The sequence below is a fragment of the Billgrantia sp. C5P2 genome (genome assembly GCF_051062895.2).
Window position 1 is genome coordinate 3239106 of record NZ_CM128542.1, and the last position, 228747, is coordinate 3467852.

Genomic DNA, 228747 nt, shown 5'->3' on the forward strand with positions numbered 1-228747 from the left:
CAGGCGCTGCTCGGTGAACCACGACAGATAGTTGTCGATATTGGCGTAATACTTGAGCAGTCCGTCGTCGCTCGGCTGGTTGCGACGCAGACGACGCAGGATCCCCTGGGCCAGCTCGCACAGCTCCTCGAGACGCTCCTGCAAGCCGGCCGCCACGATGCGCTCACGCGGCTCGCTGCCAGCATCTGCCTCGTTCGGCTCGCCGCCTTGTGTCTCGGCCCGCTCGGACGTCTCGGCGTGGCTCTCGGCCTGCTGCACGCGCCTCGCGGTATCCAGCAGCGTCTGGGTTGCCCGTTCGAGCGCCACCACGTACTGGTAGGCATAAAGGCTCAGGCTCAGGCGGTACTGCTCGGTGCTGAGCCGGCCACGGCTGGCCAGGCGACTTAGCACCAGCGGCAAATGGTGCTTGTCGCTGTAATAGGTCCGCTTGACGTGGATCGCACTGTAGTAGAAGGCGTCCTCGGAGATGACGTGCTCGTTGAGCCCAAGCTCCCCCGGCACGAACAGGAAGAGGTCCAGCCGATGCGACGTCTCTTCCTGCAACACACGGGAAATCTTGAGATGGAAGCTATCCTTGCGTTCGACGGTGATCACGTCGGCGCAGCTCCTTGTACCTGAGGCCATTGTCAGGCCGAATGTTTTTCATAGTACGAGGAATGCCGGCCCACTTGCCATCAAGAAGAGTCCGGCGAGGCGCGCTGCGGGTTGGTCGCCCCTGCGGGGTCGGCGATGCCGGCTTCACCCGGTGCTCGCCCCTTGGCATCGCGTGGGGGCGCCGTATCGCCGCCTTCTGGTTCCTCGTTCGCCATGGCATCGCCAGGCTGGCCCTCCATGCTCACGCTCAAGCGCGGCATGCCGAGGTCCAGGCCCTGCTGTTCCATGCGCTGCTTGAGCAGCAAGTTGAAGGCACGCGCCACGTCCCACTGCATGACCGGCGCAGTGCGAAAACGCATGCGCAGCACGGCGGCACCTTCGTCGAAACGGTCGACGCCCTGCATCTCCAGCGGCGACCAGATGTAATGACGCATCATGGGATCCTGGCGCAGCTCTTGCGCGGTTTCCTGCATCAACGTGATGGCATCGTCGATCTTCATGGTATGCGGAATGCGGATACGCATCAGCGCAATTCCGAAGTGCCGCGACATGTTGTGAATCGACTGGATGGCGCTGAAGGTGATGATGTGCAGGATGCCGTCCAGGTCGCGCAGGCGCACCGTGCGCAGGGTCAGCCCCTCGACCGTGCCCATGTGGCCGTTGATCTGGACGAAGTCGTCCACCGCCAGCGAGTCCTCGACAATGATGAAGATACCGGTGATCAGGTCCTGCACCAGGGTCTGGGCGCCGAAGCCCACGGCCAGACCGATGACGCCGGCACCGGCCAACAGCGGCGTGACGTTGACCCCCAGGTTGGCCAACCCGACGATAGCGGCAATGAGCACGATGGTGGCGAATATCACGTTGCGAATCATCGGCGTGATGGTCTGGGCTCGCGCCTGGTTGACCCGCCGGCCCCGCGAACGGGCGGAAGAGATCAGTGCACGTTGAATGGCGGTATCGGCGAAGATCCACGCCAGCCAGGCCAGCAGCACCGTGAAGCCCAGCGCCAGCAGCGCTTGACCGATACGCGCGCTGGCCACTCCCTCGCGCCCCAGGCCGAACAGCGAGCCGCCCCACACCTGCAGAGACAGTTCGGCGAAGACGATCCAGGCCACCATGTGCGAGAGCGCGTAGCCGAAACGCTCGAGGCGGCGACGGTACTCGCTGATGCGGCGGCGCTTGCTGCGGCGCTCTTTGTGGCGCTGGATCAGGCCGGTGACCACCAGCGTCAGCACCAGCAGGGCCGCCGAAATGATCGAGCGCGCGAGCGCGGTCCCCACGTCGCCCACGGACACGAAGATCGCCAGCAACGAAACCACGACGATCAATAGCGCCGGCACATGCCAGAGCTCGCCGACGATGCGCGCCAGTTCGATACCGGTACCGCCTTCGCGGCGCACGCGCCAGGCACGGTTACTGATCAGGTGCTTGATCGGACGCTTGAACTTGAAGATGAAACGGATGCTGAGTAGTGCCGCCGCCACGTTGGCCAGCACCGAGCCCAGCGCCGCCAGCTCTTCGCCCACGATCAAGGAGAGCCGCGCGGCATTGAGCGCATCGCCGAGCGCAATCAGCGCACCGATGGCAAACAACAGGCGCAACCCTCGCCGCTGCAGGAACAGTACCGCGGGGAAGCGATGCCCGCGGGTGAACACCGACACCACGCATTCCACGACCACCGACAGGGTGCGCCCGCACAGCGCCAGGTAGGCAACGATCAGGGCCAGCGTGCGTCCGGGGCTCGTCGGCAGCGCCTGGACCAGCCCCATGATCAAGACGAAAGCGAGCGCCCAGGGCAGCATCCGCCGCAGGAAGTGCAGCGCCAACAGCCAGCCTCGTGGTTCGCGCGGCAGGTCGAGAGGCAATTGCTGGCGCATGAACAGCAGCCTGCCCAAGGCAATCAGGAGGACCAGCACACCGGCCCAGATACCCAGCAGTACGGCGCTCTGGACGGCGAAGCGCACAAGCTCGCCGGTACCGGTTCCCATCACCAGGTCGCGGAGCCCCGCCCAGCCCCGCTCCAACTGGCGCTGCCAGTCGTCGATCGGCGATTCACCGGCCTCGGCCTGGTCGCCCAGTTCACTGAACGTCTCGGCCAGGGCGCCGAGCAACCCCTGGCGCTGGATGGAGTCATCGGCGGCTACGCTCTCACCATGCGCCTGGCGAATCTCGCGCAGCTCACCGAGCAGGGCATCGCGGCGCTCGTCGTCCTCCAGGGTGGTGATCACTTCGTCGAGGGAGTGCTGAAACGTTTCGGCGTCGTGGGCCTCCTCCTGAGACGGCTCTTCCTGGCCCAGCCCACCGAGCGACAGTTGGGCGTGCGACAGGCCAGCCCACGTCAACGACACCAGCATGAGCAGCAACAGCCCGGTGCGAATCGTCACTCGCCAGAGCCCGGCGTCATCGCGTTGTGAAAAAGCTCCTGGCATCGATAGGCACTCCCTTGTTCCGTTTGCCATGCGCCTGGGACATCGCCGACCAGTGGTCTCTCCCTGCCGACTTGTCGCCGCACTGTGCTAGGCTGGCGTTCAGACTCTCGAGTCGCACAGGATGCCTTCATGCTGCCGCAATCACCACCCGAGCCTCTGAATGTCCAGGGTAGGACCCGACGGGTTGGCGTCGAGATCGAATTCGCCGGACTTCCTCCCCAACAAACCGGCGAGCTGGTACGCGACCTGTTCGGTGGCGAACTGAAGCTGATCAGCCCCCACCGGCTGCGAGTCGAGGCCACGCGTTGGGGTGATTTCGTCATCGAACTCGATACCCAGTATGCCCACCCCGACACCAGGCTACTGGAAGCGTTGCCGCGACACGACACCGAATGGGAACGCCAGCGCCACCAGATGCGTTTGGATTTCCACAACAAGACCCGTGAGCTCATTGGCGACGTGGTCACGGGCCTGGTACCGACCGAGATCGTCTGCCCGCCAGTGCCGTGGAACGAGCTGAACGAACTCGACTTGCTGTTCGGTGCCCTTCATGCGCATGGCGCCAAGGGCACTGATGCCAGCCTGCTGTATGGCTTCGGCCTGCATCTCAATCCCGAAGTCGCCAGCCTGGAGCCCGAATTCATTCTTCGGCACTTCCGAGCCTTCCTGCTCATGGCGGCCTGGCTGCGCAAGGAAATCGACATCGACATTACGCGTGAGGTGTTGCCGCACGCCAACCCCTTCCCCAAGCACTATGCCCTCAAGGTGCTCGACCCGGATTATGCCCCGGACCTGCATACGCTGATCGCCGACTACATCAGCTTCAACCCCACGCGCAACCGGGAACTTGACCTCTACCCGCTGTTTGCCCACCTGTACCCCGATTACCCGGACGAGCTGTTTCGCCACAACCTGGTCAAGCCACGTCCCACGTTCCACTACCGCTTGCCCAACGCCCAGCTGTCACAACGCGGCTGGGGCGCGGTGGTGGAGTGGAACCGCTGGGTGGCGGTGGAACGCCTCGCCGCCGACCGCAAGGAACTCAACGGACGAGCCAGCCGCTACGTCAGTCTTCACACGCAGCCGTTCGTGACTCGCATGGTCGGTAGGCTGCGAAACTGGATCAAGGAGGTCCGTTCTCCCTCATGACGCGCCCGCTCATCGGCATCACCACGTCGGATTACAAGAGCCGTATCGCTTGGTGGTTCGATTGGTTCGCCGTGTGGCGACACGGTGGCCGACCGCTTCGCCTCTCCCCTTCCCGTCCTCTGCCCCAAGCGCTCGACGGGCTGATCATCGGCGGTGGCGACGACATCCAGGCCCACCTCTACGGTGGCGAGGTACAGTTCGACGTGCGTCTGGACCCCCAGCGCGACGAGCTCGAACTCGAGCTGATGGAACGCTTCATCCCCCAGGGCAAGCCCGTACTGGGGATCTGTCGCGGTGCCCAGATGCTCAACGTTTACTTGGGCGGCACGCTGGACCCCGACATCTACACCACTCACGAAGGCCTCAAGCGGAGGCGTACCGTGCTGCCGCGCAAGACGGTCGATATCGTGGCCGATACCCAGTTGCACCACATCCTCAAGGTGAGCTGGTGTCGCATCAACAGCCTGCATCATCAGGCCGTACAAAAGGTTGGGCGTGGCATCGCAATCGTCGCCCGCGATCGCGACGGCCTGGTCCAGGGTATCGAGTCGCGCGAACATGAATTTCTGATCGGCGTGCAGTGGCACCCCGAGTGGCTGGTCTTCAACCGCCCCCAGCAAAGGCTGATCCGAGCGTTGGTCGAGGCGACGCGGCGCTGCATGCCGACAAACTAGCGCGGCCACCCGAAGGTGGCCGCCAGTTGAATCGCACAGACTCGTTCAGCTCTCCAGCGAGGCATCCAGCGTAATCTCGGCCTTGAACAGCTTGGAGACCGGGCAGCCCTCCTTGGCCTTGCCGGCAGCCTCCTGGAAGGCGGCATCGTCGGCGCCGGGGCTGCGTACCCGGGTGGTGAGATGAATCTTGGTGATGCTGAAGCCACCGGCATCCTGCTCGAGGGTTACGGCCGCCTCGGTCGAAATCCGCTCGGGGGTCAGCCCGGCCTCGCCCATGATCATCGACAGCGCCATGGAGTAGCAGCTGGCGTGCGCCGCACCGATCAGCTCCTCGGGGTTGGAGCCTGACTCGCCTTCGAAGCGCTTGGCAAAGCTGTAGGGCAGATCCTTCAGAGCGCCACTCTCGGTCGAGACCTGACCCTTGCCCTCTTTCAGGCTACCCTGCCAGACAGCGCTACCGGTTTTCTTGATGCTCATGTGGGTCGACTCCTTGAGATATGAGAACTGGCCAAAGAATTGGGAGCAACGCCAATGGACGCTGCCACTCCTCACCATAGCGCATCGACTTGTCTTCGCCATCCCTTTGGACAATATTAATGAAAATGTTTTCCACAAAAGGCCTTCTTTTATGGTCGACGTCTCGTCTCTTCAGGTAGTACTGCCCGCCACCGCTCACGAGTCCTCGCAAGCGCTGCCGGCCATCGGCCAGGGTACATGGTACATGGGCGAGGGGCTCGCACCCCGCCGCGACGAGGTACGTGCCCTGCAGCACGGCTTGGAGTTGGGTCTGACGCTGATCGATACCGCCGAGATGTATGCCGATGGCGGCGCCGAGGAAGTGGTTGGCGAGGCACTGGCCGGCCGTCGCGACCAGGCCTTCCTGGTGTCCAAGGTCTACCCTTGGAACGCGGGGCGCGAGAGCGCCATTGCCGCCTGCGAGCGCAGCCTCGAGCGCCTCGGTACTGACCACCTCGATCTCTACCTGCTTCATTGGCCGGGCAACGTTCCGCTGGAGGAAACCCTGGAGGCCTTCGAGCGGCTGCGGGAACAGGGCAAGATTCGCCGCTACGGCGTTTCCAATTTCGATATCGATGAGCTCGAGGCACTGGCGGCACTGCCCGGCGGCGACGCCTGTGCCGTGAACCAGGTGCTCTACCACCTCGGCTCACGGGGCATCGAGCACTCCCTGCGCCCGCTGATGCAGCGCCTCGGCATGCCGCTTATGGCCTACTGTCCGCTGGCCCAGGCCGGCAAGCTGCGCCAGGACCTGTTCGGCCATCCCGTGGTGTGTGAACTGGCCAATGGACTCGGTATCACGCCCGCCCAGTTGATGCTGGCCTGGGCGATTCGACCATACAATGGCCACCGCGATGCCATCGCCATTCCCAAGGCGGTACGACTGGAGCACGTCGAGCAGAATGCCGGCGCACTCGAGGTCGAGCTCGACGACGACGTCCTGGCCCGGCTCGATGAGGCGCTTCCCGCACCGAGCAAGAAGGTACCGCTCGACATCGTCTAGTGCTTGTCGACGGAAGCGCGCAGGCTCGCCAGGTCATCGGCCAGTTGCTCTGTGCCGAGCTGGCGCATCGCCTCGATGTTGCGCTCGGGAATCGCTTCCGGATCGGGATAGTGCGCCAGTGCCCGCTCCAGCCCCGCCTCGCGCAGCAAGTGAAGCATCGGCCAGGGCGAGCGGTTGGTGAAGTTGGCGGGGTCGTCGGCTGCGGCGCCTTCGAAGCAATAGTCGGGATGGAAGCTGGCCAGTTGGTAGATCCCCTCGTAACCCTGCTCGACCAGCAGCGCCTCGGCTACGTCGAGGAAATCGAGGTAGTCGTCGAAATTCTCGAGGCCCGGGCACAACACCATCAGAGTCGTCTCGATATCGGGCGAGGCATCGAGCCGGCGGCATTCCTCGATCAGCGCCTCGAGGGCCGACTCCCACTTCTCCGCCCCTACCTCGACGAAGCGGATGGTGTCATTCAGCATTTCGCGACGAGCGAAGGGGCAGACATTGTGGGCAACGACGAAGTCCTCGACCCAGGCACGGGTGGCAGCGCAGGCGGGCGTCAGTATCTCGGTCATGATGGGCCTCGTCGGCAAAAAGGCCAGGCAGTATACCCGAGCCATGAACGTATAGCGGGGTTCAATCCGAGGGACGCGGCATGGGCCCACGGCGCGAGGCAAGCCTATCGGCCAGCCGAGTCGGTTCCGGCAGCTTGGTGCGGCCAAGACACTTCGCCACCCAGTCGAGCGACGTCTCGAGGCTGATGCGATGGCCCAGCGAGACGAACACCGGCTTGACGCCGACCCGGGTACGCAACACCGCACCGATCGTCTCGCCGCGATGGCGCAGCGGTGTCCACTCGCCGCGCGCCTCCGGCACCTCGTCGTACACCCCGCACAAGCGCGACTTGGCCACCCCGATGGTCGGCAGGTCGAGCCACAGCCCCAGATGCGAGGCTACCCCCAGCCGGCGCGGATGAGCGATGCCCTGGCCGTCGACCATCACCAGCTCGGGGCGCGTCGTGAGCTGGCCGAAGGCCGCCAACGCCGCGGGTATCTCACGGAAGGAGAGCAGCCCGGGAATATAGGGCATGCGGGTCGGTTCGCGGTGCACCACCTGTTCCACTATCTCCAGCCCGACGAACGGATCGCCGGGCCAGGCCAGCACCACCGCCGCCGCCCGGGTGATCTCGCCGCCCTGCTCGAAGCCGATGTCCACGCCGGCGATATGGCGCACCGGCGCCAGCCGATCCTCGCGTTCGATGTGCCCGGCCATGCGTTTTTGCAGCGCAATGGCCTCCTCGGGGCTCAAATTCCAGTCGTGCAGGTTGGGGTCGGGCATTCCTGGCCTCCTGTTTCGTCCTTGGGTCTCGCGTAGACTATCGCCTCAGGATAGATGGACACCACCGCCGCAAGGGACACGATGAAGCTCATCCACACCGCCGACTGGCACCTGGGCCAGACCTTCCACGGCCAGGAGCGCCATGCCGAGCATTGCGCCTTCCTCGACTGGCTGCTCGACATCCTCGTCGCCCGAGAGGCCGATGCGTTGCTTGTCGCCGGTGACGTCTTCGACGTGGTCAATCCCTCACTGCGCGCCCAGGAACTGCTTTACGACTTCATCGTCAGCGCCCACGAGCGATTGCCGATGCTGGATATCGTGCTGATTGCCGGCAACCACGATAGCGGCAACCGCATCGAGCTACCTGCCCCGCTGATGCGCCGCCTGCGCACCCGCGCCCTGGGCCGGGTGAGCTGGCTCGACGACGGCAGCCTGGATGCCGAGCGTCTGCTGGTGCCCTTGACCGACGCTTCCGGCAAGACCCGCGCCTGGTGCCTGGCGCTGCCCTTCCTGCGCCCCGCCGAAGTGACCGGCCACGACCCGGCCCGCGCCAATGACGACGAAGGCGAACCAGGCAACAGCGCTCCCCGCAATGACTATGTGGCCGCCATCTCCCGCGTTCACGAGCAGTTGATCGAGGCCGCGCGCAAACATCGCCAGCCCGGCCAGGCGCTGGTGGCCATGAGCCACGCCCATCTGCACGGTGCTGCCGTTTCCGAGGCCAGCGAGCGACCCATCGTGATCGGCGGCGAGGAGTCGATCTCCGCCGGCCTCTTTCCTCCCGACATCGCCTACGTCGCGCTGGGCCACCTGCACCGCGCCCAACAGGTCGGCGAGGCACGCATTCGCTATAGCGGCAGCCCGCTGCCGCTGGATTTCAGCGAAGTGGCCTACCCCCACCAGGTCGTGGAAGCGGTGCTGGAAGGAGAAACTCTCTCCGCCGTGGAGGCGATTCCCGTGCCGCGCCCGGTGGCCATGCATCGCATCGGCCCTGGTGAGCTCGATACGGTGCTGGCCGAACTCGAGGCGCTGGCCCACGACCTTGCCCTTCCGCGCGAGCGCTGGCCCTGGCTGGAAGTTCGTGTCGAACTTACCGCCCCGGTGCCCGACCTGCGCACCCGGGTGGAGGCCGCGCTGGAGGGCAAGGCGCTGCGCCTGCTGCGCCTGGAGCGTCGCCTGCCCCAACTCGAGGGTGAGAACCCGGCGGAGCGGGTCGACCTGGAACAGCTGGGGCCACGCAAGCTGTTCGAGCGCACCTGGCAAGCGCGCTGGGGCGAAGCCCCCGACGCCGACGTGCTGGCCGACTTCGACCGGCTGCTGCAGGACGTGCTCGATGCCCAGGGGGAGGAGACGGCATGAAGATCCTTGCCCTGCGCCTGGCCAACCTGGCCTCCCTGCCTGGCCCGCTGGAACTCGACTTCAGCGCGCCGCCGCTCGGCGATGCTGGCCTGTTCGCCATCACCGGCCCCACCGGGGCCGGCAAGAGCACCTTGCTCGACGCCCTGTGCCTGGCGCTCTACGGCAACACGCCACGGCTGCGCCAGGCCCCCGGCCGCGATGCCCCACTGCCCGACGTGGAGGGCGAGACGGTGAGCACCGCCGACCCGCGCACCCTGCTGCGCCGCGGCACGGCAAGCGGTCATGCCGAGGTCGACTTCCTTGGCCGCGACGGGCGCCGCTACCGCGCGCGCTGGGCCGTACGCCGCGCCCGCGAGAAGGCCAGTGGACGCCTGCAGGCCGTGGAGCAGTCGCTCACCGACCTGGACGACGAGCGCCTGCTCACCGCCCAGAAGCGCGAGTTCGACCGCCTGCTGCCGGAGCGCCTGGGCCTCACCTTCGACCAGTTCACCCGCGCCGTGCTGCTGGCCCAGAGCGAGTTCGCCGCCTTCCTCAAGGCCGACGACAACGAACGCAGTGACCTGCTGGAGCGCTTGACCGGCACCGCCGAGTACTCGCAGATCTCCATGGCCGCCTATCGCCGTGCCAGCGAGACAAAGAAACGCGTCGATGCGCTCCAGGCCCGGCTCGCCGATGACCTCCCGGCCGAGCCCGAGGCCCGCGCCGAGCTGGAGCAAGCCGCCAGCCACGCCGAGCAGGCGCTGGCCGGCCTGCACCAGCAAAGCCAAAGCCTGGAGGCACGCCAGCAGTGGCACGCCACCGACGAGCGGCTGCTCCAGGCCTACCTCGGGGGCAGGCAGCAGCAGCAAGATGCCGAAGCACACTGGCACACATTGGCCAGTGCACGAGCCGACCGTGAGTGCCGCCGCCTGCTCGCTCCCCAGCGCCACCGGCTGTTGCGCCAGGCCGCGCTGCCCAAAGAGATCGCCGCGCTGGAGGAGGCCCACCGCCAGACCCTCAAGGCGCTCGAGCAGGCCAAGGCCGCCCAACAGGCCGCCGAGCAGGCCCGGGACCAGGCCGCGCAGCAGTTGGACGCCACCACCCAGGCCCGCGGGCAGGCCGAACCCGCCCTGCGCCAGGCCCGGGACCATGCCCAGGTGCTTGCCACCCTGGAAAAGCAGCTGGCCGAACTCGAGGCGCAGCACCGCGACTGCACCCAGCAGGCCGAGCGACTGGCCCAGCAGCGCAAGGAAGCCGAAGCCAGGCAGCTCGAACACAAACGGAAGCGCGACGAGTGGCAAGCCACCCTGCGCCAACTGATGGGCAGCCACGAACGGCTCGACGCTGCGCGCCAGGCGGCCCAGCAGACCCATGGCCTGGCCGCACGCCGTAGCCTGGCCCTGGGTGAGCTGGAAAGCCGGTGGCAGGAGGCTTGCCGCGCCGAGCAGGCCAAGCAGCAATTGGCCAAGCAACTGGGTGACGATGAGGCGCGCCAGACGCAGTTGATTGCCCAAGGCAAGGCTGCCCGGGAACGGCTCGACGAGCAGGAACGCCACTACCGCAGCCTGCACGACTTCATCGAATGCAGCCGCGCCGCCCGCAGCGAGAGTGTGGTGCAGCTGCGTGAAGCGCTGAAACAAGGCGAGCCCTGCCCGGTCTGCGGCGGGCTCGAGCACCCCTTCCGCCACCAGCCGCCCGTCACGCCCGAAGCGGCACAGCTGGCCGCCCAACAGGCGCAGGAACAGCAGCAGTTGGCCGAGGCCAGGCAGGCGTGGGAGCAGGCCCAACGGAAGCGCGACGAATTCGAGGGCGAGTACCGTGCCGTCATGGCGGCGATGGCACGCTGCCGCCAGGAGCTGCACCAGGCCGATAGTCGCCTGGCCCTGGCGCAGCAAGCCCTGGCCGAACATCCGCTGCACGCCGAACTCAATGTCATCGATACCGCCGAGCGCGACGCCTGGCTGGCGTACCAGCGCCGGGAGAGCGACGTCGAACGCGAGCAGGGCGAACGCACGCTCCAGGCACTGACCCGCGCCGAGGCCGAGTTGGCCCCGCTGGAGGAAGCCTTGCGCCAGGGTGAACTCGGGCTCGCCCAGCTCGAGGCCAGGCGGACCGCGCTCGAAGAGGAGTTCAACAAGCAGGCCGAACGGCTGCCTCCCTTGCGCCAGCAGCGCAGCGACCTGACCGCTGCCCTCCAGGCACTGCTCGGCGAACATGCCTCCGTCGACGCCTGGCAGCAGGCATTGGAAGCACACCAGGAGTCAGCCCGCCAGCAGCGCGACCGGGCCATCGAGCGCTGCCACGCTGCCGAGCGGGAACAGGCGCGGCTCACCCAACAGGCAAGTCACGAGGCCGAGCGCATCGAGCAGCTCATCCAGGAAGGCGCCGCACTGGAGCGGGAACTGGCCGACTGGCGCCAGGCCCATCCGCAATTGGATGACGCCACGCTGGCCCGACTGCTGGCGCAGCCCGAAGCGGAAGCCGAGCGTGAGGAACGCGAACTGGCCGATGCCGACGAGGCCCGCCAACGCACCGAGGCGAGCCTCGTCGAACGGCGCCAAACCTTGCTCGCGCACCGCCGCGGGCAGGCGCTGGCCAATGATGACAGCGACGATGCGTTACTGGGCGAAGAGGTCGAAGCGGAGATCGTCAGTCGTCGTGAGGCCCTCGTCGCCGAACGGCAGGCTCTGGAGCCACAGCTGGAGACAGCCCAGCAGACACGCGACGAGGCCGTTCACGCCCTGCGCGACGACGACCGCCGCCGCACGCGCCAGCAGGAGGGGCAAGCCGAACTGGAGGCGGCCCGCACCGAGCATGTGCGCTGGGCGCGCATCAGCGAGTTGATCGGCTCCGCCGACGGCAAGGTCTTTAGACGCATCGCCCAAGCCTACAACTTGGAGCAACTGCTGGAACACGCCAACGCCCACCTCACCGGCCTCAGCCGTCGCTACCGGCTGGCCCGCGGCGGCAGCGAACTCGGCCTGCTGGTGGTGGACCACGACATGGGCGACGAGCGCCGCTCGGTGCACTCGCTCTCCGGCGGCGAGACCTTCCTCGTCTCACTGGCGCTGGCTCTCGGGCTCGCCTCCATGGCCTCGGGCGAACTCACCATCGAGTCGCTGTTCATCGACGAAGGCTTCGGCAGCCTCGACCCGCAGTCGCTGGCACTGGCCATGGAAGCACTCGACGGCCTGCAGGCGCTGGGCCGTCGCGTCGGTGTGATCTCCCACGTGCAGGAAATGCACGAGCGCATCCCGGTGCAGATCCAGGTAGAGCCGCTGGGCAACGGCACGAGTCGGGCAAGGTTGGTCAGCCTTTGACGTCTCGTCGCCCTTCACGGCCCATTGCGCCGGCCCATCCCGTGCGCCATCTTCTACAGGGTTCTACAGGAAGCATTCCAAACGTGAGGGTCCCCCATGAAGTACCTCTGTCTCGCCTATGAGGAAGAGCGAATATTCAGCGAAATGACGGAAGCCCAGTGGCATGAGCTACTACAGGAAACCCTGGACTATGTGGCCGACCTGCAGAGACGAGGCAAGCTGGTCCAGACCAACGCCTTGCAGAGCGCCACCAAGGCTCGCACTCTGAGAATTCGTGATGACGAACTCATCATGACCGATGGGCCCTTTGCCGAGACCAAGGAGCAGCTAGGCGGCTTCTTCCTGATCGAGGTCGCGTCAGAAGAGGAAGCCCTGGAGATTGCTGCCGGCTGGCCGTCAGCGCGACTTGGCACCATCGAGGTGAGGCCCGTCGAGGAGGAATTGAGACCCGAAAGCCGCTACTGAGCGGGAGGTTGGTGAGTGTCTAGCCGCTCGAAGAGACGTCGATAGGCGGTCTGCCTCGGCTATGCTGCATGATTCAAGGAGCCTTTGAAGGGAGGCATCATGCAGGCTTTTGCGTTGCACGGCATGCGTTACCTAGGCCTGACACTGCTGTTGGGGCTGGCGGGTCAGGCATTCGCAGCCGAAGTGAACTGGCCGCGCATGACCGAGTCGGCAGACGGAGTTCCGATTGCCTATGAGGTGCAGGGCAGCGGCGAGCCCACGCTGGTGTTCATCCACGGCTGGAGCGGCGACGGGCGCTACTGGCGCGGACAGGTGCCGCACTTCTCGCAGCAGCATCGGGTGGTAACGATCGATCTCGCCGGTCACGGACATTCCGGCCTGGAGCGCGAAGACTTCACCATGCCGGCCTTCGGCGAGGACGTGAAGGCGGTGCTGGAGGACCTGGACGTGGAACAGGCCATCCTCATCGGGCACTCCATGGGTGGGTCGGTCGCCGTGGAAGCGGCACGCCTGATGCCGGAGCGCGTCATCGGCATCGTGGGCGTCGATACCTTCCACCATGTCGCACCGCAAATGACCCAGTCCGATCTCGAGCAAATGCTGGCACCAATGCAGGAAAATTTTACCGATGCCGCGCACCATTTCACGGCTACGATGTTCGTCGAAGAGACCGATGCGACGCTACGCGATTGGGTCATACGGGACATGGCAGCCGCTGTACCGGAAGTTGCCCTCAGTGCATTCCAGGACATGGGAACACGCCACATCGATGGGGAAGCGGCGCAGCACTTCCAAGAACTGACCGTGCCGGTAGTCGCCATCAATGCCGACCTGTGGCCGACCGACATCGAAGCCAACCGGCAGTTACTGCCCGAATTCGACGCCGTGATCATGGAAGGCACCGACCATTTCCTGCACATGGCCCGACCCGCAGAGTTCAACCAAGAGCTGGAGCGGATGATCGGCACGGCACCATGACAGCCGAGGGTGGCAGCAGCTCTCTCGCTGGCGAGATGTGGACTGGCATTGACCCATACGCGCAAGCCGGAAAGAGCCACGCGTAACCACACCTTATTTACTTTACGGCCGAAACTAAAATAAGCAGCCGGCTTATTTTAGGAACCGAAGATAGTCAGCCAGCAACTGCGATACGAAAAAAGCGCCCCGTTGCCGGGGCGCTTCTGTCACGTCTTGCTTCTCGACTGGATCACGCCAGGTCGAAGCGATCCGCGTTCATCACCTTGTTCCAGGCGGCGACGAAGTCCTGAACGAACTTATCCTTGGCGTCGTCCTGGGCGTAGATCTCGGCGATGGCGCGCAACTGCGAGTTGGAGCCGAACACCAGGTCGACCCGGGTGCCGGTCCACTTCAGCTCGCCAGTCTTGCGGTTGCGGCCCTCGAACACGTCGGCGTCCGAGGTGGCCGGCTGCCACTGGGTGCCCATGTCGACCAGATTGACGAAGAAGTCATTGGTCAGGGTGCCGGGGCGATGGGTGAACACGCCGTGGCGTGAGTTGCCGTAGTTGGCCTCGAGCACGCGCAGCCCGCCCACCAGCACGGTCATCTCCGGCGCGCTGAGTCCCAGCAGCTGCGCCTTGTCGATCAGCATTTCCTCGTCGGAGACGGTGAAGCGGGCGCGGCGGTAGTTGCGGAAGCCATCAGCCTCGGGGCGCAGCCACTCGAAGGAGTCAGCATCGGTCTGAGCTTCGCTGGCATCGGTACGCCCCGGTGTGAATGGCACCTCGATGGCGTGGCCGGCATCCCGGGCGGCCTTCTCGATGGCGGCGCCGCCGCCCAGCACGATCAGGTCGGCCAGCGAGACCCGCTTGCCGGACTGCATCGCATTGAAGTCGCCCTGAATGCTCTCCAGCGTCTTGAGCACCTTGGCCAGTTGCTCGGGCTGGTTGGCTTCCCAGCCCTTCTGCGGTGCCAGGCGAATGCGGGCGCCGTTGGCCCCGCCGCGCATGTCGGAACCGCGGTAGGTGGAAGCCGACGACCAGGCGGTGTAGACCAGCTCGGCCACGCTCAGCCCGGAACCGAGAATCTTGCTCTTGAGGCTGGCGATGTCCCGGGCATCGATCAGCTCATGGTCCACCGCCGGTACCGGGTCCTGCCAGATCAGCTCTTCGGCCGGCACTTCCGGGCCGAGGTAGCGCACCTTCGGGCCCATGTCGCGGTGGGTCAGCTTGAACCAGGCACGGGCGAAGGCATCGGCGAACTCGTCCGGGTTGTTGTGGAAGTGCTCGGAGATCTTGCGGTACTCGGGATCCTCGCGCATGGCCATGTCGGCAGTGGACATCATGATGCCGACGCGCTTGTTCGGGTCCTCGGCATCCGGCGCCATGTGCTTCTCGGCGAGATTCTTCGGCACCCACTGCTTGGCTCCCGCCGGACTGGTGGTGAGCTCCCACTCATTGCCGAACAGCACGTCGAAGTAGCTCATGTCCCACTGGGTCGGCGTCGGGGTCCAGGCGCCCTCGAGGCCACTGGTGATGGTGTCGCGGCCCTTGCCGCTCTTGTGGCGGCTCTTCCAGCCGAAGCCCATCTCCTCCATGGGCGCAGCCTCCGGCTCGGGGCCAACGTTGACCGGGTCGCCGGCGCCGTGTGCCTTGCCGAAGGTGTGGCCGCCGGCGGTCAGGGCCACCGTCTCGTAGTCGTTCATTGCCATGCGGGCGAAGGTGTCGCGGATGTCCCGGGCCGAGGCCAGCGGATCGGGATTGCCGTCGGGGCCTTCCGGGTTCACGTAAATGAGCCCCATCTGTACGGCGGCCAGCGGGTTCTCCAGCTCGCGTTCACCGGAATAGCGGCTCTTGGCATGGCCGCTGTCGGCCAGCCACTCATCTTCGGCACCCCAGTAGATGTCCTCTTCCGGCTGGTACACGTCCTCACGCCCGCCAGCGAAACCAAAGGTCTTGAAGCCCATGGACTCCAGCGCGACGTTGCCCGCCAGGATGTAGAGGTCGGCCCAGGAGAGCTTGTTGCCATACTTCTGTTTGATCGGCCACAGCAGGCGGCGTGCCTTGTCGAGGTTGCCGTTGTCGGGCCAGCTGTTGAGCGGCGCGAAGCGCTGGGTGCCGGTACCGGCACCGCCGCGGCCGTCGCCCACACGATAGCTGCCGGCGCTGTGCCAGGCCATGCGGATGAACAGCGGGCCATAATGACCGTAGTCGGCCGGCCACCACTCCTGGGAGTCGGTCATCAATGCTTCGAGGTCCTGCTTCACAGCCGCCAGGTCGAGCGACTTGAACGCCTCGGCGTAGTTGAAATCCTCCCCCAGCGGGTTGGACTTCGGAGAGTGCTGGTGAAGGATGCTGAGGTTCAGCTGGTTGGGCCACCAGTCATGATTGGAGTTGCCGGTATCGCCCTGCTTGGTGCGAGAACCGTGCATGACGGGGCATTTGCCTGCGGTACTGTCGACTTTCTGATCCATGACGCTCTCCATCGGATGACGCGTTGTGCTGTATCAAGTGCAAGATCGTTGAGCTGATGGAGTCTTCCCGTACTGCGGCCCGGCTCGTAACAGTTCCTGCGCTGCCGCCTCCTTGTTGCCGTAAGGCTTCCCTCGCGAGACGCATGTTTCCTTGCCAGCCATCAACGTGAAAATAGGTATACCAGCAGAGGTAAATTAGAAGAGACTTGTTTTTCCGCACCGAGGTGATAGCTAATTTCAATGATCTATCCGATTCTCATTAAATTTAGCTTTGCCATGCAGCCGCCTTCCCCCGTCGCGCCCCGCAGCCAACCAGTCGTGTTAGGCTTTCTGCAATGTCCTGAAAGGAGTGACTCATGACCGCCGCCGAGATGCTCGAGCGCCTGGTGGGCTTTGCCACCGTTTCGCGCGATTCCAACCTGGACCTGATCGCCTTCGTCGAGGGCTACCTCGACGAACACGGAGTGAAGCACTGGCGGGTGGAGAGCGATGACGGCAGCAAGGCCAATCTGCTGGCCCGCATCGGGCCGGAGGTGGAAGGCGGCGTGGTGCTCTCGGGTCACACCGACGTGGTGCCGGTCGATGGCCAGCCGTGGTCGACCGATCCCTTCACGCTGGTCGACAAGGGCGACGGCCGGCTCTACGGCCGCGGCACCTGCGACATGAAGGGCTTCATCGCCTGCGCCTTGGCCGAACTGCCCGAATGGCTGGCGGCTGGCCTGGACAAGCCGATCTACCTGGCCCTCTCCTACGACGAGGAAGTCGGCTGCATCGGTGCGCCACGCATGATCGAGCGGCTGATGGCCGATCACCCCCGCCCCGCGGCGGTGATCGTCGGCGAGCCGACGATGATGCAGCCGGTGGTGGCCCATAAGGGCGCCACCAACCTGCACACCAAGGTAACCGGCCGCGCCTCGCATTCGAGTCAGGTCGACCAGGGCGTCTCGGCGATCCACGTGGCGGCACGGCTGGTCATGAAGATCGAGGACGTGATGGCCGAGCTGCGCGCCGAAGGGCGTGTCGACGAGGCCTTCAACGTCGCCCACTCCAGCCTGCATGTGGGCAAGATCGCCGGCGGCACCGCGATCAACATCATGGCCCGCGAGTGCACCTTCGAATGGGAGATTCGCCACCTCCCCGGCGACCGCGTCGAGGAACTGCTCGGCAGGGTGAACGACTACGCCACCGAGCTCGAGGCCGAGATGCAGCGCCGCGCGCCAGAGACGAGCATCGTCACCGAGGCGCTCAACGTCACCGTGCCGGCACTCGCCGACGACAACAATGCCGAGGTGCTCGGCCTGTGCCGCGAGCTGCTCGGCGAGCAGCCCAGCGGTGCGGTGGCCTACGCCACCGAGGCCGGCCAGTTCCAGCGCGTGGGGCTACCCACCGTGATCTGCGGCCCCGGCAGCATTCGCCAGGCGCATCAGCCCGACGAGTACATCGAGATCGAACAGCTCGCGGAAGGCACTCGCTTCATGCAGGCGTTGGGGCGGCGACTGGCGAGTCATTAACCTCCAAAGCTGGGCTCGGCGAGCCCCGTCACGCCTGTTCGCATCTGCAGCAGGCTGCCGGCCAGGGGCCAGCGCGCCTTGCCCTCGGCGTCGAGGTGCTGGGTAGCGGTAGTGATGTAGAGCGTGCGCAGGTCGGCCCCGCCGAAGGCCACCATGGTCGGGTGCGGGCACGGCACCTCATGCTCCGCCATCAGCTCGCCCTCGGGCGAGAAGCGCACCACACGGCCGCCGTCGTAGAGCGCGCTCCAATAGCAGCCTTCGCTGTCCACCGCCGCGCCGTCGGGCACGCCGGGCAGCCCCAGCGTCTCCAGGTCGACCCAGGTCTCCCCCTCCCCCAGCGTGCCGCTGTCAACGTCGAAGGGGTAGCGCAGGATGCGCCGACTCGGTGAGTCGGTGTGGTAGAGCCAGCGCCGGTCGGGGCTGAAGGCGAGGCCGTTGGAGATGCGGATGTCCGTTAATCGCGGCGTAAACTCGCCCCGGTCGAGGCAGTAGAGCGCCGCCGTGGGGCTCGCCTCGTCGCTGCCAATGGTACCCACCCACAGCCGGCCGGCGGCGTCGCAGCGGCCGTCGTTGAAGCGATTGCCCTGCCCCGCCTGCCGCTCTTTCTTCCACTCAGGATTGGCCGCCAGCCGCTCGGGCTCGCCGCTCTCGGACAGGCGCAGGATGCCCGACGCGGCGGCGGCCACCAGCTCGGAATCGGCGAGCGCCACGCAGCCCACCTTCTCGTCCAGCTCGATGCGTGTCGGGGCTCCGCCCTCCTGCGGGCGCCAGGCGTAGACATGGCCGTTGTTGATGTCGGCCCAGTAGAGGGTCTGCCGCTCCACCGACCACACCGGGCTCTCGCCCAGGCTCATGTCGAGCTCGACCGCCACTTCGATGCCACTCTCTTGCATGCTTGCTCCTTTCATCTTCCGGCGTTCCTTGGCCTCAATGATTGTCGCGCGGTGGGCTCTGGCGTGCCACGTCGCGGTACTTGGCAGCGCCTGCCAGCGTCATGCCACGGTCGAGCGGCTCCACCAGGGTCCGCTGGATCTCCTGCCACGGCGTCTGGTGGCCAGGATAGCGATAGCCGCCCTGGCTCTGCAGACGCTCACGGCGCGCCTGTATCTCGGCGTCGTCCACCAGCAGGCGCACCTCGCCGCGATTCAGGTCGACGCGCAGGCGGTCTCCGTCCTCGAGCAGCGCCAACCCACCGCCGGTGGCCGCCTCGGGCGAGGCATTGAGGATCGACGGTGAACCGGAGGTGCCCGACTGGCGGCCGTCGCCCAGGCACGGCAGCGACTCGATGCCGCGCTTGATCAGCGCCTCGGGTGGCTGCATGTTGACCACCTCGGCACCACCGGGGTGGCCCACCGGGCCGGCGCCGCGCATCACCAGGATGGTGTGTTCGTCGATCTCGAGCGCCGGGTCGTCGATGCGCGCGTGGTAGTCTTCCGAGCCGTCGAACACCACCACCTTGCCCTCGAAGGCGTTGGGATCGTCCGGATTGGAGAGGAAGCGCGCGCGGAAGTCGGCGGAGATCACGCTGGTCTTCATCAGCGCCGAGTCGAATAGGTTGCCCTTGAGATTGAGGAAGCCGGCCTGCTCGACCAGCGGGTTGTCGTAGCGGCGTATGACCTCGGGGTCCTGGGTCTCGCAGCCCGCCACGTTGTCGGCCAGCGTGCGGCCGTTGACGGTGAGCGCCTCGCCGTGGAGCTTGCCGGCACCGAGCAGCTCGCAGACTACCGCCGGCACGCCGCCGGCGCGGTAAAACTCCTCGGAGAGGTAGGCCCCGGCGGGCATGACGTTGGCCAGCAGCGGGATGGCGTGCCCCAACGCCTGCCAGTCGTCGTTGGTCAGCTCGATGCCCGAGTGGCGGGCAATGGCATTGATGTGGATCGGCGCGTTGGAAGAACCGCCCAGCGCCGAGCACACCACGATGGCGTTCTCGAATGCCTCGCGGGTGAGGATGTCGCTGGGCCGCAGGTCCTCCCACACCATGTCGACGATTCGCGCGCCGGTGTCGTAGGCCACGATCGAACGCTCCTTGTAAGGCGCCGGGATCATCGCCGAGCCGGGCAGGCTCATACCCAGCGCCTCGGCCATGGAGTTCATGGTCGAGGCGGTGCCCATGGTGTTGCAGTGGCCAACCGAAGGCGCCGAATCGGTAGCACGGGCGAGGAACTCGGCGTAGTCGATGTCGCCCGCCGTCAGGCGCTTGCGCAGCTCCCAGATGATGGTGCCGGAGCCGACCCGGTCCGGCCCGCGCCAGCCATTGAGCATCGGTCCGCCGGAAAGCACGATGGCGGGAATATTGACCGTGGCGGCGGCCATCAGGCTCGCCGGGGTGGTCTTGTCGCAGCCGGTGGTGAGCACCACGCCGTCGAGCGGGTAGCCATGCAGCACCTCGACCAGCCCCAGGTAGGCCAGGTTGCGGTCGAGCGCGGCGGTGGGCCGCCGCGCGTTCTCGTGGATCGGATGCAGCGGGAACTCGAACGGCACCCCGCCGGCGGCACGAATGCCGTCCTTGACCCGTTTGACCAGCTCGATGTGATGACGATTGCATGGCGTCAGGTCGGATCCCGATTGGCAGATGCCGATGATCGGCTTGCCGCTGGAGAGTTCCTCCAGGGTGATGCCATAGTTCATGTAGCGCTCGATGCACAGCGCCGTGGTGCCCGGCGATTCGGGGTTGTCGAACCACCAGCGCGAGCGCAACTGGTCGGGCGTGATCTTGCGGTCGGTCATGTCGCGATCCTCATGCGAGTCGGCGGTCTTGTCTTGGCCGGATTGTCCTTGGTCGTGGGGCATAGTGATACACGACATCGGCCGGTGACGTCATTCATAGGCCATCTCCTCGAGCTCCTTGCCACTCGTCTCCTTGACCAGGCGCAGCACGAAGAAGACCGACACCACCGCGCACAGGGCGTAAAAGCCATAGGCACCCGCCAGACCGATCGAAGCCAGCATGATGGGGAAGGTCATGGTGATGCCGAAGTTCGCCAGCCACTGGAACAGCCCCGCGATGGCCAGGCCCGAGCCGCGCATCTGGTTGGGGAACATCTCGCCGAGCATGACCCACATCACCGGGCCCCAGGAGACGTTGAAGAAGAATACGTAGGCGTTGGCCGACAGTAGCGCAAACACACCCATGTCGTCGCCGAGACGCAGGCTGCCGTCGACCAGGCTCGCCGTGGAGAAGGCATAGGCCATGCTGGCAAGGGTCAACGCCATGCCCACCGAGCCCGCCCACAGCAGCGGCTTGCGACCGATCTTGTCGATCAGGGCAATGGCAACCAGGCAGGCACCGATGCTCACCGCCCCCGAGATGACGTTGATCAGCAGAGCGTCACCTTCGGAGAAGCCTACCGACTGCCACAGCACCGCACCGTAGTAGAACACCACGTTGATACCCACCAACTGCTGGAACACGGCCAGGCCGATGCCCACCCAGACGATGCCGTGCACCTTGCCGGTAGCGCGATCGATCACGTCGCGCAGGCGCGGCTTATGATCCCGCGACAGGGTCGCGTCGATCTCTGCCAGCTTGGCGCTCACTTCGCCCTCGGGCATCACCAGGCCCAGCACCCGTCGCGCCTCACCCTGCTTGCCGCTGCTGATCAGGTAACGCGGACTCTCAGGAATGAACAGCAGCGCCACCAGGAACACCGCCGCCGGCAACAGCTCGATCCAGAACATCCAGCGCCAGGTGGCAAATCCCAGCCACAGCTCGACCATCGCCGAGCCGGACAAGTGCGCCAGCACATAGTTGCTGAGAAAGGCCACGAACAGCCCCGAGATGATCGCCACCTGCTGAATGGTGGCGAGCCGGCCCCGATAGGCGGCAGGTGCCACTTCACTGATATAGGCCGGCGTCATTACGCTGGCCGCGCCCACCGCCATGCCGCCCAGCACACGATAGATGACGAATTCCAGGGAGCTTCCGGCAACGCCCGAACCCCAGGCGCTGACCAGGAAGAACACCGCCGCCACGATCAGCAGCGTGCGGCGTCCGAAGCGGTCCGCCAGGCGTCCGGCGAAGAAGGCGCCGACGGCGCAGCCGAGTAGCATCGAAGCGACGTTGAAACCGGTCCCCACGCTGTCGGAGCCGAATGCGGCCTGAAGGCCGTCGACGGTGCCGTTGATCACGCCGCTGTCGAAGCCGAACAGGAAGCCGCCGATGGCGGCGATGCAGCAGATCATGAAGATATAGGCCGAACGACTCATTACCTTGCGTTGCATGACGAGTACTCCGAAAAAAGGGCGCCCGAGCGGGCGCCAAGGCGAGGAAGCCCCGCGATGAAGGGTTGCCCGAACGCTCCTACCACCACACGTCCATCTGCACGCCGAAGGTGAGGCCGTCGTTGTCGTCGATTTCAATGGCATCGCCTGCCGCACCCGCGTCGATGGCGCGGCTGGTGCGATCCGCCTGGAAGGCGTCCCCGTTCCAGTCCGCATAGGTGGCGAAGACGCGAATCACCGGACGCGCGAAGCCACCCACTCCCGCCGCCCATTGCTGGGCCAGGGTCAGCTTGGTCAGGCGGCGGCTGTCGTCGCCATTCTCGGGATCGATATAGTCGTGGCCGAGCTCGAGGGCCGTGCTCAGGTTGTTCGTCCAGTAATAGGTCGGACGTACGCCCGCTGAGATCCAGGTGGCTCCGGAGTCGTCATCGAAGCTCTTCTCTTCATAGATGGCCGCATATAGCAGGTCGAGCTTGTCGGGGGCGAGCCACACATTGCCGTGGTTGATGACGCGCCACATCTCACCGCCGGGCACGTCCGGGGAGACTCCGGCATTCATGCGCCCCTGACCGCTGCCGGCATTGATGATGCCGTCGGTGGCGTACTGCAGTGCCAGCTTGTTGGAGCCGCCGAACCAGTTGTTCTGCTCGTGTTGGACGGTGAACATATGGCCCCTTTCGGCCTCGCTATCGCCGTAGTAGGCCTCTTGAGCATCGCTCAGTTGAGCGCGGCCGTAGTTGTAGCCCAGCACCAGCGTGCCATCGCGGTTGACGGGAATGTCGGACCAGCGAATGTCCAGGGTGTCGTTGGAGATACGGTTGCCGGCATCGGGGTACTCGGTCTCGTCGGTGCCCGTGGCGCGCATCCACGCCAGGTGCAGCTTGCCGGTGCCAACGTCGATGTTCTCGATACCGCCGCCAGGGCCGGTGGAGTCCCAGTAGAAGAAGTCGTTGATGTGTACGTCGTGGCGGCGATAGAAGCGCTTGCCCGCCCACAGGGTGGCGCCAGGCAAGGCGTCGACCACATTGTTGCCCTGCACGTACAACTGACGCAGGGACACCTCAGTATCCTCGGAATCGTTCACCTGATTCGAGAAATAACCCACCATGCTGTTGAAGTAGAACGATTTTTCGCCCTGTTCAAAGAGGGTCGCGCCCAGACCCAGCTCGGCATAGGTCTCGCATTCGTTGCCCAGGCGGTACTTGGCCCCGGCGCCATTGGCCCGAAAGCAGGCCTGATCGCCGCCGCCTGCGGTGTTGCCGATGCCGGACCGCGCATAGCCGGTAAAGTCGATGCCGGAGATAAAGTCTTCCTGCGCTTGGGCAGTACCGAAGGCGAGACAGCCGAGTCCGATCAGCCCCAGTCGGGCCAAGGCATGTGCTGTGTGATGCGGCGTTTTCATTGTTTTACGCATTGTTTGCTCCTGTGAATGATGGCGCTGCTTGTTGTTGGTAATAACTCTGAACTAAGTGATTGTAGTGTGACGGGTGGATGGCTCCTTGGTATCAACGGGGTGGATTTAGCTGGCGAGACAGCGGAAACGGCAGCACATCGAGAAGCACTCCCCTGTATCCAGCTCGACCAGGCCTTGGCGTTGCGGATCACCACGGTGGGCATCGACATCGTGGGACACCGGTTCGAAGCAGAAGAAATCCGCCTGCTCGCCCGGCGAGAACACCAGGTAGCGCGAGGTATCGGCACGCACCTCCAGCGTCAGGCCACGCTCGGGCCAGCTCAGCACGGCCCTGCCGTTCCAACCGGTAAAGAGATTGTCGATCTTGCCTGTGGGAAGTGCCGCGCCACGGGAAAAGTCCCAGGGCTCGCCGGGTGAAAGTCGGCGCCACTCGGTCGGCAGTTGGGCGGCATCGACCTCCCACACGCCCTCGGCAGCGGCTTCGATTTTTACCTCGGCGCTGCGCGGAAACCAGGGGTGCAGGCCCAGGCCGTAGGGGGCAGAGCTCTCCCCCAGATGGGTCACGGCGAGGGTGACCTCGAGCGCAGCTTCCTCCAGGTGGTAAGTCAGCTCCGCCCGATAGACGAAAGGCGGTTGTTCGCGGGAGCGCAGGCCGAGCCGCAGCCACGTATCGCCTTGCTCCTCCACCTGCCAGGCCTGTTGCCAGCCGTCGCCGTGGATCGGCAGAGGCTCGCCGGGCAGATTGGCTGCCATTAAATAATGACGGCCGCGCCAGGCGAAGCCGCCCTCGCCGATGCGGTTGGACCACGGCACCAGCGGGTACATGGCCAGCCGGTTGGGGTCACTTTCGTCCTCGCTGCCCGGGCGCATCAGCGGCTCGGGGCCGCACTCGGTCAGCCTGTCGAAGCGCACCACCGAGCCCCCGACTTGCGGGTTGACCACCAGGCGCAGCTCGCCGTTGTCGAGAGTGATCGTCATGACGTTCGCTCGCTCACGGCTCAGGCCAAGCTGACCTGGGACCGGGCCAGGGCATCGTCCGGCAGGCGCTGGCCGTCGACATCGAAGCCATGCAGCAGCTCATGGCGCGGCGTCAGGTTGAGCACGTCGCCGCTGCGCACCTCGGCATCGCCGGGCAGGCGCACGATCAGCGGACCGGTGGCGTCGCTGTCGACATAGGCGAAGGCGTCGGCGCCGAGCATCTCGACGACCCGCACGCGGGCCTGCCACTCCCCCGCCTCGCTGCTCACCTCGAGGTGCTCCGGGCGAATGCCGAGCGTGGCGGCGCCGTAGGCCTTGGCCACATCGCCTTCGATCAGGTTCATCTTGGGTGAGCCGATGAAGCCGGCTACGAACAGCGTCTCAGGGCGCTGGTAGAGCGCCATCGGCGTGCCCACCTGCTCGATGCGACCGGCGTTCATCACCACGATGCAGTCGGCCAGGGTCATCGCCTCGACCTGATCGTGAGTGACGTAGACCATGGTGGCGTCGAGCCGCTGGTGCAGCTCGGCCAGTTCCACGCGCATGCGGTTACGCAGCGCGGCGTCGAGGTTGGAGAGCGGTTCGTCGAACAGGAACACGCCGGGGTTGCGCACGATGGCGCGACCAATGGCCACGCGCTGGCGTTGGCCGCCCGAGAGTTCGGCCGGCTTGCGCTCGAGCAGCTCTTCCAGGTTGAGCAGGCGAGCTGCCTCGGCCACCTTGGCCTTGCGCTCATCGGCGGGCACCTTGGCCAGGCGCATGCCGAAGTCGATGTTGTGCGCCACCGTCATGTGCGGATAGAGCGCGTAGGACTGGAACACCATGGCGATGTTGCGCTCGCTGGGCTCGGCGGTGGTGACGTCACGCCCGCCAATGGAGATGGCACCGCGGGTCACCGTCTCGAGCCCGGCGATCATGCGCAGCAGGGTCGACTTGCCGCAGCCGGAGGGGCCCACCAGCACGGTGAAGGAGCCGTCCTCGATGCGCAGATTGAGGTTGGGGATCACCGTGGTCTTGCCACGGAAGGTCTTCTCGATGTCGACCAGGGTTACGTCAGCCATAGCATGTCTCGTCTTGGCGCCAGTTGTGTTTGTCGTAGGCGAAAATCGGGTTCAGCGGGCATTGCGGCGGTAGCAAAACTCGGCAAAGTCCGCCGGCGTGGCTCGCCCGCTGATGTCGTGGGCCGCCATGCCCAGGAAGTTGCCGGTGAAGTAGCCGTGGGCGCGGCCGCTGCCTTCGTCCGAGAGCAGCCCGGCGTCCAGCACCGGGCCGATCGGCTGCCACCCGGCACTGCCCTGGGCGAAGCGGAACTGCAGCTCGCGCTCATGGATATCGAGACCCAGGCGCACCGGCAGGCCGGACTCGATCGCCACGCCGCCCTCGGCAATGTCGAGCCGCCCGCTCGGCCACTCGTCGTGACAGCTCATCACGCTGAGCACCTTGTCTCCGCTGTCATTCAGGCTCACCGCCAGGTAGTGGAACTTGAAGCGGTTGTAGTAGGCGATCAGCCCGGCGAACTGCTGAATATCGTCTGGTTCGAACTCGAGCTCGGTCTCGGCGCTGCAGTAGTGGGTGTCCTGACGCCTTGCCACCAGCGCCTGCTCGAACCACGAGCCCACCGACTCGCGGCCGAACAGGCGCAGGTAACCAGGCCGCGCATCGATCGAGAACAGCCGATCGGGCTCGGGTGTGCGCAGCCACTGGAACGCCGCCGGCAGCGCGCCGGGCGCGAAGGTGTAGCGCTCCTCCTCGGCCGGGGCCTGCTGCGCCACGCCGCTCTTGTCACCAGAGATGGCCACCTCCAGCGCAGGGGTGTTGCCACCATGAGCCAGGCGCAGCCAGCCATCCTCACCCCACTCCACCTTCTGAATCGCCGTCTCGCGACCCAGCGGTGAGCGCCGCGTGCCAGGCAGCGGGCGGCTGCACAGGTGCACCATCCAGGTTTCGCCATCGGGCGTTTCCACCAGGTCGGCATGACCGGCGCGCTGCAGCGGGTTGTCCGGGTCTTGGCGTGTGGTCAGCACCGGGTTGTCCGGGTGCACCTCATAGGGGCCGGCGATCTCGCGCGATCGCGCCATGGTCACGGCATGGTCGTAGCCGGTGCCGCCCTCGGCCACCAGCAGGTGGTACCGGCCGTCGCGGCGGTAGAGGTGCGGCCCTTCGGTGAGCTTCATTCCGGTGCCGGCAAAGATGTTGCGGATCGGGCCGACCAGTTGCCTACGCTCGACGTCGTACTCCTGCAGCAGGATGCCGCCGAAGCGGTCGCCCCCTTCGCGCTGGCGATAGTCCCACTTGAGGTTGACCAGCCACTTGCGGCCGTCCTCGTCGTGGAACAGCGAGGGGTCGAAGCCGCTGGAATTGAGGTACGCCGGATCGCTCCAGGGTCCTTCGATGCTGGGCGCAGTGACCAGGTAGTTGTGGCCGTCCTTGAAGTTGCCCTCGTAGCGCTTCATGTCGGTGTAGATCAGCCAGAACAGGCCATCGGCGTAGGTCAGGCACGGCGCCCAGATACCGCAGGAATCGGGATTGCCGCGCATGTCGAGCTGGGCGGCCCGGGCCAGCGGACGGTGCACGAGTTGCCAGTTGGCAAGGTCCCGCGAATGGTGGATCTGCACGCCCGGATACCACTCGAAGGTGGAGGTGGCGATGTAGTAGTCCTCGCCGACCCGGCAGATCGAAGGGTCGGGGTTGAAGCCGGCGAGTATCGGGTTGCGAAGGGTATCGGTCATCGGAGTCATCCCTTGACGGAGCCGCCGGTCAGCCCGGCCACGATGTATTTCTGCGCGGCGAGGAAGAAGATCACCGCCGGCGTAATGGTCAGCGTCACGAACGCCAGGATCATGTTCCACTGGGTCAGGTACTCGCCCTGGAACTGCATCATGCCGAGCGGCCAGGTGTAGATGGAGCGGTCGTTGAGCACCACCAGCGGCAGCAGGAAGTTGTTCCAGCTCTGCACGAAGACGAACACGCCCACCGTGGCCAGGATCGGCGTCGACAGCGGCAGGGTGAACGACCAGAAGAAGCGCAGGTAGCTGCAGCCATCGACGTAGGCAGCCTCGAACAGCTCCTTGGGCAACTGGTCGAAGAACGCCTTGAACAGCAGGATCGCCAATGACAGGCCGAAGGCGGTCTGCGGCAGGATCACTGCCCAGTAGGTATCCAGCAGCCCCAGGTCGCGTACCTTGATGAACAGCGGCAGGATCGCCGCGGCGAAGGGGAACATCAGCCCCAGCAGCAGGTAGGAGAGGATCATCTTCGAGCCGAAGAAGCGGATCTGCGAGAACACGTAGGCCGCCGCCGCGCCCACCACCAGGGTCAGCAGTACCGTCATCGACGAGATGAGGAACGAGTTGCCCATGTAGCGCCAGAAGTTGCCGTCGAGGAAAATCGCAACATAGTTCTCCGCGTTCCAGGTGTCCGGCAGGCCCAGCGGATTGGTGCGCAGTTCGGCGTTGCTCTTGAAGCCGCCGAAGAAGGAGGCCAGCAGCGGGCCGATGACCAGGCTGGCCACCAGGATCAGCACGATGACGCGAAGCGTGTTGCGGGTAGTAGTGGCGCCGCTCATGCCCGTTCCTCCTTCGTCGTGGCGCGCTGGTAGAACAGCGCGATGCCGATGGCGAGCACGAACAGCACCACGGCGGCGGCGCTACCGAAGCCGATGTTCAGCCGCGAAAGACCGAAGGTGTAGAGGTAGGTGACGATGGTGTGCGTCGAGTTTGACGGCCCGCCGTTGGTCATCGGAATGATGATGTCGAAGATCTGCAGCGAGCCAATGATGGCGAAGAAGCCGCTCACCACGATGGCGTGCTTGATCAGCGGGATCTGCACGAACAGCGCCACTTGGCGCGGCTTGGCGCCCTCCAGCTTGGCCGCCTCGATCAGATCCTTGGGTACGCTCTGCAGCGCGGCGATGTAGATCATCATGTGGAAGCCGAAGTACTTCCACACGATCACCGTCATGATCGCCGGGAAGGCCCACTGACGGTCGGCCAGCACATAGACCGACTCCTGCCCGAGGGCCTGGAACATGAAGGCAGTGATGCCGTAGTCGCCATCGAAGACGAAGCTCCAGATCAGCCCGGCGGCCACCTCGGCGAGAATGTAGGGCAGGAAGAACACCAAGCGGAACAGTGTATTGGTTGGCGTCTTGCGATACACCAGCAGCGCCAGGCCCAGCGCCAGCGGCATCTGGATGATCAGCGAGACGAGAATCAGCTTGGCGGTGTTCCACAGTGCGGTATGGAACACCGAGTGGTCGAGCAGACGCTCATAGTTCTGGGTGCCGACGAAATCGCTCGGCGTACCGTAGCCGTTCCACGAGAAGGCGCTGTAGTAGGCCGCGTCGGCCAGCGGCAGGATGACGAACAGCGAGAACAGGATCAGCGCCGGTGGCAACAGGATCAGCACGGCGGTGAACTTGCCGCTGGCCAGCCCCTGCCGCAAGCGATCGACGTTGCTTCTCCTGTGCACGGCGGGTCGGGTCATGGTGGTCATGGCAGATACCGTTCCAGAGGATATGGCCCGGCGCGATGTGAGTGCAGCGCCGGGCGTACGCATATGTTTCAGCGAACCGGTTCAGCGGAACATCCAGGCTTCTTCAATCTGGGCAGCCGCTTCCTCGGGCGTGATTTCCCGCTGGGCCAGGTCGCCGCTGATATCGTTGACCGTGGCGCCGACCGAGGTACCAAGTGCCTGGTCGAGGAACACCTGGTGGAAATTCGACTCGCTGAGGATCTCGGCGACCTTGCGCGCATAAGGCGTATCGAGTTCCTCTTCGGAGCCGTGGGCCACTGGCACGAAGATGCCTAGCCGTGCGGCCTCGCGCTGGTTCTCCTCGTTGAGCAGGAAGCGCAGGAAATCCACCGCTTCGTCGGAGGCGTCGCGGGTCACGGCGAAGCCGTTCATGCCGCCGAAGCTGTCGTCGTTACCGGCCCCGCCTTCCACGCGGGGGAAGCGAATGAACTCGAGGTCTTCGTCGGGCACGCCCTCGCCCGTCATCGAGCGCTCCTGGGAAGGGATGTAGTCCCAGTCGCCCATCAGATGCAGGGCCGCTTCACCGTCACCGAACATGGCGCTGGCGCGCTCGTAGGAGGTCGCCATGAAGCCCGACTGGAAGGGATTGAGCTCGACGAAAGACTGCAGCAGCTCGCCGGCACGCACGAAGGGCTCGCCCTCGAAGCCGCCGTTGTCGCCCTGTTTGGCTGCCTCGATGCCCTCGCCGCCGGCCAGACGCGTGGCCAGGTAGCCCCAGTAGAAATGCATCGGCCAGCCATCCTGACCGCCTACCACGGCGGGCGTGATGCCGCTTTCGCGCAGGGTAGTCACTGCCTGCCGCAGGTCCTCCCAGGTCTCGATGGCTTCGATATCGACGCCGGCCTGCTCGGTCAGTGCGGTATTGGCCCAGAAACCCACCACGGTGGCGTAGAGCGGCGCGCCGTAGACGCGATCGTCGAGCGTGAAGGCGCGCACGGCCGACTCGGGGTAGAGGTCCTGCCAGCCGTCCTGCATCTCCTCGGTGAGGTCGCGCACGAAGCCGGCCTCGACCTGGTCGCGCAACCCCTCGCCACCCCAGCTGTAGAAAATGTCGGGGCGCTGATTGGACTGCAGCAGCGTCGGCAGGCGTGTCTTGTAGGCCTCGTTGGCGATGTACTCGAAGACCACGTCGACGCCAGGGTTCTGCGCCTCGTACTCGGCAACGACATCGGCGTAGTACTGCTTCTCGACGTCGCTGATTTCGACCCTGAGCACCCTTACGGTGGTATCGGCCGCCGCGACGAACGCCGCCAGGCCGGAGGTCAGGGCAACCGTCGCCGTCAACCAGCGCCTGGCGCGAGGTGGCCTGGGCAGTCGCTGTTGGAAAGTGTGCATGGCGTGCTCCTTGTTGTGTTGTAAGCGCATGAATGCACCTCTGTTCAGTGAATGTTCGCGGCTCAGCCCCAGCCGCCGTCGACGACGAGTTCCTGCCCGGTGATGGCCGCGCTCTCGGCGCTGGCCAGAAACAGCACCGCCGGGGCGATGTGATGCGGCTCGAGCCGCAATTTCAGGCACTGATGGGCCTGGATCGACGCCTCCTCCTTGGGGCCTATCCACTTCTGCAGCTGACGCTCGGTCAGAACCGAGCCGGGCACCAGGGTATTGACGCGAATGTTGTAGCCTCCGAGGTCACGTGCCAGGCTGCGTGTCAGCCCGTGCACGGCGGCCTTGGCCGTGACGTAGGTCGACAGCTCGGGAATGGCCATCTGCACGCTGATCGAACCGAAATTGACGATGCTGCCGCCGCCGGCCTCGATCATCTGGTGCGCCGCCGCCTGGGCGGCGAAGAACATCGGCCGCAGGTTGAGCGACATGCGCTCGTCCCAGTAGGCGACGTCGACTTCCTGCCAGGTGTGGCGATCGTCGTTGGCGGCGTTGTTGACCAGGGTATGGATGGGGCCCAGCTCGCTGCCCACCTCGGCAATCGCTGCCTGCAGGGCCTCGACGTCGCGAATGTCGCAGCGGCGATAGCGCGGCGCCCGCCCTGTCTCTGCCTGCAGCAATTCAACGAGCGCTTGGCTCGCGGCATCGTCGATGTCGACGAAAGCGACTCGGGCTCCCTGCAGGTGAAAAGCCCGGGTCAGCGCGGCTCCGATGCCGCTGCCGCCACCGGTGATGAAGACCACTCGCTCGTCGAGGCTGGGGTAACGCGCCGCGTCGTTGTTCATGCTCTCTCCACTTAGTTTTTTCTATTTACTAACCAGAGAGTGAACATCTAACCAAAAATCAACAATGAGACGTTAGTCGATATCCTTATTTGCCCTTCTAAATCATTTCTATCCGCCACTTATCACTAAAATTCACGGCCCTCTTCCGGCGTGGCCGGCGCAAAGCAATTCGTTTAGGCTTGGAACCAACTAGCGGCACTCATGCCAGGAATGCCGAGGCGATGCCCTCGCGCGCCCCTTCGTCGAATGGCATCATCGAAACGCGACACCAAGGCGTCCGGCTTCATCCGTTTTCCTCCGCTGCACCCCTGGCGCGCGGACTGCAAGGCCTCATTCATCTATGTCAACCAGTTACCAGCAGCAGCACAAGGCGGGCGACCTCCACTTCCTCAAGCGGCTCAATCGCAGTGCCATCCTCGAACTGGTGCGCCGCACCCCGGGGCTGACCCGCGCCGACATCGCCACCCAAGCCCAGTTGACCAAGGCCACCGTCGGCGCCGGCGTGCAGTCGCTGCTGCACCAGGGCTGGCTGCGCGAGGGCGAGCTGCAGAAGAGCAGCGGCGGCCGCCCGGGGCGCGCCCTGCACCTCAACGACGAGCGCCACGTGCTGTTCGGTGCCGAGGTGGGGGTGCACGGCCTGCGCCTGGTGGCCTGCACCCTCTCGGGCCAGATACTTGAATCGCACCACGAGCACCTCGTACCGACCACGCCGGAGGTCACCGCCGAACTGCTCGCCGAGCTGTTGCAAGGGCTGATGCGCACTCACCTGGACGGCAACCGCCGCTGCCTGGGGCTGGGGGTCGCCCTCCCCGGCCCCATCGCGCCCGGCAAGCCCGTACTGCGCCTGGCGCCCAACCTGGGTTGGCGCGACATCCGCTTCCTCGACCTGCTGCGCCCTCACCTCTCGCGGCTGGAAGGCACCTGGCTGATGGACAACGAAGCCAAGGCGGCCGCCTTCGGCGAACTCTACTTCCGCACCGGTAACATCCCCGAATCGCTGATGTACGTCAGCGCCGGTACCGGGATAGGCAGCGGCATGGTCGAAGGCAGCCACCTGCCCCTGGTCGCCCGCGGCATCCACGGGCTGGCCGGAGAGATCGGCCACACCGTGCTGCAGCCCGGCGGGCTCTACTGCCACTGCGGCAATCGCGGCTGTGCCGAGACCCTGGTCAGCGGCTGGTCGATCCGCGCCGCCCTGGGCATCGCCGAGGAGGAAGACCTCATCGAGGCCCTGCTGCCCCGCCTGAACGAGCCCGACGTCCAGGTCACGCTGCGCCGGGCCGGCGAGGCGCTGGGCATCCTGTTGCTCAACCTGCACCATACCCAGAATCCCTCCGAGATCGTGCTCGGCGGCTCGCTGACCCAGCTCGGCGCCCCGCTGCTGGATCCTGCCCTCGACTACTTCAAGGCCAACCAGAGCCGCCTGCTCGGCACGACTCAGCAGGTTCCGCTACGAGTGATCCAGGATTCCACCTTCGTCGCCGCCCGCGGCGCGGCGGCCCAGGTTCTGGCCAGCATCATTCACGGCCCCTGTGACCTGATCTGACCGGCCCGCTTTATCGACTAAGGTCGATGACGGCACATAAGTTAAGAGATTGAACTTAGTAGTCACCTCACGCAGGATGTCCTACGGGCGTCCTGGAAGTGCGCCCGTCGGTCCGAGTCCATTTCGACAACAACCGCAGGAGCCCCATATGTCCCTGGAAGGCAAGATGCTGATCGGCCGCGAGGCCGTCAGCGGCAGTTCCAAGCCCATCCACGCCGTCAATCCCGCCACCGGCGAGACGTTGGAACCCACCTACGCGGGCGGCGGCAAGGCCGAGGTCGAACGCGCCTGTGAGCTGGCCGAGGCGGCCTTCGCCAGCTACCGCGAGACTTCGCTGGAGCAGCGCGCGGCGTTCCTCGAGGCCGTGGCCGCCGAGATCGAGGCCATCGGCGACGCACTGATCGAGCGCGCCATGGCCGAGACCGGCCTGCCGCGGGCGCGCCTGGAAGGCGAGCGCGGCCGCACCTGCGGCCAGCTGCGCCTGTTCGCTTCCGTGGTGCGCGCCGGCGAGTGGCTCGACCTGCGCCTCGACCCGGCCCTGCCGGAGCGTCAACCCATGCCCCGTGCCGACCTGCGCCAGCGCCACATTCCGCTCGGCCCCGTCGCGGTATTCGGCGCCTCGAACTTCCCGCTGGCCTTCAGCGTGGCCGGCGGCGACACCGCCTCGGCACTGGCCGCCGGCTGCCCGGTGATCGTCAAGGGCCACTCGGCCCACCCCGGCACCTCGGAGCTGGTCGGCCGCGCGGTACAGCAGGCCGTGGAGAAGAGCGGCCTGCCCGAAGGGGTGTTCTCGCTGCTGTTCGGCTCGGGCAGCGAGATCGGCCAGGCCCTGGTCAGTGACCCGCGCATCCAGGCGGTGGGCTTCACCGGCTCCCGCGGCGGCGGCACGGCGCTGATGAAGACCGCCCAATCACGCCCGCAGCCGATCCCGGTCTACGCCGAGATGAGCTCGATCAACCCGGTGTTCCTGCTGCCGGAAGCCCTCAGGGCGCGTGGCGCCCAGCTCGCCGAGGGCTTCGTCGCCTCGATGAACATGGGCGCGGGACAGTTCTGCACCAACCCGGGTCTGGTCATCGCGGTCAAGAGCCCCGAACTGGATGCCTTCGTCGAGGCGGCAGGCGGTGCGGTGAAGCAGAGTGGCGCCCAGACCATGCTCACCCCGGGCATCCACGCCGCCTACGAGCAGGGCGTGGGTCGGCTTTCCAGCAATAACAAAGTCAGGGAAGTGGCCCGCGGCCAGGCCGGCGAAACCGCCCACCCGTGCCAGGCGGGGCTGTTCGTCACCACGGCGAACGACTTCCTGAACGAGACCGAACTGCAGGAAGAGGTGTTCGGCGCCACCTCGCTGGTGATCGAGTGCGCCGACCTGGAGGAAGTAAAGCGCGTGGCGGCCCAGCTCGAAGGCCAGCTCACCACCACCCTGCAGATGGACGACGGCGACCTGGACGCAGCGAAAGCCCTGCTGCCGATCCTCGAGCGCAAGGCGGGTCGCATTCTGGCCAACGGCTGGCCGACGGGTGTCGAGGTGTGTCACGCCATGGTTCACGGCGGGCCCTACCCGGCGACCTCCGACAGCCGTACCACCTCGGTGGGCAGCGCGGCGATCTTCCGCTTCCTGCGCCCGGTGTGCTACCAGGCCCTGCCGCAAGGGCTGCTGCCGGAGCCGCTGCGTGACGGCAACCCCTGGGGTGTGTCACGGTTGGTCGATGGCAAACGCGAGGCATGAGACGTGAACGACGACAAGACCACTGCTTATCTTCCCCAAGATGTGGAACAGGCCCTGCTGGTGGGCCGCGTATGGCGTGACGACGGCCCGGCCCTGGTAGTGGTGCGCCGAGGGGAGGTGCTCGACATCTCCGCCCAGTGCGACTGCATGGCCGACCTGCTCGACCGCGACGATGCCGCCGCCTTCGCCCGAGGCGTGGAAGGCGAGTCGCTCGGCCCTGTTGCCACCCTGCTGCAGAACTCTCTGGCCGAACCGCAGCAAGCGCCCTATCTGCTCGCGCCCTGCGACGTGCAGGCGATCAAGGCCTGCGGCGTCACCTTTGCCGTGAGCCTGCTGGAGCGAGTGATCGAGGAGCAGGCCGGCGGCGATGCGGCGAAGGCCAGCCAGCTGCGCGCCGAACTCAACGAGGTGATCGGCCAGGACCTGTCGCGCATTGCGCCGGGTTCCGACGAGGCCATGGCGCTCAAGACGGCGCTGCAGGCCCGCGGCGCCTGGTCGCAGTACATGGAGGTGGGCCTCGGCCCCGACGCCGAGGTGTTCACCAAGGCGCAGCCGCTCTCCTCGGTGGGCTTCGGCGCCCGTGTCGGCCTGCACCCGGTCTCGAAATGGAACAACCCCGAGCCCGAGATCGTGCTGGCGGTGGATGCCCAGGGCGAACCCAAGGGCGCCACGCTCGGCAACGACGTCAACCTGCGCGACGTCGAGGGCCGCAGCGCCCTGCTGCTGGGCAAGGCCAAGGACAACAACGCCTCCTGCGCCATCGGCCCGTTCATTCGCCTGTTCGACGAGCGCTTCACGCTGGACAGCGTGCGTCAGGCCCACGTGACGCTGCGCATCGAGGGCGAGGACGACGGCTTTCTGCTCGAAGGCGAGAGCGACATGCGCGAGATCAGCCGCGATCCACTGGACCTGGTACGCCAGACCGTCGGTGCGCATCACCAGTACCCCGACGGCTTCATGCTGTTCCTCGGCACCATGTTCTCGCCGATCCAGGATCGCGACGGCGAGGGCCAGGGCTTCACCCACCACATCGGCGACAGGGTCACCATCGCCACCCCGGCGCTGGGTGCACTGGTCAATCGCGTCGACCGCTCCGACAGGCTGCCTCCCTGGACCTTCGGTATACGCCAGTGGCGAGCCCATCGCCGCTAGGCCTCGTCCGACAAGAGCAGACGCAGCGACAAGGCGGCATTCCCGCCCTGTCGTTGCGACCTAGGCAGCATTGCCTATATGTTGAACATATGGCACTTTGCGAGGCAAATCATCGACATGAGCTGCCATGACCGCTACGTCACTCAAGCGTACCGCCAAGCCTGCCCGCCCCAGCGTGGTGGAGTATCTCGCCGAAGCCATCTTTTCCGGGCGCTACCAGCCCGGCGACTTCGTTCCCAAGGAGATCGACCTCTGCGAGCAGTTCGCTATCAACCGCTCGGCGGTGAGGAGCGACCTGCGCCAACTGGTCGACGTCGGCATCATTGCGCGAATCTCGGGCCACGGCTCCAAGGTACGCGACTACGAGGAGTGGAATATCCTCGACCCCTCGGTGACCGAGTGGATGACCCGCTATGCCTCGCCCAACCCGCGTATCCAGCGCGAGATCCTGGCCTTCCGCCTGGACGTCGAACCCTACGTGGCAATGACGGCCGCACGGCGTGCCAAGGCCCTCGACCTGGTCGCCATCGAGGAGGCGCTGGAGGGCATGAGCCGCCACCTTCATGCCGTGAGCGCAGAGGAGCGGCAGCGCTACAGCGAGCATGACGTCGCCTTCCATGTGGCCATCTTCAAGGCCAGCCACAACATCGTCTGGGCGCAGCTCTCGCATATCCTGCGCCCCTCGATCCATTTGCTGGTGGAAACCTCCAACGACAGCACCGCCGACCCCGAGGCCAGCTTCGAGCGCCATCGCCGGGTGATGGAAGCGATCCGCGCCCGCCAGCCACGCGAGGCTTTTCTGGCTGCCCGGGATGTGCTGCAAGGCACGGCCGACGCACTGGGCATCGAGCCGGGAGATGGGACGTTGGGCAGTTGGCTCGAGGTGGAGCCTACCACTACGCCTTGAAGGCCGGCGAGGGCAGGCCCCGAACCCCCGGCGCGACACGGAACAGGCTTCCCGCCAGCGCTTCCTGGTCGCGGCCGTCGGCCGCGGTGGTGATGAAGAGCCGGTCCAGCTCGGGTCCGCCGAAGGTGCAGGAGGTTACCCGCGAAGCGGGCAGTATCAGGGTTTCGTCCAATGTACCATCGGGCAAAAAACGGCTGACACGCCCGCCGCCCCAGTGGGCGACCCACAGGCCACCCTCGGCGTCGCAGGTCATGCCGTCCGGATAGCCCTGAGTGCCGCGAAAGCGCAGGTGCTCACGCTTGCCGCTCAGCTCGCCGCCCGCCGAGAGATCGAAGGCATAGACGACCCCGGCGGCCGTATCGCTATGGTAGAGCGTATTGCCGTCGGGGCTGACGGCAGGGCCGTTGGCCACGCCGTAGCCAGAGTCGACCCGGCGCAGATTCGCGCCGTCGAGGCAATAAAGAGCCCCCCGGCCCGGCTCGCCACTCTCTTTCTCGTTCTCGCTCATCGAGCCGAACCAGAGCCGCCCCCGGGTATCCACCGCCGCGTCGTTGAAGCGATTGCCCACCGGCTCCTCGGGCGTGGTCCACGCGCCGACGATACGCGGCCCGCTCTCGTCGAGACGCAGGTGCACCAGCCGCGAGGCGAGCCCCGCAATGAAGCCGTCACCGTCGGCCCGCGGCGCCAGCCAGCAGCACGCTTCCACGAGAGGCCAGCCGCGTGTCCCGCCGCTGGCATAATCATGCACATGCAGAGTGCGGCCCAGGATATCGACGAACAGCAGTTGGCCGGCCTCCCCTCGCTCGGGGCACCACAGCGGACCTTCTCCCAGCCGTGCCCGCCCCGACCACACGCACTGGATCATCGAACCGTCGACCATGCGCCGCTCGCCTCCCAGTCGGCTCAATGCGAATGCCTCGGCACTTCGGCGCCGCGACACCCGACAAGGAAGTCGAAGTCGCAGCCCTCGTCGGCCTGCAGCACCCGCTCGATGTAGAGCTGGCGGTAGCCGCCGTCGCTGGCGATCCGGCTCGACTTGGCGGTGGGATCGCTCTCGGCCAGGCGCGCCTCGAGCTCGGCGTCGCTGATGTCCAGGTGCAGTTTGCCGGCATCGCAGTCGAGCTCGATCCAGTCTCCATCGCGCACCGCGGCGAGCGGTCCACCGGCGGCGGCCTCCGGCGCTACGTGCAGCACCACGGTGCCGTAGGCGGTGCCGCTCATGCGTGCATCGGAGATGCGCACCATGTCGGTCACACCCTGTTCGAGCAGCTTCGCCGGCAGCCCCATGTTGCCGACCTCGGCCATGCCGTGATAGCCGCGCGGACCGCAGTTCTTCATCACCAGCACGCTGCTGGCATCAACCTCCAGCTCGGGGTCATTGATGCGCTTCTTGTAGTCGTCGAAATCCTCGAACACCACCGCCCGGCCGCGATGAGTCATCAACTCGGGGCTCGCCGCAGAAGGCTTGAGCACCGCTCCACGCGGCGCCAGGTTGCCGTGCAGCACGCACATGCCGCCGTCTTCGCGCAGGGGGTTGTCCAGCGGGCGGATCACCTCGTCGTTGTAGAGCGGTGCGTCCTTGACGTTCTCCCACAGCGTCTTGCCGTTGACTGTCAGCGCCTCCTTGTGCGGCAGGCGGTCGGCCTCGCCCAACCGACGCAGCACCGCAGGCAGGCCGCCGGCATAGTAGAACTCCTCCATCAGGAAACGCCCCGAGGGCTGCAGGTCGACGATGGTCGGCGTACCGCGCCCGATGCGGCTCCAGTCGTCGAGGTCTAGCTCGACGCCGATGCGCCCGGCAATCGCCTTGAGATGGATCACGGCGTTGGTCGAGCCGCCGATCGCGGCATTGGTGCGAATGGCATTCTCGAAGGCCTGCTTGGTCAGGATCTTCGACAGGCGCAGATCCTCCTCGACCATCTCGACGATGCGATTGCCGGAGAGGTGCGCCAGCACGTAGCGCCGCGAATCCACCGCCGGGATCGCCGCGTTGTGCGGTAGCGAGGTGCCCAGGGATTCCGCCATGCAGGCCATGGTCGAGGCCGTTCCCATGGTGTTGCAGGTGCCCGCCGAGCGCGACATGCCGGCCTCGGCGGCCATGAACTCGTGGATCGATATCTTGCCGGCCTTGACCTGCTCCGACAGTTGCCAGACCACGGTGCCCGACCCGATGTCCTTGCCCTCGTGCTTGCCGTTGAGCATCGGCCCGCCGGTCACCACGATGGTGGGGATGTCGCAGCTCGCCGCCCCCATCAGCAGCGCCGGCGTGGTCTTGTCGCAGCCCACCAGCAGCACCACCGCATCCAGCGGGTTGCCGCGGATCGACTCCTCCACGTCCATGCTCGCCAGGTTGCGGGTGAACATCGCCGTGGGCCGCAGCAACGACTCACCGTTGGAGAAGACAGGAAACTCCACGGGATAGCCGCCCGCTTCCAGCACGCCCTTCTTGACGTGCTCGGCCAGCTTGCGGAAATGCGCATTGCAGGGCGTGAGCTCCGACCAGGTGTTGCAGATGCCGATGATCGGCTTACCCTCGAACTCGTGGTCCGGAATGCCCTGGTTCTTCATCCAGCTGCGGTACATGAAGCCGTTCTTGTCGGCGGTGCCGAACCACTGGGCGCTGCGCAAGGGACGCTTGCGGTCGGTCATACGAGGTCTCCTGAAACCGAAGGATCATGCACGCTGGCGTCGGGTCTGCTTCCAGCGGTCGAACATCACCGCCAGCAGCAGGATCGCGCCGCGTACCAGGTACTGATAGAAAGTGGGAACGTTGAGAAGGCCCATGGCGTTCTGCACGCAGCCCATGATCAGCACGCCCACCAGCACACCGGTGATGGTGGCCACGCCGCCGGAGAGGGCCACGCCACCCAGCACGCAGGCAGAAATGACGGCCAGCTCCAGGCCCATCGAGGTGTTGGGATCGCCCAGCCCCATGCGCGAGGTGAGCAGCACGCCGGCGATGCCGGCCACCACGCCCTGCAACCCGAAGACGATGATCTTGAGGCGGCGCACGTTGACCCCGGCCAGCGCGGCCGCCTCGGCGTTACCGCCGGTGGCCAGCACGTTGCGCCCGAACGCGGTCATGTTGAGCAGCACGCCGAAGATCACGAAGCAGGCGATCATGGTCCACACCGGCAGCGTCAGGCCAAGGAAGGAGGCGCTGCCCAGGTCGAAGAACTCGGGCACGGTGATCATCACCGCATCGCCGCCGGAGGTGATGTAGGCCAGGCCGCGCACGAACTCCATGGCGGCGAGCGTGGCGATCAACGAATTGATGCCGAACTTCGCCACCACGAAGCCGTTGAAGGCGCCGACTGCGCCCCCGGCGAGTACGCCGCCGAGTACGCCGATCAAGACGCTGCCCGAGGCGGAAGTGACCACGGCGGCAACGACGCCGGCGAAGGCGACGATGGAGGCCACCGACAGATCGACCTCGCCCAGCGCCAGCACCATCATCATGGTGGTGGCGATGGTGCCGATCAGGGTAATGGAGAGCAGCAGGCCGACCATGTTGCGCCCGGTGAGGAAGCCGGGAATGAACACGGCCAGGGCGACGAACAGGATCACGAAGATGGCGATCAGCCCGGACGTATCGAGCAGGGTGCGCAGGGGCTTGGGCAGCCCCCGGCGCGGGGGCGCCGCAGCCGTGCTGCCATCTCCCTCCGCGAGCTTGTGGGTTGTCATGTGAAATCCTCTGATTGCACTTGTCGGTAAAGTCTTTTCGGTAAGCTCAAGCGGGCAGCGCCAGTCCCAGCAGGCGCTGCTGGGTGGCCTCCCGGCGCGGCACGATGTCGACCAGCGCACCGTCGCGCATCACGCCGATGCGATCGCAGATGGAGCTCACCTCGGCCAGGTCGCTGGAGATCACGACGACGCTCTTGCCCTGCTCGGTCAGCTCGAAGAGCAGGTTGTAGATATCGCGGCGAGCGCCCACGTCGATGCCGCGGGTGGGCTCGTCCATCACGAACAGGTCGATCTTCTCGGACAGCCAGCGCGCCAGGATCACCTTCTGCTGGTTGCCGCCGGAGAGCGAGCCGATGGGCGTGCGCGGCCCCGGCGTCTTGATGCTCAGCCGCCCGATGTAGTCCTCGGCATTGGCACGTTCGCGCCGCGGGTCGCGAAACAGGCCCCAGCGCTTGAAGAAGCGCCGGCAGCTGATATTGAGGTTGTCGGCCACGCTGGCGACGGGAAAGATGCCCTGCGACTTGCGATCCTCGGGGCACATGGCGATGCCCCTGCGGATCGCCTCGCCGGGGCTGGCGAAGCGCCGCGCCACGCCCTGGAAGCGCACCTCGCCCGACTTGGAGGTCTCGGCGCCACACACCAGACGCATCAACTCGCTGCGCCCCGCTCCCACCAGCCCGAACAGGCCGAATACCTCGCCGCGCTTCACCTCGAAGCTCACCGGTGCCTTGAGCCCCCTGCCCTCGATGGCGTCGATCTCGAGCATCACCTCGCCCTGCTCGCGCTCGCGGTAGCCGTAGACGTCCTCGATGTCGCGGCCGACCATCTCGCTGACCAGGGTGTCGTTATCCAGCGCATCGAGGTTCTCGTGGGTGCGGATGTGCGTGCCGTCGCGGAACACGGTGACCGCGTCGCACATCTTGAAGACCTCCTCCATGCGGTGTGTGACGTAGAGCACCACCCGGCCTTCGTCGCGCAGCCGGGCGACGATGCGTTCGAGCTGACGCGTCTCCTGCACCGACAGGCTGCTGGTCGGCTCGTCGAAGGCGATGATGCGGGCATCACGCAGCAGCGCTCGACCGATCTCGATCATCTGTTGCTGGCCAATGGAGAGATCGCGCACCTTGGTCGAAGGGTGGATACTGCCCTCCCCGAGCTCCTCGAGCATGCGCATCGCCCGCTCCCGCAGTCGCCGCCGGTCGATGAAGCCGTGATGAGCCGGCAGTTGGCCGAGCAGCAGGTTCTCGGCCACCGACATGTTGGGCGCCAGGGTCAGCTCCTGGTAGATGATGGCGATACCCTGCCCAAGTGCTTCGCGAGCGTTGGCAAACACATGGCGCTCGCCGTCGATCCACAGCGCTCCTTCCGTGACGCGATTGACCCCGCTGAGCACCTTGAGCAGCGTCGACTTGCCGGCGCCGTTCTCACCCATCAGCGCGTGCACCTGGCCGGCGTGGGCGCCGAAGCTGACCTTGTCGAGCGCCCGCACGCCGGGGAAGACCACGCTGATGCCGTCGAATCGAAGAAAGGGTTCGGTCATGTCGCTCTCCCGTCACCGCGTTCCGTCACGATCACAGCCCAAGTTCGGCGCGCACGTCCTGCCAGTTGTCGCGCGTCATCAGGGTGCCGGTGGTCTCGGTATTGGCTGGCGGCTCCTCACCCTCGGTGATCCAGCGGTAGAGGTTCTCGGCGGTTTGCTGGCCATGCATGGTGGAACTCACCGCCACGGTGCCGTGGAAACCGGTCGGATTGCTGCGCGAGAACTCGGCGAAGGCTGCACCCGAGCCGTTGATGCCCACGCCGATCACATCCTCGGCGGCAAGGCCGTACTGCTCTGTGGCACGTACGCCGCCCAGCACGCTCTCCTCGTTGAGGGCGTAGATGATCCAGTGCTCGAACTCGCCGCGCTGGGAGATGACCGGCGAGGCGGCCGAGAAGGCGCTGCTGGTATCGGTGTTCTGCTGGGGCGCGTCGAAGACGTTCTCGGCGGGGAAGCCCCACTCCACCAGTGCGTCGGTGGCACCGTCGGTGCGCTCCTTGGCGGTGGGCAGCTCGTTGTTGGTGATGCGCAGGGCCGCGACCTCCTGCGGGTCCCAGCCGCGCGCCTCCATTTCGGCGGCAATCGCCTCGCCGACCTGCTGGCCGATCTTGTAGCCCGACATGCCCAGGTGCGGCACGCCCTCGAGCGGCTCACCGTTTCCGTTCACGAACTGATCGTCGACCGTGACCACCTTCATGCCGTACTGGTTGGCACGATTCATGATCGCCGAGCCCAGGCGAACGTCCGGCGGGCAGATGACGAAGCCTTGGGCACCCTGGGAATAGAGGTTGTCGATGGCGCTGAGCACCTCCTGGCCGTCTTCGCCGCCCAGCCGGACGACGCGGAAGCCTAGCTCCTCCCCCACCTGCGTCGCGGCCTCCTGCTCATTGATGAACCAGGCCTGTTCGGGCTTCTTGACGATGAAGCCAATGCGCACGTCCTCTTCGGCAGCCTGTGCTGCGCCGACGGTTCCGAGCGCCAGACTGGCGCTGAGGGCCAGGCGAGTGAAAGTCGTTGTCATGGACATGTCGTACTCCTACGTCTCTTCGGATGTTGTTGTTGACGTTGCTCAAGCGTTACGAGCCCGCGCTCTCCTGGGCGGAGAACCGATAGATCGTGCGTGAGCGATAGGTCTCCCCCGCCTCGAGAATCGTCGAGGGAAAGTCGGCCTGGTTGGGGGAATCGGGATAGTGCTGGGTCTCCAGCGCGAATCCGGAGCGATGCTCGTAAGCCTGTCCCCGCTTGCCCGTCAGATCGCCGGCAAGGAAGTTGCCCGAGTAGAACTGGATGCCCGGTTCGGTGGTGGCGATCTCCAGAAGGCGTCCGCTATCCGGCTCCCACACCCTGGCAGCCAGCACGGGCTCACTGGAAGAAGCGGCCTGTTCGGCGAGCACGAAGTTGTGGTCGTAGCCCTTGCCGAACATCAGTTGCTCGTTATCCTGTTCGATGCGCTCGCCGATCGGCGTCGGTTGGGTAAAGTCGAACGGCGTACCTTCGACTGGGCGAATCTCACCGGTGGGGATCAAGGTGTCATCCACCGGGGTAAACGCATCGGCGTTGATCGTCAGGTGATGATCGAGAATGCTGCCACGGCCTTCGCCCTCGAGATTGAAGTAGCTGTGCTGGGTGAGATTGACCGGGGTCGCCTTGTCGGTCGTCGCCCGGTAATCGACGACCAGTTCATCGGCGTCGGTCAGGGTGTAGGTCACCTCGGTCTCCAGCCGTCCCGGATACCCCTCCTCGCCGTCCTCGCTGGTATAGCGCAGGACGAGGCCGGCGCCTTCGTCGTTCTCGAACGGCTCGGCCTGCCATAGCACCCTGTCGAATCCCTGCCGACCACCGTGAAGATGATTGTCGCCATCGTTGGTCGCCAACGAATGCGTTTCCCCATCGAGAGAGAACCGGCCACCCGCGATGCGGTTGCCGTAGCGTCCGATCAGAGCACCGAAGTAGGGGTTGGCCTGGCGATATTCGTCGGAGAGATAGTCATCCAGGGAGTCGAAGCCCATCACGATGTCGTCGAATTCTCCCTGCGCATCGGGAGTCTTCAGCGAGAGGATGATGCCGCCGTAGTTGATGACGCGCATCTCGATGCCATTGGCGTTGGTAAAGCGATAAACGTCGACCTGGCGACCGTCGGGCAACTGGCCAAATACCGCTTGGTCGATACCGCGTGCAGCCTTCTCGTCGGAAACCATCTCGGCGCTGGCATGTGCCTCGGCCACGACCAGCATCAACACGGTGGCTGCCGCTCTCAGCAGCAGGTGCGAGCCGGCACCGCGTGTCGAGGCGTATGTGAGTGGCATGATCTGTCTCCTTGATCGTGGAATTGTTGTTGTCGGTGCGACACGATCGTCGCGGATACAGCCGCTACAGTAGACAGACCTGACATAACCAACCAATACGCAACCTTCCCGGTTTTGATATATAAAATGTTATCGATAGGTGAAGCGGAGAGGCCCCATGCGCACGCTGGATGATGACTGGTTCCTGAAAGCACGACTAAAGTTGCGCCATTTCCAGCTCTTTCTGGCCCTCGACGAACAGCGCAACCTGCACCGCGCGGCCGCCCAGTTGGGCATCAGCCAACCGGCCGCCTCGAAGTTGCTGGGGGATATCGAGTCCCAACTGGGCGTCAAACTGTTCGACCGTCATTCACGCGGGCTCGAGCCGAACTGGTACGGGGAGGTGATGGTCCGGCATGCGCAGGCCATGCTCTCGGATCTTCACAATACCGGCAAAGAACTCAATGCCCTGCTCGCGGGCAGTGTCGGCAAGGTAGCCATCGGCACGGTGATGGCGCCGGCGGTGACCCTGCTCGCAAGCGCCATCGAGCGGGTGCACCGCACCCACCCCAGGCTGCAGATCAGCGTCGAGGTCGACGTCAGCAAGCGGCTCGTGCCGAGGCTGCTGGAAGGGGAACTGGATTTCGCCATTACCCGGATACCGGCCGGGTTCTCGACCGATCCGTTCGTGTTCGAAGAGATCGGGGAAGAGGAGATCTGCTTCGTGTGCCGCGAGGGACACCCACTGTCGGGAGCCGAGCCGTTGACGCTGCAGGCCATGGCCGATTACCCGTGGGCGCTACAGCCCCAGGGGGCACTGATGCGCCAGCGGGTCGACGCACTGTTTCTCTACCATGCTATCGAGCCCCCGGCACAGGTCGTCGACACCACCGACATCCTGGTGGCGCTGGCGTTGATCGATCGCTCGGACACGATCACGGCCACCACGCGTCAGGTGGCCGACCTGCTGTGCGCCCCGACGCGCTTTCGCATCCTGCCTTTCCACCAGCGGCTCAGCGTGCAGCCATTCGGCCTGGTGAGCCTGAGACGGCGTCGGCTCTCCCCGGGCGCGGCAACACTGATGGGCATGTTGCGGGAGCTGGTAGCCCATCAACGCCAGCAAGGGCTCCTCTAGGGAAACACCGCACGAATGGCTGTGCTTCTCCCCTACCTCACTCGATGAAGGGCTCCGTCGGCTCGCGCCAGGCGGAGAGGCACGCATCCGCCACATGGCGCAGTGGCGCCAGGTCCACATCGCTGTGTCCTTCCCGGATCAGCTCGGCGAAACGCGCATAAAGGCCCGGGTACTCGCGTTCCTCGGCGTCGAGCAGGCAGCGGCCGTCGATCTCCAACCGGCGGCCGCCCTGCAACAGGCTGAGCCGCCCCGCATCGGTCTCGACATGAATGCTCCAGATCGGCGGGCTCGGCTGGCGAAAATCGAAGTCGGCCACTATCGGCGTGCCCTCCATGTCACTGAAGGTCAGCGCAGCGGCGATGGGGGCCTGACAGTTGCTCGGCACCCATAGCCGCGCATCGCGCAGGAAGAAGGCGCGCGGCAGTATCTCGGTGGCGATCGATAGCGCGTTGATGCCGGGGTCGAAGACACCCATGCCGGCCGGCTCCCATATCCACGCCTGGCCGGGGTGCCATACCCGCACGTCTTCGCGCCAGTCGATCTCGACCCGCTTTATGCGCCGCTCCCTCAGCCACTCGCGAGCCTGCGCCACGCCCGGGGCGAAGCGCGAGTGCCAGGCCGCGAACAGGGTGCAACCCTGGCGCTCGGCCAGCTCGACCAGGTCCGCCACCTCGCTCAGGGTCGCACCGGGCGGTTTCTCCAGCAGCACGCTCCTGCCCTGCTCCAGGGCGATGCGCGCCTGCGAGTAGCGCAGGTGCGTCGGCGTGCAGATAGCCACCGCCTTCAATTCCGGATGGGCCTCGAGCATGGCGATCTGCGAGTCGTATCCCGGCACGTCTTCCAACCGCGACGAGGGGTCCGCCGTCGCCACGAGCTGGAAATTGTGGCTTTCGACCAGAGCCGGGAGGTGCTGGTCGCGGACGATCTTGCCGACGCCTACCAGGCCGATTTCGATGTCTTGCATTGCCAAATCCTTTGGTTCGGATGGCGAGACGCTACGTCCCGCCAAAAGGAAGTCACGACTAAAGTATATGTTGAACATGGTTCACATATGTTCAACATATAGGCGGCCAGTAACAATTAACAACCCCTGGAGCCCGTATGCTCAATCTCGCACCCCGTCATGTCCTCATCGGCTCGGCCTTGCTGTTGGGCCTCTCTACGGCTCATGCCGCCGAGTACGAGTGGTCCTTCCAAGCGTCGGAGACCTCCGGCGAGCCCAGCTTCAAGATCAAGCAGGAGTGGGCCGAGCGAATCTCCCGCATGACCGATGGACGCGTCGAGATCGAGGTCATGCCGATCAATGCCGTGGTCGGCCCCACCGAGACGCTGGATGCGGTGAGTTCCGGCATCCTGCAGGGCCACATGACCGACCCTAGCTACTTCTCGGGGCGCGACCCCGCCTTCGGCATGCTGGGCAACCTGGTCGGTGCCTGGCAGAACCCCTACGACTTCCTGGAGTACATGAAGCACGGCGGCGGCGAGGAACTCTACAACGAGCTGGTCGAGCCCTACGGCGTGCACCTGATCGGTGCTGCCACCTTCCCCCTGGAGTCGGTACCTTCCACCGTTCCGATCGAGTCACTGGAAGACTTCCAGGGCCTCAAGATCCGCGCCCCGCAGGGCATGGTCTATAACGTCTTCGAACGCATCGGGGCAAGTCCCGTCAACCTGCCCGGCTCCGAAGTCTATACCGCGCTGGAGAAGAAGGTCATCGACGCCGCCGACTCCACCGTGCTCTCCAACAACGACGCCATGGGGCTGCACGCCTTCGCGCCCTACCCGCTCTACCCGGGTTTCCATTCGATGCCGATGATCGCCGTATCGATCAACAAGCAGATCTGGGACGAGTTGCCGGAAGAACTTCAGGTCATCCTCGAGACCGGTTTCGACGGCATGGCTTACGACCTGATCGCGCGTCTCAAGGCCCAGGACATCGAAACCCTGCAGCGCCTGCAGGAGGACCCGGACGTTCACCCCTTCGATTTGCCCGCTGAGGAGCGTCGCAAGTTCAGCGCCGCCGCGGAAGAAGAGTGGAAAGAGTGGGCCGGCGAGAACGAGATGACCCAGAAGATCTACGACTCCGCCACGGCTTTCCTGCGCTCGCGCAACCTGCTTTGAACCACGCGTCGGCAACCGAAGCGGGCCGCCAGCCTCTGGCGGCCCGCAACGCCTATCGAGACTCGCCATGTCGCAGCAACAACATGACCCCAAGCTCCTGCCCGAGCAGGAACTCGCCGATATCGTTGAGCAGGTCGAGGATGTCTCGCCCGAGCGTAACGGCCTCGACCGGCTGGTGTCGCGAGGCGCCCGGGGCGCCGCCTGGATGATTCTGCTGGCCATGGCCATCAGCGTCGTCGAGGTCTTCCTGCGCTACGGCTTCAACTCGCCCACCTCCTGGGTGCACGAGAGCGTGGTATTCCTCGTCGCCATCAGCTTCGCCCTGGGCGGCCCCGTGGCCCTTGCCCGTAACAGCCACATCCGCGTCAAGGTGCTCTACGACAATGTCGGCCCCCGTCTCAGAGGCTGGATGGATCGCTTCAACGACCTGGTGACCCTGGGCTTCTGCCTGGCCATGAGCTATGCCGCCTTCCACATGTTCTGGCGCGCATCGCACAGCCCGCTCGGCGAGTGGCGCCTGGAGCGCTCCGGCACCTCGTGGAATCCCCCTTTTCCGGCCATGGTCAAGGGCGTGATCCTGTTCGCCCTGGCCCTGATGACGCTGCAGGCCACGCTGCACCTGATCCAGTCGCTGCGGGCTCGCCCCGGTCGGGAGGCACGCTGATGGATATCTCGACCGCAACGCTGCTGATGGTCGGCGCCATCTTCGCGCTGCTCATCACCGGCCTGCCACTGGCCTTCATCACCGGCCTGGTGGCAATGGCCTTCACCTTCGGCTGGTTCGGAGAGACCGCCCTGCCGCTGGTCACCAGCCGCGTCTACGGCTTCATCACCGAGTATTCGCTGGTGGCGGTGCCGATGTTCGTGCTGATGGCCTCGCTGCTCGACCGCTCCGGCATCGCCAAGGACCTGTTCAATGCCATGCGCGTATTCGCCGGCCGCCTGCCCGGCGGCGTGGCGGTTCAGACCATCGTGGTGGCGTTCTTCCTGGCGGCGCTGTCGGGGATCATCGGCGGCGAGATCGTGCTGCTGGGCATCCTGGCGCTGCCGCAGATGCTGCGCCTGGGCTACGACAAGCACCTGTCGATCGGCGTGGTATGCGCCGGCGGCGCGCTGGGTACCATGATGCCGCCGTCGATCGTGCTGATCATCTACGGCCTGATCGCCAGCGTCTCCATCGCCGAACTGTTCACCGCGGCCATTACCCCGGCGGTGATCCTGATGGGCTCCTACATCGCCTACGTGCTGGTACGCTGCCTGAAGAACCCCGAGATGGGGCCGCCATTGACCGAGGAGAGCCAGGACAATCCCTTCTCCAACAGGCTCGATGCCGCCAAGGCGATCCTGTTGCCGGGGCTGATCGCCTTCCTGGTACTCGGCACCATCTACGGCGGCATCGCCTCGGTCACCGAGGCGGCAGCGATGGGTGTATTCGGCGTAATCCTCGCAATCATGGTGCGCCGCGAATTCTCGCTGGGCATGCTGCACCACAGCCTGGGCCAGACGCTCAATACTTGCGGCATGATCATCTGGATCGGCATCGGCGCCGCCGCGCTGGTCGGCGTCTACAACCTGATGGGCGGCAACCGCTTCGTCTCGGGCTTGATCCTCGGCCTCGAGGTAGCACCGATAGCGATCATCCTGGTGATGATGGGCATCATGCTGGTGCTCGGGCTGTTCCTCGACTGGATCGGCATCGCCATGCTGGCGTTGCCGATCTTCCTGCCTATCGTCACGCAACTGGGTTTCGATCCGATCTGGTTCGGCATCCTGTTCGCCGTGAACATGCAGGTCTCGTTCCTGTCACCACCGTTCGGCCCGGCGGCGTTCTACCTCAAGAGCGTGGCGCCGCCGGACATCAGTCTCAAGGACATCTACATTTCGGTATTGCCGTTCATGCTCATCCAGCTTTGCGTGCTGGCGGCCCTGCTGCTGTGGCCGCAGCTGGCGATCTGGCCGCTTTGACAAACGCCATACGAGGAAACCGCGCCATGCGCCTGATTCAATGCGAACACCAAGGCCAGGTCCGTGCGGCCCGGGTCGAAAGTGACCGTGAAGTTCGCCTGCTCGACGCCGACACCTACAGCCTGGCCCGCCGCGCCATTGCGGCAGGGCAATCGCTGGCCGACGCCGTCGGGGCAGCGCTGACCGAAACCCGCCTCGACTACCAGCGACTGGTCGACGAGAAACGCCTGCTGCCACCGCTGACCCACCCCGACCCGGCGCACTGCCTGGTGACCGGCACCGGTCTCACCCACCTGGGCAGCGCCGACACGCGCTCGGCCATGCATGCGAAAACACAGGTGAGTGAAGCGGAACTCACCGACTCCATGCGCATGTTCAAGCTGGGCGTGGAAGGCGGCAAGCCGGACGCGGGCAGCGTCGGTGCCCAGCCGGAGTGGTTCTACAAGGGCGACGGTGCCTGCGTGGTGGCCCCCGAAGCGGAGATCCCCGTGCCGCATTTCGCCGAGGATGCCGGCGAGGAGCCGGAACTGGCCGGTCTCTACGTGATCGGCGACGACGGCCAGCCCTGGCGGGTGGGCTACGCCATCGGCAACGAATTCTCCGACCATGTGACCGAACGCTTCAACTACCTGTGGCTGGCCCACTCCAAGCTGCGCGCTTGCAGCTTCGGTCCGGAACTTTTGATCGATGAGTTGCCCAAGCATCTGGAAGGCACCAGCCGAATCGTGCGCGGCAACGAGACGGTGTGGGAGAAGCCGTTCCTCACCGGCGAGGCCAACATGGCGCATAGCCTGGCCAACCTGGAGTATCACCACTTCAAGTATTCGGGCTTTCGTCGTCCCGGCGACGTGCACGTGCACTTCTTCGGCACCGCCACCCTGAGCTTCGCCGACGGCGTCCAGACCCGCGACGGCGATCGCTTCGAAATCAGCCTGACCGAGTTCGGTCGCCCCCTGCGCAATCCACTACGCTTTGAGGCGGACAGTGTCCCTATCGACGTGAAATCGCTTTAGGGGTGCAACAGACAAGGAGTTTATTTATGACCCTGGAAGGCAAGATGCTGATCGGCCGCGAGGCCGTCAGCGGCAGTTCCAAGCCCATCCACGCCGTCAATCCCGCCACCGGCGAGACGTTGGAACCCACCTACGCGGGCGGCAGCAAGGCCGAGGTCGATCGCGCCTGCGAGCTGGCCGAGGCGGCCTTCGCGACCTACCGCGAGACTTCGCTGGAGCAGCGCGCGGCGTTCCTCGAGGCCGTGGCCGGCGAGATCGAGGCCATCGGCGACGCACTGATCGAGCGCGCCATGGCCGAGACCGGCCTGCCGCGGGCGCGCCTGGAAGGCGAGCGCGGCCGCACCTGCGGCCAGCTGCACCTGTTCGCTTCCGTGGTGCGCGCCGGCGAATTTCTCGACCTGCGCCTCGACCCGGCCCTGCCGGAGCGTCAACCCATGCCCCGTGCCGACCTGCGCCAGCGCCACATTCCGCTCGGCCCCGTCGCGGTGTTCGGTGCTTCGAACTTCCCGCTGGCCTTCTCGGTGGCCGGCGGCGATACCGCTTCGGCACTGGCGGCCGGCTGCCCGGTGATCGTCAAGGGCCACTCCGCCCACCCCGGCACCTCGGAGCTGGTCGGCCGCGCGGTACAGCAGGCCGTGGAGAAGAGCGGTCTGCCCGAAGGGGTGTTCTCGCTGCTGTTCGGCTCGGGCAGCGAGATCGGCCAGGCCCTGGTCGCCGATCCGCGCATCCAGGCGGTGGGCTTCACCGGCTCGCGCGGCGGCGGCACGGCGCTGATGAAGACGGCCCAATCGCGCCCGCAGCCGATCCCGGTCTACGCCGAGATGAGCTCGATCAACCCGGTGTTCCTGCTGCCGGAAGCCCTCAGGGCGCGTGGCGCCCAGCTCGCCGAGGGCTTCGTCGCCTCGATGAACATGGGCGCGGGACAGTTCTGCACCAACCCGGGTCTGGTCATCGCGGTCAAGAGCCCCGAACTGGATGCCTTCGTCGAGGCGGCAGGCGGTGCGGTGAAGCAGAGTGGCGCCCAGACCATGCTCACCCCGGGCATCCACGCCGCCTACGAGCAGGGCGTGGGTCGGCTTTCCAGCAATAACAAAGTCAGGGAAGTGGCCCGCGGCCAGGCCGGCGAAACCGCCCACCCGTGCCAGGCGGGGCTGTTCGTCACCACGGCGAACGACTTCCTGAACGAGACCGAACTGCAGGAGGAGGTGTTCGGCGCCACTTCGCTGGTGATCGAGTGCGCCGACCTGGAGGAAGTAAAGCGCGTGGCGGCCCAGCTCGAAGGCCAGCTCACCGCCACCCTGCAGATGGACGACGGCGACCTGGACGCAGCGAAAGCCCTGCTGCCGATCCTCGAGCGCAAGGCGGGGCGGATCCTGGCCAACGGCTGGCCGACGGGCGTCGAGGTATGTCACGCCATGGTCCACGGCGGCCCCTACCCGGCGACATCCGACAGCCGTACCACCTCGGTGGGCAGCGCGGCGATCTTCCGTTTCCTGCGCCCGGTGTGCTACCAGGCCCTGCCGCAAGGCCTGCTGCCCGAGCCGCTCAAGGACGGCAATCCCTGGGGTGTATCGCGGCTGGTGGATGGCAAGCGCGAGGTGTAGTGCCAAGCCCGTAAATGTTCTGGAACCTTTGGCGGCCTGCGGGCCGCTTTTTTGTGGATCAAGCCCGGGAAAGGCTGGTGTCCAGCTTGGCTTTGGTGGTGCGATAGACGCTGTCCAGATGGGCCAGCATGGCCCGCTCGGCGCCATCGGGGTCGCCCCGCTTGAGCGCCTCGACGATGTGTCCATGTTCCTGGTAACTACGCTCGATAGCACCTTCTTCCACCATGACCTGGCGACGGACGCTCAAGCCATAGGTGTAGAGTTCCTCCGCATAGCGCAGCAGGATTTCATTATCGGCATATTCCGAGATCAGCTTATGGAAGTTCTGATCGGAGAGCTGGAAGTGCACCGGCGAGTCGAACAGCTGGCTCTGCGCTTGTAGCAGCCGTTCCAGCTTGGCGATACCTTCTGCATCAATTCGCATGGCGGCGCGCCGGGCGATGGCGGCTTCCACGATGATGCGGCTCTCGAAAACACTATTGATGTCGAAGCGGTTGACCTCCTTCACCATCTCATCAGGGCGAGTGGCACGAAACCTGGCCAGGACCGTGTCGCTGGCACAAATACGGGTCTTGCTCCCATGGGAAACGCTGATCAGCCCATGGGCCGTGAGCTGTGACAAGGCGCCACGCACGGTTTCCCGGCTCACACCGAATAGCTGGGCCAGCTCCCGCTCACTGGGCAGAACATCATCATCCCGCAGTAGGCCGGTCAGGATCATCTCGATCAGCTTCTCGGCCAGTATCTCTTTCTTGGTCTTGTTCTCGAGCGTCTTCTCGAAGGCGAATGCCATTCTTTCCATGGATTTTCCTCCCTGACTGGTACGAATAATAGACCAGAAGACCTGTAGATGCCATCCCAATCATGGCGCGCAGGTACTGACCACTCCATGGACAGGCTTGACAGGCGTTAACGAGGCGATCTAGATTGATAGCAACTGGTCTGGTTAACCAACCAGTAGACCAGATACCAAGAAATGCCAATAACAATCCATAGGACACCCATCATGCTCAAAAGAACTTTCGCATTTTCCCTGTTCGCTCTGGTGGCTGCTGCGGGCAGCGCCCAAGCCCAGGAAAAGCTCGTCTTTGCCATTGGCGGCTCGCCCCAGAGCCTGCAAGGGCAGACTGCCCAGGAGTTCACCCGCCGCCTGCAGGAGCGGCTGGGGGATGACATCCAGATCGAGTACTACGACAGCGCCCAACTGGGGGATGAGCGTCAGTTGATCCAGCGGCTGCGCATGGGCACGGTGGATCTCGCCGCCATCTCCTCGATCATGTCTTCGGTTGCACCGGAATTCGCGCTCTTCGACCTTCCCTACCTGGTCAAGGACCGCGACCACCTCAAGCGCATCGACCAGGAAATCGTCATGACTGACCTGGCTCAGAGCGCCGAGTCGCAGGGGCTGAAGATTCTCTCTACGTGGGAGAACGGTTTTCGTCATATCACAAACAGTCGGCGTGCCGTGACGGTGCCTGAGGACCTCCACGGGCTGCGTATCCGCACCCCACAGAGTGACTGGCGCACCCGGATGTTCACCACCTGGGGGGCAAATCCCACGCCCATGGCCTTTTCCGAGGTATTCGTGGGCCTGCAGACCGGCGTCATCGACGGCCAGGAGAACCCGCTCAGCAATATCTACGGTGCCCGCCTGCACGAGGTTCAGGAGTACCTGTCCCTCTCCAGTCACGTCTACAGCCCGATCTGGCTGACTGCCGGCCAGAACGGCTGGAGCCAGTATTCCGAGGAGGTGCGCGAGGCCATTTCGGCCGCTGCCGCAGAAACCCAGGAGTGGGCTCTGGCGCGCGGCGCCGAACTCGACGAGGAGCTGCTCACCGCCATGCAGGAAGCCGGGATGTCGGTCAACGAGGTAGAACGCGACGCCTTCATTGCGGCCAGCAATCCCGTTTACGAAGTCTTCGCAGAGCAGGTGCCGAACGGCCAGGCGATGATCGATCGCGCCATGGCATTGGCCGAGGAATGAATTCCGCTCTAGCAGGTGCCAGCAGGCGCCATCATCCTCCAACGAGAGGCCTTGCCATGGACATCATCGACCGCACCCGCCTTGTCGTCGAAAAGCTGCTGGAGGCTATTACGGTCTTTCTGCTGCTCGCGCTGACGACGATCGTGCTGGCCGCCGTTGCCTTCCGTGCCCTCGGTAGCTCGCTCATCTGGTACGACGAAGTCGCTTCCATCGGCCTGGCCTGGCTGTCCTTCTACGGCGCCTGCCTGGCCGCGCTGAAGCGAGCCCACATGGGCTTTCCCGGCATTGTCGCCAGCGCTCCCCCTGCCCTGCGCAGCCTGCTCTTCCTGATCTCGGAAGCCATCGTCATCGGCTTTTTCCTGATCATCGCGTACTACGGCTATCGCGTGCTCGACATCCTCGCCTGGGACCGACTGGTGTCGATCCCCGCAGTGAGCCTGACCGTTACCCAGTCAGTGATTCCGCTCAGTGCCGCGCTGTTCATCGTCTGTGAGCTGCTGAGCCTGCCGGAGGCGTGGAGGAAAGTGCAGGCGGGTGTGGACAGTGAGCACGAGGCCATTGAGGCAGCCATTCGCCAGGCCGAGGAAGATCTCAAGGAGAGTCGCACATGACCCTGCTGATCGTCATTGCCGCCCTGTTCGCCCTGGTGCTGATCAACGTGCCCATCGCCGTGGCGATCGGTGTGGTCGGGGTGGTGGGGGTCTTCCTCAACATGGGCCCCCAGCACTTGTTGAACGTGCCGCTAACGTTGTTCAACGGGGCCACCAACTTTCCGTTGATCGCCATTCCGCTGTTCATCTTCGCCGGTGCCTTGATGAACACCTCGGGCATTTCCACCCGTTTGATCAACCTGGTAACCGCTCTCGTCGGTTTCGTGCGTGGTGGGCTGGCCATGGTGAACGTCGGTGTTTCGATGTTCTTCGCCGAGATTTCCGGCTCTGCGGTCGCCGACGTGGCCGCCACCGGTTCGGTGCTGATCCCCGAGATGAAACGCAAGAAGTACAACCCGGAGTTCTCCGCGGCCATTACTTCGTCTTCGGCCTCCTTGGCAGTGATCATTCCGCCTTCGCTGTCGATGATCCTATACGGTGCCATTGCCGAGGTCTCCATCGTTCAGCTCTTCGTGGCCGGTATTGTCCCGGGGCTGCTCGGTGGCTTCGGCCTGGCCTGCTTTTGCTACTACTACGCGGTGAAATACGACTTGCCGCGTGAGGAGGCGTTCTCCCTGGGCCGCCTTGGCAAGGCCTTCAAGGAAGCCGTTTGGGCGTTGCTGCTGCCGGTGATCATTCTCGGTGGAATCTTCGGCGGCTTCGTCACCGCCACCGAGGGGGCCGGGATTGCCGTGCTCGCTGCCCTGGTGATCGGAGGGCTGATTTACCGTGAGTTCAATCTCAAGATGCTCTATCGGGCCGTTACCGATGGCGTCATTCAGACCGCCGTGGTGATGTTGCTGGTAGCCACTTCCGCCGTGTTGGGCCTGTTTCTCACCGAGATGCAACTGCCCCAACAACTCGCCCGCCAGATTACCGCCCTGACCGAGAACCCGATCGCCGTACTGGCGCTACTCAACATTCTGCTGCTGCTGCTCGGCATGTTCTTGCACGGTGCCGCAGCGATCATTCTGGTGGTGCCCATCGTCATGCCACTGGTGCACCAGATCGGCATCGACCCCATCCACTTCGGCTTGATCCTCACCCTCAACCTGGCGATCGGCCAGCAGACGCCACCGGTCGCCTCTGTCCTGGCCACTGCCTGTTCCATCGCCAAGACCGACATGTGGAATACCACTCGCGTCAACATGCCGATGATCGGCGTGCTGTTCATCGTCCTGCTGCTGGTGACCTATATCCCGGCCATCCCCCTGACTCTCGTCGCACTCTTCTACTGAGCTGGAGAACCTCATGAGCGATTCACGTCCCGTCATTGCCGTCACCCTGGGCGACCCCGCCGGCATCGGCCCCGAGCTCGTCGCCAAGCTGTTTGCCGAACCGGCACTGTTCACCGCCGTGCATACCGTACTGGTGGGGGACCGTTGGTTATGGGAAGAAGGCCAGCGCGTCGCCGGCACCCGTCACCAGCTCCCCGAGGTCGACAGCTTCACCGCTGCGCGCGAGCACGGCGGCCCGGTATTTCTGCCGCTCGAGACCGTGGCCAAGGGCGTGGTGCCCTATGCCGAGGAAACCGGCGCCGGCGGCGCCTCGACCTTGACGGTGCTGACTCGCTGCCTGGAGGCTGCCCAGGCCGGCGAGGTGGATGCCATCTGCTTCGCACCGCTCAACAAGTTCTCGATGAAGAAGGCCGGACTTCAGCACGAGGACGAGCTGCACTTCTTCGCCGAATACCTGGGCGTCGATGGCTACTTCTGCGAGTTCAACACCCTCGGCACGCTGTGGACCTCGCGTATCTCCTCGCACATCCCGCTCAAGGACGCCGCGCAGTACGTAACCCAGGAACGCATCGTCGCGGCCAGCAAGCTGATCCACGACTCCCTGATCCTGGCCGGTTTCGAGACCCCGCGTGTCGCGGTGGCGGCCTTCAATCCTCACGGCGGCGAGGGTGGCACCTGCGGGCGCGAGGAGATCGAGGTCATCGAACCCGCCGTCAAGGCGTGCCAGGCCCAGGGCTATCCCATCGCCGGCCCCTTTCCCGCCGACACCATCTTCATCAAGGCCCGCGACGGCGAGTACGACGCCATCGTCACCATGTACCACGACCAGGGGCAGATCGCGATCAAGCTGCTCGGGTTCAAGCAGGGCGTGACCGTCCAGGGCGGCCTGCCAATCCCCATCACCACTCCGGCCCACGGTACCGCCTTCGACATTGCCGGCCAGGGCAAGGCCGACGTCGGCCCGACCCGAAACGCTTTTGCCATCGCTTGCCGCATGGGCGCGAGCCTGCGTCGCCAGCGTCTCGAAACCATCCAGGCCTGATCACTAACAGACACAAGGAAAGCCAAAGATGAAGATCACCAAGGTCCGTACCCGCGTCTTCGAATGGAACGGTCATACCGTCACGCCGACCCCGCACTTCTGCTCCAACGCCATGGACGAACTGTGGGACAAGGGCGACTCCATGGGCACCTTCCGCTTCCATGGCTGGACCACCGTCGAGATCGAGACCGACAACGGCTTGGTCGGGCTGGGTAACGTGGCGCTGGCACCGCGCATCGCCAAGGCGATCATCGATCAGTACCTGGCGCCGCTGGTGATCGGTCAGGACCCATTCGACTACGAGTACCTGTGGCAGCGCATGTACCGCTCCACGCACGCCTGGGGCCGCAAGGGCATCGGCATGGCGGCGATTTCGGGGGTCGATATCGCGATCTGGGATTTGATGGGCAAGGCGGTCAATCAACCGGTATTCAAGCTGCTCGGCGGGCGCACCAAGGAGAAGATTCCCTGCTACGCCTCCAAGCTCTATCGCACCGATCTCAAGTCGATGCAGGAAGAAGCACAGTCCTACCTCGACCAGGGCTTCAAGGCAATGAAGATGCGCTTCGGTTATGGACCTAAGGACGGTCCCGACGGCATGCGTGCCAACCTCGACAGCGTAGCCGCGGTACGCGAGGTGATCGGCGAGGACATCGACCTGATGCTCGAATGCTATATGGGTTGGAATCTGGAGTACGCCAAGCGCATGTTGCCGAAGCTGGAGCGCTTCCAGCCGCGCTGGCTGGAGGAACCGGTGATCGCCGACGACATCGACGGCTACGCGGAGCTGAATCAGCTGACCAGCATCCCGATCTCCGGCGGCGAACACGAGTTCACCCACTACGGTTTCCGCCAGCTGCTCGAGAAGCGTGCCGTCTCGGTCATCCAGTACGACACCAACCGGGTCGGCGGCATCACCGCGGCGCGCAAGATCAACGCCATCGCCGAAGCCTTCAGTGTACCGGTGATCCCCCACGCCGGTCAGATGCACAACTACCACCTGACCATGTCCACGCTGGCCTCGCCGATGTCCGAGTTCTTCCCGGTGCATGACGTCGAGATCGGCAACGAACTCTTCTACTACCTGTTCGAGGGCGACCCCGAGCCGGTTAACGGCTTCCTCGACCTGGATGACCACACCCCGGGGCTGGGGCTATCGCTCAACAAGCGTTACTTCGACCAGTTCACCATCATCGAGTGAGGAGCCCCATGATGCGAATCGTACAACTCATGACTCCCCGCGGCGTACGCGCCGCGGTGGTCGAAAGCCGCGACCAATTGCGCCTGATCGACTACCCCGGCGGCACCTATGCGCTGGCCCAGGCGGCCATCGACGAGGGAGTGTCCCTCGCCGAGTTCATCGCATCTCGCCGCTGCCATGAGCTGCTGGATTACAAGCAGGCGCTCGACATGCGCCAGTTGCTGCCCCCGGTTACCCATCCCGATCCGGCCCGCTGCCTGGTCACCGGCACCGGCCTGACCCATCTGGGCAGCGCCGACACCCGCGCGGCGATGCATGCCAAATCACAGGTAGCGGAGAGCGAACTCACCGACTCCATGCGCATGTTCAATCTCGGCGTCGAGGGCGGCAAGCCGGCAGCGGGCCGGATCGGCGCCCAGCCGGAGTGGTTCTACAAGGGCGATGGCAACATCGTCGTTGCCCCGGAGCAGCCGTTCGGCGTACCGACCTTCGCCGAAGACGCCGGCGAGGAACCGGAGCTGGTTGGCATCTACCTCAATGGCCCCGACGGTACGCCCTACCGTCTCGGTTACGCCGTTGGCAACGAATTCTCCGACCACATCACCGAACGTGCCAACTACCTGTGGCTGGCCCATTCCAAGCTGCGCCCCTGCAGCTTCGGCCCGGAGCTACTGCTCGGCGAACTGCCGGCGCACCTGGAAGGTGAAAGCCGCATCGTGCGCGAGGGAGAGGTGCTGTGGCGCAAGCCCTTCCTCACCGGCGAGGCCAACATGGCCCACAGCCTCGCCAACCTGGAGCACCACCACTTCAAGTATGCGCAGTTCCGAGTCCCGGGCGATCTGCATGTGCACTACTTCGGCACCGCCACCCTGAGCTTTGCCGATGGCATCGAAGTGCGCGATGGCGACCGCTTCGAGATCGAATTGCCGGCGCTGGGACGCGCCCTATGCAACCCGGTGCGCTTCGCGACAAGAAACGATGCTCCCACCCGGGTGCTTTCCCTGTAGGCGCCAGGCTTTCCGAAAAGGTACCCGCATCATGTCTCAGAATGCTGAGCGCCATACCCAGGCGACGCCAACGACGCCAGGGGCCCTCTACGCCCCTATCGCTCTGCTCACGCAGTGGGTGGAGAAGACGCTCAACCTCACGATGGTGCTGGCGCTGGTCAGCATGATAGTGCTGGTCTTCACCAACGTAGTACTTCGCTACGGCTTCAACAGCGGCATTTCCATCAGCGTCGAGCTGTCACGTTTCCTGTTCGTGTGGGTGACCTTCCTGGGTGCCGTGACCGCCTTGCTACGTCACGAGCACCTGAGCGTGACGACGCTGGCCGAGCGGCTGCCGCGACCGGCACAGGCGGTGCTCGGGCGCCTGGTCACCCTGGTCATGCTGGGCTGCTGCCTGATGCTGCTCAAGGGCAGCTACGAGCAGACCCTGCTGAACTGGAGCAACCTTTCCCCGATCAGTGGGATTCCCGTCGGTGTCTTTTACCTGGCAGGCCTGATGGCCGGGGTGCTGATGTCGGTGATCCTGGCCTATCGACTGCTGATACCCAGTGCAGCGCAATCCACGGCACCTCTCCGTGAAGGAGAAGCGACATGACCATCGGCCTGTTCCTCGGTTCGCTGCTCGCCTCGATCGGTCTGAGCGTACCCATTGCCTTCGCCCTGCTGGTCAGCGCCGTGGTGCTGATGCTGCACCTGGACATGTTCAATTCGCAGATCCTGGCGCAGAACCTGGTCAACGGGGCCGACAGTTACACCCTGCTGGCGATACCTTTCTTCCTCGTCGCCGGTGAGGTGATGTCGCGCGGCGGCCTGTCGAAGCGCATCGTCGTACTGGCCATGACGCTGGTCGGGCATCGCAAGGGAGGCCTGGGCTTCGTGGCCATCTTCGCCGCCATCATCATGGCCAGCCTGTCCGGTTCGGCCGTGGCCGATACCGCCGCCCTGGCCAGCATGCTGCTGCCGATGATGCGCCAGGCCGGCTATCCGCTGGGGCGCTCGTCAGGCCTGATGGCGGCCGGCGGCATCATCGCGCCGATCATTCCGCCCTCGATCCCGCTGATCATCATCGGCGTGGCCGGTGGCATCTCGATCGGCAAGCTGTTCCTGGCCGGCATCGTGCCGGGCCTGATCATGGGGGCGACGCTGGTGGTGCTGTGGTCGTTCATGACTCGCAAGGAAGATCTCGTCGTAACTGAGAAGGCCACCTTAAGCGAACGCCTCAAGGCACTCAGGGAGAGCTTCTGGGCCATCTTGCTGCCGGTCATCATCATCGGTGGCATCAAGACCGGCATGTTCACGCCCACCGAAGCTGGCGTCGTGGCAGCCGTCTACGCGATCGTCGTCGCGACGGTCATCTATCGCGAGCTGAACCTGTCTCAGCTCTACGACGTGTTGACCCAGGCCGCACGCAGCACCGCCATCGTCATGTTCCTGGTCGCCGCCGCCATGGTGGCCTCCTGGCTGATCAGCATCGCCCAGCTGCCGTTGATGGTCGCCGACCTGCTGGCACCGCTAGCCGATGACCCGCGCCTGCTGATGCTGGCGATCATGGGCGTGGTGCTGGTGGTCGGCATGGTGATGGACCTGACGCCAACCATCCTGGTGCTGACCCCGATCCTGATGCCCATCGTCAAGCTGGCCGGTATCGATCCGGTCTACTTCGGCATCATGTTCGTCCTCAACTGCTCCATCGGCCTGATCACGCCCCCGGTGGGCAATGTGCTCAACGTCATCACCAGCGTCGGCAACCTGAAGTTCGAGAAGGCCGTGTCGGGCGTCATGCCCTTCGCGCTGGCCTATGTGGTGATCCTGCTGCTGTTCGTGGCGTTCCCGCAGATCATCACGGTCCCGCTCTACTGGCTGGCCGGCTAGACGATGACATACGGCCACCTTCGCCCCCCGTGCGTGAGCTGGACGTTCAGCTCACGCCGATACACCGCAACGCCACCCACAAGAGAGACAACATCATGAAGCGTCTAATAAAAGCCACTACGATCGCCTTGTTCGTCACCGGCTCACTGTCGCAGGCCCAGGCCGCCACCGTGCTCAAGCTGGCACACGCCGCCCCGGATAGCGACACCCAGCAGGCCGCGGCGGAACACTTCGCCGAACTGGTCGAGGAACGTACCAACGGCGAGGTCACCATCAACATCTTCGGCAACGGCGTGCTCGGTGGCGACCAGCAGATGATCTCCGGCGTTCGCAGCGGCACCATCGACATCGAGATGTCCGGCAACCCCAACTTCGCCGGACTCGAGCCCGCGCTCGGCGCCTTCGACCTGCCTTATATCTTCGCCGACCGCGAACAGGCTTATCGCGTACTCGACGGCGAGGTCGGTCAGCGGGCGCTCGACCTGCTGGAAGACGATGGCCTCAAGGGCCTGGCATTCTGGGAAGTCGGCTTTCGCGCCATGACCAACTCCAAGCGTCCCATCAAGACTCCCGACGATGTCCAGGGGCTGGTGATGCGCACCAACTCCAACAAGTCGCTGATCGAGGCGTTCTCGCTGCTTGGCGCCAACCCGGTCCCGATGCCCATAGGCGAACTCTACACGGCACTCGAGACCGGTACCGTGGATGCCCAGGACCACCCCATCGGCATCGTCTGGTCGGCTGGCTTCCACGAGGTGCAGGACTACCTGTCACTGACCAACCAGGCCTATACCTCGCTGATCATGGTGATGAACCAGGACAAGTTCGACAGCCTCTCGCCCGAGTATCAGCAGGCGCTGGTCGAGTCAGCGCGTGAAGCCGGTGCCTACCAGCGCGAGCTGAATCTCGAGAATGAGCAGCAGATCATTGCCACGCTTCGTGAGAACGGCATGCAGGTCGAGGAAGAGGTGGATACCGCCGCCTTCCAGAAAGTGATTCGCCCAACCTGGGACAGCTATATCGCCGAGAACGGCAGCGAATGGATCGATGCCATTCAGGGTGTCGCACAGCAGGACTGACGCCGCAGCATCGACGGCATCTTCTGACAGCAGGCGCCCGTCAACCGGGCGCCATCCCATCCTGGAGATCACACACGATGACTCGCGAAGTCCTGCTTTTGAACCAGAAGTGCGCTCACACCCTGAGCCTGTACGATGCCCAGAGCGGCGAGGAACTCAAGCATATCCGCCTGCCCGACTACCCGCATGAATTCGTGGTCGACTCACAGGGCCGGTATGCCTTCGTCGGCCATTACGGCATTCTCGGCGCCGATTGTATCGGTGACCAGGGCGGATGTTCGGTATTCGTCATCGACCTCGAGACCTTCGAACACGTCAATACCCTGAGCACCTGGCCCTACTACCGCATCCACGGCCTCGGCATCGACGACCAGGATCGCCTCTACGCCATGAGCGAGGGGCACAACACCCTGCTGCTGTTCAATGATCCACTCACAACCACGACTCCCGATCTGGCCGTCTCCTCCGGTGGCTACAAGACCCACCTGTTCGCCCTCACCCGGCGCGGCGACTGGGCCTACGGCGTCAACCTGCTCAGCAATACCATCACCAAGTTCAAGCCCCATGACGCCACCTTCACGCCGATTGCGATGATTCCGGGACGCAAACCGGAGGGCAACTGCCTGTCCACTGATGAACGCACGCTGTTCATCAGCAACCGCGACGATGACAGCATCGTCGCCATCGATACCGAGTCGATGAGCGTGCGTCACAGCGCCACCACCGGCCGCGACCCGAACCGCATCTATGGCGATCCACAACAACGGTTGATCACCACCAACTATGGCGAGAACTCGTTGTCACTGTTCAACCAGCAGCTTCAGCCGCTAGGACGGATAGATCTCGACAGTATCCCGATCGCCATGAGCTTCCACCCCGATGGCGAACATGCCTTCGTCTCGTTGAAGGGCGACCATATCGGGGTGCTGAACCTGGAGTCCGGCAAGGTCGTTCGCCGCTTTGCCACCCGTGCGGAGCCCGACGTGTCCTGCCTGCTGATACATGACTGACGACACACGTGCCCACCACCGACGCGCGCAAGGAGTGGCAAAAGAGGTGAATGCCGTACAGCCCTTGATCGATGCCCACCATCACCTGTGGGCGCTGGATGGCAGCGTGACCTATCCCTGGCTGGAAGATCGTCCCGTGGAAGGGTTCTTTCTCGGCGACTACCGTGCGATCTGCCAGCCATTCCTGGCCGCTGACCTGAAGAGCCTGATTCCCGAAAGCTACCGGCTGGTGGGGAGTGTGCACTGCGAAGCAGAGGCCAAACGTAGCCAGACCGAGCGCGAAACCCTCTGGATTGCCGCGATGCATGAGCGGCATGGGCTACCCACGGCACATGTCGGTTGGGCCGCCTTCGGTCGACCGGAATGTGCCGCGCAGCTGGATGCCCAAATGGCCTCGCCATTGTTCCGTGGCGTGCGTGCCAAGCCACTGACCGCCGCCACGCCGGACAAGGCCGCTCACGTTCGTGGTGACAGCGGCACCCTGCTGGATCGTCACTGGTGTGAAGGATTGGCCATGCTCGCCGAACGCGGGCTCTCCTGGGACCTGCGCGTCCCCGCCTGGCACCTGCAGGAAGCCGCCGACACGCTCGAGGCCTTCCCCGGACTACGAGTCATCCTCAACCATACCGGTCTGCCATGGGATCGGTCTCTTCAAGGGCTCGCCACCTGGCGCTCCGGCATGCGCGCCCTGGCAGCCAATCCCGACGTGGCGGTCAAGCTCTCGGAGCTGGGCACGCCCTGGCATGACTGGGACGCCAGCGCCAACCTCGACCTGCTCTGCGAAACCCTGGAGCTGTTCGGCCCAGAACGCTGCCTGTTCGCCAGCAACTTCCCCGTGTCCAGCCTCAGGGTCAGCTACCGCGACTGGCTGGCGCTGATAGAGGATGCCGTCGCACGAGTTGTTCCCGACTCCCGCCAGGCCATCCTGCATGACAACACCAAGCGCTGGTACCGCCTCCCCTTACCCACTGACTCTCATCTGAAGTGAAGGAAACTCCATGCAACCTACCGGACAGCAACTTATCGGCCAGGAAGCCGTCAGCGGCAGTTCCAAGCCCATCCACGCCGTCAATCCCGCCACCGGCGAGACGTTGGAACCCACCTACGCGGGCGGCAGCAAGGCCGAGGTCGAACGCGCCTGTGAGCTGGCCGAGGCGGCCTTCGCGACCTACCGCGAGACTTCGCTGGAGCAGCGCGCGGCGTTCCTCGAGGCCGTGGCCGGCGAGATCGAGGCGATCGGCGACGCACTGATCGAGCGCGCCATGGCCGAGACCGGCCTGCCCCGGGCGCGCCTGGAGGGCGAGCGCGGCCGTACCTGCGGCCAGCTGCGCCTGTTCGCTTCCGTGGTGCGCGCCGGCGAATTTCTCGATCTGCGCCTCGACCCGGCCCTGCCCGAGCGTCAGCCACTGCCCCGCGCCGACCTGCGCCAGCGCCATATCGGCCTGGGCCCGGTGGCGGTATTCGGCGCCAGCAACTTCCCGCTGGCCTTCTCCGTGGCCGGCGGCGACACCGCCTCGGCCCTGGCCGCCGGCTGCCCGGTGATCGTCAAGGGCCACTCCGCCCACCCCGGCACCTCGGAGCTGGTCGGCCGCGCCGTGCAGCAGGCTGTGGAGAAGAGCGGCCTGCCCGAGGGGGTGTTCTCGCTGCTGTTCGGCTCGGGCAGCGAGATCGGCCAGGCCCTGGTCAGCGACCCGCGCATCCAGGCGGTGGGCTTCACCGGCTCCCGCGGTGGCGGCACCGCCCTGATGAAGACCGCCCAGTCACGCCCCCAGCCGATCCCGGTCTACGCCGAGATGAGCTCGATCAACCCGGTGTTCCTGCTGCCGGAGGCGCTCAAGGCGCGCGGCGACAAGATCGCCGAGGGCTTCGTCGCCTCGCTCAACATGGGCGCCGGGCAGTTCTGCACCAACCCGGGCCTGGTCATCGCGGTCAAGGGCCCCGAGCTCGACGCCTTCATCGAGGCGGCGGGCGAGGCGGTCAAACAGAGCGCCGCCCAGACCATGCTGACGCCGGGCATCCACGCGGCCTATGAACAGGGCGTGGGTCGGCTCGCGTCGAACGCGAAAGTCAGGGAAGTCGCCCACGGCCAGGCCGGCGAAACCGCCCACCCGTGCCAGGCGGGGCTGTTCGTCACCACGGCGAACGACTTCCTGAACGAGACCGAACTTCAGGAAGAGGTGTTCGGCGCCACCTCGCTGGTGATCGAGTGCGCCGACCTGGAGGAAGTAAAGCGCGTGGCGGCCCAGCTCGAAGGCCAGCTCACCGCCACCCTGCAGATGGACGACGGCGACCTGGACGCAGCGAAAGCCCTGCTGCCGATCCTCGAGCGCAAGGCGGGGCGGATCCTGGCCAACGGCTGGCCGACGGGCGTCGAGGTGTGTCACGCCATGGTCCACGGCGGCCCCTACCCGGCGACCTCCGACAGCCGTACCACCTCGGTGGGCAGCGCGGCGATCTTCCGCTTCCTGCGCCCGGTGTGCTACCAGGCGCTGCCGCAGGGCCTCTTGCCCGAGCCGCTCAAGGACGGCAATCCCTGGGGTGTATCGCGTCTGGTCGACGGCAAGCGCGAGGCCTGAGAGGTACGGCTTGCGTCTCGAGTCGCCTAGAAGCAGGTTGCCAGGCTGTCCTTGACCTCCAGCGCCTCATCCACCAGCAGCAGCTGGCGCCACTTGTCGAAGGTGAGGCAGGGATGGGAAGCGCCGAATGCGATGATATCGCCAACACCGATATCGTCGGCGTCTCCGGGCAGTTGCACGAAGGCATGCTGGTCCATCAGCCTGGTCACCTGCCACCCCGCGACGGAGAGCATTGCGTCCGGCGCGCCTCCTTCGCGGTAGCGACGCAGGGGCACCGGCAGTTGGTCGTAGCCGATGTCACGCTTGCCCAGGGCAACGATCGCCAGGCCAGGCTCGGGCAGCGATTGCACCTGGGCGAAAACCTCCAATGCCGGCTCGAGCCCATGCTGCAGGTCGGGGCGCCGCATCAGCACATCGCGCTGGGCCTCGCGGTAGAGGCCATGGTCGTGCGCCACGTAGCAGCCCGGACGCAGCACCGGCACGAAGCGATCTTGTAGCGAGGCGGCCTGGAACGCTTCGGCAATCAGGTCGTACCAGGCGGAGCCTGAGGCGGTGATGATGGGCTCGGCCACATCGAATCGCCCTGCCGCATCAAGCGCCAGCGCGATCTCGACCAGACGCTGGGCATAGTCGCGCACCGCAGCGGCGGGGTCCTCGCCGTGTACAACACCCTCGTAGCCCTCCAGCCCGGCGAGGTCCAGCGCCGGTTCGGCCGCGACGGCCTCGGCCAGGGCCTGAACGGCCTCCTGGCTGCGACAGCCGCAGCGCCCGCCCGGCACGCCCAGCTCGATCAGCACCGCCAGGCGCAGGTTTCGCTCGGCGAAGAAGCGTCCCAACTGGCGCACGTTCTCGATGCCATCCACCACGCAGTAGAAGTCGGCGCCAGCCGCGATCAAGTCCGCCACCATGGCCATATTGGCCTGCCCCACCAGTTGGTTGGCCATCAACAGGCGCCGCACGCCATGCGCGAAGGCGGCACGGCACTGGGGTGCCGTTGCCAGGGTGATTCCCCATGCCCCCGCCTCGAGCTGCCGCCGGAACAGGGCTGGCGTCATGGTGGTCTTGCCGTGGGGCGCCAGGCGAGCGCCGTGGGCTTCGGCGAAGCGCTGCATCCACGCCAGGTTGTGTGCCAGCGGCGCCTCATGAAGCACCGCCGCCGGCAAACTGACTCCGCTCAACAGGTCGGGTCCGACCTCGACGGTGCCCTTGTCGACGCCTCGCCGCTCGACGCCGGCTCCCTTCGCGATGCTGCCCCCGAACTCCTGCATGTCATGCCTCCTCTCGACAGGCCCTTCTTGATAGTTATTTTCACACTTACTTGACGAAAGGTTAGAAACTAACATAATTTTCAAACGAGGCAAGACACAGGAGCCCTTCGGTGAGCCAAGAGATCGACATCCTCTCCCGCATTACGGCGGACTTCGCCAGCCTGCGCGACGCTGAGAAGAAAGTCGCCGAGCTGATCTTCGCCGATATCGACTTCGTCACCGAGGCCAGCATCAGCGAGATCGCCGCCCGGGCCGGCGTGAGCGATGCCAGCGTGACACGCTTCGCCCGCGCCGTGGGTTGCAACAACGTGCGCGACCTCAAGACCCGTTTGACACGGTCACTGGCTGCGGGCCGGCGTTTCATTCAGGAGTCGGCCCCCGAGGACGGCCCCGCCGCGGTCTACGAGATTGCCACCCAGACCCTCGCGGTGAACCGCGACCTGATGGCCCAGGCCGACGTGGCCGGCGCCGTGGATCGGCTCGACGCCGCCCGTCAGATCCTCGTCTTCGGTGCCGGCGGCGGCTCCAGCATGCTGGCGCAGGAGATGCAGTTCCGCCTGGTGCGCCTCGGCTATGCGATCTGCGCCTATCCCCAGGCCCTGCTGCCGCGCATGGTGGCCTCGACCCTCGAACCCGACGACGTGGTGGTGGTGCTCTCGGTGACTGGCCATACGCCGGAGATGGTGGAATCGGCGCGCATCGCCCGCCAGTACGGTGCCCAGGTCGTGGCGATCACCGCCCAGGGCTCGCCCCTGGCGGAGCATGCCGACGTTACGTTGCCGGTGGCGGCCCGCGAAACCGACTTCATCTATCACCCCTCGGCGTCGCGTTACGCCATGCTCGCCGCCATCGACGTGCTGGCCCTGGAGCTGGCCCTGCGCCATCGCGAGCGCTCCCGCGACAAGCTGCGCCGCCTGAAACTCACCCTCGATGCCCATCGCGGCGGCGACAATCGCCAGCCGCTGGGAGACTGACATGCGCTACGACCTGCTGATCCGCAACGCCTGGATCGTCGACGGTACCGGCGCCGCGCCCTTCCGGGCCGACGTGGCCGTGCGCGGCGACCGCATCGCCGCCGTGGGAGAGCTCTCCTCCGCCGGGGCAGTCAGCGAGATCGACGCCGACGGTCTCTACCTGGCACCGGGCTTCATCGATGTGCACACCCATGACGATACCAATGTGATTCGCACCCCCGAAATGCTGCCCAAGCTCTCTCAGGGTGTGACCACGGTGGTGGTGGGCAACTGCGGCATCAGCGCCAGCCCGGTGTCCCTCTCAGGTGATGTCCCCGATCCCATGAACCTGCTGGGCCAGGCCGAGGATTTTCGCTATCCGAGCTTCGCCGCCTATGCCGAGGCGGTGGAAGCCGCGAACCCCAGCGTCAACGTCGCCGCCCTGGTGGGCCATACCAGCCTGCGCAGCCAGGTGATGGACGACTTCGCCCGCCCCGCCAGTAACGCGGAGATCGCCGCCATGGAATCCCTGTTGCGCCGGGCCCTGGCCGAGGGTGCCCTGGGGTTGAGCTCGGGTCTCGCCTACCGCAACGCCTTTCATGCCCCCACGGCGGAAATGCAGCCGTTGGTGGCCGCGTTGGGCCGGGCCGGCGGGGTCTATACCACCCATCTGCGCGACGAGTTCGCCGGGCTGTTCGAGGCCATGGACGAAGCCTTCGCCACCGCACGCCACGGCCGGGTGCCGCTGGTCATCTCGCACCTGAAGTGCGCCGGCGCCGGGAATTGGGGCGGTGCTCCGCATGCCCTGGAAAAGCTGGATAATGCGGCTCGTCACCAATGCGCCCACTGCGACTGCTACCCCTACACGGCGGGATCCTCGACCCTCGACCTGGGGCAGGTCACCGACGAGATCGAGATCGTCATCACCTGGTCCGAACCGCATCCCGAGCAGGCCCGCCGTCCGCTTGCGGACATCGCCGCCGACTGGGGCGTGTCCCTGCTGGACGCGGCGCGGCGCCTGCAGCCGGCCGGGGCGGTCTACCACAACATGAGCGAGGACGACATGCGCCGGGTGCTGGCCCATCCGCTGTCGATGGTCGGCTCCGATGGCCTGCCCAACGATCCGCACCCGCACCCGCGGCTATGGGGCGCCTTCCCCCGCGTGCTGGCGCACTACAGCCGCGACCTGGGCCTGATGCCCCTGGCCGAGGCGGTACGCAAGATGACCGGCCTGTCGGCCGCCAACTTCGGCCTCGATGATCGCGGCGTGATCCGCGCCGGGGCCTTTGCCGACCTGACGCTGTTCGACCTCGATACCCTCGCCGATACCGCCGACTACGACACCCCCATTGCCCCGGCCCGGGGCATCGAGATGGTCATGGTCAACGGTGTCATCGGCTATCGCCAAGGCGAGGCCACCAGCGAACGTGCCGGACGCATGCTGCGCCGCACGAGGCGCATTACCGATACGCGCTCCCCTCACACCCACTCTATGGAGGAATCTTCATGAGCATTACCCGTTACGGCGTCGAAGGCGGCGTCGGTACCGGCGGACAGAAGCTGCCGTTCGCCCGCGCCGTGGAAGCTGGCGGCTGGCTCTACGTCTCCGGCCAGACGCCGATGCGAGACGGCGAGGTGGTCGAAGGTGGCATCGTCGAGCAGACCCGGCTCGCCTTCGACAACTGCCTGACGATCATGCGCGAGGCCGGCTACGGCGTGGAGGACGTGGTGCACGTGACGGCGGTGCTCACCGACGCGCGCTACTTCTCGTCGTTCAACAAGGTGTTTCGCGACGTGTTCGGCGACAACCCGCCGGCACGCATCTGCAGCGTCCAGGACCTGGTGGTGGACTGCAAGGTGGAGGTGGATGTGAAGTGCTTCCGGGCCTGAGAGGCTGCTCATGATCTGCTGCGCGTTGGCCATACGGCGTTGAAATCGTGTTCAGAATGCGCATTTACACCCCGTAAACGGCGCTTCTTTACCCGATTTCGCCTTGCCTGGCCCTAGCTCGCGAGATCATGTGCTGCCTCTGAATAAGGAAGAAGGGGGTGTCGTGCCCCGGCAAGGGCACGACACCGGATCGTCGGCGGGGCCTCACAAGACAAGACCGACCCGCCGGCAATCGTGACATTGCTTACCCCGACCGCGGCAACGGCCGGGCAAACAACGACAAGAGGCTACCATGAACAGTCAAATATTCCTTGCCACCTTTCTGGTGTACGTCGTCGCCATGATCGGCTTCGGCTGGTGGATCTCCCGCCACAAGCGCGGCAGCGGTGACGACTTCCTGCTCGGCGGACGCAGCGTGCCGCTCTTCCTCACCATCGGCACTACCGTAGCGACCATGGTCGGCACCGGTTCGAGCATGGGGGCGGTGGGCTTCGGCTACGCCAACGGCTGGGCCGGAGCGCTGTACGGCATCGGGGGTGCCGTCGGGGTGCTGCTGTTGGCGCTGCTGTTCGCCCCGGTACGCCAGCTGCGCTTCATGACCATGAGCGAGGAGCTCGCCTACTACGTGGGCGCCAACCGCCTGGTGCGCAACCTGGTGGCAGTGCTGATCTATATCGCCTGCATCGGCTGGCTGGGCGCGCATATCCTGGGCGGCGGGCTCTACCTCTCCTGGATGGCGGGTATCGACCTCAACACCGCGCGCGTCCTGGTGGCGCTGGGCTTCGGCATCTACTGCGTGATCGGCGGCTACTTCGCCGTGGTGTGGACCGATACCGTGCAGGCGGTCATCCTGTTCGCCGGTTTCCTGCTGATGGCCGTGCTCGCCCTGGTCGAGGTTGGCGGCTTCTCGGGGCTGACCGCCGGAATGGATGCCGGTGCGGCCAGCTTCCTCGGCATCGGGGCGATCGGTGGCCTGCCGGCACTGTCGCTCGCGGCGGTCATCGCCGTCGGGGTACTCGCCACCCCCTCGTTCCGCCAGCGCATCTACTCCGGCGAGTCGGTCTCCTCGGTGCGCCGCTCCTTCGTGATCACCGGCGTGCTCTACCTGGGCTTCTCGATCATTCCGGCGATTATCGGCATGGCCACCCACGCCCTCAACCCCGGCCTCGAGAACAGCAACTACGCATTCCCCTTCCTCGCCACCGAAGTGCTGCCCCTGGGGCTCGGCCTGCTGCTGCTGGTGGCCGGTCTCTCGGCGACCATGTCCAGCGCCAGCTCGGACGCCATCGCCGGGGTCTCCACGCTGATGCGCGACATCTACGTGCTGGCCACGGGCCGGGCGCCCTCCGCCCGCAACGTGGTGCGTTTCTCGCGCATCGCCCTGGTCGCCACCATCGGCCTGGCGCTGGCTTTCGCCCTGACCTCGGACAACGTGATCACCTATATCACCCGCATGATCGCCACCATCATGGCCGGACTCTTCGTCTGCGCCCTGCTGGGGCGCTTCTGGCCGCGCTACAACTGGCAGGGTGCGGTAGCCACCCTGGCCAGCGCCTCGGCGACGTCGCTGACGATCATCGCCAACGCCGACTGGAACGCCTATTGGGGCAACCCCAGCATACCGGCGGTATCGGTGGCGCTCGTCGTCGGGGTGGCGGTCAGCCTGCTCACGCCGGCTTCCCGAGTGACGCCCGAGCAGGCCCTGGAAGTGCTCAACGAAGAGCGTCGCCGCATGGAGCAGGTCCCTGATGCGGCTCTCTCGGCAGGACAGGTCGCCGCGCCCGGCCAGTAAAGGCACGGCCGACAACGACATGGCCCCGCCGAACGTTCGGCGGGGCCATGTCGTTTCTCCCGATAGGCCTCAGCTCGTCAACCGTCGCACCGCCAGCTCCACGCCGCGCAGCTCGGCCAGCCCCTTCATGCGCCCGTAGAGCGGGTAGCCCGGCGCCGTGTCGCGCTGCTGGTCGTCGAGGATGTGGTGGCCGTGATCGGGACGCAGCGGCAAACGCGGGCCGCCCTCGCGTTCGCGGCGACGCTCCTCCTCCACCAGCGCCTGGATCACCGCCACCATGTCGACGTCACCGCCGAGGTGCGGCGCCTCGTGGAAGCTGCGCGGATCGGGTGTTTCGCGCCGGGTCGAGCGTAGATGGGCGAAGTAGATGCGCGGCCCGAAGCGGCGCGCCATGGCGGCCAGGTCGATGTCGTCGCGAACGCCGTAGGAGCCGGTGCACAGGGTCAGGCCGTTGGCCGGGCTGGGTACGGCATCGAGCAGCCACTGGGCGTCCGCCGGCGTGGAGACCACCCGCGGCAGGCCGAGCAGCGGGCGCGGCGGGTCGTCGGGATGGATCGCCATGCGCACGCCCACCTCCTCGGCTACCGGGATCACCGCCCGCAGGAAATACCCCAGATGCTCGCGCAGGCGCTCGGCGTCTATCTCGGCGTACTGCGCCAGCACGCCGCGAAACCGCTCGAGCGTATAGTGCTCCTCGGCTCCCGGCAGGCCGGCAATCAGCGTATCGACCAGCCTGTCGCGACCGGCCGGGTCCAGCCCGTCGAGGTAGACCCGGGCGGCGGCCTTCTCCTCCTCGCCATACCCCGCTTCGGCGCCGGGGCGCTGGAGCAGGTAGAGGTCGAAGGCGGCGAAGGCCGTCTGGTCGAAACGCAGCGCCAGGGCCCCGTCAGGCAGCCGCCAGGCCAGGTCGGTGCGGGTCCAGTCGAGCACCGGCATGAAGTTGTAGCAGACGGTATCGATGCCGCAGACCGCCAGGTTGCGCAGGGTCTGGCAGTAGGTATCGATCAGTTCATCGCGCTCCGCCAGCCCCTGCTTGATCGCCTCGTGCACCGGCACGCTCTCCACCACCGACCAGGAGAGACCTGCGCCCTCGATCGTCGCCTTGCGCTCGGCGATGGCCTCGACCGACCAGACCCGGTCATTGGGTACCTCGTGCAGCGCCGTGACGATGCCGGTGGCACCGGTCTGGCGGATCTCCTCCAGGCGAACGGGATCCTTGGGCCCGAACCAGCGCCAGGTATGCTCCATGGAAACCTCCTTCAATTGCGACTCAAGGTGGCCAGAACCCCGTCGAGCCCTTCCGAGACGAGTCGACGATAGGAAGCCACCACGCCCTCGGCGAACTCGGCCCGCCCCGCCAGCGCCGGAGGGAACACGGCATCGAGTTCGAGGAAAGCCGGCACCAAGGCCTCGACATCCTCACCGTGGGCCTCATGCAGCAGCTTGAACCTCGACGCCATCGGATCGTCGACGGGATAGGCGTTGCCGTGCAGATCGACTCCCAAGGTATAGCGGATCCACGCCGCCACGCCGAGTGCCGTGCAGGGCACCTCGGCCCCCGCCTCGAGCCGCGCCAGGGCGCCGTGCAGCCAACGCTGGGGCAGCTTTTGCGAGCCGTCCATGGCGATCTGCTGCAAGCGGTGGCGCAGGCTATCGTTGGCGAAGCGATAGAGCAGCTGTTCGGCGTAGCCTTCGAGATCGGTACCGGCTGGCATGGCCAGGGTCGGTGCCGCCTCGTCGAGCATGTAGCGATGCAGCAGCGCCACCAGGTCGTCGCGGCTCACCGCGTCGAATACCGTCTCGATGTGGTCCAGCGCGCCCAGATAGGCGAGCAGCGAATGGCTGCCGTTGAGCATGCGCAGCTTCATGGTCTCGAACGGCGCGACGTCGGCGACCATCTCCACCCCCTCCGCTTCCCAGGCCGGCCGGCCAAGCGGAAAGTCGTCCTCCACCACCCATTGCGAGAACGCCTCGCCGACCACCGCGTTGGGGTCGTCGACGCCCAGCTCGGCCAGGCGCGCGAAGTCGGTCTCGGTCATGGCCGGCACGATGCGGTCGACCATGCTGCAGGGAAAGGCCACCTCGGTGGCGATCCACTCGCCCAAGGCGGCATCGCGCCGCTCGGCCAGCTGGATCACGGCGTTGCGGGTGCGCTTGCCGTTGTCCGGCATATTGTCACAGGAGAGTACCGTGAAGGGTGGCAGGCCTGCCTCGCGACGCTGCGCCAGCGCCTCCACCAGGATCCCCGGCGCGGTACGCGGTGCCTGGGGCTCAGCGATATCGGCGGCGATCATGGGGTCGTCGGCGAGCAGCTCGCCGCTGGCCGGGTTGAGGAAATACCCCTTCTCGGTAACGGTCAGGGTGACGAGGCGGGTGTCGGGCGAGATCATGCGCATGAGCAGCACCTCGAGATCGCGCCCCCATTGGCCGCCCGCATCGCGACCGCTGAACAGGGTTTCCTCGACCACGCCGATCTCGCGCAGGGTGACGTGGTCGCGGTCGGCGTATTCGGCCACATGGTAGTGGTAACCGACGTCGCGCAGCGCATCGACCAGCGCCACCCCGCCTCGCAGGTTGGCGCTGCTCACGCCCCAGGTACCATCGCCGCTGCGCAGACGATAGCGCTCCAGGTAGACCGCCTGGTGGGCGCGATGGAAAGCGCCCAGCCCCAGATGGACGATGCCGATATGCCCGGTAGGCTCGGCGGCGGGTATGCGTGTCACATCCTTCATTTTGCCCCCATCAACAGGTCGGGAAGCCACAGCGAAATGGCCGGTACATAGGCCACCAGCAGCAGTACCGCGATATTGCACACCAGGAACGGCACGATGGCCCGCGCCACGGTCAGCATCGGCAACTTGCCGATCCCCGCGACCACGAACAGACACACCCCGACCGGCGGGGTGGTCAATCCGATCATCAGGTTGAGCACCGCCATGACGGCGAAGTGCACCGGGTCCATGCCGACCCCGGTGGCCACGCCGAGCAGCGCCGGGAACAGGATGATCAGCGCGGCGATGGTCTCCATGAAGGCACCGACGAACAGCAGGATCAGGTTGAGGATCAGGATGACGACGATGGGGTTGTCGCTGATGGTCAGGATCAACCCGGCGATCATCTGGGGGATCTGCTCGCTGGTCAGGATCCAGCCGAAGAGGTTGGCCAGTCCTACCATCAGCAGCAGCGCCGCGGAGGTAAAGACGGTATCGGTGAGAATGGCCGGCAGCTTACGCCAGGTCAGCCCCTTGTAGACATACATGCCGACCACCAAGGCGTAGAGGCTGGCGACGATGGAAGCCTCGGTGGGGGTGAAAAAGCCACCGATGATGCCGTAGAGGATGATCGCCGTCATCAGCAGCGCCCAGAAGGCGGTGCGCCCCTCGCGCAGCAGCTCCAGGAAGGTGGCCCGCTCGCCCTTGGGATAACCGCGCCGCACGGCGAGGATATACACCGTCACCATCATCGCCAGGCCCAGCAACAGGCCGGGGATGGCACCGGCCAGGAACATGCGGCCCACCGAGACCCCGGAGAGCGAGCCGGCGATGATCATCGGCACGCTGGGCGGGATGATCGGCCCCACGGTGGAGGAGGCGGCGGTGACCGCCGCGGCGAACGGCTTGTCGTAGCCGGACTTTGCCATGCCGGGAATCATCACCGAGCCGATGCTCGCCGAATCGGCCACGGCGGTGCCCGAGATGCCGCCGAAGATCATCGAGCCGCCCACGTTGGCCAGGCCGAGTCCACCGCGAATGTGCCCCAGCAGCGCGTTGGAGAAACGCACGATATGCTCGGTGATGTTGCCGACGTTCATGAGGTTGCCGGCCAGCACGAAACCGGGAATGCACAGCAGCACGAAGGTGTCGATGCCGGCATAGAGGCGCTGCGGCACGATGGTCAGGGAGATGCCTTCCAGCAGCAGATAGATCAGCGACGAAATCCCCAGCGCGAAGGCGATGGGCATGCCGATCAACAGCAGGACCAGGAAGGCGCTGAACAGGATGATCACTTCCATCACGGCTTCTCCGGTTCGGTGCGCTCAGGCGAACGAAAGATGGCGGCGAGCCCCTCCAGAAAGCCGATGGCGCCGTAGACCAGCAACAGCGCGAACATCACCACCGTGGAGAAGAAGATGTAGAGCATGGGAACCCTCAGGGTGGGCGAGGTCTGCCAGGTGCCGTTCTGGGCGTACTGCCAGGCGTAGGGCAGTACCACAGCGGCGAAGCCGGCGATCAGCAGGCAGATCAGCGCCTGGTAGGCGGCCCGTGAACGGGGTCCCAGGATGTGGTGGAAAAGTTCCACGCTGACGTGGCGATGCTGACGTAGCACCACACCCACCGACAGGGCCACCATGTAGATGAACAGGTAGCGCGACAATTCCTCGGTCCAGGAGACGCTGAAGGGAAGGAAGAGGCGTGCCGCGATCTGCAGCATTACCGTGCCGGCAATGGCCACCAGCGCCAGCACGGCGAGAGTGGTGAACAATGTGTCGACCCAGCCGATCAGGCGCCCCACGACGCCCTGAAAGGTGGGGACCGAGGAGAGTGGGTCCAACTGTTCGAGCGCTTCCTGCTCGGCCGTCTTGTAATGGGAGTCCATACGCTTTCCTCATGCTACCCGCGGGCCACTGGCAAGCGGGCGAGCCCGGCCGGGCTCGCCCGCAAGTGGCATCACAGGTCCTGGATGGCCTCGAACAGTTCGCGCTGCTCCTCGTCGAGGGCGTCGAGCACCGCCGGGCGGGCCTTTTCGGCGAAGGCGTCGGTATCCACCTCGACGAACTCCATGCCACGCTCCTCGAGCTCCTGACGCAGGCGCTCCTCGTCCTCGGCGAAGAGGTCGGCCTCATGGGCCTGCATGGTATCGGCCGCCTCGAAGATCACCTGCTGCAGGTCTTCCGGCATGCTCTCGAGCTTGTCCTTGCCGATCACCACGTAGATCCAGCTGCGCACGTGGCCGGTCAGGTTCACGTAATCCTGCACCTCGTCGAAGCTGGCGCTCTCGATCAGGCTCAGCGGGTTCTCCTGGGCCTGGATGGTGTTCTGCTGCAGGGAGGTGAACACCTCGCTGAAGGCCATCGGCGTGGGTCGCGCACCCAGCGCCTCCCAGGTGTCGACGAACAGCGGCACGTTGGGCACGCGAAGGCGGAGGCCGTCGAGGTCGTCGGGATGCTTGATCGGCTCGTTGGAGGTCAGGTGCCGCGGCCCGCGCTCGAACCAGGCCAGCGGCACCAGGTTGGCGCGCTCGACGATCTGCGCCTCGATCTCCTCGCCGATCTCGCCGTTGACCACGGCGCGCAGGTGTTCGGAGTCGCGGAAGGCATAGGGGGCAGCCATCAAGGCAGCCTTGGGCGCCCAGTTCTGCAGGCTCTCGCCGGTGATGGTCATGTCGGCACTGCCGAGCTGGATGCTGTTGATCACGTCCATCTCGGCGCCGAGCTGCTCGTTGGGATACAGCTGCACCTCGATGCGGCCATCGGAGTTGGCTTCCACCTCCTCCTTGAACTTCACAGCGGCCTGGTGCCAGATGTTCTGCTCATTGGCCAGGTGGCCGAATTTCAGCGTGAAATCGGCGGCCAGGGTGGCCTGGCTGGCGATCAGGGCCGCCCCGAGGACGGCGCCGGTGACGAGTTGTTTGATCATGGCGTAACTCCTGTCTTTGCTGGCTGTTGTTGCTGTTATGTGCATCGCGTCATTACGATGCGGCTGTCGAGTCATGCTGGTTCAGCTAGCGATATCGGCGCTTATGTCGATAAGTACCTTGCGAGCTCTTTCGGGGTGGTGATCCAGCATGTCGATGGCCCCCGGCATCTCGTCGAAGGGCAGGCGATGACTCACCAGCGCCAGCGGATCGAGACGTCCGGAGGCCATGCGATCGAGCACGTCCGGAAACTTGCGGTTGTTGAGCCGCGAGCCGACCAGGGTCAGCTCCTTCTTGATCACCTCCAGCTGCACCAGGTCGCTGGGGGTGGGGTTGAAGCCGAGCAGGCCGATGCGACCCGCCGGCGAGGCGATGCGCAGCATCTGCGGCAGCAGGGCCGGTACGCAGGCGGCATCGGCAATCAGCGGGATGCCCTCGCCTGCCGTCAGCTCGCGCACCGCGCCCTCGACGTCCTCCTTGCCGTGCCAGGTGCGCGTGGCGCCGAGTTCGCGGGCCGTGGCCAGGCGCTCGTCGATCAGGTCGACGACGGTAATGTCCTCGATGCCCTGGGCACGGGCCATCTGCAGGATGGTCAGGCCGATCACGCCGGCGCCATAGACCAGCAGGCGATCGCCGCGCAGCGGTTGCATCCGCTCGAGCACGTTGGCGGCGATGGAATAGGGCTCCACCAGTGCCCCGGCTTCCAGCCCCAGTGCGTCGGGCAGGCGGTGGGCATTGGCCGCCGGCACGTTCACCCACTCCTCGAAGCCTCCGTCACGGTGCACGCCGATCACCTGCATTGCGCTGCACACGTTGGGGCGGCCGATACGACACGGATAGCACTTACCGCAGCTGACCACCGGATCGATGCACACCCTGTCGCCGACCTCGATGCCCTCGACGCCCTCGCCGAGCGCCTCGACGATGCCGGCGAACTCGTGCCCGGTGATGCGCGGAAAGCGTACGAAGGCGTTATCGCCGTGGATGATGTGCATGTCGGAACCGCAGATCCCGGCGAAGGCCACCTTCACCAGCACCTCGCCGGCAGTGGCGCGGGGCACCTCGACATCTGCGATGGCGTAGTCCAGCGGCGCATTGACCTGAAAGGCTTTCATCGATGCATTCTCCTTACCAGTGCCACAGGGTGCCGTCCTCCAGCCGGTTGACCGGCAGGCTGGCGCGCTTGTAGGGATATTGCTTGGCCAAGGTCTCGTCGATATCGACGCCATGGCCCGGTGCTTCGCCGACCAGGAAATGGCCATCCTCGAAACGATAGTCATGGGGGAAGACAGCGTCGGTCTCCGGCGTGTGGGGCATGTGCTCCTGAATGCCGAAGTTGGGCACCCAGGTGTCGAAGTGGACCGCCGCCCCCAGGCACACCGGCGACAGATCCGTCGGCCCGTGGAAGCCGGTGCGCACGTGGTAGAGCGCGGCCAGGTCGGCGATGCGCCGCACGTGAGTGATACCGCCGCCGTGGGAGAGCGGCGTGCGAACGTAGTCGATCCACTGGTTCTCGAGCAGCTCGCGGTAGTCGTGGATCGAGTTGAACACCTCCCCCACCGCCAGCGGCGTGGTGGTGTGCTGGCGAATCAGGCGGAAACTCTCCTGGTTCTCGGCCGGCACGCAGTCCTCGAGCCAGAACAAGTGGTAGGGTTCCACCGCCTTGCCCAGGCGCGCCGCCTCGATGGGCGTCAGGCGGTGATGCACGTCGTGCAGCACGTGAAGCTCGTCGCCGAAGCGTTCGCGCACCGCGGCGAACAACTTGGGCACATGGTTGAGGTACTTTTCGGTGCTCCAGACGTGCTCAGCGGGCAGTTCGGCATCCGCCGGCTCGTAGCGCTCGCCTTCTCGCTTGGCGACACCGTAGATGGTCGGAATACCGGGCACGCCGGCCTGCACGCGCACCGCCCGGTAGCCGAGCTTGACGTGTTTCTCGACCTCGGCGAGGCAGCCTTCGATGTCGCGCCCGGTGCAGTGGGCGTAGGTCATCACCCGCTCGCGGCTCTTGCCGCCGAGCAACTGGTAGAGTGGCATGCCGGCCGCCTTGGCCTTGATGTCCCACAGCGCCAGGTCCACCGCCGAGACCGCCGCCATGGTCACCGGCCCCCGGCGCCAATAGGCGCCGCGATAGAGGTAGTGCCAGATGTCCTCGATGCGGCTGGCGTCACGACCGATCAGGGCGGGCAGCACGTGCTCCTCGAGATAGGCCACCACGGCCATTTCCCTGCCGTTCAGGGTGGCATCGCCGATGCCGTAGGTACCCGACTCGGTAATGATCTTGAGGGTGACGAAGTTGCGCCCCGGCGAGGTGACGATCACATAGGCGTCGCTGATTTTCATGAGTGTTCCGTCGCAGTGATGTGGGAGAAGAGCTCCTATCGCTCGAAGAGGTAGCGCTGCACATTGTCGTAGCAGACCGCCCGCACCAGCTCGCCGATGCGGTCGAGATCGTTCGACAGCTCGCCACGCTGCATCTGCGCGCCGAGCATCTGGCAGAAGATGCGGCGGAAGTAGTCGTGGCGGGAGAACGACAGCAGGCTGCGCGAATCGGTGAGCATGCCGACGAAATGGCGCAGCAGGCCGAAGTTCATCTGCGTGACGAGCTGGCGTTCGATACCGTCGCGTTGGTCGTTGAACCACCAGGCGGCGCCGAACTGCAGCTTGCCGGGGATGCCGTCGCTGGCGAACGAGCCGACCAGGCTCGCCAGCATCTCGTTGTCGCGCGGGTTGAGGTTGTAGACCACGGTGCGCGGCAGCGCCCGGTCGCGGTCCAGCGCATCGAGGATCGCCGCCAGCGGCTCGGCGTAGGTGACGTCCCCTATCGCATCGAAGCCGCTGTTGGCGCCGATCTCGGCCAGGCCGCGCCGGCTCAGGCTGCGCAGCGCGCCGAGGTGAAGCTGCATCACCCAGCCGCGGCGGGCGTACTCACGCCCCAGCCACAGCAGCACCGCGGTGGTGAAGGCAGCGTTCTCGTCGCCGCTGAGCGTCTTGCCACGACGGCGGCGCTCGATCATCCGGTCGAGCTCGGCCACGCTCGGCGGTTCGACGAACACCGGCTTCTCCAGACTGTGGTCGGAGAGGCAGCAGCCGTGGGCGGCGAAGTGTTCGAGCCGCTGGTACAGCGCCGCGAGCAGATCGTCATAGCCTCGGATGGCGACACCGCTGGCCGCTTCCAGCTCACCGAGGTAATCGGCGAACCCGGGCTCGCCGATCTTGAGTACGGCATCGGCACGGAAGGTCGGCAGCATGCTGGGCGCCGCGCCGCTTTCGGCATGGCGCCGATGCAATTCCAGCCCATCGACCGGATCGTCGGTGGTACAGACGGTGCGCACGTTGAAGCGCTCGAGAATGCCCTGGGCACTCAGCTCAGGCGTGGCCAGTCGTTCGCGGGACGTGGTCCAGATCTCCTCGGCCGTCGTCGGCGAGAGCAGCGTATTCTCGATGCCCAGCGGGTGGCGAAGCTCCAGGTGGGTCCAGTGGTAGAGTGGGTTGCCGAGGCAGTCCGGCACCGTTTCCGCCCACGCTTGGAAGCGCTCGCGGTCGCTCACGCCGCCGGTGATGCGCTGCTCGTCGATACCGGCGATGCGCATCGCCCGCCACTTGTAGTGATCGCCCTTGAGCCATAGTTCGGTGAGGTTGTCGAAGCGCACGTCGCCGGCGATCTCCGCCGGGCTCAGGTGCGAGTGGTAGTCGCAGATCGGCATGGCCGCGGCATGCTCGTGGTAGAGCCGGCGCGCCGGCTCGTTCTCGAGCAGGAAATCCGGCCCCATGAACGCGGTCTTGTCGGTGAAAGCCATTGAACCCTCCATTGTCTTCGACTCGTTCTACGCTCAGCCCATCAGCAGGTTGGGCAGGAACAGCACGATGTCGGGGAAGAAGATGATGCCCAGCACCACCACGAACACCGCCAGGGCGAAGGGCACCAGCTCGCGGCTGTAGTCGAAGAAGGAGCAACGCAGAATGCCGCATACGGTATACATCGAGATGCCCACCGGCGGGGTCATGCCGCCGAATGTCACCAACGTCATCATCAACAGGCCGAAGTGCACCGGGTCGACGCCGGCCGCCTTGATCACCGGCACCAGGATCGGCGTCAGCAGCATCACCACCACCGTGGCCTCGAGCAGCATGCCGAGCAGCACCAGCAGCACGGCCAGCGTCAGCAGCAGTGCGGCATGGCTGGAGAACACGCCCAGCGTCAGCTCGGCAATGGTCTGCGGCACCCGCTCGAAGGAGACCACGTAGCCGATGATTCCCGAGAACATGATGATCAGCATGATCATGCCGATGTCGCGCACGCTGGCGTGCATCGCCGTGAGGATCTCGCGGACACCCATCTCGCGATGGATCACACAGCCCACCAGCAGCGCATAGGCCACCGCGAACGCGCCCGCCTCGGTGGGCGTGAACAGGCCGTAGCGGATGCCAACCAGCAGCCACACCGGGAACAGCAGCGCCCAGATACTGCCGCGCAGGGCCGCAAGTACCTCGCGGCCCGCTGGCAATCCTTCGCGTACCGGCGTATAGCCACGACGCCTGGCCACGAAATAGGTGGTCACCATCAGCGCCACCATCAGCAGAAAGCCGGGTACCACGCCGGCGATGAACAGCCGACCGATCGATACCTCGCCCAGGTAGCCGTAGAGGATCAGGCCAATGCTCGGCGGAATGGTGGCGGTGATCAGCCCGCCGATGGAGAGCACCGCGCCGGTGAACCCGGGGCTGTAGCCGCCCTTGATCATGCCCTGCCCCAGCACCCGCGACTGCATCGCGGCATCAGCCACCGCCGAGCCCGACACGCCGCCCATCAGCGTACTGAGCACGATGCTTGCCTGGGCCAGCCCGCCGCTCAGCCAGCCGGCCAGCAGCGTGGAGAGGCGCATCAGGCGCGGCGTGATACCGCTGGCGTTCATCAGGTGGCCGATGAAGATGAACAGCGGCACCGCCAGCAGCGGAAACGACTGCGTCGCCGAGACGATGCGCTGCGCGCCGATATTGGTCGGCAGGAAGGTCTCGGGCAGGAAGAAGTAGGTGAAGCCGGCGATACCGATGGCGAAGGCCACGGGCATGCCGATGGCCATCAACACCAGGCCCAGGCCCAGCAGGAGTGCGGCCGTCATAGCGTCTCCTCCACGATGTCGTCATCCGGCATCAGGCTCGTCACGATGCCCTTGGTCACGATGCGCCGCATGAGCGAGACGATCATCATGGCGGCACCCACCGGAAGCGCCAGGGTGATGTAACCGTAGCTCAGCCCGGCCACACCCATCGGGCGTTGCCAATTGGACAGGGCCAGCGGAAAGCCATGCCACACGAGCAGGACCAGGAAACCCAGCATCAGCACCAGGCACAGCCCGGTAACCATGCGCTGCAACGTCAGCGGCAGGCGTACCGCCAAGGCATCGATGCGTACCTGCCCGCCCCGGCGCAGGGTGATGTCCGCCCCCAGCACCGCGGTCCAGATGAACAGCAGTTGGGCCAGTTCGGCGCCCCCGGCGAAGGGCTGGCCGATGGCGCGTGCCGTCGAACTCACCAGCAGGGTCAGGGAAGTGCCGCCCAATAGCGCAGCGGCAAGCCACGCTTCGAGTCGGTCGTACCAGTACCACATAAGAGAAATCCTCGAACCAGGATGCAGCCTGGGTCCCCGCTGCATGCGCGGAGGGGACCCGCCGGCTTACTCTCCCGAGGTCAGTTGATCGCGGTACTGGTCGTAGCCAAGCTCTTCGTAGACGCCTGACACGCGCTCGCGGAACAGCTCGACGTCCACCTCGGTGAAGGTCACGCCTTCCGCCTCCATGCGTTCACGCACGGCATCCTGAGCGTCGACGGTGGCCTGGCTGGCTTCTGCTCCAGCCTTGTGGAGTTCCTCGTCGAGGATGGTGCGCAGCTCCTCCGGCAACGACTGGTACCACTGCTCGGAGGTAGCGAGGCCGGTCATCAGGTGGATATGGCCGGTCAGGGCGATATGGGTGATCACCTCGTGCAGGTTCTGGCCTTCGGCGGCGGTGAGCTGCGCCTCGGCGCCATCGATCGCGCCCAGTTGAAGCGCGGAGTAGACCTCCGACCAGGGCAGCGGCGTGGGCGTGGCCCCCATCGACTCGATGGTGCGCAGCCATACCGGCGAGTTGATGGTCCGCACGCGTACACCGTTCAGGTCTTCGGGTGTCTCCACCAGTTTCTGCGTCAGCATGTGGCGCGAGCCCTGGAACCAGTTGTAGTTGAGCAGGCGCAGGCCGCTGCTCTCGGCCAGGCTCTCGACCCACTCCTGATAAAGCTCCGACGAGGTGATGCGGTCATAGTCGGTGTGCTCCTCGACCAGATAGGGCGCGCTTAAGATGCCCAGCTCAGACTGGTACTCGGACAAGCGGCCGGCATCGATCAGCACCGCGACATTGGCCCCGCTGCGAATCTGCTCGACCACGTCCTCATCGGAGCCGAGCTGGCTGTTGGGAAAGACGCGTACGGTGAGCTCGCCATCGGAGCGTTCCGCAATCGTTTCGCTGGCCTTCTCCATGGCTTGTACGACGGGGTCCTGGGCGGTGAGCGCAGAGGAGAGATTCAACTGATAGGCCGCGTGGGCCAGATTGGCGGTGGCGGCCAGCGCGATGGCCGCTGCGAGTGCGGTGATTTTCATGTGAGCCTCCTGACGTGTGTTGTGGTTATTGCGTCTCATGCTTGGCGTGTTGCTACGTGACGACTACCTACTGCCGACGGCGACAGCACTGGGCTCACCGTCGAACATCTCGGGGAAGCGGCGCATGAGCTCCGGCAGTGACTGCAGGATCTCGCGCTGGTGCACGCTCATGGCCTGACTCGCCGCATCGGGATCGCGACGGCCGATGGCCTCGACGATCATCGAGTGCTGGTCGGTCAGCTTGGCGATGGGGGTCGAATCGGGAATGCTCAGGTAGCGCACCCGGTCGAGTTGCGCCTTGACCTCCTCGGTGACGCGCCAGGCAGCGGTATGCCCCACCCCCAGCGACAGCGCGCGATGGAAGGCCTCGTCGAGCTGGAAGAAGCGATCGTAATCGCTGGAAACGCTGCAGCGCCGCTGGCGCTCGATCAATTCACGCAGTTCATCCAGGGTGCGCTCGGCCACCCCCAACGTGGCGGCCTCCTTGGCCACCGCCACCTCGATCGCCTCACGCACGAAGCGGGCTTCGAGTACGGCCTGCTGGGAAATTCTCACCACGTAAGTGCCGCGCTGAGGGCGCACCTCGACCAATCCCGCTTCCGACAGCCGGATGAAGGCTTCGCGCACCGGCTGGCGACTCACCGAGAAGGCATCGGCCAGCTCCTTTTCCGACAGCGCCTGCCCGGGTGCCAACACCATGCGGATGATCGACTGGCGCAGCACGCGGTAGAGCCGCTCGCGGACCGAGCCGTCATCGCGCGCTTCCTGCCACATGGCCTGCAGGGGAGTTGTCATGGGCACCGTTCTCCGTTTTCTCATTGTTCACTGAGCGTCGCCGCCCTGAACAGACTAGTATGGTAGTATGGCAATTGGCAAGTCGACATGAAAAAGCCCAGGCCGGTTTCCCGGCCTGGGCTTTATTCTTCCGCGTTCGCCGCTAGCGGCGAACGGAGCGCTTAGGCGCTGGTGCGGCGACGCACCGGTGCATCACCGTCTTCGCGGCGGCGGCGCGGAGCGCGCTCGGGGGCACCCCCGTCCTCGCTGATCTCCAGCGGGCGACCGGCGACGCGGGCACGGGCCATCTTGGCCAGGATGCTCGGCGGCAGCGAGCTCGGCAGTTCCACCACCGAGAAGGCGTTGCGGATATCGATACGACCGATTCGCGAGCCTTCGATACCCCCCTCGTTGGCCAATGCGCCGACCAGTTGGCCCGGCTTGACGCCGTCCTTGTGGCCGACGGCAACGCGATAACGGGTCATGCCTTCGCTCGGGCCACGGCTGTCACGATCGCGACGCGGCGGCTTGCCGTCACGCGATGCACGCTCGCCGCCGCGCTCGACACGCTCCTTGCGCGGCGCCTGCAGGCGGCCGATGGGCGCCTCGTCGGCGCGGGCCAGGGCGGCAAAAGCACAGGCCAGCTCCACCGGATCGTGACCTTCCGCCACCAGGCGCTCGACCAGCGCGCGCTGCTCCTCGGCACCGGCAGTGAGGGAACCGATGATGCGCTGGTGGAACACCTCGTCACGATGGGCGCGAATGGCGGCCTCGTCGGGCACCTCCATCTCGCTGAGCTTCTGGCCGGTGGCCTGCTCGATCCAGCCCACCTTGCGGCCCTCGCGGAAGCCGACGAAGGTGATCGAGATGCCGGTACGCCCGGCCCGGCCGGTACGGCCGATGCGGTGGGTGTAGGCCTCGGCATCCTGGGGCAGGTCGTAGTTGAAGACGTGGGTGATGCGCGGCACGTCGAGGCCACGGGCGGCCACGTCGGTGGCGATCAACACGTCGACCTTGCCGCGCTTGAGACGCTGGATGGTGCGCTCGCGCAGGCTCTGGTCAAGGTCGCCGGAGAGGCTGGCCACGTTCACGCCACGCGCGGAGAGCTGTTCCATCAGCGTGGTACAGGCAGCCCGGGTGCGCACGAAGACGATGGCGGCATCCACCGCCTCGACTTCCAGGATGCGCGACAGCGCCTCCAGCTTGGCGCCGCCGTCGACGCGCACCAGGCGCTGCTCGATGTTCTCGCCGGTGGTGGTACCCGACTCGATGGCCACCTTGACCGGGTCGACCAGGTAGCGATTGACGATGCGCTCGATCTCGGTCGGCAGGGTCGCGGAGAAGAACACCCGCTGAGCTTCCTTGGGAGTATCGGCAACGACGCGCTTGACGTCGTCGATGAAGCCCATGCGCAGCATCTCGTCGGCTTCGTCCAGCACCAAGGAGGACAGACCGTCGAGCTTGAGGCTGCCGCGGTCGAGGTGATCGATCACCCGGCCCGGCGTGCCCACCACCACCTGGGCACCGCGCTTCAGCGCGCCCAGCTGTTCACGATATTCCTGGCCTCCGCACAGGGTCGCCACTTCCAGGCCCTGCAGGTTCTGGCCGTACTTGCTGAATGAGGCGGCTACTTGCTGAGCCAGCTCACGGGTCGGTGCCAGCACCAGTACCTGAGTCTCGCGGCGAGTCAGCTCGAGCCGTGAGAGCAGCGGCAGGGCGAATGCCGCGGTCTTGCCGGTACCGGTCTGGGCCTGGCCCAGCATGTCACGCCCTTCCAGCAGCGCCGGAATGGTCTGTGTCTGAATCGGAGATGGAGTTTCGTAACCCAATGTTTCGACGGCGGCGAGAACGGCAGGCAGCAAAGCAAGATCGCCGAAGCTCGGCGAGGCGACAGAAGTCGAGGTCATCAATCACACCTTGGTAGGCCGGCACTCGCCGGCAAATCACATTGAGGCATCCCCGACGCAGCACATGGCAGGTCGGTGGCTCTGTCGTAACGGCCAAATCGGCCTGGACAGGGCGGATCACGTTATCGTGGGACGCCGGTCGCACCTGGCATCCGGTTCGCGCCATCGGGCGGGAACCGCTGTGGCGACCTTTTTGCGCCGATGTCGCCCGGTTGGCGGCATCCTGTGGCGCTCCATCTTCACATCTCGGACGTTACAGCGTTTGCTGTCAGTCTCGGTGATTGCCTCTCGTACGCGTGGCATACGGAGCGAATCGTCATGATGGCGGGGTCAACACATGCGAGGAGCGCGCATGCTAACATCGACACTGGTTTCATGACCAGTACTTTCAACGCTACGATCACACAAACATGAATTCTTCCGCGAGGAGCCTGCCCGAATGCCCACGTTATGGGTCGATGCCGACGCCTGCCCCAAGGTCGCTCGCGAGATCATCGTACGCGCCGCCGAGCGCACCACCACGCCGGCCTGGTTCGTCGCCAACCACTCGATCCCCCTGCCGCCCTCGAAGTGGGTCAAGTCGCTGTCGGTGAGCCATGGCTTCGATGCCGCCGACAACGAGATCGTGGCGCGCCTCGAGACCGGCGACCTGCTGATCAGCTCCGACCTGCCGCTGGCCCTGGAAGCCATCGACAAGGGCGCCGCGGTGATGACCACCCGCGGCGAGATCCTCGATCGGAACAACATTCGCGCACGGGTGCAAATGCGGGATTTCATGGAAACCCTGCGCTCCAGCGGCGAACACACTGGCGGCCCCAAGGGCTACAGCGACGCCGACCGGCGCGAGTTCGCCAATGCGTTGGACAGGTGGCTGGCAAAGCAGCCCAGGAAATAACTTTCCGCCGACGTCAGGCCGAGGGGCGCCCGGTACTCTTGCGTACGATGAGCTGTGTGCTGAGGGTCTGCCGACGCACCCCACCCTCTCCCGCCAGGATATTCAGCAGCATGCGCATCGCCTGCTGACCGATCTCGTGACGGGGCTGGCTGACGGTGGTCAGCTCCGGCTCGCAGTACTCACTGAAGCCGATGTTGTCGAACCCCACCACCGAGAGTGCCTCGGGCACGCCAATGCCGAGCTGACGGGCCGCCTTGAGCACACCGATGGCCATCTCGTCGCTATGGCAGAAGATCGCACTGGGCCGCGCAACCCTGTCCTCCAGCAGTGCCAGCCCCTGCTGGTAGCCCGAGCGAAAGCCGAAGTCGCCTTCCACCACCCGCACCGAGCTCGACAAGCCCCGGGCGGCCAGCGTGTCACGATAGCCACGGGTCCGATCGCGGCAGATAGGGTTGTCGGCGGGGCCGGAGACCGAGGCGATACGCTCGTGGCCCAGCGAAACCAGGTAGTCGATGGCGTGGGCCGTGGCCTGGTAATTGTCGATGGCGACGGTCGGCAGGTCGATGTCGGAGAAGAATTCGCAGGCCATGACCAGCGGCGAATCCACACGGGCGTCGGCGTGGCTGACCAGCGCACGAGGAATATCGGAGGTCAGCAGGATGATGCCGTCGGCCTGGTTGGTCGGCAGCAGGTTGAAGTAGGCCTCGGCCCTGGCCGGGTCGCGCTCGCAGTCGCCGATCAATACCTGGTAGCCGGCCTGGTGGGCCACCTCCTCCATGCCGTTGATGATCTCGGAGAAGAACGGGTTGGAGATGTCGGGCAGCAGCGTGACGATCGTTCGCGACTCGGCGCGGCGCAGGTTGCGTGCCGCCACGTTGGGGGCATAGCCGACCTCGGCAATGGCACGCGCCACGCGCTGCCGCGTGGCCTCCGTGACCTTTTCCGGGCTGGCCAGCGCCCGTGACACGGTGGCCGTGGAACAGCCTGCCGCCTTGGCAACGTCCTTGATGGTGGGCATGGAGAGAGTTCGCTTGGCTGCTGGCTTGGCTTTTAGCATAACGTGGTCGTCCCGCCGCGGTAACGCCGTGGCCGGCACCGCCCCGCCACGCTCATCCTATTGTGAGTTGGCCATCCTTGGAATGTAAAGCTTTACACCAGGGTGAAGAATGCCGAGCTCCTCTCGTGCGGGCTGCGTGAGCGTCATTCCCGTCCATCTTTAGTCTAAGCCCCCTTCCCTCTCAATGAGCCCTTATGCGGCCACCGAGCCCGTAGCCAGCGCATTTCCTTCGCCTCTACAGCCGCCATCCATTGCTTCGATAACCTCAGCCATTGCCTTGACCCTCATTGACCTTGCTGCTGCAATGTAATCCATTACATCCGCAGACATCGTCTAACGGGCTTGCCGCCCGCACCGACAAGACCGACAAGCGAGGTACTCGATGAAGACCATCAAGGGGCCGGCCCTGTTCCTGGCCCAGTACGCCGGCGACGAGCCCCCCTTCGACAGCCTGGAAGGCATCGCCCGCTGGGCCTCCGGGCTGGGCTTCGAAGGCGTCCAGATCCCCACCTGGGACAAGCGCCTGTTCGATCTGGAGCGAGCCGCCGAGAGCCTGGCCTACTGCCAGGAGATCCAGGCCGTTCTTGCCCGGCATGGCCTGGTCGTCACCGAACTCTCGGCCCACCTGCAAGGGCAACTGGTGGCGGTGCATCCGGCCTACGACAGCCTGTTCGACGGCTTCGCCCCAGCCGAGCTGCACGGCAACCCCGAGGCGCGCCAGGCATGGGCAGTCGAGCAGCTCGAACTCGCCGCCCGCGCCAGCGCCAACCTGGGGCTGAATGCGCTAGCTACCTTCTCCGGCTCGCTGCTGTGGCCCTACTTCTATCCTTTTCCGCAGCGTCCTGCCGGCCTGGTCGAGGAGGGTTTCGCCGAGCTGGCCAAGCGCTGGCGGCCGATTCTCGACGTCTGCGACGGCGAAGGGGTCGACCTCTGCTTCGAGATCCACCCCGGCGAGGATCTGCATGACGGCGCCACCTTCGAGCGCTTCCTCGCCGAGGTCGACGAGCACCCGCGCTGCTGCATTCTCTACGACCCGTCGCACATGGTGCTGCAGCAGCTCGACCATCTGGCCTTCCTCGACCGCTACCACCCCCGCATCCGCATGTTCCACGTCAAGGATGCCGAGTTCCATCCCTCCGCCCAGCAAGGCGTCTACGGCGGCTACAGCTCCTGGGTGGAGCGTGCCGGGCGCTTCCGCTCGCTGGGCGACGGCCAGGTGGACTTCAAGGGCATCTTCTCGCGCCTGGCGCAGTACGACTTCGAAGGCTGGGCAGTGATCGAGTGGGAATGCGCTCTCAAGCATCCCGAGCAGGGGGCCGCCGAGGGAGCCCGCTTCGTTGCCGAGCACATCATCCAGGTGACCGACCGCGCCTTCGACGACTTTGCCGACGCCGGCACCGACCGCCAAGCCAATCGCGCCCTGCTGGGACTCGACTGACCCGAGGAGACCGCACATGAACGCAACATCACGCAACGAGACGACGCGACGACTGCGGCTGGCCATGGTCGGCGGCGGCCAGGGCGCGCTGATTGGCGGCGTGCATCGCATCGCCGCGCGCATGGACGATCGCTTCGAGCTGGTGGCCGGCAACTTCTCGTCGCAGCCCGAGCGCAACCGGGCCACGGCCCGAGAGCTGGGCGTGGCCGAGGCGCGCTGCTATGCCGACTACCAGGCCCTGCTAGCCGGCGAGTGCGCGCGCGATGACGGCGCCGAAGTCGTCGCCATCGTCACGCCCAACCACCTGCACTTCCCAGCGGCGCTGGCCTGCCTGAAGGCGGGCAAGCACGTGATCTGCGAGAAGCCGATGACGCTGGGCGTCGACGAGGCGCAGCAACTGGCAGCCGCCGTCGACGCCAGCGGCAAGCGCTTCGTGCTGGCGCACAACTACGTCGGCTACCCCCTGGTCCAGCATGCCCGCGAGCTGGTGGCACGCGGCGAGCTGGGGCGCATTCGCAGCGTGCAGGTGGAGTATGTCCAGGAGTGGCTCAGCGAGGCGCCGGGGCTCGACAACCGCCAGGCCGCCTGGCGCCTGGACCCGGCCAGGGCCGGGGCGGCGGGTTGCCTGGGCGATATCGGCGTGCACGCCTTCCACCTGGCCCAGTTCATCAGCGGCCAGCGGGTGAGCGAGGTCAGCGCAGAGCTGTTCAACGCCGTGCCGGGACGCGAACTCGACGACAACGTCCACGCGCTGCTGCGCTTCGCCGACGGCGCCCGCGGCATGCTGTGGGCCAGCCAGACCGCCCCCGGCTTCGAGAACGGGCTCAGCATCCGCGTAGTGGGCGAGAAGGCCAGCCTGCGCTGGGCGCAAGAGTCGCCCAATGAGCTCCACTTCGCCCCGCTCGACGGTCCGGCCCAGCGCCTGACGCGCCGCGACGACCGCCTCGGCGCCGACATCGCCCGTGGCATTCGGATTCCCGGCGGTCACCCGGAGGGCTACCTGGAAGCCTTTGCCAACCTCTACCAGGCGCTCAGCGACGGCCTCGACGAAGGCCTCGAAACGCCCTGGCTACCGGGCGTGGAGGATGGCGTCGAGGGCATGCGCTTCATCGCCGCCACGCTCGCCTCCAGCCGCGCGGCGGGCGCCTGGACCTCGCTGCAGGACGTGGGAGACGTGCCATGAGCCATCCGGTCCTGCGCCTGGAAGGGATCGGCAAGGCCTTCGGCCCGGTCACGGTGCTCGAGGACATCGCCTTCGATCTCGCCCCTGGCGAGGTATTGGGCATTCTCGGCGAGAATGGCGCCGGCAAGTCGACCCTGCTCAAGATCGTCAGCGGCGTTTATACGCCCAGCGCCGGCCGCGTGACCCTCGACGGACAGACCTTCAGCGCACTCGACCCGATCACGGCCCGCCGCCACGGCGTGGCGATGATCCCCCAGGAATTCAACCTGGTCTCGACCCTGCGGGTCTACGAGAACGTCTTCCTGGGCCAAGAACTCCGCCGTGGCGGCCTGCTCGACCGCGCCCGGATGCGCCAGCGCACCCGCGAAGTGCTGCACTCGCTGGAAGTGGAACTCGACCCGGAGTTGCCCATCGAGCGGCTCAGCGTGGCCGAGCGTCAGATGGTCGAGGTGGCCCGTGTTCTGGTTCACGATGCGCGCATCGTGATCCTCGACGAGCCCACCACGGTGCTGACCGACCGCGAGGTCGCGGTGCTGTTCAAGGTGGTGCGCGCGCTGGTCGCCAAGGGCGTGGCGGTCATGTTCATCTCGCACAAGCTCAAGGAGGTCAAGCAGCTGTGCGACCGACTGCTGATTCTGCGCGATGGTCAGCAGATCGACCTGTGCCAGGCCGCCGAGCTCAGCGAGGAGGAGATGGCCTGCAAGATGGTGGGTCGCGAGCTGTCGCAGCTCTTCCCCGACAAGCGCACCACGCCGGGAACCGCTGCCTTGCGGGTGAGTGGCCTGAGCGTGCCCGGCCTGCTGCATGACATCGGCTTCACGCTGCACCGCGGCGAGGTATTGGGCCTCGCCGGCCTGGTCGGCTCGGGGCGTACCGAAATCGCCGAGGCGATCATGGGCCTGCGGCGCAAGAGCAGCGGCGAGATCGAGCTGGACGGCAAGCCGCTGGCCATCGACTCGCCGCGCGCAGCCCATGCCAACGGCCTGGCCTATCTCTCGGAAGATCGCCAGGGCAAGGGCCTGGTGCTGTCGTTCAATGTGATGGAGAACATCACCGCGTTGAGCCTGCCACGCTACGTGCGCGGGCTGATACGCCACCGCGCCGAGCGTCGGCGCGCCGAGGAGTACCAGCAGCGCCTGGCGATCAAGGCGGCGCGGCTCAGCGACCCGGTACAGCTGCTCAGCGGCGGCAACCAGCAGAAGGTGTATCTGGCCAAGCTGCTCGACATCGACCCCGAGGTGCTGATCCTCGACGAGCCCACCCGCGGCATCGACATCGCCACCAAGCAGCAGATCTATCGGCTGATTCGCTCGCTGACCGACCAGGGCAAGGCGGTATTGGTCATCTCCTCGGAGCTGGAGGAGATCATCGGCCTGTGCGACCGGGTGCTGGTGATACGCGAGGGACGCATCGCCGCCGAGCTCGACGACGACCAGATCAACGAACAGGACATCATGCTCTACGCCGCCGGCGCACGTCAGCGCGGCCAGGCAGGGGCCGAGGTACATTGAGATGAACGACGCTTCCAACTCCAAACCGATGGGGCAACTGGGCCTGCGGCGCCTGCGCCGGCTGCCGGTCAACGCCACCATCCTGGCGCCGCTGCTGGCGCTGCTCATTCTTTTCGTGCTCTCGTCGCTCGCCAGCGAGTATTTCCTCAACTCGCGCAATATTTCCAACGTGCTGCGCCAGGTCTCCTACACCGGCATCATCGCCATCGGCATGACCTTCGTGATCATTGCCGGCGGTATCGACTTGTCGGTGGGCTCGATGGTGGCCCTGGTGGGCGTACTGCTGCTCTACGTGGTCAACGCCGTCGCCGACCCCATCCAGGGCGTACTCCTCGGTATGCTGGCCGCCGTGGTCGTGGGTTCGCTGTTCGGGTTGTTCAACGGGCTGCTGGTCACTCGAGGGCGAATGGCCGCCTTCGTGGTCACGCTGGCCACCATGTCGATCTTCCGCTCGCTGGCGCTCTACTTCACCGATGCCGGTGAAGTGACGACCCGCAACCCGCTTTTTTCCGACATTGGCGGCGGTTTCCTCCTCGGCCTGCCAATTCCGGTGTGGACCTTCTTCGGGCTCGCCCTGGCCGCACACGTCCTGCTCTTCCATACGCCCTTCGGGCGGCATGTCTGCGCCGTGGGTGCCAACCCGCAGGTGGCCCGCTACTCCGGCATTCGCGTCGAGCGGGTAGTGCTCAGCACCTTCGTGATCGCCGGGGTCTGCGTGGGAATCTCCGCCATCATGCTGAGCTCGCGGCTCAACTCGGTCAGCCCCAGCGACGCCGGCTACTTCTACGAGCTCGACGCCATCGCCGCGGTGGTGATCGGCGGCACGGCGCTGTCCGGCGGGCGCGGCTCGGTGTGGGGCACGGTCATCGGCGCGCTGATCCTCGGCATCATCAACAACATGCTCAACCTGACCGGTGTCTCGCCCTACCTGCAGGGCCTGGTCAAGGGAGCCGTGATCCTGCTGGCGGTGCTGCTGCAGTACCGACGCACCGGCTGACTGGAATCGATGGCCGGCGGACATGATCGCCGTGCCGTCATCGCTGGGTAAGCCAGCCCATTCGTTCAACCACGCTGCAACGGGAGTGACAACAATGACGATAACACGCGTTCTCAAGCAAACCGTCCTGGCGGGCACGCTGGCGGCCACTTCGATCATCGCCAGCGCCGATGACTACCATATCGGCGTGACCGTACCCTCCGCCGACCATGGCTGGACCGCCGGCCTGCTGTGGTGGGCACAACGCGCCACCGAAGAGCTGGCCGAGCAGTACGACGACGTCAGCTTCACGGTGCTGTCGGCCAGTTCGGGCACCGCCCAGGTCTCCAATGTCGAAGACCTGATGATCCGCGACATCGATGCGCTGGTGATCCTGCCCCACAACCCCGCCACGCTGCAGCAGGTGATCGGCGAGGCCTACGAATCGGGCATCTACACGGTGGTTGTCGACCGCGAGCTGGAAGAGCCGACCCAGAACGTCTTCCTCGCCGGCGACAACCCGGGGCTCGGCGAAGAGGCAGCCCGCTACATGGCCGAGGCACTCGACGGCGAGGGCGAGATCCTGGTGCTCGAAGGCCCCTCGATCCCGATCAACTCCCAGCGCGTCGAGGCCTTCAATGCGGTGATGGCCGACTATCCCGGCATCACCATCCTCGATTCCCAGGCCACCGACTGGAATCCGCAGAAGGCCCTGAGCGTGACCGAGGACCTGCTCGGCAGCAACCCGCATGTCGATGCCATCTGGGCCGGCGACGACGACGTGCTGCTCGCCGCCCTGCGCGCGGTGGAGGAAAACGAGCGCGATGACGTGCAGTTGATCGTCGGCGGCGGTGGCTCGCAGCGGGTCATCGAGATGATTCGCGACGACCATCCGGTGGTTCGCGGCACGGTGACCTATCCCCCCAACATGATCGCCTCCGCCATCGCCCTGGCCGTGCACGGCGTGAAGGGGGAGCGTCTGGGCAACATGTACCACGGCGTGCCGTCGCGGGTCATCCTGGCCGCCGACCTGATCACCGCGGACAACGTCGAGGAGTTCTACCAGCCGGATGCCGCCTACTGAGAAAGCGGCATCGCCGCCGCTCCACTCTGGGAGCGGCGGGCCCCATCAGCCTTTCTTGCGGATCCCCTGCCCCGGCAGCCGTTCGCGGTCGTGGGGGCGCTCGAAGGCGAGCAGCGGCCCCTTCGGCACGATGCGCGTCGGGTTGATGGTGTCGTGGCTGTAGTAGTAGTGACGCTTGATGTGCTCGAGGTCTACCGTCTCGGCCACGCCCGGCCATTGGTACAGCTCGCGCAGATAGTTCGAGAGGTTGGGATAGTCCTCGATGCGCCTGAAGTTGCACTTGAAGTGACCGTAGTAGACGGCATCGAAGCGCACCAGGGTGGTGAACAGGCGCACGTCGGCTTCGGTCAGCCATTCGCCGGCCAGGTAGCGGTTTTCGGCCAGGCGCGCCTCGACGCGGTCGAGCGCCTCGAACAGCGCCGTGACGTGCTTGTCGTAGACCGCCTGCTCGGTGGCGAAGCCCGACTTGTAGACGCCGTTGTTGATGTGCTCGTAGACATCCTCGTTGACCGCGTCGATGGTCTCGCGCAGGTCCGCGGGGTAGAAGTCGAGCCGGTTGTCGGCAAGTTCGTCGAAGGCGTCGTTGAGGATGCGTACCAGCTCGGCGGACTCGTTGTTGACGATCCGCCCCTCCTTCTTGTCCCACAAAACCGGCACCGTGACCCGGCCGGTGTAGTGTGGGTCGGTCAGGGTGTAGAGCTCGCGGTGGTACTCGACGCCGTTGACCGGATCGCCGCTCGAGCCTTCATCCTCGTGGTAGGTCCAACCCTGATCGAGCATCAGCGGACTGACGTGGGACACGCCAAGGATATCCTCGAGCCCCTTGAGTTTGCGCATGATCAGGGTGCGGTGCGCCCAGGGGCAGGCCAGCGAGACATAGAGATGGAAGCGCCCCGATTCCGCCGGCACGGCGCGCTGCCCGTCGGGGCCAGGGCGGCCGTCACGGCTGATCCAGTCGTGCAGCTTGGCCGATTCGCGCACGAACTCGCCGCCATGCTTCTTGGTGTCGTACCACTGGTCGTGCCACTTGCCGTCGATCAACAGGCCCATTGCGTTCTCCATATTCTGTCATTTGGCTAGTGAGAGTAACGCCCCCTGCTTATCGCTCAAGCGCAGTTTTTCCGTTTCTGCCATCGAAAAATGCGAACGATCGCTACCGACCCCGACAGGTACTCGCTACCGCTTCATGCAGCGCGCGGGCCACGGCATGGGTCGCGGGGCCCGCCCGGTCGCGGTCACGAAAGATCATCTGCATGGGCACCTCGCGGTTGCCGCCGGCCGAAAGCGGCAGCGGGCGCAGCACGCCATGTTCTAGATCGCCATGAATGCGCGTCTCGGGCAGCCAGGCGAATCCCAGGCCGCGCCGGACCATGTCGATGGAGGTTTCCAGATGGCTCACCGTCCAGCGCTGCTCCGCCTTGAGCCAGCCGGCATCCATCGACTGGCGCAGCGCCGAGTCGCGCACCACCAGTTGGCGATGCCGCTGCAGGTCGCGCAGGTCGAGTTCGCGATCGAGCGCGTGCAGCTCGTGATCGCGATGGGCCACGGCGATGAAACGGATCGAGACCAGCGGTTCGCCGAGAAAGCCCTGTGCCGCCAGGCCGGAAATGGCCAGGTCGGCGCGTCCGTCGTAGAGCATCTCGATACCGCCATTGAGCACCGTCTCGTGGAGCTGTACGCGAACGTAGGGATAGTCGGCAGAGAAACGGCTCAACGCTGCCGCCAAGGCACCGGTGGGAAAGATCTGGTCAACCGACAGCACCACTTCGGCCTCTAGGCCCTCGGCGAGACGACCTGCCACGTCCTCCAGCGCCTCGGCGCTCTCGATCAACTGGCGCGCCCGGCGCAAGAGCATCTCGCCGGCCTCGGTCAGGCGCACCTGGCGCCCCACCGGCTCCAGCACTCTGACGCCGAGCTGCTCTTCGAGCTTGTGCACGGCGTGGTTGAGGGTCGAGGGGCTCTTGTGGACCGCCTCGGCGGCCCGCGCGAAGCCGCCGTGGTCGACGACCGCCGCAAGCATCTGCCACTGGGCCAGGGTGACACGAGACATATTCGACTTCCTCGAATGAAAGCTGCGAAAGGTTGCGCTTAATCTTCGAAAAATACGGACTAGAATGCCAGTTATCCAGCATTTCAGAACCAACTATGGGAGACCGCATCATGGTCGCCAGCACCAACACTCGCCGCATAGAGAGCCTGATCCAGAGCCACCCGAGCCAGGATGGCGACGGCGTCCACATCCAGCGAATCCACCGCTTCGACGGTGAACTCGACCCCTTCCTGATGCTGGATGAGCTCGGCTCCGACCGGCCCGACGACTATATCGGCGGTTTCCCGCCGCACCCGCACCGTGGCATCCAGACGCTGACCTACATCATCCATGGCGGCATTACCCATGAGGATCACCTGGGGCACAGCAGCACCATCCAGGCCGGCGACGCCCAGTGGATGCACACCGGCCGCGGCATCGTCCACTCCGAAATGCCGCTGACCGACAGCCAGGGATTGCATGGTTTCCAGCTGTGGCTGAACCTGCCGGCAAAGGAGAAGCTGAGCGAAGCTCGCTACCGCGACGTGCGCGGCGGCGAAATGCCGCGCCTGAAAGCAGACAAGGGGGAACTGATCGTACTGGGCGGCAACTGGATGACACAGGCCGGAGAGAGCGTCGCGGGCCCGCTGGACTCCCTGGCGGGCGATGGTGCCGTGGCCCATGCGCGGCTCGAGGCCGGCGGCGAAATGACGCTCGTGGCAAACAGCGAGACGCTGGCCGTCTACGTTTTCGACGGCGCACTGGAGATCGGCGGCGAGAATGTCTCCGCCGGCCAACTGGCCCGGCTGGGTGCGGGAGAGATGCTGTCTCTCGGCAGCCGCGAGGGCGCCCAGTGCCTGGTGCTTGCCGGCACGCCGCATGGTGAACCGATTGCCCACTACGGCCCCTTCGTGATGAACCACATGCACGAGATCGACCAGGCGCTGCACGACTATCGCCATGGCAGCTTCACCGATTGATGCATTCGACTCATTTACCGAATAGGGGTTGTTTCCTCCCTTTTATTCACGTTCAATGACTTTGTTGAACACTGTTCGACAATATTCAGACGGCCTGGAGCCTCATGCGAGGGACTCCGGGCACATCTTGCTGTATGAATGTACAGTCTAGGCAGGCCATATATCATGGGTTAAGGTTCCCGTGCCTTTTTATATTCTTGTCATCTTTTTTTATGGCCGAAACACATGTTGCGAATCCTTCATTCGCTGCCTCGCACGCATAAGTTGTTGCTGTTACCCGTCGCCACCATGGTGACCGTGCTAGGTGCGCAAAAAATCGTTACCGTCGTCGAGAATACCCAGCGACAGGGCCAAGTGCCCGAAACCGTTCTCTTCCCCCTGTCGCCAGAGGCCCACCCAGGCCTCCCCGCCCTCAACAGCGAGCGCTACTCCGTCGCCGATGCCATTGAAATCGCTACCCAGGCCATCGACGCCACCCGTGACTACATACCTCTCTCCCAGTTGAAGCCCAGTGAAGTCGTCGATCTTTCCGGGGTCACCGTGGCCCAGGCAGGCCAAGCGGCTTCCTCGACTCCAGCCGCTGCCGAGTTCGATGCCGCTACTGCTGCTGCTCGCCCCGTCATGACCGGCGACAGCGGCATCGAACTGGTAACGGAGCTGGACCCCGGCGCCCTGCACATGGCCATGGTGATCGGCACCCTGGCCAGCGGCATGCTCGACGATACCTATACCGACGACGAGGCGCTGGCTACCGACGCGACCTCCTACGAGGACTATCCGGACGAAGAGCTGGCGCTGTTCGAGGATGGCCCGATCAACTTCGACCACGAGGTTGCCGCCGCCGAACCTTTCGTGCCGGAGTGGCGCACCTACACCGTGCAGCAGGGCGACACCTTCGCCGTGCTGGCCCAGAACGAACTCGGCCTCGGCTACAGCGAGGCAATGCATCTTCTCGACAGCATGCCCGACAAGCGTCTGCTGACCCACTGGCGGGTCGGCAATACCTTCGAGTATCAGCTCGACGAGCAGGAACGCCTGCTGGCCATGCGTATCATGAAGAACGCCCGCGAAGGCTTCATGCTCGAGCGCGACGAAGACGGTTTCGATGTCGCCACCATCGAGCGCGCCGGCGAAGCCACGCAGCGCTTGTTCGCCGGCAGCGTCAGCGGCAGCTTTGCCCGCTCCGCCCAGGCTACCGGCCTTTCCAGCACCGAGGTGGCACAGGTATCGCGCCTGCTGGAGAAGAAGCTCGATTTCCGCCGCGACACCCGCCGCGGCGACGAATTCCAGGTGCTGATCGAGTCCGACATCATCGATGGCGCCAGCTTCGACTCGCGCGTGCTGGCCATCCAGTATCAGGGCGCCCGTATGGACCTGACGCTGGTGCGCAACCGCGACGACAACAACTTCTACACCCCGGACGGCCAGAGCCTCGACCCCGCCTTCAGTCGCTACCCGTTCGAGGGTAGCTACCGCATGAGCTCCAGCTTCAATCCGCGCCGCCTGCATCCGGTGACCGGGCGCGTCAGCCCGCACCGCGGTACCGACTGGGCGATGCCCATCGGTACGCCCGTTACTGCGCCGGCCGACGGTCGCGTCGAGAAGGTCGGCAACCACCCCATGGCGGGTCGCTATATCGTGGTTCGCCACGACAACGGTTACCGCACGCGCTACCTGCACCTCTCGCGCGCCATGGTGAATCGCGGCGACCGTGTCTCGATGGGCGAACGCATCGCACTGTCGGGCAATACCGGCCGCAGCACCGGTCCTCACCTGCATTATGAAGTCATCGTCAACAACAACGCGGTCGATGCCATGCAGGTCGAGCTGCCGGAGAGCCAGAGTCTCGAAGGCGAAAGCCTGATGGCCTTCCAGCGCGAAGCCGAGCCGCTGCTCGCCGCACTGCGTTCCGGCCAGACCGGTCCGGTGGTGGCCCAAGCCTCGGCCGACGACGAAAGCGACGACGACTGAGCCGACGCGGAACGCATCACGGTACGCCACACGACGCCCTGCTTCTCAGCAGGGCGTCGTCTCTTGAACGGAGCCCTTGTCCACTCAGCCCATGCGCCGCACCGCTCCCGCCCCACCGCCATCCAACGGCAACCGCCTGGCGGCCTTCTTCGGCGTATTCCGCTACAGCCGCCGCGCGCTGACACTGGTATGGCAGACCTCCCGTGCGCTCACCCTGGGGCTCGCGATCTGTACCCTGATCGCCGGCGTACTGCCGGCGGTGGCCGCCTGGATCGGACAACTGATCGTCGACGCCGTGGTCGCGGCCATGGCCCATCACCGCGAGACCGGCGCCGCCCTGACCTTAGAGAACGCCTGGCCGGTGATGCGCTACGTGCTGGCGGAGGCCGGCGTGATCGCCGCCATCGCGCTGGCCCAGCGCGGGCTATCGGCACAGCAGTCGTTGCTGAGGGCGCTGCTGGGGCAGAAGGTCAATGTCATGATCCTGGAGAAGGCGGGCACGCTGTCGCTTACCCAGTTCGAGGATTCCGAATTCTATGACAAGCTCACCCGGGCCAGGCGTGAAGCCTCGACCCGCCCGCTGGGGCTGGTCAACAAGACCTTCTCGCTGCTGCAGAATGCAATTTCACTGGCCAGCTTCGGCGTGCTGCTGGTGCAGTTCTCACCCTGGGCAATCCTGATCCTGGTGATTGGGGCCCTGCCGGTATTCGTCTCCGAGGCCAAGTTTTCCGGCGATGCCTTCCGCCTGTTCCGCTGGCGTTCGCCCCAGACCCGCATGCAGATCTACCTGGAAACCGTGCTGGCACGTGAGGACAGCATCAAGGAGGTCAAGCTGTTCGGGCTGGAACCGCTGCTGCTCGAGCGCTACCGCAAGATCTTCGACGCCCTCTACGGCGAGGACAGGCGGCTGACCATTCGCCGCGAGACCTGGGGTTTCCTGCTCGGTCTGCTCGGCACACTGGCCTTCTACGGCGCCTATGCCTGGGTGGTGGTAGAGACGATCACGGGCACGCTGACACTGGGCGAGATGACCATGTACCTGATGGTGTTCAAGCAGGGCCAGGCGGCGCTGTCGGCCAGCCTCACCTCGATCAGCGGCATGTACGAGGACAACCTCTACCTGTCGAACCTCTACGAGTACCTGGAGCAACCGGTGGCCGCCGAAGGCGGCACCCTCACCCAGGGCATACGGCCCGGCGACGGCATTCGCTTCGAGCACGTCGGCTTCACCTACCCCGGCGCCGAGCGGCCTGCCCTGCGCGACATTTCCCTGCATGTGGCCCCGGGGCAGAGCCTGGCCCTGGTGGGCGCCAACGGCTCCGGCAAGACCACGCTGATCAAGCTGCTCACCCGCCTCTACGAACCCAGCAGCGGCCGTATCCTGCTCGACGGCAGCGACCTGCGCGAGTGGGACGTGGCCACCCTGCGGCGGCGCATCGGGGTGATCTTCCAGGACTTCGTGCGCTACCAGCTCAAGGTGGGCGAGAACCTCGGCGCCGGCGACGTCGAGGCCTTCGCCGACGAAGCCCGCTGGCAGGAGGCCGCCGAGCGCGGGCTGGCCGACGAGTTCATTCGCGACATGCCCGGCGGCTACCACACCCAACTGGGGCGCTGGTTCAAGGGCGGCCAGGAACTCTCCGGCGGTCAGTGGCAGAAGATCGCCCTGGCACGGGCCTACATGCGCGAGAGCGCCGACATCCTGGTGCTAGACGAGCCCACCGCAGCGATGGATGCCGCCGCCGAAGCGGCGGTCTATGCCGACTTCCGCGAGCATCGCCGCGACAAGATGACCATCCTCATCTCACACCGCTTCTCCACGGTGCGCGCCGCCGACCAGATCCTCGTGATCGACGGCGGCGAAGTCATCGAACGCGGCGACCACGAGGGCCTGATGGCGCAGAACGGCCGCTATGCCAGGCTGTTCCGGCTGCAGGCCGAGGGTTATCGATAGGCCCCGACAAAACCCCATCCATTCGTTGACGCTTGTTCAGCGTTTGGCTATAACGGAAGAGTCGCATCGCCGATGCGGCACATACCATCCCCTATCACCATCAAGAGAAGCGTTCCTCATGCGCTGGCTATCCACAGGCTACAAGGCGAATTGGCAACATCGCGTATTCATTAACGCGATGCGTACCTGTTTGCTGCTGCCGTGTGCCAGCCGTCGAAACGACGACACCTGAAGGACGCTGGCCGCGGCACTTGTCGCGGCCAAGCATGATTCATTTCCCGCCTACCGCGCACAAGTTCCCGGCCTCCACTCAAGGAGACCGAGACCATGGCAGTACTCAACGCTACCCGTCGCCTGCTGGATGCCGTGCGCACCCACTACGCCAATCGCCGTCGTGACGCCTCGCTGCGCGACTGCGACCCACGCATGCTCAAGGACATCGGCCTGCGCTGGGAACGCGGCAAGCTGGTGGCGATCCACCCGGAGCGTCTCGCTTCCGGCAAGGCACACGCAAGCGCCAGTGCCGACAGCAAGCCCAGCGCAACCGAAAGCGTGCGCGATGTCTGTCCCCGCTGCGGAGCGCGCCTGGCTTAGCCATGGCCCCGGTCACAGGACGTGACCGGGGCCTTCCCCCCGCCCGCTGGCTCACCGAGACAGCGGGCGATCCAACGCACGCAGCAGGGCATCGTCGCGCTCGTAGATGTCGGGACGGAACGAGAGTTCGCCGTCATCGCCGGGATTCACCGTCCAGTAGTGGATGATGATGGGCATGCGATGGGTCAGGCGCACGTTTTGTGTCTCCTCGCTTTCTATTCGCTGCTCCACGTCGTGACCGCTGCGAGTATCGTCGAACAACAGCTGGCCCAGCTCGCGAATGTTCTCCACGCGGATGCAGCCGGAACTGAAGGCGCGCTGCTCGCGAGAGAAGAGACTCTGGGACGGCGTGTCGTGGAGATAGACCATGTGATCGTTGGGAAAGCGGATGACGAGTTGACCCAAGGCATTCTGCGGCCCCGGAGCCTGGCGCAAGACGATGTTGCCAGGGTTGTTCCAGTCGATTTCCCAGGGGTCGAGGGGCGCGCCCGACGGGCTCAGCACCTGGATCCTCTCGCGCCACAGATAGCCGAGATCCTGCCGCACCCGGGGCAATACATCCTCGCGCTTGATCGTGGGCGGTATCGTCCAGGTGGGGTTCACCTTCATGTGGGTGATTTCCGAACGTAGCGAGGGCGTGCGCCGATAGGGCTGACCCACCACGATACGCGAACGCCAGATCTGGCCGTCAGGGCGATAGTAACTGAGCCGGTAGCCGGCGATGTCGACCAGCACGAAAGACTCCGGCAACCCGTGCAGCAGCCAGCGGGCACGCTCCATGTTGAGGCGAATCTGGTCGATACGACGCTCTACCGGCACGTTGAGTGCCGCCAGAGTCTGACGCCCGATGACCCCATCCGCTTCCAGCAGGTGCCGACGCTGGAAGCGCTTTACCGCGGCCTCGAGGCTGGCATCGTAGAGACGCGGATCAGGCGCCTCGAACTCCCCTCCGGGAAAGATGTCGTTATCGGCGATCAATATCTCGAGTTCACCGACGACCGCTAGACGCTCGCGTAACAGCGGGACATCTTCGTCGACGTCCCCCGGGCGCAGCGCACGCTCCCGCTCCGGCAGGCGCGGCCAGCCGCCCAGTTTCTCGATGTTGCGATAGCGCGCCAGTCCCGAGCGCAGCCGCTGGTAGGGGATGAAATCCGGCCGCACTTCACCGATGAGTGCCTCGAATCTCTGCTGATCCACGGCACTGGACACCGCCTCGAGGGAGTAATCGGGGGGCGCCACCGGCACCTCCCAACCGGTATCGAGCGATTCGGGATCGACCTTGCCGCGCTGCAGATGATCGAGTGACAGTAGTAGCTGCCGCGTGGCAAACAGATCGTATTGCGCCTGCGCCTCGATATCGGCGCCATCCTCATAGACCGCTCGATGCCGATTCCTCAACTCGTCCGGGCGATAATCGCGGGGGTGGAGCCCATCGCTTTCGAGGGTGTGCAACGCCGAGGTGAACGCCGCCACGGTGTCGGCGTCCTGCCATGCCGGGCGATAGTCACGCAGGGCATAGAAGGCCTGCATTCGCGCCCCTTCCGAAGCCGCCTGACGGGCCAGTTCGCCCACTACGCCCGGCTCGTCTTCCCAGGCTCTTGCGGCCTCCCCCTGCTCCGCCCAGGCCTGAGGCACGAGGCCAAGCAGCAGCATCAACATTCCCATCCATGTAATAACCCGCATCTGTTGCTCCTGCTCCGTTGATGGCTGGTCTGGTCTTCCTGGCCGCTCCCTTCATAATAAGGTCTGGTACATGGCTGCCAGTCAGCCGGGTCCGTTTACCTGATTTTACCTTTTTATATTTCTGCGAGAGGTATCTGCCGCTCGCGGTGCCAACGTACAGGCATGTTCGATGCGCTTTCTACCGACCCTGCGACTTCCGCTATCGACCCTGGCCACCTCCCTGATGGTCACTCTCTCCAGCGCCCTTTCCACCGTCCACGCCGGTGATTTCCTGGCCCAGGCAGGCCTCTCTTACCCGGCCTCCGCGCCGTTGGCCCAGACCCTGACTCGCCTCGCGCCGGCCGCCGACCCGCAGGTGCTGCAACTGGCCGCCAACGCCCTGGCCTGCGCCGAGCCCGATGCCGAGCGCTTGGCGGTGATCGACTTCTCGCGCCCTTCCACCGAGCCACGCCTGTGGGTCTTCGACCTGTCGGAGGAGCGGCTGATGTTCGAAGAGCTGGTCTCCCACGGCCGCGGCTCGGGCGATGCCGAGGCCACGCTGTTCTCCAACACCCCCGAAAGCTACCAGTCGAGCCTGGGCTTGTTCCGCACCATGAACAGCTACTACGGCAGCAACGGCTACTCGCTGCGACTGGAAGGGCTGGAAAACGGCGTCAACGACCTGGCCTACCAGCGCGCCATCGTGATCCACGGCGCCGACTACGTCAGCGAGTCCTTCATCCAGAAAACCGGCCGCCTGGGCCGTAGCCACGGCTGTCCGGCGGTACGCCAGGAAGTGACCTACCCGCTGATCGATAGTATCAAGGAGGACCACTATCTGTTCGCCTACTATCCCGACCCCGAGTGGCTGGAGAACTCCGCCTTCCTCAGGTGCGACCAGGCTCCCACGCAATTGGCCATGCACTGAGCCTTTCGCCCCACCCTTTCCCCCCGGTTTTTCTCTTTCAAGCCTTACTCTTCAAACTCCCCTGCGGCACCAGCAGGGGGCATTCTTCTGCGGCGCTGCACCATTCCTACCACATCGGCACTCCTCCCCGATACCTCCCGTCAGGCTCCAGCGCACCACAACTGAATGTTTTAAAAGAACAAGCCAACGATTTGGCAAATAGGTTGCTTGATATAAATCAAATGCTGGGTAGGCGTGGACCAGGCTTCTCGACGGAAGCACGAGTGCGTCAGACCTGACCTTCAACGGAGAAGGGCGAACTCACGTATCGGCAATCCGTACGAGGTCATAGCCCATGGAAATTCGCAACAAGGCGAACCGCATTCGCCTCCTGAACCTGCGCACGCCCCAGATGCGCGCCTTCCACTTCTCCTGGTTCGCCTTCCACCTCTGCTTCTTCGGCTGGTTCGGCATCGCCCCGCTGATGGCCGTCGTGCGCGACGACCTGGGGCTGACCAAGACCCAGATCGGCAATACCATCATCGCCTCAGTGGCCATCACCATTGTGGTACGTCTGGTGATGGGCGTGCTCTGCGACCGCATCGGGCCGCGCAAGGCCTACACCTGGCTGCTGTGCCTGGGTTCGCTGCCGGTCATGGGCATCGGCCTGGCCTCGAGCTTCGAAACCTTCTTCCTGGCGCGCCTGGCCATCGGCGCCATCGGTGCCTCCTTCGTCATCACCCAGTACCACACCTCGGTGATGTTCGCGCCCAACGTGGTCGGCACCGCCAACGCCACCTCGGCCGGCTGGGGCAACCTGGGTGGCGGCACCACACAGATCCTGATGCCGCTGATCTTCTCCGGCATCCTGATGCTCGGCGTCAACGAGGCGCTCGGCTGGCGCCTGGCGATGCTGGTCCCAGGCGTGGTGCTGTTCTTCGCCGGTATCGCCTACTACCGCTTCACCCAGGATGCCCCCGACGGCAACTTCAGTGAGCTGCGCGCCCGCGGCGAACTCCCCGAAGCCAATGGCGAGCATGGCATGGGTGCCAGCTTCAAGACCGCAGCCAAGGATATCCGGGTGTGGGCCCTGTTCGTGGTGTATGCCGCCTGCTTCGGCGTCGAGCTGACCATCAACAACATTGCCGCCATCTACTTCTTCGACAACTTCGACCTGACACTGGCCACCGCCGGCATCATTGCCGGCCTGTTCGGGTTGATGAACATCTTCGCCCGCACGCTGGGTGGCATCTTTTCCGACCTCTTCGCACGTAACGGCGGGCTCAAGGGCCGCGTGCGCTGGCTGTTCATCGCCATGCTCTGCGAAGGTATCGCGCTGATGTTCTTCTCGCAGATGCACGTGCTGACACTGGCCATCGGCATCATGCTGGTGTTCAGCCTGTTCGTGCAGATGGCCGAAGGCGCCACCTTCGGCGTGGTGCCCTTCATCAACAAGAAGGCGCTGGGAGCGGTAGCCGGCATCGTCGGGGCCGGCGGCAACGCCGGCGCCGTAGCGGCCGGTTTCTTGTTCCGCTCGGAGACGATCTCTTATCAGCAGGGGCTGTTCTATCTCGGCATCGCCGTGATCATCGCCTCGCTGTGTGCTCTGGTCGTGCGCTTCTCGCCCGAGGTCGAAGCCGAGGAAGCCAAGGCCTATACCGATGCGGTGGGCGATGATACCGGCGCCGGTGCCCTATCGCTGCGCTGAGCGAAAGCCGCCCGGCAGTCACTGCCGGGCGGCTGAACGATCACCACCAGATAACGGCGTCTGCCCAGGTTCCCGTGACGATGTCATGCGAATCCGGGCAGGCGCCGTTCCCTATAGCGGGGTCTCACGCTTTCTCGACTGTGACGCTCATGCCCAGCAGCAGGAAGGAGAGCGTCTTGCCGTGGCCATCCAGGTTGAGGGCACCGTTGACCCCGCCCTGCAGCACGTCGTCGATCACCAGGTTCATGCCGGCAAGGCCCGGCATCAGGTAGCGGCGCACGCGACTCGCCCCCCGATGAGCGAACAGCGCCAGCACCCGTTCCTCGGTGACCTGTTCCACCAACGTCTCGTAGTGGTGCGGCTCGAAGGCGAACAGCGCCAGGTTGAGCCGGTCGCCCTTGTCGCCGGCACGGGCGTGGGCCAGGTGATGCAGCGGTATCTCGCGCCCGTCGTTAAGGTTTGCGGCCAGGTTCGCTTCAGCGGGTGACATCGGCGGCGCTCCTCTCGTTGGCCATCTTCGTCTCGAAAAGAGTGGCATCGAACAGGGTGGCGAAGGCTTCCACGTCGCTACGCTTGGCCAGGTAGGAGGCGGTGCACACGCGGCGCTGGAACTGGCGACGCACCCCGCCGCCGCCGGCCGGGCCGGCGCAGTAGAGCGCCAGCAGTTCCTGGGTAGCGCGCTCCACCCAGCGCCGTTCGGCGTGCTCGACGGCCAGGCGCAGGCGGTAGTCGCCGCTGGCGCTCGCCGGCATCGTGCGCTGCAGGTCGCCGGCATCGCTGTCGAACACGCTGGCGTGACCGACGATGTCCAGCCGCGAGCGCAGCTCCGGCGGCGCACGGAAGGTCAGCCGCTCGCGCAGGACCTCGGCGGCCAGCCGGGCACGGGCCAGGGCGTTGGGTCCGGCGTAGGAGATCTCCGCCTCGCCCTGCCAGCCACCCTCGTAGCAGACAGTGGTCTTGAGCCGCTGTGGAGCCGGCTTGCCGCGGATGCCGGTTACCGCCACCCGGTCGGGACCGATCTCCTCGACCCGCACGGAGGAGAGGTCCACCACCACGTCGGGGGTCAGATAGTTGGCCGGGTCGTGCACTTCGTAGAGCAACTGCTCCTTGACCGTGCGCTCGGTGACCATGCCGCCGGTACCGGCGGGCTTGGTCACCACCAGGCTGCCGTCCTCCTCCACCTCGATGATCGGGTAGCCGACCCGCGCCAGGTCCGGCACCTCCTTGCAGCCGGGGTCGGCGAAGTAGCCTCCCGTGACCTGGGCACCGCACTCGCCCAGGTGGCCGGCCATCATGCCGGCGGCCAGTCGGTCCCAGTCGTCCCAGGCCCAGCCGAAGTGGTGCACCAGCGGGGCCAGGAACAGCGCCGGGTCGGCCACCCGGCCGCTGACCACCACCTCGGCACCGAGCCCGAGCGCCTCGACCAGAGGCGCCGCGCCGAGGTAGACGTTGGCCGAGATCAGCGCCTCCTCGCCGGGTAGCTCACGGTTCTCCGCCTCCCAGCGCTGCAGCTCCAGCTCGCCCAGGCGTGCACGGATGTCGTCGCCGTGCACCCGGCCGATTCTAGCCCCGCCCCGCTCGGTGCGCGCGGCCAGCTCGGCCACTACACGGCAGGCGCCCTCCGGGTTGGCCGCACCGAAGTTGCCGAGGATGGCGATGCCGTGGCGCAGGCAGTCGTCGAGCACTGGCGCGAGCAGTTCTTCTAACAAAGGCTCGAAGCCCGCCTGCGGGTCGTCACGCATGGCGCGGTGGGCCGCCGCAAGGGTGCGCTCGCCCAGGGTCTCGAAGAGCAAGGCGGAGGGCTGGCCGCGGCGGATCAGTTCGGCTACCACCGGAATTGCCGCATCGGTACGATCACCGGAGAAGCCGGCCCCACTTCCCAGCAGAAAGGTCATGGGTGGGTCTCCTTGGCCGGCATGCCGTGGCTATTCGATGTCTTCTCGCGCGTGGCGTCCGCCGCCAGGCGCTGGCGCCTTCTGGCAAAGAGCGCCACCAGCACCAGCAGCGCGCCGGCCGTGGTCAGCCAACCGGGAATCAGCGCCAGGCCCACCACCAGCACGAGCCCGGACACATCCATAAGCCGGTGGCCGGTCATTGCCACCCGCGACATCAGCGCGGCGAAGGCGACCACGAACACCACACCCTGGGAGCTGGCCAGCAGGATATCGACGGCACTGCCGAAGCCCGCCAGGGCCGGGTAGATCAGCAGCAGGAAGGGGATCACGTAGATCGCCGCCGCCAGGCGCACCGCCTCGCCGGCCGCCGGCAGCCAGTTGGTACCGGCGATGCCCGCCGCAACGAACACCGCCACGCACACCGGCGGCGTAATGACGGAGAGCGTGGCGAAGTAGAACACGAACAGGTGGGCGATCAGCGGCTCGACGCCGATGGTGGTGAGTGCCGGCGCCAATACCGAGGCCACCAGCACGTAGGCCGCCGTGGTGGGGATGCCCATGCCCAGGATCAGGCACACGCCACCGACGATGAAGGCCACCAGGAACAGCGACTCTCCCCCAACGTTGACGATCAGGCTGGCCAGGGTCACGCCGATGCCGGTCATGCCGATCATCGCCACCAGCATCTGCGCTCCGGCCAGCAGCACGCCGATGATCACCATGCCCTTGCCGGCATCGATCAGCCCCGAGAGCAGCTTGCCGGCGATCTCACGCAGCGGCCGGCGCGCCAGCAAGGCGAAGGGCACGAAGGTCAGCACCGTCATCAGGATGCCGTAGAAGGCCGCCATCTGGATCGAACGCCCCGACAGCACGCCGTAGAAGAGCCCGCCCAGCGCCGCCAGGATCGGCACGATCCGCTCCGGACGCAGCACCTCGGGCCAGCTCGGCAGCTCCTCATCGGGCACCACCTGCAGATTGCGACGCCGCGCCACCAGGTGGATGGTCAGGAACACGCCGAGATAGAACAGAATCGCCGGCAGCAGCGCAGCGAGCGCGATGCGCAGGTAACTCTCGCCGAGGATCTCGGCCATGATGAAGGCCGCGGCACCCAGGATCGGCGGCGCGATCTGGCCACCGGTGGACGCCACCGCCTCCACCCCCGAGGCGAAGGGCGCCGGATACTTGAGCCGCTTCATCATCGGAATGGTGAAGTTTCCGGTAGTGGCCACGTTGGCCACGGCACTGCCGCTGACCATGCCGAACAGCCCCGAGGCCACGGTAGCCACCTTGGCGGCACCGCCCGGCGAGCGGCCGCTGATGCGCAGCGCCAGGTCCATGAAGGTCTGGCCGCCACCGGTATGCAACAGCAGGCAGCCGAACAGCACGAAGGCGGCGATGGTAGTGGCGGCTACGCCGACCAGCATGCCCCACACGCCCAGGTCACCCAGGTAGAGCGTCTCGGTGATGAAGTAGAGATCGAAGCCGCGATGCCCCAGCGGCCCGGGAATCGCCGCCCCTAGCCAGGCATAGGCCAGCCCCGCCAGCACCAGCAGCGGGAAGATCGCGCCGATGGCGCGCCGGGAGAGTTCCAGCACCGTCACCACCAGCACGCCGGTGAACAGCATGTCCTGCGGCGTGGCCCAGGGCAGCTCGACGAGAATCCGTTCATGATTCATCGCCACGTAGCCGCAGGCCAGCACCGTGCCGACGGCCAGCACCAGGTCGACGCCAAGCCCCAGTGGCCGCCAGCGCTTGCCCGCGCCCAGCGGATAGAGCGTCAACCCCAGCAGGATCACCAGCGCGAGAAAGATGGCCCGCTGGATCAGGCTCTCGAAGGGGCCGGTCGCCGAGGTGTAGAGGATCAGCCCGCCCAGTGCGAGGGCCAGCAGCTTGGTCAGGTTCTCGCGCATGACAATCGCCTCCTGGCGTTACTCGACGGGCTGCAGGGCGTCGGGAATCTCCAGGCCCTGCTCTTCGAAGTAACGCGCCGCGCCGGCATGCAGCGGCACGGTGCCGACCTCCAGGGTCATCTGTGCCAGGTCCTCGTCACGTACCGCCGAGAAGGCATTGGCCTGGGGCTCGGGGTTCTCCATCACCGCCTTGACGATCTGGTAGGCGGTCTCCTCGTCGAGGTCCGGGTGGGCATGCACGGCGACGCCGAAGGCCCAGGTGGTATAGGCCGGGATGCCTTCGCCGGCACCCTCGGGAATATCGACCACGGCCAGATCGGGCATCTCGGCACGCAGGGTCTCGGCCTGCTCGCCCGTGAGCGACAGCACATTGACCGGCGTGAAGGTGGCGATATCCATGGTCGAGCCGTCGAGCTTGTTGCCGACCCCGGACTTCACGTAGCCCATGATGCGGCCGTCCTTGATCGAATCGACCACGTCGGTAGTCGAGCCACGCACGTAGTCGGGTGAGATACCGAGTGCCTCGAGCACCGCTTCGGTGGTGCTCTCGGTAGCCGAGCCGGTAATGCCCGGATTGAAGCGCACGCCGTCGAGTTCCTCCAGAGTGGAAACGCCGGCATCCTCGCGTATCACCACGTTCTGGGGCGCCACGGTATAGACCCACAGCAGGCGGCTGTCGACCGGGCGGCCGTCGAAGTCGTGCTGCCCCGCATAGGCGTGGTAGCCGGTGTTGGTGGTCACCAGCCCCATGTCGATCTGGCTACGGCTCAGGCGGCGCAGGTTATCGACGGTGGCGCCGGTTTCCGCCACCGAGGCGCTGACGCCATCGACCTGATTGTTGATGATCTGGTTGACGGCGACGAAGTAGCCGTAGTGGCTCGATGAGCTGGAGGTCGAGCCGATCAGCAGGCGCTCCTGGGCTTGTACGGCAGCGGCGGAAAGCAGGGCGGTACTAGCCATGGCGGCCAGCAGGGTTTTCGTGGTTGGCTTCATGAGTGGCTCCTTGGGCCCGGGCTTGCGGGCTTGTTGTTGTCGTGTCTCACACGGGAATAGCCCCGCACGGTCAGCATGGTGCGACACGTATATTTTGTATATTGAATAGTTTTTAACTTGTGTTTTACTTTCTAAATGAAACCCAACATCAAGCAGCTTCGTGCCTTCGTCGCCGTCGCCCAGTCGAGCAGCCTGGCCGAGGCCAGCGAGCGCATCCACCTTTCACAGCCGGCGATCTCCATCGCCCTGCGCAAGCTGGAGGAAGCCGTCGGCGGCGCGCTGTTCTCGCGTACCGCGCGCCAGCTCAGCCTGACCCCCGAGGGCAAGGCCTTCCTACCGGTGGCGATACGCCTGCTCAACGACTGGTCCGAAGCCTTCGAGGACCTCGAGGAGCGCTTCTCCAAGCAGCGCGGCAAGGTCACCGTGGCCGCCCTGCCCACCCTGGCGGCAGGGCTGCTGCCCGGTATCATCGCTACCTTTCACGCCCGCTACCCGCGCATCAATATTAGCCTGCACGACGTGCTCGCCGAGCAGGTCAGCCAACTGGTGCGCGAGGGTCGCGCCGACCTGGGGCTGTCGGTGGCCCCCCACGACACCGAGGAGCTCTCCTTCGAGCCGGTGCTGGTGGATCGCTACGTGGCGGTCTGCCCCAGCGGGCATCCGCTGCTCGAACAGCAGAGCGTGCGCTGGTCGCAGTTGGCCGGCTACCCCTTCATCGGTATCAGCCGTCTTTCCAGTTCGCGCCAGGACATCGACCGCATCATGGCCGAGGTCAGCGCACCGCTTGCGATTCTGTGCGACACCAGCCAGATCGCCACCGTAGGGCGTATGGTGGCCGCCGGCCTCGGTATCAGCGTGCTGCCGCGGCTCAGCTTTCGCCAGATCGCCACCGACGGCATCGACTACCGGCCGTTGACGGCTCCCGACGTCGAGCGCCCGCTGGGCATCGTCATGCGCCACCGCCATCCGCTCTCCGCCGCTGCCGCGGCGCTACGTGTGCTGATTCAGGAGGCAACACTGGATTCGAGCAGCTAGACCTTGCTGAGACGCTATGCTGGGAAAGAACCCTGACCCTCAGGAGCAGCCAGTGGCTGAGCCCAATAGCGTGATCGCCTTCTATGACGAGCGCACCCTGTCCCACCAGCCTGATTCCGAAGCCCCTTTCCTGCCAGGTCGCATGGATAAGCGTGTGCGCGAACTGCTCTCGGCACTCAAGGTACCCTGGACCTATCCGGAACACGCCGGCCGGCTGAGTGCCATCCACCATCTTCTGGAACTCGAACCGGTTGCCGGCGTTAGGTTTGAAACAGGAAAGGCAGCCACCCGCGAGCAGCTGGGGCGCGTCCATACCAGTTCCTACCTGGACCATGTCTACGACCTGCGCGGCCAGAACGCCTGGCTCGACGTCGACACCACTGCCGTCTCTCCCGGCAGCGTCGACGCGGCGGAGGTCGCCGCCGGCACGACCATCGCCGCGGTGGAAGCCGTCATCCAGGGGCGAAGCCAAAGCGCCTTCGCCGTGGTACGCCCCCCCGGCCACCACGCCGAACCCGTTCGTGCCCGTGGCTTCTGCCTGTTCAACAATGTGGCGGTGGCAGCGGCCCATGCCAGGGCCGAGCTTGGCTGCGAACGCGTATTGATCGTCGACTGGGACGCCCATCACGCCAACGGCACCCAGGACATCTTCTGGGCCGACCCCAACGTGATGCTCTTCGATATCCATCGTGCCTCTCCCTTCTATCCCGGCACGGGCAACCTCGAGGATGTCGGCGTGGGCCTCGGCGAGGGTACCACCGTCAATGTGCCCATGCCGGCGGGCGCCGGCGACCAGGCCTACCTCAAGGCCTTCGAGGAGATACTGGTCCCCGCGGCGAACTGGTTCCAGCCGGACCTGATTCTGGTCTCGGCCGGCTTCGACCCCCATCCGTTCGACCTTGCGCTCAACGTCTCCTATGAAGGCTTTGCCGTCATGACCCGCATGCTGCAGACGCTGGCCCACCAGCATTGCGATGGACGGCTGGTCTTCGTACTGGAAGGCGGATATCACTTGCTCTCCCTGTCTCGCGGCGTGAGGACGGTGCTGGCGGTATTGGCCGGGGGAGAAGCCCCCACGCCCGGGCTCATCGGCGTTGCCGAAGCCCAGGCGGCGGCCGCCTTCCACCGTCAAGCGTTCACCTCGGAGGATCCCGACTCACCACCTTGACAGGCACACATGGCGGCGTCGCATACGGGCGCCATGAGGCTGCGAACCTTCCCGGTGAAGGCTATCCTTCGCCATGAAGATCATTTCCATGCTCGACGGAGGGAAGTTCATGAAAGACGGAATGAATGCACGCGGCAGCTGCCTGTGCGGCGCGGTGAAAGTCGCCGTGGCGGTCAACAAGCAGAACGTCGGCGCCTGCCACTGCGACATGTGCCGCACCTGGGGCGGCGGCCCGCTGCTGGCACTGGAGTCGGTCAGCGATGTCGAGATCGAAGGCGAGGAGAACATCACGGTCTATGCCTCTTCGGACTGGGCCGAGCGTGGCTTCTGCCGGCGCTGCGGCACCCACCTCTTCTACCGCCTCAAGGACGGCAATCACTACGCCGTTCCGGTCGGCCTGGTCGACGGCGGCGAGGCGTGGAACTTCGATTCGCAGATCTTCATCGACCAGAAACCGGCGTTCTACCGCTTCGCCAACGAGACCCGCGACATGACCGGGCAGGAAGTCTTCGACGCCTATCAGGGCAGCTGACCCCAGGCAACATTCGGCAACGTGCCAAGCCGCCATACTGCGCTACAGTATCGCTACCAACGACATGACATGGAGCTGTTCAATGCCCATCTCCGTAGGCGACAAGATCCCCGAGGTGAAGATCAAGACCATCAGCCCCGACGGCCCCGTAGACATCACCACTAACGAGATTTTCTCCGGCAAGCGGGTGGTGCTGTTCGGCGTACCGGGCGCCTTTACGCCCGGCTGTTCCAACACCCACATGCCCGGCTTCGTGATCAAGGCCGACAAGGTGCTGGAGAAGGCCGACACCCTGGCCTGCATGGCGGTCAACGACGCCTTCGTGATGCGCGCCTGGCAGAAGGACCAGAACGCCGAGGCGATCCTGATGCTGGCCGACGGCAACGCCGAGCTGACTCGTGCCCTGGGCATGGAGAAGGATTCCAGCGCTGCCTGCATGGGCATTCGCTGCCTGCGCTTCGCGCTGATCGCCGAGGATGGCGTGGTGTCATACGTCGGCATCGACACCGAACGCGGCGTGGTCGACAAGAGCAGCGTCGACACCGTACTCACTCACCTTTAGGGCTCTCGCTTCCCTGCAAGGCTCTAAAGCCCCGTTTGCTAAAGCTTCCTCCCTTTCCGCCGATATCCCAGTTGAGGCCGTTTCGGCACCATGCTTCACCGGGAAGGGAGTAAGCTGCATGGAAGACGTGACGCAGGACGCCGCACCCGCCAGGCTGCTTCTGGTCGATGACGAGCCCAATGTGCTCTCCGCCCTGACACGGATGCTGCGCCTTGAAGGGTATGCCCTGCATACCGCCAAGGGTGGTCAGGAGGCCCTGGAAATCCTCGAAAGCGAGCCCATCGACCTGGTCCTGAGCGATGCGCTCATGCCGGGCATGGACGGTATCGAACTGCTTGCCCGCGTCCAGCAGCAGTGGCCGGAGTGCCAGCGCCTGCTGCTGACCGGCCAGTGCGACCAGGCCTCCACCATACGCGCCATCAACGAGGGCCACATCTACGGCTACCTGGCCAAGCCTTGGGACGATGAAAGGCTGCGCCTGACCCTGCGCCAGGCACTCCAGCACCAGCAATCCCAGCGTGAACGGAAGCGGCTCGAGGCGCTGACACGCGCCCAGAACCGCGAACTCACCGAACTCACTGCCACCCTGGAGCAACGCGTCGAGGCGCGTACCCAGGAGCTCAAGCAGACCGCCGACATGCTGGAGGTGGCCTTCAACGAGCTTCGCCAGAGCTATGTCACGGCAACCCGAGTCTTCTCGTCGCTGATCAATCAACGTCTTCCACCACGCTTCCAGACCAACGCCAAGGTCGGCGTTTTGGTCCAGGCCTTCGCCGAGGAGCTCGGCCTCGACGAAACGCAACAGCATGACCTGCAGATGGCCGCCGCCCTCTACAACCTTGGCAAGCTCGCCTGGAACGATCAACTGATCGTCACCCCCACTGAGCGGCTCTCGGTCCAGCAGCGCGAGAGCTATCGCCGCTATCCGACCACCGGCGAGAGCCTGCTGATGGCCCTGGATCACATGGAAGGGGCGGCAAAGCTGATTCGCCACCACCGCGAGCACTGGAACGGCAACGGTTTCCCCGATCGCCTGAAGGGTGAAGCCATCCCCAACGGCGCCCGGATACTGGGGCTCGCCGTGGACTTCATCGAACTGCAGCGCGGCATGATCCTGCCGCGCCAGGTGCCTCGCCCCCAGGCGCTGGAACTGCTGCGCAAGTTCGCCGGACGTATCTATGAACCCAGCTTGTGCCGAGCCTTCGTCACGCTCTGCCTCGACAAGGCGCCGGATCTCGAGAACCACGGTCGAGCGGTGTTGGCACTGGAGACCCGTCAGCTCAAGCCCGGCATGGTCCTGGCCCAGGACATTCACTCCGTCAATGGTTTGCTGCTATTGCATGAGGGCAAGCAACTCGACGCCCACCTGATCGACAAGCTGATGCGACTCGAGGAGGTCGAGGACAGGCGCTACACCGTACTCGTTTATCGTGACGGGAAGGACGATGAGTGAACCCCTGGAGCTTCAACTGGCACGATGCCGTCAGCAAGTCGAACATCTCGAGGCGCGCCTGACCGGGCTGCTCGAGAGCATCACCGACGGCTTCATGATGATCGACCGGGAGTGGCGGTTCAGCTACGTCAACCAGGCCGCAGAACGCATTGTTCGAAGAACCCGCGACGATATCGTCGGCCAGGTACTGTGGCAGGTCTTTCCCGAGGTTACCGGCACCCTTTTCGAGCGCGAGTACCGTCGGGCCATGACCGATTCGGTATCGGTCACCTTCGAGGAGTACTACCCGGAACTCGACCTGTGGCTGGAAGTGCATGCCTACCCCTCCGAAGAGGGGCTGGCGGTCTATTTCCAGGACATCGGCCGGCGCAAGCGAGTCGAGGAACGGCTGGCCTATCATGCCGATCATGATGCCCTGACCGGCCTGGCCAACCGCTCGATGCTGGAGAGACGACTGCAGCAGAGCTGTCTCCCCTCGCAAGGACACGCCCGTCGCATCGCCTTGCTCTACATCGACCTGGACGATTTCCAGTCGATCAACGACAGCCTCGGTCATGAGCTGGGCGATCGCGTTCTCGTCGAAGTCGCCGCAAGGGTGCAGCAGCAGGTACGGCGCAGCGACACCGTGGCCCGTCTCGGCGGCGATGCCTTCGTCGTGCTGCTGCCCGAGCCGGATGACGAGACGGTCGTCGTCGAGCGCCTGCTGGCGGCCATCGCCAGGCCCTACCGCCTCGACGAGCACGAGCTACACCTCACCGCCAGCATCGGTATTGCCGTGCACGAAGGGGGCAGTCCTTCCACTCAGCTCATCCAGCAGGCCGACCTCGCCATGTACCAGGCAAAGCGGCGAGGGCGCAACACCTACGACTGGTTCTCGTGCGAGCTCAATACTCGGGTAAGCCAGCGTGTGACACTGCGCAGCGCCCTGCAGCGTGCCATCGACGAGCAGCAATTCGAGCTGCACTACCAACCTCAGGTGCACGGCGCCAGTGGCCGCATCGTGGGGTGCGAGGCGCTGTTACGGTGGCGGCATCCCGAGCGCGGCTTCATCCCACCGGCCGAGTTCATCGGGCTTGCCGAGGACACCGGGCAGATCATTGCCATCAACGACTGGGTGGTTCGCACCGCCTGTCGCGACAACCGCCGACTCAACGACCTCGGGCTGGGCGAGTACCCGATGGCGGTCAATATCTCGCCGATGCAGTTCCACCGTAGCGGCTTCGTCGAGCGCATTCAGGAGATGCTGGACGAAGCCGGGCTCCCCCCGGCCCTGCTGGAACTGGAACTGACCGAGAACATCATGCTCGAGAGCGCCGACCAGGCCATCGAGACCCTGCACGCGCTGCGCCGTCTCGGGGTCGGGGTGGTGATCGACGACTTCGGCACCGGCTTCTCCAGCCTGAGCTATCTGAAACACCTGCCCATCGACAAGATCAAGATCGACCGTTCCTTCATCAGCGAAGTGACCAGCGACCATCGGGATGCCGCCATCGTCCAGGGCATCATCACCATGGCCAACAGCCTGCAGCTCAAGGTCATCGCCGAAGGCGTCGAGACGCAAGCGCACTATGCCTACCTCAGCAAGCACCTGTGCGATCTCTTCCAGGGCTTCTACTTTGCTTATCCCATGCCCTTCGAGGAGCTTCTTCCCTTCCTGCAGGACCACCATGCCGCGGCAAATGACCTCCGCCCCGAGGACCATGGCGTCGTCGCGCCGACGATCCTGCTGCTCGATGACGAAGCCAATATCCTGAGCGCCCTGAACCGCACCCTGCGCCGCGACGGGTATCGTATCCTGACAGCCACCAGCGCGCGGGACGCCTTCGACCTGCTGGCCACCCAGGAGGTGGCACTGGTCATCAGTGATCAGCGCATGCCCGAAATGAGCGGCACGGAATTCCTCAAGCGGGTGAAGGCCCTCTATCCGCAGATCCTGCAGATCATCCTTTCGGGGTACACGGACCTGAAGACCGTGACGGAGGCCATCAACGAGGGCGGCATCTACAAGTTTCTGACCAAGCCCTGGGACGACGACGAACTTCGGCTCGTCGTGCAGCAAGCCATCCGCGATGCCGCCCTGCAGGACGCCAGGAACCGACGACAGGGGCAGGATGGCCACACCGGCAGCGACACCTGACGCTCATTTCGCTGCCCACCCTTCACTGCCCCAGCACGTCGATGTCGTCGCCGAGCACGTCCTCGATATAGAGCATCTGCACGGCCACCACCGCAGCCACGGCAATAGGCGTCGCCAGCATGACCCCTGCCACCCCCGCCACCGCTGCTCCTGCGAGCTGGACCACCACGGTAAAGGCCGGCGGCAGGCTGACCATTTCCCTGGCCGCCAGCGGCATGACGATATTCGACTCCAGCGTCTCGATGATCACATAGAGCCCGATGGCGTAGAGCGCCAGCACGGGCGCTTCGAGAAAGGCGATCAGTATCGTCGGGATGGCGCCGAGAATCGGCCCCAGGTACGGGATGAAGGAGAGCAAACCCGCGATCAGCCCCAGCGCGCCCGCCATCGGCACGCCCATCAACATCAACCCGAGGGCAACGCCAACACCGACGAACAGCATGGAGATCAGCCGGCTCACCAGCCACAGCCGCAGCGAACGCCCCTGCAGGCTCAGCACCTGGCGCAGTCGCTCGCGTCGAGCTGGCGGGCACAGCAATACCAACCGGTTCATGTACTCGCGCGGGCTGAGTACCAGGTAGAAGCCGATCAACAGGACCAACAAGAAATTCGTGAGCGCGCTGAAGGTGGTGGAAAACGCAGAGGTGACGCGATCGAACACCGGCTGACCGAGCAAGCTGGCGGGATCGTCGAATTCCTGCAGGACCGCTTCGACGCCTGGCAGGTCATGCGTCACTTCGATGAGCCGCCGAAAGGCCTCAGGGAGTTGCTGCACCAACTGTGGAAGCTGCTCCGCCAGGCGCGGACCGACCAGTGCCCCAAGCCCGCCCAATGCCAGGAAGATCAGCAACAGCGCCAGCACCAGGGCCCAGAGTCGCCTGATCGGCAGGTAACGCTGGCACAAACGCACCACGCCATCGATCGCCACCGCCGCCAGGATGCCGGCAAAGACCATCAGCAGCACATGGATGAGCTTGCTGGCGAAGTACAGCAATACCGCCACGAGGGCCACGAGCCCGATGGCGATCATCACGCGCCGGGTATAGCGCGAAAGCGTTTCGGTGCCGCTGTCCTTGTCGGCCATACCTGCTCCTTGCCTGCTGCGGCAACTGCCGCGTCGCGCCAATCCTGGCGCCTTGCAGATTCAGCCTAGCAGATGCCGAGACTCACTCGAGCAGCAGCACGAGCACGAGCAGTGCCAGCAGTGCGGCCACGCCCTTCCAGAACAGCACGGGGTCGCGGTCGATCAGTGGCGGGCGGGTCCGGGCGAGGAATTCGCGGCTCGGCTGGCGCAGCTCGTGCACGAACTCCGACAGCGCATCGAAGCGCTTCTCGGGCATGGGGTGCAGCGCCTTCCTGAGTACCTCGTCGACCCAGGCCGGGAGTTCGCGGTTGGCGGCCAGCGCGGAGCGATAGCTCAATCGCCGCTGCGCCGCGCGGGTACGCGCCTGGGCCACCTGGGTCCCGTAGGGAAGCTCCCCGGTAAGCAGCTGATAGGCGATCACGGCCAGCGAGTACAGGTCCGAGCGTGGCGTGGCCGGCTCGCCCAGGAAGCACTCCGGCGCGGTGTACGCCAGCGTACCCAGCGGCACCTGCCCCGTTTGCGCCGAAGCAGACTCGACCAGTCCACCCACGCGCACCGACCCCAGGTCGATGATCTTCACCGTGCCGGTGGCATCGATCATCACGTTATGCGGCCGCAGGTCCTGATGCACCATCTCCAGGCGATGGAAGGCGCGTAGCCCCCGTGCCAACTGCTCGACGAGGCCGCGCACCGTCTCCAGGGCCGGGCGCGGATGGTCGCGCAGCCACTGGGCCAGGGTCTGCCCCTCGATGTACTCCGTCACGCTGTAGAGATATTGGCGACGACGCTCCGAGCGGTGCGGCTTGACGACATGCGCGCTGTCGATGCGCCGGCCGATCCACTCCTCCATCAGGAAGCGTTCCACCTGGGCGGGGTCCTGCTGGAGCTCGGTGGACAGCGTCTTGATCACCACCCGCTCATCGCTGGCTTCGTCCACCGCCAGGTAGGCGTGGCTGCGGTGGCTGGCATGGAGCTGCCTGACGATGCGATACCCCTCCAGCGCCATGCGCGGCGCGAGGGCCGGCGGAAACGGCAGCGACACCGCCCCCGAGGCGACCTCGCCGGCCCCTGGCGGTGGTGCTTGCTCGACCCGCACCACCTGCACCGTCAGGTTGTCGTCGCTGCCCTGGGCGTAGGCCTCCTGCACGATGGCGGCGGCAGCGGCGTCCAGGTCGTCTTCGTGCTCGGCCAGCGCCGCCAGCATGGCCGCCTCGCCGGCGTGCTCGTGGACGCCGTCGGTCATCAGCAGGAAGATCTCACCCGCCGCGACGGGCAACGCCAGGTAGTCGATCTCGAGCTGCTCGCTGACACCCATCGCCCGGCTGAGATAGCTTCTGTCGGGAGCCACCCAGGCGCGGTGCTCACGGGTCAGCGGCTCCAGGCTGCCACCGACAAGCCGATAGAGCCGCGCATCGCCGACGTGGAAAACGTGCGCCGTGGCGGAGCGCAACACCAGCGCGGTGAAGGTGCAGACGTAGCCGCGGTCCTTGTCCCAGCGGTATTCGCTGCGCCGGGTCTGGGCGTGCAGCCAGGAGTTGGTCGCCACCAGTACCCGCTGCGCCGAGGTCTTCACCGTCCAGCTTTCGGCGGTGGAGTAGTAATCCTCGATGAACCCTTTCACCGCGGCTTCGCTGGCGACCCGGCTCACTTCGCTGCTGCTGATGCCATCGGCCAGCGCCACCACGATGCCCTTGCTCGAAAGCTGCGGTTCGCGGGGCACGTAGGCGCCGTGGAAGTCCTGGTTGACCGCCTTGCGCCCCGCCTCCGAGCACTGGCCCAGCGACACCTGCAACGTTCGGCCGGGTTCGAAAGCCGACATCTCAGATATCGCGCAGCGGCGCCGTGCGCACGTGGGTGGCGTAGAGCGTCAGCCCGGTCAGCGACAGCCCGCCGATCAGGTTGCCCACCACCACGGGGATCTCGTTCCAGATCAGGTAATCCGCGATCGAGAAGTCGCCGCCCATCATCAGCGCCGAGGGGAACAGGAACATGTTGACGATGGAGTGCTCGAAGCCCATGAAGAAGAACACCATGATCGGCATCCACATGGCGATCACCTTGCCGCCCACCGTGGTCGAGATCATCGCCCCGACCACGCCGAGCGAGACCATCCAGTTGCACAGGATGCCGCGGATCAGGATGGTCAGCATGCCCGCCGCGCCGAACTCCTTGTAGCCCACGGTACGGGCATGGCCGATACCGGCGATCTTCTGTCCCACCTCGTCCGGCGGCGTGGCGAAGCCGTAGGTGAAGACGATCGCCATCAGCACCGCCACCGTCAGGGCGCCGGCCAGGTTACCGCAGAAGACCTTGCCCCAGTGGATCAGGATCCTCTCGATGGTGACGCCGGGGCGCCGGTCCAGCCAGGCCAGCGGCGTGAGCACGAACACGCCGGTCAGCAGGTCGAAGCCCATCAGGTAGAGCATGCAGAAGCCGACCGGGAACAGCGCGGCGCCGAGGATGGCCGAACCGGACTGCACCGTGATGGTGACGGCGAACACGGCGGCCAGGGCCAGGATGGCCCCGGCCATGAAGGCGCGAATCAGGACGTCCCGGGTGGCCATGTGGAGCTTGGACTCGCCGGCGTCCACCATCTTGGTCGCGAATTCCGAAGGAAGCAGATAGGACATAGTGTTCTCGACGCTCGAGGCGTTTCTCCGTGTCGTAACTGGCGCGACAAACGCAAAGGCGCCTGAAGCTCTGGAGCTTCAGGCGCCTTTGCCTGTGTTCGTCGCGTTGTCGTGGGCCTGCGTAGCCGGGCAGCGGGATCGTCGTTGAACCCGCCGGCCCGCCTGCATTGGCAGCAGAGCCCTGTCATGAACAAGCACGTTACGTGCCAATCCATTGACGACTCCGAGAAATAAGCCACCAGAAGGCAACCGCGGAGGGTTTCAGGCGATGCCGCCAGCCATCGGTATTCGGCGACCGCCGGTCAGAGAGGCGCTACGCCCCGGCGAGATCGGCCACGTCGGTGCATCCCGGGGCGCCGTCGCTCACTCTTGGTGCAGCGCAACGTCGCGCCTTTCCAAGACAAGATAATGCACGGCTCAGCGCGGCGTGTGGCCCTCGCCCTGCTCGCCCTGGATAGACGCCGCCGCGGCCGGGCTGGTCGCGACCATGCGCACCACGCTGCCGACCACGATCAGGCAGGGTGAGGGCAGCGGCTTGGCGGCGAGCTGTTCAGGCATGTCGGCCAGGGTGCCGACCAGCGAGGCCTGCTCGGGCAGGCTGGCGTTGGCCACCAGCATGATCGGCCAGTCGTCGGGTAGCCCGGCGCGACGCAGCCCGGTGCAGATGGCATCGACCTTGGTCAGGCCCATATAGAAGATCAGCGTCTCGTCCTGGCGCGCCAGGGTGGCCCAGTCGGGCTCGCCATCCTTGCGGCACAGCTGGGCGGTGATGAAGCGCAACTGCTGGGCGTGGGCGCGGTCGGTAAGCGGAATGCCCATGCCGGCCGCCGCCGCCGAGGCGGCGGTAATGCCCGGTACGATCTCGGCCTCCACGCCGGCCTCGGCCAGCGCAGCGAGCTCCTCGCCCATGCGCCCGAACACGCCGGGGTCGCCGCCCTTGAGGCGCACCACCGACTTGCCCTGCCCCGCCAGCTTCACCAGCAGCGCGCCGATCTCGGCCTGGGGCACGCTGTGGTGGCCGCGCTCCTTGCCCACATAGTAGCGCTCGTGGCCGGCGGGAATCAGCGCCAGCACGTCGTCGCCCACCAGGCGGTCGTAGACCACCGCGTCGGCCTGCTGCAGCAGGCGGGCGGCCTTGAGCGTCAGCAGCTCGACGTCACCGCTGCCCGCCCCCACCAGGTAGACGCGGCCGGCATGGCAATCGCCGTCCAGGGTCACGGTCGGCGCGGCAACGCGGGTGGATCGCCCGAACGGCGAGCGCACGATATGCCCCAGGCCGTGCAGCCGCGAGAAGGCGGCCTGCAGCAGCTCAGGCGACAGCATTGTCTTCAAGTGGCTCAGCGCTCGCATGGGCCTTCTCCTCTTCGATAAGCGATTTCAGCTCGGGAATGCAGCTTCCGCACTGGGTGCCACAGGCCAGCCGGGCGCCCAGCGCCTCGACGCTGTCGTCGCCTTCGCGTATGGCCCCTAGGATAGCGCGTTGGCCCACCTGATGGCAGCTGCAGACCACCGGCCCCTGGTTGACGGCACCGTCGTCGCAGCCGGCCAGCAGGCGCCGACGATGCGGCGGTGCCAGCCCTTCCCCGTTGGCAGCCTCAGCGAAGCGCGCGGCCAGCCAGCTCAAGTTGGGCAGTTCCCTGGGCGCCCCCGTCATGAACCACCAGCGCAGGCGGCCCGCCTCATCGACCCCTGCGGCGCGCAGGCGGCCGCTGGCGGGGTCGGTGCACCACAGCGTGGGTGCCACCGGCAGCTCAGCTTCCAGCCAGGCCAGCCAATCACGAAGCGCTTCCGGCTCACCGCCGGCCAGCTGCCAGCGCTGGCAGTCACCCAGGGGAATGCGCGCCCAGTAGTGGCTCTCGTCGCACCAGGCCGCTTCCGCCACGCCCAGGTCGTCGGCCACCAGCAGGGTGGCCTCCCAGCCCAGTTGCAGCGGCTCCAGCGCCACTGCGCCGTGTTTGGACTCCGGCTGGCCGGAGATCGGGTCCAGGTGTGCCTCGAGCAACCCGCCCATGCGTGCCGACCCGCTGAAGTGGTCGCTCCAGTGCATCGGCACGAACACCTCGCCGCGGCGCTGCCCGCGCGTCACCCGCACTCGGCCGATGTAGCTGCCGCCGGCGCCGTTCAGCCGGGCCAGCGTATGCTCTTCCACGCCCAGCTCGGCGGCATCTTCCGGGGCGATCTCGATGAACGGCTCGGCACGGTGGTTCATCAGCCGCGGCGCTCGCCCGGTACGGGTCATGGTGTGCCACTGGTCGCGAATGCGCCCGGTATTGAGCCGCAGCGGCCGCGCGACGTCCAGTGCCTGGGCCGGCGGGCGCGGGCGTACCGGCAGCATCCGCGCGAGGCCGTCCGGCGTGGCGAAGCGGCCATCGGTGAACAGCCGGGCGGTGCCGTGGGGGGCGGCGGCGTTCACCGGCCACTGGATCGGCGCCAGGGCGTCGTAGGCGGCGCGGTCGAGCCCGACCAGGCCGGAAATGTCGAACAGCCGACGGCCCTCGCCGGGGCCTTCACCGTTCTCGAAGCCCGAGAGCCTGGCGTGCTCGTCGAAGATCTCGCCGGGATGGCTGTAGTCGAAGGCCTCGCCGAAACCCAGCCGCTTGGCCACCTCGCAGACGATCCACCAGTCGTGGCGCGCCTCCCCCGGTGGCGGCAGGATGCCGCGCTGGCGCGATATGCGCCGCTCGGAGTTGGTCACGGTGCCGTCCTTCTCCGACCAGCTCGAGGCCGGCAGCACGATATCGGCATAGGCCAGCAGGTCGGCGTCGGCCATGCACTCGGAGACGATCACCAGCGGGCACTTCTCGAGTGCCGCACGCACCCGGTCTGCTCGCGGCAGGCTCACGGCCGGGTTGGTGGCCATGATCCACAACGCCTGCACCTCGCCGCGCTCGATCGCCTCGAACAGCGCCACCGCCTTGTGGCCGGGGCCATCGGGCAGCGACGGCACCAGCCGCTCGGTGGCCCAGAACCGCGTGACGCGATCCCGCGCGCCGGGGGTGTCGTAGTCCATGTGCGCGGCCAACTGGTTGGCCAGCCCGCCCACCTCGCGCCCGCCCATGGCGTTGGGCTGCCCGGTGATCGAGAACGGCCCGGCCCCGGGCAGGCCGATCTTGCCGCCCGCCAGGTGACAGTTGATGATGGCATTGCCCTTGTCGGTGCCGCTGGTGGACTGGTTCACGCCCTGGGAGAACAGCGTGACCACGTGCAGGTGGGTGGCGAACCAGTAGAAGAAGGTTTCCAGGCGCTCGGCATCGACATCGCAGTCCGCGGCGATGGCTTCCACACCGGCATCCTGCTCCCGCGCCGCGGCCAGCGCCTCGTCGAAACCCTGGACATGGGCTTCCAGGTAGACCCGGTCGAGCTTGTTGCGCTTGGCCATCCACGCCAGCAGCCCGGTGAACAGGCGGGCATCGCTGCCCGGCCTGAGCCCCAGGTAGAGGTCGGCGATCTCGCAGGTGTCGGTGACCCGTGGGTCGATCACCACCACCCGCAGCAGCGGGTTGCGCTGCTTGGCCACCTTGAGCCGCTGGTAGAGCACCGGGTGGTTCCAGGCCAGGTTGGAGCCCACCAGTACCACCAGCTCGGCCTCTTCCAGGTCCTCGTAGCTGCACGGCACGGCATCGGCGCCGAAGGCGCGCTTGTGGGCAGCCACGGCCGAGGCCATGCACAGCCGCGAATTGGTATCCAGGTGCGGCGTGCCGAGAAAGCCCTTGAACAGCTTGTTGGCGACGTAATAATCCTCGGTCAGCAGCTGCCCCGAAAGGTAGGCGGCGACCGCCTGGGAGCCGCGGGTGGCCCGCACCGCCGTGAGCCGCTCGGCCACCGTGGCCAGCGCCGTCTCCCAGTCCACCTCGACGCCATCGACCCGGGGCCGGGTCAGGCGGCCATGGTGGCCCAGCGTCTCGTGCAGGGCCGAGCCCTTCACACACAGCCGGCCGAAGTTGGCCGGATGCTCCGGGTCGCCCTGTACGTCGACGATCTCGCCGTTGTCGACGCTGGCCAGCACGCCACAGCCGACGCCACAGTAGGGGCAAGTGGTTCGGGCCTCGCGCATGTCCATCTCCTGTCTCGTCGTTCGCGAAACGACGACGCCCGCCAACGGCCATCCCAAGGGGTGGCGGTTGGCGGGCGTCGTTGCCGCTTGGGGCGCTGAACGGTGCGCTCCCTTTGAATTTACTTGATGCCTATCAAGCAGGAAACGTGCCATGCGGCGTATAACGCGACCGTTTCAGGCAGATGCCTCTTCCATGGCCGCATGCCGGCCGCCTTCCTCATGCGGCAGCGCACCATGAACCGGCAGGGCCAGTGCCCGCGTTGCACCAGACTGGTGCCTGAATGCCAATCTGAGCGATGCGACGCAGCAACCGCCCCAGGGCCACCCTTCGCGAGGCAGCGCCAGGCGGGCGGGAAGCCATATTTGGAATGGTTCTTGCTAGGCAAGGGATGGAGCCTTAGCCCGACACGAGCGACGCCACTATGCCATCACCCCTGAACATCCTGCTGGTCGACGACGAGGTGGTACGCGCCGCCATGGTCGAAGAAGCATTGATGGCCGAAGGGCACCGGGTCATCTGCCGGCTGGCGAGCCCGGCCAGCCTCAACGAGATGGTCGAACGCCACCAGCCCGACGTGGTGATCATCGACATGGAGAGCCCCGACCGCGACACGCTGGAAAGCATGGCACTGCTCAACCGCGAGAACCCGCGCCCGGTGGTGTTCTTCGCCGACCAGCACGACTCCGACATGCTGCAGGCCGCGCTCAAGTCCGGCGTCAGCGCCTACGTGGTCGACGGCCTGGTGCCAGAGCGGGTCGAGGCCATCATCGAGGTGGCCATCGCCCGCTTCGACGCCTTCCAGAGCATGCGCCAGGAGCTGGACAAGGCACGCAACCAGCTGACCGAGCGCAAGCGCATCGAGCGCGCCAAGGGCCTGCTGATGAAGCACCAGGACTGCGACGAGGAGCAGGCATACCGCATGCTGCGCAAGCTCGCCATGGACCGCGGCCAGCGCATCGCCGAGGTCGCCGACAGCGTCATCGACATTCTCGCCCGCCTGAACCCGACAGTGCCCTCCGAACCACGGGGATCCCGCTCATGAGCCACCCGCAACACCACGCCAACTCGCCGGAACTCGAGCGCATCACCCTCGGGTTCGTCCCGCTGCTCGATGCCGCCCTGCTGATCGTCGCCCGCGAACGAGGCTGCTTCACCGCCCAGGGGCTGGACGTCAGCCTGTCGCGGGAGAACGCCTGGGCCACCCTGCGCGACAAGGTCGCCGCCGGCCTGCTCGACGGCGCCCAGATGCTCGCCCCCATGCCGCTGGCCATGAGCCTGGGGCTGGGTCGCGCGCCCTGCGAGACGCTTGCACCGGCGCTGCTCTCGCGCAACGGCAACACCATCACGCTCTCCACGTCGCTGAGCCAGGCCAGCGGTGCGACGCTTGCCAGCGACCCGGCCGACAGCGCCCTGGCGCTGGGCAACTGGCTGCGCGGCCAGGGCAGCGGCAAGCGCCCGCGCCTGGCCATGGTCTACCCCTACTCCTGCCAGCACTATCAGCTGCGCGAATGGCTCACCTTGGGCGACATCGCCCCCGACCGCGACGTGGAACTCGTCGCCCTGCCGCCGCCGCGCATGGTGGAAGCCCTGCGCGACGGGCAGATCGATGGTTTCTGTGCCGGCGAGCCCTGGGGCACCCTGGCCCGCCATTGCGAGGTGGGCCGGCTGGTGACCACCGGCGCCCAGCTATGGCCCAACCACCCGGAAAAGGTCCTCGGTGTGACGCGCTCATGGGCGCAGCGCTACCCAGCCACGCTGGCCGCCCTGTTGCGTGCCCTGCGCGATGCCGGCGAGTGGCTTTACGCCTCGCCCGAACACCGCCGCAAGGCGCTCGAATGGCTGGCCCTGCCGCCCTATCTCGACCGCTCGGTTCGACACCTGCAGACCCTCGCTCACGACGAAGCGCCCATCCACCAGCAGCTTTGCGGCCCGGACGTGCTGCGCCCCACGCCGCAAGCCGCCCTGCACTTCGCCGCGCCCATCGTCAAACAACTGGAAGAAGCGGGTGGACGCTTCGACCCGGCGCTGCTGGCGGCTTGCTACAGCCCTGTGCATTTCGATGCCGCAACGCACCACTGATGTGCACGACCGGCGGGAGCCAAGCTCCAGCCGGTCGCCTTGCTGAACCCCAACCCCATGTTCTTTAAATGAAATTAGCTCCCTTTGGGCATTCTGGCCGGGTTCTTGAACTGTTCTGAGTGAGGCGATCAATGGCGATCGCCGACACATATTCGACAACGACGTCTCTGCGCTTCCCGATTCGATTCCAGATCGATAGGGGCCGCGCCGAGGCGTCGTTGCGTTTTGACCCCGTCACTCAGTTTTACCCCAGCATCGAGAGGAGCTGTCAGCCATGCGCCAGCGACATCCCGCAACGGCACCCAGCGAACATCTGGTCATCGTCGGCAACGGCATGGCCGGCCATCGCCTGGTCGAAGCGCTCCTCGCCCGGCCCGAGCGGCCCGCACGGATCACCGTGATCGGCGCCGAAACGACACCGGCCTACAACCGCATCCTGCTCTCGCCGCTACTCGCCGGCGAGATGGAGCGAGAGGCCCTGACCCTGCGCAACGCCGAGTGGTACGCCGAACAGGGCATCGAACTGGTGCTGGGCGAGCGCGTGGAGAACATCGACCGCACCGCGCGGCGCCTGACCACCGATGCCGGCCGTGAACTCGACTACGACCGCCTGGTACTGGCCACCGGCTCCAACCCGGCCCGCCCGCCGGTACCGGGGCTGGACCTGCCGGGCGTTCACGTCTTCCGCGACCTCGGCGACGCCGATGCCTTGGCACGCGCAGCCGAACAAGGCGGCAGTGCCGTGGTGATCGGCGGCGGCCTGCTCGGCCTGGAAGCGGCCGAAGGGTTACGTAAACGAGGACAGGGCAAGCGCGGCATGCAGGTAAGCCTGCTGCAGCGCGACGACCGCCTGATGAACCGCCAGCTCGACCTCACCGCCGCGCGCCTGCTCGAGAACGAGCTACGCGGCCGTGGGCTCGACATTCATACCGATGCCCAGCTCGAGCGTCTGGAAGCCGGCGCCGACGGCCAGGTGTGCGCCGCGCATCTGGCCGACGGCACCCGGCTCGCCGCCGACTGCGTCGTGGTGGCCATCGGCATCGTGCCCAACTCGGCGCTTGCCCGCAGCGTCGGGCTCGACGTCAACCGCGGCGTGGTCGTCGACGAGTGGCTGACCACTTCCGACCCCTCGATCCACGCCCTGGGCGAATGCTGCGAGCACCACGGCAACCTCTACGGCCTGGTCGAGCCGATCTGGCGCCAGGTCGAAGTACTGGCCGATTGTCTCTGCGGCAAGCCCAGCACCGGTTACGGCGAAGCACGCTATGTCGATAAGCCCTGTGCCACCAAGCTCAAGGTCAGCGGCGTTTCGCTCTACGCCTTCGGCCCCACCGACCCCGAGCCGGGTCACGAGGTGCTCAGCTATCGCGACCCCCAGCAGGGCGACTACCGCCGCCTGCTGCTGCGCGACGGCCGCCTGGAAGGCGCCGTGCTCTACGGCGACACCGCCTCCGGCCCCTGGTACTTCGAGCAGGCCCTGGCAGGCCGCGACCTGGCCCCCTGCCGCCCGGCCCTGTTGCTCGGCGCCGCCGACGCTCAACTCCTGCTCGACGATGCACTAAATGAATCACCGCAAAGCCCCGCGAAGGAGGCCGCATGAACACGCCCGCTAAACCGCAACTGATCGTCATCGGCAACGGCATGGTCGGCCACCACCTGGTCGAGCAACTGGTCGAACAGGGCGCCACGCAGCGCTATGAAGTCACCGTGTTCGGCGAGGAGCGCCACCTGGCCTACGACCGCGTGCACCTCTCCGAGTATTTCAGCGGCCGCGACGCCGCCTCGCTGGCACTCTCCACCGCCGAGTACTACGCCGAGCACGGCATCGAGCTGCGCCTGCACGAGGCGGTCACCGAGATCGACCGCGACAAGGGCGAAGTGGTGACGCCACAGGGCCGCTACGCCTACGACCGCCTGGTGCTGGCCACCGGTTCCTACCCCTTCGTACCGCCGATACCTGGCAACGAGCGTGAAGGCTGCCTGGTCTACCGCACCCTGGAAGACCTCGACGCCATCCGCGAAGCCGCCGAGACCGCCACCACCGGCGTGGTGGTGGGCGGCGGCCTGCTCGGCCTGGAAGCCGCCAACGCCCTGCGCGGGCTCAACCTCGACACCGCCGTGGTGGAATTCGCCCCGCGCCTGATGCCGATGCAGGTCGACAGCGAAGGCGGCGAACTGCTGCGCGAGAAGATCGAGGCGCTCGGCGTCCAGGTACTCACCGGCCGTGCCACCCAGGAGATCGTCGACGGCGAGGCCAGCCGCCACCGCATGGTGTTCCAGGACGAGAAAGTGCTGGAGACCGACCTCATCGTCTTCTCCGCCGGCATTCGCCCCCGCGACGAACTGGCCCGCGACTGCGGCCTGGAGATCGGCGAGCGCGGCGGCGTGGTGATCGACGACAACTGCCTGACCAGCGACCCGGCGATTCTCGCCGTTGGCGAGGTCGCGCTGTGGAACAACAGCATCTTCGGCCTGGTCGCCCCCGGCTACCAGATGGCCAAGGCCGCCGCCTCCACGCTGCTGGCTTCGCCCGGCGAAAGCGCCGGCACGACCTTCGCCGGCGCCGACATGAGCACCAAGCTCAAGCTGATGGGCGTCGACGTGGGCTCCATCGGCGATGCCCACGGCGACCGCACTCCCGGCGCGCGGCAGTACCGCTTCCTCGACCCCATCAAGCAGCAGTACCGCAAGCTGGTGGTCTCCAGCGACGGCAAGCGCGTGGTGGGCGCCATGCTAGTGGGCGACAACAGCTACTACGACACCCTGCACCAGTACTACGCCAACCGCATCGACCTGCCCGAGGACCCGGCCGCGCTGATCCTGCCCGCCGGTGGCGAAGCCGCCCCCGCCCTGGGGCCGGACGCCCTGCCGGAAACGGCGATGATCTGCTCGTGCCACAACGTCACCAAGGGCGACGTGTGCGCCTCGATCGACGCCGGCGCCGTGGACCTCGGCGCGGTGAAGGGCGCGACCAAGGCCAGCACCGGCTGCGGCGGCTGCGCCGCCCTGCTCAAGACCCTGGTGGACCATGAACTCGAGAGCCGCGGCGTGGAGGTCGACAAGTCGATCTGCGAGCACTTCCACTACACCCGCCAGGAGCTCTACGACATCGTGCGGGTGGAGGGCATCAAGACCTTCAGCGAGCTGATGGAGAAGCATGGTTCCAAGGTGGGTCACGGCCTCGGCTGCGACATCTGCAAGCCGGCAGTGGCTTCGATCCTGGCCTCGTGCTTCAACGAGCCGATCACCGACGCAGCCCACATCCCGCTGCAGGACACCAACGACACCTTCATGGCCAACATGCAGAAGAACGGCACCTACTCCGTCGTTCCCCGCGTGCCGGGCGGTGAGATCACCCCCGACAAGCTGGTGGTGCTGGGCCAGGTGGCGCAGAAGTACGAACTCTACACCAAGGTGACTGGCGGCCAGCGCATTGACCTGTTCGGCGCCCGCCTGGAAGACCTGCCGGCGATCTGGGGCGAGCTGATCGAAGCCGGCTTCGAGACCGGCCACGCCTACGGCAAGTCGCTGCGTACGGTGAAGTCCTGCGTGGGCAGCACCTGGTGTCGCTACGGCGTACAGGACAGCGTGGGCATGGCGATCCAACTGGAGCACCGCTACAAGGGCCTGCGCGCGCCGCACAAGATCAAGTTCGGCGTTTCCGGCTGCACCCGCGAGTGCGCAGAAGCCCAGAGCAAGGACATCGGCGTGATCGCCACCGAGAACGGCTGGAACCTGTACGTGTGCGGCAACGGCGGCATGCGCCCGCGCCACGCCGAACTGTTCGCCACCGACCTCGACGACGAACAGCTCTACCGCATCATCGACCGCTTCCTGATGTTCTACATCCGCACCGCCGACCGCCTGCAGCGCACCTCGGTATGGCGCGAGAACCTCGAAGGCGGCCTGGACTACCTCAAGCAGGTGATCCTCGAGGACAGCCTCGGCATCGGCGAAGAACTCGACCGGCAGATGCAGGCCGTGATCGATACCTACGAGTGCGAATGGGCCAACGCCATCAGCGACCCGGAGAAGCTCAAGCGCTTCCGCAGCTTCGTCAACGACGCGCGCCCGGACCCCGACATTATCTATACCACTGAGCGCGGCCAACTTAGACCTGCATAAGGATCATGGCGGCGCCCAGCGCGCCGCCCGCTTCATCTCGCTCGCCAGTGACAGATAAGAAAATGGAGACACCCTGAATGAGTTCAGCAATTGCGGCGAAGACCATGACCCAGACCTGGCAAACCCTCTGCACCCGCGCCGACCTGGTGCCCTTCTCCGGCGTCGCCGCCTGGGTGGAAACCCCGGAAGGCCCCGCCCAGGTAGCCATCTTCTACCTTCCTGGTCATAAACAAGAGCTCTACGCCCTGGATCACCACGACCCCTTCTCCAACGCCAACGTCATCGCCCGCGGCATCGTCGGCGACCTCAAGGGCCAGCTCGTCGTCGCCTCGCCGATCTACAAGCAGCACTTCCGCCTGGAAGACGGCCAATGCCTGGAAGACGACAGCGTGCAGCTGCGCACCTGGAAGGTGAGCTTCAAGGGCGACGAGGTGTGGATCGAGGCCTGAGGTTTCGACCTTAGAAAAGAAAAAGCCGCCGACGCTGGGGAAAAGCGTCGGCGGCTTTGACTCATGTCGGTGACGGACCGAATATCTGATTTTCGGCCCACGGACATGACTGACTACTCTGATGACAGACTACTTTGTTCAGGCGTTTATTTACCTGGTGGCGGCGGTGATCGCGGTGCCACTGGCCAAGCGGTTCGGGCTGGGGTCGGTACTCGGTTACCTGGTGGCCGGTGTGGTCATAGGGCCGGTGACCGGACTGGTGGGTCAGGAGACCGTTACCGTTCAGCATTTTGCCGAGTTCGGCGTGGTAATGATGCTGTTCCTGGTGGGGATGGAGCTTGACCCCAAAACCCTCTGGGCCATGCGGGTCCGTCTGCTCGGTCTCGGCGGCCTGCAGGTCACACTAACCGCAGCCGCCGCCACCTGTTTTGCCTGGTCCCTGGGCCTGCGCTGGCAAACAGCCGTGGCGGTGGGGTTTCTCTTCTCCCTGTCCTCAACCGCGATCGTCCTGCAGACATTGAACGAAAAGGGTCTGGTCAAAACCGAAGGCGGCCGAAGCACCTTCTCAGTGCTGCTTTTCCAGGACATTGCGGTGATTCCCATGCTGGCCATCATCCCGCTGCTGGTCGTACCGGGAATTTCCGGCACCGCCACAGAGCATGGACACAGCAGTCTCAGCCTGGTTGAGAACCTGCCGGGCTGGGCGCATGGACTGGTGGTTGTCGGCGCGATCATGCTGGTGATTGTCTGCGGCTATTACCTGAGCCGGCCGCTGTTCCGCTACGTGGTGCAGTCCGGCATGCGGGAAGTGTTCACCGCCACGTCCCTGATGCTGATTATCGGCATCGCGGCGCTCATGAGCCTGGTGAACCTGTCGCCGGCGCTAGGCGCTTTCCTGGCCGGCGTGGTCCTGGCCAACAGCGAATTCCGGCACGAGCTGGAAGCCAATATCGAACCGTTCAAGGGGCTGCTGCTGGGGCTGTTCTTCATTACCGTGGGCGCGGGGATCAATTTCGGGGTGCTGGCGGATGCCTGGGATACGGTCCTTCTTCTCGCCCTGGCGGTTATCGTGGGCAAGGCGCTGATTCTGGTTGGCCTGGCCTTCGCATTCGGCATCCGCGACAGCGAAGGCTGGCTGTTCACCCTCGGGCTGGCCCAGGCCGGTGAGTTCGGGTTTGTCCTGCTGACCTACAGCACCCAGAGCCGGGTGATTCCGGCGGACACCGCCCAGGTGCTGTCACTGGTAGTGGCCCTGTCCATGTTCCTGACGCCGCTGTTGTTCATTGTCTATGACCGGGTGGTGCTGCCGCGCTATCAAAAGGCAACCAATGAAGAAGCGGAGCCGGATGAGATAGAAGAGCGGGCCCCGGTGATCGTGGCTGGGGTCGGCCGCTTCGGGCAGATCGTCTGTCGTTTGCTTCGAGCCAACAACATTCCCAGCGTCGCCCTGGATCATGCCCTGGATCAGATCGAAAATCTGCGCCGCATCCAACTGAAAAGCTACTTTGGCGACGCCACCCGCGTCGAACTGCTGGAAACCGCCGGCATTGCCGAGGCGCGCCTGCTGGTCGTCGCCATCGATGACCGCGACCGGGCCGTGAGCCTGGTGCGCCATGTCAAACAGCTTTACCCGGAGGTCTGGATACTGGCTCGCGCCTTCGACCGCGGCCATGGTTATGAATTGCGCGAAGCCGGTGCCGACGACGTGGTGAGCGAAACCTATTACTCCGCCCTGGAACTCGGTGGCGAGGCCCTCACCGCCCTGGGCGTCCACCCACAACGCGCCCGCCGGATGACCGACTCCTTTATTGCCAGTGAAAAAGCCCACGAAGACCAACTGTTCGACGCCTGGCGCAATATCGAAGAAGGCATCCACTTCAGCCCGCGCTACGGGGAGTTGTTCATGAAGCTCGAGGAGTCGTTGGGGCACGCCATGCAGGAGAACGCACGGCGAACCGTGGACGAAGCACCGGCTTGGACCCCACCGAGGGACAATGCCTGATCACCCGCCGACGCTGGGTAGCGTCGGCGGCTTTGGATAAGCCTGTTCTCATCTCAACCGCGAAAGGCGGCCTCGATCTTGGCGATGTCGATTTTCTGCATCGTCATCATGGCATCGAAGGCCCGCTTGGCGGCGGCGCGGTCAGGGCTGGTGAAGGCTTTCGTCAGCGCAACCGGCGTAATCTGCCACGAGATGCCCCACTTGTCCTTGCACCACCCGCATTCGCTCTCTTGTCCGCCATTGCCGACGATGGCGTTCCAGTAGCGATCCGTCTCCTCCTGGTCTTCGGTCGCCACCTGAAACGAGAACGCCTCGCTGTGCTTGAACATAGGCCCGCCGTTCAGCCCGAGGCACGCAACGCCTAGTACGGTGAACTCAACCGTCAGGACGCTTCCCTCCTGACCCGACGGAAAATCACCAGGGGCCCGGTGCACCGCGTCGAGCGAGGAATCGGGGAACGTCTCGGCATAAAATCGCGCGGCTTCCTCAGCGGCGTCATCGTACCAAAGGCAGATCGTATTCTTTGCCATGTGCTTCATGATCAGCTCCGTTCTGTGGGTGATTGCTTTGGATGGCAACCTAACGTCGAACGGAGCTGGCTGAAATCGACAGCGGTGGCGGTGGCTAACGCATCAACTCAGCCGCGGCGAAGCCGTCGGCTGCAGCACATGGTTAGGATTCCCCTTGTCATACCGCATCAAGCTCCTGTTCCGGGGCCACAGCTGCGGCTTTCCTTCCCCACCGGACGAGCTTTTCCTCGGGCCAACTCGTGGCGAGCTCATTGGTCTGAGGCGCACCATTGAGAGACGCCACAAGCGTATCCCAGCGCTCTTCAGTCACGTCCCAGGCGGTAGAGGGTAAGAAAAACACCTTTCGAGCAAACGATGGTAATACAAACTCCGCAACCCAAAGCGAAGGCACAATAAACACGCGCGGCTGCAGCTCCTTATTCCCCCGGAGGTCAACCAAGGCATACCAAAACTGTGGACTGTGCTTACCAATCGCTCCGGCTCCAACGTCCCACTCGCACCCCTCCCTGCCGTAACGCCTGTGGCGATACGCATTCCGAGACGTCTTCACCTGTATGGAGATGCTTCGCGACCCGTCGGCTTTTGCCGCAATCACATCTACTGCCGGAGCGTTGCCGACGGTCAGGCTTGCATGTATACCGCGACGTGCAAGGGCGTAGGACACGTAGTAATGGCCAGCTGCGCCGACAAATTGACTTCTTCCTTTTGCCAAAACGGGCTCCCATCCTGTTTTAAAACCATTTTGATTCCTAACGTTAGTCGGTCGCCGCATTGCCCATTCTATCCGCGCGGAATGAAAACACTGACGGCTCCAACCGAAACAGAGTATCGGACAACCGGAGCATGGCGATGTCATTCCGGCGGTTACCGAGGCTCTCCCTCATCGCGACGCAAAGGCGCTTGAAAGCGAGGATCTCTTGCTCGCGCTCTAGTGTTCCTCCAGCGAGCCAGAATTCAGCTAGCGCTTCAACTACGGTAGCTTCCGCGCAGACACAGATGCGGGCCTTGGCGTCGTTTAAGGCGGCAAGCTCTTCCAGCTCATCATTCTTCCTGCCTAGACGGCGGGCCGCGACCAATCGAGATGCGGCTTGAAGGAAGTCTCCATACGCCTTTAGCCGCATAGTGGCCAGTTCACTGCCGCGTGTACGCCGGTCAGCCAGCCAATGAGCGAGAAAGGCTACGACTACAGCGCTGGCCAACGAGAGTACAGTTGCGAATACTGCTGGCATATCTTTCATCCCGCTAACATCAGAATTAAGCCGCGAAGCAGCGACGGCTTGAATGATTGTTAGATCGGACTACCTGATCTTGAAGCGAGCGGTTTGAGGCGACCTACTGGCATACCCCTCAATGCGGCTGACCCTATCGTTCTTATAAGCGTCAATCCAAAGCTCAACCATAGCGTCACACTGGCCGGCAACGATCTCCTTGAGAAGATCAGAGGGATAAGCCGTCCCGGCAGCGACCTTGCCAGATGAGGCAAGCTCCTCGGTCGGATTAAGGATGGCAATCGCGTGTCCATCCTCTACCTGTCCATGCGCATTACCCACGACGAGGAGTGGTTTTTCCTCACCATCAATCTTGGAGGTGACAAGTAGCCGAAACGTGCCCTGATGGTCGGCGCTGACCTTTAGGACTGAGAGAAACAGCGCTGCCGCCACTTCTTGAAGTTGATCAACCATGCTTCCCACTCCCGGCCTAAAGCCTGAATTAAGCCGAGCCGTGAAGCGGGTCGGCTTGGACGAATTGTTAAGCCAAAGTGTCATGAGGCTGGGTGAGGCATACACCGCACACGCCTAGCGAAGTAAGGACAGACAACCCAACAACCCACTTTAACTTCAGACTTAGCATGAAAAGAGTCTTTTTCATACGGTTCTCCTCTGTTTGCGCTTGAGTTGAGTTGATAGTGATTTCCTTACCGTCGATGAGAGTTGAACTCACCGAACGGCGACTTGTTTCTTCCTGGTGCGATTGATACACAAGGTTGATTGAGCTGCCGTCCCACCCACTCTCATGACACCTTGAACCCTCCCCTTTGACCTAGCAGTGCTTGACTGCACATCCTGATATTGGACGAACTCCCTTGCTCGTTCAACAATATTATCTAGCGTGTTTTCTTCTCTCCTACCTATTGTTGCCACCAACATAATATAACTCGGCCATTTACGTGCAACTCGCTCGCTTGTTCGTTTTGCCGGCACCAATAATACTGTATATATGCCCACATTACGAGGGAGCTGCCGTATGGATACGCATAGCAGACCGTCAAGGATGATGGACTGGGTGAAGGCTACCATGCGAGTGAAGCGCTACAGCCCACGTAACGAGAAAACCTACTGCTGCTGGATATGCTACTTCATTTGCTTCCATGGCGTGCGCCATCCTTCCAGCATGGGAAGCGCCGAGGTACGTGCTTCTTGGAGCACCTTGCGGTTGAACGCCATGTGGCAGCCGCCACGCAGAGCCACACGCTGAAGCTGGGTAAAGAATAACGAGTCATTCAGGCACGCTACCGCCAGGAGTGCTGTTCACCAGCCCCTTCTCGGCCACAGACCGTCGACATGCCACTACCGGGATAACATTAAAGACCGGTCTGCAAAACATCATTGCTAAATGAATCATCGGCATACGTTGCCGAATCTTGAAAAAAAGTCGTCGGACGCTGGCACCTTGGCCACGAACTGGCACTCTACGCCCTGGACCACCATGACCCCTTCTCCAACGCCAACGTCATCGCCCGCGGCATCGTCGGCGACCTCAAGGGCCAGCTCGTCGCCGCCTCGCCGATCTACAAGCAACACTTCCGCCTGGAAGACGGCCAGTGCCTGGAAGACGACAGCATAACGCTGCGCACCTGGAAGGTGAGCTTCAAGGGCGACGACGTGTGGGTCGCAGTCTGAAGGGATACTAGCGAGGGATAGGGGAGCCGCCGGTGACTTGTGGCCCTGAGGCTTTAGATAGGCTGCAAAAGTTAAAGCTAACGGCCAGAAAAAGACGACATAACACCCAGTACACTGGCGGCACGTAGCCACGTTCGCGTGCTGCCGATTGTTCTGCACCATCGGCTATCGGACCTCAGCGCAGAGGCTCATGGTTCGGCCTAAGGCACCAAATCGATGCTCAGAGCCTCCTCCAAAGCGGCTTCGGCCGTTTTGCTGTTGCCATTGTCCGATAACACCATCCGATGATTTCTCGCGTTGCAGCAGTCGATGAGCACCGCCAGAGTGGCCCGTCGACCCTTGTCGCACCAAATATCCTCAGATTAGTGGCCCACGCTCATCCGGCCGCGAGCCGCAGGTGGTCGGAGAGTCGGCGATTTTAATTTCAAAACTGAAGCCGAATTCCTCGATATAACTCCATTAAGAGCACTTATCAAAAACAATTAACCCACCTCCAAACTCCTCCAGGCTTGTGCAAAAGGCGACAAATCATAAGATTCATCAAGAGCATTAGCCAAACGAACAAAAGCCACACCAAAACAACCTGAGCGATCCATTTCTTTGCTTAAAGAACTCCAGTCCTCATCAATCTCCACTTCCTTACCCCCAACTAAAAGAGACCACCCTCCCTTAGTCCACAACACATCCATATTATTCCACAAATATTTTGGAATCTGTCCGCGCATGCTAAGATCCTGCCTGTCTTTCTCCCTAATAAAAAGCACCCCACCTTCCGCTGGTAATTGCCACAGACTCCGCCTACTCTCACTCTCTTCACTAAAGAGGCCAAGTATCGATGAAAGCCAAAACCCACGACCAACTTTACTTAAACGCACACCATCAGTAACAAGATAGTTCCGCTCAAAGACACGCAATGAAGGACAACGCCACAACCCCCTGTCACTTGCTGTATCGGCAGGATCGAGAACAATTATCTCACCATTTAAATCTTCTAATAATATTCCTGTATCAAACGGCACCCATCCTTTTTTGGTGCGAATGCAAACAGAGTGAGACTCCCTATCCTTATCATGCTTTCCTTCTAGTCTAAAAGAACACATTTCGGCAAGGGACTCTTTGTCTGGGAAAAGCAAATCCTCACTCTTATTTTTCAACGCACGCGCATAATGTAACGCAACAGAACCAACGAGCAAATCATGAAAATCCGGAACCCTAACCAAAGATGAACGCTGCAAATTCAGTGGAAATAGACCCTGAGGATCGTATATTATCAGGCGAGGCTTATCTACACATATCGAGGGGCTATGGGCGATTTCTAACTCTGCTGGGTAGGCAGGCCCGTAAACTCTTCGACCACCCTTGATTTCTATACCATTACATATAATATTGGGTCCCGAAATCCAATATCTTGACCAGCATCTACCACGCTGTAAATGCTCATAGGTCCAAATTACATCTTCATACCCTGGAGCACTAATCCTAAACCAACCCTCTGGCAGAGCCTCAAGAGGATCAGGCACTGCCGGAGGTCTATCTAAGGGCTGAGCATCACCAGGTAAAAAGCTTTCCACTCTTGGCCAACCTTGCCAAAACCAGTCCCACTCCCACTCCTCGCTACGGTAGCCATGCTCATTTCCCTCGGGAATGCTGCATAACTTCTTCAGAACCTTCGGATCCCTTATAGCGACCTTTACTAGAGTACCAACTTTAGCCTTAACTCGGCGAACCTCTATTAAATCATCTTCCAACCTACATTTAAACTCCAGCCCTTCCTCATCAGAAGCATGCATATGTCGCGTGGTAACTGTAACCTCATCTCCAAGCAGAAAAGCAGCCAGCACCCCCACTCCAAAACGCCCCGTTCGCAACACACGTGAGCGCCCCTGATCGTCCGTATGCTTTGCCTTCCAAATATCACTACTTCTAAATGAAGAACCAATTTTTAGGAAGTAGTTCTCTACAATTTCTAACGACATCCCAACGCCTTTATCTTCAACATGGAGCCATCCTTGCCCATTCTTTTCATCAAGGCGCACTATAACATCAGCTTCCCTTTTATCGACATGAGATTCGAGGCCTAACATTCTTTCCGCATCAGCCCGCTCACGGCACGCATCCACAGCATTTTGGATTAACTCCCTAATTCCAACAGCAGGCCAGTCGCCGTATAATGGCGCAACCATCAAGTTCAGCATTTCCACATCAGAAGCACGAAACCTTAACTTCTTCGGAATATAAGAAATAGAACTTTCGGTGGCATATTTCTCAGGAATCTCAATATTTGATCGAATGCGTCTAATCGCCAATCCTAGATCGCGCAGATCTTTATGCTGCCCATAAACCTCCCCAAGCACTGCCCAAGTAGCATCTAGCTCCGACTGAATATCTTGAAGCAAATCTTTAACACCTATAAAAGCGCGCACATTGGATGGTTCAACCTCAACGTAAAGTGCTTCGGGATCATCATGAGCACGATGCACATCACTTACAGCATGATGTTTATTCCATTCTGCTCTCGAAACGGGGCTCTCTAAGCTTCGAATTTCCAATACTTCCCCAGGAGCACGAGAAGCTTGTATCTGTACGTAGTCAGCAACTCGAAGCAATGCCATTACAAATGGCACATGCGCATTGTTGTATACTCGCCGACGCGGATTTGGGAGCATATCTACTGCAGTGCGTAAGCTTAAATTATGGCTTCTCGCCACAAATCCAGCTAGGTCTGCAAATTGCGGTGACGGCATCTCAAACATCAGACTTCTACCATCCGGACCAGGCACTCCAGCAATAGCAATTTCATGTGCTAAACGCGCATGATGCCTCCGCAAGAACTCACCTATCAGCAGCCGGTCACGATCGGTCTGCTCCAAAGCGGAAAGTGGTGGCTTTCGAGGTGGTTCTATACTTCCAAAAATGCTTTGCAGCCGCCTACTATCCATACGTAGTGCAGACGTTAGAAAATCATTCCATAAGACTGACCACGGCGGATCTTCTGAAGTGAAAGTCGAACGTGGCTGCTGGCCCCCTTCCTTAAGAAGAGACGCAAAGCCATCGGGCGAGAGATGCATAGCACAATCATGCAAAAGCGCTGCATATACTAGTAATGCGCAATCTTGCGGCGTAACATGAGCCCATGCCTCGTCCGAAATCAAGGCTTCTGCTGATGACAGAACTTGATTCACATGGTCAAGACCATGGTCAGTATAACCTGGAAAAAAGGCGAGCTTATTATCATAAAACCAAGGTCGCGCAGTTTTCAACGCTATATACACAGGCCCAGCAAGACCGTGCTCATTATTCAATCTTTCGGCAAGCTTATTAGGCAAATTAAAATTAGAAAGCAAAACCTAACCCTCTTAAAAATATTCCAAACAAACATTCATACCTACGAACACCAAAATTACTAATCCCAAACCGACGTGAGCTTTTTTTGACAGTGCAAGAGCCAGAAGCTACTTCCTCCAAAGCTAACTCTTTCTCACGAGTTAATCCACGGAATAAAAGCACATATTGACTTTGGTCGCAAATCAGTGGTGAAGGTTTATAGCATATAAGCCGTAGCTCACCTGAGGGTTGGCTGGCTAGCGCAGCTCGGTCATTTGCTGGAAGTGGCCGAGCTGTGCCATCAGTCACATTACCACCGTCCACCCCAGGAATACGCCGCTGAACAGGCCATAGAGCAGGCTGACGGTGGCTGTAAACGTAACCGTATCGGCGATATGGAACTGCCGAGTGCGGATGGCTTTCACCATGTACTTGGCGAAGAGGATTGCCAACATGAAGAGCAGCGGCCGCCAGCTTCTTGATAGGTGGGAGGCTTGGCGTTCGAGAGAGAAGCGCACTCCCCTGGAAATGGCGAGCTTGATACGAGGCGCTTCGGAGAAAGTGATACCTAGCGCCCATAGGCCAACGCCAACAGGATCGGTGTCGAATGCGGCGATGACTCCGTATAAGGCCAAGATGAAAAAAGCCGTCGAATGAATAGCGATTCTGCACGAGTATAAGCCACCCCCTATAGTAAGTGCTTACTTATTTGGCGCACCTTTCGAGAGCGCCCTGTGGCTAAATATTCATCCATGCTAACCTCAGTGTAGGCTGTCCGCTCTTCATCAATCCAGGTTTTTCATTTTTTATTAATTCTTTTTCATCGGAAAAGATAACACCGAGTGAATGGCTTCCAACGGCACGTCTAGCAGGGCTTCAAACACTTTCACATGCTTGTAGTTCTGGCGCAGCGGGTTCTGGAATTTAAAGGTCTTGCGGTAGAGCTTCTGGGTCCACTGCGCCTGCTTCTCGCTGCCGAAGATCCAGCCCGTCATATGCTTGGTTTCGATGACGAAGATGCCGTAGCGGGAGACCAGGATATGATCGATCTGGGTGGTACCGTCGGGCGTGGCAAGCGTGACGTTGTGGATGCCTCGGTACTCCTCCGCCGGTAGCCGTACCCTGGCGATCAGCTTGACGAAGGCTTCACCGAACAGGCCCTTGACCCAGCGAGACTTGAGGATGCCGAGCGCCAGCGCGACGAGGAGGACCCACCACAGCGGTCTTACGGCTTCAAAGAGGATCGAAACATCCAAGGGTTCGTCCACCTGCGAGATCTCAGGGGCGGGTCTTCGCTTAAGCCCGCTTTACCGTCACGCTAACGTTTTGCCGCGTGTAATGCTACGTAACGAACCGGAAATTTGACCTTGGTCGTGCCGGTGAGGGCAAATGCTTACGCCATGTAAGCCTTCTCTTACATGGGGCGTTTTTCAGCAAAGGTGAACAGCAAGCGCATCGGCGCGGGCCTGGCATTGACCGTCTTATGCCAAGCCAGAGGCAGAATGAAGGCGGGCACAGCGCCGTCGCTGTATGCTGTTGCTAGACCATTGGCTGCTAACTTTGGCAGCTGACTGCAGGCAAGATACCACCATGTAAGGTCAGTCCTCTTGCGTGTCTCGGAAGGCATCCGTCGTGCGGTCCAGGTCTTCCTGCAGGGCAGCGTCGGCTGCCGCTCTGCGGCGCTCGGCTTCGGCCTCGAACTCGGCAAGCTGGGACTGATAACTCTCTGCCCGGGCATCAAGTAGTTCACCCACCGCTCTGGTGGTATCACTGTCCAGCCCCCGCTCGCGCGCCCATCCAGCCAGGCCAAGCCGTTCGCGACCGGTCGCAGCTTTCAGGCACAGTTTAGAGCGCGCCAACATGCCCGATGTACTCAATGCATTGGCTGCCTGGCCACCACCGGTGTTGAGCTGGGTTCGCGCCAACGCACCCTGATTCGCCAGCCGGTTTTGCGCCGCATCACTTAAACTGCTCTGCAACTCCCGGGCGTTGGCCACCTCAAGAAACCGGCCGTTGCCAGCCTCGGCCACGGCGTGCAGCGCATCGCGCTCTTCGCGAGGCAGATCAAAGCCGATGATATTCACTACCGCACGCACATCGGACTCCGACAGCTGCCTGGCTGCCTCGACTGGATCGCCGTGACAGGTTTCTTCGCCGTCGGAGATAACGTAGACAACCTGCTCGCCCGGCACCTCGGTTGCCTGAAAGCTCTCACCGGCCTGCTCGATCGCAGCGGCCAACGGCGTCCAGCCGGTAGCCGATACGTTCTCCAGTTCGCGGGTAAGTGCTGAGCGATCGTCGCGCTGGATCGATTGGGTTAGTTCTACGCCGCGGCAGCTGTCGGCTCTGCCTGATTCCTGATTGGTGCCGGTATGTCCGAACAGCACCAGGCCAAGCTCAATGTCTTCATCGAGATTGGAGACGAAGTCTATTGCGGCGGCACGGGCGATATCCATCTTGGTTTGCCCGCCAATCCGGCCCGCCATGGAGCCGGATGCGTCTAGCGCCAGCACAACTCTTCGTATCGGGACGCTGGGTGCTCCCCGCTCTGCCCCCCTGGTCATGCCGAGGCCCAAGCCTTGGTCGCGCAGTTCGGGGAGCTCCTTGAAGCAAGCGGTCAGATCCTCGCCACGCTCAGCAATGTAGGCATCGAAATCCCTCTCGGCACTCTCGAGCTGGCCGGAAAAAAGCAAGATCGCAGCTGCTGCGCCGCCCAATAATGAGAGATCCCAAATTCGGCCACCGCTGCGCCGTGCTGAGTCGAGCATCCTCCTTCCTCCTATTGATCGGGCTTCGGGCTCTTCCTTGGCCAGGAAAAGATAGGCCAGCCGGGAAGAAGCCGCCATGGGGCCGGATTGGCAGGACCGCTGACCGCGGTGAGGTCCTTCTGATCGCTCAGCCGGCCGAACCGGCTACTCGCTCTTTCTGGCAACGATGAAGACCGTTCCTTTCCCGGGCTGCCACTCCCGCTCGATGGAGAAGCCCGCGCCGATCAGCTTATCGACCAGCGCCTGCTTGCCAAAGCGATTCACATAGGGAGCGAGCCCCAGCATCTGCATGGGTGGAATCACCAGGCGCAGCAGGAAGTTGATATCGCCGATCAGGACGGTGCTGGAAACGAACACGCCACCTGGCTTGAGCAAGCCATGCACCCTGGCCAGCGTCGCGTCCAGATCTTCGAGCAGGTGAAGGATATTGAGCCCCAGCACGGCATCGAAGCTTGCCTCCGCCTGCTCCACCTCTTCCAAGGTGCCTCGTCGGAAGGTGATGTTCTCGATACCGGCATCACGTGCCTTCTGCTCGGCGATCTCCAGCATTTTGTCGGAAATATCGATAGCGACCATATCCCTGACATGAGGGGCATGGAGTATCGCCGTACTCCCCGTCCCGCAGCCGAACTCCAGCACGCTGCTATCCGGGTGCAGGTACTCCTGGGTGATGGCCAGCTTCTTCTCGTACGCGCTCACGTTGCGAATGGGGCTCTTGGCGTAGCGCGCAGCACTTTTGTTCCAGAACGCTCTGGCGTTTTTCATCGCTTCAACCCCAGGTCAGCGAACCCGGAAAAAGGAGTGCCTTGGTCCGTCACGAGACGACTTGTCCGGCATGATGCGCCGGGAAGCACTCTCGCCGGACCGGCTCGGGGAGCCCGAGTGCACGCGCCGCAGGTAGAAGCGTTCCATCCACGAACCTGTCGAAGTCCTCTGCAGAGCGCCAAATATCCACGATGCGCCAGCCGCCGGAAACAGGACCGCATGCATGATAGAGGATACCCGCTGGCGCGCCTTGTGCGACAAGACTGGCACCGAGCTTCTCATACGTAGTTTCGGTAACGCTGGGGAATTCAATTGTCGTAACAACTGGCATATGGTGCTCCGTAGAGTTAAGCCAACGATAGTCGAACACGCTTATATTACATGCGCTATTTGTTTAATACGTATTGCTGAGATGATGCGAACGAAGGATGGCTGGCTAGCGCAGCTCCGTTATACGCTGGGAACTGCTGAACTGTGCCTTTCGCCACATCACCACCGCACGCCCGAGGAACACGCCGCTGAACAGGCCATAGAGCAGGCTGACGATGGCCGTGAACTCGGCCGTGTCGGCAATCGGGAGCTGCCTGGCACGGATCACTTCCACCGAGTACTTGGCGAAGAAGATCGCCAGCATGATGAGCAGCGGCTGCCAGCTTCCCGGCAGGTGAAAGATTTGGCGTTCGGGAGAGAAGCGTACTCCCCTGGGGATGGCGAGCTTGATATAGAGCGCCACGGAGAGCGCGACACCGAGCGCCCATAGGGCAAGGCCGACTGGATCGGTGCCGAAGGCGGAGACGACGCCATATAACGCCAGGATGAGGAAGACTGTCGGCAGGATGGTGATGCTGCGTCGGCTGGCGGTGCGGTCTCTGCTCTGCTGGTAACCCATCACGAGCAGCACGATGAAGAGCAGGAATACCCAGCGCGGCGTATTTCTTATTATCTCTATCAGCATGGCCGATTCCCTGGCGTCGATTTCGCCTCAGCATAGCGAGGCGAAGCCAACCCCTCCAGTCAGTGCTTACTAACCCGCCTTGGGTTACGGTAGCGCCGCTTGGCTCAGGCTCGGGACACGAGGGATGATCTGAGCGTCATGACCGCAGCCCAAACAGCAACAGACCAATATTACGAGGTCGCCCTGACCGCTTCAGATACTCACAATATGGGTGCCATAATCGGATAGTAACGCCCTCTGCGGGGCGAGAATATTCTTATCGTCATTCATATATGCCGAGGAGACCATAGCAGGCTGAGCCAACACTGCTGGCGGTCCGGTGGATACCCCACTGGAATTAGAGCGTGGCATTTTCTGAATCAGGGCTAATCCACATGAAACGACGAAGAGCCTTTTCTACTCCTTTATTGGTCATCATCACGAGTCAACCTTTGATATACCCCAAGACCGACCACCACCAAGATAGCTGATAGCAACAGTAAAGTAGGATAAATCAATGTAGTTATATCCTTTGTTCCAGCCTCGAATACGAAAACCAAAGATTCCAGGCTGATAGCAATTGCAATTATGACAAAAAATTTCAACAAAGCTTCTCTCTGCTTTGCGGGCGACTTTGTAGCACTGCTACTGAAAACCTCTTCCTCCAACATGAACTTGGACACATCAAAAACAGCCATTCCGATCACGATCAAACCGATGGAATTAAGAAGAGCTGCAACCAGCAAGGTTTTTTCGTGCAGCGAAAGCCATATGTCCCATAAGGCAACGCCCATCATTGTGAGACTGATAATACCGAGACTCAAGCTGATAAGTCCATAAATAGCGCGCCCTATCAAATCTGAAAGACTCTTCAACTTATTCATCCTTTCTCCATGAAAAATCTCTCAGTAACTCAGTTGAATTGACATACCCAAATTTCCTCCATCGTACGAAAAACTGGCATCCTCGAACGAAGGCGCACTCATCGAGGCTTTTGCCCCGCTTGAAAAGCCGTAGCCTTCCGTGGGAACTCCTAGAAAATTAGTGTCCAGCTTGCCGTCCATATTTTCATCATGAATGATGGCCAATGCATACGTTCCTGGCTGGATATCCAAGAAATAGCAACGCGCCTGCGTATCCTGAATTTTCATCAACATTATATTGGTTGCTGAGTGAAGAAATTCAGTAGGAAACCCTTCCGGCGATTCGAAAAGCGCGCAAGCTATAGCTCCATTACTGTTACTAATGTTTGGAATATTCACGTGAATTCCGGGGCACTCTCCTTGGGCAAATACGATGACAGGAAAATTCGCAAGCATCATAACTGCCCACAATGCTACATATCGCAGCCCCAAGCTGAGGGGCGTTACAGGGTAACACACACTGAAGCCCAGCAAGGATTTTTGATTAGTTGAATCACTCATTGCCTTCCCTCCTTATAGCTCCGAGATGCGTAGTCTCGGCTGAACCCTCCATTAGCCGCCTATCAAAAATTAAACTACGTGCTTGTAAATTTTCTTGAACGCGCTCGCACATTCAGCAATGGTAATTTACACGACTACGGCATGTCGGATTCGGCTCGCAAGCTGCTGAGCAATAAACAAGGCAACTCTTATCGACCAAGAGCGGAAGTTTAGGTAGGCCTGTATAAAAGTCACCTCTCAGCAGCTGGGTCCGCTAAAGCGACAATAAACCTCAAAAAAGCAGACGTACTGCCCTCGGCCAGCTGCTGCGCTTGGTTCAGCGTGCGTTTATGTCCTTGGTATGAGTTGCTCAACCCGGCGGTTGACGCGATAGGGCGCGAATTTCATCACGTAAGGCGATCACCTCGTCTCGTAGCATAGCCAGCTGTTTGGCCCCTGCCAATTCGGCGTCGACATTATCAGCGTCGCGTCCGACGAAGAAGGTGGCGAGCGCCGCTGTCACGTAGCCGAAGATACCGAAGGCATACAGTGCAAGAAAAACGCACAGTACACGCCCTTCGGCCGTATGGGGCCAGTACTGCGAGCCCATCGTCGTCATGATCATGGAGGTCCACCACAGCGACTCACCGTAGCTGTTCGGGCCGCCGGGTACCTCGCTCTCGAAAGCGTACATCCCGGCCGCGCCGGCAAATGTGACCAGTAATGTGAGGGCAATTACATACCCGAAGCCCCGTCGGCTCAGACTCGCACCGAGCGCCCTCATTCCACGGTTCAGCGAGCTGACGACGCGGACCAGCCGCAACCCCCGCCCCGTCCTGGCCATGCGGAGCAGCCGAAATGTACGGAAGGCGCGGAAGATCCGCAGCGCGGGGATCAGCAGCGAAATGGCGGTCAACCAGTTACGCTTGAGGTAAACGGCCTTGTCCGAGGCTAGGACCAGTTTCACAGAGAAATCGAGAATGAATACGACCCAGATAACCGTGCCGAGAAAATTGAACAACAGACTCTCGCCCCGAATCAACTCCACGACCAATAACACCAACCACACAAAAGCTAAAACCAGCATCGGGGTTTCCAGCCAGCCTTCCAAACGCTGGAGCAGCTCGTATCGCTCCCGTTTCATCTCTTCCGCGTCCGCGACCTTCGTGTCGGTATTTTCTCTCTTATCCTTGTCGTTCATAGAGCGCCCCGCTTTTGACATCCATTTCAGGTCGTGATCTGCTGAGCATGTTTAATGACTGTAGACTAAAACCACCTTATCAGCCAGGAGCCTATAAGCAAGAATTACCTACTCAACAAGACTCAACTCAACTGAATTAATAATTATTAAATGTCGCCAAGAAGAAATACGAGCTCTTTTAAGCCTGAGTCGCCGGAAAATGTGTATGGATCAAGATGTAAGAATAGAGTACAGCGAAAAGGGCATGGAAGGCGGGCCAGTTCGCTATTCGCTCTCACGGATTGCACGAATCAGCGGCTGCCAGCTACCCGAGAAGTGGAAGGCTTGGCGTTCGGGAGAGAAGCGTACTCCCCTGGGAATGCCGAGCTTGAGATGCAGAGCCACGGAGAGCGTGACGCCGAACGCCCATAGGGCAAGGCCGACAGGGTCGGTGCCAAAGGCGGAGACGACGCCGTATAAGGCCAGGATGAGGAAAACCGCCGGCAGGATGGTGATGCTGAGTCGGCTAGCTGTGCGGTCCTTGCTCTGCTGGTAGCCCATCACGAGCAGCACGATGAAGAGTAGGAATACCCAGCGCGGCGTATTTCTTATTATCTCTATCAGCATGGCCGATTCCCTGGCGTCGATTTCGCCTCAGCATAGCGAAGCGAGTCCACCCCCTCCAGTCAGTGCTTACTAACCTGCCGTGGGTGACGGTAGGCCGCTTGGCTCAAGCTCGGAAAACGAGGGATCGCCTGAGCATCATGACCGCAGCCCAAAACAGTAACCTGCCAATATTACCAATCCGTGCTGGCCGCTTCACAATTTAGAGGCAATAAACGGATAGTCGCCCCCTCGGCAGGGTCAGTATCTTCTTATCGTCATTCATATACACCTGAGGGCGCTATGAAAATCATCCAAGAAGAATCGCTTTCAACTATGCAGATGCTCGAAAGAATGTTTCAAGCGGAGATGGCTTTTATGGAATCGGAGCCACAAGACATTAGCCTACTTGCTGATGCTTTCCACCCCGATGTTGTCGTCCACGAGCCGACATCACTCCCGTACTCAGGCGACTGGATAGGCTTGGAAGGCATTGCCGGGTTGATGCAGCAAATGAGCAAAGCATTCAGCAAGGTGTCAGTGGAAGACCTGAGCTACGCCGGTTCCCCAACCAAGCTGTATGTGTCGTGCATCTTGCATCTGACAGCCCGAGCGACCGGAATATCAGTCACACAGCCCTTTTCAGAAATATTGAGGTTTGAGAATGGATTACTGGTTGAAGGTACGCCCTTCTATTTCGATACGGCGGAAATTGATGCCATTCTGAATCAGCGTACCTGAGAGTGGAGTTGGGTGCTCGGCGCAAAGGCCACGGCGTGGCCCCACGCCAGCGCCGCTGTGCCCTTCCAAGGCCTCGCAAAAAATGCTCAAGATTGGGATGGGCAAGCCGATAAACCTTATACTAGGCTAAATGCAACTCAATGTTACAAAATACGAGCTTAGTGTATCTGAACGGCGACGCCACCGGCCGTGGCTAATGGATGCAGAGGCGCTTTGGCGCCATGAAGCCCGCCGAGCAGTCGAGATCAAAGCCGAGCGCAAGCGCGCTGTGGTGAACTGGAGAATCCTGGCGTTGATGCGCCAGTGGAGGTGACGCCATGAACTGGACCCAACTCCCTGATAACTGGTGGTGCAACGAGTTCGGCGACCAGATCCACCGCTACGAGATCCTGGACGACGAGGACCGATGCCAGATCGAGTACCACCTCCGTCAGGCAGGGGAGCGTCTGCCCTGGAGTGGCAAAACCCACACGCTGGCCGAAGCCCAGCGTCAGCTGGAGCACAGCCGGGCGTTGATGGTCTGAGGGCCTTCGTACTAACAGCTTGCATGAAGGCGCCCAAGCAGCGTGCGCGAGTGCCTGACCGTTGCTGTTTCGTCGTACGTTGAGCCCCCTCCAGTCAGTGCTTACTTACTTGATGTACGTTGCTGGAGCGCCCTGTGGCTAAAGATTCGTCCGCGCTGGAGAATGCCTAGCGTCACGCCTACGCCACCAAGCAGCACTAAGCCAAAGATTCCCAGCGCAGCGGCGTGTCCGAATGCATCGACCAGGATTCCTGTCGTGATAACGGGAATACTGAAGCCGAGGTAGGCCATCAGGAAGTAGCCGGCGCTCGCCCGCGCAGGATGCTCCCCCGTCAAGTTGAGAACGCCGCTCAGCCCACCCAGGTAGATGAAGCCATAGCAGGCACTGCTTGCCGCGATGGTACCCAGCAACACGGCCACCAGAACTCCCTGCAAGGCGCCCCAGGCGATCAATGCATACACCAAGGGCAAGATGATCAGGCCCAACTGGGTGGCCGTCTGCGGAGCCAGCTTTCTTGCCCATGGCTGGAAGAGCACACCACAGCTGCAGACACCGAAGGTTGTGAAGCCGGCCCAACCCGAGAGGCCATGCTTGGCCAGGGTGGAAGGCAGGATTGCGATGACCAGCCCTACTGTTGCCCATGCCAGCAGGATGGCGAACCCATAGCCAAGGGCACCAGGAGGATAGGTGGGCAAACGCAGCATCTCGGCCCCAGCCCGCCGTGGTGAGTCGTCCTTGAGCGTCAGCACCAGCAGTAGTGCCAACGCACCGGCTCCCAGATAGAGCCACAGGCTAGGAGGCGCTAGGCTCGGCGTGTTAAGCACGAACAAACTGGTGACGGCCGCACCGAGCCCAAATCCCAGCGCCGTACTGGCCGTCACCCAGTTGGCCGGAGCCCGACTATCCTCTCCCTCGAACAGCATGGCCATGTAAGTGGGTGCCACTGCCGATGTCAGCGCCGTGCCGATACCCATCATGAAGCGTGCGATACCTAGGGTAACCAAGCCTGGCATAGCGAGTGTCAACACTGTGGCAGCCAGGCATAGCATCAGCGCAGTATTGATCAAGGGCTTGCGCCCTACCCGCTCGGCAAGCCCATTGAACCCCAACAGCACAGGCAGGATGCCGACTACATAGCAGGCAAAGGCCACTGTCGTGGCCCCTACGCCAGCGCCGCTACGCGCTGCCAAGGCATCGTAAAGCGGCGCTTGCAGGTTGACTGCCGTTGTAATTACACAGAGCGCGAAGGCGAGTCGTATGGGTTGGGTTCGGCGCATTGTCAGGGGCTCATGATGCATGTGAAAAGAGCGCGGGCTTCAGGTAAGCCGCGAGAAGGACAATTGCATCTTCGTGCCACGCATGGAAAGGTACGATCTCACTGCTTTTCGAGAAGCTGTTCCTGGATTTTCTTGTACGGTTACCGTGGGGCGTGCCGATGTTGAAGTTGGAATTGGACAAACAATCGAACAAGCCCCTGGTAGAGCAGCTGGTCGAAAGCTTGATGGGATGGATCGGGCGCAACGGCGGCGGTGGCGGAAGCCGCTTACCTTCGATAAGACGCTTGGCCGCGGAGCATGGCATCAGCCGCAATGTCGTCATCGAAGCTTATGAAAGGCTGGTGGCACATGGGCTGGTACGTTCAAGGCCGGGCTCGGGGTTTTATGTCGCAGCGCCGACGGCACTGGCAAAGGGGAATCCGGCATCGAGCCAGCTGGAAGATTTCACGAACGATATGTGGAGCCTCTTCCAGGCTGACGAAGGTCACCTGAAGCTCGGCTGCGGCTGGTTACCCAACCATTGGCGTGAAGGCGATGACCTCACCTACGCCATTCGCCAAGTGGCGCGACAGAGCCGCTCGGGCATCTTCGATTACAGTACGCCGCTGGGCCCGCCGGATCTTCGCGGCTTGGTTCAGGAGCGCGTACGGTTATTGGGCATCGGGGCCGACGCCAATCAAATCTTGATGACAGGCGGCGGCAGCCATTCGCTGGATCTTCTTGTGCGTTTTCTACTCGAACCCGGCGATGTGGTATTCGTCGAATCGCCGGGTTATTACAATCTCATTGGCTTACTACGCTTGCAGCGTATTCAAGTCATCGGCGTGCCACGCCTAGCCAACGGCCCCGATATCGAGAGCATGGACGCATTGCTGATTCAGCACAAACCGAAGCTATTGTTCCTCAACAGCGTATTCCATAACCCCACGGGCTCTACTCTTTCACCGGCCATTGCCCATCGTATTTTGCAATTGGCCGAAGCCTATGATTTCCAGATTGTGGAAGACGATATTTACGCCGATTTCCAGCAGGAGCCCAGCACCCGCCTCGCAGCATTGGATGGCCTGGATCGGGTCATTTATCTGAGCAGTTTCTCCAAAAGCCTTTCCTCGTCGTTGCGCGTCGGTTTCATCATTGCCAAGCAGTCTCTGCTCAAGCCTCTTGTCGATATCAAGATGCTGACCAGTATTTCCGCCTCACGCTTTGCCGAACAAGTCGTAACCACTATGCTCCAGAACGGCAGCTACAGGAAATTGACGGAACGCCTCAGAATTAAGCTCTCGGAGCAGATGGCCGCGGCAATCACCATGTTGAAGCGCGCCGGCTGGGAGGTCTTTGTCGAGCCGGCAGGCGGCATGTTCGTTTGGGCACGCCATCCCGCAGCCGACTCCTCGGCCCAGCTCGTTCAACAGGCCAGGCGGATGGGCATTACGCTCTCGCCAGGGCAATTGTTTCTGCCAGAGGGAGGCGATTCTCCTTGGGTTAGGCTCAATGTGGCTTATATGAGTGACCCTAGAGCAAAGCGGTTTATCAGCGAGCCCAGCGGGACGCTGGCCTAGTCATTCCAATCAACCTAGGTATCGTTTCTTACACCCGGGTGGGCTGAAGCCCCGTCATAAGCTTCAAAAATCGTATTCAGCTCATCGAAGCTTGCCGCGTTGCCCAGGCCTTCGAAACTCCCCTCCTCGGCCATCAATTTGGCGACTTGCATGAAAGCACCCCAGGCGGTTCGCGCGAGCGCCGAGCCGACGCTGATTCGCCGCACACCGAGCCCTGCCAGGTCCGCCACCGTCAGCCCCATGTTGCCCATTACGATGGCATTGACCGGCTTCGGGGAAACGGCACTGACGATGGCGCCAAGCTCCTCTCGCGTTCGCGGCCCGGGGGCGAAGAGCACGTCTGCGCCGGCCTCGGCGTATGCCGTCAACCGTTGCAGCACATCCTTCAGCGGTTCGGGGTGCCCCACCAGGTAGCTTTCCGCCCGCGCGGTCAGCAGCACCTGCGCGCCAGTTCCATCGATGGCAGCGCGGGCGGCTCGAATGCGCTCCACGGCGAGATCGAGATCGTACAGCTGGCCCGGCTCCCCGGTGGCATCTTCGATGGAGAGCCCGGCAACGCCGGTATCGACGCAGCGCGCCACATTGGCCGCTACGGCTTCGGGCTCGTGCGCATAGCCAGACTGGAAATCCGCGCTTACCGGCAGCTCGGTGGCGTTCACCATCTCGGCGATGTGAGCGAGAGCGGCCTCGCAGGATAGCCCCAATACGGTGTCGGCCTGGCCCTGGCTGAACTGGAAACCCGCACTGGTGGTTGCCAATGCACGAAACCCGCAGTGGTGGAGGAAACGCGCGGTACCGATATCCCAAGGGTTGGGGATGACGAAGCAGCCCGAATCATGAAGCTTGGCGAAATCTGCGCGTCGTTGCTCGAGACTTACCATAACGCCTCCTGTAAGAAGCCACTCTGTGAAAACACCATCGCGCTATCGCTATTGCTCTGGTCACGGCACCCGGTAGCGCAGCTCCGCGAAACCCGTGCCCACCTGGCGGACGGAGACCAGCTCCAGCGGCGGGTTGGTGATGCGGCGTGGAAACAGCGGCTTGCCGTTGCCCAGGGTGACCGAACCCACCTGCACGAGGAGTTCGTCCAGCAAGCCGGCATCGAAGAATTGGCCGGCCAGATCGCCACCGCCTACGACCCAGAGGTTCTTCCCGCCTGCCGCTTGTACCATCTCGGCATGAATGGGTATGACGCTACCCTGCACGAAGCGAATATCCGCGCCTTCGATGCTCGGTAACTTGCGGCTCGTAAAGACCCAGGTTGGCTGCATATAGGGCCATGCCGAACCGGTTTCCTCGGCGACTTTTTCCGAATGACGCAGCATCCACTCATAGGTGGTGGAGCCCATGGCCAGCGCCCCGACCTCTGCAAAGAAGGCGGAGTAGCTCGTGTCATTGATGTCCCCCAGCGGGAAGAGCCAGTCCAGGGAATCGTCTTCGGTGGCGATGAAGCCATCGAGGCTCGTGGCCGTATAGTACTGCGTCTTCATGGTATTTCGGCTCCGATTGATCAGGCGTTCATCCGGCTGCCTCAGCGGTCGTTCAGCCCCTTGCCCGCGAGAATGGTCGGCACGCACTTTTCGATTCTCGACGTTCGCGTGTTGGACTGCTTGGCACCGGAGAAATGAAGGATATAGCCTCTTTGCCGCCCCGGCGTGAGCGCTTCGAAGGCAGTTTTCAGGGCCGCGTTGCCATCAAGCGCCACCTGAAACTCCTCGGGATATTCCAGCTCGTGCTTCTCCTTGAAATCCACCGTCAGGCCGGCCTTCTCCACTTCGATAGCTTCTTGAAGATAGGCTTTTAACGTTGGCGCCAATGCATCGATTTCTTGCTCCTGGGTAAAGCGAACCTGGCGCATCGCCTGGGAATTCTCTCCCGGTGCGACGAGAATGCTTTCGGGGTCCTTCAGCAAACTACCCTTGAAGAAGCCGAGTGCGCAGTATGCCTTCATTGCAAAGATGATGGCCACGTTGCTGTCCTGGAACGAGTAGCAAAGCTTTCCCCACTTCACGTCTTCACTCAACTCGCAGTCAAGCAGTATGGCTCGAAGCTTATTTCTCTCTTCCTGCCATTCAGTCTTGTTCAAGAGCGCTTCGACTTTTGGATTTGTTGTTTTCATTGCCTCTATTCTCTTGGCCAATGGAATGAGGATCTCGCCACAGTCAGTGCTTACTTACACTCTCACCCTCTAACCTCTAACCCTCTCTCAAACGTACCACTCCAACCCTTCATAGGAGCTTTTGCGCAGTTCCGCCAGCCGGCTTTTAAGATGGCCCGAGTGGATTTCCAGCTTGTGGCCATCCGGATCGAGGAAGTAGAGGTGATCGGCTCGAGGCCCACTACGCGAGTGTAGAAGTCGAATGAGCGTTCGAGATTGCGCACGGCAAGCGTCTCAGGTGGTTGATGCCGGAAATCATGCTTCTCCCCTTTCAGCGGGATGCGTCATTCACGAGAGAACGTATCACCCGGCAGGGATTGCCGCCGGCAAACACATCCTCGGGGATGTCCTTGGTCACCACACTGCCGGCGCCGATGACCGAGCGGGCACCGATGGTGACACCGGGGCATAGAATCGCCCCGCCGCCGATCCAGACGTCGTCGCCGATGGTGATGGGCTTGGCGGCTTCCAGGCCGCCGCGGCGCTGCTCGGCATCGAGCGGGTGGGTGGCGGTGTAGACCTGCACATTGGGGCCAAACATCACGTGATTGCCGATGGTGACCTGCGCCACGTCGAGGATCACGCAGTTGAAGTTGAAGAAGACCCGCTCGCCCAGCGTGATATTGCCGCCGTAGTCGCAGTAGAACGGCGGCTCGATGAAGGTGCCCTTGCCCATGGTGCCGAACAGTTCGAGCAGCAGCCGCTTGCGCTTACTCCCCTGGTCGTCGCTCGTATCGTTGAAGGCCTTGGTCAGCAGACGGGCGTGGCGGCGTTCACGTTGCAGCTCAGTATCGCGCGGGTCGTAGAGCTCGCCGGCCAGCATTTTTTCCTTTTCGCTCTTCATTGCATCTCCCTTGTCGTAGCCGTTTCAATTGGGGTGAGGCAGATGCCCTAGAGGCAAGGCCGATTGCGCCTTTACCGTCGAAATCGCGAAGTTGCTTCGTATGTCGCCGACACCCGGCAGTTTCAACAGTTTGTCGAGCAACAGCGCCTCGTAGGCGGCCAGATCCGGCACCACCACCTGCAGCAGGAAGTCCGCTTCTCCCGAGACTAGATGGCAGGAAACGACTTCCGGTAGCTTGACGACGGCCTCTCGAAACGCCCGGGCCATCTCGTCATGGTGCTGCTTGACCTTGATCCCTACGAATACCGTGAGTCCCAACCCCACCCCGCCTCGCTCCAGCGCAGCGTGATAGCCCTGGATGATGCCCCTTTCCTCGAGCAACCGCACTCGGCGTAGACAAGGCGATGGCGAGAGCCCCACCTCTTCGGCGAGCTGAACGTTGGTTAGCCGTGCATCACGTTGCAAGGCAGAGAGGATACGGCGGTCAAGATTGTCGAGCTTCATTTTTGGCATGATTGACAAGTCCATCGCATATTGTCGTTTTGATTATGCCAATAATAGCCGCCATGCAGTTCAACTACGCAACACGCTTCGACCTGACTTTCCTTATGCTGAGGCCATATTGAGCCGATCAAGGGAGGTCGTGGCATGGAACACCTGGGCCTGTTCGTTGCCGCGCTAGCCATTGCCTATCTGGTGCCCGGGCCGGATATGGTTCTGATTCTGCAAACTGCCAGCCGACAAGGCCGTGGCCTTGCCTTGGCAACGGCATGCGGCCTGGGGTTGGCACGCGCAGCCCATGTCGCCCTGGCAGCCATGGGCTTGGCGGCTTTGCTGAAAGCGTCACCGCTGCTGTTCGATATCCTACGAGGAATTGGCGCCGCGTACCTGGTCTGGCTGGGCATCCGGCTCGCCCGCGCCGACATGTGGTCGGATACCGCAAGCGCTGCACCGCAGACACTTCTTCCGCGCTCCTACCGCCTGGCATTCCAGCGCGGCTTGCTAACCAACATTGCCAATCCCAAGGCCCTGCTGTTCTGCTCGGTACTGCTGCCGCAGTTCATGCGCGTCGATTCCGGCATGGTGGCGCTGCAATTCACGCTGCTCGGCATCGTGCTAGTAGGCGTCGGGCTGATCTTCGACCTGTTCTATACGGCAGTTGGCATCGCTCTAGGCCGCTGGATGGCAAGTCACCCGCTTGCGCAGCGCTTCCAGCGCTGGCTATTCGCCACCTTGCTGATGGGCTTCGGTACAAAACTGGCGTTGAGCGGCTAACTTCGGCTCGCCTATATGCCCCGGTATGCATTCATACACCAGGGGCGGCACCGGTGTTGAGAACGACCTCGCGGAGGAAGGTCACAGGCCAAACAACCGCCACACGAGCGGCAGGAACAGCGCGGTGAACACGCCCGTCAGGCTCATGCCGAGCGAGGCGAAGGCGCCGGCGGTGGGGCCGAGTTCGAAGGCGCGCACGATACCGATGGCGTGGCCGTTCACGCCGAGGGCGAAACCGAGGATCCGCTTGTCGGTGATCTTGAGCAGGCGGGCCAGCAGAGAGACGAAGATGGTGGTCAGCACGCCGGTGATGAGCAGCCCGCCCAGCATCAGCGAGAGCGAGCCGCCGATCTGTTCTCGAATGCCCATGGCCAGGGGCGCGGTGACCGACTTCGGTGCCAGCGAGGCCAGCACGTCAGCCGGCGCCCCCAGCAGCCAGGCGATCAGCACGGCATAAAGCGCGGCCAGCACGGCGGCCAGCGGCACGCAGCAGAGGATCGGCTTCCATAACGCGAAGATGTGCTGTCGCTGCTGGTAGAGCGGCACCGCCAGCGCCACGGTGGCAGGGCCCAAGAGCAGGGTCAGCCAGGCGACGTTGCGCTGATAATCGACATATTCATACCGCAGCAGCCACAGGCTTGCCGCCGTGAGCACGGCGCCGATCAGCACCGCCGGGCACCAGCTCGGTCGGCCCATCCGTTCGAACAAACGGATGCCGCCAAGATAGGCGGCCAGGGTCAGCGCAACGGCGAGTATCGGTGTGTTCAGCAGGGAGGCGTGCAGCTCGCTCATGGCTGACGCCTCCGCTCATCGGCGCTCACGGCTTCCCGGGGCATGAAGCGTCGCATCAGCCATAGCGTGGTCAGCACGCTGAGGAAGGTACCTATGCCCAGGGCGGCCATGATCGCCGTCCAGTGGCCGGCGAACTCATCGATCACGAAGAACACACCCACCACTCCGGGCATGATCAGCATGGCGAGCAGCGGTATCAGCGCCTGGCTCGCCGTGGCCACGCTCTCGTTCAGGCGCCGCTTTACCAGCAGCCAGGCCAGCAGCAACAGTAGCCCTGCCATGGCGTGAGAGACGGGAAGCGACAGCAGCTCAACGACAGTGTGGCCGAGCAGTTGGAAACCGAGCAGCCACAGGAACCCACGCAACAGCTTCATGCCATCTCCATTCGGCCCAGGATGGTGTCCGCTTGTGGCTTCCGAAGAGCCAGGCAGCCAGGACAGGTGCATTGCAGGAAAGATTATCACGCTATCGTTTGCGCGTGGATGCTCCTGATTTTTTACCTCAGCCCTCGTTCCCGCAATGCCTCCGCCCCAGTAAGCGTTTACCTACCTGGCAGCGCCCGGTATGGGGGCCTCAAACCGACTCGAGCAGCTCGGCTTGATAGGCCTCGTGTAGCAGTGCGAGAAATTCCGGCGCCTCCGGCAGCGATACCGGGCCGATCCGGTCGACAGCAATGCCAGGCGTCCATGAGTTCATCACCACGCCCCCCTTCAGCGAGGATAAATCCGACAGGGTTACCGCCTGGGTGCGCTGGGTAATGCCAAGACGCTGCAATTGCCGACGCAGAATCCCCATCGTGGTGCCCAGGAGCATGTCCGCCTGCGGCCACACCACTGCAGCACCATCCCAGAAGGCAAGGTTCCAGATCGTGCCTTCGCTGAGTCGCCCTGCTCTATCCAGAAACACCGCATCGTCGTAGCGCTGCTCTGTGGCCTGGCGCAGGTAGTAGGTCTTGGCCACTTCGCCTACGTGCTTCACTTGCGGCAGTACGCGCTCGTACTCGACCGGTGCCAGCGCCAGCGGGCCTTGTGGGCCGGAAGAAGGCGGTGCCGTGCGCACCAGCACCTCCGGGGTCGCTTCAGGCCCAGCCACGGTGAACTCCCCGGCGGGCGAATAGAGCGTGGCCAGAAGCGAGAGATCGGCTGGGCCTGCCTCTACGGCCTTTCGCAAGTAGCGACGGATCTCTTCGTCGGCAAGCGCCTGGCCAAACAGCTCTCGCGACGCAAAGCGCAGCCGTTCCAGATGAAGATCGAGGCCGCGAATCTTGCCGCCTCGTACCTGCATGGCAGTGAAGTGGGCGTAGCCCGCGAAGGCCAGCGGTGAAAGCTCGCTGGCTGTGGCGTCAAGGCCATTGCGCTGTGTCACGTAGGTTTCCCGGTTTGCTGTCATGAGGTCGCTCCGTATTCAAGGTTCGCTTGATAATGTCGCGTTGACTCTTCACTGGGAAACGAGTACTTCTCGATGAACCATCAAGTTTGGCTTGAAGAATAATGAGCAACCGACTACTGCCTGGTACGCGGGCATTGAGAACTTTCGAGGCTGCGGGAAGGCACTTGAACTTCACGCGTGCCGCGGAGGAAGTGGGGCTGACCCCAGCGGCGGTCAGCTATCAGATCAAGGAGATGGAACAGCAGCTGGGTATCGAGCTGTTCGTGCGCAGCAGCCGCAGCATTCGGCTCACGCCTGCCGGAGCGATAGTGTTCGAGGCCGCCAGCGAAGCCCTGGAAAACCTGCAGCGTGCCGTGGGGCGTGCGCGAAAGATGGCCCGAGGTTCATCACCGCTGCGCCTCTCGCTCGGCGCCCGTTTCGCCACGAACTGGCTCCTGCCCCGGCTCTCCCATTTCAGGGAGGCCGTTCCCTCCCTGGAGTTGACGTTCGACATTACCGATGACGTCAGGGATTTCGAACTCGATGACATCGACGCGGCCATTCGATTCGGCAGCGGCCAGTACGCCAATGCCCGCTCGGACCGGTTGTTCGAGACGACGGTGGTGCCCGTCTGCAGCCCGGCACTGCTCGAGGCCGGCGACGGCCTGAAGGCTCCCGAAGGTCTACTGAAGCACACGCTGTGTCATGTGGATTGCCACGTCGGCGGCCAACCCTGGCCGAATTGGCCCATGTGGATGGCGGCGGCTGGCATCGACGACTTCGACGCCAGCCGCTGCGTGGCCTTCTCCGAGGCGAGCCATGTCGTGCAAGCCGTGCTCGAAGGCGGCGCCGTGGGCCTTGCCGAGCCGGCCATGATAGAAAGCGAGCTCCGCCAGGGCCGCCTGGTGAAGCTGTTCGACATAGAACTCGCGGTGATGCCGGAGTTCGCCTACTACCTGGTCTATCCCAAAAGCGGCCAGTTCGACCCGCGAATCTTAGCCTTCAGGGAGTGGCTGCTCAATGAAGTACACGCTTCGCACCTCACGGAGGCCGGCTCTGCCGCGCCAGCGGCCGTTTGAAGAGAGCCACCACTTCTCAAGAGCTTTTCACCCTTTCCGGTACCGATCTTTGGGCAAACATCCACGCCGGCAGTTGGGCTCGCTTCAGCCACGGCAGCCTGGCCAGCATGGCGATGACCACCAGCGCGAAGCCGAGCCGTGCCCATAGCAGGCCGGAGAGGTCCGCCCCCATCAGCATGATCAGCAGCGTATCTTCGATCAGGCTGTGGCAGAGGCCGAGGAAGCAGAGCGTGAGCACGATGTCCCGCGGGGTCAGGCGGCCGGAATGCGCCTCGCGTAGCAGCAGGCCGGCACCGAAGGTGAGCCCCAGGGTGATGCCGATCACGGTGATGTTGGCCGCTGCCGGGCCGATGCCAAGCAGCCGCAGCAGCGGATAGAGCAGCTTGTGAATCAGCCGCTCGACGCCCAGCCAGTGCAGCAGCCTGAGCAGACTCATCAGCGCGAAGATCACCACGAAGATGGTCGCCAGCGTGGTGGCCTGGCCCTGCAGCCAGGCCACCAGGGTCGCCTCCTGGGCGGAAGGCTGCCACACCACGTGGTTGGCGTGCTGAAGCCAGCCTCCCCACGAATAGCTCAGGTGCAGCAGCCAACCCAGCAGCCAGGCACCGCCGGCTCGCAGCAGCACCGTCAACCACCATGGCACGCCGGCCATGCGCGCCACCGCCCCCTCTATCGGCAGCGAGTGCCCCACGGCCATCAGCACACCCAGCACCGTCACCTGCGCCACGGTCAGCGGCGTATCCCGCGTGACTTCGAAGAAGATGACCAGGCCGGTGTAGATGTTGGTCAGCAGCGTGGCGGCCCACACCAGGCTCAACGGCTCGGGTAGCCCCAGCGGCGCCATCAACGGCGCGAGCCACTGGCCGAGCAGCTCGGTCATGCCCAGCATCTCGAGCGCCTTCACGATCAGCAGTGCCGGCACCATCACCTTGAGCAGGGTCCAATAGACCGTCCAGGCCTCGCGCAGCAGCTTACCCATCGGGCCGAGCAGGCGGGCAGGAAGTCGTTGTGTCATGTGGGCGTCGTTCCGTCAGGGAGCCAGTTGCTTACTTTACTCATGTACCGGACAAGGCGATGGCGTTATTACTCTGAAACGGGAAGAATGTTGCTTTCTGTAGGTGGCGAAGGAAATTTCCTGCACATGGACAGACTCGACCTGAGGATCCTCGATCAATTGCAGCATGATGCCAGCCTGACCAACCAGGCGCTGGCGGAGCGGGTCGGGCTTTCCCCTTCGGCCTGCCTGAAGCGCGTTCGTCGCCTGAAGGAGCAAGGCGTGATCCAGCGCGAAGTAGCGATTCTGGCGCCCGAAGCGCTGGGTGCCAATCTCCACATGGTGGTGGAAGTCACCATGACGCGAGACGACAAGGCGCTCTACGGCCGCTTCATCAAGGAGATGGAGGCAGCCCCCGAAGTCACCCAGTGCTACCAGGTCACCGGCGAGGTGGATTTCGTGCTGATCGTCAGCGTGCCCAACATGCAGTGCTACGATCGCTTCTGCGACCGCGTGCTGGATGCAAGCGACGGCGTGCACAAGTTCCGCACCCTGATATCGCGCAAGCGCACCAAGTTCGAGACGCGACTGCCGCTGGACATTTGATCGCTGGCCAAAGCGCTTGCCCTACTCGTCCTTGGGGCCGACCCAGGCGAAGGGGTTGTGGGCGACTTCCCAGAGATAGCCGTCCGGGTCGGAGAAGTACCCCGAGTAGCCACCCCAGAACACCTTCTGGCCGGGCTTGACCAGCTTGGCGCCAGCGGCAACCGCCTGTTCCAGGAGCTCGTCGACCTCGGCTTCGGAGGCCAGGTTGTGGGCCAGGGCGATGCCGGTAAAGCCGCTGCCTTCGGCAGGAACGCCCGCATCCTCGGCCAGCGCCTCGCGGCCGTAGAGCCCCAGCCAGGTGCCGTTTAGAGTGAAGAAGGCCACTTCGGGCGGCGACTCCATCCTGGGAAGACCCAGCCCCTCTTCGTAGAAGCGAATCGACGCCGCAAGATCGCGAACACCGAGCGTGATCATGCTGATCCTTGGCTTCATGTTGCGACTCCTCTATTCCCTGGCCAACGATACACTGCCGCTCGTGATTACCGACGAGCCACCAGCAAGCCCACCCCCGCACTACCAAGCAGCGCCGCACAGCCTCGATTGAACAACCGTCGCATGGCGGGGCGCGAGAACCACTGGCGCAGGAAAGCGCCGACATAAGCGTAGCCGGCGATGGCGACCCACTCGAGCATCAAAAAGAGTGCGCCAAGAACGGTGAACTGCAGCGCAACGGGGCCTGTAGGGTCGACGAACTGCGGCAGGAAGGCGGTGAAGATCAGGATCGCCTTGGGGTTGCCCGCCGCCAGCAGGAATTCCTGGCGTGCCAACCCCAGCAGGCTGCGCTGCCGCTCTTCAAATTCGCGCTCCTCACCAGGTTCGGCGAACCACAGCTGGTAGGCCAGCCAGAACAGGTAAGCGGCCCCCAGCAGCTTGATAACGAGAAACAGCTTTTCCGAGGCATACAGCAGCGTGGCAAGCCCGGAGGCCGCCAGTGCAATCATCGCCACGAATGCGACCAAGCGGCCGATTCCCGCCAGGCAGGCAACGTTGACACCGTAGCGCTTGGCATTGCTCATGGAGAGCAGGTTATTGGGGCCCGGCGCCAGGTTGAGCGCGAAGCAGGCCGGTATGAACAGCAATAGCGTCGTCAGGCTCATGGTCGTTTTCCTGATTTTCTATAGATCTTGTCTTGCTTCAGCGGGTAGCCCTGCTTGAGTCTGCCTTTGGTCGAATGAGCCATACCCGCTCAGTGGGGCTCGGCTGCCAGCCGCTGCTGCCATTGCGCTCGCTGCATACGGTAAAGGCGCACCGGCCGCTTGTGGAACTCCAGCGTCTCGAAGCAGCCGAATCCCACCTTCTCCACCACCCGCACCGATGCCGTGTGCGCCGACTCGACGATCGCGACGATCGAATCGAAACGCTTGTCGGTGAAGGCATGCCCTAGCGCAGCAATAGAGGCTTCGGTTGCCAGCCCCTGGCCCCAGTAACGCCTGGCAAGCCGGTAGCCCAGGTTCAACTCCATGGTGCCTTCGATCTTTTCAGGTGATACGCCGCAGAAGCCGATGAAGTTGCCGTCCTGCCTGTCCACCAGTGCCAGCGGCCCTGTGCGGTGCTTGATGTAACAGTCGAAACACCAGTCGAGGAAGATGCGGGTGGCCATGTCATCACAAACGCCGCGCAGTGAATGGCGCATCACCTCCGGGTCGGCGAGCATCTCGGCCAGCGCCGGCAAGTCACCGGTAGTCAGTGGGCGCAGCCGAAGGCGCGGCGTTTCCAAATCACACATGGGTCCTCCCTAACGACATCATGATTGGGCGCTGGCCGGCTCCAAGCTAAGCGGCACCGGTATATCGAAGTGCAGCACGTCCTCGCGAACGCCGAGTTTCGAGTAGAGCTCGATGGCAGGGCTATCGCCCATATCCGCCTGAACGTAGACGACATAAGCGCCACGCTGCGCCGCAATCGCCTTGAGCCTTTCGATCAGCGCCGTGGCGATACCCTCACGCCGGTGTGCTTCGGCTACCGCCAAGTCGTAAATATAGATCTCGCTGCGCTCCTGCTCGAACTTTGGCAGCTCGTAGGCGGCCAGGCCGCCTACCACCTCGTCTCCCTTGCGGGCCACCAGGGCAATGAAGATGTCGCTTGCCAGCAGGCGTTCCATGTAGGCTCGACCGGGGCGGGCGGCACCATAGGTATCTACTTCGTTGAACGCCTCACCGAATACGGTCAGCAGCTTATCCATCCACCTGGTGTCGTGGGATGAAAGCGTCTCGATAACAAATCCAGCGGCTGCGTCCATCATTCACCTTCTTCTTACTAGCTTAGTCACGTCCTGCCGGAGCATTTATCCGGATCGGTAATGCTTGGTCAGCAGCACCGTTATGCGCTATTCAATGGGCTATGCTCAAGTTTTTCCACTCGCAAGGACGCGAATCGGCCATGGCACGACTTCATCTGACTTCCGCCAGGGACTGGCTCGACCGCCTGAATCGTTCACCTCATGCCCTTTGGCTGCTGTTCGGCGCCTCGATGCTCGAAACCTTGTTGGTGCCGATCCCCATCGAAGTCATCCTCATCCCTTGGATGCTGTGCCATCCCGAGCGTAAATGGACGATTGCCGGCGTGGCATTGGCAGGCAACCTGGTAGCGGCATCGCTAGGTTATTTGTTAGGGGTTTCCGTCATGGAGCAGTGGGGGAACCAACTGGTCGGCCTATTCGGCGGCCAGGAAGCCTTCGAAACCTTTCGCTCTAGACTGCAGGCAGATGGATTCTTGGCCGTGACCACCATTGGCGTAACGCCGATACCTTTCCAGACCGCCATGCTGGCCGCCGGAGCAAGCGGCTACCCTTACCCGCTGTTCCTGCTGGCGGCAATGCTGGGTCGTGGCGTGCGTTATTTCGGGCTCGCCCTGCTCGTCGCCCTGGCTGGCGACGCGGCGCTCAGGCTATGGGAGCGTCATGCCAAGAAGGTCGGCCTGGTACTGCTGGTACTGTGCGGCATCTGGGTGTGGCAGGAGGTGACCACATGAATCCAGCATCTTCGTGCGCTCCCCCCTTGCCGAGATACATGAAAACCGGGGCGCCAATGGCGCCCCGGTTTTCTTCCATGAGCAGCTAGCCTTAGAACTCGGCCCATTCCGGCTCGGCTTGACGAGAAGGCTGGGTCAGTCGCTTGGTGATCCTGGCAACCTCCTGCGACGCCGCCGCCATCCCCGGCAGGGCTGGCACCGACGAGGCAGCGCTAACGCGAGACAGCTCGTTGTCGGAGAGGCGGAAGATCGAGACAGCGGATTCGAGCTGCTCGGCCTGGGCCTCGAGCGATGCCGCCGCTGCAGAAGCCTGCTCAACTAGCGCGGCGTTCTGCTGGGTCACTTCGTCCATCTGCGATACGGCCGTGTTGACCTGCTCGATACCGGAGCTCTGCTCCTGCGAGGCGGCAGCAATCTCGTCCATGATGTCGCTGACACGGCGCACCGAGGTGAGTATGTCCTCCATCGTGGTACCGGCACTCTCAACCAGCGTAGCGCCCTTGGCGACCTGCTCGCCCGAGGCTTCGATCAGCCGCTTGATCTCGCCGGCGGCTTCCGCACTTCGGCTTGCCAGGTTACGCACTTCGCTCGCCACCACAGCAAAGCCACGACCCTGCTCGCCCGCCCGAGCCGCTTCCACCGAGGCGTTCAAGGCCAGGATATTGGTCTGGAAGGCGATCGAGTCGATGACACCGATAATATCCGCCACCTTGCGCGAGCTGTCGGTAATGCCATGCATGGTATCGATGACCTCCTTGACCACCTCACCTCCACGGCCGGCGGTTGAAGAGGCATCCTTGGCCAGACTACTCCCTTGGCGCGCATTCTCGGCATTTTGGCGCACCGTGGCGGTCAGTTGCTCCATGCTGGCTGCGGTCTCTTGCAAGGAAGCCGCCTGCTCCTCGGTACGCGAGGAGAGGTCAGCATTGCCGCTGGCAATCTCACGCGCGCCCACATGAATCGAGCCGCTGCTGTCGCGCACCGTGGAAACCGTCTGGTAAAGCCCGGTCTGCATGTGCTGCATGGCGGAGAAAAGTTTGCCGATTTCGTTGCGCCCACGGTCGGTGATGGCATGCGAAAGATCACCCTTCGCCATGCGCTCGAAGTGCTGTACCGCTTCATCAAGCGGACGAATGAGGACCCGCATCATCCCCATGCGCACCGCGACGATGCAGAAAGCCACGAACAATAGGGCGATAACGTTCACGGTAGTGTAGAAATCCATAGTGGAATCGAAGCTACCCAAGAGATTGTTACCACGAGCATTGGCGAACTCCATGAATGCCTGGTTGGCTTCGAAGAACTCCTGGTTGATGAGGTCGCCTTCACGCTTGGCAGTCCGATAGGCTGCCTCATCTCCCTGCTGCAACGCTGCCAGTTGAGGCTTGAGCCCAAACTCCATGAGGCGCTTGAAAACCTCCTCGAGTGTATCGGCATGGCTCTGCCCTTGCTCGGATTTGGGAACCGCAACGTATGCGGCGAAGCGCTCATTAGCTCGGCTCAAAAACCGCTCTCCCGCCTCAAGATATTGACGAGCAAGTATCGCCTGGCCTTCATTTAGTGAATCCAGATGATTGAGAAAGCTCAACTGCGTATCGGCAGCATTCACCTGTGCGCGGTTAAGCTCATTCAACTGTGAATTGAATGTGTTCAGCTCCGTGATGGACGATTCTCCCAAAGTATTTGACTTGTAGCCCAAGAAGGCGACAACTGCGATCAGCACGGTAAAAGTCACTAACACGCCAGTAAGGCCAGCTTTTATCGATAGCTTCATTAATAAACGTTGCATTCTTTTCATCACCTGCGGTTGTCGTGTCACTGCTTCCATTGACGGATTACTTTTTCCCGAGTGGCCGGGTAGCTCAGCCAGTTCTAGGTATCGGCCTAGCGGGGCAGCAATTAACACAGGTAAGAATGGCTTTTAAAAAGGCTTGACTTAGATCAAAAAAAACAAAAGAAAATGAGGAAAAAATAGACTGAGCGGGAATTATCCCGATAGCAATCTCATAAATTATTTTATTTAAATACATTAAATTAAAATTAAGGAAATTAAAAAAGAAAGCCAAAGATAAATATTCCGCCTTTCTGGATCACGGGCTCACTTTATCTGCGCATGCTGCCTGAGCTGTTCAAACTCCTCGTTGCTGACGGCATTACGCTCGGCATCGAGGATGTGGCCGCCAAGGGAGGCGATCGACTGGGTGATATGGATCAGTGTCTCGGGGTTGCGCGCCACGCTGCGCTTGTTGAGGAAGTGGATCAGGATCGAGACGCCTGGCACGGTGGGCTGGTCGTCGCCTTCGTGGATAGGTGGCAGGGTGCCGGGCGGCGACGAGTTGGCGATGGTGAGCTTGTAGCCGGCGAGCGGGTCGCGAATGGTATAGACGCCGAGCTTGGCGTCGTAGTTGGCGTTGTATTCCTTGAGCAGGCGCGCAAGGCGGCGGTTGGTATCCAGGCCCGGCCACTCGAGGATCACGAACAGGCACTGCTGGATATCCTTGGCCGAGGCAACCTGAAAACGATGCATCGGCTCCTGTGCGTCTGGCTTAGCGACCGCTACCGGCCGAGCGGTTTCCTCCGAACTGGGCTCGGGTATCGCTTCTGCCACACGGCGCGTTGCCAGTGGCGTTTCTTCGAGTTCGTTGCGTGCGTTGCGGCTCTTGACGAAGGCCACCATGCACACCAGCGCGAGCAGCAACGCCACTCCCGCCACGATCAGCACCACTATGACCGGATCCATCCTGCGTACCTCTACCTTCGCTGGCCCATGGGCATTCCCAACTGCGACGACATTCCCTACGTTCGCATCGATCTGCGTTCCCACCGGGCAACGTCGTGTTGGGCTATTGTTGTTTCCGTGCAGATTACGCCGTTACGCTACGCATCGCTATCTACGCAATCAACGTTAGCGGGGCAGCGCCCTCCTTTCGCCGAGTCGCGTGTCGCTACGTCGGCGAGCCTTCCCAGCCGTGCCATGACGATTCACCAAACCAACACCCAACGTACCAGTTTTGCCATGCGGCTTGCGTTGAAGCTTTTCAATGGCAACCAAAGCGGTGAAACGCCATGCTAGGAGACATCAAAGCCATAGAGGAGCCCGCTATTCGAAGTGACACTGGCCGCCAGAAAGCCGGACTGTCATACCATGGAATGATGTGAAGGCCAGTGTTGTTGGTGCCGTCAACTCAGGAGCGCTGCCCCGATGGTACGACTCGACAAGAAAGCCAAGCGGTTGTATGTGCTGGATACCAATGTCCTGCTGCATGACCCCGCTGCCCTGTATCAGTTCGAGGAGCACGAAGTGGTCATCCCCATGACCGTGCTCGAGGAACTCGACAAGCTCAAGAACGGCCTGCGCGAGATCGCCCGAACCGCCCGCCAGGTCAGCCGTACCCTCTCCGACCTTACCAATCAGGTCACCTTCGACGAAATTCAACAAGGCATACCGATCCCACGCGCCGGCGGCACCACGCTCGGCAAACTCGTGTTTCTCTGCTACCCGGAGCTGAAGCCGCTCGAACATCTCGAGGAGAGCCCCGACAACGTGCTATTGGCAGAGACCTGCCGGCTGCGCGACGAACGTCCCGATGCGTCCGTCATTCTCGTAACCAAGGACATCAACCTGCGGGTAAAGGCCGCCGCCCTGCACGTACCGGTGGAGGATTACCTCACCGATCGCGCCTTCAGCGACAGTGACGTGATGCTCGAAGGGGTGCGCATCTACCCCGATGCCGAGGGCAGCAGCGGCCCCTGGGATCAGATGGAAGTCGAGGTCGAGGTGGAGCGAGTCGACCACCACACTTTCTATCGGCTGCAAGGTCGGATTCCCAGCGACTGGCACTTGGGCATGCTGATCTCCGATAGCGAGAACGGGGCCAGCTTCGAGGCGATCGTCCGGGAACTGAGCCCCGGCCAGGCCCGGCTGCAACTGCTGACCAACTATCGCCACAGGGATGGCGTATGGGGAGTTCACGCCCACGACAGCCGCCAGAACTTCGCCCTCAACCTGCTGATGGATGATGAGATAGACCTGGTCACCATCGCCGGCAGTGCCGGTACCGGCAAGACCTTCATGACGCTGGCGGCGGCTTTCCAGCAAACCCTCGACGCCAAGCGCTTCGAGCGCATCGTATTCACCCGGGCGCCGATCTCGATGAGCGAGGACATCGGCTTCCTGCCCGGCACCGAGGAGGAGAAGATGTCGCCGTGGATGGGCGCCTTCCACGACAACATGGACAACCTGCTGCGCGACGAGCATGACGGCAGCACCAGTTGGAGCCAGGACGCGACACGCAGCCTGATCGGCTCCCGGGTGCAGATCCGCGCCCCCGGCTTCATGCGCGGGCGAACCCTGAACGATACCTTCCTGATCATCGACGAGGCACAGAACTTCACACCCAAGCAGCTCAAGACCCTGCTCACCCGGGCCGGGCGCAACACCAAGATCGTCTGCCTGGGCAACGTCGGCCAGATCGACACGCCCTACCTCACCGCCAACACTTGCGGCATGGCGGCAGTGGTACAACGTTTCAGCAACTGGCCCCATGCCGGCCACGTGACCCTGCGCAGCGTGGAGCGCTCGCGCCTGGCGCTGGCTGGAGAAGAGCTGCTGTAAAAACGGACCCCCAGGCCTGGGCGAACCCCAGGCCTGGGTTCGCCTGCACTAGCCCAGCCAGAACCCCAGCGCCAGCAGCACCGCCACCCCCACCATCAGCGGCACGGCCATGTGGATGAAGGTGCGTTCATGGCGGGCCAGGTCACCGAGCCAGGCCATGACACGACGCTCCTCCACCCTCAGGCGTTCACGTACCCGCTGGCCGCGGGACTCCAGCGCAGCACCGGCCCTCCTCAGCCCCGCCGCCACCCGCTTCGCCAAGGCCAAGTAGGCCCACCACAGGTCGCCCGCCGGCAGGCGATCCGTGACGCGACGCGCTCTCCCCCCCGCCTTCGCTGCCAGCAGCGTCAGACCGGCCAAGACCAGCCCCAACGCCGCCGGCCACAGTAACCCGGGCAGCTTCTTCAACGATGGCCAAGTCACGCCGGGCTCGCCGATCGGCAGCCACCATGGTACAGCCGCCGCCGCCAGCACGGCGAATAGCCAGGCCAGGAACATGGGTGAACGCCAGGAAGTGGCAGGCTCACCGCGACGACGCCACTGACGCCACAAGGCGCGCACCATCAGCAGGGTACTACCCACGGCGGCCAGGCTGAGCCAGCTCACCAACGCTGAGTGCCCGCCCTCGTAGAGCACCTCCTTCATGAACCCCTTGGCCACCAGCCCCGAGGCCAGTGCGCCACCCAGCGAGAGCGCTGGCAGCACCAGCAGCGCCACGATCAGCCATGCCGGCAGCCGCGGGGGATGCTCGCTGATGCCCACGCCGAGGAACAGGGCACCCTTGGTCATGCCGTGGTGGCCGGCGAACAGCGCCATCGGCGCCAGCAGCGCCGGCCACAGCGCGGGCGTCGACAACCCCACGCCCACCAGGCTGGTCAGCATGCCCAGTTGGCTGACGCTGGAGTAGGCCAGCACCGCCTTGGGGTGTCGCTGGGCCACGCCCAGCAAGGCGGCCACGAAGGCCCCGATCAACCCTACGGCGATGATGGTCTCCCCCAGCCGAGCCAGCCCCGCCTCGGCATTCCCCAGCGGCAAGGTGTAAAGCCAGCCCAGCACGCCGGCCTTGACCATGACCCCACTGAGCACGGCGCTGGCCGGCGTCGGCGCCACCGGATGCGCCAGCGGCAGCCAGACGTGAAGGCCGATCACGCCCGCCTTGACCCCGAACCCCAACCACAGCAGGGACGCCATCCACAGCCCCTGGTCGGCCTCGGCAATGCCCGCTCGCAGCTCGCTGAGGGTCAGCGCCTCCACACTGCCCGCCGACCACAGCAAGCCGCCCAGGATCAATGCCTCCCCCACAAGCGCCATGACGATATAGGCCAGCCCGCCGAGCCTGGCATCGCGATCCCCGGTGTGCACCACCAGGCCGTAGGCGGCCAGTGTCATGATGACGAATCCCATGTAGAAGCTGGGGATGTCCTCGGCCACGATCAGCAGCAGGTTGCCGAACAGGGTCAGCGGCCACAGCAGAGCGAAGCGCAGCAAGCGACGGAAGATGGCCTCGTCGCCGGCTTCGGCTTCGGCTTCCCGCTGTTCTCCGGCCAGGTAGCCGCGCGCATAGCAGCCGGCCAGGAACCACAGCAAGGCGCTGAACAGCAGCCAGGGCCGGCGCGCCGCGTCCAGTTGCCACAGGCCGCCCAGTAGCCAGCTCTCCATTGCCAGCGAGAGTTCGCCTGGCCACAGCGCCAGGGCCAGCGCCGGCAGCGGTGCCGAGATCCACCAGCCGTCGAGCAGTGCCTGGCGCGGCTTCCAGCGGTGCCGGCCACCCTGCTCCATGGCCAGCCGCAGCCCACTGAGCAATAGCACCAGTAGTGGCCAGAACAATGCTACGGGAAGCATCAGGCTCATGGCAGATACTCCCCTCTCACCATGACGGTCGCCAGATCCAGCGGGCTGAAGGGAACCCCGGCCAGCAGCCCCACGAGAATGCTGAACAGCGCCGTGGCGCCAGTCGGCAGCAGCAGCCAGGCACTGGTCTCGAAGCGCCCCAGGTTGCGCTCTTCGGGCCACTGGCCGACACCGTGTGCCGGGCCCGGGCGGAACCACAGCCGGTGCAGGATGGGCAGGAAATAGGCGGCATTGAGCAGGCTGCTGGCCATCAGCACGGCGATCACCCAGGGCATGCCGGCCTCCATCGCCCCCAGGCCCAGGTACCACTTGCTGATGAAACCGGCTATCGGCGGCAGGCCGATCATGCCCAGCGCCCCCACGGTGAAGGCCATGCTGGTCAACGGCATGCGCCGCCCGGCGCCGTCGAGTTCGTCGATACGATGAATGCCGAGTTCCTCGGCATAGTTGCCGGCACAGTAGAACAGGGTGACCTTCATGAGCCCTTGATGCATCAGGTGGACGAGCCCCGCGATGGTGCCGAAGGGCCCGAACAGGCTGATCCCGAGCACGATGTAGGAGACCTGGCTGACCGTGGAGTAAGCCAGCCGAGGCTTGAGTTCCTGCTGCGACAGCGCCTTCACCGAGCCGTACAGGATGGTCACGATCGCAACGACGCTGAGCAGCGTCAGCAGCCCCAGTTCGTTGACCAGCGTTATGCCATAGACGTCGTACACAAGCCGCACGATGCCGAACGCACCCGCCTTGACCACAGCCACCGCATGCAGCAATGCGCTCACCGGTGCCGGCGCCACCATGGCTCGTGGCAGCCAGCCGTGGAGCGGTACCAGTGCGGTCTTGACCCCCAACCCCACCAGCAGCACCACGAACAGCACGGTCAACATGGGGTGTGCCTCGGGGCCGAGGTCGGCCAGCCTCTCGCGCTGGCCGAAGGCGACATCGCCCACCAGTACGTGCAACGCCACCACGCCGAGCAGCAGTATCAGGCCACCGGCGAGGGTGTAGCGCAGGTAGACCGTGCCCGCCTCCAGCGCCTTGCCATGGCCGCGATGCACCACCAAGGGGTAGGTGGAGAGCGTCAACAGCTCGTAGAACAGCAGGAAGGTAAACAGGTTACCGGCCAGGGCGATACCCACGGTGCTGGCGATGCACAGGCTGAAGAAGCCGAAGAAGCGCTTGCGGTTGGGCGAATCCTCGAGATAGCCGATGGCGTAGACGGTGGTGGCCAGCCACAGCAGCGACGAAAGGCCGGCAAACATCAGCCCCAGGGCATCGACCTGAAGCAGGAAGCTGACACCTTCCACCACCGTGAATCCGAAGGCGAAATCGTGCCCCAGGTAGTAACCCAGCACCATCAACGCCACCAGCAGCAGCTTGAGCAACGCCGCCGCCAGGTTGACCACGGCGCGTGCCCGCCAGGCTCGCTCCGGTATGACGAAGATCAGTGGTACCACCAGCAGTGAGGTGGCCAGGGTCACTATCGGCAGCCAGGCCTGGTTCATGATTCGCCTCCCGAGCCGCGCAACAGTGCCAGCGGCCACTCCGCCGCCAGCCCCAGCAACAGGGCTGCCAGTGCCAGCAGCAGGGCGATGGCATCCATACTCCATGGCACCGGGCGAAACTCGAACTCAGGCGCATCCTCGATGAAGGAGTAGCGGAAGACGCGGAAGACATAGGCGGCGCTGAGCAGCGTACCGATGCCGAGTACCGCTATCCATGGCCAATGGCCTCCGGTCAGCGCGGCATGCAGCAGCAACCATTTCGCGGTGAAGCCCATGCTCGGCGGCAGCCCGACGAGACTGATCGCCGCCATGCCGAAGCTGAGCAGCGAGAGCGGGAAGCGGCGGCTGGCGCCGGCCAGGCCCTCGACCCGGGATTCGCCGGTGGCCAGGATCAGGTTGCCGGCGGACAGGAACATGGCCGCCTTGGCCAGGCCATGGGCGGCCAGTTGCAGCCAGGTGCCTTCCCAGGCCAGCGCGGCGACGGCGGGGTCCGTGCCGATCAACAGCGGGAACGCAAGTAGCAGGTAACCCAACTGCGAGACGGTGGACCAGGCCACTATCTCCTTGAGTCCTGTCGCGCGCCAGGCCATCACGCCGCCCCAGATCACCGCGGCACCGGCCATGCCACCTATCATCCACGCCGCCACTGCCGCACCGGGCACCAACATCAGCCATAGCTGCAGGGCAACGAAGAACGAGGCCTTGATGACCAGCCCGGCATGCAGCGCACTGACCGGAATCCAGGCCGAGGCATGCACCGGAGCGAGCCAGGCATGCAGCGGAAAAGCCGCGGCCTTGAGCAACAGCCCCGCGCTGAGCAGTGCCAGCGCCACCCACAGCAGCGGCCCCGGCTTGGCGGCTTCGGCCAGCCCGACCAGGTCCAGTCTTCCCCAGGCGCCCAGCAGCAGCGAAACGCCCAGCAGGAAGGCCAATGACCCCACCAGCGCCAGCAGCAGGTAGCGCAGCCCTGCGACCAGGGCCTCGACCTTGCCCGTCAGCAGCATCAGGCCGACGGCTGCCAGCCCCATCAGCTCGAGGCCCAGGTAGAGCGAAAGCAGGTCGGCCGCCAGCCAGATCAGTGACAGGCTCGACGTCAAAAGGCCGAGTAGCGGCCAGTACCAGGCATGTCCCCGGGACTCGTCCTGAGCCTCCGCGTGGAGGTAGGCGGGAGTATAGAGCGCGCTGGCGAGTACGATCAGGTAGGTCAACGACAGCAGGATGAACGCCAGCCCGTTGAGGCGCCAGAGCAACGTCAGGGGACCGAGCTCGATCGCCCAGCTCCGGCCCGGCCCGCTGCCCATTTCGCCAAACAGCCAGGCCAGGACCAGCAGCGGCAACACGCCAGCCACGCCAACGTGCCAGCCACGCGTGGGGCGCGCCACGCCGCCGAACACGCCGAGCAGCAGCGGCAGGCCGAGGACGGCCCATAGCGCCACCGCGCCCTCGACCTGATCCGTTGGCGGCAGCAGCCCCAAGCGCTCGACCATTACGACCGGCCGTCCGAGCGGGACGCAACCCCCTGCCCCGACTCAAGCGCCTCGATCCGTCGCACCAGCAGCGCCCCGAGCGCGGTTCCCACCAGGGCCACCACCAGACCGGTGATGACCAGGCCATGGGCGGCAGGCAGCGCCTCGGCTCCGGCGAGGGACATGAGCAGCAAAAAGATGCCCGTGCCGATGACATTGAATGCCAGTAGTCGCCGCAGCAGGTGGCGATGCAGGGCGAACGCCCAGAGGCCCAGGACAAGCAACCCCAACCCCCCAGGGCGCAGTGAACCGGAACCACTATCGTCGAGAGCGACCAGGGCAGCGCCCAGCATGGCGAGTACGGCCAGTGCCGGCAGCAAGCGCTCCAGGGCGAGCCGCCAAGTCAGGGGCACCGGATCGTGCCAGTGAGCGAAAAAGCCCCGCGGCTTCCTGACCCCGGGCATCACTCCCAAGGCATAAAACAGGCAGGCGCCTGTCAGGATGGCGCCCAGTACCAATTCGAGCCACGCCAACCAGATCAACCCTAGCCGGGCCCAGGCCAACGCAACCGTCAGGCCGAAGATCACGAACCAGGTGCAGGCCCGTACCAGATGACGATCGAACAGTGACGCCACTGCCAGCAGCAGCAGAATCGCAACCAGCAGCAGCTCCTCGAATGGCGGCATCGGCAAGCGCACCTTAGTGGTGGTTGCGGTTGACGACCTCTTCGATCATGGCTTCGAGTTCATCGCCAGGCCCCTTCTCCAGCATGTCCTGCGCTTCGTGATAGAGACACAGGAAGCGCTTGCAGGAGGCACAGAACACCTTGTCGTCCGGGTTATGGACCTTGGAAACACGAAAGAGGTGGCTGCCGCAGCTAGGGCAGGACACGGGCAAACGCAACTCCTCGGACATATCGGGCATCATCACAGTCTCCTTGTGCTATTGACCACGCACTATTGAATACCTTGGGATCGATCCTGCCTCACTCAACCCCTGAGTTCCAACCAGGCAGGACCATTACCCTACAGCCTGTCAGAGTCCGAGCTTGTCTGCCATATCGTCTGTCGCCGCGCCGGGAGCCCGGCCTGCCCTGCAGAGCGAGAACGGCCTCAAGCAGCGACAAGAAGCCCGATGTTGAGCAGGGCCAAGCTTGCCAGCAGCGTTGCGACGTTGAGGCCCATCAGCGGCAGCAGCGGCCCCATTTGATCGCGCTCGACCTCGGGCGGCAGGCGCCAGAGTCCACGCATCAGCCAAGCCGCGGCCGGCAGCGTCAGCCACATCAGCCAGGCCGCGCCCGGCAGGGCCCCGGCCAGCCAGGCCAAGGGCACCACACCGAAGGCCAGCGCCAGCAACACCGCAACCAGCCGAGCGGCACGCTGTGGACCCAGGCGAATCGCCAGATGATCGCGCCCCACCCGTCGGTCGGCGTCGATGTCGGGCAACTGGTTGATCAGCAGCAGCGCGCTGACCATCAGCGTGGGAATCACCGCCGCCGCCACTGCCGTGGCCGTCAGCGTGCCGGTGAGCGCGTGATGGGCGCCCAGCACCATCAGCATGCCGAAGCCGGCTCCCGGCGCCAGCAGGCAGAGCCAGGGGCGGCGGGTCAACCAGCCGGTGTAGGCGACGACCAGGCCGAGCCCCAACAGGCCATAGAGCAGCATGACCGGGCCCGCACGCCACAGGAACCAGACACCGATCAGCACCACTCCCAGCAGGCAGGAAAGCGCCGCGGCACGCACCGCATCGGCGGCCTCAGGCCGTTCGGGCAGCGCACCGCTGCCGCCGGAGAACGGCGTGCGCTCGGTCATCTGGTCCAGGCCGGAGTAGAAATCGTGGTGCTCGTTGAACAGATTGACGGCCGCATGCGCCAGCAGGGCACCGAGCAGCACCAGCAGTGCATCGAGCACGGCAACCGGGTAACCGTCGGCTAGCGCCGAGGTGATCGCCAGCCCCGCGCACAGCGGCGCCAGGATCAGGAAGTTCGGCCGGCTGCTGCGCAGGCAGGTGCGCAGCAGCGATGCGTCAGCGGTGGTGTCGCTCATGGGCTGTCAGCCCAGGCGGGCGTTCAGCCAGGTAGCGATGTCGCCCACCTGCTGCGGGCACACGGCATGCGCCATCGGGTAGCTCTGGTAGTGGACCGGATAGCCCAGGGCCTGCAGGCGCTGGTAGGCCGCCTTGCCTAGCGATTCGGGCACGACTGGATCGAACGAACCGTGATGGATCTCGATCGGCAGCTCGCGGTTGGCTTCGGAGAGCGTAATGGAGTCGGCAGTGGCGAAGTAGGTCGACATCGCCAGCAGCCCACCCAGTGGCGCATCGAAGGAGAGTGCAGCCTGGTAGGCCACCGCCCCGCCCTGGGAGAAGCCGGCGAGAATGATGCGCCGACTGTCGATGCCGTGCCCGATCTGCTCCTGCACCAGTTCCTGGATGCGCTCCGCGGAGCTCACCAGCTGCTGGGTATCGACACGACGGTCGAGGCTCATCTCGTGAATGTCGTACCACGCCGGCATTACCATGCCGCCGTTGATGGTTACCGGCAGACGCGGCGCATGGGGCAGCACGAAGCGTACGTTGAGCCCCTGAGCCAGCGGCAGGGCCGGTACCAGGGGTTCGAAATCGTGACCATCGGCGCCCAGGCCGTGCAGGATGAAGACACATGCGTCGGCCGTACCGCTCTTCGGCTCGATGATCAGTTCGCCGGGATGGCTCATGGGGTTCTTCCGTGGTAATCGAAAAACGTCACCCTACCGCAAAGACATGTTCCCGGCGAGTGTGCCGCGCTGGCTTCGGCACGGGGCACTCTCAGAACGGCCATACCAGCGGAACCAGGATCAGCGCAACGACCGCGACCAACAGGTTGAGCAATCCGCCGACGCGCATGAAGTCGGCGAAGCGATAGCCGCCGGGGCCATGCACCATCAGGTTGGTCTGGTAGCCGATGGGCGTGAGGAAGCTCGCCGAGGCGGCAAACATCACGACGACCACGAAGGGCATCGGGTTGACACCGAGGCTCTCGGCACTGGCCATGACCACGGGGAAGGTGATTACCGCCGCGGCATTGTTGGTGACCAACTCGGTAAGCAGCGCCACCAGCAGGTAGGTGCCCACCAGCAGCAGCATGGGATTGCCATCGGCCAGGCCCAGCGCCAGCCCCGCCAGGGTGGAAGCCGCTCCCGAACTCTCCAGCGCGGCGCCCAGGCCGAACGAGGCGGCAATGGTCAGCAGCACCTGGGTGTCGAGCCCACGCTTGGCTCCACTCACCGAGCAGCAGCCGGTGGCGAGTGCCAGCACCGCCCCCAGCATGGCGGCGTTCATCATGCTCATGACACCGAAGGTGGCGAGCGCCACGACACCCGTGAGAATGCTCCAGGCCAGCCACGCCTTCTCGTGGTTGGGGCGCGCCGCGCCGTTGACCTGGCTGATCAGCAGGAAGTCCCGCGATTGGCGATGCCGCTCGATGAAGGGCGGGCGGGCTTCCAGCAGCAGTACGTCGGCGGGCTGCAGGCGTACCTGCCCAAGGTTGCCGGCCACCCGCTCGCCCCCGCGGCACACCGCCAGCACGGCCGCACCGTACAGGGTACGGAAGTGACCGTCGCGGATGCGCTTGCCTACGAACTGGCACTGGTCGGAGACCACGGCCTCCACCAGGCGCCGCTCCTTGAATTCCTTCTCCAGGCTCGACTCACCTTGCCGCGAAGGTACCAGACCGCGAACCTGCTGTAGCTCGACGGCCCCGTCGGAGGTACCGGCGAACACCAGGCGATCGCCACCCTTGAGGCGTTCCCCCGGGCCCACCACGCTGACCACGTTACCCTCGCGCTCAATCTCCACCAGGAACAGTTCACGCAGATGACGCAGCCCCGCTTCTTCCACGGTGCGGTCGACCAGCGGGCCGGCCGGGTCGACTTCCATCTCGATGGTGTATTCGCGAGGGTTCTCGAACACCGAAGCCGCACCACGGCGTGACGGCAGCAGGCGCGGCGCCACCAGGATCAGGTAGAGCGCACCGATCACGGCCACCGGCAGCCCCACCCAGGCGATGTCGAACAGCCCCATGGCCAGCTCCGGGTAGCGCTCCATCACCAGTCCGTGCACGACCAAATTGGTGCTGGTGCCGATCAGCGTGATGGTGCCGCCCAGTATCGAGGCAAAGCTGAGCGGCATCAGCAGCCGATGCGCTGGTAGCTGCAGGCGTCGGCTCCAGCTCAGCACCGCCGGGATGTAGGTGGCCACCACCGGGGTATTGTTGAGAAAGCCGCTGAGGGCGGCCACCGGGATCACCAGCCGCGCCAGCGCGCCGCTCTCGCTACGCGGCCGCCCCAGCACGTAGCGAATGATCAGGTCGATGCCACCGGTCTCGCGAATGCTCGCCACCAGCACGTACATGAAGGCCACGGTGAACAGGCCGGTGCTGGAGAAGCCACCCAGCGCCTGGGCCGGATCGATCACACCGAAGGTCAACAACAGGATGACCGCCCCCAGCAATACCATATCGGGGCCGAGGCGGGAGAACGCCATCAGTGGAAAGACAGCGAGGACGACGACAAGGGCGAGCCAGGCATCCAGCGGCATGGGAAAAGTCCGTACGCAAGAGAACGTTCGGGCTATTGTGCACTGGCAATACTTATTCTAAAAAGTTATTTTTAGAAATTCTTAAATAACTTTATCGAATAATGCTGGCCGCTGGCGGTAAACACTGCGCATACGAAAAAGGCCCGCACTGAGCGGGCCTTTTCTAACTGCTTGCGCAGTCACATCACGATCGAATGGCGATTAGCCGATGACCTTGATGTTGGAAGCCTGGAGGCCTTTCTTGCCCTGAGTGACGTCGAAGGAGACCTTCTGACCGTCCTGCAGAGTCTTGAAGCCGTCGGCTTGGATCTCGGAGAAGTGAGCGAACAGGTCGTCGCCGTTGTCGTCCGGAGAGATGAAGCCGAAGCCTTTGGTGTCGTTGAACCACTTCACAGTGCCAGTTGCCATTATCGAATTCCTCTAACAGCATTGATTTTCCGGGAGATACCCGAGTTGCAGTGGGTAAAACAAGAAACTTTTCACCGGGAAATCGACGCCATGAGCTTTTCGATGACCACTTGCGATGTTCGACTTGCTAACCAACTGCGCGCAGTTTGCGCTCTTCGCGCTCCCACGTCAATACTATTTTGCCTGTGTGTCAGGATTCTTACCACCACCAAGAATCCAGCTCGCCGCCTTCTCGGCGATCATCAGCGTCGGCGAGTTGGTGTTGCCGCTGGTGATGGTGGGCATGATGCTGGCATCCACCACTCTCAGCCCCGCCACACCGAGCACCCGCAGGCGCGAGTCCACCACCGCCATGGGGTCGTCGGGGCGGCCCATCTTGGCCGTGCCCACCGGATGAAAGATGGTGGTGCCGATGTCGCCGGCCAACCGCGCCAGTTCCTCGTCGCTCTGGTACTGCACACCGGGCTTGACCTCCTCCGGGCGGTACCTGGCGAAGGCCGGCTGCTCGGCGATGCGCCGCGTGACCCGCAGCGAATCCGCCGCCACGCGGCGATCCTCCTCGGTGCTGAGGTAGTTGGGCGAGATGGCCGGGGCCTGGTGCGGGTCGCGGCTCTTGATGCGCACGCTGCCACGGCTGGTGGGGTTGAGATTGCACACGCTGGCAGTGATCGCCGGGAAGTCGTGCAGCGGCTGGCCGAAGGCCTCCAGGCTAAGCGGCTGAACGTGGTACTCGATGTTGGGATGCTCGTAGGCCTCGCTGCTGCGGGTGAAGATGCACAGCTGCGAAGGCGCCATGCTCATGGGCCCGGTGCGCCGCAGCAGGTACTCCATACCGATTTTCGCCTTGCCCAGCCACGAGGCGGCGAGGGTGTTGAGGGTCTTGGCGCCCGTGACCCGGTAGACGGAACGAATCTGCAGGTGATCCTGCAGGTTCTCGCCGACGCCGGGCAGTTCGTGCACCAGCGGGATGCCGTGCTCGGCCAGGAGATCCGCCGGGCCGATGCCCGAAAGCTGCAGCAGTTGCGGCGAGCCGATGGCCCCGGCGGCCAGGATCACTTCACGCTTCGCTTTGACCTGAACGATGGCGCCGTCGCGCTCGAGTTCGACGCCGGTGGCGCGGGGCCCTCCCCCCTCTTCGGTTTCGAACAGCAACCGGTGCACCTGGGAGGAATGCCACAGGGTGAAGTTGCCACGCTTCTCGCAGGCCGGGCGCAGGAAGGCCTTGGCCGCGTTCCAGCGCCAGCCGTCACGCTGGTTGACCTCGAAGTAGTCGACGCCCTCGTTGTCGCCGCGGTTGAAGTCACGGGTGCGCGGAATGCCGGCCTGCACCGCCGCTTCGGCGAAGTCGTCGAGCACCTCCCACTTGAGCCGCTGTTTCTCCACCCGCCACTCGCCACCGTGTCCGTGGTAGTCGCGGTGGGCGGCATCGGCGTCACCGCCGGGATCGAGGCGATAGTGGTCTTCGTGCTTGATGAAGTCGGCCAGGCAGCTCTCCCAGCGCCAGGCATCGTCGCCCACCACCTCCGCCCAGCCGTCGTAGTCGCGGGCCTGGCCACGCATGTAGATCATGCCGTTGATGCTGGAGCAACCGCCCAGGGTCTTGCCGCGCGGGTAGATCAGCGAGCGCCCGTTGAGTCCCTTGTCGGGCTCGGTGCGAAAGCACCAGTCGGTGCGCGGATTGTTGATGCAGTAGAGGTAACCCACCGGGATGTGGACCCAGTGATAGCTATCGCGACCGCCCGCCTCGATCAGTAGCACCCGGTTGGCGGAATCGGCGCTCAGGCGGTTGGCCAGCAGGCAGCCGGCGGTGCCGGCACCCACCACGATATAGTCGAATTCCTGCTCTGCCATGGCATGTTCTCTCTCGATGGTTCGGGCTCGGCGAGCCGGGCCAGACCATGCATCGTTGTTATGTCGTGGGTTCAGACTACCGCGACGCGTGCCAGGATCAATTGAGTAATAACAAAGCCAGATATAAGCTTCGCTCATATCACTCACTTGCGTGGCCAGCCCGCATGCACGATCCCCAGGCCCTGCGTGCCTTCGTCACCGTGGCCCGTGAAGGCAGCGTCTCCCGGGCCGCCGAACGGCTGCACCTGACCCAACCCGCCGTGAGCCTCAAGCTCAAGCACTTCCAGGAGGAGCTGGAGCTGACGCTGTTCCGCCGCCGCCCCCAGGGGCTTGCGCTGACCGCCGATGGCCAGGCCCTGCTGCCGGCGGCGGAGCGCGCGCTGGCCGCCATGGCCGCCTTCGAGCAGAGCGCCCGCGCCCTGCACAGCACACTGCACGGCAGGCTGCGCATCGGCACCATCGTCGACCCCGAGTTCATTCGCCTCGGCGCCTTCCTGCACCGCCTGGTGGAGCGCGCCCCGCAACTCGAGACCGAACTACAGCACGGCATGAGCGGCAGCGTACTGGAGTGGATACGTCGCGATGAGCTCGACGTCGGCTTCTTCCTCGCGCCACCCGGGGAAGGGCCTGGGGCGGAAGCGCCGGAGATCGCTCACCGCGAGCTGACCCACTTCCACTATCACGTGGTCGCCCCGCCGGGCTGGGGCAGCCGCGTGGCCAACACCGCCTGGGCAAGCCTCGCCGCCCTACCCTGGATCGTCACGCCGGCCCTTTCGGCCCATCACCGGCTGCTGCGTGGCGTGCTCGATCCGCTCGGCCTGACGCCCAACGGCGTGGCCCAAGTGGACCAGGAGGCCTGCATGCTCGACCTGGTACGCGCCGGCGTTGGGCTCAGCCTGGCCCGTGACGCCCTGGCCATGGCCGAGCGCCAGGAGCGCGGACTGACGGTGGTCGAGGAGTTGCGCCTGCCCTGCGCGCTGTGCTTCGTGTGGCAGCGCAAGCGCAGCGATGAACCCACCATCGCGGCGGTACTGGAAGTGCTGGAGAGCGTGTGGGGCGGCCTGCCCTGAACAAAGAGCCCGCCGCGAATGACGCGCCGGGCCCTGTGTGTTACGTCTGTTCGCTTTCTCGATCGCCTGGTCTCGATAGCTTGTTTTCGATGGCTTGGGGCGTCGCCGGGGTCGCCCCCGGCGAGCAGGCTCAGTCGCGCTCCACGTCGGTCACACCGCTCTCGCCCTGCTGACTGCGCACCTCGATCTCGCGGCCGTCGGCGTCGCGACCCTCGATCTCGATGCGGCCGTCGCGGTCGACCTGGATCTCGTCGAATTCGGCCAGGCCTTCGGCCACCGCCGCCTCCATGGCCATGCGGACATCGTCCTCGCTCATGCCCCAGGCCTCGCCATCGCGGCGGTTGCGCTCCTCTTCGAGAGTCTCGCCATTCTCCAGCGACAGGCGCACCTCGGCCTGCCACTCTTCATCGAGCCAGCCCTCTATCTCGACACTGTCGCGGCCCTTGGCCTCGATTTCCTGATAGTGCTGGAAGCCGAAGGATGTGGCCCGCTCCAGCACCTCATCGAGGCGATCCGTCGCCAAGCTGCCATTGTCGGCCTGCACCGTGGTGCCGGCGAGCATCAGGGTGGCCAGTGAGCCGATCAGGATCATCTTGCGTTTCATGGGTAGTGCCTCCATTCATGGTCACGTTCTAGGTGCCCCGTTCGGGGAACAGGTCAAGTTTTACCAGCGGCCACCTTGCCCGAAGCTGACGGCGACGTTCATGCTGTGTTCATGTCAGGCCCGGCATCCTTGCGACATGACAACACGCTTCCTTCGATCACTGCCTTCCCGCTGGCGCGCGGCGACCGACCGTCGAGTGCTGGGCATCCTGTTGCTGTCGGCGCTCTTGGGCCTGACGGCGAGCCATGGCCTGGCCGACGATCACTGGCGCGACCTCCACGACGCGGTTCGCAGCGGCCGATTGGTCGCCCTACCCGAGATCCTCGACTGGCTCGAAGCGCGCTACGAGGGGCAGGTGCTCGAGGTGGAGCTGGAGCGCGACGACGGTCGAACGACCTACGAGGTGGAGATGCTCGGTCCCCAGGGCCAGGTGGTGGAGTTCGAGTTCGACGCCGAAAGCGGCGAACTGATCGGCATGGAAGGCGTCAACATCGACGGCATGCGGCGCAAGGAGGAGGCGCAATGAAGGTGTTGCTGGTGGAGGATGACGCCGCGCTGGCCGAGGCGTTGACGGAGGCATTGCACGAGGCCGGGGTGCTGGTCGAGCGGGCCGCCAGCGGCAGCGAGGCCGATTTCCTGGTGCGCACCGAAGCCTACGATGCCGTGATCCTCGACCTGGGGCTGCCCGACGGCGACGGCAGCCGCTGGCTCGCCGAGTGGCGGGGAGACGCCATCGAACTGCCGGTGCTGGTGCTGACCGCCCGCACCCGTTGGGCGGACAAGGCCGCCGGCTTCTCCGCCGGCGCCGACGACTACGTCACCAAGCCGTTCGAGACTGCAGAGGTGCTGTTCCGCCTGCGCGCCCTGGTCCGCCGCAGCCACGGCCACGCCCACCCGGTGCTGCGCATCGGCGAGCTGGCCTTCGATACCCATACCGGTAGCGTCAGCCTGGCCGGCCGCCCGGTGAGCCTGACCGCCCAGGAGTCAAGGTTGCTCGCCTATCTGGCCCACGCCGCCCCGCGGGTGGTCAGCCGCAGCGAGCTCGCCGAGCACGTCTACGACCGCGACCACGAGCCCGACTCCAACGTCATCGATGTCCAGATCAGCCGCCTGCGCCGCAAGCTGGGCGCCGAGCGAATCGAGACCCGTCGCGGCCAGGGCTACCGGCTCATCGGCGACGCCGAGGCCTCATGAACCGGCTAAGCCGATTGTCGCTGGCCAGCCGACTGATACTGGCCACCCTGCTGGTCCTGGCGGTTACCCTGCCGCTGGCCGGCATCGGCCTCGCCCAGCATTTCCGCACCACCGCCACCGACGCCTTCGATCGCCAGTTGGAGGCGCTGCTCAACGTGGTGATCGCCGGGCTCGCCTGGGACAACGTGCAGCAACGGCTGGTGCAGGAGCGTAACCTCGGCGACCCGCGCTTCGAACAAGTCTTCTCCGGCTGGTACTGGCAGGTCAGCGATGGCGCCGATCGGGTGCTGACCTCGCGTTCGCTATGGGATCAGCGCCTGGCCGTACGCGAATCGACGGGGGTGGTCCGGCATGACATGGAGGGACCGCGCGGTGCACCGCTGCGGGTCGTCGAGCGCGACATCCATCTGGCCCCGCTCGAGGCGCCGCTGCACGTCAGCGTGGCGGCGCCGCGGGAGACGCTGGATCTCGAGCTGGATCGCTTCTCCCGGCTGGTGGCACTGTCGCTCGCCGGCCTGGGCCTGCTGGTACTCATCATGCTGGCACTACAGGTGCGCTGGGGCCTGGCACCGCTGCGGCGCATGCAGGCCGACCTGGTGCAAGTAGAGAACGGCGACGCCGAACGGCTCGATACCCGCCTGCCCGCCGAGCTGGCTCGACTTGCCGGCGCCACGAATGCCGTGCTGGCCCGTGACCGGCGCCTGATGGAGCATGCCCGCCATGCCGCCGGGAACCTGGCTCACGCTCTCAAGACCCCGGTGAGCGTCCTGACCACCCTCGCCGATGGCATCGAGGAGCCACGCCGTACCAGGATGCGCGACGAGCTCGGACGCATCGACGACGCCGTGCGCCATCACCTGGCCCGTGCCACCGCGGCGGGCGACGTCGGCCTGGCCCCCAAGGTTGCAGTAGCCGAGGTGCTGGCCCCCATTCTCGACGGCCTGGGGCGGCTTGCCGGCCGCCGCGGCGTAAAACTCGAGCACAGCCTGGCGGATGGCCTGCGCGTGCGTATGGCGCACCAGGATCTTCAGGAACTCGTCGGCAACCTGCTAGACAACGCCCTGCGCTGGGCTAACGGTCATGTTCGCCTGGAGGGGCTTACCGGGGACGACGGGATCTGGCTCTGCGTGGAAGACGACGGCCCGGGCATGGACGAGACGCAGCGCGGGGCCGCCATGGCTCGCGGCTCACGCCTGGACGAGCGGCGCTCCGGCAACGGCCTGGGGCTGGCCATCGTCGCCGACCTGGTGGCGCTGCACGGCGGCCGGCTGCAACTGGATGCCTCTCGCCTGGGAGGGCTGTCTGCCCGAGTGTGGCTGCCGGCTCGGCCGCTTGCCGAGGTTCCGGCAGCAGTGGACTAGACCCCTTTCACCAATCGTGCCGCTTCCCGCCGCCGCTTGAGTTCGTAGACGGCGGCGAACAGCACGGTGATCAGGATCAGGATCAGCCCCAGGGCATTGACCGCCGGGGTCAGCCCAGTGCGTACCTTGGAAGCGATGTAGACCGTCAGCGTGGTGTCGTAGCCCACCACGAACAGGGTGGTGTTGTAGTTCTCGAAGGATTGCAGGAAGGCGATCACCGCCGCCGAATAGAGCGCCGGCTTGAGGTACGGCAGCAGGATGCGGCGGAACATCTGCCACTGACTGGCGCCGAGATCGAGCGCCGCGCTCTCCATGGTGCGGTCGAAGCGCTGCAGGCGCGCGGTGACCATCAGCATCACGTAGGCGGCGATGAAGGTGGCTTGGCCCAGCACGGTGAGAAAGATGCCGCCGCTGACGCCGAACTGGCGCCAGAAGATCAGCGTCGAGATGCCGATGATCACGCCGGGCGTGAGCAGCGGCGAGAGGATCAGCGCATACAGGAACGGCTTGGCTCGGCTCGACACCGTATTGAGGAACAGCGCCGTGGCGATGCCGATGGGCACGGCGACGATCAGCACGCCGGTCGCCACGATCAGGCTGTTGCCGAGTGCCTGCCACATGCCGCCGTCGGCGGCGAGTTCGCCGAACCAGCGCAGGGTGGTACCGTCCCACGGCGTTACCGTGGGAAAGCGGCTGTCGTTGAAGGTGGCCGCCGCCATGATCAGCAGCGGCAGGAACAGATAGGCGAAGAAGATCACCACATAGAAGCGCAGGCCGAAGGCCAGGAAGCGCTGCGAACTCATCTTCCAATATCTCCCAAGCCGACCTTGAAGAACTTCATGACCAATGACATGAAGCCGATGCACAGCACCAGCAGCAGGAAGGCATAGGCCGCGCCCTGGTTCCAGTTGCCGCCCTCGAAGAACCAGTTGTAGATGATCTGGGTGAACCAGCGGCTGCCCGGCGAGCCGAGCAGCGCCGGCACGGCGTAGCTGCCCGCGGCCAGCATGAAGGTCATGATGCAGCCGGTGGCGATGCCCGGCTTGGCATGGGGAATGACGATGCGTCGATGGGTACGCACGGTGCCGGCGCCGAGATCGCGAGCCGCCCGCACCTGGTTGTCGTCGAGGCTCTCGATGGCGTTGTAGACCGGAAACACCATGAACAGGATGTAGGCGTAGACCATGCCCACCATGACCCCACCGTTGCCACTGAGGAAGCGGATCGGCCGCTCGATCAGCCCCAGCGCCATCAGCACCTCGTTGAGCGGGCCGCGAAACGCCAGGATGATGAACCAGGAGTAGGTACGCAGGATCTCGTTGATCCAGAACGGCACGATCAACAGCAGGATGCACAGGGCCGCCTGGCGCGGGGTGGCCACCTTGGCCAGGTACCAGGCCAGCGGATAGCTCACCGCCAGCGTCAGCAGCGTGACCAGTACGCTCGACCAGATCGTCTTGAAGAAGATGGCACGGTGGATGTCGTTGTTGAACAGCGTGGCATAGTTCGCCAGCGTGAACCGGTCCTCGGGCCCGCCGATCTGGGCCGGCAGCAGGTTGGGCTTGAGCGAATACTCGATCATCTGCAACTGCGGCAACGTCACCATCACGATCAGCCAGATCCCCAGCAAGGTGACGATGGCCATGGCCAGCGGCCCGCCGAAGCGTGCTTGCAGCTGCCTAAACATGGGCACCCTCCAACACCTCGCCGGTTTCCTCGTCGAGCACCGGGCTGCCATCGTCGGGCAGCACCACGGCATCGGCCGGATCAAAGCCGAAGGTCATGCGCTGGCCCACGGCGAGCGCACCGGCCTGGCCGCGCGACACCTCGTGGCCCAGCTGCACGCGCAGCTTCTCGCCCGAGGCGACCAGGCGCGTCTCGAGCATGACCCAGGCGCCCTCGAAGTGCACCGCCTCGATCTCGGTGTCGAAGCTGGGGCCTGCTACGCCTGTCGCTAACGGGCGCAGGTACTCGGGGCGCACGAACAGAACCGCCGCCTCACCGTTGGCCAGGCGTGTTTCGCTGCTCGCCCGGCCGGCCAGCTCACCCAGGGCGCCACCATCGAGGCGCACCCGCTCGCCTTCGCGGTCGATCACGCGAGCCTGGATGCGGTTGTTCTCGCCGACGAAGGCGGCAACGAAGCCGGTGGCCGGCTCGCGGTAGAGCGTCATGGGGTCGGCGACCTGCTGGATACGCCCCGCCGACATCACCGCGACCCGGTCGGACATGGTCAACGCCTCGCCCTGGTCGTGAGTGATATAGATAAAGGTAATACCGGTCTTGCGCTGGATCGCCTTGAGCTCGGCGCGCATGTGCTGGCGCAGCTTGAGGTCGAGCGCCGAAAGCGGCTCGTCGAGCAGCAGCACCCGCGGCTCCACCGCCAGTGCTCGGGCGATGGCCACGCGCTGCTTCTGTCCGCCCGAAAGCTCAGTCACCCTCTTCGGCCCGCTGCCTTCCAGTGCCACCAGTGCCAGCAACCGCTCGGAGACCTCGCGCCGCTTGCGCTTGTCGACGCCGCGCACCTCGAGGCCGAATTCGATGTTCTCGAACACGGTCATCAGCGGAAACAGCGCCAGATTCTGGAAGATCATCGCTGTGGGCCGGCGGTTCACCGGTACCCCGGCCATGGGTTCGCCGCCGATGACAACCTGCCCTTCGCTCGGGGCCAGAAACCCGCTAATGATGTTGAGCAGGGTGGTCTTGCCGCAGCCCGATGGGCCGAGAAAGCTGAAGAATTCGCCCGAGCCTATCGCAAGCGAAGTCTTCTCGATGGCGGTGAAGTCGCCGAAGCGCATCACCACCTCGTCCAGTTTGACGCTACCGTCCATTCATACCTCATACACAAGATCGCCGCTACGCGGCTAAAAGAGCGAAGCTGGAAGAGCGGCGCTACGCGCCTGGAAGAGAAAAGCTAGAAGAAGGAAGAGTTCGCCTTCCCTCTGCCCTCTTATCTCTGCCCTCTTCCCTCTTCCCTCTTCCCTCTTATTTCTTATCTCTTTATCCGGCGCTTTATGCCGATAGGTAGCGATCCTGATACTCATTCCGCAGCGCCACGTACCACGGCTCCTGGATCGGCCACCACCACAGGTTGGCGAGGTCCTGCTCGGTATAGGAGTCGGTGAAGAACTGGCGCGTCTCGTCGGGCAGCAGCTCGGTGGCCCCCTTGGAGGTGGAGTTGTAGCCGGTCGCCTTGACGAACAGGGCGCCCGCCTCCGGCGTGTAGTACCAGTTGATCAGCTCGTAGACGGCGTCCGGGTTCTGGGCGTTCTTGGGAATCACGAAGCCTTCCATCCACGCCAACGCTCCCTCCTTCGGCGCGCCATAGGCGATGTCCTCCCCTTCCTGCTGCAGGCGGAAAGCGGTGGAGTCCCAGGTCTGGCCGATAATGGCGCCATTGGTGCGGAAGGCCGCCTGGGCGTCGTTCTCGGTATCCCAGAACTGCACCAGCATGTGCTTGTGCTTGACCGCCTCCTCCAGGATGACATCGAAGTTGGCGCGCATGGCCTCCTCGCTCTTGTAGGAGTCGAGCAGCGGGTGCGGCAGCCGGCCCTCGCGCTCCAGCCACAGGCCGATGCCCACCAGTGCCGAATGACCCCGCACGGTCACGCCCTGGCCATGCTCGGGGTTCCACAGATCGGCGTAGCTGAGGTTGGCGCGATCGACCTTGGCGTCGCGGCGATTCCAGGTGATCGCCTCTGTACCCCAGTCGCTGGGCGCGAAATAGCGCTTGCCGTCGACGACGCCGCCCACCTCGGAGCCCTCGATGGCGCTGTCGAGCGCCCCGGCCCAGTTGATGCGCGATTCGTCCAGCGGCTGCACCAGGTCGTAATCCAGGTAGCCCGGTACCCGGTCCACGGTGGGCATGATCACGTCGAAGCCGGTGCCGTCGGTGGCCCGCAGCGAGTTCATCAGTTCGTCGTTGGTGCCATAGGGGGTGAAGGTCGCACGGATACCGGTCTTCTCGGTGAAGTCGGCCAGCATTTCATCGGTGAAGTAGCCCGCCCAGGCATAGATACGCAGGGTCTGCTCCTGGGCCAGTACCTTGTTGATATAGAACGACGGCACGGTGGCAGCAGCGCCAGCAGCCAGGGTGCCTTTGAGGAAACGGCGACGTGTGAACGACATGACGGGTTCTCCATGAGGGTCTTGCACAGGGTGACAGGGGTCAGCGGGACCTGGCCCCCGACCCTTATCGCGCGACTCCATGACGATGGGATGAACATTGAATGACCGTTCAATCCTCATGTAACAAAGAGTAGCAGCCCCTCAGGAAAAGACCGTAAGCACTTTCAACGCTTTTTCGCCCATACCGGCGCCTCCGAGCCGGCTTGCTAACAGTGCTTAACTTGCCTGGATGGCCACCTTCAGCACGCCATCGCGCTGGTGCGAGAAGAGATCGTACGCCTCGACGATGTCTTCCAGCGCATAGCGGTGGGTCACCATGGGGCCGAGATCCAGTCGCCCGGTTTCGATCACCTGCATCAGGCGACGCATGCGCTCCTTGCCGCCCGGGCACAGCGAGGTGACGATCTTGTGGTCGCCGAGGCCGGCGCAGAACGCACCGAGCGGAATGGTGAGATCGCCGGAGTAGACGCCCAGGCTCGACAGGGTGCCGCCCGGCTTGAGCACCCGCAGCGCCGCTTCGAAGGTGGACTGCAGCCCGAGCGCTTCGATGGAAGCGTCCACGCCACGTCCGCCGGTCAAGCGCAGGATCTCCTCGACCACGTCGACCTTGCGGAAATCGAGGGTGATGTCCGCACCCATCTGACGCGCCATGGCCAGGCGCTCATCGACGCCGTCCACGGCGATGATCAGCCCGGCGCCGCGCAGCCTGGCCCCCGCGGTGGCGCACAGGCCTATCGGCCCCTGGGCGAATACCGCCACGCTGTCACCGATCCTGATGCCCGCCGACTCTGCGCCGGCAAAACCGGTCGACATGATGTCGGGGCACATCAGCACCTGCTCGTCGGTCAGCCCGTCGGGCACCGGGGCCAGGTTGGCCTGGGCGTCGGGCACCAGCAGGTACTCCGCCTGGGCGCCATCGATGGTGTTGCCGAAGCGCCAGCCGCCCATGGGCTTGTAACCGTGGGAATGGTGGCCACCATCCTGGGCGCTGCAGCCGTCCTGGCAGGCATAGGAGGTAAAGCTGGGGCAGATGGCACCGGCGATGACCCGCTGCCCTTCCTGATACCCCTTGACGTTGGCGCCCAGCTTCTCGATCACGCCCACCGGCTCGTGACCGATCGTCAGCCCCCTCTCGACCGGGTACTCGCCCTTGAGAATGTGCACGTCGGTGCCGCAGATGGTGGTGGTCGTGACGCGAACCAGGGCGTCGTTGGGGCCGATGTCCGGGATGGGCTTGTCGTCGATCTCGATACGGCCGGGCTCGACGAAGATCGCGGCTTTCATCATGGCAGGCATGGCGTGGCTTCCTGTTGTCGTCTGATTGACGAAGATGACTCCCTACGGAAACTATCGGTCACTGGCAGCCCAATCACCTTGACACAGGTCAAGGCAACCCAGACGACCACCACCACGCACCACCCATTCACATCAACGTCGCCTACCGTCGGATGGCCATTGCCAGCCAGCCACAGGTTGATTTGATCAACGCTCGAACGGGAGGAAAGTGCCAGACTGACGATTGACCAGGCGAACCGAGGAGACACCCATGACGACCCATACCGGCCTGTCCGCCGAGGCCGCAGTGCTGGAACAGCTGGAAAGCTGGACAGACGCGGTGCGAGCCCAGGATATCGACGCCATCGTTGCGCACTATGCCGCGGATATCGTCGCCTTCGATGCGATAACGAAGCTGCAATTCAAGGGAGTGGAGGCCTACCGCGACCACTGGTTAACGTGCATGGAGATGTGTCCTGGGCCAATGGTCTTCGAGCTGCATGAGGTGATGATCCATGCCGATGACCAAGTGGCCTTCTGCCATGCCCTGCATCGCTGCGGTGGCACCAACGACAAGGGAGAGCCCCAGACGGGTTGGCTACGCATGACCAGCGGCTACCGGCGCATCGAGGGCGAGTGGAAGATAGTGCACGAGCACTTTTCCGTCCCGTTCGACATGCAAAGCGGCAAGGCGTTGTCCGACCTTGAGCCCTGAGGTCCGCGTCGAACGAAAGACTTGACCTACATAACCGGCACGCCGGTGACCCACACGTGCAGATGGAAGGCGAATAGATAGTAGGCGATCAAGCCCACCACGAGCGTGACAATGGTGCCGGAGGCACGCGGTGTCACGGCCGGAGCGGGCTGGCGACGCCGGGCAGAGCGGAAGTCGAGCACAGCCCAGAGCAGGAAAGCGCCGAAGAAGACGATGTCGCCAAGCCGCCCATTGGCCAACAGGTGGGCAAACGCCCACACCTTGACCGCCAGCACCATGGGGTGGCCCAGCTTTACCTTGATATGGTTGTTGGGAACGTAAGCAGCCACCAGTAGGACGAAGGCGGGGATCATCAGCAGTGCTACGGCGTGACGCAGGCCCACGGGCGGAGACCACACCCAGGTGGGATCGAGCCGCATGCGCCCAAAGCCCCAGATCGCCAGCGCCAGGCCGATGATCGAGATAATCGAAAACAGCGCCTTCCAGCGTATCTCGCCCAGGCGCTGGATCTGCCGGTTGCGCCAATCATCGGCAAAGATACGCACCGAATGGGCGCCCAGAAATATCACCAGGCCAACGATCATCACTAACACGGCAGTGTCTCCATCAGCAGGAATTGAACGAATCGCAGCCAAGCCTACTCACTTGGTGTGTTCAGCGCCAGCGACGACGATGCCTGGCCGCCACACAGGAGACCTTGATGACCGACGATACCCCGCCTCTGCCCGACGTGCTGGCCGGTCCTCTACTGCGACGTTTGTCGACCGAGCGCCTGCTCCTGTGGCTGGTGACGTCTCGGCCTCTCGATCTCTCACTCATGCTGCACCCGGAAGGCCACCCACCGCGACGCTTGCTGCTGGGCGACGATCGTCTGCGGCGTGTTCCCGTGGGGCGTCATGCCTGGCTTCACTTGATCGACGTTTCCCTGGCCACGCCGCTGCCCACCGGCACCCTGATCGACTACGACCTGAAGGTGCTCGGCGAAGCGGGCGAGCGAGGTATCGCCGACTGGGGTCCGCACCTGCTGCATGAAGGCACGAACTACCTGAGTTTCGTACTGGGCGAGCGCCACCACCGTCTGCTGCACGGCTCCTGCCGCAAGCCGCATCACGACGGACCTGACGGCCTGGTGCGCGCCGACGCCTGGCTCGCCGAGCGGCGCAGGGAACCGCAGGAGTGGCCGGCCTGGCTGTTGATGACCGGCGATCAAGTCTATGCCGATGACGTGGCCGGCCCCATGCTGGTGGCCATTCACGCACTGATCGCGCGGCTGGGGCTGTTCGACGAAACGCTGGAGGGTGCCACGGTGCCCGACAGCCAGGCGCTCTACCGTGACGAGGCCACCTACTACCGGCGCGCAGCGCTGCTACCGGATACCGAGAGCGGCACCGCCCTGCGCGAGCGCTTCTTCGGCGGCGTGCGCAAGCCGGTGTTCACCACGGCCAACGCGCATAACCACCTGATCACCTTCGCCGAGGTCATGGCCATGTACCTGCTGGCATGGTCGCCGGTGCCGTGGCGCCTGGTCGAGATGAGTCCTCCCCCCCTCGACGGCGAGCATCATCATCGCTTCTTGGTCGAACGGGCCATCATAGAGCGCTTCGTCGAAGGCTTGCCCGCCTGCGCTCGCCTGCTTGCCCACCTGCCCACGCTGATGATCTTCGACGATCACGACGTGACCGACGACTGGAACCTCACCGCCGACTGGGAGCAGGTCGCCTACGGCCATCCGTTTTCGCGACGCATCATCGGCAATGCCATGCTGGCCTACCTGTTCTGCCAAGGCTGGGGCAATGACCCCGACCGCCTGGCCGATCTCACCGCACGAGGCGCGGAGCTGATGGAGCAGGCACGGCAGCGGGAGGGATGGCTTCTTGCCGAGGAGCAGGACGACCTGCTGCGGCAACTGCGGCGCTTCCAAGGCTGGGAATTCCGCATCCCGGGCTCGCCTCCCCTGCTGGTGCTGGATACCCGTACACGGCGCTGGCGTAGCGAGCGCCACCCGACCCGCCCTTCGGGCTTGATGGACTGGGAGGCGCTGATCGAGCTACAGGAGGCCATGCTCGACGCCCCTTCGGCCATCATCGTCTCGCCCGCGCCCATGTTCGGCGTCAAGCTCATCGAGGCCGTACAGCGTCTCTTCGTCCTCGCCGGCAAGCCGTTGATGGTGGACGCCGAGAACTGGATGGCCCATCGTGGCGCCGCGAATGTCATGCTCAACATCTTTCGTCATTCGCGCACTCCGGGGAACTACGTGATTCTGTCCGGCGACGTGCATTACTCCTTTACCTACGACATTCAGCTGCGACATCGTCAGGAAGGCCCCCGGCTCTGGCAGGTCACGTCCAGCGGCATCAAGAACGCCTTTCCCGTCAGCCTGCTGGATTGGTTCGACCGGCTCAACCGCTGGCTCTATGCCCCGCTCTCGCCGCTCAACTGGTTCACCAAGCGTCGCCGGCTGGCGATACATCCGCGCGACCCCGACCGTGCCAAGGCCGGTGAACGACTCTGGAACGGCTGCGGTCTCGGCCTGGTCGATTTCGACGCCGCGGGACGCCCGCAGGCGATCCGCCACCTCGATGCCCGAGGCTACGAGGTCGGTTTTCCTCTCGCTCGGGAGCAATAGAGCGAATGGTCTTGATGTGTGGCCAGTGCAGAGAATCGGCCTACCTGGCCGTGGCGCTGCTGTGCCTGGCGTACCGCTGCCGGCCCCGCACCTCACCAGGCGTACTCGAGCTGCATGGCGACCAAGTGAGCCGTGGGCATGCCGTACCGCTCGCTGATCTCCACAAGCGCATCGTCCAACGCTACGGCTGATGGCCCCATCGCCGGCCATAGCGTTTCGGCTGCATCGATCTCCTGCTCCGCCTCAATGACGAGGCCTCTCCGGGATCGAATCCAACGCTCGGAAGAGTGTGTCGCCACGACACTGGAGCGATACGTGCGGGACCAGGCATCGGCGCTCAATGCCAGGGCGATTTCATCGATGCCATCCTCGACCGGCAGTTCGAGACGCTCATGATTCCAGAAGGCCAATTTATTGCGGGCGATGGTCATCAGCATTTCCAGTGACAGGCCGAAGTCACCCGAATCGTGGCTGGCATCGAAGTCCGGTGTGCCAAGGTCGAGTGCCAGGCGGTCGGCCTGGGCAGTTCCTGCCACCGCTTCGACCAGCGCCAGCGAAACGGGGATGGAAGCCGACACGCCGGTAGTCGTCACGAAGCGGCCATCGACAACGTAGCGGTGGTCGCGAATCCAGGTCGTATCCTTGAAGCGTCGGCTAAGCTTGCCCAGGGAGAACCAATGCCCGGTTGCCGACTTGCCTTGCAACAGCCCGGCATGGGCCAGTGTCAGCACACCATCGCAGACCCCGACGATAACGGCACCGGACTCGGCTTGTTGCCGCAGCCATTGGATGGCTTCCGGGTCGTCGGGCCGATGCAGTGCCGGCACGATGACGATATCGGCTCCGTCCGGTTGCTGGGCATCGAATTCCTGAGTGGTCTGCTCTGTCTGTATTCTCAGCGCGGGATGCAACTGCACCGGACCTGGCCGTGTGGAGACCGACACCACCTCCATCTTGCCCGATTCCCTCAAGACGCCGTAGGGAACCATGAAATCCGTCGTTTCAGTGCCGTCGTTGGCGGCCAGGACAGCCACCAGGTGGCGGTCTCGCGCCCCCTTGGGTGCCGGTAGTTCCAAAGCGTGATGCTCGAGCAGACGCACCGAACCCGGGTTGCCGTACCGCCAACCCACTACAGCGATCGTGGCAAGAATCAACACGGCCAGACCAACCAGCCTGGTGACGTAACGTATGGGCATCAGGGCATCTCCAGTAAGCGGTGCGCTAATGCTGCGTCATGCCCAACTCTGGCGTAAATGACAAAGTCATCGCAGAATACGCCAATGCTCCCTTCATCATCAGCGATACCCCATACCGTTGCCCTGATCGGCTTCGATGGCATCCAGGCGCTCGACCTGGTCGGCCCCTTGGAGGTATTCAGCAAAGGCCAATACGCACTGCCCTGCGGCGGCCCCTGCCTATCGGGTCCTGCTGGCTTCTCCGTGCGGCGGAGACATCGTTTCCAATGCGGGTTTACGCATCGCCGGGACGCTGCCCCTGGCGTCGCTGCCATCACTGGACACCCTGATCGTCGCCGGAGGAAGTGAAGAAGGGTTGCGCCATGTCGCGGCAGAGACCGACCTGCTTGCATGGCTTCAAGAGCGCGCCCCCAGAACCCGGCGCGTGGCCAGCGTCTGTACCGGCGCCTTCGTGCTCGCGGCAGCCGGGCTGCTGCGCGGTCGAAGGGCGGCAACACACTGGTCGGCATGCGACACGCTGCAGCAGATGTGGCCCGACATCAGGGTGGATCATGGCGCGATCTATACCGCTGAGCCCCCCTTCTATACTTCCGCCGGCGTGACTACCGGCCTCGACCTCTGCCTTTCGCTGGTCGAAGCCGACTGCGGGTCGCAGGTGGCCCTTGGCGTGGCTCGCGATCTGGTCCTGTTCATGCGCCGGCCGGGTTCGCAGGCTCAATTCAGCGCCGCACTGCAGGCCCAGGCCGCCGCAGGTTCTCGTCTATCGCCCCTGATCAGCGCGATCATCGAAGACCCAACCGGTGACCTGAGCGTGCCGGCGCTGGCGGCACGCATCAACATGAGCGAACGCACCTTCGTGCGCCGCTTTCGCGAGGAGATCGGCGAAACGCCCGCTCAATTCGTCAAGCAGGCACGGGTCGACCGTGCCAAGACACTGCTGGAAACTTCCCGCTGGCCTCTGGCCCGAATCGCCGAACGCTCGGGTTTTGCCAGCCTGGATAGCCTGCACCGCACCTTCCTCAGGCTGGTGGGCGTCACGCCTTCCGCCTATCGCAGCTACTTCGGCACGCCCGGCCAGGCTTCCGATGAGAAGGGCTAAGCTCGCCCCTCCGGCTTCGCCAGGGGGTGGTAGGCCGGCCCTTCGATTACCTCGCCTTCGGTATCGAAGCGGCTGCCGTGGCAGGGGCAATCCCAGGTCGACTCGCTGGGGTTCCAGTGCACGATGCACTTCATGTGCGGGCACACCGCGGAGAGCACCTTGAGCTCGCCAGCCTCGGTGCGATGGATGGCGAGTTTATCGCCATCCACGGTGGCGACCCGACCTTGCCCTGGCGCGATGACATCGAAGGTATCCAGCTTCTCGGTACCCAGGTAATCCTTGACCATGTGCTTGGTCACGGTGACGTTTTCCCGCGCGTACTGCAGCGCCGATTTGCCCGGCGTGATGCGCCGTGCTCCGAAGCGTGCCTGCCAGGGATTGTCGCGTTCGAGGATCTGGTCGGCGATGATCGTGCCGGCCAGCGTGCCCCATACCAGGCCATCGGCGGCGAAACCGGTGGCCATGTAGAGATTGCCGTGGCCGTGCATGCGGCCGATGTAGGGCAGCCCGTCCGGTGAACCGTACTGCTGGGCAGACCACTGATGCGTGAACGCCTCGATATCGAAATGGCTCTCGAGGTAGGCACGCAGCTTCTGGTAGTAGTCCTCGTGATGCTCCCCGGTCTTGTGCTTCTCGCCGATCACCATCAGGTATTGCTCATCGCCGTGCCGATAGCTGCGCAGCGAGTGGAAGGGGTCGAGAACCCAGATGATGCCTTCGGGATACTCGCCGCTGCGCAGCCTGGCGCCGACGGCATACTCACGCGATACGAGCATGCCCGCCTGCACCAGGCTGATGCCCTTGGGCGTATGAGTCGCCTGCACGATGTGCTTCGCGGCGATGCAGGCCTCATTGGTTCTGACCAGCCCCTTGCTCGCGTCGATCTCGCGCACCGGGCTGTGCTGATGGATCACCACACCTTCGTCGAGCAGTCGGCTGGCCAAGCCCTGGACGTAGTGCAGCGGGTTGAACTGGGCCTGGTTGGGAATACGGATGCCCCAGCTGTCGAAGGGTAGCCCTGGCCCATCCGTCATCTCGGCGCCGAGCCCGGCGCTGACCAGCGCGTCGAGTTCATCGTTCAGGTCGTGTCGGGAATGCTGCCGGTCTTCCATCGACAGGCGATAGACCGGCTGACGCTTGAACTGACAATCGATGCCAAGACGTTCGATCGTCGCCTCGATATGATCGACGGCTTCGGCCCTGGCCCGAACCACCTCGGCCGCCACCTGGTCGCCCCACTTGCGATGCAGCGGCGCCTGCCCCGAGGCCAGCGTGGCGTAGAGATTGCCGGTGGAACCACCCGTTGCACCGGCCCCCACCGTGGCCGCCTCCAGCACCATGACCCGCTGCCCCGCTTCGACCAGCGCCAGCGCCGCGGTGAGCCCGGTGATCCCGGCACCGATGACGGCGACGTCCACCTCGATATCTTCGGTCAGGGAGGGGTGTTCGGCTATGCCACGGCTGCCCAGCTTCCATATCGGTTCCATAACGACTCCTTCCGCCGGCAAGTCAGGCTCCTTGCCCACAGTTATAGTTGCCCCGCCGAGGCTGCGCTAACGCGTGGGCGACGTTGCCAAGCCTTGATGACGATGAGCCCCACGCCCTCACCGACGAGGAAGACGGCAAGCTGATGCGCCTTGAGCCGCTCGAGGACGGCAGCGATTGACCGGCAGCACTTACATCGCAAGTGCTCAGTCACATAAAGCAACCGATGAAAACCGTATAAAAGCCGAAGCCTGCTACGTTGTAGAAGCGAGACAAAGGAATGCGTTACCAAGCAAAAAGGAGGATCCATGAAGATCAATAACCCTCAGGAACTGTTCACGCGCATGCTGTCGGAAACCAACAGCGCCGAGAAACAGATCACCCGCGCCTTGCCCAAGATGGCCCGTGCCGCCGATGACCCGAAGCTGGTCGAGGCGTTCGAGCACCACCTCGAGGAAACCCAGGGTCAGTTGGAGCGCATCGAGCAGGCAGCCGACTCCATTCCCGACATTCGGGTCAAGCGTCTCAAGAGCCATGCCATGGAGAGCCTGATCCAGGAAGGAGAGGATCTGATCGACGCCACCGAGAAGGGCCCGCTGCGCGATGCCGCCCTGATCGCCGCGGCTCAGAAAGTGGAGCATTTCGAGATCGCCACCTACGGCACGCTGTGCGAACTCGCCGAGCAGTTGGGCCACACCAAGGCCAAGCAGATCCTGGCCGAAACGCTCAAGGAGGAGAAGGCCACCGATGACAAGCTGAGCAAGATGGCCAAGCAGGACATCAACAGGAAGGCGAGCTAAGCGCTTTTACCTCGCGGCAGGCCGATCCCGGCCTGCCCGCTCGTTCTGGTCCACGCTTTTCCCCTTTTTACACCTTAGCCGTCGTGCGTGAACACTACGCCGCCACGCCGAAGACGTGCTTGAGATAGCGCACGTAGCTCTCGTCGCGCGACATGGTCTTGCCCGGCGAATCGGATATCTTGGCTACCGGCTGGCCGTTGCACGAAACCATCTTGATCACGATGTTCATCGGCTTAACTCCGGGCACGTCACAGGTCAGGTTGGTGCCGATGCCGAAGCTGGTGCGGATGCGCCCCTCCAGCGCCGTCTTGATGTGCATGGCCTTGTTGAAGGTCAGGCTGTCGCTGAAGATCAGCGTCTTGGTTCTTGGATCGATGCCCAGCGACTCGTAGTGCTGAATGCACTTCTCGGCGAACCACAGCGGGTCGCCACTGTCGTGGCGCAGCCCATCGAAGAGCTTGGCGAAGTAAAGGTCAAAATCGCGCAGGAAGGCATCGAGGGTGACCGTGTCGGTCAGCGCAATGCCCAGGTAGCCACGATACTCCTGCACCCAGGCCTCCAGTGCGGCCCGCTGGCTGTCCACCAGGCGGCTGCCCAGTTGCTGGTGTGCCATGACCCATTCGTGAGCCATGGTGCCCATCGGGCTGATGTCGTGCCGCCGCGCGATGTCGACATTGCTGGTGCCGACGAAATTGCCCGGGAATTCCGCCTCCATGACCTCGACGATCGCTTCCTGCACCGGCTGGGAGAGGCGCCGCCGCGTGCCGAAGTCGGCCAGGTTGAAGCCGGCAAGTTGTTCGGGTGTGTAGGCCTCGCGCAGCGCCTCGAGCTTGCGGCGCAGTTGGGCCACTGCCTGGTCGATCTCGACTTCCGGATAGAGGGTGCGATTGCGTACCTCGCTGATGATGGCGAGTATCACGATCTCGAACAGAATGCTGTGCGACCAGGGGCCGTCGATGACGATGCACAGCTCACTGCCCTGCATGCCGACCTGGACGTACTCCGGCCGGAAGCGGAACAGCTCCAGAAAGCGGATGAAATCGGGCGACATGTAGGCGAAGCTCGCCAGATAGTCCGACTCCGCGGGGGACAGCTGCAGCGTGGCCAAGCGGTCGATCTGCTCGCGGATCTCGGGTATGTAGCGTTCCAGGGGCTCGGCATCGCGACAGCGGAACTCCCAGGTGACGCTGGCGTTGGGGTACTGGTGATGGACCCCCTGCATCATGGTCAGTTTGTACCAGTCGGTATCCAGCAATGACCGGATGATCGGCCCTTCGCGGTAGGTCTTGCCCATGTCGCCTTCCGTTTGTGTGATCGTTGAGCTTGCGTCTGTCCGTTCAGGCTAGCGCTCGCCGCCCTGCTCCACCACCCGCGACGCCTGCCCGGGTCGCTTCGGTACGGCGGCCAGGAATTCGTCCGCCGCGGCATGCGCAGGCCGGCTCGCCAGGCTGACACCAACGAAGGTCAGGCTCGCCACGACGATGCCCCACACTCCTGCCGGCAGCCCCAGGAAACTGTTGCCGATGGCATAGACGAACAGCACGAAGGCGCTGGCAACGATGACGCTTGCCAGCACGCCGGGGGCGGTGCCTCGGCGCCAGTAGAAGGCCCCGATGATGGCCGGCACCACGGCGACCAACCCGGCCGACGCAGCCACCGAGAGCACCGCGATCAGGCTCAACTCCAGCTCGGCAAACCCCAGCGCCAGCAGTGCGATGACCGGAATGACCCACTTGCCGACGGCGAGCTGGCGCGCCTCGCTGCTGCCCGGCCTGAGATTACCGTAGACATCCCGGGCCACCATCGAGGAGAGCGTCAGCATGATCGAGTCGATGGTCGAAACCGCCGCCGCCAGGATGCCGATCATCACGATCACGCCCAGCAGGGGCGGCACGTAGCCGGAGGTCAGCAGCGATGGCGTGGCCAGGTCGGCGTTGTCGAGCCCCGGAAAGGCGACGATGGCCGAGAGTCCCCACAGCACCGAGACCAGGGTATAGACGAAGCCGAACACCAGGAAGCCGAGCAGCATCCGGCGCATCGCCGTTAGTGACGCCGGCATGAACAGGCGCTGACTGACCTGGGGATTGGAGAGGCTGAAGAAGAACCACGGAATGGTCAGGCCCAGGAAGGTGGTGAAGGTGAACAGCCCCTCCCCCGGCACCACCAGCATCTCGGGGCGCTCCGTGGCCAGCGTATCGAACAGCACCTGGAAGCCGCCAAGCCCCTGTATGACCAGGAAGGTCACCAGCGTGGAGGCCACGATCATCATGATCGCCTGCAGCGAGTCGGTCCACATCACCGAACGGATGCCGGCGATGTAGGAGAAGAACAGCGCCAGCGCCGTGGCCAGCAGCACGCCGGCGGTGAAGGGCACCGCGCCGTTGGTCGTGCCCTGCAGCAGGTAGCCGATGCCGGCGAGCTGCACCGCCGCGTAGGGAATCAGGAACAGGCAGTTGGAAAGTGCCACCACGATCGCCACCGCGCGGCTGTCGTAGCGCCGGCCCAGCATCTCGCTGGGGGTGACGAAACCGAAGGCCTTGCCCACGGCCCAGAAGCGCGGCCCGAATACCGCCACCAGCGAGACCCCGGCGAAGTAGACGATCTCGAACCCCAGCGCACCGACCCCGCCGGCGTAGGTCAGCCCTGCCAGCCCCACCATCATGAAGGCGCTGTAGGTGGTCGCGCTGTAGCTGAGCGCGGAAACGAAGCCGCTCATCTGCCGGTTGCCGAGGAAGTAGCTCGACATGTCCTGCGTCTTGCCCTGGCGCGACAGAATGGCAATGACGATGGCGATCGCCAGGTAGCCCGCGATGGCCCACCACACGAGGGAAACGGTCACGTCACCGGTCCTTGAAGTCGCGGGTGAGATAGACGTTCAGTACGATGACGGCCAACCCCGCCAGCGCCCAGAACAGGAAACTGCCGTACCAGCGCGGCAGGTCGCTGAGCAGTGTGTAGGGAACCGCATAACACAATGCGACCACGAGCCAGACCAGCCAGATCCCCTTGCTGCGTGGTCCCTTGTGCTTTACTTCCTCGCCTTCTCGCATAGCCCCCCCTTATCGCCTTGAACGAAGTCCATGCCTTCAGCCTAGATGACAGTGTCGGAAACGTGGCCGCCCTGCCCCACTACACTTAGGGAGCTGGGAATGAAAACGAATATGGCCAGGTGACTTCGATGAAACAGTCACATTCAAAGCCCAACCTGACGTTGACTTGCTATCGGGCGGGGGTGTTCGACCTGGATGGGGTCGTCACCGATAGCGCCCGCCTGCATTGCCTTGCCTGGCAGCGGCTCTTCGATGCCTATCGCGCAGAGCGGGTCGAGCAAGGCAGAGCAGCGTTTCCGGCATTCGATCCGAGCGTGGATTATCGGCGCCACATCGACGGCAAGCCGCGCTACGAGGGGGTACGCAGCTTCCTTGAAGCGCGCGGGATGCCCCTGCCATTCGGCACCCCGCAGGACAGTGCGGACCGAGAAACCGTATGCGGCCTGGGTAATCGCAAGCAGCGCTTTTTCGAGCAGTTGCTGGCCAAGCATGACGTCGAGGTTTTCGCCTCTTCAATCGCATTCATCGAGTCGATTCGTGCTGCAGGACTCAAGACAGCGCTGGTGTCGTCCAGCAAGAATGCCCGCGACATACTCACCAGGGTGGGGGTGCACCATCTATTCGATGCTGTAGTCGACGGTATCGATTCGGAGCGACTGGGACTGAACGGCAAGCCGCACCCCGACATCTTCAGCTACGCCGCCAGCCTACTCGCCATACCGCCAGAACGGGCCTTTGCCGTGGAAGATGCCCAGTCGGGGGTAGAGGCCGCCAGCAGAGCGGGCTTCGGTCTGGTGATCGGGGTCGACCGTGCCGGGCAGCGCGAGGACTTGCTGGCCCATGGAGCCGATATCGTCATCGACGACCTGGTCGAGCTGCTGCCGCCCGAAGCAGCGCAAGGGACCCCATTACCCGATGCGCTGGCTGGCTTCGATGCCATTGCCGAGTGCCTGGAACACCGGCTTCCCGCGATCTTCCTCGATTATGACGGCACACTAACGCCTATCGTCGACCGGCCTGAACTGGCCGTACTCGACGAAACCATGCGCCACACCCTCAAGCGCCTGGCCAAGCGTTGTAGTGTCGCTATCGTCAGCGGTCGCGATCGCGCCAACGTGGCTGCCCTGGTGGGCATCGGCAGCCTGGTGTATGCCGGAAGCCATGGATTCGACATCACTGGCCCCGGCGGGCTCTCCATGCAACATGAACGCGCCGCCGAATTCATGCCGCACCTGGACACCGCAGAGACCCAACTGCGGCAGCGCCTGGCCGGAACCCCCGGGGTGCTCGTCGAGCGCAAGCGCTTTGCTATCGCCATCCATTACCGGCTGGTCGCCGAGAGTGACGTGGACCACGTACTGGCGGCCGTCGAGTCAGTCGCGGAAGCGCTTCCCCAGTTGAGACGCACAGGCGGCAAGAAGATCTTCGAGCTGCGCCCACGGCTACCTTGGGACAAGGGCAAGGCCGTCTTCTGGCTGCTCGAGGCCCTCGACCTATCGCAGGCTGACATCATGCCGATCTATCTCGGCGACGACGAGACCGACGAGGATGCCTTCGTGGCGATGCGTGAGCTTGGCGGTCTCGGCCTCTTTGTGGGTGATGCTTACCAGGTCACCGCCGCCAGCTATCGACTGAACGACACCGTTTGCGTCGGGCGCTTTCTCGAGCGCCTGGCCGACATGCTGGAACCCCCCTCATGAGCGACTGGACACTCGACTACCTTCACTTCGATCCCGTCCAGGAAGGGCTGCGTGAAGCGCTGTGCACGTTGGGCAACGGCTACTTTGCGACTCGAGCTGCCGCGGAGGAAGCGGAAGCGGGCGAAATCCATTACCCGGGCACCTATCTCGCCGGCGGCTACAATCGGCTTACGACCGAGATCGCCGGCCGCGGGATCGAAAACGAGGACCTGGTGAACCTGCCCAACTGGCTTTGCCTGACGTTTCGTCCCGACGGCGGCGACTGGTTCAACCTGATGGCAGTCGAACTGCTCGACTACCTACAGACCCTTGACCTCGAGGCGGGAGTGCTCAAGCGCCAGCTCTTCTTTCGCGACCATCAGGGGCGTGAGACTCGTCTGCTGACGCGACGACTGGTGCATATGGCCCACCCCCACATCGGGGCTATCGAGTGGCGCCTGCGCCCTGAAAACTGGACAGGCCGTGTCTTGGTTCGCTCGGCCCTGGACGGTCGTGTCATCAATGCTGGCGTCGAGCGATACCGTCAACTGGCGAGCACTCATCTGGTGCCGTTGTCGACGGATATTCCCTACGACGACACAGTTCGCCTGCAAGTCGAAACCTGTCACTCCCGGTTGCACATCGCCCAAGCGGCACGTACACGCCTGCGCGTGAACGGCCAGACATTGGAGAACATGCGCCAAATATCGCAGGAGGCCGGCTACATCGCCCATGAGCTGGCCCTCGACCTTGCACCAGGCGACGAGGCCGTAATCGAGAAAGTCGTGGCGATGCATGCATCACGGGATTGGGCCATTGCCGAACCCGGCCTCGCCGCTTGCCAGTCGGTGTCCAGGGCGGGGGCATTCGACGATCTGCTGTCGAGTCATCAACGTTTCTGGAAGCATCTCTGGCAGCGCTGCGATGTGAAGCTCGAGGGAGGTGGGCGCGCCCAGATGATCCTTCGCCTGCACATTTTTCATCTGCTGCAAACGGTTTCGCCGCACATCGTCGACCTTGACGCCGGTGTGCCGGCCCGCGGGCTTCACGGCGAGGCCTATCGGGGGCACATCTTCTGGGATGAGCTGTTCATCTTTCCCTTCCTGAACTATCGCATACCCGAGATCACGCGCGCGCTGCTGCGGTATCGCTACCGGCGTCTGGAAGAAGCTCGCCACTTGGCGCGCAAAGCCGGGTATCAAGGTGCCATGTACCCTTGGCAGAGTGGTAGTGATGGGCGAGAAGAGAGCCAGCAGGTACATCTCAATCCCAAGTCGGGGCGCTGGGTGCCCGACGACAGTTCCCTGCAGCGCCACGTCAATGCCGCGATCGCCTACAACGTATGGCGGTACTATGAGGTTACCGAGGATTGCGAATTTCTGTCCTACTTCGGCGCCGAGATGCTATTCGAGATCGCTCGGTTCTGGCGAAGCGCCGCCACGTGGAATCCGCAGCGCAAGCGCTACGACATTCGTGGCGTGATGGGACCCGACGAGTTTCACGACCGCTATCCCGACGCGCAGACGCCGGGGCTCGACAACAATGCTTATACCAATGTCATGGCCGCCTGGGTACTGGCTCGCGCGGTCCACGTCTACGACCTCATCGGCGAGCGTCGTCGAGGTGAGCTGAGCGATATCCTCGGCCTCGAGGACGAGGAAATCAGCGGGTGGATTACGCTCAGCCAGAACCTGTACGTACCGTTCCATGCGGATGGCATTCCTAGCCAGTTCGAGGGATACGAGGACCTGCAGGAGTTCAACTGGGCCGGCTACCGCGAGCGCTATGGCGATATTCACCGTCTCGACCGGTTGCTCGAGGCGGAGGGAGATTCCGTCAACCGCTACAAGGCATCGAAGCAGGCCGACGTGCTGATGCTGTTCTACCTGTTCTCTGCCGAGGAACTGGGCGATATCTTCTCCCAGCTCGGTTATGCCTTCCCTGCTGAACTGATCCCGTCCACCATCAGCTACTACCAGCAGCGTACCTCGCACGGCTCCACCCTGAGCCGGGTGGTGACCGCCTGGGTGCTGGCACGCTCGGACCGCCGTCAGGCGTGGAACTTGTTCCAGCAAGTGCTGGAGAGCGATATTGGAGACAGCCAGAGGGGCACGACACAGGAAGGCATCCACCTTGGCGCCATGGCTGGCAGCGTGGACCTGATCCAGCGAGGCCACACCGGGCTCGAGGTTCGCGATGGCATGTTGCGCCTCAACCCCTGCCTTCCCGAAGCGCTGCCAGGCTTGCACATGCGGCTACGTTTCCGCGGCCACTGGCTTGAGCTCGACGTGAACCACGACTGCCTGACCCTGACGGCACCCGAAGGCTGGGGCGAACCGAAGCGAATCATGGTCTGCAACGAGACGTATTCGTTCAGCGAGAACCAGCCGCTGAAATTACACTATTCTGCAGGGGCTCGCTGCTGGCAGAAAAACAAGGATTGAATGGCCCTGTCAAATAGGATACTTATAGTGAACATTCCAAGCCCGCTTCAGTCGATAAGAAAACTTCGCGACAGCATAGCCTATCTTACCAGCAAGATAATCTTGGTTTATGTTGCTCTCGGCATAGCAGCTGTCGCCTTGGAAACTACAAACCTGCCGGGATTTTTAGATCCAATAAAATTTGAAAACTCTGGCACGGCTCGGGCCTTGCTTGCGACTTTTATCGCCAGCATGATCTCCTTGGTTGTATTTAGCTTTTCCATGGTGATGTCCGTTCTCACTCAGGCGGGGAGCAATTTTTCCAACAAGCTAGTGTTTAGCTTAATGACAGAAAAAAGACATCAACATGTACTTGGACATTACCTAGGGACGATTTTATATATCTTGATTCTCCTTTTGGTACCGGTAGAAGAGGAAGCGCCTGACACCTGGCGCTCGCTGGCTGTCTATCTAAGCGCAGCAATGGTTATCCACAGCCTTGTGCTATTCGTTTTTTTTATTCATGCCACATCTCAGTCGGTGCAGATAAATGCAATAACCCAAGGCTTGCTAAAATCCACACAACTCTCCTTGAAAAAGCTGAAAAAGCGGGAAGATAACAAGCTATATGTTCGTCAAAATCTCGTAACGCATAAACATACTTACCATACGATCCGCTCCCGAGACAGCGGTTACATACAGAGCGCAAAATTCGAAGCGTTGGCCAAAATTGCGCAAAACACCCGAATCATGATTCACTTCAATTTCAGCTTCGGTGACTTCGTGGTCAAGGATTTTCCAATCATCGACATCGTATCAAACAAGCCGCCTGGCGATGAAGTTATTCAAAAAATTCTTAATACACTCGAATATGTTGAAGGCGAATCTACAAAAGATCATTATATCAATGGGCTTACGCAGCTGATGGAGGTGGCCGTCAAGTCTCTTTCGCCAGGCATCAACGACCCGGGTACCGCACGTCTTTGCATTCACCAAATAACTGAACTTCTCTCTCAGCGGCTCAACATAACGCCTACCAACATGATCATAAACGACAAGGGAGAGTGTCTCGTTTCCTGGCATGAGGAGAGCTTCGAAAGCTTAATCTTCAAGCTATTCAACCCCATACTCCATTATGGAAAAAAGGACCTAAGCATTTGCCTATCGCTTTTGAAGGCTCTCAAGACTCTTTCGAACTTTGCAGACAATACAGATAGGCAATTGATACAGGCCCATGCCGACAGGATCATCAACATACTGGCAGACCATCACGCAGACCCTTTGGGATTACCCTTCATTGAGGCACGCATGAGTGCAGGAATTCACCATCTAGACATCCCTAGAAATCTACCTAAGGCAACCGGAAAACTTTAATGCTACGTCATTAACAGACGCAAATAACCAAGGCTGGTCACGCCGATAAAGCGTTGCATCGGCTAAGCAGCCTCAAAGCCCCTGCGCACCCCGGCGCAGCCAATCATGCACGAAGGAGAGCTTGCGGAGCGCGGCACCCGACAGCACGAAGGGGTAGAGATCCGAAAGCCCCATGGATCGATTGACGTGGTTGACTCCTGCTGCGAGGGAGGCAGCGACATGAATCAGGCGCATGGCATCCGGTTCCGAATAGGGATCCCAGCCCGGGTTCGGCAGCTCCGGCGAAGACAGGCCCGCCGCTACGAAGCTGTCCGTGATATCGGTCAGGTGCAGTAGGTGCGCCGAGGTCTCGGCCCAATCCTCGTGTGGATGCGCAGAGGCGTAGGTCGTCAGGAAGCGCTGCCTCCAGTCGGGTGGCGGACCCTCTTGGTAATGCTGCTGGAGCGCGGCAGGGTAATCCTTACGTTCATCGCCGAACTCGGCACGGAAGGCATCGAGGAAATCGTCACGAAGGCTGAGCCGCCACCAGAGCATGTGTGAGATTTCGTGGCGCATGTGGCCAATCATGGTGCGGTAGGGTTCATCCAGGGCCAGGCGCCGGGTTGTGCTCAGCACCGGGTCCGCCTCGGCCACGCTGATGGTTACCTTACCGGCCACATGGCCCATGAGCACGGGGGTTGGACCTTCGGCGAGCAAGTGAAAAACGGGGCGCGCGCCGGGATCCTCCGGCCGGAACCAGTGCCAGCGGCCGAGGTTGTCGAGGGTCCAGCGCTTGGCGACCTCGGTCTGCGCCCAGTTCGGGATGGCGCCGGGAATCGAGGGATCGGGAGCCAACTCCGTCATGGCACAGGAGCGACAGAAAGCCCCCTGTTCAGGAGCAATCCAGTTGCAGCCGATGACCTCGCGGTTGGCGCAGAAGGGAGGCATGGGCAGGAAGGCTCGCGCCTGCGGATCGTAGGCAACGGGAGTTCCGTCGGCGGTGGCAAGGTTGTCGAACCAGAGCGAACCGGAACCCACAGGATTGGAAAATACGCGCATATTAAAGATCTCCGTAACAGAAGCCACTAGGACGAAGGATAGTAATAAACACCCTTCATTTTAAGGTGCGCGTAAAACGCTCCACCTTTCCATCCCAAGCCACTGAAAAGAAAGAAGAACCCGGCCTCAATAACACTTGAAGCCGGGCTCTCTTTATCGCTGTGTATCCCTACTTTCTATCACGAGCATCCTACTCGTGCATCCTTGGCGAACTAGAGCTTCCCTTGCTCGTTCTTCCTTGCGAAAAGCGTCCTTGCTCTACGTTATTCATAGTGGCACATATCTTTCGATATGGACACCTTTATTCAACTTTTATAAGTCCAATTTACCCCTCGAATATAATTAATTTACCTAACCCAGAGTTTTTTAAAAGCCATGACACATTTAAGATAAAAACTCTGAGCAAGACACCGATATTTACTGATACACCTGCCTCACTGTCGTGGGCTGGGTATTTGGCAGAGTCAATACCAAGTGGTGCCGAGCGCCATCAAGCGGTACACGGACTATTCCCGCTTCGCACGCCAACATTTCACCATCCAAGTGAATTTGCGGGGTGGCAGGGTGACGTTCAGACGCCTTCTTCACATGAATGGTGTAATGGGATGAGGCCACTTCGATGGTTGCCTCGAAACCCGGCCAGGCGGCCGGCAGGCAAGGCGCGACGACCAGAAAGTCACCTTCGCGGCGAATACCCAGGATGCCTTCGAGCCCCGCCCGATACATCCAGCCGGCAGCCCCCGTGTACCAGGTCCAGCCGCCCCTCCCGGCATGCGGGGCGACGGAATAGACATCGGCAGCGACGACATAGGGCTCGACTTTATAGCGCGATGCCTCTCGAAACGTACGGGCATGATTGATGGGGTTGAGCATCGAGAACAGGTCGGCGGCTTTATCGCCCTCTCCCAGCTTTGTAAACGCCAGGATGGCCCACATAGCGGCATGGCTGTACTGCCCGCCATTCTCCCGAAGCCCCGGAGGGTAGCCGCTGATATAACCCGGATCGCGTTCGGGCTGGTCGAAGGGGGGCCAGAACAACAGGGCAAGCCCGGGATCCTCCCGAAGCAATTCGCGCTCCAGCGAGCGCATGGCGGTTGCGGCCCGTTGAGGGTTTGCCGCACCGGACAGCACCGCCCAGGATTGCGCAATCGAGTCGATACGGCATTCCTCGCTCTCCTGGGTGCCGAGCCAACTGCCGTCGTCGTAGGTCGCCCGCCGATACCATTGGCCGTCCCAGGCGTACTGTTCGAGCGACTCGCGCAGCGAGCCTGCATGCGCCCGCCAGCGGCTGGCACGGGCATCTTCCGCGCTGCGCTGTTCGGCGAGCGGAATGAACATGTCCAGGGTACGTGCCAGCAGCCAGCCCAGCCATACGCTTTCCCCCTTGCCCGCTTCACCGACCCGGTTCATGCCATCGTTCCAGTCGCCGCCGCCGATCAGCGGCAGGCCATGCTCGCCCGTCAGCGCCAGGCACTGGTCCAGGCCGCGGGCGCAATGCTCGTAGAGCGAGGCGATTTCATCAGCGACCATGGGTTGGAAGAAGGCATCGTGCTCGCCGTCACCGAGCAAGGCGCCTTCCAGGAAGCTCACCGGCTCGTCCAGCACGGCGGCATCACCCGAGGTGGCGATATAGAGGGCGCTGGCATAGGCCAGCCAGACCCGGTCGTCGGAAATGCGGGTCCGCACGCCCTGGCCGGAATGAGGCAGCCACCAGTGCTGCACATCCCCTTCGACGAACTGTCGCGTAGCGGCGCGTAGCAGGTGGTGTCGGGTCGTCTCGGGACTGGCAAAGGTCAGGGCCATGCCATCCTGCAGTTGATCGCGGAAACCGTAGGCGCCACTGGCCTGGTAGAAGGCGGAACGGGCCGTGATGCGACAGGCGATGGTCTGGTAGAGCAGCCAGCCGTTGAGCATGACGTCCATGGCGCGGTCGGGCGTGGAGACCTGCACGGCGCCAAGCTGCTTCTGCCAGTAGGCCGTGACCTTGGCGAGCTCGGCGTCAAGATCGGCCTCGCGATAACGGATGATGAGGTCTCTGGCTTCGTCGGCGGAGCGGCCCTGCCCGATGAACGCGACAACCTCCATCGTCTCACCCACCGCCAGCTCGACGGTGCACTGCAGGGCCGTGCAGGGATCCAGGCCCGCCCCCGTGGTGCCGGAAAAAGGTGTGTGGCCGGCCAGGCCGGCGGGTGCCGCATGGCTGCCACCGTGGCCGAGGAATTCAGCGCGATCCGCTGTCCAGGCCGTTTGCCGGCCGCCCAGGTCGGCGAAGGCGACGCGTCCGGGAAATGCCATGTTCCAGGGATTGTGTACCAGCATTGCCCCACTACCCTCATCCCTGTGCGTTATCAGGAACGGACCTGACGAACTTCGCGACAGGCCAAGCGACCATTCCACGTAAGCGGTAACGGACAGCCGACGGGGCCGCCCCGAGCGGTTCTCGAGGGTCAAACGCGAAATGCGGATAGGATCGTCGAGCGGCACGAAATGCACGAGGCCGAGTGCGATACCCTGTGCCTCGTGCTCGAAGCGGCTATAGCCGAAGCCGTGCCGGGCGACATAACGCCCCTCGTCACGCACCGGTAGTGCCGTGGCCGTCCACACCGCCAGGGTCTCTTCGTCACGCACGTAGATCGCCTCACCGCTGGGGTCCATGACGGCGTCGTTCGACCACGGGGTAAGCGGGTTTTCGCGGCTGTTGTCGGCCCATAGGTAGCCGCTGCCCTCGGCCGAGACCTGGAAACCGAACCCTGAGTTGGCAATCACGTTGAGCCAGGGAGCCGGCGTGGAGCGCCCGGCCTCGAGTATGGTCACATACTCCCTACCCTGCTTGTCGAAGCCCCCCAGGCCATTGAAGAATTCGAGAGCCGGCGGAGTCTCAGCGCCCGGCGCCTCATCTACCGTGTCGCGCGGCACCACCTCCCTTGGGGCCGGGGCGGGTGGCGGGTGGTGAAGCGCGGGGGGGATCAGCGCAAGCTGGTCGGCAATCGGCCCGCGGTGTGCCACCAGCGCCACCCGCGCCACGGACTGCAGCAGAACACGTGCATCGAGACTCATCAGATCGGCGCGCAAGGTGATGACCGAACCCTGGGCATGGCCCTCGTGGATGCGTGGCCGCGGCTGGCTGCTGTGCACCGCCGTCTCGATGGCCTGTTGGAGGTCCTGCACATAGGAGGAGGCACGCTCGTTGACGATCACCAGGTCGACACCGAGACGTTTCATGCGCCAGTACTCGTGAGCGCGCAGCAGCTGGCGAACCTGAGCCATGTCATCGGTCGAATCGATGCGCAGCAGGACGATCGGCAGATCGCCGGATATGGCATGCGGCCACAGTGCCGACTGCGGGCCCGCACCGCGCGCAATGGCCTCACGCGAGGCCCTGAAGCGGGCGTCGGCATACAGGATGGGGGCGGCCAGGCGCTGGAAGTCCGCCGCCTCATCGGGCGTGACGGCCAAGTGCCGGAGCTGGACTTGTGCCTGGGTCCAGGCCAGTGTCTTGGCCCGCTCGAAGGCGCTGCGATCGTGATGCTTGTCGATCAGGTCCAGCAGCGCCTCGCGCGAGCCTGCCACGACGGTCCAGAAGGCGATACGGGCCACTTTGCCGGGGGCAACCTGGAGGCGATGGCGTAGCGAAAAGATCGGATCGAGCACCGTGCCGGTGGTATTCGTCAGCGGCTGTTCTCCGCTCAGGGCAGCGGCTGTCGTCACCGTGCGCCCCCGACCGATGAAGCGGGCGCGATCGGTCTCGTATTGCGCTTCGCCCAGGGTCTCGCCTTCCACGACGGCGAAATGGGCGGCCCAGGTCTCTGCCTCGTCCGGTCCACGCCGGCGTCGGGTGGCGATCAGCGCACCGAACTCCTCAAGGTACTCGGTGACCACGAACAGCTTCGCAAAGGCGGGGTGGGCATTGTCGGTGGCCGGCGCGGTCAGCACCAGTTCCGAGTAGGAGGTCACGTCGATATCCCGCACCCGCCGTCCGCTGTTGGTCAATGACACGCGCCGCACCTCGCTGTCGTCCTCGCCCGAGACAAGGACGTCGAGGTGGGTGACCAGGTCGCCATGGCAATGCGTGAAGCGAGCATAATCCTCGGCAAAGAGCACCTCGTGGCGGCCCTTCTCGACCACCCGGCCTTCACCGGGCATGGGGCCGCTGGCCGACCAGACCTCGGTCATGCGCCTGTCGCGCAAGAAGATGAAGCTGCCCCAGTGATCGCGGGTCGCATCCTCTTGCCAGCGGCTGATGGCGATATGCCGCCAGCGGCTGTAGCCCGCTCCCCTCGCCGTCAACATGACCGAGTAGCGCCCGTTCGATAGCAGATGGGTCACTGGCGCGCCTTCGGCCGTTGCCGTGATTCGCCGAACCGCATGGCTCTCGTTGAGCGTCTCGCTCGGCGCCGACTTGACCTCCTCGGCACGAGGGTGAGCGATGGCTGCGTCACGCGGTAGGCGTTCCTGCAGCAAGAGTTCGCTGGCCTGAATGATCGGCTCACGATGGAAGCGCTCACGCATGCGGCCGTCATGCAGGGTATTGGCGATGCCCACGATGGTCATGCCCTGGTGGTGGGCCATGAAGCTACGCACGATAGCGACCTCTTTTCCCGCCGGAACGCGCGAGCGAGTGAAGTCGAGCGCCTCGTAGAAGCCATGGCGGCCCAGTGCCCCCATGTCGGCGAGCCGCACGAAGTTGCGACGCGCCCCGAGAGGATCGACCATCGTCGCCAGGCCAGTGGCATAGGGGGCCACCACCAGGTCGGCAGAGAGGCCACGCTTCAAGCCCAGGCCGGGCACGCCGAAATTGGAATACTGGTAGGTGAATTCCAGGTCGCGGGCGTTGTAAGCGGATTCTGAGAGCCCCCAGGGGACGCCCAGCGAAGCGGCATACGCCATCTGGCGCTTGACCACCAGGCGGTTGCTTTGCTCGAGGAGACTGCCCGCGGGGGCGCGCATCACCAGCGAGGGCATCAGGTACTCGAACATCGAGCCCGACCAGGAAATCAGCGCCGAGCCGTGATCCAGCGGCGTGGCCGTACGCCCGAGGCGGAACCAGTGGCGCGTGGGGACATCGCCCTTGGCAATCGCCAGCAGGCTGGCCAGCCGCGCTTCGGAGGCGAGCAGGTCGTAGCAACTGCTGTCGAGGGTGTTGTCGTCCATGGAATAACCGATCGACAGCAACTGACGCTCGGCAACGAGCAGGAAGCCGAACTCCATCTCCAGCGCCATGCGTCGCGCGGTGTCGGCGATCTGCCTGAAGCGGGCCCGGAGCCGGTCTCGGGGATCGCTCTTGGCGAGCTGCTTGCGGTCGCGGCAATGCTCGTCGACCGACGTGTGCAAGGCCCCCACCCAGAACAGCACCTCTTCGACCCAGGGAGCTTCGAGGTTTTTCAGGGCCCCTTGGGCCATGCCCGCGGTGCGGTCACTGAGTCGTTTCAGCCCCGGTAACCACGCCTCGTGATCGGGATCGCCCTGCAAGTGCGCCGCTATATCACCCAGGCCAGCCTTGAGTGATGTGACCTCCGCGCCTTGCGCCATGGGCGCCGCCTCGAGGGCCACGTGCACCAGGTGCACGTGATCCGCGATCCCTGGGCGAGGGTCGAACGACAGGTCGGCTTCCAACCACATTTCGCAGGCGTTGGCGACGACCAGCAGGTGGCCCGCCAGGTTGCCGCTGTCGACCGAGGAGACGTACTGGGGGTCCAGCGGGCGAAGATCCTCGGTGTCATACCAATTGAAGAAATGCCCCCGATAGCGCGGCAGGGTCTGCATGACGCCCAGCGTGGCCTCGAGACGCTCTGCGCCAGCCAAGGCGCCCAGCCAACCGAAATCACGAGCGGCCAGAACCGAGAGAAGATAAAGCCCCATGTTGGTCGGGGAGGTACGCCGGGCAATGACGGGTCGAGGCGTTTCCTGGAAATTGTCCGGGGGCAGCCAGTTGTCGCAAGCCGTGACGAACGTTTCGAAGAAGCGCCAGGTGCGCCGAGCGATCAGCCGCAGTTCACGCGCCTCGGCTACCGACAGCGCGTGTTGCGGCGCGAGACTCCGCGGCCGGCTGATCCAAGCGGCAATAGCCGGCGCGGCCAACCAGAGTAGCGCCAAGGGCAGCACCACTGGCCAGGCCCCAGGCGCATGGCTCACGGTGCCCAACGACACCACTAGAGCCAGCGTGGTCCCCGGCGCCATGCTCCGGTAAAAGCCCGTCAACGTCAGTCGCGGGCGCCCCGTCGACTGAGCGGCGGTCGTCCACTCGAGCAGGTGGCGGCGTGTGATCGCTACGCGTACCAGGGTCCTGACGATGGCATCCAGCATTCTCCAGGTCTGGTCGGGAAGCAACGCGACCCACAGCAGCGTCTGGGCCGATGCCAGCTTCAGCTCGATAATCCACTGATGGAAATAGTGAGGCCAGTTGACGCCCGCCCGAGCCGGAACCAGCGATATCAAGAGGGGCAACAGCGTGGGGGCGGCAATGGCCGTGATGACGAACAGCGTGCCTGCCAGAGCCGCCTGCAGCGGCAATAGCCAACTGACGACGAGACACGCCAGCAGCAGCGGCGTCAGTAGCGAGCGGCGCATGTTACCCAGCAGCTTCAGACGCCCGGTCCAGGGCATCTCCCGCGCGAAAACCCATGGCACCAATTGCCAGTCTCCACGGGTCCAGCGATGCTGGCGCTTGGCGGCGACATCGTAGCGGGAGGGGAACTCCTCGATGACCTCCACATCCGAGGCGAGACCGGCACGGGCGAAAACCCCTTCGAACAGATCGTGGCTGAGTACGCTGTTCTCCGGGATGCGTCCGCTGAGAGAGGCTTCGAACGCATCGATATCGTAGATGCCCTTGCCGGCGAAAGAGCCCTCGCCGAGAAGATCCTGATACAGGTCGGAAATGGTCGCGGCATAGGGATCGATGCCCCCGGGCGCGGAGAAAAGGCGTTGATAGAGCGAACCTTGTTGACCCAACGGCAGCGAGGGCGTGACTCGCGGCTGGAGAATGGCGTAGCCCTCCATGACACGCTGGTGGCGTTCATCGAACCTGGGTCGGTTCAGCGGGTGTGCCATCTTGCCGATGAGCCGGCTGGCCGATCCCCGGGGCAGGCGAGTATCGGCATCCAGCGTGATGACGTAGCGCACGTCGTTCGGCAGAGCGGCTGGGTTCAGGAAGGTGGTATCGCGGGCGCCACGGAGCAGGCGGTTGAGTTCATGCAGCTTGCCGCGTTTGCGCTCCCACCCCATCCAGCAGTTTTCGCTGCGATTGAACACCCTTCGGCGATGCAAGAGATAGAAACGCGCGCCACCGTCACTGGCACCATAGCGGCGGTTCAGTTTGTCGACTGCCATACCGGCGGCGACCAGCAGCGGGGCATCCTCGGCGATATCTTCGTGCTGGGCATCGACCCCATCGGTCAGCAGAGCGTATACAATGGCGCCGCCACCGCTGGCCAGGTGATGGACCTCCAGCCGTTCGATCTGCTCCTGCAGGTCGGCCTCGCTGGTCAGCAGCGTCGGTACGGCGACCAGTGTACGAAGTGAGGACGGAACGCCTTCGGAGAGATCCAGGCTCGGCAGGGGCTTCGCACTGACGGTGAAAATGATGAGACGGTTGACCAGCAGCGTAGCCACTTCGGTGGCGGGCAGCAGCCCCAATAGACCCAGTATCGACAGCCACCCCAGGGGGAACTCACCTGCGGAAAGCGACAGCGACCATAACGCCCCGGTTACCAGCGCCAGCAACCCAACCGTGACGAGCGCAATCAGGCCGACGTAACCGCTCATCCCATATGTCAGAAAGGCCTGCCGCAAGCGCTCGCGGGGCGAAGGTCGAAAGCCGATCGCTTGCTCCAGCGAAGGCCGGCCTGACGCAATCAGGAAATAGCCGGGGTCGCCCAGCCGGGCGGCCTCGACGGGGCCTTCGGCGTTCGCCATGGCCTCACGCGCCGCGGCCAGGGCATATTCCACGACTTCCAGTTCCTCATGCCTTGAACCCCGGGCCAGCTGTTCTACGGCACTGCGGTAACTATTGCGAGTCGGGAAATCCAGCGTTGTGAAGGGGCTGCCTTGGTTCAGCCGTGCGTCGACCAGGCTGACGCTCTCGAAAAGTTCCGCCCAGTCGATACTCGATACCAAGCGCATGCTGGTAATGACGTTGCGCACGGTGACGTTGGCAGCACCCTGGCTCTGCTGAGCATGCTGAACCATGTCATCGATGGAATCGCCCTGGGCAGCGACGCGCTCCTCCAGCCAGCCCACCATGGGGTTGGCTCGCGAATCCAGCCCTCGCAAACGCTTCGCTAGTTGGGCAACGAAAGGCGCGGCCAATGGCTTCGTGTTACGCGGTGGCGTACCGTCATCCAGGTTGGAGCGATGACCCTCGGGAGCGAGCCAGCGAGTGGCCAGCGCGTCAGCCTCGTTGCGCGCCGCCTGCTCACTGACGATCTGGTCGGCAAGGCGCCGCAGGTTCTCGACAAGTACGATGCGCAGGGTAATCGCTACCGCCCATAGCTCACCGATACTCAACGGCTGAACGCGTTGATAGGCGGCAATGAAGCCTTGCAGGTTGTCGGGATCGAGGTGACTGTCGGTATGGGCGACGAAGGCCCAGGCCAGGCCGAAGACGCGGGGATAGCCGGCAAAGGGGCCTTCGGCCAGTTTCGGTAGCTGTCGATAATAACCGGGAGGCAGGTCGCCGCGGATCTCGCGGATCTGAGCTTCGATGATATGGTAATTGTCGAGCAGCCAGGCCGCGGCGGGAACGATATCGCGCCCCTCGGCTACCTCTGTGGCGCTGGCGCGATAGGCCTTCAGCAGAACCGTGGCATTGTCATCGAGCCGCCTTGCCAACGGCAAGACCCGAGGGGGCTGGTCAGTGACACGCTGAGCCAGCGCAAGGCTGCTGGCATGCTGATCGAGCCGTTCGACACTGAACAGCTCTTCCCGCACCGGGGCGGTATCATTCCAGGGTGATGCCGAGGTAAGCGCCCAGAAAGAAATGCGATGAATAAAGGCCACAAGCACTATCCTGGTCGATGCGCCTTACCCACTGGGGCAGGCGATATGTCACTACCAGAATCATGTGAGAAGAGCATGCTCTTGTCGGTTCGCTAGCGCACCGAACTGTTGAAAATACTGGGGCAATATCGATGGGTCGCCGTCATGCATCTTGCGGATGGCGTCACCGAGGTCACCCACATGGACAACCTTCGCAATCCGACAGCCAGCTCCCGTGCCCCGAGGGGCTTACGTCCCGCCATCCCGCGTCGCCCCGACCGCGAACCGATCGATTTCGGGACGTTCAAGTACGCCCACATTGCCCCCTGCGCTAGCCGGAGCGTGTCACTGCAAGCGGCTCGTGGGGACGACGAGCTCATGAGCATGGACCCCAACCTGACCCAATCCTGAAGGATCAGGTGGGCCCATGCCCGCCCTTTCCTCTAGGCCATATCCGTATTGCTCCGACTTGGCAGCGCGCGGCTCGCCAAGCCGCCGCTGTGTTGCTATGGGTTAGGGGAGACAGCTTCAGGAGGCAGCCCCGTGACCCAGCATGAAAGAACCGTGATGGCCTTCGACGACCAGGGCCGCGAGTACATGATCGACATGTTCGTCAGCACGCGCGAGCTCAGCGAGATGCAGCATGCCGGGGCCACGCGAGGCTCAACCAGCTTTCGCACCCACGACGGCCACGACGTGACCTACCTGGGCAACGGCGAATTCATGGTCATGGTGCCCGGCGAGGAAGGCGGAGTGACCGTCCGGACCGACGACTCCGAGTTCGTTTGACCCGGCATCTACTCGCTCAACCGAATGACCAAGGGTGCTTCAGCGGCGGGTACGGCGCAGCACAGCAGCACCTCGCCTTCAGCGGTTGCTGCCAGCGGCGGCACCGGGTAGTGCACCTCACCGGAGACCAGGCGCAGCGCACAGCTCCCACAGCGCCCTACCCGACAGCTGGACAGTGGCGCGAGCCCTGCCCGCTCGGCCAGGTCCAGCAAGGTGCCTTGCGCTGGCGTCCACTCGACGACGGCGGCCTGCGCCTCACTCGATTCATTCTGCCTCGTGAAGGCCGAGACGAACGTGACCCTGGCATGGGAAGGCAGCGCTTGTGGCGCAGCCGCACCCGGCTCGGACTCCTCGGATTCAAGCGAGCCGCGCCCGAAGAACTCATGGTGCAGATGCTCACGGGGCATACCGAGCGCCAGCAGTGCCGCGTACTGCACTCGCATGAACCCCTCCGACCCACAGAGGTAGACGTGGCTGCGGGTCATGTCCGGCAACCAGGCCGTGAGCGATGCCAGCGTCAATCGTCCTCGCGAGTGATACGTCTTGCCCAAGGCATCCTCTGACGTGGGGCGGGTGTAGGCGATATGCAGATGCAGCCAGCGATACCTGTCAGCCCACGCGTTCAGCATCTTCGCAAAGGCCTGTTCCCGCCCGTTGCGCGCGCTGTGGATAAAGAATACCTCGCCAGGCGGCGTCTCTCCGGCATCGGCACGCTGCACCATGGCCTCCAGCATGGCGATCATCGGGGTGATGCCCACGCCGGACGACACCAGCACGATGGCGTTCGGACGCTCGCGCAGCACGAAATCCCCTGCCGGCGGTAACACTTCGAGCACGTCCCCCACCGCATACTCGTCATGCAGAAGGCGTGAGACCGTTCCGTGCGCTTCGCGCTTGACCGAAATCCGGTAACGAGACGCCCGCTCATGCCATGCCCCCGATAGGCTGTAACTGCGCGTCAGCGTGGCCTGCCCGCCATGCCCGGCCCTGGCAAGGCGCACGGTGAGGAACTGCCCGGCCGTATAAGGCTTCAGCGGTAGGTCATCCGTGGCCAGTGGCTCGAGATAGAGGGAGGTGATGACATCGCTCTCCCTCACCTTGTCGGCAATCCGCAGGCGGCGATAGGCGTTCCCGGCCGCCTCCTTGGACCAGGTTCCCGTCTGCGCCAGTGTGGGAGAACGTTCAATCAGCCGCCCTCGCGCAGGCAAGGCGTTTTCGACATGCCAGACCTGCTCCGGCACGACATCCACGATGCGCTCGGCCCCCTCGACCAGAGACGCACGCCGAGGATCCCAGTCGACGCGCCCGCGCCCTTGCAGCACCAGGGCTTCACCGGTCACGAAATCGGGGATGAAGAGGCTGACCCGCGGGTCCTGCTCGATGTTGCCGAGGGTATTGAAGAAACGATTGCCCGGAAAATCCGGGAACGACAGGCTGCCATCCGTGTTCAGGTGCAGAAACCCCGGCTTGCCCCCGCGATGCGAGATATCCACGCCATGGCTCGAATCCCCCAGTTCGCCTGCCCGGGTGGCGATGAAGAACGTATCAGCCTGGGCCAGCATGGCCCGACTGACTCGGGAGTCGATCGAAACCTGCCCGCTAACGGGTGGCGCTTCTTGCCCCGCCTGCCAGTCCACTTCGCGTTGCTGTATGTACTGGGGGCAGTTGCCGAAGCTCTGGTCGACCGCGACCCTAATGCCCTCGGCATCATGGGAGCGCACCGTGCCATTCAGCCGATTACGGCGGCGACTGGTCATCTCGAGCCCAAGCAGCCCCACCCTTGCCCCGGGCTCCAGTGAAAGCTCCAGGGCATCCGCCAGCGGTGGCGCCCTGCGAATCAGCAGCTCGCTCGACGTCGCCGTACACAGCTGCCCCGGGGCGCCGTAGGTTACCACCGCCCACGGCCACCCCTGCCGGTCCAGCGCCCCCATGAACAGCACCGGCTGATTGCCAAAGAACTCAACGTGCTGGTCGGGCATCGCGGCACGCACGTAAGCGGAAACGCGCTCCACATAAGCACCGGGCACGCCGGCACGCTGCTGCACCCTGCGCTCGCCCTCATGGAATACCTGCCGGTTCGCTGTCATGGGATTCGCCTCCTGTCGCCGCCGTTCGATCAGGCCAGTGCCGGGCTGCGCACCATGCCGACGAAACCGGGCTGCGCCTCGATGCGCTCGAGCCAGGCGAGAATGGCCGGATACTCCTTCAGGCTGACTCCACCCTCCGGGGCGTGGGCGATATAGCTGTAGCCCGCCACGTCCGCCAGGGTGATCGCGCTACCCGCCAGATACTCTTGCCCGCCGAGATGTTTCTCTAAAACCGAGAAGAGCGAATGCGCGCGGGCAATCGTCTGCTCGTGATCCAGTGGCGCGTTGAAGAGTGTCACCAGCCGCGCGGCGCAGGGGCCCGCGGCAATCTCCCCGGCAGCGACGGACAGCCAGCGCTGTACTTGTGCAGCAGCAATCGGCGCCGTGGGCAGCCAACGGTCGTGCGCGTCATAGCGCCGGGCCAGGTAAACCAGGATGGCATTGGAATCGCTGAGGAACTCGCCGTTGTCTTCGATTGCGGGCACCTGGCCGAACGGGCTGATCTTGAGAAACTCGGCCGACTTGTGCGCGCCGTTGGCCATATCGAGATCGACCGTCTCATAGGGCAGTTCAAGCAGCGCGAGCATCAGTTCGACGCGGTGGCAGTGGCCGGACTTGGGGTTGCGAAACAGGCGGATCGGCGCGGCGTCACGCGGAAAGTTCGGATTCACGATAGTGGGCGTCGGCATGGCAAAAGACTCCTGCTGGTTGCATGACACGCCGTGAAGGGTCACGACGGCGGAACGTCACCAGACTAATCTTTGCGCCTTACCACTAGAATCCTCACGATAAGCAATTCATTATTTCATTAATTGACAGCAATCAGCGCCCATCCGGGAGCCAGCTCATGGACCGTCTCCAGACCCTGCAAGTCTTCGTCGCCGTGGCCGATGCCGGCAACTTTGCCGCCGGCGGGCGAGCCATCGGCATGAGCGCGCCGTCAGTCACCCGTGGAATCAATGCGCTGGAAGCACGTCTCGGGGTGCGCCTCTTCACGCGTACCACAAGACGTGTTCGCCTGACGGAGATCGGGGAGCGCTACCTGGAAGACGCGCGACGCATTCTCCAGGAACTGCAGGCGGCCGACGATGCCGTCAGCGGCGCGGCGGCTAGCCCCACCGGACTATTGCGTATCAACTGCCCCAATGAGTTCGGCCGCATCCACGTCATGCCGATCCTGCTGGAATACCTCGACACCTATCCGGAAATGCGCGCGGAAATCGTGATGGTGGATCGCGTGGTCAACATCATCGAAGAGGGCTTCGACATCGCAGTGCGTATCGGCTCGCTGCCCTCCTCCGGCCTTTCCGCCATCAGGGTGGGAAGCGTGCGCCGGGTGGTCTGCGCCGCGCCCGACTATCTCGCCCGGCTAGGCACGCCCACGACGCTGGAGGACCTGACGACACACCGCATCCTCGCCACCACGACACTGAGCGCCAACAAGGAGTGGCGCTTCGGTCGCGACTACGACCAGGTGGTACGTATTCACCCGCGCGCAACGGTCAGCAGTATCGCGGCCTGTATCGAGGCCGTACGCAACGGTTGGGGAATCACCCGGGTCCTTTCCTACCAGGTCGGGGCGGATCTCGAGGCAGGACGGCTAGAGGCCGTGCTGGAAGCTTACGAACCCCCTCCGTTGCCCATCCACTTAGTGCACAGCGAAGGCCGTGGCGCCGTCGCCAAGATACGCACCTTCCTCGACCTGGCAGCGAAGCGTTTGAGAGCCTCGGCGATTCTCAACCCCAGCGGGATGAACTCCTGACCTGGGCGCCAGGCAGTTGACAAGGCGATGTTGCTTATATAACGCTCTATCGAAGGAACACTAGATCAGCATTTGCAGGGCTTGCGTCAAGCGCAAGGTTCACATTCCCGAACGGCAATCTGACTGTCAGTATCTTTAGAGCGATACGACCGGCCACCCCACCAGAGCCTTACGCATGCCAGATGCATCACGGTCTTCCTTGACGCGCCATGGCGCGACCACCGCCCCGCCCTCATCATCGACCTCGTCCATCGACCGGCTCAGCGAACTATTGCAGCGTGTGGCGAAGAAGGATCATGCCGCCTTCCAACAGCTCTACAATGCTACCTCAGCGAAACTCTACGCCACCGTGCTGCGTATCTTGCAGCAGAGGGGCTGGGCGGAAGATGTCGTTCAGGAAGCCTACGTCACCATCTGGCTGAAAGCGGAGCAGTTCGATCCCCAAAGAGCCTCACCGATCACCTGGATGGCCACCATCGCCCGCCATGGCGCCATCGATGAGTTGCGCAGGCAACCCAGATCGCCCAGGGAGCCCGAAGAGGCATTGGCGCAAACGATCTCCTCCGACCCCACGTCCCAGGAGCGACTACAGGGCGAGCAGGAAGCCCTACGCCTGCAGCGGTGCCTGGAAGAGTTGGAGAGGGAACGCCAGGACATGGTACGGCTGGCCTATCTCGATGGCTGGTCGAGAGCCGACTTGGCCACCCATTTCGACCAACCGGTGAATACCGTCAAGACTTGGCTCCATCGCGCGCTCAAGCAACTCAAAGGGTGTCTGGCATCATGACCGACCGCAACGATCTCGACATGCTTGCTGCGGAATTCGTGCTGGGCACACTGGAGGCGGACGAGCGCGAGTGGGTGGCCCGACGCCGACAGCAAGACCCCGATTTGGACGCCATGATCGTCGCCTGGGAGGCGCGTCTCGCCCCCCTGGGAGAAGAGGTGCAGCCGCTGGCTCCCGGCCCGGAACTCTGGGCACGTATCGAGCGCCGTGTCACCGAGGTGGAGGCGAGCCCTCCCGGCTCGGACGATAGGCACAAGGAACAAAACGCCACCGCACAGATCGCGACACTTCGCCGAAGGCTCAAACACTGGCAGTGGAGCACCGGGCTGGCCACTGCCGCGGCGCTGGTACTGGGCGTCATACTGAGCGATCCCTTCGGCCAGGCACCCGACGAACCGCCATTCGTTGCCGTGTTCCAGCAAGATGACCAGCAACCCGCCTTCCTGCTCACCGTAGACCTCGACAGCCGGCAGTTGCATGTTCAGCCGGTGACCGCAGAACCGTTATCCGAGCGGTCCTATCAGCTCTGGATCAAGGACGACTCGCTCGGCCCCGCCCCACGCTCGGTCGGCGTCTTGGAAGATGATCTCACGCTGGATGCCTCCGCCCTGCGCGACTATTCCCCCGAGCTTCTTAAGCGTGCCACCTTCGGCATCAGTATCGAGCCAGCCGGCGGCTCGCCCACCGGCCAGCCCACTGGGCCGGCCATTCATGGCTATCTCTATCCTACTGCCCAGGAAGGGGGCCAAAGGCGGCTATGATTTTTTCGCCGCGAGCTGAAACTTTTCGCCATCTCTCCTCGTAGCTGGAAGCAGACCCATCGTTATCCACTTTCGCACGGGATGGGTCATACCCAACTATCAAGGAGAAACTGATGATGAAGCAGCTCGTAGCAAGTGCATTCCTATCCGCCGCTCTGGTCGCCGGCATCTCCATGGCCCAGGCCGATATGCAGCCCCAAGTCTGGGCAGACGACCAGTCCGTTTCTGGCGGCACGGTCTCGGCGGAAAAGGTCATGGCACCCAGCAACGGCTGGCTGGTGGTCCATCGCACCGACGAGAGCCGCGCTCCCGGGCCGGTGGTCGGCTACTCGCCTCTCAAGGAGGGCGAAAACATGGATGTGACCGCGATCCTCACCGAGGAAGTCAAGGCTGGCGATCACCTGATGCTGATGATCCATGATGAGGAAGGCGGCATGACAACTGGCGTCTTCGAGTACACCCTGGGCGCCTCCGAAGACGGGCCGATCCGAGTGGATGGCGACCTGGTCATGAGCACTATTTCCGCGCAGTAAGCCCCCCTGGCGGGGCCGCGCTGGCCCCGCCTAACCGGCGCCTGGGCATACACGGGCGAACGCCCCACGGCAAAAAAATTGACAAACTCGCGTTCCTTTTATAGAACGTTCATTAAAAGGAACAACGCGAGACTCCCTACCGTGGACAAGCTTTCACTCGGCACCCTGGGCCAGCACCTGCAGGGCCTGCGCCAGGCACAGGGCTTGTCGCTATCGCAGCTGGCCGCCGCCGCCGGCATCGCCAAGTCGAACCTGTCGCGCCTGGAGCAGGGCAACGGCAACCCCACCCTGGATACCATCTGGCGCCTGGCGGTACAGCTGAAGGTGCCCTTCGGCACCCTCGTGGCGCCTATCGCCGTGCCCCTGGGCGAGGATGGCGTGGAAGTACGCCTGCTCGACCAGGGCAAGGAGCGACCCCAGGTCGACGCCTACTGGATGCGCTGTGCGCCGCACACCCTGCGTCTTGCCGAACCCCACACCCCCGGTGCCCGGGAATCGCTCATTCTGATCAGCGGCACGCTGGAGGCCGGCCCGGAAGGCGACACCCGAACCCTGTCGGCCGGCGACACCTTGACCTTCGCAGCCGACCGCCCCCACCTCTACCGCACCGAGGACACCTGGGCCACGCTGCTGCTCAGCGTCGTCTATCACGAGGAACCCACCTCATGAGCCTGCAAGCCACCACACCGTCCTACCGTCCTTGGTTGACCGGCATGAGCGAGGCCATCCCGCTGCTCGGCGGCTATGTGCCGGTAGCCATCTCCTTCGGACTGATCGCCACCCAGGCCGGCTTCAGTACCTGGGAGGCCGTGCTCATCTCGACGCTGATCTATGCCGGCGCCTCCCAGTTTTTGTTCGTCGGCATGGTGGCCGCCGGAGCACCGCTCTGGCTGGTGGTGGCCATGACGCTGCTGATCAATCTGCGCCATGTGGTCTACGCCCCCAACCTGGCCCCCTGGCTGACTCCCAGCCGCCTCTGGCCTTGGCTGATGCACGGCCTCACCGACCAGATCTTCGCCGTGGCCCATGCGCGCCTGCCCCAGCTACCGGCCTCTCAGCGCCTTGGCTGGTTCACCGGCGCGGCCCTGCTGGCCTGGCTGAGCTGGATCGGTGGCACCGCACTGGGCGCCGTGGCCGGCGGCGAGCTGATCGCCCGCTGGGCCCTGATGGGTGAAATCCTGCCCTTCGCCCTGCCTGCTCTCTTCCTGGTGCTGATAGCGCCCCGCTTTACCTCGCGGCGCTGGAGTCTGGCCCTGGGTCTGACCATCCTCAGCGCTCTGCTGCTGACGATCCTGGGGCTGACCAATCTGGCGATTCCCCTTGCCGCCGCCTGTGGCGCCCTGTGCTTCCAGGCCGTCAAGTTCGACCACTCCCATAAGAGAGCACGCGCAAGGAGACCGTCATGAGTAGCGCCCTCTGGATCGCCGTCCTTGCTTCGGCGCTGGGCACCCAGCTGATACGCGTGCTGCCGCTGCTCTGGATGCAGCGCCGCCTCGAGCGCCAAGGCGACGGCAGCCTGGAAGCGATGCCTCAGTGGCTGAGCCTGCTCGGCCCGGTGATGATCGCTGCCGTGTTCGGGGTATCGCTGTTGCCGGTAACGCCCAGCGTCAGCTCCTGGCTGGCCACCGTCATCGGCGTGCTCGTGACCCTGGCCGTGTGGTGGTACAAGCGCACCCTGGGCTGGCCGGTGGCGGCCGGCGTGGCGGCCTTTGGGGTAGTGGTGATGCTGGCCGGGTGAACCAGCAACCCTCGATAGGCCCCTCGTTGGAAGCGCTGGCAGCCATGTGCAAGAATGCTAAAGTTACTACTCCACTCTCTGGAACATTCCCCCCGGTGGTGAACATAAAGGGATGTAGCCACCTCGCGTGGGCAGAAAAGGGACGTCCAATGAAGATCAAACAATCCATCTGTACTGGAATCGCTCTGCTTGCCCTCGTCATCACAGCACCTGCCCTGGCCGAGGAACCGCTGGCGGAAGCCGAACTCAGCAGCGGCCTGGCCGTCGGCCAGGTGACACAGGCCAGCCGTTCCGACGGTGTTCTTACCGTCAGAGTTGGCTTTGCCGCACCGGAAGGCGCCGCCAGCTCCAGCCGCACAGAGCGGGAGACGCTCTACAGTTCGATCGGTGGAGCCTCTTACCGTCAGGATTTCTATGTCATCGCGGGCGAGAACAGGCATCTGCTGCTGGCCGATACCGAAGGCACACCCCTGACCGTCCCATCACTGACGATTACGCGCGAGGGCGATACGGTTCGCGGGGCTTGGTGGGGCAAGTTTCCCGCTCCCGAAGAAGAGATAACAAGCTTTTCGCTCGCACTCCCCGGCGGAATGCTGTTCGACAACGTGCCGATCAGCGATGAATAATCGATTGGCATTGGCCAGTACCTGCGGGTGCGTAGCGCTTATTGCAGGCACGGCGTTTGCCGTCGAAGATAACGAGCGGGTGCCCGATCTTTCATCCACCGTAATTCTCCCGATCGAACGGATTGTCATCCCGATCGAACGGACTGCGATCCCGATCGAGGGCCTTGCCCTTGGCACTGTCGCATCGATATCGCCACTGGCCAAACAGGCCATGACTCTCTCCGAAACCAGCGAAGCAATCGAAGTAACCGTTGTCGGTGATGAGATTCGGCTCTCAATATTGGGAGATGTACTCTTCGCTTTCGACAGCGACGCAATTGAACCCGACGGAGCACGGGTATTGGAAGAACTGGCGGCATTCCTTCGCGCGTCCGATATTGAAGCCGTGCTTGTCGAAGGTCATACCGACAGCATTGGTTCAGCCAGCTACAATCTCGAACTTTCGGAGCGTCGCGCCCAGGCGGCCATCAACTGGCTTATCGAAAACGAGCAGCTTTCCGATATCGAATTCACGCCAGAAGGCCATGGCTTCGAACGACCTGTGGCGGACAACGCCCATCCGGACGGATCGGACAATCCCGAAGGCCGCCAGCAGAATCGCCGGGTTGAATTCGTCATCGATGAAAGTGACTGAACACGGAGCGAAGCGCCGCCATGCCGTGGCCCGCTGCGCAGGTCTAGTAACCCTGCTGCTGGCCCTGTTGCCGATAGCAGCTTCCGCGGCGGCCAACTGCCCCGCCGAGTCCAACGCCGACTTCGACGCTATCAAGGGCGTTGGCGAGCGCACGGCCCTGCCCTCCGGCCAGGAGGTGATCGCCGATGGCGTGGTGACCGGGGCGTTCCTCGGCCGCGACCGGCTGGACGGTTTCTATCTGCAGCAGGCGACCGAGCATGGTCCTGTCGGCCTGTTCGTCTATATGCCTACGGCAACATCGAGCGACGCGGAGCTCATCGCTCCCGGCCGGCACCTGCAGCTCCACGCCCGGACCGGCGAATACCGTGGCCAGGTCCAGTTGCAGCGAGTCGAGCGGATCGAGACCTGTGCCAGCGACCGACTGCTGGAGCCGAAGGCAGTGGAGTGGCCACTGGGCGAATCAGAGCTGGAAACCTTGGAGGGTCTTCTGCTCGAGTTCCCACAGCCCCTGATTGTTACCGGCAACTATGAGCTCGCCCGTTACGGCTCCCTGAGACTGGCCGACACCCGCCTGTTCCGCCCCACGAATACACCCGGCGATACCCAACAGCGGGATATCCTTGTGCTGGACGACGGCAGCTACCGCGCCTTTCCGAGCCCCATCCCCTACCTGGATGCGGACAGCAGCCGCCGCGTCGGCAGCAGCGTCCAGGGGCTGACCGGGATACTTTCCCACGCCTTCGACGCCTACCGCCTGCACCCGATTCTCGAGCCACACTTCGAGGATGCCAACCCGCGCCCGGGGCCGCTGCCGGAGCCGGGAGAGCGGCTGCGAGTGGCAACCTTCAACGTCGAGAATTACTTCCTCACCCTCGGCCAGCGCGGCGCCGCGAACGCCACCGAGCTGGAGCGCCAGCGGGCCAAGCTCGCCGCTGCCGTCGAGGGCCTGCAGGCCGACATCCTGGCCCTGGTAGAAGTCGAGAATGACCCGCGCGCCCTGGCCGACCTGGTCGAGCAGCTCAGCGAGCGAACCGGGGTCCGCTATCGTGCGGTCGGCGGAGATGCCAGCCGCGGCTCTGATGCCATCAAGCTCGCCCTGATCTACCGGCCGGACCGGGTAGAAGCCGTGAGCGAGCTCTATGCCGACAACGACCCCACCCACCACCGGCCGCCGCTGGCGGCCTTCTTCCGCAGCGTGGCCGGCGGCCCGGCCTTCGGCGTGGTGACCGCCCACTTCAAGTCAAAGAGCGGTTGCCCGCCCCGGGGCGACACCGACCGCGGCCAGGGCTGCTGGAACCAGCGCCGGGTGGAGCAAGCCCAGGCCATGAACGGCTTCCTCGACCGCCTGGCTGCCGCCGAGGGACACGAGCGCCTGCTGCTGATCGGCGACCTCAACGCCTACGGCGCCGAGGACCCCATCCGCACCCTGACCCATGCAGGACTGGTCAATCTGATCGCCCGAGAGCTGCCGCCGGAACGCCGCTATAGCTATGTGTTCCGCGGTGAGTCGGGTTACCTGGATCATGCCCTGGCCAGCCCCGAACTGGCCGCGGCAGTGGCAGAGGTGCGACCGTGGCCCATCAATGCCGACGAGCCCGCTTTCCTCGGCTACGACGGGCCGGACAACGCAGCGCCCCACTTCCGTCCCGACCCTTTCCGCTCCTCGGATCACGATCCGATCGTGGTCGACCTGGAGTGGCGTTAGCAGGGAGCAGCTTGAGGCTCGATGATGGGGGCGCTGATCGACATCGTGGACGCCCGCATC

Annotated in this window: 196 protein-coding genes and 2 pseudogenes (1 of these 198 cut by a window edge); 90 read left to right on the forward strand and 108 right to left on the reverse strand. The window is 64.0% G+C overall.

Annotation, left to right across the window (positions count from 1 at the left end; all coding sequences use genetic code 11):
- Positions 1-594: the 5' portion of a hypothetical protein gene (locus ACRWQA_RS14930; protein WP_434229263.1), read on the reverse strand. It extends 918 nt beyond the left edge of the window; the window shows 594 of its 1512 coding nt (coding positions 1-594); it begins with the start codon at positions 592-594; its stop codon lies beyond the left edge, outside the window.
- A gap of 80 nt (positions 595-674) precedes the next feature.
- Positions 675-3026: a mechanosensitive ion channel family protein gene (locus ACRWQA_RS14935; protein ID WP_434229264.1), complete on the reverse strand. Its 2352-nt coding sequence runs from the start codon at positions 3024-3026 to the stop codon at positions 675-677.
- A 129-nt stretch (positions 3027-3155) separates the two neighbouring features.
- On the opposite strand from ACRWQA_RS14935, the gene ACRWQA_RS14940 reads away from it, so the two are divergent.
- Positions 3156-4175 (forward strand): amidoligase family protein, encoded by a 1020-nt coding sequence (locus ACRWQA_RS14940; RefSeq protein WP_263583136.1) that lies wholly within the window; start codon positions 3156-3158, stop codon positions 4173-4175.
- Positions 4172-4849 carry a gamma-glutamyl-gamma-aminobutyrate hydrolase family protein gene (locus tag ACRWQA_RS14945; RefSeq protein ID WP_263583135.1) on the forward strand — a complete coding sequence of 226 codons (678 nt, stop codon included), beginning with the start codon at positions 4172-4174 and terminating at the stop codon, positions 4847-4849. The genes ACRWQA_RS14940 and ACRWQA_RS14945 overlap by 4 nt, the downstream gene beginning before the upstream one ends.
- Before the next feature lie 45 nt (positions 4850-4894).
- On the opposite strand, the gene ACRWQA_RS14950 is transcribed toward ACRWQA_RS14945, so the two are convergent.
- The gene (locus tag ACRWQA_RS14950) at positions 4895-5326 is read right to left on the reverse strand and encodes an OsmC family protein (RefSeq protein ID WP_263583134.1); all 432 of its coding nucleotides are present in this window, start codon (positions 5324-5326) and stop codon (positions 4895-4897) included.
- A gap of 151 nt (positions 5327-5477) precedes the next feature.
- On the opposite strand from ACRWQA_RS14950, the gene ACRWQA_RS14955 reads away from it, so the two are divergent.
- Complete coding sequence (locus tag ACRWQA_RS14955) at positions 5478-6368, forward strand: aldo/keto reductase (RefSeq protein ID WP_434229265.1); 891 nt, start codon at positions 5478-5480, stop codon at positions 6366-6368.
- Here ACRWQA_RS14955 and ACRWQA_RS14960 read toward each other — a convergent pair.
- Together ACRWQA_RS14960 and nfi are read right to left on the reverse strand one after the other, a co-directional pair.
- Complete coding sequence (locus ACRWQA_RS14960; protein ID WP_434229266.1) at positions 6365-6928, reverse strand: DUF1415 domain-containing protein; 564 nt, start codon at positions 6926-6928, stop codon at positions 6365-6367. The genes ACRWQA_RS14955 and ACRWQA_RS14960 overlap by 4 nt on opposite strands.
- 61 nt (positions 6929-6989) lie before the next feature.
- Complete coding sequence (gene nfi, locus ACRWQA_RS14965; RefSeq protein WP_263583131.1) at positions 6990-7691, reverse strand: deoxyribonuclease V; 702 nt, start codon at positions 7689-7691, stop codon at positions 6990-6992.
- Positions 7692-7772: 81 nt separating this feature from the next.
- On the opposite strand from nfi, the gene ACRWQA_RS14970 reads away from it, so the two are divergent.
- The 4 genes from ACRWQA_RS14970 (at position 7773) to ACRWQA_RS14985 (ending at position 13792) form a co-directional block, all read left to right on the forward strand.
- A complete protein-coding gene (locus tag ACRWQA_RS14970; protein ID WP_263583130.1) occupies positions 7773-9050 on the forward strand; it encodes an exonuclease SbcCD subunit D in 1278 nt (425 codons plus the stop codon).
- Positions 9047-12349: an AAA family ATPase gene (locus ACRWQA_RS14975; protein ID WP_434229267.1), complete on the forward strand. Its 3303-nt coding sequence runs from the start codon at positions 9047-9049 to the stop codon at positions 12347-12349. The genes ACRWQA_RS14970 and ACRWQA_RS14975 overlap by 4 nt, the downstream gene beginning before the upstream one ends.
- Before the next feature lie 96 nt (positions 12350-12445).
- The gene (locus ACRWQA_RS14980; protein ID WP_263583128.1) at positions 12446-12814 is read left to right on the forward strand and encodes a YciI family protein; all 369 of its coding nucleotides are present in this window, start codon (positions 12446-12448) and stop codon (positions 12812-12814) included.
- Positions 12815-12913: 99 nt separating this feature from the next.
- Positions 12914-13792 (forward strand): alpha/beta fold hydrolase, encoded by an 879-nt coding sequence (locus ACRWQA_RS14985; RefSeq protein WP_446326191.1) that lies wholly within the window; start codon positions 12914-12916, stop codon positions 13790-13792.
- Positions 13793-14021: 229 nt separating this feature from the next.
- Here ACRWQA_RS14985 and katG read toward each other — a convergent pair whose 3' ends face one another.
- A complete protein-coding gene (katG, locus tag ACRWQA_RS14990) occupies positions 14022-16244 on the reverse strand; it encodes a catalase/peroxidase HPI (protein ID WP_434229269.1) in 2223 nt (740 codons plus the stop codon).
- 356 nt (positions 16245-16600) lie between these two features.
- On the opposite strand from katG, the gene argE reads away from it, so the two are divergent.
- Positions 16601-17755: an acetylornithine deacetylase gene (argE, locus tag ACRWQA_RS14995; RefSeq protein ID WP_434229270.1), complete on the forward strand. Its 1155-nt coding sequence runs from the start codon at positions 16601-16603 to the stop codon at positions 17753-17755.
- On the opposite strand, the gene ACRWQA_RS15000 is transcribed toward argE, so the two are convergent.
- The 11 genes from ACRWQA_RS15000 to ACRWQA_RS15050 form a co-directional block, all read right to left on the reverse strand.
- Entirely contained in the window at positions 17752-18648 is an 897-nt protein-coding gene (locus ACRWQA_RS15000) for an SMP-30/gluconolactonase/LRE family protein (RefSeq protein WP_434229271.1), read from the reverse strand. The genes argE and ACRWQA_RS15000 overlap by 4 nt on opposite strands.
- Positions 18649-18682: 34 nt before the next feature.
- Positions 18683-20482 carry an IlvD/Edd family dehydratase gene (locus ACRWQA_RS15005; protein WP_434229272.1) on the reverse strand — a complete coding sequence of 600 codons (1800 nt, stop codon included), beginning with the start codon at positions 20480-20482 and terminating at the stop codon, positions 18683-18685.
- 90 nt (positions 20483-20572) lie between these two features.
- Positions 20573-21976 (reverse strand): sugar porter family MFS transporter, encoded by a 1404-nt coding sequence (locus ACRWQA_RS15010; RefSeq protein ID WP_434229273.1) that lies wholly within the window; start codon positions 21974-21976, stop codon positions 20573-20575.
- 79 nt (positions 21977-22055) lie between these two features.
- Positions 22056-23390, reverse strand: a complete 1335-nt coding sequence (locus ACRWQA_RS15015; protein WP_434229274.1) for a maltoporin — start codon at positions 23388-23390, stop codon at positions 22056-22058.
- Between the two features lie 105 nt (positions 23391-23495).
- Complete coding sequence (locus ACRWQA_RS15020) at positions 23496-24368, reverse strand: aldose 1-epimerase (RefSeq protein WP_434229275.1); 873 nt, start codon at positions 24366-24368, stop codon at positions 23496-23498.
- 20 nt (positions 24369-24388) lie between these two features.
- Entirely contained in the window at positions 24389-25429 is a 1041-nt protein-coding gene (locus ACRWQA_RS15025) for an ABC transporter ATP-binding protein (protein WP_434229276.1), read from the reverse strand.
- A gap of 51 nt (positions 25430-25480) precedes the next feature.
- On the reverse strand, positions 25481-27097 hold the full coding sequence (locus ACRWQA_RS15030) for a glycoside hydrolase family 43 protein (RefSeq protein ID WP_434229277.1): 1617 nt from the start codon (positions 27095-27097) through the stop codon (positions 25481-25483).
- 5 nt (positions 27098-27102) lie between these two features.
- On the reverse strand, positions 27103-27933 hold the full coding sequence (locus tag ACRWQA_RS15035; RefSeq protein WP_263583111.1) for a carbohydrate ABC transporter permease: 831 nt from the start codon (positions 27931-27933) through the stop codon (positions 27103-27105).
- Positions 27930-28862, reverse strand: a complete 933-nt coding sequence (locus ACRWQA_RS15040; protein ID WP_263583110.1) for a carbohydrate ABC transporter permease — start codon at positions 28860-28862, stop codon at positions 27930-27932. Before ACRWQA_RS15040 ends, ACRWQA_RS15035 begins: the two co-directional genes overlap by 4 nt.
- Positions 28863-28943: 81 nt before the next feature.
- Positions 28944-30236: an ABC transporter substrate-binding protein gene (locus ACRWQA_RS15045; RefSeq protein WP_434229278.1), complete on the reverse strand. Its 1293-nt coding sequence runs from the start codon at positions 30234-30236 to the stop codon at positions 28944-28946.
- A gap of 62 nt (positions 30237-30298) precedes the next feature.
- Positions 30299-31069 (reverse strand): SDR family NAD(P)-dependent oxidoreductase, encoded by a 771-nt coding sequence (locus tag ACRWQA_RS15050; RefSeq protein WP_263583108.1) that lies wholly within the window; start codon positions 31067-31069, stop codon positions 30299-30301.
- A gap of 340 nt (positions 31070-31409) precedes the next feature.
- Between ACRWQA_RS15050 and ACRWQA_RS15055 the strand changes: the two genes are divergently transcribed.
- The 4 genes from ACRWQA_RS15055 (at position 31410) to ACRWQA_RS15070 (ending at position 36400) form a co-directional block, all read left to right on the forward strand.
- Entirely contained in the window at positions 31410-32615 is a 1206-nt protein-coding gene (locus ACRWQA_RS15055) for an ROK family protein (protein ID WP_434229279.1), read from the forward strand.
- A gap of 148 nt (positions 32616-32763) precedes the next feature.
- Positions 32764-34341 (forward strand): aldehyde dehydrogenase (NADP(+)), encoded by a 1578-nt coding sequence (locus tag ACRWQA_RS15060; RefSeq protein WP_446326192.1) that lies wholly within the window; start codon positions 32764-32766, stop codon positions 34339-34341.
- A 3-nt stretch (positions 34342-34344) separates the two neighbouring features.
- Entirely contained in the window at positions 34345-35493 is a 1149-nt protein-coding gene (locus ACRWQA_RS15065) for a fumarylacetoacetate hydrolase family protein (protein ID WP_263583105.1), read from the forward strand.
- 127 nt (positions 35494-35620) lie between these two features.
- Positions 35621-36400, forward strand: a complete 780-nt coding sequence (locus ACRWQA_RS15070) for a FadR/GntR family transcriptional regulator (protein ID WP_434232381.1) — start codon at positions 35621-35623, stop codon at positions 36398-36400.
- On the opposite strand, the gene ACRWQA_RS15075 is transcribed toward ACRWQA_RS15070, so the two are convergent.
- The 6 genes from ACRWQA_RS15075 to ACRWQA_RS15100 are packed head-to-tail and all read right to left on the reverse strand — an operon-like array spanning position 36390 to position 43822.
- Positions 36390-37307, reverse strand: a complete 918-nt coding sequence (locus tag ACRWQA_RS15075) for an SMP-30/gluconolactonase/LRE family protein (RefSeq protein WP_434232378.1) — start codon at positions 37305-37307, stop codon at positions 36390-36392. The genes ACRWQA_RS15070 and ACRWQA_RS15075 overlap by 11 nt on opposite strands.
- Positions 37304-39049, reverse strand: coding sequence for an IlvD/Edd family dehydratase (locus ACRWQA_RS15080; RefSeq protein WP_434232376.1), 1746 nt, complete (start codon positions 39047-39049; stop codon positions 37304-37306). Before ACRWQA_RS15080 ends, ACRWQA_RS15075 begins: the two co-directional genes overlap by 4 nt.
- A 24-nt stretch (positions 39050-39073) precedes the next feature.
- Positions 39074-40084, reverse strand: a complete 1011-nt coding sequence (gene araH / locus ACRWQA_RS15085) for an L-arabinose ABC transporter permease AraH (protein WP_263583101.1) — start codon at positions 40082-40084, stop codon at positions 39074-39076.
- A 46-nt stretch (positions 40085-40130) separates the two neighbouring features.
- Positions 40131-41624 (reverse strand): L-arabinose ABC transporter ATP-binding protein AraG, encoded by a 1494-nt coding sequence (gene araG / locus ACRWQA_RS15090; RefSeq protein WP_263583100.1) that lies wholly within the window; start codon positions 41622-41624, stop codon positions 40131-40133.
- A gap of 31 nt (positions 41625-41655) precedes the next feature.
- Positions 41656-42651 carry an arabinose ABC transporter substrate-binding protein gene (locus ACRWQA_RS15095; RefSeq protein ID WP_434232372.1) on the reverse strand — a complete coding sequence of 332 codons (996 nt, stop codon included), beginning with the start codon at positions 42649-42651 and terminating at the stop codon, positions 41656-41658.
- Between the two features lie 49 nt (positions 42652-42700).
- Complete coding sequence (locus tag ACRWQA_RS15100; protein ID WP_434232384.1) at positions 42701-43822, reverse strand: aldose epimerase family protein; 1122 nt, start codon at positions 43820-43822, stop codon at positions 42701-42703.
- Positions 43823-44087: 265 nt separating this feature from the next.
- Here ACRWQA_RS15100 and ACRWQA_RS15105 point away from each other — a divergent pair, with 265 nt between their 5' ends.
- Entirely contained in the window at positions 44088-45044 is a 957-nt protein-coding gene (locus tag ACRWQA_RS15105; protein ID WP_263583097.1) for a LysR family transcriptional regulator, read from the forward strand.
- 37 nt (positions 45045-45081) lie between these two features.
- On the opposite strand, the gene ACRWQA_RS15110 is transcribed toward ACRWQA_RS15105, so the two are convergent.
- Positions 45082-46008, reverse strand: a complete 927-nt coding sequence (locus ACRWQA_RS15110; RefSeq protein ID WP_434232370.1) for a Gfo/Idh/MocA family protein — start codon at positions 46006-46008, stop codon at positions 45082-45084.
- Positions 46009-46145: 137 nt separating this feature from the next.
- On the opposite strand from ACRWQA_RS15110, the gene ACRWQA_RS15115 reads away from it, so the two are divergent.
- The 5 genes from ACRWQA_RS15115 to ACRWQA_RS15135 all read left to right on the forward strand — a co-directional run bounded on the left by ACRWQA_RS15115 (position 46146) and on the right by ACRWQA_RS15135 (position 51747).
- Positions 46146-47165 carry a TRAP transporter substrate-binding protein gene (locus tag ACRWQA_RS15115; protein WP_263583095.1) on the forward strand — a complete coding sequence of 340 codons (1020 nt, stop codon included), beginning with the start codon at positions 46146-46148 and terminating at the stop codon, positions 47163-47165.
- Positions 47166-47232: 67 nt separating this feature from the next.
- Positions 47233-47829, forward strand: coding sequence for a TRAP transporter small permease subunit (locus tag ACRWQA_RS15120; RefSeq protein WP_263583094.1), 597 nt, complete (start codon positions 47233-47235; stop codon positions 47827-47829).
- Complete coding sequence (locus tag ACRWQA_RS15125) at positions 47829-49130, forward strand: TRAP transporter large permease (protein WP_263583093.1); 1302 nt, start codon at positions 47829-47831, stop codon at positions 49128-49130. The genes ACRWQA_RS15120 and ACRWQA_RS15125 overlap by 1 nt, the downstream gene beginning before the upstream one ends.
- 26 nt (positions 49131-49156) lie before the next feature.
- A complete protein-coding gene (gene araD1 / locus ACRWQA_RS15130; protein ID WP_434232367.1) occupies positions 49157-50143 on the forward strand; it encodes an AraD1 family protein in 987 nt (328 codons plus the stop codon).
- 26 nt (positions 50144-50169) lie between these two features.
- Complete coding sequence (locus tag ACRWQA_RS15135; protein WP_446326193.1) at positions 50170-51747, forward strand: aldehyde dehydrogenase (NADP(+)); 1578 nt, start codon at positions 50170-50172, stop codon at positions 51745-51747.
- A gap of 58 nt (positions 51748-51805) precedes the next feature.
- Here ACRWQA_RS15135 and ACRWQA_RS15140 read toward each other — a convergent pair whose 3' ends face one another.
- Positions 51806-52549 (reverse strand): FadR/GntR family transcriptional regulator, encoded by a 744-nt coding sequence (locus tag ACRWQA_RS15140; protein WP_434232437.1) that lies wholly within the window; start codon positions 52547-52549, stop codon positions 51806-51808.
- A gap of 204 nt (positions 52550-52753) precedes the next feature.
- On the opposite strand from ACRWQA_RS15140, the gene ACRWQA_RS15145 reads away from it, so the two are divergent.
- From ACRWQA_RS15145 to ACRWQA_RS15200, 12 genes are all read left to right on the forward strand, one after another.
- A complete protein-coding gene (locus ACRWQA_RS15145) occupies positions 52754-53731 on the forward strand; it encodes a TRAP transporter substrate-binding protein (RefSeq protein WP_434232435.1) in 978 nt (325 codons plus the stop codon).
- A gap of 56 nt (positions 53732-53787) precedes the next feature.
- Entirely contained in the window at positions 53788-54342 is a 555-nt protein-coding gene (locus tag ACRWQA_RS15150; RefSeq protein ID WP_263583088.1) for a TRAP transporter small permease, read from the forward strand.
- On the forward strand, positions 54339-55619 hold the full coding sequence (locus ACRWQA_RS15155; protein WP_434232432.1) for a TRAP transporter large permease: 1281 nt from the start codon (positions 54339-54341) through the stop codon (positions 55617-55619). The genes ACRWQA_RS15150 and ACRWQA_RS15155 overlap by 4 nt, the downstream gene beginning before the upstream one ends.
- Before the next feature lie 13 nt (positions 55620-55632).
- Positions 55633-56661: a 4-hydroxythreonine-4-phosphate dehydrogenase PdxA gene (locus ACRWQA_RS15160; RefSeq protein WP_434232430.1), complete on the forward strand. Its 1029-nt coding sequence runs from the start codon at positions 55633-55635 to the stop codon at positions 56659-56661.
- A 28-nt stretch (positions 56662-56689) separates the two neighbouring features.
- Positions 56690-57862 (forward strand): L-rhamnonate dehydratase, encoded by a 1173-nt coding sequence (locus tag ACRWQA_RS15165; protein ID WP_434232427.1) that lies wholly within the window; start codon positions 56690-56692, stop codon positions 57860-57862.
- An 11-nt stretch (positions 57863-57873) separates the two neighbouring features.
- Positions 57874-58869: an AraD1 family protein gene (araD1, locus tag ACRWQA_RS15170; RefSeq protein ID WP_434232425.1), complete on the forward strand. Its 996-nt coding sequence runs from the start codon at positions 57874-57876 to the stop codon at positions 58867-58869.
- A gap of 31 nt (positions 58870-58900) precedes the next feature.
- Complete coding sequence (locus tag ACRWQA_RS15175; protein ID WP_434232422.1) at positions 58901-59464, forward strand: TRAP transporter small permease; 564 nt, start codon at positions 58901-58903, stop codon at positions 59462-59464.
- Positions 59461-60741 (forward strand): TRAP transporter large permease subunit, encoded by a 1281-nt coding sequence (locus tag ACRWQA_RS15180; RefSeq protein ID WP_434232419.1) that lies wholly within the window; start codon positions 59461-59463, stop codon positions 60739-60741. Before ACRWQA_RS15175 ends, ACRWQA_RS15180 begins: the two co-directional genes overlap by 4 nt.
- 95 nt (positions 60742-60836) lie before the next feature.
- Positions 60837-61820 carry a TRAP transporter substrate-binding protein gene (locus ACRWQA_RS15185; RefSeq protein ID WP_434232416.1) on the forward strand — a complete coding sequence of 328 codons (984 nt, stop codon included), beginning with the start codon at positions 60837-60839 and terminating at the stop codon, positions 61818-61820.
- Between the two features lie 77 nt (positions 61821-61897).
- Positions 61898-62830, forward strand: a complete 933-nt coding sequence (locus ACRWQA_RS15190) for a YncE family protein (protein WP_434232413.1) — start codon at positions 61898-61900, stop codon at positions 62828-62830.
- Between the two features lie 46 nt (positions 62831-62876).
- A complete protein-coding gene (locus ACRWQA_RS15195) occupies positions 62877-63818 on the forward strand; it encodes an amidohydrolase family protein (RefSeq protein WP_434232410.1) in 942 nt (313 codons plus the stop codon).
- A 10-nt stretch (positions 63819-63828) separates the two neighbouring features.
- Positions 63829-65406 (forward strand): aldehyde dehydrogenase (NADP(+)), encoded by a 1578-nt coding sequence (locus ACRWQA_RS15200; RefSeq protein ID WP_446326194.1) that lies wholly within the window; start codon positions 63829-63831, stop codon positions 65404-65406.
- A 26-nt stretch (positions 65407-65432) separates the two neighbouring features.
- Here ACRWQA_RS15200 and ACRWQA_RS15205 read toward each other — a convergent pair whose 3' ends face one another.
- Positions 65433-66674: an amino acid deaminase gene (locus tag ACRWQA_RS15205; RefSeq protein WP_434228072.1), complete on the reverse strand. Its 1242-nt coding sequence runs from the start codon at positions 66672-66674 to the stop codon at positions 65433-65435.
- Positions 66675-66784: 110 nt separating this feature from the next.
- Between ACRWQA_RS15205 and ACRWQA_RS15210 the strand changes: the two genes are divergently transcribed.
- From ACRWQA_RS15210 to ACRWQA_RS15225, 4 genes are all read left to right on the forward strand, one after another.
- The gene (locus ACRWQA_RS15210) at positions 66785-67648 is read left to right on the forward strand and encodes a MurR/RpiR family transcriptional regulator (RefSeq protein ID WP_263583076.1); all 864 of its coding nucleotides are present in this window, start codon (positions 66785-66787) and stop codon (positions 67646-67648) included.
- 1 nt (position 67649) lies between these two features.
- A complete protein-coding gene (locus ACRWQA_RS15215) occupies positions 67650-69137 on the forward strand; it encodes an N-acyl-D-amino-acid deacylase family protein (RefSeq protein ID WP_434228074.1) in 1488 nt (495 codons plus the stop codon).
- On the forward strand, positions 69134-69517 hold the full coding sequence (locus ACRWQA_RS15220; protein ID WP_263583074.1) for a RidA family protein: 384 nt from the start codon (positions 69134-69136) through the stop codon (positions 69515-69517). The genes ACRWQA_RS15215 and ACRWQA_RS15220 overlap by 4 nt, the downstream gene beginning before the upstream one ends.
- A 292-nt stretch (positions 69518-69809) precedes the next feature.
- A complete protein-coding gene (locus ACRWQA_RS15225; RefSeq protein ID WP_434228076.1) occupies positions 69810-71309 on the forward strand; it encodes a sodium:solute symporter family protein in 1500 nt (499 codons plus the stop codon).
- 69 nt (positions 71310-71378) lie between these two features.
- Here ACRWQA_RS15225 and uxuA read toward each other — a convergent pair whose 3' ends face one another.
- From uxuA to ACRWQA_RS15290, 13 genes are all read right to left on the reverse strand, one after another.
- Positions 71379-72557: a mannonate dehydratase gene (gene uxuA / locus ACRWQA_RS15230; RefSeq protein WP_434228078.1), complete on the reverse strand. Its 1179-nt coding sequence runs from the start codon at positions 72555-72557 to the stop codon at positions 71379-71381.
- 11 nt (positions 72558-72568) lie between these two features.
- Complete coding sequence (locus ACRWQA_RS15235; RefSeq protein WP_434228080.1) at positions 72569-74041, reverse strand: mannitol dehydrogenase family protein; 1473 nt, start codon at positions 74039-74041, stop codon at positions 72569-72571.
- A complete protein-coding gene (locus ACRWQA_RS15240) occupies positions 74038-75321 on the reverse strand; it encodes a TRAP transporter large permease (protein WP_263583070.1) in 1284 nt (427 codons plus the stop codon). The genes ACRWQA_RS15235 and ACRWQA_RS15240 overlap by 4 nt, the downstream gene beginning before the upstream one ends.
- Positions 75321-75905 carry a TRAP transporter small permease gene (locus ACRWQA_RS15245; protein WP_434228082.1) on the reverse strand — a complete coding sequence of 195 codons (585 nt, stop codon included), beginning with the start codon at positions 75903-75905 and terminating at the stop codon, positions 75321-75323. Before ACRWQA_RS15245 ends, ACRWQA_RS15240 begins: the two co-directional genes overlap by 1 nt.
- Before the next feature lie 71 nt (positions 75906-75976).
- Positions 75977-76945 carry a TRAP transporter substrate-binding protein gene (locus tag ACRWQA_RS15250; RefSeq protein WP_434228083.1) on the reverse strand — a complete coding sequence of 323 codons (969 nt, stop codon included), beginning with the start codon at positions 76943-76945 and terminating at the stop codon, positions 75977-75979.
- 81 nt (positions 76946-77026) lie between these two features.
- Positions 77027-78058 carry a Zn-dependent oxidoreductase gene (locus tag ACRWQA_RS15255; RefSeq protein WP_434228085.1) on the reverse strand — a complete coding sequence of 344 codons (1032 nt, stop codon included), beginning with the start codon at positions 78056-78058 and terminating at the stop codon, positions 77027-77029.
- 13 nt (positions 78059-78071) lie between these two features.
- The gene (gene manD, locus ACRWQA_RS15260) at positions 78072-79283 is read right to left on the reverse strand and encodes a D-mannonate dehydratase ManD (RefSeq protein ID WP_434228087.1); all 1212 of its coding nucleotides are present in this window, start codon (positions 79281-79283) and stop codon (positions 78072-78074) included.
- A gap of 35 nt (positions 79284-79318) precedes the next feature.
- Complete coding sequence (gene uxaC / locus ACRWQA_RS15265) at positions 79319-80740, reverse strand: glucuronate isomerase (protein ID WP_434228089.1); 1422 nt, start codon at positions 80738-80740, stop codon at positions 79319-79321.
- Between the two features lie 33 nt (positions 80741-80773).
- On the reverse strand, positions 80774-82063 hold the full coding sequence (locus ACRWQA_RS15270) for a TRAP transporter large permease (protein WP_263583064.1): 1290 nt from the start codon (positions 82061-82063) through the stop codon (positions 80774-80776).
- Entirely contained in the window at positions 82060-82551 is a 492-nt protein-coding gene (locus ACRWQA_RS15275) for a TRAP transporter small permease (protein WP_434228091.1), read from the reverse strand. Before ACRWQA_RS15275 ends, ACRWQA_RS15270 begins: the two co-directional genes overlap by 4 nt.
- 66 nt (positions 82552-82617) lie before the next feature.
- Positions 82618-83577, reverse strand: coding sequence for a C4-dicarboxylate TRAP transporter substrate-binding protein (locus tag ACRWQA_RS15280; protein WP_263583062.1), 960 nt, complete (start codon positions 83575-83577; stop codon positions 82618-82620).
- Between the two features lie 63 nt (positions 83578-83640).
- Positions 83641-84372, reverse strand: coding sequence for a GntR family transcriptional regulator (locus tag ACRWQA_RS15285; protein ID WP_263583061.1), 732 nt, complete (start codon positions 84370-84372; stop codon positions 83641-83643).
- A 161-nt stretch (positions 84373-84533) separates the two neighbouring features.
- Entirely contained in the window at positions 84534-86258 is a 1725-nt protein-coding gene (locus tag ACRWQA_RS15290; RefSeq protein WP_263583060.1) for a DEAD/DEAH box helicase, read from the reverse strand.
- Between the two features lie 439 nt (positions 86259-86697).
- Here ACRWQA_RS15290 and ACRWQA_RS15295 point away from each other — a divergent pair, with 439 nt between their 5' ends.
- Positions 86698-87153 (forward strand): YaiI/YqxD family protein, encoded by a 456-nt coding sequence (locus tag ACRWQA_RS15295; RefSeq protein ID WP_263583059.1) that lies wholly within the window; start codon positions 86698-86700, stop codon positions 87151-87153.
- Positions 87154-87166: 13 nt separating this feature from the next.
- Here ACRWQA_RS15295 and ACRWQA_RS15300 read toward each other — a convergent pair whose 3' ends face one another.
- Positions 87167-88171 (reverse strand): LacI family DNA-binding transcriptional regulator, encoded by a 1005-nt coding sequence (locus tag ACRWQA_RS15300; RefSeq protein WP_263583058.1) that lies wholly within the window; start codon positions 88169-88171, stop codon positions 87167-87169.
- Between the two features lie 421 nt (positions 88172-88592).
- On the opposite strand from ACRWQA_RS15300, the gene ACRWQA_RS15305 reads away from it, so the two are divergent.
- The 5 genes from ACRWQA_RS15305 (at position 88593) to ACRWQA_RS15325 (ending at position 94402) form a co-directional block, all read left to right on the forward strand.
- Positions 88593-89648, forward strand: coding sequence for a sugar phosphate isomerase/epimerase family protein (locus ACRWQA_RS15305; protein ID WP_434228095.1), 1056 nt, complete (start codon positions 88593-88595; stop codon positions 89646-89648).
- Positions 89649-89664: 16 nt separating this feature from the next.
- Entirely contained in the window at positions 89665-90831 is a 1167-nt protein-coding gene (locus tag ACRWQA_RS15310) for a Gfo/Idh/MocA family protein (RefSeq protein WP_434228097.1), read from the forward strand.
- The gene (locus ACRWQA_RS15315; protein ID WP_434228098.1) at positions 90828-92342 is read left to right on the forward strand and encodes a sugar ABC transporter ATP-binding protein; all 1515 of its coding nucleotides are present in this window, start codon (positions 90828-90830) and stop codon (positions 92340-92342) included. The genes ACRWQA_RS15310 and ACRWQA_RS15315 overlap by 4 nt, the downstream gene beginning before the upstream one ends.
- A gap of 1 nt (position 92343) precedes the next feature.
- A complete protein-coding gene (locus ACRWQA_RS15320; RefSeq protein WP_263583054.1) occupies positions 92344-93339 on the forward strand; it encodes an ABC transporter permease in 996 nt (331 codons plus the stop codon).
- A gap of 94 nt (positions 93340-93433) precedes the next feature.
- Positions 93434-94402 (forward strand): substrate-binding domain-containing protein, encoded by a 969-nt coding sequence (locus ACRWQA_RS15325; RefSeq protein WP_263583053.1) that lies wholly within the window; start codon positions 93434-93436, stop codon positions 94400-94402.
- 45 nt (positions 94403-94447) lie between these two features.
- On the opposite strand, the gene ACRWQA_RS15330 is transcribed toward ACRWQA_RS15325, so the two are convergent.
- On the reverse strand, positions 94448-95452 hold the full coding sequence (locus tag ACRWQA_RS15330; RefSeq protein ID WP_434228101.1) for a glutathione S-transferase family protein: 1005 nt from the start codon (positions 95450-95452) through the stop codon (positions 94448-94450).
- Between the two features lie 103 nt (positions 95453-95555).
- The gene (locus tag ACRWQA_RS15335; RefSeq protein WP_263583051.1) at positions 95556-96452 is read right to left on the reverse strand and encodes a LysR family transcriptional regulator; all 897 of its coding nucleotides are present in this window, start codon (positions 96450-96452) and stop codon (positions 95556-95558) included.
- A 110-nt stretch (positions 96453-96562) separates the two neighbouring features.
- On the opposite strand from ACRWQA_RS15335, the gene ACRWQA_RS15340 reads away from it, so the two are divergent.
- The 4 genes from ACRWQA_RS15340 to ACRWQA_RS15355 all read left to right on the forward strand — a co-directional run bounded on the left by ACRWQA_RS15340 (position 96563) and on the right by ACRWQA_RS15355 (position 101927).
- Positions 96563-97411, forward strand: a complete 849-nt coding sequence (locus ACRWQA_RS15340; RefSeq protein ID WP_263583050.1) for a pirin family protein — start codon at positions 96563-96565, stop codon at positions 97409-97411.
- A gap of 225 nt (positions 97412-97636) precedes the next feature.
- Positions 97637-99382, forward strand: coding sequence for a peptidoglycan DD-metalloendopeptidase family protein (locus ACRWQA_RS15345; RefSeq protein WP_434228103.1), 1746 nt, complete (start codon positions 97637-97639; stop codon positions 99380-99382).
- A 91-nt stretch (positions 99383-99473) separates the two neighbouring features.
- Positions 99474-101333, forward strand: a complete 1860-nt coding sequence (locus ACRWQA_RS15350) for an ABC transporter ATP-binding protein (protein WP_434228233.1) — start codon at positions 99474-99476, stop codon at positions 101331-101333.
- 327 nt (positions 101334-101660) lie between these two features.
- Complete coding sequence (locus tag ACRWQA_RS15355; RefSeq protein ID WP_263583048.1) at positions 101661-101927, forward strand: hypothetical protein; 267 nt, start codon at positions 101661-101663, stop codon at positions 101925-101927.
- Positions 101928-101978: 51 nt separating this feature from the next.
- Here the strand turns inward: ACRWQA_RS15355 and ACRWQA_RS15360 are convergent, their stop codons facing one another.
- A complete protein-coding gene (locus tag ACRWQA_RS15360; RefSeq protein ID WP_434228104.1) occupies positions 101979-103610 on the reverse strand; it encodes a L,D-transpeptidase family protein in 1632 nt (543 codons plus the stop codon).
- A gap of 169 nt (positions 103611-103779) precedes the next feature.
- Between ACRWQA_RS15360 and ACRWQA_RS15365 the strand changes: the two genes are divergently transcribed.
- Together ACRWQA_RS15365 and ACRWQA_RS15370 are read left to right on the forward strand one after the other, a co-directional pair.
- A complete protein-coding gene (locus ACRWQA_RS15365; protein WP_263583046.1) occupies positions 103780-104517 on the forward strand; it encodes a murein L,D-transpeptidase catalytic domain family protein in 738 nt (245 codons plus the stop codon).
- 334 nt (positions 104518-104851) lie between these two features.
- Entirely contained in the window at positions 104852-106204 is a 1353-nt protein-coding gene (locus tag ACRWQA_RS15370) for an MFS transporter (RefSeq protein WP_263583045.1), read from the forward strand.
- Between the two features lie 124 nt (positions 106205-106328).
- On the opposite strand, the gene ACRWQA_RS15375 is transcribed toward ACRWQA_RS15370, so the two are convergent.
- From ACRWQA_RS15375 to ACRWQA_RS15390, 4 genes are read right to left on the reverse strand one after another with little or no spacing between them, the layout of a single operon-like run.
- On the reverse strand, positions 106329-106694 hold the full coding sequence (locus ACRWQA_RS15375) for an AtuA-related protein (protein WP_263583044.1): 366 nt from the start codon (positions 106692-106694) through the stop codon (positions 106329-106331).
- Positions 106681-108099 (reverse strand): acyclic terpene utilization AtuA family protein, encoded by a 1419-nt coding sequence (locus tag ACRWQA_RS15380; protein ID WP_434228107.1) that lies wholly within the window; start codon positions 108097-108099, stop codon positions 106681-106683. The genes ACRWQA_RS15375 and ACRWQA_RS15380 overlap by 14 nt, the downstream gene beginning before the upstream one ends.
- Positions 108096-110009: a TRAP transporter permease gene (locus ACRWQA_RS15385; protein ID WP_434228109.1), complete on the reverse strand. Its 1914-nt coding sequence runs from the start codon at positions 110007-110009 to the stop codon at positions 108096-108098. The genes ACRWQA_RS15380 and ACRWQA_RS15385 overlap by 4 nt, the downstream gene beginning before the upstream one ends.
- A gap of 18 nt (positions 110010-110027) precedes the next feature.
- Positions 110028-111002, reverse strand: a complete 975-nt coding sequence (locus ACRWQA_RS15390) for a TAXI family TRAP transporter solute-binding subunit (protein WP_263583041.1) — start codon at positions 111000-111002, stop codon at positions 110028-110030.
- Between the two features lie 135 nt (positions 111003-111137).
- On the opposite strand from ACRWQA_RS15390, the gene ACRWQA_RS15395 reads away from it, so the two are divergent.
- The 6 genes from ACRWQA_RS15395 (at position 111138) to ACRWQA_RS15420 (ending at position 117889) form a co-directional block, all read left to right on the forward strand.
- On the forward strand, positions 111138-112037 hold the full coding sequence (locus ACRWQA_RS15395) for a LysR family transcriptional regulator (protein WP_434228111.1): 900 nt from the start codon (positions 111138-111140) through the stop codon (positions 112035-112037).
- Positions 112038-112089: 52 nt separating this feature from the next.
- Positions 112090-113205, forward strand: coding sequence for a histone deacetylase family protein (locus ACRWQA_RS15400; protein WP_434228113.1), 1116 nt, complete (start codon positions 112090-112092; stop codon positions 113203-113205).
- A 109-nt stretch (positions 113206-113314) separates the two neighbouring features.
- Positions 113315-113737, forward strand: a complete 423-nt coding sequence (locus ACRWQA_RS15405) for a GFA family protein (RefSeq protein ID WP_434228115.1) — start codon at positions 113315-113317, stop codon at positions 113735-113737.
- Between the two features lie 82 nt (positions 113738-113819).
- Positions 113820-114299 (forward strand): peroxiredoxin, encoded by a 480-nt coding sequence (locus ACRWQA_RS15410; RefSeq protein ID WP_434228116.1) that lies wholly within the window; start codon positions 113820-113822, stop codon positions 114297-114299.
- Between the two features lie 118 nt (positions 114300-114417).
- Positions 114418-115752 (forward strand): response regulator c-di-GMP phosphodiesterase, NosR family, encoded by a 1335-nt coding sequence (nosR, locus tag ACRWQA_RS15415; protein ID WP_434228118.1) that lies wholly within the window; start codon positions 114418-114420, stop codon positions 115750-115752.
- Complete coding sequence (locus tag ACRWQA_RS15420) at positions 115745-117889, forward strand: EAL domain-containing protein (RefSeq protein WP_434228120.1); 2145 nt, start codon at positions 115745-115747, stop codon at positions 117887-117889. The genes nosR and ACRWQA_RS15420 overlap by 8 nt, the downstream gene beginning before the upstream one ends.
- A gap of 22 nt (positions 117890-117911) precedes the next feature.
- On the opposite strand, the gene ACRWQA_RS15425 is transcribed toward ACRWQA_RS15420, so the two are convergent.
- From ACRWQA_RS15425 to ACRWQA_RS15445, 5 genes are all read right to left on the reverse strand, one after another.
- Positions 117912-118973 carry an AI-2E family transporter gene (locus ACRWQA_RS15425; protein ID WP_434228122.1) on the reverse strand — a complete coding sequence of 354 codons (1062 nt, stop codon included), beginning with the start codon at positions 118971-118973 and terminating at the stop codon, positions 117912-117914.
- A gap of 82 nt (positions 118974-119055) precedes the next feature.
- Entirely contained in the window at positions 119056-120792 is a 1737-nt protein-coding gene (locus ACRWQA_RS15430) for a bifunctional protein-serine/threonine kinase/phosphatase (RefSeq protein ID WP_434228123.1), read from the reverse strand.
- 1 nt (position 120793) lies between these two features.
- Complete coding sequence (locus tag ACRWQA_RS15435) at positions 120794-121603, reverse strand: formate/nitrite transporter family protein (RefSeq protein WP_263583032.1); 810 nt, start codon at positions 121601-121603, stop codon at positions 120794-120796.
- A gap of 417 nt (positions 121604-122020) precedes the next feature.
- On the reverse strand, positions 122021-122953 hold the full coding sequence (gene cobA, locus ACRWQA_RS15440) for a uroporphyrinogen-III C-methyltransferase (protein WP_263583031.1): 933 nt from the start codon (positions 122951-122953) through the stop codon (positions 122021-122023).
- Entirely contained in the window at positions 122913-125657 is a 2745-nt protein-coding gene (locus tag ACRWQA_RS15445) for a nitrate reductase (RefSeq protein ID WP_434228125.1), read from the reverse strand. The genes cobA and ACRWQA_RS15445 overlap by 41 nt, the downstream gene beginning before the upstream one ends.
- Positions 125658-126079: 422 nt before the next feature.
- Between ACRWQA_RS15445 and ACRWQA_RS15450 the strand changes: the two genes are divergently transcribed.
- From ACRWQA_RS15450 to ACRWQA_RS15475, 6 genes are all read left to right on the forward strand, one after another.
- On the forward strand, positions 126080-126700 hold the full coding sequence (locus tag ACRWQA_RS15450; protein ID WP_434228126.1) for an ANTAR domain-containing response regulator: 621 nt from the start codon (positions 126080-126082) through the stop codon (positions 126698-126700).
- A complete protein-coding gene (locus ACRWQA_RS15455) occupies positions 126697-127737 on the forward strand; it encodes a CmpA/NrtA family ABC transporter substrate-binding protein (protein WP_434228128.1) in 1041 nt (346 codons plus the stop codon). The genes ACRWQA_RS15450 and ACRWQA_RS15455 overlap by 4 nt, the downstream gene beginning before the upstream one ends.
- A 274-nt stretch (positions 127738-128011) precedes the next feature.
- Positions 128012-129337, forward strand: a complete 1326-nt coding sequence (locus ACRWQA_RS15460) for an NAD(P)/FAD-dependent oxidoreductase (RefSeq protein ID WP_434228130.1) — start codon at positions 128012-128014, stop codon at positions 129335-129337.
- Positions 129334-131862: a nitrite reductase large subunit NirB gene (gene nirB / locus ACRWQA_RS15465; RefSeq protein WP_434228132.1), complete on the forward strand. Its 2529-nt coding sequence runs from the start codon at positions 129334-129336 to the stop codon at positions 131860-131862. The genes ACRWQA_RS15460 and nirB overlap by 4 nt, the downstream gene beginning before the upstream one ends.
- Before the next feature lie 77 nt (positions 131863-131939).
- Positions 131940-132311 carry a nitrite reductase small subunit NirD gene (gene nirD, locus ACRWQA_RS15470; RefSeq protein ID WP_434228134.1) on the forward strand — a complete coding sequence of 124 codons (372 nt, stop codon included), beginning with the start codon at positions 131940-131942 and terminating at the stop codon, positions 132309-132311.
- Between the two features lie 157 nt (positions 132312-132468).
- Positions 132469-134313, forward strand: a complete 1845-nt coding sequence (locus ACRWQA_RS15475) for a monovalent cation:proton antiporter-2 (CPA2) family protein (RefSeq protein ID WP_434228135.1) — start codon at positions 132469-132471, stop codon at positions 134311-134313.
- Positions 134314-134366: 53 nt separating this feature from the next.
- On the opposite strand, the gene ACRWQA_RS15480 is transcribed toward ACRWQA_RS15475, so the two are convergent.
- The 3 genes from ACRWQA_RS15480 to ACRWQA_RS15490 all read right to left on the reverse strand — a co-directional run bounded on the left by ACRWQA_RS15480 (position 134367) and on the right by ACRWQA_RS15490 (position 136525).
- Positions 134367-134852, reverse strand: a complete 486-nt coding sequence (locus tag ACRWQA_RS15480; protein WP_434228137.1) for a VOC family protein — start codon at positions 134850-134852, stop codon at positions 134367-134369.
- Between the two features lie 746 nt (positions 134853-135598).
- Entirely contained in the window at positions 135599-136072 is a 474-nt protein-coding gene (locus ACRWQA_RS15485) for a hypothetical protein (protein WP_434228138.1), read from the reverse strand.
- Positions 136073-136141: 69 nt separating this feature from the next.
- The gene (locus ACRWQA_RS15490; protein WP_434228140.1) at positions 136142-136525 is read right to left on the reverse strand and encodes a hypothetical protein; all 384 of its coding nucleotides are present in this window, start codon (positions 136523-136525) and stop codon (positions 136142-136144) included.
- A 592-nt stretch (positions 136526-137117) separates the two neighbouring features.
- On the opposite strand from ACRWQA_RS15490, the gene ACRWQA_RS15495 reads away from it, so the two are divergent.
- Positions 137118-137318 carry a phage integrase N-terminal SAM-like domain-containing protein gene (locus ACRWQA_RS15495; protein ID WP_434228236.1) on the forward strand — a complete coding sequence of 67 codons (201 nt, stop codon included), beginning with the start codon at positions 137118-137120 and terminating at the stop codon, positions 137316-137318.
- A gap of 197 nt (positions 137319-137515) precedes the next feature.
- Positions 137516-137743, forward strand: a pseudogene (nirD, locus tag ACRWQA_RS15500) (nitrite reductase small subunit NirD); the annotation flags it as partial.
- A gap of 482 nt (positions 137744-138225) precedes the next feature.
- On the opposite strand, the gene ACRWQA_RS15505 reads toward nirD (ACRWQA_RS15500), so the two are convergent.
- The 10 genes from ACRWQA_RS15505 to ACRWQA_RS15550 form a co-directional block, all read right to left on the reverse strand.
- Entirely contained in the window at positions 138226-141087 is a 2862-nt protein-coding gene (locus ACRWQA_RS15505; RefSeq protein WP_434228142.1) for an HD domain-containing protein, read from the reverse strand.
- 285 nt (positions 141088-141372) lie between these two features.
- Positions 141373-141522, reverse strand: a complete 150-nt coding sequence (locus ACRWQA_RS15510; RefSeq protein ID WP_434228144.1) for a hypothetical protein — start codon at positions 141520-141522, stop codon at positions 141373-141375.
- Positions 141523-141876: 354 nt separating this feature from the next.
- Positions 141877-142335 carry a nuclease-related domain-containing protein gene (locus ACRWQA_RS15515; RefSeq protein ID WP_434228146.1) on the reverse strand — a complete coding sequence of 153 codons (459 nt, stop codon included), beginning with the start codon at positions 142333-142335 and terminating at the stop codon, positions 141877-141879.
- Between the two features lie 330 nt (positions 142336-142665).
- Entirely contained in the window at positions 142666-143835 is a 1170-nt protein-coding gene (locus ACRWQA_RS15520; protein WP_434228147.1) for a vWA domain-containing protein, read from the reverse strand.
- 144 nt (positions 143836-143979) lie between these two features.
- The gene (locus ACRWQA_RS15525; protein ID WP_434228149.1) at positions 143980-144600 is read right to left on the reverse strand and encodes a class I SAM-dependent methyltransferase; all 621 of its coding nucleotides are present in this window, start codon (positions 144598-144600) and stop codon (positions 143980-143982) included.
- 436 nt (positions 144601-145036) lie between these two features.
- On the reverse strand, positions 145037-145555 hold the full coding sequence (locus ACRWQA_RS15530; protein ID WP_434228151.1) for a DUF6622 family protein: 519 nt from the start codon (positions 145553-145555) through the stop codon (positions 145037-145039).
- A 404-nt stretch (positions 145556-145959) separates the two neighbouring features.
- Positions 145960-146418: a general glycosylation pathway protein gene (locus tag ACRWQA_RS15535; RefSeq protein ID WP_263583012.1), complete on the reverse strand. Its 459-nt coding sequence runs from the start codon at positions 146416-146418 to the stop codon at positions 145960-145962.
- 21 nt (positions 146419-146439) lie between these two features.
- Positions 146440-146958, reverse strand: coding sequence for a DUF2141 domain-containing protein (locus ACRWQA_RS15540; protein ID WP_434228153.1), 519 nt, complete (start codon positions 146956-146958; stop codon positions 146440-146442).
- A 349-nt stretch (positions 146959-147307) separates the two neighbouring features.
- Entirely contained in the window at positions 147308-148138 is an 831-nt protein-coding gene (locus ACRWQA_RS15545) for an ion transporter (RefSeq protein ID WP_263583010.1), read from the reverse strand.
- A gap of 264 nt (positions 148139-148402) precedes the next feature.
- Entirely contained in the window at positions 148403-148744 is a 342-nt protein-coding gene (locus ACRWQA_RS15550) for a DUF6622 family protein (protein WP_263583009.1), read from the reverse strand.
- 279 nt (positions 148745-149023) lie between these two features.
- Between ACRWQA_RS15550 and ACRWQA_RS15555 the strand changes: the two genes are divergently transcribed.
- Both ACRWQA_RS15555 and ACRWQA_RS15560 read left to right on the forward strand, forming a co-directional pair.
- Complete coding sequence (locus tag ACRWQA_RS15555; RefSeq protein WP_434228155.1) at positions 149024-149461, forward strand: nuclear transport factor 2 family protein; 438 nt, start codon at positions 149024-149026, stop codon at positions 149459-149461.
- 317 nt (positions 149462-149778) lie between these two features.
- A complete protein-coding gene (locus ACRWQA_RS15560; RefSeq protein WP_263583007.1) occupies positions 149779-149985 on the forward strand; it encodes a hypothetical protein in 207 nt (68 codons plus the stop codon).
- Positions 149986-150086: 101 nt separating this feature from the next.
- Here ACRWQA_RS15560 and ACRWQA_RS15565 read toward each other — a convergent pair whose 3' ends face one another.
- Entirely contained in the window at positions 150087-151262 is a 1176-nt protein-coding gene (locus tag ACRWQA_RS15565) for an MFS transporter (RefSeq protein ID WP_263583006.1), read from the reverse strand.
- A gap of 161 nt (positions 151263-151423) precedes the next feature.
- Here ACRWQA_RS15565 and ACRWQA_RS15570 point away from each other — a divergent pair, with 161 nt between their 5' ends.
- Complete coding sequence (locus ACRWQA_RS15570) at positions 151424-152821, forward strand: aminotransferase-like domain-containing protein (protein WP_434228239.1); 1398 nt, start codon at positions 151424-151426, stop codon at positions 152819-152821.
- Between the two features lie 14 nt (positions 152822-152835).
- Here the strand turns inward: ACRWQA_RS15570 and ACRWQA_RS15575 are convergent, their stop codons facing one another.
- The 6 genes and pseudogenes from ACRWQA_RS15575 to ACRWQA_RS15600 all read right to left on the reverse strand — a co-directional run bounded on the left by ACRWQA_RS15575 (position 152836) and on the right by ACRWQA_RS15600 (position 156336).
- Complete coding sequence (locus ACRWQA_RS15575; RefSeq protein WP_434228158.1) at positions 152836-153702, reverse strand: isocitrate lyase/PEP mutase family protein; 867 nt, start codon at positions 153700-153702, stop codon at positions 152836-152838.
- Between the two features lie 60 nt (positions 153703-153762).
- The gene (locus ACRWQA_RS15580) at positions 153763-154311 is read right to left on the reverse strand and encodes a dihydrofolate reductase family protein (RefSeq protein WP_434228160.1); all 549 of its coding nucleotides are present in this window, start codon (positions 154309-154311) and stop codon (positions 153763-153765) included.
- A 41-nt stretch (positions 154312-154352) separates the two neighbouring features.
- Entirely contained in the window at positions 154353-154940 is a 588-nt protein-coding gene (locus tag ACRWQA_RS15585; RefSeq protein WP_434228162.1) for a YdeI/OmpD-associated family protein, read from the reverse strand.
- Between the two features lie 87 nt (positions 154941-155027).
- Positions 155028-155141: pseudogene (locus tag ACRWQA_RS15590) on the reverse strand (glutathione transferase); the annotation flags it as partial.
- Between the two features lie 109 nt (positions 155142-155250).
- Positions 155251-155823 carry a sugar O-acetyltransferase gene (locus ACRWQA_RS15595; protein ID WP_434228163.1) on the reverse strand — a complete coding sequence of 191 codons (573 nt, stop codon included), beginning with the start codon at positions 155821-155823 and terminating at the stop codon, positions 155251-155253.
- 24 nt (positions 155824-155847) lie between these two features.
- Entirely contained in the window at positions 155848-156336 is a 489-nt protein-coding gene (locus tag ACRWQA_RS15600) for an Lrp/AsnC family transcriptional regulator (RefSeq protein WP_434228165.1), read from the reverse strand.
- Positions 156337-156471: 135 nt separating this feature from the next.
- Between ACRWQA_RS15600 and ACRWQA_RS15605 the strand changes: the two genes are divergently transcribed.
- Positions 156472-157098, forward strand: a complete 627-nt coding sequence (locus ACRWQA_RS15605; protein ID WP_434228167.1) for a LysE family translocator — start codon at positions 156472-156474, stop codon at positions 157096-157098.
- 81 nt (positions 157099-157179) lie between these two features.
- Here ACRWQA_RS15605 and ACRWQA_RS15610 read toward each other — a convergent pair whose 3' ends face one another.
- The 3 genes from ACRWQA_RS15610 to ACRWQA_RS15620 all read right to left on the reverse strand — a co-directional run bounded on the left by ACRWQA_RS15610 (position 157180) and on the right by ACRWQA_RS15620 (position 159279).
- Complete coding sequence (locus ACRWQA_RS15610) at positions 157180-157890, reverse strand: LrgB family protein (protein ID WP_434228169.1); 711 nt, start codon at positions 157888-157890, stop codon at positions 157180-157182.
- A complete protein-coding gene (locus ACRWQA_RS15615) occupies positions 157887-158264 on the reverse strand; it encodes a CidA/LrgA family protein (RefSeq protein ID WP_434228170.1) in 378 nt (125 codons plus the stop codon). Before ACRWQA_RS15615 ends, ACRWQA_RS15610 begins: the two co-directional genes overlap by 4 nt.
- Before the next feature lie 199 nt (positions 158265-158463).
- On the reverse strand, positions 158464-159279 hold the full coding sequence (locus ACRWQA_RS15620) for an aminotransferase class IV family protein (RefSeq protein ID WP_434228172.1): 816 nt from the start codon (positions 159277-159279) through the stop codon (positions 158464-158466).
- A gap of 101 nt (positions 159280-159380) precedes the next feature.
- On the opposite strand from ACRWQA_RS15620, the gene ACRWQA_RS15625 reads away from it, so the two are divergent.
- Positions 159381-160337 (forward strand): LysR substrate-binding domain-containing protein, encoded by a 957-nt coding sequence (locus tag ACRWQA_RS15625; RefSeq protein WP_434228174.1) that lies wholly within the window; start codon positions 159381-159383, stop codon positions 160335-160337.
- Between the two features lie 16 nt (positions 160338-160353).
- Here ACRWQA_RS15625 and ACRWQA_RS15630 read toward each other — a convergent pair whose 3' ends face one another.
- On the reverse strand, positions 160354-161352 hold the full coding sequence (locus tag ACRWQA_RS15630) for a nucleoside recognition domain-containing protein (RefSeq protein ID WP_434228175.1): 999 nt from the start codon (positions 161350-161352) through the stop codon (positions 160354-160356).
- 126 nt (positions 161353-161478) lie between these two features.
- Here ACRWQA_RS15630 and ACRWQA_RS15635 point away from each other — a divergent pair, with 126 nt between their 5' ends.
- Positions 161479-161937 (forward strand): Lrp/AsnC family transcriptional regulator, encoded by a 459-nt coding sequence (locus tag ACRWQA_RS15635; RefSeq protein WP_434228176.1) that lies wholly within the window; start codon positions 161479-161481, stop codon positions 161935-161937.
- Between the two features lie 21 nt (positions 161938-161958).
- Here the strand turns inward: ACRWQA_RS15635 and ACRWQA_RS15640 are convergent, their stop codons facing one another.
- The 4 genes from ACRWQA_RS15640 to ACRWQA_RS15655 all read right to left on the reverse strand — a co-directional run bounded on the left by ACRWQA_RS15640 (position 161959) and on the right by ACRWQA_RS15655 (position 164176).
- Entirely contained in the window at positions 161959-162369 is a 411-nt protein-coding gene (locus ACRWQA_RS15640) for a VOC family protein (protein ID WP_263582991.1), read from the reverse strand.
- Positions 162370-162416: 47 nt separating this feature from the next.
- Entirely contained in the window at positions 162417-163034 is a 618-nt protein-coding gene (locus tag ACRWQA_RS15645) for a LysE family translocator (RefSeq protein ID WP_434228178.1), read from the reverse strand.
- An 89-nt stretch (positions 163035-163123) separates the two neighbouring features.
- The gene (locus ACRWQA_RS15650) at positions 163124-163663 is read right to left on the reverse strand and encodes a GNAT family N-acetyltransferase (RefSeq protein ID WP_434228179.1); all 540 of its coding nucleotides are present in this window, start codon (positions 163661-163663) and stop codon (positions 163124-163126) included.
- 18 nt (positions 163664-163681) lie between these two features.
- Positions 163682-164176 (reverse strand): AAC(3)-I family aminoglycoside N-acetyltransferase, encoded by a 495-nt coding sequence (locus tag ACRWQA_RS15655; protein ID WP_263583929.1) that lies wholly within the window; start codon positions 164174-164176, stop codon positions 163682-163684.
- A 140-nt stretch (positions 164177-164316) separates the two neighbouring features.
- On the opposite strand from ACRWQA_RS15655, the gene ACRWQA_RS15660 reads away from it, so the two are divergent.
- Positions 164317-164907, forward strand: a complete 591-nt coding sequence (locus tag ACRWQA_RS15660; RefSeq protein WP_434228182.1) for a YqaA family protein — start codon at positions 164317-164319, stop codon at positions 164905-164907.
- A gap of 91 nt (positions 164908-164998) precedes the next feature.
- On the opposite strand, the gene ACRWQA_RS15665 is transcribed toward ACRWQA_RS15660, so the two are convergent.
- Positions 164999-166696 carry a methyl-accepting chemotaxis protein gene (locus tag ACRWQA_RS15665; protein ID WP_446326195.1) on the reverse strand — a complete coding sequence of 566 codons (1698 nt, stop codon included), beginning with the start codon at positions 166694-166696 and terminating at the stop codon, positions 164999-165001.
- 309 nt (positions 166697-167005) lie between these two features.
- Positions 167006-167647: a cell division protein ZipA C-terminal FtsZ-binding domain-containing protein gene (locus tag ACRWQA_RS15670; RefSeq protein ID WP_434228186.1), complete on the reverse strand. Its 642-nt coding sequence runs from the start codon at positions 167645-167647 to the stop codon at positions 167006-167008.
- 462 nt (positions 167648-168109) lie between these two features.
- Here ACRWQA_RS15670 and ACRWQA_RS15675 point away from each other — a divergent pair, with 462 nt between their 5' ends.
- Positions 168110-169522 (forward strand): PhoH family protein, encoded by a 1413-nt coding sequence (locus tag ACRWQA_RS15675; protein WP_434228188.1) that lies wholly within the window; start codon positions 168110-168112, stop codon positions 169520-169522.
- 48 nt (positions 169523-169570) lie between these two features.
- On the opposite strand, the gene ACRWQA_RS15680 is transcribed toward ACRWQA_RS15675, so the two are convergent.
- From ACRWQA_RS15680 to ACRWQA_RS15725, 10 genes are all read right to left on the reverse strand, one after another.
- Positions 169571-171373 carry a complex I subunit 5 family protein gene (locus ACRWQA_RS15680; RefSeq protein ID WP_434228189.1) on the reverse strand — a complete coding sequence of 601 codons (1803 nt, stop codon included), beginning with the start codon at positions 171371-171373 and terminating at the stop codon, positions 169571-169573.
- Positions 171370-172875, reverse strand: coding sequence for a proton-conducting transporter transmembrane domain-containing protein (locus ACRWQA_RS15685; RefSeq protein WP_434228190.1), 1506 nt, complete (start codon positions 172873-172875; stop codon positions 171370-171372). Before ACRWQA_RS15685 ends, ACRWQA_RS15680 begins: the two co-directional genes overlap by 4 nt.
- Positions 172872-174362, reverse strand: a complete 1491-nt coding sequence (locus ACRWQA_RS15690; RefSeq protein WP_434228192.1) for a complex I subunit 5 family protein — start codon at positions 174360-174362, stop codon at positions 172872-172874. Before ACRWQA_RS15690 ends, ACRWQA_RS15685 begins: the two co-directional genes overlap by 4 nt.
- Complete coding sequence (locus tag ACRWQA_RS15695; protein WP_434228193.1) at positions 174362-175027, reverse strand: NADH-quinone oxidoreductase subunit K; 666 nt, start codon at positions 175025-175027, stop codon at positions 174362-174364. The genes ACRWQA_RS15690 and ACRWQA_RS15695 overlap by 1 nt, the downstream gene beginning before the upstream one ends.
- 13 nt (positions 175028-175040) lie before the next feature.
- Complete coding sequence (locus ACRWQA_RS15700) at positions 175041-175268, reverse strand: hypothetical protein (protein ID WP_434228195.1); 228 nt, start codon at positions 175266-175268, stop codon at positions 175041-175043.
- A 185-nt stretch (positions 175269-175453) separates the two neighbouring features.
- Positions 175454-176386: a prenyltransferase gene (locus ACRWQA_RS15705; protein ID WP_434228198.1), complete on the reverse strand. Its 933-nt coding sequence runs from the start codon at positions 176384-176386 to the stop codon at positions 175454-175456.
- Positions 176387-176392: 6 nt separating this feature from the next.
- Positions 176393-177055 carry an alpha/beta hydrolase gene (locus ACRWQA_RS15710; RefSeq protein WP_263582979.1) on the reverse strand — a complete coding sequence of 221 codons (663 nt, stop codon included), beginning with the start codon at positions 177053-177055 and terminating at the stop codon, positions 176393-176395.
- Between the two features lie 91 nt (positions 177056-177146).
- Positions 177147-178916, reverse strand: coding sequence for an SLC13 family permease (locus ACRWQA_RS15715; RefSeq protein WP_263582978.1), 1770 nt, complete (start codon positions 178914-178916; stop codon positions 177147-177149).
- 201 nt (positions 178917-179117) lie between these two features.
- Positions 179118-179324, reverse strand: coding sequence for a cold-shock protein (locus tag ACRWQA_RS15720; RefSeq protein WP_010629501.1), 207 nt, complete (start codon positions 179322-179324; stop codon positions 179118-179120).
- A gap of 174 nt (positions 179325-179498) precedes the next feature.
- Positions 179499-181175 (reverse strand): GMC family oxidoreductase, encoded by a 1677-nt coding sequence (locus ACRWQA_RS15725; RefSeq protein WP_434228201.1) that lies wholly within the window; start codon positions 181173-181175, stop codon positions 179499-179501.
- Between the two features lie 164 nt (positions 181176-181339).
- On the opposite strand from ACRWQA_RS15725, the gene ACRWQA_RS15730 reads away from it, so the two are divergent.
- A complete protein-coding gene (locus ACRWQA_RS15730; RefSeq protein WP_263582976.1) occupies positions 181340-182245 on the forward strand; it encodes a LysR family transcriptional regulator in 906 nt (301 codons plus the stop codon).
- Between the two features lie 130 nt (positions 182246-182375).
- On the opposite strand, the gene ACRWQA_RS15735 is transcribed toward ACRWQA_RS15730, so the two are convergent.
- The gene (locus ACRWQA_RS15735) at positions 182376-182849 is read right to left on the reverse strand and encodes a PepSY domain-containing protein (RefSeq protein WP_434228203.1); all 474 of its coding nucleotides are present in this window, start codon (positions 182847-182849) and stop codon (positions 182376-182378) included.
- Between the two features lie 136 nt (positions 182850-182985).
- Here ACRWQA_RS15735 and ACRWQA_RS15740 point away from each other — a divergent pair, with 136 nt between their 5' ends.
- Genes ACRWQA_RS15740 through ACRWQA_RS15750 form a run of 3 tightly spaced genes read left to right on the forward strand, consistent with a single transcriptional unit; the run spans position 182986 to position 185404 of the window.
- Positions 182986-183375 carry a PepSY domain-containing protein gene (locus ACRWQA_RS15740; protein WP_434228204.1) on the forward strand — a complete coding sequence of 130 codons (390 nt, stop codon included), beginning with the start codon at positions 182986-182988 and terminating at the stop codon, positions 183373-183375.
- Positions 183372-184043 (forward strand): response regulator transcription factor, encoded by a 672-nt coding sequence (locus tag ACRWQA_RS15745; protein WP_263582973.1) that lies wholly within the window; start codon positions 183372-183374, stop codon positions 184041-184043. Before ACRWQA_RS15740 ends, ACRWQA_RS15745 begins: the two co-directional genes overlap by 4 nt.
- Positions 184040-185404: an ATP-binding protein gene (locus ACRWQA_RS15750; protein WP_434228206.1), complete on the forward strand. Its 1365-nt coding sequence runs from the start codon at positions 184040-184042 to the stop codon at positions 185402-185404. The genes ACRWQA_RS15745 and ACRWQA_RS15750 overlap by 4 nt, the downstream gene beginning before the upstream one ends.
- Here the strand turns inward: ACRWQA_RS15750 and ACRWQA_RS15755 are convergent.
- The 5 genes from ACRWQA_RS15755 to ACRWQA_RS15775 form a co-directional block, all read right to left on the reverse strand.
- Complete coding sequence (locus tag ACRWQA_RS15755; RefSeq protein ID WP_434228208.1) at positions 185401-186207, reverse strand: ABC transporter permease; 807 nt, start codon at positions 186205-186207, stop codon at positions 185401-185403. The genes ACRWQA_RS15750 and ACRWQA_RS15755 overlap by 4 nt on opposite strands.
- The gene (locus ACRWQA_RS15760; RefSeq protein WP_263582970.1) at positions 186204-187091 is read right to left on the reverse strand and encodes an ABC transporter permease; all 888 of its coding nucleotides are present in this window, start codon (positions 187089-187091) and stop codon (positions 186204-186206) included. The genes ACRWQA_RS15755 and ACRWQA_RS15760 overlap by 4 nt, the downstream gene beginning before the upstream one ends.
- Positions 187084-188232, reverse strand: coding sequence for an ABC transporter ATP-binding protein (locus tag ACRWQA_RS15765; protein WP_434228211.1), 1149 nt, complete (start codon positions 188230-188232; stop codon positions 187084-187086). Before ACRWQA_RS15765 ends, ACRWQA_RS15760 begins: the two co-directional genes overlap by 8 nt.
- 181 nt (positions 188233-188413) lie before the next feature.
- Positions 188414-189529, reverse strand: coding sequence for an extracellular solute-binding protein (locus tag ACRWQA_RS15770; protein WP_263582968.1), 1116 nt, complete (start codon positions 189527-189529; stop codon positions 188414-188416).
- Between the two features lie 216 nt (positions 189530-189745).
- Entirely contained in the window at positions 189746-190825 is a 1080-nt protein-coding gene (locus tag ACRWQA_RS15775; protein WP_263582967.1) for an NAD(P)-dependent alcohol dehydrogenase, read from the reverse strand.
- A 250-nt stretch (positions 190826-191075) separates the two neighbouring features.
- Here ACRWQA_RS15775 and ACRWQA_RS15780 point away from each other — a divergent pair, with 250 nt between their 5' ends.
- Positions 191076-191519 (forward strand): YybH family protein, encoded by a 444-nt coding sequence (locus ACRWQA_RS15780; RefSeq protein WP_263582966.1) that lies wholly within the window; start codon positions 191076-191078, stop codon positions 191517-191519.
- Between the two features lie 26 nt (positions 191520-191545).
- Here ACRWQA_RS15780 and ACRWQA_RS15785 read toward each other — a convergent pair whose 3' ends face one another.
- The gene (locus ACRWQA_RS15785; protein WP_263583928.1) at positions 191546-192103 is read right to left on the reverse strand and encodes an NnrU family protein; all 558 of its coding nucleotides are present in this window, start codon (positions 192101-192103) and stop codon (positions 191546-191548) included.
- Positions 192104-192219: 116 nt separating this feature from the next.
- Between ACRWQA_RS15785 and ACRWQA_RS15790 the strand changes: the two genes are divergently transcribed.
- Entirely contained in the window at positions 192220-194145 is a 1926-nt protein-coding gene (locus ACRWQA_RS15790) for a metallophosphoesterase family protein (protein WP_434228213.1), read from the forward strand.
- Positions 194146-194237: 92 nt separating this feature from the next.
- Here ACRWQA_RS15790 and ACRWQA_RS15795 read toward each other — a convergent pair whose 3' ends face one another.
- Complete coding sequence (locus ACRWQA_RS15795) at positions 194238-195341, reverse strand: DJ-1/PfpI family protein (protein ID WP_263582964.1); 1104 nt, start codon at positions 195339-195341, stop codon at positions 194238-194240.
- Positions 195342-195477: 136 nt separating this feature from the next.
- On the opposite strand from ACRWQA_RS15795, the gene ACRWQA_RS15800 reads away from it, so the two are divergent.
- Positions 195478-196440: a GlxA family transcriptional regulator gene (locus tag ACRWQA_RS15800; RefSeq protein ID WP_434228215.1), complete on the forward strand. Its 963-nt coding sequence runs from the start codon at positions 195478-195480 to the stop codon at positions 196438-196440.
- On the opposite strand, the gene ACRWQA_RS15805 is transcribed toward ACRWQA_RS15800, so the two are convergent.
- A complete protein-coding gene (locus ACRWQA_RS15805; RefSeq protein WP_434228217.1) occupies positions 196437-197927 on the reverse strand; it encodes an FAD-dependent oxidoreductase in 1491 nt (496 codons plus the stop codon). The two genes, ACRWQA_RS15800 and ACRWQA_RS15805, sit on opposite strands and share 4 nt — an antisense overlap.
- 306 nt (positions 197928-198233) lie before the next feature.
- Between ACRWQA_RS15805 and ACRWQA_RS15810 the strand changes: the two genes are divergently transcribed.
- Entirely contained in the window at positions 198234-198725 is a 492-nt protein-coding gene (locus tag ACRWQA_RS15810; RefSeq protein ID WP_263582961.1) for a YciE/YciF ferroxidase family protein, read from the forward strand.
- 94 nt (positions 198726-198819) lie between these two features.
- On the opposite strand, the gene pncB is transcribed toward ACRWQA_RS15810, so the two are convergent.
- The 3 genes from pncB to ACRWQA_RS15825 are packed head-to-tail and all read right to left on the reverse strand — an operon-like array spanning position 198820 to position 201775.
- The gene (gene pncB / locus ACRWQA_RS15815) at positions 198820-200019 is read right to left on the reverse strand and encodes a nicotinate phosphoribosyltransferase (protein ID WP_263582960.1); all 1200 of its coding nucleotides are present in this window, start codon (positions 200017-200019) and stop codon (positions 198820-198822) included.
- Positions 200020-200067: 48 nt separating this feature from the next.
- Entirely contained in the window at positions 200068-201564 is a 1497-nt protein-coding gene (locus ACRWQA_RS15820; protein WP_434228220.1) for a sodium:solute symporter family protein, read from the reverse strand.
- 1 nt (position 201565) lies between these two features.
- Positions 201566-201775: a hypothetical protein gene (locus ACRWQA_RS15825; RefSeq protein WP_434228222.1), complete on the reverse strand. Its 210-nt coding sequence runs from the start codon at positions 201773-201775 to the stop codon at positions 201566-201568.
- A 128-nt stretch (positions 201776-201903) separates the two neighbouring features.
- Between ACRWQA_RS15825 and otsB the strand changes: the two genes are divergently transcribed.
- From otsB to ACRWQA_RS15840, 3 genes are read left to right on the forward strand one after another with little or no spacing between them, the layout of a single operon-like run.
- Positions 201904-203475 (forward strand): trehalose-phosphatase, encoded by a 1572-nt coding sequence (gene otsB / locus ACRWQA_RS15830; protein WP_434228224.1) that lies wholly within the window; start codon positions 201904-201906, stop codon positions 203473-203475.
- Complete coding sequence (locus ACRWQA_RS15835; RefSeq protein WP_434228226.1) at positions 203472-205898, forward strand: glycoside hydrolase family 65 protein; 2427 nt, start codon at positions 203472-203474, stop codon at positions 205896-205898. The genes otsB and ACRWQA_RS15835 overlap by 4 nt, the downstream gene beginning before the upstream one ends.
- Positions 205899-205925: 27 nt before the next feature.
- Positions 205926-207251 (forward strand): DUF2254 domain-containing protein, encoded by a 1326-nt coding sequence (locus ACRWQA_RS15840; RefSeq protein ID WP_434228228.1) that lies wholly within the window; start codon positions 205926-205928, stop codon positions 207249-207251.
- Between the two features lie 72 nt (positions 207252-207323).
- Here ACRWQA_RS15840 and ACRWQA_RS15845 read toward each other — a convergent pair whose 3' ends face one another.
- Positions 207324-208289, reverse strand: a complete 966-nt coding sequence (locus ACRWQA_RS15845; protein WP_263582954.1) for a zinc-binding metallopeptidase family protein — start codon at positions 208287-208289, stop codon at positions 207324-207326.
- Between the two features lie 417 nt (positions 208290-208706).
- Complete coding sequence (locus ACRWQA_RS15850; RefSeq protein ID WP_446326196.1) at positions 208707-217286, reverse strand: GH36-type glycosyl hydrolase domain-containing protein; 8580 nt, start codon at positions 217284-217286, stop codon at positions 208707-208709.
- 522 nt (positions 217287-217808) lie between these two features.
- On the opposite strand from ACRWQA_RS15850, the gene ACRWQA_RS15855 reads away from it, so the two are divergent.
- A complete protein-coding gene (locus ACRWQA_RS15855; protein WP_263582952.1) occupies positions 217809-218054 on the forward strand; it encodes a hypothetical protein in 246 nt (81 codons plus the stop codon).
- Positions 218055-218062: 8 nt separating this feature from the next.
- On the opposite strand, the gene ACRWQA_RS15860 is transcribed toward ACRWQA_RS15855, so the two are convergent.
- Together ACRWQA_RS15860 and ACRWQA_RS15865 are read right to left on the reverse strand one after the other, a co-directional pair.
- Positions 218063-220141 carry a 2Fe-2S iron-sulfur cluster-binding protein gene (locus tag ACRWQA_RS15860; protein WP_434231136.1) on the reverse strand — a complete coding sequence of 693 codons (2079 nt, stop codon included), beginning with the start codon at positions 220139-220141 and terminating at the stop codon, positions 218063-218065.
- Between the two features lie 29 nt (positions 220142-220170).
- A complete protein-coding gene (locus ACRWQA_RS15865) occupies positions 220171-220830 on the reverse strand; it encodes a glutathione S-transferase family protein (protein ID WP_263582950.1) in 660 nt (219 codons plus the stop codon).
- Positions 220831-220988: 158 nt separating this feature from the next.
- On the opposite strand from ACRWQA_RS15865, the gene ACRWQA_RS15870 reads away from it, so the two are divergent.
- The 10 genes from ACRWQA_RS15870 (at position 220989) to ACRWQA_RS15915 (ending at position 228687) form a co-directional block, all read left to right on the forward strand.
- A complete protein-coding gene (locus tag ACRWQA_RS15870) occupies positions 220989-221903 on the forward strand; it encodes a LysR substrate-binding domain-containing protein (RefSeq protein WP_434231133.1) in 915 nt (304 codons plus the stop codon).
- A gap of 175 nt (positions 221904-222078) precedes the next feature.
- On the forward strand, positions 222079-222690 hold the full coding sequence (locus tag ACRWQA_RS15875; RefSeq protein WP_434231130.1) for a sigma-70 family RNA polymerase sigma factor: 612 nt from the start codon (positions 222079-222081) through the stop codon (positions 222688-222690).
- Positions 222687-223451 carry an anti-sigma factor gene (locus ACRWQA_RS15880; protein ID WP_434231127.1) on the forward strand — a complete coding sequence of 255 codons (765 nt, stop codon included), beginning with the start codon at positions 222687-222689 and terminating at the stop codon, positions 223449-223451. Before ACRWQA_RS15875 ends, ACRWQA_RS15880 begins: the two co-directional genes overlap by 4 nt.
- Positions 223452-223564: 113 nt before the next feature.
- Positions 223565-223984 carry a DUF7282 domain-containing protein gene (locus tag ACRWQA_RS15885; RefSeq protein ID WP_434231125.1) on the forward strand — a complete coding sequence of 140 codons (420 nt, stop codon included), beginning with the start codon at positions 223565-223567 and terminating at the stop codon, positions 223982-223984.
- Positions 223985-224125: 141 nt separating this feature from the next.
- Positions 224126-224653, forward strand: coding sequence for a helix-turn-helix domain-containing protein (locus ACRWQA_RS15890; RefSeq protein ID WP_263582948.1), 528 nt, complete (start codon positions 224126-224128; stop codon positions 224651-224653).
- Complete coding sequence (locus ACRWQA_RS15895; protein ID WP_434231121.1) at positions 224650-225390, forward strand: AzlC family ABC transporter permease; 741 nt, start codon at positions 224650-224652, stop codon at positions 225388-225390. The genes ACRWQA_RS15890 and ACRWQA_RS15895 overlap by 4 nt, the downstream gene beginning before the upstream one ends.
- Complete coding sequence (locus ACRWQA_RS15900) at positions 225387-225722, forward strand: AzlD domain-containing protein (protein WP_434231120.1); 336 nt, start codon at positions 225387-225389, stop codon at positions 225720-225722. The genes ACRWQA_RS15895 and ACRWQA_RS15900 overlap by 4 nt, the downstream gene beginning before the upstream one ends.
- A 149-nt stretch (positions 225723-225871) precedes the next feature.
- Positions 225872-226348 carry a hypothetical protein gene (locus tag ACRWQA_RS15905; RefSeq protein ID WP_263582945.1) on the forward strand — a complete coding sequence of 159 codons (477 nt, stop codon included), beginning with the start codon at positions 225872-225874 and terminating at the stop codon, positions 226346-226348.
- Positions 226341-226982: an OmpA family protein gene (locus ACRWQA_RS15910; RefSeq protein ID WP_434231117.1), complete on the forward strand. Its 642-nt coding sequence runs from the start codon at positions 226341-226343 to the stop codon at positions 226980-226982. Before ACRWQA_RS15905 ends, ACRWQA_RS15910 begins: the two co-directional genes overlap by 8 nt.
- Positions 226969-228687: an ExeM/NucH family extracellular endonuclease gene (locus ACRWQA_RS15915; protein WP_434231114.1), complete on the forward strand. Its 1719-nt coding sequence runs from the start codon at positions 226969-226971 to the stop codon at positions 228685-228687. The genes ACRWQA_RS15910 and ACRWQA_RS15915 overlap by 14 nt, the downstream gene beginning before the upstream one ends.
- Positions 228688-228747 lie beyond the last annotated feature (60 nt).

Bases quoted from the DNA above. Each gene is read 5' to 3' on its own strand.
- ACRWQA_RS15635 (WP_434228176.1), top strand. From the start codon at position 161,479: ATGGACAGACTCGACCTGAGGATCCTCGATCAATTGCAGCATGATGCC.
- ACRWQA_RS15755 (WP_434228208.1), bottom strand. From the start codon at position 186,207: ATGAGTTCGCAGCGCTTCCTGGCCTTCGGCCTGCGCTTCTATGTGGTG.
- ACRWQA_RS15390 (WP_263583041.1), bottom strand. From the start codon at position 111,002: ATGAAGCCAACCACGAAAACCCTGCTGGCCGCCATGGCTAGTACCGCC.
- ACRWQA_RS15035 (WP_263583111.1), bottom strand. From the start codon at position 27,933: ATGAGCGGCGCCACTACTACCCGCAACACGCTTCGCGTCATCGTGCTG.
- ACRWQA_RS15340 (WP_263583050.1), top strand. From the start codon at position 96,563: ATGGTCGCCAGCACCAACACTCGCCGCATAGAGAGCCTGATCCAGAGC.
- ACRWQA_RS15335 (WP_263583051.1), bottom strand. From the start codon at position 96,452: ATGTCTCGTGTCACCCTGGCCCAGTGGCAGATGCTTGCGGCGGTCGTC.
- ACRWQA_RS15275 (WP_434228091.1), bottom strand. From the start codon at position 82,551: ATGTGGTACTGGTACGACCGACTCGAAGCGTGGCTTGCCGCTGCGCTA.
- ACRWQA_RS15290 (WP_263583060.1), bottom strand. From the start codon at position 86,258: ATGACCTCGACTTCTGTCGCCTCGCCGAGCTTCGGCGATCTTGCTTTG.
- ACRWQA_RS14955 (WP_434229265.1), top strand. From the start codon at position 5,478: ATGGTCGACGTCTCGTCTCTTCAGGTAGTACTGCCCGCCACCGCTCAC.
- araH (WP_263583101.1), bottom strand. From the start codon at position 40,084: ATGACAACCCACAAGCTCGCGGAGGGAGATGGCAGCACGGCTGCGGCG.
- ACRWQA_RS15800 (WP_434228215.1), top strand. From the start codon at position 195,478: ATGGCATCCAGGCGCTCGACCTGGTCGGCCCCTTGGAGGTATTCAGCA.
- ACRWQA_RS15025 (WP_434229276.1), bottom strand. From the start codon at position 25,429: ATGGCTGACGTAACCCTGGTCGACATCGAGAAGACCTTCCGTGGCAAG.
- ACRWQA_RS15140 (WP_434232437.1), bottom strand. From the start codon at position 52,549: ATGGAAAGAATGGCATTCGCCTTCGAGAAGACGCTCGAGAACAAGACC.
- cobA (WP_263583031.1), bottom strand. From the start codon at position 122,953: ATGCGAGCGCTGAGCCACTTGAAGACAATGCTGTCGCCTGAGCTGCTG.
- ACRWQA_RS15295 (WP_263583059.1), top strand. From the start codon at position 86,698: ATGCCCACGTTATGGGTCGATGCCGACGCCTGCCCCAAGGTCGCTCGC.
- ACRWQA_RS14970 (WP_263583130.1), top strand. From the start codon at position 7,773: ATGAAGCTCATCCACACCGCCGACTGGCACCTGGGCCAGACCTTCCAC.
- ACRWQA_RS15565 (WP_263583006.1), bottom strand. From the start codon at position 151,262: ATGCGCCGAACCCAACCCATACGACTCGCCTTCGCGCTCTGTGTAATT.
- araD1 (WP_434232425.1), top strand. From the start codon at position 57,874: ATGCGAATCGTACAACTCATGACTCCCCGCGGCGTACGCGCCGCGGTG.
- ACRWQA_RS15410 (WP_434228116.1), top strand. From the start codon at position 113,820: ATGCCCATCTCCGTAGGCGACAAGATCCCCGAGGTGAAGATCAAGACC.
- ACRWQA_RS15000 (WP_434229271.1), bottom strand. From the start codon at position 18,648: ATGCAAGAGAGTGGCATCGAAGTGGCGGTCGAGCTCGACATGAGCCTG.
- ACRWQA_RS15880 (WP_434231127.1), top strand. From the start codon at position 222,687: ATGACCGACCGCAACGATCTCGACATGCTTGCTGCGGAATTCGTGCTG.
- ACRWQA_RS15280 (WP_263583062.1), bottom strand. From the start codon at position 83,577: ATGAAAATCACCGCACTCGCAGCGGCCATCGCGCTGGCCGCCACCGCC.
- ACRWQA_RS15545 (WP_263583010.1), bottom strand. From the start codon at position 148,138: ATGAACGACAAGGATAAGAGAGAAAATACCGACACGAAGGTCGCGGAC.
- ACRWQA_RS15510 (WP_434228144.1), bottom strand. From the start codon at position 141,522: ATGTTGGCAATCCTCTTCGCCAAGTACATGGTGAAAGCCATCCGCACT.
- ACRWQA_RS15185 (WP_434232416.1), top strand. From the start codon at position 60,837: ATGAAGCGTCTAATAAAAGCCACTACGATCGCCTTGTTCGTCACCGGC.
- ACRWQA_RS15835 (WP_434228226.1), top strand. From the start codon at position 203,472: ATGAGCGACTGGACACTCGACTACCTTCACTTCGATCCCGTCCAGGAA.
- ACRWQA_RS15360 (WP_434228104.1), bottom strand. From the start codon at position 103,610: ATGCGGGTTATTACATGGATGGGAATGTTGATGCTGCTGCTTGGCCTC.
- ACRWQA_RS15555 (WP_434228155.1), top strand. From the start codon at position 149,024: ATGAAAATCATCCAAGAAGAATCGCTTTCAACTATGCAGATGCTCGAA.
- ACRWQA_RS15190 (WP_434232413.1), top strand. From the start codon at position 61,898: ATGACTCGCGAAGTCCTGCTTTTGAACCAGAAGTGCGCTCACACCCTG.
- ACRWQA_RS15580 (WP_434228160.1), bottom strand. From the start codon at position 154,311: ATGAAGACGCAGTACTATACGGCCACGAGCCTCGATGGCTTCATCGCC.
- ACRWQA_RS15350 (WP_434228233.1), top strand. From the start codon at position 99,474: ATGCGCCGCACCGCTCCCGCCCCACCGCCATCCAACGGCAACCGCCTG.
- ACRWQA_RS14935 (WP_434229264.1), bottom strand. From the start codon at position 3,026: ATGCCAGGAGCTTTTTCACAACGCGATGACGCCGGGCTCTGGCGAGTG.
- ACRWQA_RS15745 (WP_263582973.1), top strand. From the start codon at position 183,372: ATGAAGGTGTTGCTGGTGGAGGATGACGCCGCGCTGGCCGAGGCGTTG.
- ACRWQA_RS15860 (WP_434231136.1), bottom strand. From the start codon at position 220,141: ATGACAGCGAACCGGCAGGTATTCCATGAGGGCGAGCGCAGGGTGCAG.
- ACRWQA_RS15270 (WP_263583064.1), bottom strand. From the start codon at position 82,063: ATGACGGCCGCACTCCTGCTGGGCCTGGGCCTGGTGTTGATGGCCATC.
- ACRWQA_RS15150 (WP_263583088.1), top strand. From the start codon at position 53,788: ATGGACATCATCGACCGCACCCGCCTTGTCGTCGAAAAGCTGCTGGAG.
- manD (WP_434228087.1), bottom strand. From the start codon at position 79,283: ATGAAAATCAGCGACGCCTATGTGATCGTCACCTCGCCGGGGCGCAAC.
- ACRWQA_RS15380 (WP_434228107.1), bottom strand. From the start codon at position 108,099: ATGACCTTTCTGCTGGGAAGTGGGGCCGGCTTCTCCGGTGATCGTACC.
- ACRWQA_RS15310 (WP_434228097.1), top strand. From the start codon at position 89,665: ATGAACGCAACATCACGCAACGAGACGACGCGACGACTGCGGCTGGCC.
- ACRWQA_RS15775 (WP_263582967.1), bottom strand. From the start codon at position 190,825: ATGCCTGCCATGATGAAAGCCGCGATCTTCGTCGAGCCCGGCCGTATC.
- ACRWQA_RS15550 (WP_263583009.1), bottom strand. From the start codon at position 148,744: ATGCTGATAGAGATAATAAGAAATACGCCGCGCTGGGTATTCCTACTC.
- ACRWQA_RS15095 (WP_434232372.1), bottom strand. From the start codon at position 42,651: ATGTCCATGACAACGACTTTCACTCGCCTGGCCCTCAGCGCCAGTCTG.
- ACRWQA_RS15730 (WP_263582976.1), top strand. From the start codon at position 181,340: ATGCACGATCCCCAGGCCCTGCGTGCCTTCGTCACCGTGGCCCGTGAA.
- pncB (WP_263582960.1), bottom strand. From the start codon at position 200,019: ATGGGCAAGACCTACCGCGAAGGGCCGATCATCCGGTCATTGCTGGAT.
- ACRWQA_RS15725 (WP_434228201.1), bottom strand. From the start codon at position 181,175: ATGGCAGAGCAGGAATTCGACTATATCGTGGTGGGTGCCGGCACCGCC.
- ACRWQA_RS14950 (WP_263583134.1), bottom strand. From the start codon at position 5,326: ATGAGCATCAAGAAAACCGGTAGCGCTGTCTGGCAGGGTAGCCTGAAA.
- ACRWQA_RS15255 (WP_434228085.1), bottom strand. From the start codon at position 78,058: ATGAAAGCCTTTCAGGTCAATGCGCCGCTGGACTACGCCATCGCAGAT.
- ACRWQA_RS15770 (WP_263582968.1), bottom strand. From the start codon at position 189,529: ATGTCGTTCACACGTCGCCGTTTCCTCAAAGGCACCCTGGCTGCTGGC.
- katG (WP_434229269.1), bottom strand. From the start codon at position 16,244: ATGGATCAGAAAGTCGACAGTACCGCAGGCAAATGCCCCGTCATGCAC.
- ACRWQA_RS15560 (WP_263583007.1), top strand. From the start codon at position 149,779: ATGAACTGGACCCAACTCCCTGATAACTGGTGGTGCAACGAGTTCGGC.
- ACRWQA_RS15875 (WP_434231130.1), top strand. From the start codon at position 222,079: ATGCCAGATGCATCACGGTCTTCCTTGACGCGCCATGGCGCGACCACC.
- otsB (WP_434228224.1), top strand. From the start codon at position 201,904: ATGAAACAGTCACATTCAAAGCCCAACCTGACGTTGACTTGCTATCGG.
- ACRWQA_RS15115 (WP_263583095.1), top strand. From the start codon at position 46,146: ATGCTCAATCTCGCACCCCGTCATGTCCTCATCGGCTCGGCCTTGCTG.
- ACRWQA_RS15690 (WP_434228192.1), bottom strand. From the start codon at position 174,362: ATGGTCGAGCGCTTGGGGCTGCTGCCGCCAACGGATCAGGTCGAGGGC.
- uxaC (WP_434228089.1), bottom strand. From the start codon at position 80,740: ATGGCTTTCACCGACAAGACCGCGTTCATGGGGCCGGATTTCCTGCTC.
- ACRWQA_RS15220 (WP_263583074.1), top strand. From the start codon at position 69,134: ATGAGCATTACCCGTTACGGCGTCGAAGGCGGCGTCGGTACCGGCGGA.
- nosR (WP_434228118.1), top strand. From the start codon at position 114,418: ATGGAAGACGTGACGCAGGACGCCGCACCCGCCAGGCTGCTTCTGGTC.
- ACRWQA_RS15735 (WP_434228203.1), bottom strand. From the start codon at position 182,849: ATGAAACGCAAGATGATCCTGATCGGCTCACTGGCCACCCTGATGCTC.
- ACRWQA_RS15640 (WP_263582991.1), bottom strand. From the start codon at position 162,369: ATGAAGCCAAGGATCAGCATGATCACGCTCGGTGTTCGCGATCTTGCG.
- ACRWQA_RS15155 (WP_434232432.1), top strand. From the start codon at position 54,339: ATGACCCTGCTGATCGTCATTGCCGCCCTGTTCGCCCTGGTGCTGATC.
- ACRWQA_RS15050 (WP_263583108.1), bottom strand. From the start codon at position 31,069: ATGAACAACGACGCGGCGCGTTACCCCAGCCTCGACGAGCGAGTGGTC.
- ACRWQA_RS15145 (WP_434232435.1), top strand. From the start codon at position 52,754: ATGCTCAAAAGAACTTTCGCATTTTCCCTGTTCGCTCTGGTGGCTGCT.
- ACRWQA_RS15450 (WP_434228126.1), top strand. From the start codon at position 126,080: ATGCCATCACCCCTGAACATCCTGCTGGTCGACGACGAGGTGGTACGC.
- ACRWQA_RS15740 (WP_434228204.1), top strand. From the start codon at position 182,986: ATGACAACACGCTTCCTTCGATCACTGCCTTCCCGCTGGCGCGCGGCG.
- ACRWQA_RS15100 (WP_434232384.1), bottom strand. From the start codon at position 43,822: ATGGTTTCCGACGAGAAGGCTGCACGCGGTATCGACCAAGCGGTATTT.
- ACRWQA_RS15040 (WP_263583110.1), bottom strand. From the start codon at position 28,862: ATGACCACCATGACCCGACCCGCCGTGCACAGGAGAAGCAACGTCGAT.
- ACRWQA_RS15330 (WP_434228101.1), bottom strand. From the start codon at position 95,452: ATGGGCCTGTTGATCGACGGCAAGTGGCACGACCAGTGGTACGACACC.
- ACRWQA_RS15120 (WP_263583094.1), top strand. From the start codon at position 47,233: ATGTCGCAGCAACAACATGACCCCAAGCTCCTGCCCGAGCAGGAACTC.
- ACRWQA_RS15665 (WP_446326195.1), bottom strand. From the start codon at position 166,696: ATGCAACGTTTATTAATGAAGCTATCGATAAAAGCTGGCCTTACTGGC.
- ACRWQA_RS15460 (WP_434228130.1), top strand. From the start codon at position 128,012: ATGCGCCAGCGACATCCCGCAACGGCACCCAGCGAACATCTGGTCATC.
- ACRWQA_RS15315 (WP_434228098.1), top strand. From the start codon at position 90,828: ATGAGCCATCCGGTCCTGCGCCTGGAAGGGATCGGCAAGGCCTTCGGC.
- ACRWQA_RS15405 (WP_434228115.1), top strand. From the start codon at position 113,315: ATGAAAGACGGAATGAATGCACGCGGCAGCTGCCTGTGCGGCGCGGTG.
- ACRWQA_RS15600 (WP_434228165.1), bottom strand. From the start codon at position 156,336: ATGCCAAAAATGAAGCTCGACAATCTTGACCGCCGTATCCTCTCTGCC.
- ACRWQA_RS15455 (WP_434228128.1), top strand. From the start codon at position 126,697: ATGAGCCACCCGCAACACCACGCCAACTCGCCGGAACTCGAGCGCATC.
- ACRWQA_RS15530 (WP_434228151.1), bottom strand. From the start codon at position 145,555: ATGCTGATAGAGATAATAAGAAATACGCCGCGCTGGGTATTCCTGCTC.
- ACRWQA_RS15790 (WP_434228213.1), top strand. From the start codon at position 192,220: ATGACCGACGATACCCCGCCTCTGCCCGACGTGCTGGCCGGTCCTCTA.
- ACRWQA_RS15010 (WP_434229273.1), bottom strand. From the start codon at position 21,976: ATGCAACGCAAGGTAATGAGTCGTTCGGCCTATATCTTCATGATCTGC.
- ACRWQA_RS15605 (WP_434228167.1), top strand. From the start codon at position 156,472: ATGGAACACCTGGGCCTGTTCGTTGCCGCGCTAGCCATTGCCTATCTG.
- ACRWQA_RS15785 (WP_263583928.1), bottom strand. From the start codon at position 192,103: ATGATCGTTGGCCTGGTGATATTTCTGGGCGCCCATTCGGTGCGTATC.
- ACRWQA_RS15695 (WP_434228193.1), bottom strand. From the start codon at position 175,027: ATGCCGCCATTCGAGGAGCTGCTGCTGGTTGCGATTCTGCTGCTGCTG.
- ACRWQA_RS15595 (WP_434228163.1), bottom strand. From the start codon at position 155,823: ATGAAGAGCGAAAAGGAAAAAATGCTGGCCGGCGAGCTCTACGACCCG.
- araD1 (WP_434232367.1), top strand. From the start codon at position 49,157: ATGCGCCTGATTCAATGCGAACACCAAGGCCAGGTCCGTGCGGCCCGG.
- ACRWQA_RS15305 (WP_434228095.1), top strand. From the start codon at position 88,593: ATGAAGACCATCAAGGGGCCGGCCCTGTTCCTGGCCCAGTACGCCGGC.
- ACRWQA_RS14985 (WP_446326191.1), top strand. From the start codon at position 12,914: ATGCAGGCTTTTGCGTTGCACGGCATGCGTTACCTAGGCCTGACACTG.
- ACRWQA_RS15485 (WP_434228138.1), bottom strand. From the start codon at position 136,072: ATGCCAGCAGTATTCGCAACTGTACTCTCGTTGGCCAGCGCTGTAGTC.
- ACRWQA_RS15205 (WP_434228072.1), bottom strand. From the start codon at position 66,674: ATGCAGGAGTTCGGGGGCAGCATCGCGAAGGGAGCCGGCGTCGAGCGG.
- ACRWQA_RS15620 (WP_434228172.1), bottom strand. From the start codon at position 159,279: ATGACAGCAAACCGGGAAACCTACGTGACACAGCGCAATGGCCTTGAC.
- ACRWQA_RS15175 (WP_434232422.1), top strand. From the start codon at position 58,901: ATGTCTCAGAATGCTGAGCGCCATACCCAGGCGACGCCAACGACGCCA.
- ACRWQA_RS15080 (WP_434232376.1), bottom strand. From the start codon at position 39,049: ATGACCGACCGCAAGCGTCCCTTGCGCAGCGCCCAGTGGTTCGGCACC.
- ACRWQA_RS15135 (WP_446326193.1), top strand. From the start codon at position 50,170: ATGACCCTGGAAGGCAAGATGCTGATCGGCCGCGAGGCCGTCAGCGGC.
- ACRWQA_RS15325 (WP_263583053.1), top strand. From the start codon at position 93,434: ATGACGATAACACGCGTTCTCAAGCAAACCGTCCTGGCGGGCACGCTG.
- ACRWQA_RS15045 (WP_434229278.1), bottom strand. From the start codon at position 30,236: ATGCACACTTTCCAACAGCGACTGCCCAGGCCACCTCGCGCCAGGCGC.
- nirD (WP_434228134.1), top strand. From the start codon at position 131,940: ATGAGTTCAGCAATTGCGGCGAAGACCATGACCCAGACCTGGCAAACC.
- ACRWQA_RS15245 (WP_434228082.1), bottom strand. From the start codon at position 75,905: ATGGACTCCCATTACAAGACGGCCGAGCAGGAAGCGCTCGAACAGTTG.
- ACRWQA_RS15365 (WP_263583046.1), top strand. From the start codon at position 103,780: ATGCGCTTTCTACCGACCCTGCGACTTCCGCTATCGACCCTGGCCACC.
- ACRWQA_RS15915 (WP_434231114.1), top strand. From the start codon at position 226,969: ATGAAAGTGACTGAACACGGAGCGAAGCGCCGCCATGCCGTGGCCCGC.
- ACRWQA_RS15180 (WP_434232419.1), top strand. From the start codon at position 59,461: ATGACCATCGGCCTGTTCCTCGGTTCGCTGCTCGCCTCGATCGGTCTG.
- ACRWQA_RS15490 (WP_434228140.1), bottom strand. From the start codon at position 136,525: ATGGTTGATCAACTTCAAGAAGTGGCGGCAGCGCTGTTTCTCTCAGTC.
- ACRWQA_RS15005 (WP_434229272.1), bottom strand. From the start codon at position 20,482: ATGACCGACCGCAAGATCACGCCCGACCAGTTGCGCTCGCGCTGGTGG.
- ACRWQA_RS15680 (WP_434228189.1), bottom strand. From the start codon at position 171,373: ATGAGCCTGATGCTTCCCGTAGCATTGTTCTGGCCACTACTGGTGCTA.
- ACRWQA_RS15720 (WP_010629501.1), bottom strand. From the start codon at position 179,324: ATGGCAACTGGCACTGTGAAGTGGTTCAACGACACCAAAGGCTTCGGC.
- ACRWQA_RS15780 (WP_263582966.1), top strand. From the start codon at position 191,076: ATGACGACCCATACCGGCCTGTCCGCCGAGGCCGCAGTGCTGGAACAG.
- ACRWQA_RS15700 (WP_434228195.1), bottom strand. From the start codon at position 175,268: ATGATGCCCGATATGTCCGAGGAGTTGCGTTTGCCCGTGTCCTGCCCT.
- ACRWQA_RS15645 (WP_434228178.1), bottom strand. From the start codon at position 163,034: ATGAGCCTGACGACGCTATTGCTGTTCATACCGGCCTGCTTCGCGCTC.
- nirB (WP_434228132.1), top strand. From the start codon at position 129,334: ATGAACACGCCCGCTAAACCGCAACTGATCGTCATCGGCAACGGCATG.
- ACRWQA_RS15320 (WP_263583054.1), top strand. From the start codon at position 92,344: ATGAACGACGCTTCCAACTCCAAACCGATGGGGCAACTGGGCCTGCGG.
- ACRWQA_RS14980 (WP_263583128.1), top strand. From the start codon at position 12,446: ATGAAGTACCTCTGTCTCGCCTATGAGGAAGAGCGAATATTCAGCGAA.
- ACRWQA_RS15610 (WP_434228169.1), bottom strand. From the start codon at position 157,890: ATGAGCGAGCTGCACGCCTCCCTGCTGAACACACCGATACTCGCCGTT.
- ACRWQA_RS15540 (WP_434228153.1), bottom strand. From the start codon at position 146,958: ATGAGTGATTCAACTAATCAAAAATCCTTGCTGGGCTTCAGTGTGTGT.
- ACRWQA_RS15200 (WP_446326194.1), top strand. From the start codon at position 63,829: ATGCAACCTACCGGACAGCAACTTATCGGCCAGGAAGCCGTCAGCGGC.
- ACRWQA_RS15900 (WP_434231120.1), top strand. From the start codon at position 225,387: ATGAGTAGCGCCCTCTGGATCGCCGTCCTTGCTTCGGCGCTGGGCACC.
- ACRWQA_RS15750 (WP_434228206.1), top strand. From the start codon at position 184,040: ATGAACCGGCTAAGCCGATTGTCGCTGGCCAGCCGACTGATACTGGCC.
- ACRWQA_RS14960 (WP_434229266.1), bottom strand. From the start codon at position 6,928: ATGACCGAGATACTGACGCCCGCCTGCGCTGCCACCCGTGCCTGGGTC.
- ACRWQA_RS15675 (WP_434228188.1), top strand. From the start codon at position 168,110: ATGGTACGACTCGACAAGAAAGCCAAGCGGTTGTATGTGCTGGATACC.
- ACRWQA_RS15430 (WP_434228123.1), bottom strand. From the start codon at position 120,792: ATGTCGGCTTTCGAACCCGGCCGAACGTTGCAGGTGTCGCTGGGCCAG.
- ACRWQA_RS15015 (WP_434229274.1), bottom strand. From the start codon at position 23,390: ATGCGTAAAACAATGAAAACGCCGCATCACACAGCACATGCCTTGGCC.
- ACRWQA_RS15385 (WP_434228109.1), bottom strand. From the start codon at position 110,009: ATGCGCGAGAACCTGACCAAGCTGCTGGCCCTCGCACTGGGCGGGCTG.
- ACRWQA_RS14940 (WP_263583136.1), top strand. From the start codon at position 3,156: ATGCTGCCGCAATCACCACCCGAGCCTCTGAATGTCCAGGGTAGGACC.
- ACRWQA_RS15705 (WP_434228198.1), bottom strand. From the start codon at position 176,386: ATGAGCGACACCACCGCTGACGCATCGCTGCTGCGCACCTGCCTGCGC.
- ACRWQA_RS15110 (WP_434232370.1), bottom strand. From the start codon at position 46,008: ATGCAAGACATCGAAATCGGCCTGGTAGGCGTCGGCAAGATCGTCCGC.
- ACRWQA_RS15105 (WP_263583097.1), top strand. From the start codon at position 44,088: ATGCGCACGCTGGATGATGACTGGTTCCTGAAAGCACGACTAAAGTTG.
- ACRWQA_RS15795 (WP_263582964.1), bottom strand. From the start codon at position 195,341: ATGCCCATACGTTACGTCACCAGGCTGGTTGGTCTGGCCGTGTTGATT.
- ACRWQA_RS15300 (WP_263583058.1), bottom strand. From the start codon at position 88,171: ATGCCCACCATCAAGGACGTTGCCAAGGCGGCAGGCTGTTCCACGGCC.
- nfi (WP_263583131.1), bottom strand. From the start codon at position 7,691: ATGCCCGACCCCAACCTGCACGACTGGAATTTGAGCCCCGAGGAGGCC.
- ACRWQA_RS15055 (WP_434229279.1), top strand. From the start codon at position 31,410: ATGTCAACCAGTTACCAGCAGCAGCACAAGGCGGGCGACCTCCACTTC.
- ACRWQA_RS15715 (WP_263582978.1), bottom strand. From the start codon at position 178,916: ATGCCGCTGGATGCCTGGCTCGCCCTTGTCGTCGTCCTCGCTGTCTTT.
- ACRWQA_RS15910 (WP_434231117.1), top strand. From the start codon at position 226,341: ATGAATAATCGATTGGCATTGGCCAGTACCTGCGGGTGCGTAGCGCTT.
- ACRWQA_RS15685 (WP_434228190.1), bottom strand. From the start codon at position 172,875: ATGAACCAGGCCTGGCTGCCGATAGTGACCCTGGCCACCTCACTGCTG.
- ACRWQA_RS15030 (WP_434229277.1), bottom strand. From the start codon at position 27,097: ATGACCGATACCCTTCGCAACCCGATACTCGCCGGCTTCAACCCCGAC.
- ACRWQA_RS15480 (WP_434228137.1), bottom strand. From the start codon at position 134,852: ATGAAGCACATGGCAAAGAATACGATCTGCCTTTGGTACGATGACGCC.
- ACRWQA_RS15375 (WP_263583044.1), bottom strand. From the start codon at position 106,694: ATGTCACCCGCTGAAGCGAACCTGGCCGCAAACCTTAACGACGGGCGC.
- ACRWQA_RS15125 (WP_263583093.1), top strand. From the start codon at position 47,829: ATGGATATCTCGACCGCAACGCTGCTGATGGTCGGCGCCATCTTCGCG.
- ACRWQA_RS15865 (WP_263582950.1), bottom strand. From the start codon at position 220,830: ATGCCGACGCCCACTATCGTGAATCCGAACTTTCCGCGTGACGCCGCG.
- ACRWQA_RS15250 (WP_434228083.1), bottom strand. From the start codon at position 76,945: ATGATCAAACAACTCGTCACCGGCGCCGTCCTCGGGGCGGCCCTGATC.
- argE (WP_434229270.1), top strand. From the start codon at position 16,601: ATGACCGCCGCCGAGATGCTCGAGCGCCTGGTGGGCTTTGCCACCGTT.
- ACRWQA_RS15525 (WP_434228149.1), bottom strand. From the start codon at position 144,600: ATGAAAAACGCCAGAGCGTTCTGGAACAAAAGTGCTGCGCGCTACGCC.
- ACRWQA_RS15905 (WP_263582945.1), top strand. From the start codon at position 225,872: ATGAAGATCAAACAATCCATCTGTACTGGAATCGCTCTGCTTGCCCTC.
- ACRWQA_RS15845 (WP_263582954.1), bottom strand. From the start codon at position 208,289: ATGCGCGTATTTTCCAATCCTGTGGGTTCCGGTTCGCTCTGGTTCGAC.
- ACRWQA_RS15425 (WP_434228122.1), bottom strand. From the start codon at position 118,973: ATGGCCGACAAGGACAGCGGCACCGAAACGCTTTCGCGCTATACCCGG.
- ACRWQA_RS15345 (WP_434228103.1), top strand. From the start codon at position 97,637: ATGTTGCGAATCCTTCATTCGCTGCCTCGCACGCATAAGTTGTTGCTG.
- ACRWQA_RS15810 (WP_263582961.1), top strand. From the start codon at position 198,234: ATGAAGATCAATAACCCTCAGGAACTGTTCACGCGCATGCTGTCGGAA.
- uxuA (WP_434228078.1), bottom strand. From the start codon at position 72,557: ATGGAGCATACCTGGCGCTGGTTCGGGCCCAAGGATCCCGTTCGCCTG.
- ACRWQA_RS15585 (WP_434228162.1), bottom strand. From the start codon at position 154,940: ATGAAAACAACAAATCCAAAAGTCGAAGCGCTCTTGAACAAGACTGAA.
- ACRWQA_RS15215 (WP_434228074.1), top strand. From the start codon at position 67,650: ATGCGCTACGACCTGCTGATCCGCAACGCCTGGATCGTCGACGGTACC.
- ACRWQA_RS15285 (WP_263583061.1), bottom strand. From the start codon at position 84,372: ATGACAACTCCCCTGCAGGCCATGTGGCAGGAAGCGCGCGATGACGGC.
- ACRWQA_RS15615 (WP_434228170.1), bottom strand. From the start codon at position 158,264: ATGAAGCTGTTGCGTGGGTTCCTGTGGCTGCTCGGTTTCCAACTGCTC.
- ACRWQA_RS15520 (WP_434228147.1), bottom strand. From the start codon at position 143,835: ATGCTCGACTCAGCACGGCGCAGCGGTGGCCGAATTTGGGATCTCTCA.
- ACRWQA_RS15355 (WP_263583048.1), top strand. From the start codon at position 101,661: ATGGCAGTACTCAACGCTACCCGTCGCCTGCTGGATGCCGTGCGCACC.
- ACRWQA_RS15165 (WP_434232427.1), top strand. From the start codon at position 56,690: ATGAAGATCACCAAGGTCCGTACCCGCGTCTTCGAATGGAACGGTCAT.
- ACRWQA_RS15670 (WP_434228186.1), bottom strand. From the start codon at position 167,647: ATGGATCCGGTCATAGTGGTGCTGATCGTGGCGGGAGTGGCGTTGCTG.
- ACRWQA_RS15575 (WP_434228158.1), bottom strand. From the start codon at position 153,702: ATGGTAAGTCTCGAGCAACGACGCGCAGATTTCGCCAAGCTTCATGAT.
- ACRWQA_RS15395 (WP_434228111.1), top strand. From the start codon at position 111,138: ATGAAACCCAACATCAAGCAGCTTCGTGCCTTCGTCGCCGTCGCCCAG.
- ACRWQA_RS15235 (WP_434228080.1), bottom strand. From the start codon at position 74,041: ATGAAGGATGTGACACGCATACCCGCCGCCGAGCCTACCGGGCATATC.
- ACRWQA_RS14945 (WP_263583135.1), top strand. From the start codon at position 4,172: ATGACGCGCCCGCTCATCGGCATCACCACGTCGGATTACAAGAGCCGT.
- ACRWQA_RS15760 (WP_263582970.1), bottom strand. From the start codon at position 187,091: ATGTTTAGGCAGCTGCAAGCACGCTTCGGCGGGCCGCTGGCCATGGCC.
- ACRWQA_RS15160 (WP_434232430.1), top strand. From the start codon at position 55,633: ATGAGCGATTCACGTCCCGTCATTGCCGTCACCCTGGGCGACCCCGCC.
- ACRWQA_RS15710 (WP_263582979.1), bottom strand. From the start codon at position 177,055: ATGAGCCATCCCGGCGAACTGATCATCGAGCCGAAGAGCGGTACGGCC.
- ACRWQA_RS15630 (WP_434228175.1), bottom strand. From the start codon at position 161,352: ATGACACAACGACTTCCTGCCCGCCTGCTCGGCCCGATGGGTAAGCTG.
- ACRWQA_RS15885 (WP_434231125.1), top strand. From the start codon at position 223,565: ATGATGAAGCAGCTCGTAGCAAGTGCATTCCTATCCGCCGCTCTGGTC.
- ACRWQA_RS15020 (WP_434229275.1), bottom strand. From the start codon at position 24,368: ATGACGATCACTCTCGACAACGGCGAGCTGCGCCTGGTGGTCAACCCG.
- ACRWQA_RS15625 (WP_434228174.1), top strand. From the start codon at position 159,381: ATGAGCAACCGACTACTGCCTGGTACGCGGGCATTGAGAACTTTCGAG.
- ACRWQA_RS15435 (WP_263583032.1), bottom strand. From the start codon at position 121,603: ATGTCCTATCTGCTTCCTTCGGAATTCGCGACCAAGATGGTGGACGCC.
- ACRWQA_RS15060 (WP_446326192.1), top strand. From the start codon at position 32,764: ATGTCCCTGGAAGGCAAGATGCTGATCGGCCGCGAGGCCGTCAGCGGC.
- ACRWQA_RS15070 (WP_434232381.1), top strand. From the start codon at position 35,621: ATGACCGCTACGTCACTCAAGCGTACCGCCAAGCCTGCCCGCCCCAGC.
- ACRWQA_RS15655 (WP_263583929.1), bottom strand. From the start codon at position 164,176: ATGGACGCAGCCGCTGGATTTGTTATCGAGACGCTTTCATCCCACGAC.
- ACRWQA_RS15825 (WP_434228222.1), bottom strand. From the start codon at position 201,775: ATGCGAGAAGGCGAGGAAGTAAAGCACAAGGGACCACGCAGCAAGGGG.
- ACRWQA_RS15805 (WP_434228217.1), bottom strand. From the start codon at position 197,927: ATGGAACCGATATGGAAGCTGGGCAGCCGTGGCATAGCCGAACACCCC.
- ACRWQA_RS15535 (WP_263583012.1), bottom strand. From the start codon at position 146,418: ATGAATAAGTTGAAGAGTCTTTCAGATTTGATAGGGCGCGCTATTTAT.
- ACRWQA_RS15445 (WP_434228125.1), bottom strand. From the start codon at position 125,657: ATGCGCGAGGCCCGAACCACTTGCCCCTACTGTGGCGTCGGCTGTGGC.
- ACRWQA_RS14975 (WP_434229267.1), top strand. From the start codon at position 9,047: ATGAAGATCCTTGCCCTGCGCCTGGCCAACCTGGCCTCCCTGCCTGGC.
- ACRWQA_RS15225 (WP_434228076.1), top strand. From the start codon at position 69,810: ATGAACAGTCAAATATTCCTTGCCACCTTTCTGGTGTACGTCGTCGCC.
- ACRWQA_RS15370 (WP_263583045.1), top strand. From the start codon at position 104,852: ATGGAAATTCGCAACAAGGCGAACCGCATTCGCCTCCTGAACCTGCGC.
- ACRWQA_RS15895 (WP_434231121.1), top strand. From the start codon at position 224,650: ATGAGCCTGCAAGCCACCACACCGTCCTACCGTCCTTGGTTGACCGGC.
- araG (WP_263583100.1), bottom strand. From the start codon at position 41,624: ATGACCGAACCCTTTCTTCGATTCGACGGCATCAGCGTGGTCTTCCCC.
- ACRWQA_RS15870 (WP_434231133.1), top strand. From the start codon at position 220,989: ATGGACCGTCTCCAGACCCTGCAAGTCTTCGTCGCCGTGGCCGATGCC.
- ACRWQA_RS15650 (WP_434228179.1), bottom strand. From the start codon at position 163,663: ATGTGTGATTTGGAAACGCCGCGCCTTCGGCTGCGCCCACTGACTACC.
- ACRWQA_RS15765 (WP_434228211.1), bottom strand. From the start codon at position 188,232: ATGGACGGTAGCGTCAAACTGGACGAGGTGGTGATGCGCTTCGGCGAC.
- ACRWQA_RS15420 (WP_434228120.1), top strand. From the start codon at position 115,745: ATGAGTGAACCCCTGGAGCTTCAACTGGCACGATGCCGTCAGCAAGTC.
- ACRWQA_RS15240 (WP_263583070.1), bottom strand. From the start codon at position 75,321: ATGGAAGTGATCATCCTGTTCAGCGCCTTCCTGGTCCTGCTGTTGATC.
- ACRWQA_RS15495 (WP_434228236.1), top strand. From the start codon at position 137,118: ATGGACTGGGTGAAGGCTACCATGCGAGTGAAGCGCTACAGCCCACGT.
- ACRWQA_RS15660 (WP_434228182.1), top strand. From the start codon at position 164,317: ATGGCACGACTTCATCTGACTTCCGCCAGGGACTGGCTCGACCGCCTG.